Here is a 228662-nt window from a genome sequence, read left to right as displayed (position 1 = left end):
GCTTGACGAGGTTGCAGAACGGGGGCTGGCTCAATTCTGTGATGTTTTCTGCGAGAAGAATGTTTTTTCCGTGGACCAGGCGGAACGACTCCTCATGCAGGCAAAAACCCTTGGGATGGGGGCCAAGATACATGCCGACGAAATGGTTCAGCTGGGGGGTGCCGAGCTCAGTGCGCGGTTAAAGGCCGTTTCTGCGGACCATCTTCTCCAGGCGTCTGACCAGGGGATTCTTGCCATGGCCAGGGCAGGTGTTGTGGCAACGCTTTTGCCGGGCACGGCATTCAGCCTGAAGGAGCCCTATGCCCGGGCCCGTTTCATGATTGATCAGGGGTGTGCTGTTGCCCTTGCAACGGATTTTAACCCGGGGTCCTGCTTTTCAAACTCCATTCCATTGATGTTTGCCCTGGCAACCCTGTACATGGGTATGGCAACGGAAGAGGCTGTCACTGCCCTGACCATCAACGGGGCCGCAGCCCTGAACCGTGCCGATACCATCGGGAGCATCGATGTCGGTAAGCACGGAGACCTTGTGATTCTTGAATATCCTTCCTACCGGTTTCTGCCCTACCATGTGGGGATGAATATCGTTGAAAAGGTGGTTAAACAGGGAAATATCGTTTTTTCAAAAGCATAGGGCTGGGACGAGTGATGAAAAAGATAGTCGAGTGTGTGCCCAATTTTTCAGAGGGCCGGGACAGCGGCGTGATTAATGCCATTGCCGATGCCGTCCGGGCCACGGAAGGCTGTACCCTCCTGGATGTGGATTCGGGATACGCCACCCATCGGACGGTCTATACCTTTGTGGGAGATCCTGATGCTGTTGTCCAGGGTGCCCTTGCGGCAGCCCGGGTGGCAAGAAAAAAAATCGATATGACAAGGCACAGGGGGAAGCACCCCAGGTTTGGTGCCTTGGATGTCTGTCCCTTTATTCCCGTGGCCAATGTGACCATGGACGAATGTGTGGCCGTATCAAAAGCCTTTGCCCGAAAAGCCTCACAGGAGCTGAAGGTCCCGGTGTTTCTCTATGAGGAATCTGCAGCCGGGGATTACCGGCGGCGGCTACCTGACATCCGCCAGGGGGAATATGAGGGACTGGCCGAACGGTTAAAAGATCCCCGGTGGAAACCGGACTTTGGGCCGGCCGAGTTTGTGCCGGCCTGGGGGGCAACGGCCACGGGTGCCCGTAATTTTCTCATTGCCTACAACGTCAACATCCTGGGAACCCCCAACCAGGCCCACCGTATTGCCCTTAATTTAAGGGAAGCCGGCCGGGGGGAGGACCAGCCTGGTAGGCTTCGGGATGTTAAGGGAATGGGCTGGTTTGTGGACGAGTATGGCATGGCCCAGGTAACGGTGAATCTTAACAATTACAGGGTCACCCCCATCCATCTGCTGTTCGAAGAGGTTAAAAGGGAGGCCGAGGCCCTGCATGTTGCCGTTGCAGGTTCTGAGATTGTTGGTATCGTTCCCCTGGAATCGATTCTCATGGCGGCGGACTATTACATTGAAAAGGAGGGGTTGTTCCTCTATGAAGAGCGGTCCAGGATTCGCCTGGTCATAGAGCGCATGGGGCTCAACTCCGTGGCACCGTTTGTGTCCGAAAAAAAGATCATTGAATACATCGTGGCTGACCCCCCGGACGAACCCCTGGCAGGTCTGAGTGTTCGCAGGTTTATCGAGGAGATCTCGGCCCGGACCTCAGCTCCCGGCGGCGGATCGGCCTCTGTGGCCATTGCGGCCATTGGTACGGCCCTTGGCGCCATGGTGGCTAAGCTCACCCAGGGTGTAAGAAAGTTTGAAACGGTGGAACCCCAGATGCAGAAGAGCATCCCCGTGCTCCATGAACTGACCCGAAGCCTTATTCCCATGATTGATGCCGACACCTCGGCCTTTAACGACTACATGGAAGGGGTGAGAATGCCCCGGGACACCCCGGAAGAACAAGCGGTCCGCATGGCCAGGATGCAGGCCGGGCTGAAAACAGCCATCCAGGTGCCCATGGCCGTCATGCGCCATGGTGACAGGGCCTGGGATGCCCTGTGTGAGGTGGCAAAATATGGAAACCCTGCGTCCATCTCCGATGTCCAGGTGGGGGCAAAGGCCCTTGAGACCGGTATATGGGGGGCTTTCCAGAACGTTGTGATCAACATGGCCGATGTCATTGACCCGGCCTTTAAAGACGAGATTATGACCGAAGCCAGGGCCATTGAAACTCGCGCCAGGATTAAATGCCGCCAGGTGCTTGAAATCTTGGACAATATTCAGACAACATTTTTAAGGGAAAAACGCTGATGTTCAAACCGATGACAAGAGGGGAAAAACAGCTTTCCCCGGGTGATACCCTTGATCTTTTAAAGCAGGCAGAAGAGGGCGTTCTGGCAACCATTGGTGCAGACGGGTACCCCTATGCCGTACCCCTCAATTTCGTTTACCATGGTGGTGCCGTTATTTTTCACTGTGGAAAATCAGGCCATAAGCTGGATAATATCGCCCACAATGACAGGGTTTCGTTCTGTGTGATTCATGGATCTGAGATTGTCCCCCAAAAGTTCGATACCCTGTATAAAAGCGTGGTTATCTTTGGCAGAGTCGTGGAACTCCTTGACCGGGAAAAGGAGGAGGGGCTTGTGGCCCTTGTTCAACGCTTTTCAAGCAATTACCTGGAAGCCGGGAAAAAATATATCGATAATTCAAAGCACAAGACCCGGGTGTTTAAAATTGAAATCGAACATATCACGGGTAAGATTGGAAAATAAGCCATATTGCCAACCTGGAGGCAGGCCAATAAAACCGGGTCATCCCTTCACTGGCGGGTCAGCTTGATTTCAATGCGTCGGTTTCGCTGATAGGCCGCTGGCGTATCTGCCCTGTCAATGGGGTGGTATTTGCTGAAACCCGCTGCCGCCATTCTCTTTTCAGGAACACCCCGTTGACTTAAAAATCGGACAACCGCTACGGCCCTGGCAGCTGATAGTTCCCAGTTGGATGGAAATGCTGCATTGTTAATGGGTACCCGGTCCGTGTGGCCATCAATGCGCAGTATCCAATTGATGTCATCGGGTATTTTTTTGGCAATATCCATCAGGGTCTCTGCCAGGGTGGTGAGGTGGATGCGGCCCTGGTCGCCCAGAACGGCGGACCCGGATTCAAAAAGAAGGCCTGCCTGGAGAACAAACCTGTCCCCCTCGATCTGCACGGCCGGATTGTTGCCCAGTATCTTTCGCAGCCGCCCGAAGAATTCCGACTGATATTTTTCAAGTTCGTTTACCTTGCGGGCCAGGGCAATGTTCAACTGTTTGCCAAGGTCAACGATCTTTTCATCTTTTTCCTGTGTCTGGGTGTTTGCCAGGGACAGGGCGTTGCTGATCATGGAGAGCTGCTCCCGGAGCCGGGTGATTTGATCTGAAAGAAGGGTGACCTCTGCCCGGGCCGTGGCGGAAAGCTGCTTTTCCCGGGCAACGGCCTCTTTTTGTGAGGCAAGCACGGCCGAAAGGGCCTGGATTCGAATTTCCTGGGCCTCTATCTCTTTCTGGGCCAGAACCGTGGTCTCCGCTTGTGTGGCCAGCCGCTCGGCCAGGGCCTTTGACCGATCCCGCAACACCAGAATCTGATCGTCCCGGTCTGAAAGGGAGCGTCCAAGGATTGCCACCTTTTGTTCTAGTTCGTCCTTGACCCGGGTCAGGGCCTGGATATCTTCGTTGAGGCTGACCATGGTCAGCATCTGCTGTTTTATCAGCTCTTCGTCCTTTTCAGACCGGGCAGAATAGTCGGCAACCTTGGACATTAGCACTTCCCTGTCTTCGGACAATCCGATGATGGTGTCAGAAAGTTTACCCACCTGGGTGGTCAATTGGATGGACTTTTCCCGTTCAAGCCCCAGAAGCTCTGCCAGTTCACTGATCTGGCCATGGAGGTCGGCCAGTTCATTTTTCTGGCCATAGAGTACTTCGCTGAGCATGAACTGGGCCACGGTAAAAATCATCAATATAAAAATCACCACCATGAGCAGGGCCGACAGTACATCAACGTACCCTGGCCAGGCCGTTATCGGGCTTGAGATGCGCCTTGTTCTGGAGATCATTGTGTTCTCCTGTTATCTGTTCCGGTCAGGGGGGATGCCGGGTGGTTGATCCTGCTGTCCCATAAGGCGTTCCATGGTATGGTTGTTGGCATTTAGTGTATCGATGAGGGTTTTGAGATGGGTGTCAATATCCCTGAGTGCTGCCGGGGAAATGCCAGGGCCGGGTACCATGGTTTCATCTGTCTCCACCAGGCGGGTGACACCGGAGAGCCACTCTTCCATTTCATTGAAAAACCGGTTCTGGGCGTGGCCTGCCTGGATATCCGCAAATCCCAGTACCAGGGAGCCGCCCAGTCCGAAAAGGGAAGAGCTGAAGGCTGTTCCCATGCCTTTGAGCGGTTCTTCAAGACCCTGTTTAAGGTGGCTGAAAACCGTGACAAAATCCCGGGTTCCGACTTCCAGGCCGCTGATTACCTGGCCCACGGTGCCGATGGTCTGGAGCAATCCCCAGAAGGTTCCCAAAAGGCCGAGAAACACCAGGAGGCTGATCATGTACTTTGAGATCTCCCTTGATTCGTCAAGATGCCCCCTGATGCCGTCCAGGACGGTGGTCAGGGATAGGGCCGACAGGGTGAATCTATCCCGGTGGATGTCTGCCAGGTGTTTGGCAAGGGGAGCCAGCAGGGTGGGCGGTTCTGTGACAGAGATGCCTGGATTGCCCGTGCGGAAAATTTTGATCCATTCGATTTCGGGCTCCAGCCGTTTGATCTGGAATATATTGATGGCGATGCCCACACACAGAGCAGCAACGATCAGGAGGTTAAATCCCCAGTTTGCCATGAACGCCGTTTTAAGGGATGCTGACAAAAGCACACACACCCCTGCGACGATGGCAAGATAGACAATTGTGAGGAAAAGATAATGCCTTGGATTTGTCATGGGAGCCGCCTTTTTATCGAGTATTATCCAACACCCCAATATGCTTAATACCTGAATTGTTTTTTTGCAACCACTTAGAGCCATGGAAAAAATAAAATACACCACCCAACTTGTCTTTTTACCTGCTTTCAGCGTTGCGTCAATGGGCACATATTCCAATATGCTTCCATTGACGCGTCTTGAAATCAGATAAAAATCCGGCGTTGGTCTGGTGTCTTTTAAAATTTCCATGACCCTTAGAAATAAAATAAACAGGGGGTTTCGGTGGTGGGAGCATATTGAAGTGCCCATGCCTGGGGCAGAATGTTTTTACACTTTGGCGGTACCATGTGATATCTAAAAAAGAATTCTGGGCCAGAGATGCCCATGTCAGATGTCGAATTTGGGGGAAAATAAGTGGAAGATATTGTTCTAAAACCGGGTGAGGTTCATTTTTTTTATACGTTGGATGATGAGATACAGAGCCCGCTGCTGCTTGATAAATATCGTGAAATATCCAGCAGCAAAGAAAAAATAAAAATAGATCGGTATCGGTTTGGACGAGACCAACGCACCTGCCTTGTGACCCGGGGACTTCTCCGGTTTGTTCTGTCCAGATATACCCAGATTCCCCCCCAGTCCCTTGGATTCAGGGAAAACGATTTTGGAAAGCCGAGTCTTAAACCCGGGATAACTGATATCCCCATTCAATTTAATTTATCCCATTCCAAAGGTTTAACGGCCTGTGCTGTGGTCCTTGAAAGTCAGATCGGGATTGATGTGGAAGATATAAGCCGTAAAGTTGATTTGAAAATTGCCCGTCGGTTTTTTTCTAAACAAGAATCTGAATATCTCGGAAAGACAATTGAAAAAGAGACGTTTTTTGATTTCTGGACCTTAAAAGAGTCTTATATCAAGGCAAAGGGCAAGGGTCTCTCAATTCCTTTAAATAAATTCAGCTTTACCATCAGTCAGGACAGAACAGACATTTGTTTTGATGCGTCCTACGATGACAATCCTGACAATTTTATTTTTTTCAGATTTCCCCTGTTAAAGAAATTCAAGGTGGCGATTACTGTTGAGGCCCCCAAAAACGAAGGATGTGAACTCCGTGTTTACCATTGCATTCCCTTTAGGATGATCAAAAAACAGGAACAGATTCAAATTATTTGAACCAGACCAGACACTTTTTTTCCATGGATTCAAGAGGGGACAGCAGTTGTAATGGATGGTGTCTGTTATTTTCTTTTAAATCAGCATTGTTGATAAAATTTTCTTGCCTGCAATTAGTTAGTGTGCTAATGATAATTATTCTAACTAATATATGGAGGATTGCCATGCCAGGTTTTGATCCCCTGGAAAGTATAGGGTTTCACTGTAATCTTACCTTTAAATCCTTTTCTGCATCCCTTGAACAACGCCTTGGCGGCAGCGGAGTCAGCCGGGTTCAGTTTATGGCCCTGGCCCACCTCATTGCCCTGGGAACCATGCCCCAGAAGGATTTGGCCCAATTGCTGTCCATCACATCGGCATCCACTGTCCGACTGGTGGACCGGTTGACAAGGGACGGTTGGGCCGAGCGAATCCCTGCCCAGGATGACCGGCGGGTTAAGCTGATCGTTCCGACCCCCAAGGCTGTTGAAGCCTGGGAGGTGATGTCGGATCATGCTGAAAAAATCACCGCCAAGGCCTATGTTGGATTGACCCGGGAAGAGATCGACGGAGTCAAGGCTGTGCTGAAAAAAGTGCGTGAGAATTTAAAGAAAATTTAAAGATCAACAACTCAACTGGGAGCATGGAATGAAAAAAATAATGATCGTGCTGGTGCTGGCTTTACTGGTGATCGGTGGATTATACCTGGTCCGGCAGAAACGACTCACTATCCGGGAAGCCGGTGGCCAGCCAGTCCGGGCCACGGTGGTCCGGGCAGCAGTGGCCAAGAGGGGTGATCTCCTGGTCAGCCGCACCTATCTTGCCCGGGTCGAACCCTGGCAGGCTGCAACAGTTGCTGCCCAGATTGTCTCCAGGGTGACTGATGTGCGGGTTCAGGTGGGAGACCTGGTCTCCCGGGGTGGGGTTCTGGCCCACCTGGAAAGTGAAGAACTCATGGCCCGGGTGCAGGGGGCCGAGGCCGGGGTATCACAGGCCAGGATGCAGGCCATGGCTGCCCGGGAAACGGTTCAGGCCCTTGGGAAAACCCTTGACTTTCGAACCCTCGAGTTTGACCGGGATAGGCGGCTGGTCAAGGCCGGGGCCATTGCAAGGGTGGTTGCTGACACTTCCCTGGATCAACTCAACGAGATTCGCGGTCGTTTGCAGTCCATGGAGAAAACCGCCCAGGCGGCAACCGAGCAGATAACCTTCCGGGAACAGGAGCTTTCACAGGCCCGGATCCGTTTGGCCTATGGGCAGATAACAGCCCCCTTTGGCGGGGTGGTCGTGGAGCGCCTGGTCGATCCCGGTGATATGGCAGGACCGGGTCAGCCCCTGGTGATCCTCGAGGACCACACCCGGTTCCGGATCAGTTTTGATGTGCCCCAGGCTGAGCTTTCGTGGTTTAAACCTGAAATGGCGGTGATGGCATTGTCCGGGGTAAACCTGGAACTGTCTGTTTCCCGGACGCATTCGTCCCTGAATTCAGATCGAACCCTGACCGTGGAATGTGATGCCCCACCAGCACCGGGGTTGCGGGCCGGTGGGACCCTGGTGGTAAAGGTGGTGCTGGATCGTTTTGAAGATCAGGTGCTGGTGCCGGAAGCGAGTCTGATCCCCGTTCCCGGGGGTGGTGACGCGGTTTTTATTGTGGCGAACAAGAAGACGACAGCCGTGCCTGTTACTGTTCTGGGACGGAATGCCGGACAGGTTGCCGTCAAGGGTCTTGATCCTGGTTCCCAGGTGATTCAGAATACCTATCTTGGGTGGAACCGACTGGCTGCGGGCGAACCCGTGGAGGTCCTGCCATGAGTCTGCCGCAGTTTTCCCTGAAATATCCCTACCTGGTGCTGGCCCTGGTGCTGGTGGTGGTGGTCATGGGAACCATTGCCTATGTGGTGGTTCCCACGGACCTGTTTCCCGAAAGCGTGCCGCCCCAGGTGGCTGTGATCACGGTATTACCGGGAGCATCTGCCGATGATATGGCGGATAAGGTGACCCGAACCATTGAAAAAGAACTCGGGAGTCTGTCCGGGCTCAAGCGGATATCATCGGTTTCCCGGGATGGGGTCTCAGCGATTACAGTGGAATTTTTGTTCAGCAAACCCATGGGTGAGGCGGTGACGGACGTGGATAATGCCGTGGCAAGGGTACGGAGTCTTTTGCCCCAGGACGTCCAGGAACCGCTTCTCTATCGAATCACCGACGCCACCCGGCCCCTGATGACCCTGGCCCTGACCCCTAAGCCTGCCAGTTTCAAAGCGCTTGCCGACATCCGGCTGCTTGCAGAAAACGACCTCAGGGACGATTTCATGGCCGTTGCCGGGGTCGGGGATGTCCAGGTGTTTGGCGGCCACCAGAGGGAGATTGAGGTCCGTGTAGACCAGGATCGCCTGGCCGGGTACGGGATGACCCTTGTGGACGTGATCACCGGGCTTGCCAGGCAAAACGTGGCGTCCCCCGGGGGTATTGTGTACGGCACGGGCCAGGAATACCTGCTCAAGGTTTCCGGTGAATTGACGGGGTTACAGGCCCTTGAAAATCTGCCCCTTGGCAATGGATCAGGCCGGCAGATCCTTTTGAAGGATGTGGCCCGGACCAGGGCCGGAGAGTCGGATTTGAGAAGCCGGTACCATGGCAATGGCAGGGAAGCCGTGGCCGTAAACCTGCTGCGTCCGGAAAAGGGCGATACGGTAAAAACCCTTGTTGGGATTAAAAAGGCCCTTGTGCACATCAGGGCCGATTATCCGGATATCCTTTTTGAGACCACCGAGGATCAGCAGCCCCTGATTGATCTTAATGTCCATGGCATGCGATCTTCCCTGTGGCAGGCCGTTTTTCTTACCATCCTTCTGATTTTTGTCTTCCTGGCCGACCTGCGGGCAGCGGCCGTGGTCAGTGTGGCCATTCCCCTTTCGTTTCTTGCGGCCCTGATTGTTCTGTGGATCAGCCCCTACACCTTGAACATGGTGACCCTGTCGGGATTGATCGTGGCCGTGGGCATGGTGGTGGACGGATCAGTGGTGGTTCTGGAAAATATCCACCGCCATCACAGGGATACGGGATATGCCGATGCCCCCAAGGCGGCCCTGGACGGTGCGGCCCAGGTGGCTCTGCCCATCACTGCGGGCATGCTCACCACGGTGGCGGTTCTGGTGCCGGTTATCTTTACCACGGGTTACACGGGTCGGACCATGCGGCCCCTGAACATTACCATTGTTTCAACCCTGATCGCCTCCCTTGTGGTGTCTTTGTCGGTGATTCCCATTCTTGCGGCCCGGTTCTTCGCAAGGACTCCGGACAGGGTGCCGGGGAAGGGGGCTGTTTTTGTTCAGTCCTTGCTGAGCCCCGTTGAAAAGGGGGTTGAAGCCCTGACCCGGGGTTACGAGGGGTTGGTGGCCCTGGCACTGAAGTATCGGATTCTAACGGCCCTGATCCTTCTGGTGTTCATGGTCTTCAGCCTGCGGGTGGTGAAGCCCCTGCTGGGCGGAGAGCAGATGCCGCCCATGGATACGGGAATCGTTATTGTTGAGTTTGACACACAGACCTGGGAAAAACCTGAGGCCGTCAATCGGATCCTCGACCAGATCGAGGCTGTGGTCCGTGGGGAACCTGCCGTGGTCAGTGTCTCTTCCCTGCTGGGTTCTGAACCAGGTGTAATGAGTTTTGGTGGGGGTAAGGCCACGGCTCAATCGGGGAAAATGACGGTCTACCTGACCCCCCGGACTCAGCGAACCGAAACCATCTGGGATATCGAAGCCAAATGGCGCAGGGCCCTTTCAGTGATGCCCGGGGTGCGAACATTCAGGATCGCAGAATATGGGGCCACCCCCGTGGCTACGACCAAAGCACCGTTTAACGCCATTCTGTCCGGACCCGATTCCCGGGTGTTGAGCGGTCTTGCCGACAATGTCCTGGCACTTCTCCATGGGTCTCCGGGACTTGTGGATCTTGGGCGATCCTGGTATCTGGATAAAAACGAACAAAAAATTACCGTGGATCCAGAACTGGCCGCCTTTTACGGTACCTCCCCCCTTGGGGTGGCCGCAGCCCTGCGCATGGCCGTGCAGGGTGTTCCGGCAACCGCCATGCGGGTTGACGGTTTTTCCGACATCCCGGTTCGGGTGAGACTGCAGGCTGATCAGGTTGACGATCTGAACCGGCTTGGAGAAATTCTTGTTCAGACGCCTTCGGGTCGGGTGAGGCTCGCAAGTCTTGCCACCATTACAACCCTTCAAACCCAGCCGTTCATCACCCGGGAAAATCAGCGGACCACCATTGACATCACGGCTGGAAACGCAGGCCTCACCATTGCCCAGGCCAATGGGGCTGCAAAACAACGCCTGGCAGGCCTGTCCCTTCCCAAGGGGTACACCCTTGATTTTGGAGGAACGGCCCGGGACATGGCGGAAACCCAGGCCAGCCTCGGTCATGCCCTGGTGATCGGTATCGCCCTGCTGTTTATTCTGCTCATGGCAATGTTTAAATCCGTGATCCATCCTGTGACGATCATTCTTTCCATTCCCCTGGCTGCGGCCGGTGGCCTGTGGGGGTTGCTCATATTTGACAAGCCCTTTTGCATGCCTGCCCTCATGGGGTTTATCCTGCTTGGGGGAACCATCGTGAATAATGCCATCCTCATGCTTGACTTCATCATCAAGGCCCGGGCAGAGGGGTTGGCAAAGGATGAGGCCATTGTGCAATCGGTGCGGCTGCGGCTGCGGCCCATCCTGATCACCGCCGTGTCGACCATTGTGGGTTTTTCCCCCCTGATCTTTGAGACCGCCGTTGGCCTTGAGCGCATGAGCCCCCTGGGTATTGCGGCAGCTTCGGGTCTTCTTGTGGGAACCATTGTCACCATGGTGGCTGTTCCGGTCATCTATTCGCTGCTCGATTCTCTGAAACTCAGGATGGCCAAAATCCTGTCTGGAAAATTGGCAAATCCCGGCACCACGGTTGTTCTGATCGTGGCGGGCCTGACGGCCTGCCTGACGGTTTCCCTGTGGAGTGTTCCAGCAGGGCTTGAGGCGGCAGAGGTGGCGCTGGGTGCAACCCTTTCCCTGGATCAGGCCGTGGCTGTGGCCCTGGCCCATAACCCGGATCTTGAAGAATCCCGGGCTGTGATTGCCCTTGATCAAGGCAGGGTAGGGGAGGCCGGTTCGACCAAGGGGCTTCACCTGGATTTGACCGGTCAGGGGGTGTGGTCGGAAATGCCCCATGCCCAGATTTCCGGGTTGAGCTCAGCGGATCAGGGGTTTGCCCGCCTGAATTATCAGGGTGTGTTGTCGGCCTCCTGGCTGGTGACGGATTTCGGGAACACCGAGGCCCGGCTGCGGGCAGCCATGAATCGTCACAGGGCCGGGATTTCCATGGCCCGGCGCCGGGAGCAGGAGGTGGTGTTCCATGTGTCCATGCAGTTTCTTCAGGCCATGACCTTCACGGACCTGGTGGTGGCAACATCTGTCAGCCAGGAGAGTCTCCAGGCGTTTGCACGGTCCGTTGATTTGCAGATCCAGCAGGGAAAAGCCCCAGAGGTGGATGCCTTGAAGATTGATGTCCGGCTGGCCGAGATTGAAACCCGGCTGGCCGAGCTTGAGAGAAGTCTGTCGGTCTCCAGGGCTGCCCTGGGCCGGCTCATGGGGGTTGAGGAGGTTCTGCCACCCCTTACCGTCTGGGAAGATGCAGAAAATGAGGTCCTGGAGGGTGAATCGATCAAAACGCCGGTACTCCGGGACCGTATGGATGTCCAGGCCGGGGAATTACTTGTCCAGGCGGGCAGGGACGGGGTCCTGGCATCCCAGCGTCGGTTCATGCCCCGGGTGGAGCTGTTTGCCACAGGTGGCCTTTATGGTGCCAACGATCCTGAAACCGGTACTGGACAGGTGGATAACGATCCCTGGAAGGACGATTTTTCGGGGGGGGTCAGGATTCTCGTACCCCTTTTGGACAACGGGCTTCGCAAGGGCGGGCTCGCAGTTTCCCGGGCTGAACTTGACAAGGCCCGGGCTGACCTGAGGGCCAGGCGGTTAGCGGTAATCGAGGAAATTGCCGTTGCAAAGGCAGGTGTAAAGAGTGCCCGTGTGAAAATAAAGGCCACTCGGAAAACAGTAGCCCATGCTGGAAAGGTGGTTGAGATTGAACGACTCAAATACAGCATCGGCAGGGGGAGCAGCGCCGATGTCCTGGATGCGGAGGCAGCCCTTCTCAATGCTGAAAGCCTTGCAAGGCAAGCCGTTCGTGAATTCTCCCTGGCTTGTTTGGCTGAACGGCTTGCCCTTGGGGAAAGAAATTAAAAGCGCCTGTTGTGGGCGATCATAAATGATGGCTTCCGATTTAGGGTGCTGAATGTGGGAACGAAGAAATCCAATCTGCGAAAATCTTTATTGACTTCTTTTCCCATAGAAAATAAAAAAAAACAGGGCATTGTGAAAATAATAGTGTATCTGTTTTACCATCCTTTGCGATCCTGAATTCCTTGGCGGTTTGTACGATAAGGGGCTGATCTTCCAGTTGTTCCATGCAGGTCTATACCGGGGCTTGACTCCGTTTTTTCCGTCAGCCCTCAAAATGGTGTCATCAAGTAAGCGTGAAACCCAAAAGTTGCAAGCGGTCGTTGGCTGGATATGCAAGACGCCGGGCATGGGGCTCTATTCACCCACCGCAAATACACGGCAACGCAGCCGATCCGGTCAAATAGCGCTCCCCCAGGGTTTTGGGTTTTGAACCTAGGACTATTCCGGTGAGCGGTAAACTTGGAAGAACTCATCACAACTGAATGATATAACCGGCACGGCCGGAGCAAGAGATGTTATCCGGGCACGACGAAGCATGAAACTCGACAGTATTAGGCCGGTGGGAACGGGTGTTGCACTGAACGGATTAAATGGCAACGGTGGGCATGGACGCCCAAGGAGTTGCCATTTTCCTCGGAGCAGGCCATGGACGGCCTGCGAGAATGAGTGAAGGGCAACACCCGTTTCCGCCGGCCGGTCGAAGTGAGTTTCTTATAAAAAAACTAATATATTTGTTTAAAAGTAAAAATCAGAAATGCAACTTTTAGGTGAAACATTAACCCAAACAATGGGAGGTTCTTGTGATCAGAGCATTAGCGGGTTCTTTTAGTAAAGTTGTTCGTCGTTGGCTACCGGATGCTTTTTTGTTTGCAGTTATTCTCACGTTTGTCGTTTTTCTCTTGGGTATTATCTTTCAAAGCCAGTCACCCATTGATATGGTGAAATTCTGGGGACAGGGCTTTTGGAAGCTGTTGGCCTTTGCCATGCAGATGGTTCTGGTGTTGGTCACCGGTCATACCCTTGCAAAAACCCGGATGGTGGCGTCAGTTCTAAAGGCCTTTTCAAGTCTTGCCCGCACTCCTTCCCAGGCCATCCTTATGACCACATTTATTGCGCTTTTGGCCTGCTGGATCAATTGGGGGTTTGGATTGATCGTGGGCGCACTTCTTGCCCGGCAGATGGCCCGGAAGATTAAAGGGATTCACTATGGCCTTCTGGTGGCTTCAGCCTATTCGGGTTTTCTGATATGGCATGCCGGGCTTTCAGGCTCCATTCCATTAAAGGTTGCCCAGGTTTCTGATAATTTTATGTCTGAAATTACAGGGGGTGAGATTATTCCAGTGGGTGAGACCATTTTTGCGTGGCAGAATCTTTTGATCTGCGGGATTCTTCTGGTTTCCCTTCCCATCATTAATATGATGATGACACCCCATGCGGATGAAATTGTTGAGATCGACCCGCTATTGCTGGATAACCCTGCTGAAGGGGTGGAAGAGAATAAACAAGAGGTGAGAACCCCTGCTGAAAAGTTTGAAAACAGTGTGGTTGTTTCCATGCTGCTTGGCCTGTTTGGTTTCTCCTATATTGTTTATTATTTCGTTAATGGTGGAAGATTAGGACTGAACAGTGTGAACCTGATTTTCCTTTTTGCAGGCATCGTCCTGCATGGAACTCCGGCCAATTTTTTAAGGGCAGCCAATGAGGCCATCAAGAACACCACTGGAATCGTCCTGCAGTTTCCACTTTATGCCGGCATCATGGGGATGATGGTGCATTCGGGTCTTGCATCGTCCATCAGTCAGTGGTTTGTCCAGGTTTCCACCGTCACAACCTTTCCTTTTTTTACCTTTTTAAGTGCTGGCATTGTTAATTTTTTTGTACCGTCGGGGGGAGGACAATGGGCTGTTCAGGGACCCATTGTTATGCCGGCGGCAAAGGCCCTGGGGGTTCCCCTTGGCAAGGCTGCCATGGCCATCGCCTGGGGGGATGCCTGGACGAACATGATACAACCTTTCTGGGCGCTTCCCCTGCTTGGTATTGCCGGGCTGGGTATTCGAGATATCATGGGCTATTGTGTTGTGGCGCTTTTATGGGGAGGGGCTGTGATTTCCCTTGTGCTGGTGTTTTTATAGACCGGATTTTCCAAAAACAGGCTCCATGGTATTACCCGGAATCCGTGGCATTTGGAACGGACCCCGGGCGGCTCCAGCGGCGGGTCGGCAGCTGCTGTGGCAGGGGGATTGTGCCGCTTTGTACCGGGAACGATGCAGGGGGATCCATCCGATCCGTAAAGGAACTCACTCAAATCCAGGCATTAAGGTGGACATTGAACCAGCGGCTTTTGACTTTTTTCCAGAAATTTGATCTGCTGCTCACCCCCACCATGCCGTCTGAGCCTTTTGCAGCAGAAGGTCCTCCCCCTGATATCATTGGTGGTCAACCCATCCCTCTTCTGGGTGCGGTTGCATTTACCTATCCCTTTAATCTTTCCGGTCATCCTGCCGCCTCTGTTCCTGCAGGGTTCACTGAAAACGGGTTGCCGGTGAGGCTTCAAATCGTGGGTGCCTGTCATGCCGATGATCTTGTGCTTCAGGCTGCAAGGGCCTATGAAAAGATGCGTCCCTGGAACGACCAGTGGCCTGTTTTGTGATGAATCCCAAAAGTGCCGGTCAAACAGTTTTAGAATCAGGACATGGCATTTTTAAAAATGAGTTTATGAATTTGAAACCAGACTATTACCCTGATTCTGTAAACATATGAGCCTTTTCTTTGCCATAGGAACCCCCTTGGGGGATCAAACAGCTTTTAAGGCCGATGACCCCGGCTGAATTCAGGCAGGCTCTGAACATGGCCAAACATCTTAAACGGTTGGCTGCCATTGAAGAACCCGGTTTGTGGTTTGCCGAACAAACCTCCGGATTTATCCATAAGACCTTGAAAAGCGTTGGCGCGGTCTGTATAAAGAAGCCTGAATTTAATTTTACAGGACACAAACCATGAATGACGCAGAAACCCAGCCCCATCTTTTTTCAGCACAGGTTTACTATGAGGACACTGATCACTCAGGTGTTGTCTACCACGCCAATTATTTGAAATTCTTTGAACGGGCCAGGGAAGATATCATCGGAATCAAAAACCTTGCTGACATGTGGCACACCCATGGTATTGGTTTTGCCGTTTACAAACTCTCCATGGGCTACCACGACGGGGCCGTTTTTGGTGATCTGCTGGAAATTCGAACCACCTGGAAAAAAGAGGGTGACTACCGGGTGGTTTTCTTCCATGAAGCCTGGCGGCCTGAAGGCAGGAAACCTGCGGTGACCTGCACCCTGGAGCTTGTCTGTCTTGGATCCAACAAAAAGCTCATGCCCATTCCAGAGCTTGGTTTTTTATAACCGGCACGGCCGGAGCGAGGGATGGCATCTGGCAACAACGAATATGGAAACTCCGCCAATGTTAATGCTTTGGTGGGTGTTTCATATAAACCCACATGTCCTGGCGGGCACAACGAAGCATGAAACTCGACAGTAGTAGGCGGGCGGGAACGGGTGTTGCCCTGAACGGGTTAAATGGCAACGGTGGACACGAGGTTCAAGGAGTTGCCATTTCCCTCGGAGCAGGCCATGGACGGCCTGCGAGAATGAGTGAAGGGCAACACCCGTTTCCGCCGGCCGGTCGAAGCGAGTTTCATATAAAAAAAAATAAGAATGATCAATTCCGATAAGTTGCAGCTATCCATTTGAAATATAAATGTTGATCAGGCCTTCTATTCTTGAACCGATTTTTTTCATGTGGGTAATGCGGTCTTTCTCTGATCTTCCAGGATAGTTCCTAAAGGCAATTAAAATACCTGAAAGACATGCAAAAAGGGTGTGTGCCATAATCCTGGTGTTTGACGTGCAGCCGGCCTGGACAAACATCATTTCAAAAACATCCATGAGCTCCCGGCCCGTTTTATTGAGTTGTTCAACGGCACCCATCTCGTTGTTTCCATGGAGGGCAAAGTGGGTGACCATTCGCCATTGTGAGGCGTTCTCAATATAAAAATCCAAAAAATAATCAATGGCGGCTCGGACAGGATCCGGGCCTGCGGACAGGATCCTGTTGTTCAACTCTTTTATGAATTTACAGGCATCCTGATATGCAATCTGGGCGTATAATTCTTCCTGGCTGTTAAAATAGGTGTAGATGGAAGATTTTGAGATTCCGGCAGCCTTTGCTATTTCAGCCATGCTGGCCTTGTCATAGGTCTTTTGTCCGAAAACTTCCCGGGCAGCTTCAATAATGAGGACCTGTCTTAACTCCCGTTCTTTTTCCTTTAATTTGATGAGTGTATTGTTTTTTTCCATATTTTCCCAAAGCTGTGTTGATAAATTAAAGTACTGGATACCATGGGTTTAAAGAATATACAAGCAGTGGTTGACATCCCGACCGCAGTTCGTTATAGAAACCGAAGGACAATAAATGGAACATACAGGAGTAATTTAACCCATGGAAGAAATTAAAATTTTTCGGGATGCCATTAAAGATATTCCCACCTTGGCTTCAAATATCAAGAAAAGTCACGAGAAAATTGTCGGATATCTGTGTTCCTATGCGCCTGAAGAACTGATATATGCGGCAGGGTTCCATCCCATGCGACTGTTTTCATCCAAGTCTGATATTATCCTGGCTGAAGATCATCTCCAGACATATTGCTGCTCCCTGGTGAGGGGTGTTCTGGAAGACAGCCTGTCCGGGCGACTTGATTTTCTGGATGGGACGGTTTTTCCCCACACCTGTGACTCCATTCAGCGCCTCAGTGACATCTGGCGCATGAAAGGAAAGTATGATCTTTTCTGGGATGTGGTGCTGCCGGTTAAACTCAATACCCAGAGTGCGAAGATCTATATGAAGGATGTGCTGAATCGGTTTAAAACGGATCTTGAAAGGGCTGCCGGAACGACCATCACCGATGACGATCTTAACAGATCCATTTCAACATTTAATCTGATCCGTTCCCATCTTTCAAAATTATATCAGCTTCAGTCCCGGAATCCGGGGATCCTGAAAGGCGAAGATCTTTATTCCATCGTGAAAGGTGCCATGGTGATGGACCGGGATGAGGTTGCCAGATTGTTGCCCCTCATTGTTGAAACCCTTGAGAAAACCAGTCCGCCTGAATCCAGAGCAAAACGGATTGTCCTTTCCGGCTCAATCTGTGATTCTCCAGGCATCTATGCCATGCTTGAAACCTCGGGGGCCGTTATTGTGGGCGATGATCTGTGCACGGGCCAGAGATGGTTTGAAGGCCGGATACTTGAAAATAAAGACCCCATTACAGCCATTGCAGAACGGTACATGGATCGCATTGTCTGCCCTGCAAAGCATATGAATCCCGTGGTCCGTGGTGAAAATATTGTTGCCCTTGCCAGGGAAAACAAGGCGGACGGGGTTGTGTTCATGCTGTTGAAATTTTGTGACCCCCATGCCTTTGATTATCCTTACCTAAAGGAATTCCTTGATAATGAAGGGATTAAAAATATGCTCATTGAAATGGATGATCAGCAGGAAAATTTAGGTCAACTTTCCACCCGCCTTGAAACTTTTATTCACATGATATAATCGAGGAATCTTTCCATGTCAGATCCATCTGCACAAAAAGCAAAAATGAAATCCGCAAAAAAAATGCGGGACCTCATGACGGCATATTATATTGATGCCCTGTCTGCAGGACAGAACAATAAACGCGTTGCCTGGATTACATCGGGTGGTCCTGTGGAGCCGTTGCTTGCCATGGACATTATCCCGGTCTATCCGGAAAACCATGCCGCCATGATCGGTTCTGCAAAAATGGGTGAAGATCTTTGCACTAAAGCTGAGGAGATGGGGTACAGCACAGATCTTTGTTCCTATGCAAGGGCCGATATATCGTGTTCCGTTGTAAAGGGCGGGCCCCTCGGCGGTCTGCCCAAACCGGATATGCTGATCTGCTGTAACAATATCTGCGGGACTGTTTTAAAGTGGTATGAGGTTCAGGCAAGATTCTATAATGTCCCCTTGTTCATACTGGACACCCCCATCTGCCATACCGGTTACACCCCTGAAATTGCAAAATATGTCAGAGCCCAGATTGATGAATACATTGCATTTCTTGAAGTCGTAACCAAAAGAAAATTCAACCATGAAAAGATGGCCACTGTCGGCAAATTGTCCCTTGAAGGACAAAAACTCTGGCAGAAAGTCCTCAATACAACGGCCCATAAACCCTCTCCCATGTCTGCATTTGATGCTTTCTTTTTTCTTGCCCTGATTGTAACCTTGAGGGGAACCCAGATCGCCGTGGATTTTTACACGGAACTTGTCCAGGAAATGGAAGAGCGAATCCAGAATGGTATCAGCGTTGTTCCTGGTGAACGATACAGACTCTTGTGGGATAACCTGCCGATCTGGTATCAACTCAAATGGCTGTCCGGCAAATTTTCCGAACACAATGCCTGCCTTGTGGCAGATACCTATACGTCGGCCTGGTGTGGAACCATTAAATATATTGATGAAAACCGGTTCCTGGATTCCATGGCAGAGGCATACACACGGATTTATCTTAACATTGGTGTGGATCAGATGGCTGATCAGGTGTTGGAGATGATTAAATTCTACGATGTTGACGGATTTGTCATGCACTCCAACAGATCCTGCAAACCATACTCCTTTGGGCAATTGGATATCATGGGGATTGTCCAGGAAAAGGCTGGCATTCCGGTTCTCATGATTGAGGCGGATATGGTGGATCCAAGAAATTTTTCACAGTCCCAGGTGGAAACCCGAATTGATGCATTTATGGAAATCATAAAACAAAACAAGGGATAAGATGAACGTTGGTCTAAAAGGAGCAATAACCATATGATTTATGCTGGAATTGATATTGGTTCGATCACTGCCAAAGCCGCTTTGATCGAAGATGGAAAGCTCATTGACACGCTCATTATAAAGACCGGCTACAACCACTTGAATGCGGCGCTAAAGGTCTTTGATGCACTCCTGGAAAAAACAAAAATCAGAAAAAATAATGTTGCTGCGATCATTTCAACGGGTTATGGCCGTGCCAGTGTGACATTTGCAGATAAAGCGTTGACAGAGATTATTTGCCATGGTGTTGGTGCCTATTTTATGAATCCAGAGATCCGGGGTATTATTGATGTGGGCGGCCAGGACAGCAAAGCCATTCTGCTGGACGCATCCGGACAGGTGGTAAATTTTGCCATGAACGATAAATGTGCTGCCGGAACAGGCCGATTCCTTGAGGTCATGGCCAATGCCATGGAAGTGGAATTAGATCAACTGGGAGACTTCAGCCTCAGGGCTGAAAAACCCGCTAAAATCAGTAGTATCTGCACGGTATTTGCTGAATCCGAAGTCATTTCTATGATTGCAAACCAGGAAAACAGAGAGGACATTATCGCCGGTATCCACGAATCTGCAGCCGCCCGTGTGGCCATTTTAGCTAGGAAAGTCAAAATCAAGGCCCCTGTTGTCATGACAGGCGGGGTTGCCAGAAATGTCGGCATGGTGGCAGCCCTTGAAAAGCATATCGGGATGAAACTATTTGTCGGGGCGTATCCCCAGGAAAATGGTGCCATTGGCGCTGCGGTATTGGCATCAAAACTATAAGCCTCCGGCTCTGCCGGAGGTTGTTGATCTTAACAGGTTTCATGCCGTTGTTGATGCAGGTATTGCTGGACAGCTTTATGATGACAGCTGCCCCCTATATTGTTGGATTAAAAATAATTTCTTAACTTGAGTTCAAATGGGTGGGGATTCAAATAGGTCTGGATCTTCAACCAGGGCTGATCATATTTCATCACATAATGCTTTATCAGGGTAATGGGCACGATTAAAGGAACATAACCGGATCTGTATTTGTCAATAATTGTCAGCAGTTCCTGTTTTTCATCATTGCTGAGGTCTTTTTTGAAATATCCCAAGATGTGTTGCAGGACATTAATATTTTTTTTTAATGTGGTTTGAAGACTTAATGCCTTTAGGAGAAGCTCCTCATACATGTCAAACAACTGATCAATATCAACGTCTTTCCCGTGGGCGACAAGTTTACCCATCTGTCTGTATAGCCCCTGGTTATGGGAAAGTATCAGCAACTTATTCTGGGTATGGAAGTCCACAAGACCTCCCAAGGTCATATTCTGACTGCAAAGCTTTCGCCATCGTTGAAGGGAAAAAATATTTTCAATGAAACTTTCCCTTAACTTCGGGTCATTCAGGCGGCCGGCCTCTTCAACCGGTACCCTTGGAAAGGCCTTGGTGAAAGCACGTGCAAAGAGTCCTGTGCCGTTTTTTGTGATGCTGCCGTCCTCACCATAAACCCTGATACGGTACAACCCGCTGCTGGGCGATTTGCTTCTGAAAATAAAACCGCATAGATCTTCCCTGGCCAGTTCCTCCAGACGACCTTTGATCCAGACGTTCATCTGGTCTGTTTTATCCACGGCCGTTTTCTGGGTCATCAGTCTTGGATTCTCCGGATCTCCCACCAGTCGGACCGCCTCCCTTGGTGTGGGCATCCCGCATTCAACTTCCGGACACACAGGGACATATTCGGTAAATAGACCCAGGGTCTGTGTGAGAAAACGATCATGGCTGTGTCCGCCATCGTATCGCACCTTGTTTCCCAGCAGACAGGAACTGATCCCGATTTTAATAGGTTCCAGCATGCTATCCTCCTGTTTTGTATTGAAAGTGAACCATTGGCGTTTTTAGCAAGACAAACAATCACATTGACATCATCCCTTTGAGTATATAGGTTTTTACTATTATTTAAAGTAATTTGTAGGGGACTAATTTCTTAAAGCCTGCAGCCCAGTTCGATGGGTACCATAAAAAGCATACCAATCACCGGAAGAATAATCTGCCCGGACATTTTAAGGGCCAAGGACAACCCATGGATGATCACAGGAAAACTTCACTGGAACAGATAACCGCCTTGTTTGATTCTCAACAGCTTGCCGTTCTTTCAACCCAGAAAAATGACCAGCCCTATGCCAGCCTTGTTGCCTTTGCAGCAAGTGAAGATCTTGAACAGATCTTGTTTTTAACCCCCAACACCACGCGAAAATACGAACATCTGACAATCAATCCCAAAGTCGCCATCCTGGTTAACAACAGCCGGAACCAGGCGGAGGATATCTATAATGCCATATCGGTGACAGGTACTGGGACGGCTTCGGTTGTTGAAAAATCCGATCCCCGCAACTTTTTAGGGGTATTTTTAAAAAAACACCCTCATTTGAAAGGATTTTCATCCGCGCCGACAACAGCCCTTGTATGCGTGACCATGAACCGGTACTTCATGGTGAACCAGTTTCAAAATGTCGTTGAACTTGGGATGATGCCATGAAACCGCTCCTGTCGATCAAAGAATTCATGGCCGCAGGGATCAGCCAGGTCGGGGGAAAGGCCCTTTGCCTGGCAAAAATTCATGAACAGGGGGTCACGGTTCCCCGGACCTTTTGCATCCCCTGCCGGGTATATGAGGATTATCTTGCCCATACCCGTCTCAAAGACAGGATTCTTTTTGAGATTAACAGAAAACCGCTGGAAAAAATGCGGTGGGAGGAAATCTGGGATATCTCCCTTCGGGTCCGGAACCTGTTTCTAACCACGCCCATTCCCCAGGACATAAGGGCGGATCTCGGGCAGCTGATCTTGCTGCACTGTGGCGACACCCCTGTTGCCGTTCGATCCTCGGCCCCCGGGGAGGATGACAAAGCAAGCTCTTTTGCGGGCATCCATGCCTCTTTTCTGAACATCATGGGAACCGAACATATTATCAAGCATGTTCAGCTGGTGTGGGCGTCGCTTTATTCGGATGCGGCACTTTTATATCGCAAAGAGCTGGGACTTGACATCCATAGGAGTCAGATGGCGGTGGTCATACAGGCGCTGGTCGCATCCGACAGGTCCGGGATCTTTTTTGGCATGAATCCCGCCAATTCTGCCGAATCGGTTATTGAATCCGTGTATGGCCTGAACCAGGCCCTTGTTGATGGCGACATTGAACCCGATCGCTGGGTGTTGAACCGATCCTCGGGCCGTATTTTAAGCCACGTGGAACCGATCCGGAATCGGCTTGCTGTTCCCGCAGCCCAAGGTGTTGATTTTGCGGATCTGTCGGAAAAGATGAGCCAGCAGCCGCCGTTGAATGACGGGGAAGTCCATCGAGTCTGGGAGACGGGAAAAACCCTTGAAACTCTGTTTGGCAAACCCCAGGATATGGAGTGGACATTCAGTAAAAACCAGCTGGTGGTCCTCCAGGCAAGGCCGATCACCAGTGGGGGACTAGAGGGAACCGACGACAAACGGTCCTGGTATTTAAGCCTGCACCGCAGCCATGAAAATTTAAAGGCCCTGTACGAAAAAATCAACACCTGTCTGATTCCTGAAATGATCCGGGCTGCCCATGAAATGGGCCAGTTAAATTTCCAGGAACTGTCCGTAGGCCAGCTTACCCGGGAAATTAAACGCCGTCAGGAATGCTATGATCACTGGGTCAAGGTGTACTGGGCTGATTTCATTCCCTTTGCTCATGGCATAAGGCTTTTCGGACAGGTTTACAATGATGCGGTCCGGCCCGATGACCCCTACGAGTTCATGAAGCTCCTTGAAAAAACCAGTCTCAAGAGTATTGAACGTAACCGTCTGCTTGAACAAATGGCCCATCTGATTCAAAGGGACGACGGCCTGGCGTCAAAGCTGTCCGCCGGTCTGGAACTTGAAAAAGACCATCCGTTTATGGCTCTGCTGGCTGAATTTATCTCGGAATTTGGCGATCTGGCCTGCCATACGACCGGTTCGGGCGAATGCCACCAGGGATCATTCGCCCTGGTCCGGCTGATTCTTGAATTTGCCCGGATGCCGTCATTGCCGGAGAAAAAAACGACGGGCCCGGATATTCAAACCCTCAAGGCAGCGTACCTGGACCGCTTTGAACCGGAAAAGAAGCGCTTTGCACAGGAGGTGCTTGAACTGGGCCGGGAAAGCTTTCGCCTCAGGGATGACGATAATCTTCATCTGGGAAAGATTGAGGCCTGCCTGTTTGACGCTGTCCGGGAAGGGCAGGCAAGACTGGCAGAACCGGATCTTGACCTTGGTGACCGGAAACTGTTGACATCTGTTTCGGCATTGTCGAGCCCGCCTGGGCCCAGGCAGGAATGCGGGAACAAACAAACGGAACCCGACTCGTCGTCTCTCTGGCTCAAGGCTCGCCAGGTGGTCGGGCACCCTGCAGGTCCGGGTATTGCGAAGGGGCGGGCCCGGGTCATCTTAAACCCGGAGGACCTTTTGGACTTTAAACAGGGAGAGGTCCTGGTCTGCAAGGGGGTTGATCCCAACATGACCTTTGTGGTGCCCCTTTCAGCTGCCGTGGTTGAAGAGCGGGGCGGAATGCTGATCCACGGGGCCATCATTGCCCGGGAATATGGTCTGCCCTGTGTCACCGGAGCGCCTGACATCACCCGTCTGGTCCGGACTGGCGACCGGGTGACCGTGGACGGATACCTGGGGATCGTGACCTGTGAAACCGGAGACCTGGATTGATGAGCTTTTTGAGAAACGCCTGTGGCCTGGTGCTCGTGATAGGCTTTCTGGCAGTGGCCGCTGCCTCGTGTTTTTCGGTGATGGATATCGGTCAAATTCTGCCCATGCAACCCACTCTAAACTAGCGCCCCTGGTAACCGGTCAGTTCCACATATCCCAACCCATTAATTCCCTTGCCCTTAAATCTTGCGGCCCCTTCCCAATAGGCCATCATGTGGGTGTGTTCCTGGTCCTGTATCACCGGTGTTACCCTGAGGTTAATGCCATGATCCGGCAGTTTAATGTCCCAGAGACTGGGATATTGGTTGCCCGTTGTCGGGCTTTTCCATTGACGGAGGGCACGAATGGAAAACTGGGCTTCAGACAGGATTTCATATGTCCCATTTGAACGGGAGAGGCTGCCAAACCCATATCCATTGGGGGCCCCGTCGGCTTGCCTGATCTGGCAGATCATGAGATCTCGACCGTCGTCCAGATGGGCTGAAAACCAGTCCCATCCTGCAATATCGTCTCCCAGAGCGCTGGTACTCCATTCATGATCAAACCAGGTCTTTCCCTTGACTTGATATTTGTCGGTACCGATGGATACGGTTCCGTGGGTTTCAAGCCGTGGGATGGAATAGTAATAGGACGCGTTAAAGGGCTTTTTCCCTTTGCGGCTTAACCCGTTATTGCCTTGGAATACAACCTGTTTTTCAGCGGTCAGCGTTAGCTGAAGTTTCATGGTGTCTCCTTTTGCGGCCAGGGTTAAATTGGTGCCAGCCTGTGTCACATGCCAGTCATCGATCCACACTTGGAAGGGGAGGCTCGTTGCTCCGGCAATATCAAGGCTTTGACGGTTCATGCGAAAGTTGGAATAAAAGGCATTGTTCCGGGTATCGGTAATGGCAAAATGGGCAAAATACAATTGTCTGGTCCGCCATTTGGACGTTCCCCCAACCGGCTCACAGGATAATGCCTGCCTGAAAAAGGTCAACTGATATCCAAAATGTCTTGCCCTGCTGGTTTCAAGGTTTCCGGTATAGTACCACCATTCAGTCTTAAAGGCATCATGGGGCCCGGCATCCTTGGGCAATTCAATGTCAATGGACGATTTGGCCGTGTCGAAACAGCCCGCTGGTTCAGTGGATGAAAGGACCCTGGCGATATTAATTCTCTCCGGTTCAGGTGGCCGGTTACAGCCGGAAGCTGTGAAAGCCAGAAGACCTGCAATGATAATATGTGCAAGGATTGGTTTCATCTGTTGCTACTCCATGCGAAGGGCGTTTCCAATATCGGTTCTACCGGCTCTGACAGCTGGGAAAATACCGGCGACCACGGCGGCAAGACAGGCAAGTGACACTGCTTGAACAAACACGCCTGGTGAAATGACCATGTCATAGGTCCATCCAAATGACCGTTCGTTGACAATATGGATCAGCATCCAGGCCAGACAGAGGCCAAGGGGCAGGGCCATTATGCCGGAGATGAGTCCAGACAGACCGCATTCCAGCAATAAAAGTTTGCCCATCTGATATCTTTCAGCACCGCAGGCCCGCAGGACACCCAACTCCCTTGTTCGCTCAAGCAGCAGGGCCATGACGGAATTCAAAATGCCGGTCAAGGCCACGATGGCGGTCAGTATCTGCAGGGCAGACGTGATTACAAAGGTTCTGTCAAACACCCCAAGGATGTTTTGTTTGATGGATGCCCCTGAAACCACTTTAAGCCTTGAGTCTTCAGGTTCAAACAAACGAATACTTGACATCACAGGTTCAATGGGCTGGTTTGGCTTTAAGAAGACCTGCATTGCTGTGATATCTTCATGATTCCAGAATCGTTGCATGGATTCACGGTTGACGATGATCCGCCCCCCTCCCATGAAAAAATCCCTGAAGATGCCTGCAATTTTAAACGATTTGGGTCCATCAACCGTTTCCAGAACCACGGTGACGCCCCTGGCGGGTTGAATTTGATTTCTTTGGGCAAAGATCTCAGAAACAACGATCCAGCCCTGTTCTAACAGGGAGTCGATTTTTTCTTGACCGCTATCTGTCCATGTCCATTTTTTTTTGGAAAAATCTGAAAGGTAGGAAAATATGTGAACTTCCCCCGATGTCCGGGAAAAAATTCGGTGAAGATTATAGGCCGACACGGCAGATACCGATGGAAGGGCCTGGATTTCCTCCAGGAGTGCAGGGCGCAATGAACGGTTCAGGTGATCAGATGAGGACACATGGATATCGCCACCGATGTGGCCGTCCACCCAGTCAATAATGGAAAGTCTGAAACTGCCGGTCATGATGTCAATACCGATATAGACCGATGTAACAACCATTAAAGAGGCGATCAGAACGCTGGTCCGGCTCAAAGACCGAACAATGTTTCTCAAGGCCATTTTTGTCAATATTCCAGCGGACGGTTTTGCGGTTATTTCCATAGCCCTGACCATCAACAGGATCACCATGGGCGACAGGAGTGCCGCTCCCAGGAAAATAAGGAATACGCAGCCAAAGTCATAACCTGGACGAACATTGAATCCCATGAGGGTCAAAACAGCAGCACAGATAATGAGGCACCCGAGAATCGTGAGCTGGGGAATATGTCTTTTTAATGCACTTTCAGCCGATGACCGGTGCATCAGGGTGATGGGAAGTGTTCCGGCAGCTGTCAATGCCGGGAAAAAAGCGGCCGTAACGGCAGAGATAATTCCCGCCAGAACGCCCTTCAGGAGTGTCGCGCCGGCGATATGGGTCTTGCTGACGGTTAAAACAAAATACATGTCTGACACTGTGCTGCAAACAGCCAGCACAGCTGCTTTACCAAGGAGGATACCAAGGTACACGCCTATAAAAGATCCGATGAGTGCATAGGCCATCACCTCAACCATGACAGCATAAAAGATATCGACCCTTGTGGCGCCTAGTGCACGCAGTGTCCCATTGAGTTTCTGCCGCTGGGCGATTGAGAAGGAAACCGCGTTGTAGATTAGAAAAATTCCCATGAACAGGGCCAGCATGGAAAATGCCGTCAAACTGGTCTCAAAGGATTTAGAAAGCCGTCTGATCACCTGGTTCTGCCGGCCTGTTTCCACCAGTACCGTTCCCTGGGGCAGCAGGCTTCGGACTTTTGTGGCCATGGTTTCATCGGACAGAATCAGATCAATCCGGCTGATGCTGTCTTGAAATCCCAGGATCTCCTGGGCAAGGGAAATGTCGGCCAGAATTAGGCCTTCAAAGACTGCATTGGTGCCCGCATCGTCGCTGTCGAGGAGTCCGGATATCAGTACACGAGCCTGCCGGGTTCCAAAGGTCAGGGTCAGCGGATCCCCCGGGCTCAACCCATAGCGAGCTGCAAAAACCTGGGACAAGAGAATGCCTGGCGATGGATCTAAAAGGCCTGCAAGGCTCTTCTCCCCAACGCCAGGGGTTGTCCGGATGCTGAAATTTCTGAAATCCATTTCAGAAAAAGGGTCAATCCCCATCAGCATCAGGGATGTATTGTTCAACTCTTTGACTGAAACAGGGGAGGTGATCACAGGTGCGGAACGATGAATACCCAGATCGGTTCTCAGCTGTGTAAAAAGAGATTGTGGTATTTTGAAATTATTGCCCATAATCTGATGGGTTGATCGAGATGTCAGGGCCGTAGTGGATAGTTCAAAAGACTTACTGACACTGGTTTTGGCAATGTCTATGGCCACGACACCGGAAACCCCCAGGGCAATTCCGAACACCAGCAAAATAGTCCGCAGAATATGCCTGCGAACCTGTCTGAACCATATCTTGATCATGGGGCTGATAATCATCAGCGGCTCAATTTGCTGGATTCAAGGACCAATGTCTGGTTTTCAACTCTGAAGACCTGATCCGCATAGTCAACAGCTTCGGGGCTGTGGGTCACCATGACAAGGGTATTTTTGTTTTTTATGGTCAGTTCAGATATGAGCTCAAGGACCAAACGGCCTGTTTTCAGGTCAAGGTTACCTGTGGGTTCATCGGCAAGAATGATTTCCGGCTCATTGACCAGGGATCTGACCACGGCAATCCGCTGCTGTTCACCGCCGGAGAGTGTGTCTGGGTAGTCGTTTTTTCGGTCAAAGAGCCCGACTGTTTTTAACAGCTCCTGTGCACGGTTCAGGTATGCTTTTTTGGGCTTTCCATCTAATTCACTGATCAGCGTAAGGTTTTCCATGACCGTGAGCACAGGGATGAGGTTGAAAAACTGGTAGATGAAACCGATATGCTTTCGTCTGAAAATGGTTCGTTGAGTATCCGTCATTGCAGACAAGTTTGAATCGCCCATGCGAATCTGACCTTTATCCGGCAGGTCTATCCCGCTGATCAGGTTGAGCAGGGAGCTCTTTCCCACACCACTCTTACCAATGATCACATTAAATTGACCCGATTCAAACCGGGCGTCCATATTGTTGAATAACAATCGATGGGCATTGCTGTCTGTGTGTGACTTGCTGATTTTATCGAGATAAATGTCCAAAATCACCCCATCGTTAATCATGTATGATTCTAATATCGTTTTTTATTAGGATTAACTCTTTCAATGTAATCGTCAATTCTTTTATTCGTCATTTATCCTTTTTCGATTTTGTTTCTCGCCGTTAAAACGTGTTTTGTCCAGATTAGGATTAAATTAATACCGGACTCGATTTTTTCAATCCGGGGAAACGGTGGGGTTAATGATGGGTATAACCTATAAACAGATGATTCGTCCCCCCCCCCTTTTAATCCCGGTTAAACTCTGGACCTGTTGATTTTACCAAAAAAATCGTCAGGCGGTTGCATGTTTTTAATATATGTGCGATTATATATCATATTGATTTGTTTTTGTTTTCCTGTACATGCTCAGAAGAAATTCCCATCAAGATTTATCTGATCTGATTTATTGACTATCTCTCACCTTAGAAAATGAAATGAAATTCGTGGATGGTGTTAGCTCTTTTTATCAATCTGAAAGAACAAGGAGATGTCATGGAAGTAAAAGATTATTGTAAAGCAATGCTGGCTGAAGTAAGCGCCTGGAAAGAAAAATTAGAAGCGATGAAAAAGGTAGCAGATACCTATGGATCTGCTGAAAAGGAAAAAATTTTGCCATTAATCGGACAGCTGGATCAAGAGGTCGTTGCAGCCCAGATGCGTGTGGATCAGTTGAATAATGAATGCCCCTCAGACTGGTCACCGTTGAAAAATGAACTGGATGATCTTTTTGGAACAGTTGGAAGCAGTGTTGACCGGGCATGGAAAAACCTTGAAGGTGGAAATGTGGGTGGATAAATACCCTCTCCTTGACACGTGGAAAGGTTGTTAATCCTTCTGCAAGGTCCCTGGAAGTTCTCTGGGGGCCTTTTTTATACCCGCCTGAACCATGCGGTGCCAAGCCGATTTCGATGAATTTAATTTGTCGAGTCTTTCCTTTCAAGTAGCCATGTAATGACATCACCCGGGTCAGGTGCGTCTAAGTCCGGATTCCCTTGTTCAATGGTTTTGGACATGGGTTTGTTCTTTTGGATAGACTCTTTGCCCGTGGGACGGTCTGCTGCTATCACCGGCTCGTCCCGGGACTGGAGCATCCTGCGTTCCACTCCTTTAAATACCTCATCAACAAAGTCTTTTACACTCTCCCTGGCCTTGGGAACAATAAGTACTTTGGCGTCTGGTTTCATAGCCTCTGCCTGTTTCAGAACGGGTTTGTCGAGGACTTTTTCCCTGGGTACTTCCGCCACAGACCCAGCAGCATCCACTGGCGGTTTAAACCTAGATTCGGGAACAGGGAACAGGTGTCTTTTGAAATTTTTATACCGGGAATCAGGGATAATGAAAAAAGCGATGATGAGGATAACTCCCAGGCAAAGCATGGAAGCCATGACCCAGAGGCGACGGCCTGGGTCTGGGGTTTTATCTGTTTTATCTTTTCCAGAAGACAGCGAATGGATTTCCTGGGGTAAAAGAAGCTTTTTAGCCGCAATTTTTACAATCGAGCTGTCAACTTTTTGAAGTTTCTCCCTGTGTGCGATCAGGAGGCAATGATCGCACAGGATGTTGATCATCCTCGGGTAGCCCTTAGAAATAGTAGCGATATCGTTAAGGGCTGTTTCAGAAAAAATTTCATTCTCGGTTCCGGAGTGCAGCATCCTGAATCGAACATAGTCCGCTGTCTCTTCCTGGCTTAAAGGAACAAGTTTCTGGTTAAGGGTTGTTTTTTCCAGAAATCGCCCCTTGTTAAACAAGGGCAACATTTCATCAAATTCGTTCTGTCCAACAAGAAGCACCGTTATGGGAAGGTTACCGTTGCCCAGATCCTGCCATGAATAAAGGGCTTTTAAGAACCTGTTTCCGATGCGCTGGGCCTCGTCAACAATCACCAGGCATCGCTCATTTAAAAGCAGGATCTTTTCAAGAAATCTGGCCAGAATGGTTTCAAATTTTCTTTCGTTGTGGAACTCAAATCCCAGGTCCTGGGCAATCGTTGAAAAGAGCAGATGCATTTCAAAGCAGGGGTCTGGGAGTTTTGCCGTGTGAACGCTGGGGGGCAGGCCCTGGACAATGGTGTTCACAAGGGTTGTTTTGCCGGTTCCGACATCCCCGGTTAAAACCAGAACCCCTCCCCTGTCCAGGGCAAGGGTCAGGGAGGCAAGTACCTTGGCATGGCATGGGCCAAGCCACAGAAATTCAGGGTCTGAACTTATGCTGAAGGGCTTTTTTGTCAGATTGAAATGATTCCGATACATCGGCAGTTACAGGATCTCTTTAATGGCTTTAAGAAGCGGATTCCCATCACCCGCAGGCTCAATTTCCACCCTGGAATGTTTGAGATGTTTTTTTACACAGTCATACTGACGCCATCCCTTAAGGGGGTAGTCTAATGCCACACTCTTCCACTTGGCGTGTCCATTCTGTTTTAGCCAGTCAAGATTCTCGTAGACCATTGCTGCAAACGACCCCACATTCTCACAATTGTTTCTCCTGAAATCAAATGAGACCAGAACCGCTTTCACAGCAATGGTTTTAACCTCTTTTTCCTGCCATGCATAGGTCTTGGGAGGAATCACGGTCTCGGGGTAAAATTCAGTTATACTCTTGTTGGTGATGGTCACAAGGTGAAGGTTGTCGTCCATGATTACATTCTCGGCAAAAAGTTTCACAGGAAACCCTGCCACATAAAACATGGCGTCAATTTCTCCCTGCTTTAACATGGTAATCGCTTCCAAGGTTCCCACGGAAACGGTGGTTTGGGGCATTATCCCAGACAGCTCAAAAAGCAGCTTTGCCGTCAGAAAAGAACCGCTTCCTTCCTTGCCAATGGCGACCCGTTTATCCTCAAGATCGTCAAAAATATTAATACCAGTCCTTGCCAGAAGGTGAACCTCCTCATCGTAAAGGGGAAAGATCATTTTGGTTTTCCTTGCAATTCGTTTTAAGGTGGCATCGGACTTAACCTTGACCACAAAGGCAAGTACATCGGACTGAACAATTCCCATCTGGGTTCTTGGTCTGTTGTACACCGCATAGATATTTTCAACAGATCCGGTTGAATTGTAAACATTAAGATTAAATCCATGCTGCTTTCCAAGCGCCATCATGTCAAGGCCGAACTGGTAGTAGGTTCCCTTTTCACTTCCGGTCATGATGCCGAGGTCAACGGCAACAGAGGTGTTTGATAAAAGTAAAACAGATATCAAAACAAACGAGGCAAGAAAGAAGCTTTTTTTCATGGTAATAATCCTTTGGTTAGGTGTTACACAAAACAAATCCTTTGGTTTCTTTATATCTAACTTTTGCCAACGCAATGCAACCGGAGGCGTTTCAGCATTCGTTGCGACCGGAGCAGAGACCTCTCTCCGGTCATGTTGATTTGATAAAATTTTTGCCAAGTGTATCATAACCATTGGCTTTTCAACCTTGATTGCGGCTGATTAATCGAAAAAAGTCTTGCGCACTTTTACGACATTGTCAAGGGTGTTTTTCCAGACAATATAAACCGGGGAAGGAATGCAACTTTTAGGTGGAATAAGGATGTCACATGTATATATTTTTGGGTATGGAAAGGGATGCAAAGAAAATTAAAAAACACATCCCCCGGAATCGGTGGGCAGGGGATGTGCATTTTTTAAAACAAGACGATGGGATTAGGGCTTAACCTTAAGTGCCTGGAGGGTTTCAATGGTCAGGTACTTGGTTATGGCCAGTTTCGCATCTGCCTGGAATTTATTGACAGCGGCCATGGTCTGGGTTCCGATAACGCCATCAACGGGGCCGGGATCATAACCGGCTTTAACCAAAGCGTTTTGAATCCTGGTGATCTTGAACTCAGTCATATTGGTCTGGCACAGAATCTGTGTCCATTCCATATGTCCGGGACTGGTCATCACCCGTCGTTTAATGGTTTGATAGACAGCAGGTTTGGTGATTTTTTCAGATGTGGGCTCGGAGACCAGTCGGGTAGTCTTTACCTTACCATATTCTGCTGGGATTACGATTTCCCTGGTTGTGGGCGGAGATACCATTATCCTTTTCTTGATGGTTTTGGTGACCTCAGGAATGATTACTTCCCGGGTGGAGGCAGGGGTTTTTAATATTTGTTTGGTGACTGTTTTGTAAACATCGGGTTCCGTAATCAGGCACATGATTTCACCGGTGGTTTCATTCACCTTTTGAATCGGACCCTTGCCTTTTTTCCATTCGGTATGGGCTTCACGGACCAGGACCTTTTCAGTGACCGTCTCATAAACCGCCGGCACCTGAACCAGCTGGGTTTTAGCCGGGGAAATTGTCTTAGTCTCTTCAATCCATTTGTATTGAGCCGGCTCCACGACCAGTTTTGTACTGGCTTCCTTTATCAGGACCGTTTCTTCAACGGTTTCGTAACGGGCCGGGATAATTTTAATCGTTTCTATTGGGTCGTGCACTAGAACTGTTTCAGTTTTGTAGGTGTATTTGCTGGGAATGAAGATTCGGGCATAACATTCACCGGGCTTTGCGTTGGGGGGAAACAGGTCGGCAGATGCCATATCTGTTTTCTGGGCAGCGCTTTTGGCCATGGCCAGTTCTTGTTCCTTCTGGGAGAGGATCTGCTCTTTTTGGGCTAATTCGCTCTCCAGGGAATTGAAACCGGCACTCTTTTGAGCCAATTGTTCTTTCTGCGCCTCAAGGGCCTGTTTTTGCTCTGCGAGTACCTTTTCCTGGTTCTGAATTTCCGCCATTTTTTGCATCATGGTGGTGCCCTTTTTAGGGCCGGTCGCGCAGGCCGACAATGCCAGCGCGCAAAACAGCATAACTAAGTACGATATTAAAGATTTCGTCCCGATTTTCATCTCATCCTCCTCTTATAAAATTTAGGATTTACTCTTGCCGGGGGATTCCTCGGCAATGTCTCATCAGATGAAACGCCGCTGTTTGAATTACTTTGGTGGACGTTTCTTATAACCGGCACGGCCGGAGCGAGGTATCTGCTTTGGCCACAACGAATGATGAAACGCCTTTGTTTGCAATGCTTTGGCGAGTGTTTCATATAAAAGAATAAAAAAGAATCTATTTAGACCATATCCTTTTTTTAAAAAAAGTACAGTAAAATTATGGTTGAAACAGCTTTTTTAAAAAAAATGACGATAAGACTCTTGGCCGGTTATTTCCCGGGGAGGGGTATGTCTTATTCAAGATTTCCCTTATTCTGGAAGACAGGATGTCTGCTGAAAGCGATTTATGGATGAACCGGACACCTTTTTTTCAAGCACCCATGATGTGAAAGAATTTCACCTATAATTCTTAGGTATCAATCAACCGCTTATGCCAGGCCGAACAAAAGTTCGTTGTATGCTTCAAGAAAAGGAAATGTGTGGATAAGTAGAGTATTGTTCCGGGTGTCTTGAATTCGGTCTGGTTTTGTAATAATAATAACCCGTTTTATCTGCTTAACTCAACTTTCGGGATTGGCTGTTTACATGGGAGGCAAGCTTGCATTATTGCACTTTTGTTCAGCTTAGAAATAGGGGCAAGATATTGTCAAAAATACAACAACACAAGCATGACCCCGATCATCAAAAGTGAGGTCAGAAAGTTGAATGCTTAAAAAATAATCACCATGGAGGCATGTGTTTTACCTTTGGCCCGGCCACAAAAAAGAGTGTAATTCAAACCCTGGTTTACCCGGCATTTCATACCATAGAAAGAAGAAATCAACCCATGAAATTTAAATATAAAATTTTTATCACCCTTTTGACCACATCCGGCTTGAGCCTGTTGCTTATGGCCAGTGTCCTGCAAATCAATGTTCGTAAAAATTTCATTCAATATGTCAATGGGGCTGAGATGGGCAAACAGACAAAGATGCTGGAATTGCTCAAAAAAAGTTACCAGCAGCATTCAGGATGGGATGCCTATCAGGACAATGAACAAGCCTGGCACAGGCTTTTATCCCAATCACGCCCCGATGAGATGGGACCTGGCGACACGCCGCCGCCTTTTGATACGCCTCCGAACCATCCCATATCCGGAATGCCCCCCCAGCCTTTGGGTCCGTTTTCTCTCCATCGTCGCCTATGCCTTTTTGATGCAGACAAGCAATATGTGGCAGGAATGTATGAAGAGGGGGACCTGTTTAATTTCGAGCCCATTTCCCTTGACGGTGCAACCGTTGGATGGCTGGGGTTCAAAAACCGTCCTGAAATGATAAAACCCATTGAGTTGAAATTTCTGGCAGCCCAGACCCAGTCATTCTATATCATTGGCCTGGGTGTGCTCGGGTTGGCATTGATAATTTCATATATTGTAACCAGACAGCTTTTGTCCCCTATTCAGGAACTGGCCCGGGGAACGCGGGCCATGCGTAAATTTGATTTTAATACAAAAATAAGGGTGAATTCAAGGGACGAGTTAGGTGGGCTTGCCGATGATTTCAACCAGATGGCCCAGACGCTCAAACAGTATGAGACCTTACGGAAAAACTGGATTTCAGATATTTCCCATGAATTGCGAACCCCGGTAGCGGTTGTTCTCAGTAAAATAGAAGCCCTGCAGGATGGTATCCGTTTGATGACTCCGGAATTTCTTAATTCGCTGCATACAGACGTCCTGGGGTTGAAAAAACTGGTCAACGATCTGCATTTAATCTCTTTAGCCGACTCTGACAATCTGGCCTTGTTTTTAAAACCGATCCGTCTGTTGGATACCCTTGACCTGACCCTGGAAACCTTTTTAATCCAGATGGAGAAGCAGAATATCGAGATCCAACGAGACTGGACAGGTGATACAAATATTGAAGTCAAAGGAGATGCCGTTCTTTTAAAACGAGTTTTCAGTAATTTACTTGAAAATACGCTTAAATACACGGATTCTCCCGGACGTTTGTGCATTTCCCATGGGGTGAAAAAAGATCGGGTCGTTCTAATCTTTGAGGACTCGGCTCCTGGTGTCCCCAATGACTCCCTGGTGTCAATTTTTCGGCGTCTTTACCGGGTTGAGCAATCCAGGAATCGATCCCTTGGGGGAAGCGGCCTTGGATTGAGTATCTGCAAACAGGTGATCGGCCTTCACCAGGGGAGCATTGACGCCCATCCTTCCCCCTTGGGTGGTTTAAAGATAGTGATCGAACTGCCACTACACGTCTAAACGCCATGGGTAGATATAAATTATAAATCAATAGGAATGAATCATGTCCAATGAACAGGTGCTCATTGTTGAGGACGAATCTGATATAGCTGAAATTTTAAAAGATTACCTGATCCGGGAAGGCTACCGGGTTTCGATTCTGGACCGTGGAGACGAAGTGGTCTCTTTTGTCAAAACCCAAAATTTATCCATGATTCTTCTGGATATCATGCTTCCCCGTCTGGATGGAAAAACGGTTTGCAGGGAGGTTAGAAAGTTTTCTGACGTTCCCATTATCATGATCACGGCAAAAGTCGAAGAAGTTGACCGGATCATTGGTTTTGAACTGGGGGTGGATGATTATATCTGCAAGCCATTCAGTCCCAGGGAGGTGGTAGCCAGGGTGAATGCGGTGCTGCGAAGGACCTTTAAAAAATCATCCGACGATGTTTTGGCCCTTGGCCCTGTGCAATTAAACAAAACATCCCGTATTGCAGAAATTAACGGAAATGAGCTGAGCCTGACGCCCAGCGAATTTGATATATTTTCAGTTTTACTGGAAAGTCCAAACCGGGTTTTTACACGGGCGCAGCTGATTGAAAAGGTTCAGGGATACAACTATGACGGGTATGAACGAACCATAGATTTTCATATTAAAAATTTAAGAAAGAAAATTGGCGTTTATCTTCCAGGGGAAAAAATAATTCAGTCCACCTATGGATATGGTTATAAAATTGTTCTATAGTGGCATGTACTTGATATAATAATATATTAGTTTACTCAACTCTCGCACATGGTGTCAGGCTTGCATTATTGTACTTTTGTTCGGCTTAGAAATGGGGGCAAGATTTTATCAAAAGCACAATAACCCAAGCCTGACCCCGATCATCAAAGTCAAAGTCCGAAAGTTGAGTTGGTTTTCTGATGCCGGATGATTGTGAATTCAAGGGTTTCGGCCTAGGGGAGTATTGTCAATGAAAAACCGATTAACAGATTTTCGGCGGTTCCAGTATACTCTCCATGAAATTATTTTTGAGGCAGATACACTAGCCGGTAAATGGTTTGATGTCATTCTCATCCTTTCCATTGTTTCAAGTGTGGTGGTGGTGATGCTTGACAGTGTGTCTGCCTTTAAAACCCATTATGGCTTTTATCTTTACGAGGTGGAATGGGGGTTTACCCTTTTATTTACCGTGGAATACATTTTAAGGCTGATCTGTGTCAAAAAACCGCTGCGATATGCCACAAGTTTTCTTGGCCTGGTAGATCTTCTGGCAATTTTACCGACCTATATGAGTCTGTTTGTACCTGGAAGTCAATATCTGATTGTGATAAGAGTTTTTCGGGTACTCCGGGTCTTCAGGGTTTTTAAACTGGCAAGTTATATTGGGGAGGCTTCAATTCTGATCCGGGCTCTCCGGGCAAGCCGACGAAAAATCATAGTGTTTATGATGACCCTTTTAACCCTGGTGATTATTTTCGGTTCTCTCATGTACCTGATTGAAGGGGAAGATAATGGGTTTACCAGCATTCCCAGGAGTGTTTACTGGGCCATTGTGACCATGACTACCGTTGGATACGGAGATATATCACCAAAAACAAACCCGGGCCAGGCACTGGCTTCGTTGATCATGATCCTGGGATATGCCATTCTGGCTGTGCCAACTGGGATTATTACCGCGGAATTGAGCCTTGCGACTCAAAAAAAAGTCTCCACGCAAGCCTGCCCGGAATGCATGGCGCATGGTCATGGCACCGATGCCGTTTTCTGTAAATATTGTTCAGCCCGCTTGAACCCAGATAGCCATTCATGAGAAAAAATCAAAGGGGAGACATCGCTTTTTATCTTTTGTTTGAATCCCAACGGTGCTCCCGGTTGTTTTCTATATCCGTTTGAATTTTTTTTTGTCTTTTTTGTGATAAAGGTCAAAAAAAATAGCGCTGTTATCGGGGATTGACTCGCAATCATCGCACTTCTTGTCGAGTCTTCGGTTTTCCTTGCGGCATAACAGGCACCAGTAGTAAATGATTCGGTAATCCCGTCGTCCCACATATTTTTTTAATCGCCCGTTGTACAAGCCGGTCATTTTGCCATCGGCATTGTTTGGCTCTAAAAGCAGCCGATCAATCACATTTTGAATTTTCTTATATCCCAGCGGGTCTGTGACTTTAACCTGGTCAAGTTTTTTGTTGAAAAGTTCGGTCGGTTTGTAAAGAAGCTTGGGCGTGTTCATAAAGGTCCTTAATTTCCTAGGCAGGGGATGGCCCCTTGATTGGGTACCCTTTAATCGTTTAACACCTTGATACATATCGCTTGTCACCATACCGTGCAAGGGAAAACTAAAAAGCTTCAGCGTTTTTGAAAATCGTCGAGAAACGACTGAATCCGGTCCATGGCTGTGTCCAAAAGGTGTCTGTTTCGTGTACAGGCAATGCGGATGCATCCCTCCCCGGATTCTCCGAAGGCATACCCGGGAACGACCACAACCCGTTTACTGTTTAACAGCTGGATCGCAAACTGCCTTGACTGCCGGGTAATGCGGCTGATATCGGCAAACACATAGAAACTGCCCCCGGGCTTTGTCACCTGGATGTTGTCCATGGCATTGAGCCTTGCGCAGACCAGGTCCACCCGGGCAGCAAATCTGTTTTTCATCTGCTCCAGAATGGACGGGTCAATATCAAGGGCTGCAAGGGCAGCTCTCTGGCCGATGCTGCTGGCACATGCCGTTGAATAGTTCACCACCTTGAGCATCTGGTCCATCATGGCCTGGGGGCCAAAGCAGTAACCGATCCTCCACCCGGTCATGGCATGGCTTTTTGAAAAGGACTTGATAACCAGGGTTCTGTCGGCCATTTCTGGGCGGGTGTAGATGGATTCAAAGGGCCGGTCATAGACGATGGTGTCGTACACTTCGTCGGATATGACAAAGAGATTGTGCCGTATGGCGATGTCTGCAATAGCGTCCAGGATATGTCCCGGAATGACAGCGCCCGTAGGGTTGTTGGGAGAATTGAGGATCAGGACCCGGGTTTTGGTGGTAATGGCCTTTTCCAGGTCTTCGGGCAGGGGGATAAATCCGTTCTCGAATCTGGATTGGACCTTGACGGCAATGCCACCGGCAAAGGCAATGTGGGCCATGTAATCCGGGAAGTGGGGTTCTACCAGGAGGACATGGTCCCCCTGCTCAAGCAGGGTTCTCAGTGCTGCGGTCAATGCGCCCATCCCCCCGTGGGTAACAAGAACTGATGACGGTGTGACCCGGATGCCGGTCCCAGCGGTTGCAACCTGGGCAAGTCTTTCAAGGAGCTCCGGGTCTCCCTGGGACTGGGTGTAATGGGTATGTCCGTTTCTGGCATCTTCAAACGCCTTTTCAATGATTGTTCCTGGCGTGTCAAAATCAGGTTCCCCAATGCCCAGGGTGATGACATCATCCATGTGGGCGGCCATGCCGCCCATTTCACGGATGACACTGTATCTTAAATCCTGAACGCTTTGTGATATTTTTAACGTGTGCATGATCGTCCTATACGTAACCGAGAAATTTTGGAACAAACAAAATCAGCCAGGGGAAATAGGTTGCCACAAGAAGGACACCGATTTCTAATAGAAGAAAGGGGATGACTGCCCTGACAATCACCGAAAAATCGATGCGGGTGACCCCGCAGACAACAAACAGACAGACGCCCAGGGGGGGGGTGAGCAGCCCCACAGAAAGGTTCAGGACCATGATCAGGCCGAAGTGCAGGGGATCGATCCCCACGGCATTGGTAACCTGGAGAAGGGTTGGTGCCAGGATGATGATGGCAGCCCCGCCTTCGAGGAACATGCCGATGAAGATGAGAAAGACGTTGATCATCATCAGGATGGCGTAGGGGTTGCTGGTCAGGGCAAGCATGGCCTGGGCGATCCGGGTAGGGATCTGTTCTGATGTCAGGACCCATGCGAAGATGTTGGCCATGCCGATGATGATCAGCAGGACAGCGGTGGTGATTCCGCTCTGGATGAATACGTCACCCATGTCCCTTACCGTGAGCTCCCGGTAGATGAATCTGCCCAGAATAAAGGCGTAGAGGACAGCTATTGCTGCGGCTTCCGTGGGCGTAAACACCCCGCCCAGAATGCCGCCAAGAATAATGAACGGTGCCAGAAGGGCCGGTCCTGCTGAAACAAACTCCTTCCATAGAATCAACGGACTCAGGGCCATGGTTTCCTTTGGAAAGGAATACCGGATGGCCATGAAATAACTTAACCCCATCATGGACACACCGATGAGGGTGCCCGGGATGATGCCGGCGGCAAACAGCCCGCCGATGGACAGGCCCGTGGTAACCCCCATGAGCACCATGAGGATGGACGGGGGTATGATCGGCCCCATGGTTGAAGAGGCGGCAGTAACTGCGGCACTGAATCCCGGGGAAAAGCCTTTTCTTATCATGCCCGGTACAAGGATGGTACCCATGGCTGCGGCATCTGCCACGGCAGAACCGCTGATGCCGCCGAAAAACATGGAAGCCAGGATATTGGTATGGGCAAGTCCGCCGGGAATCCGACCGACCAGGACATTGGCAAAATCAATGAGCCGGCGTGTGGTTCCTCCCCGGTTCATCAGCTCTCCGGCAAGTACAAAAAACGGAACCGCCATCAGGGGAAAGGAGTCTATCCCGGTAAACAGCCGCTGGGTCATGAGCACCAGGGGGACATCACTGACAATCAATGCAGCCAGGGATGTTATGCCCAGGCAGAACGCCACTGGAAATCCCAGGATCAGGGTTATCAGAAAAACACTGCAAAGCAAAAGTATCATGGTTTCATGGATCTCCGGAATGGCTGAAGCATAACAGGCCTATCCCAGCACGGTATTTGCTGGAAAAAATGTGTGCAGGATGTCTCCGGCGATAACCAGGATCATCATGGCCGATCCCACAGGAAGAGAGAGGTAGGGAACCAGCATGGATATTTCCAGGGCAGGAGACGACTGTCCCTGATTGAACAGGGCAAACTGAATCCCCTGGTAAAACAACACAGAAAGAAACCCGATGGTGGCCAGTTGAACAAAAAGCGTCATTGCTTTGTGCCATTTTTCGGGGAGTTTTTCCATGACCATGGTCACACCGATATGCCGTCCCTTTTGAAGGGCCAGGGCACTACCGAGCATTCCCATCCAGATCATGAGGTACCTTGCACACTCTTCGCTCCAGGGAAAGGGAACATAGACTACAAAACGGAAAAAAACCTGGAGAAGAATCAACAGGGTCATGGCGAGACCCAGGGCGATGAGCATTGTGTTGCAAAAATGTTCCTGCCACCGGAGGTAGTGGTCGAACCACTTGGAGAATGTCTTCATTTGCCTTGTGTTTATCATTTCAAGGCTTTCGGCAGAATTTGCCGAAAGCCCGGGTTATCATCATGGTCCGGTAGTTGGATCACTTTACCTGGGACAGCATGTCATTGGCATATTTTATGGTTTCATCAATGATGGCGTCTGCCCTGTCACCAACAACCTTTTCTGCTTCGTCGGCATCTTTCAGTGTTTTTTCTACCCATTCCTTGCCGATTTTATCGGTGATGAATTCAAGGCCTGCAGGCTGTGCCAGTGCACGGAACTGTGCCAACTCTTCCAGGGTGGGTTTGTATACCTCCATGCCCTTTGCCTTGAGTACAGACAGACCTTGGATGTTAGCCTCCTGGCTGAATCCGTTGTGGGTGCGTGCCAGCACCTTTGCGGCCTCAAGAACAACCGTCTGCTGGGCCGGTGTCAGTTTTTTCGTAAAAAACTGATCGTTGATGAAAATAAACAGCGGATTGTACAGGTGGCCATCGAGCACCATATACTTTTGAACCTCGTAGAACTTCATGTCGTTGATCAGGACAATGGGGCACTCCATCCCGTCAACAACTTTCTGCTGCAGTGCCATGTAAAGCTCACCAAACGGCAGTGGCGTGGGATCTGCTCCCAAAGCTTTTACCATGGACATGTGGGCAGGGTTCTGCATGGTTCTGATTTTCAACCCTTTCATGTCTTGGGGTGTTTTGATGGGCCGGATGGTATCGGTAAAGTGGCGGTATCCGTTTTCTGAGGTAGCCAGGATTCGAACTCCGGATTTTTCCAGAAAAGCCTCCTTGAACTCCTGGGCGGTTTTGCTCTCAAAGAATTCCCATGCCGCAGGAGCGCTGCTGAACAAAAACGGGATGTCGTAGAGCATGACGGTCGGGAGAAAGCCCGGCACAGGACCCGATGTCAGGGTTCCCATCTGGATGGTTCCCATGCGGATTCCCTCAAGGGCTTCGCGTTCATCACCGAGTTTTCTGGCATGGAATGCCTGGATTTCGACTTCACCGTTGGTTCCCTTTTCTACGAGATACTTGAACACCTTAACCGCTTTGACAGTTCTGTTGTCCGGGGCCTCCGGGCCGGCATTGGCCAGCTTTATAACTGTTTTAGCAACAGCGCTATTTAACGGCAGGGTTATGAGAACAGCTGCTGTCAGCAGTATAACAAGTCTTTTCATGGATGAGGCTCCTTTTGTTCTTTTCAATTAACGGGTTTCACAACACCAAGGTTCGTTGTCCTGCTAAAGTCTAATCCCGTTGTCCCAGAGGACTTGGTCTGTCGCTGGAAGATCCTTGCTGCAAAAACAAATAAAAATACGAGTGAATAACAATCGCGTGGGGGGTTGTCAACATTTTCCCCATTGTCGCGTCAAATAAAGCAGTTATGACCTTTTCCGGCAATACATGGGTTTTTGCATGGCCATGCCTTTTGATGGGTAATTGTTTGGTCTTGACATGGGAGATGGTGTTGCAGACGGAACGCCTGAACTTCATCATCTGGATCAATACAGAATCTGGGCAACGGTCTTTTCCCAAGCGTTTTTTGAATTGCGCAGTCTGTCGGAAAAGGGCAAAAAATTGTCCGTGTGCAAGGTGCAAAAAATTCTGAAATCGGAGCGTACTGCTGTACGTGAGGATGGCCGTTGTGGTGATGCCTTTGGTTCAATAATAAGCCCGTTGCAAAAAACCGCAATAAAAGAAAAATCCGGCCGGGTTCAACATGCCAAATCTTCTGTATCTATTTTTGTTTAAGTCCCTAAAATAATTTTGAGTATGGGGTTGCCTTGGCATGGAATGAATGGTAATTAGAAAAGATTTTGTGTTCATGGGAATGGCACCATGGTCCGCCGGAATGACAATCATTGTGACAAACCGTGACGAGAGAACATTGATATTAACCCGGGAGAATATTTGATGAAAAAACATACCCTTAAAATTGTCTTAGCCGCTTATTTTATAACCATGGTGATCGCCATCTCCATCTTTAATGGTGAACCTTCAGACAAGGCGATGGGTGAGGCCGTACACGCCCAGGCTGGGGATATAACTCACCAGGAGGTCGCGGAGGTCGCGGTTGAGACCCAGGAAGATGGAAAAATAGCGGCTGAAAAACAGGCCTACCTGACAGCAGCCCTTGAGACCATTGCCAGCGTTGATCACAGGGCGCCTGCAGTGGCTGATAATGAAAACAACCCCTTTGCCGGAAAGCCTTCACCAGACATGGCCATTGCCCAACTGCAACAGGGAAATTCCCGTTTTGTTGCCGGTGAGATGACCCACCCCAACCTTGATGCCGACCGGCTGGCCCAGGCCGGCAGTGAAAATCAGGGGGACCATGCCTTTGCCACGGTGATTACCTGCTCAGACTCGAGGGTTCCTGTGGAGAGCCTGTTTGATGCCGGAATCATGGATATCTTTGTTGTTCGTGTTGCCGGAAATGTGTGTGATGTGGATGAAAGGGGCTCCATTGAATATGGCCTTGCCCATGTTAAAACGCCGGTGCTGGTTGTGCTGGGTCATACCCAGTGCGGCGCGGTTACGGCAGTCACCCATGCTGTTCAGGGGCGTGGCCATGAACTGGAAAGAAATATTCCGGCCCTTGTGGACAATATAGAACCTGCTGTACGAAGGGCCATGGCCCTGCATCCTGATCTTAACGGAGATGCCGTTATTCCGGCTGCCATTGAAGAAAATATCTGGCTGGGCATTGAGGAGCTTTTCATGGAGAGCCCCGTGATCAGAGGCTTTGTAAAAGAAAAATTTGCAAAGGTGGTGGGTGCCATCTACGATGTGGGAACGGGCAAGGTCACCTGGCTGCCCGAAGATACAACCTTTGATATTCTGGAAAAGGTTGAAGCCAACCCGGAAAGAGCACTCCTTGAAGGCGGTGCTAAAAGCCATGGGGAGAGCCATTCCTAGTCGTTGGTTGATCCGGGTGTCAAAATCCGTCGAGGGCGGACTTAAGGTCCGCCCTTTTTTAAAAGTTGTTGTGTCAACGTCCGTTGATCCTATGTTTTTCAACCAGTCGAGCAAGCACTTCATAGGGCTGGGCACCAACCAGCTTGTCCAAACCAAGCCTGAAGGTTGGAACGGCAGTGATCCCGGCTTTTTTTGAAAGTTCCCAGTCTGCATCAACGGCAGCAGAAAAGCGCCTTTGATCAATGATGGATGCCCCCTCCCTGGGATCCAGATCCGCCCCTTTGATCAGATCCAGCAGAACCTGTCGTTCAGCAATGTTTTTACCATCCACAAAATAGGCTTTAAACGCCTCCATATGAAACTGATGGCCGCGACCTCTGGTTTCGGCCCAGAGTCCGACTTCCTGGGCAAGGCGGCTGTTATAGGTCATTTTTCTTCGCCCCATTGCAAGCCCTAACCGGGATGCCGTGGTCCTCAGATGGGCCATGACCTCATCCACATCCATTTCTATCCCCTTTTTTTTAAAAAGCGCTTCCAGGGTGCATCCCTGTTCAGGTGTGTCCGGGTGCAGGGGAAAGGCCCGCCATTTGATGGGAATGCCATAGGTCTTTTTGATTTTTTCAATACGCCCGGTAATGAAGTAGCACCAGGGTCAGACATAGTCTGAAAAGATTTCAAGTGTCAAAGTTGAATCAGTCATTTAAAGTCCCTTGCAATTGGCATAAAAGGTAACCGTTGCCGGCCAGTCGGAAAAGATGCCAAGGATACCGACCTCCTGGGCCAGGACATCCAGGGCCACCAGCATATCTCCGTCGTTGTTGATGGCATCTTTGATGGTCTGGTAGTACCATCCACCGCCGGTTTTGAGTAGGCCCGAGCGTTCAAGGGTCCAGGTGATGATGTCAAGTCCGGCTGCTTTTGCACGTTTGGCATAGGTGGACGGAACGATCTTGCCGTTTTTGTCAATTGCCAGGAGCATCCACATGGGCGGTGCAATGATTCTCACATTCTGGGCAAAGAGTTCGTCCATGGTCGGGGACCAGGTGTCCGGCCGGGTGATGTCAAAATTTTTATCCCCATCCCGACCGTCCAGGTAAACCGCCTGTCTCCCGAACTGGGGGTCGTTTTTCAGCCAGTAGATCACGTCGCCCAGGTTAAAAGACTGGGGAAAAACCTGATCCGGCGCAATCCCCGCCTTTTTGTATTCGTCGATCATCTGCTGGGCATATTTCGCCTGGGTGTAATTGCCGTCAAAGGGCATGGTCACGTCGGGCGCTTTCAGTTCGGGTGTCATCTTCATGCCCAGCCGCTTGAACAGTTCAATGCTTTCGGCATGGGTCATGAGGGTGCCCCTGGCCGTGTAGAGATCCGTGCGCCAACTCGGTGTTGCGTCCATGAATGCTTCCACGGTTGTGGCACTGGGATTTGAAGCGTCCATTTTGCCCTTGAGTCTTTTAAACTCCCCAAGGGTGATATCGCTGGTGCAGCATTTGGCAGATGCCGGTTTGATGAGTTTTCCCGTTTCAGGGTCAAACACAGCCGGGGTAAAGGGTTCAGAACATTTGGCTGCAAGCTCTGGAACGGCAAGGATGTTGGTGGTGGTTGCAAGGTCGCACTGGGAGTGGCGGCAGACCAGCTGTCTGTCCCGGGTAAAGGTGACATCACACTCGCAGATACCGGCTCCCATGGCGGCGGCGGCTTCGTAGGATTCCCGGGTATGCTCGGGAAATTGCATTGAAGCCCCACGGTGGCCAATGGAAAAGTCGGTTCGGTAAAAGGGTCCGTCAATGCAATCGCCAAGGGTTTTCTTGAGCAGGCTGTCGTCCATGTCATTGACAAGGTAAGCGGGGCGTGGGCCAAGCTGGGCCGTGGATTTATCCCCACATTTTTTCCCCTGTTCTGCAAACGCCGGAGCGTCTGCACACAGTAAGGCTACCAAGATAGCCATGGTGAAAACAACCGATTTTGTCATGTTCATCACAATCCTCCTTTTGCGTTGGGCGTTCAAATGGACACGAAGGGCTGAAACGGGTGTTGGCACCTGGGAAAAGGTAACTTTGCCCCTTGTATCATCTGTAATTTTCAAGAATTTGTCCCAGGGCATTGTCTCCCGGGCAGAGCTGCTCTTCCGTCAGGGAATTAAGCGGGGCGTTGGTTGTTTTGAGAATCGCGTGGGTGTCCTCGGCTTCGTTGTTGACATGGAAAAGGCCAGTGAGAAGGTGCCCCTCTTCCCGGTGACGTTCCAGGGCGTCAATGGCAGAGCGTCGGTTGGTGACGTCAATGGCTGCATCGTCCTTGCACAGTTGGATAACACCCCCGTCATGCATGGTCACCTTCTGGGTGGTTCCCCGGGGATAGCAGGTGGTGATTTCATGCCTGGGCGGTATGAAATCAACCGTGGCAGTGGCCTCCATGTGGTCCCGCACCCATTGGTAACTTTTGGTTGATGTTGCTGTGTTGTTAAAGGTGACGCAGGGTGAGATTACATCCACCAGGGCAAACCCCCCATGCTTCAAGGCGCCTTTCAAAAGGGGGACCAGTTGCTCCTTATCGCCTGAAAATCCCCGGGCGACATACCCTGCGCCCAGTTGAATTGCAAGTTCGCAAAGATCAATGGCCTCAAAGGGATTGGGATGGCCTTTTCTGCTGGTTGACCCCCTGTCAGCCGTTGCTGAATCCTGGCCCTTGGTCAGGCCGTAGCACCCGTTGTTCATGACAATATAGGTCATGTTGAGGTTGCGCCGCACAATGTGGACAAATTGCCCCATACCAATGGATGCCGTATCCCCGTCACCGGACACGCCGATATAGACAAGATCCCGGTTGGCCAGGTTGGCGCCGGTTGCGATGGAGGGCATGCGGCCGTGGACTGAGTTGAATCCATGGGATTTCCCAAGGAAATAGGCCGGCGTTTTGGACGAACAGCCAATGCCGGACATCTTGACCACCCCATGGGGGGGGATGGAGAGCTCAAAGCACGCCTGGATGATGGCATTGGTGATGGAATCATGGCCGCATCCTGCACAGAGTGTGGAATCGGCTCCTTCATAATCCTGCCGGGTATGGCCGAGATCATTTTTAGGCAGATCGGGATGGCGGAAAACGGGGCGGTGTGGACTCATTTGTCACCTCCTTGAAGGGGCTGGGTTACAGGCGGTGCGGGCGATTTTATTGTCTGCTCCAGGGCTTTGATAATATAGGCTGCAGTGACGGGCATACTGTCGATATTGGTGATGGCAACCAGCCTGTCCGGGTTGATATGACACTCGTTGATGATGAGGGACCGTAACTGGCCATCCCGGTTCTGTTCAATGACAAAGGTCTTTGTGTGGCGGTTGATAAAGTCAGCCACCTGATCCTGGAAGGGAAAGCTTCGAATCCTGAGGGTGTTGACGATAATGCCCTGGTCAGCAAGCTGTTCAAAGGCCTCAAGGGCTGACTGGGTGGTGGTGCCGCAGAAAACAGCTCCCCAGGGAGTCGCGTCGTCGTTGATGGTGATGTATGGCTCGGGCACCAGGGACTTTGCCGTGGCCCATTTTCGGTTGAGCCGCTCCATGCACCGTTTGTAGGCCTGTTCATCTTCGGTATAGGCAGCATATTCATCATGGGACGAACCCCGGGTAAAGTAGGCCCCCTTGTCGGGGTGGGTGGCCGGGTAGGTTCTATAGCATATGCCATCCTTATCTATATCAAGATACCTGCCGAATTTCTCAGTCAGGGATTCCAGCTGGTCATAATTGAGCACCTTTCCCCTATCAAAGGTCTGGGTGTCATCCCAGTGCATGGGCGTGCAGACATGGTCGTTCATGCCAAGGTCCAGGTCGGTCATCATGATTACAGGGGTTTGAAGTCTTTCGGCAAGATCAAAGCTTTTCGCCGCCATTTCAAAACACTCGTTGGGGTCACAGGGAAATAGCAGGACATGGCGTGTATCCCCGTGGGAGGCGTAGGCTGCCGGCAGAATATCAGACTGCTGGCTCCTGGTGGGCATTCCCGTGCTTGGTCCTGTGCGTTGTACATCAATTAACACCACGGGGATTTCCGCAAAATAGGCAAGTCCGAGTAGTTCGTTCATCAGGGACAGTCCTGGACCAGAGGTTGCGGTAAAGGCTCTGGCTCCGTTCCACGAGGCGCCCACGGCGATTCCCAGGGCCGATAGCTCGTCTTCGGCCTGGATAATGGCGGCCCTCCGGTTGCCCGACCCATCGAGTCGGTACTTGCGGGTGAACTTGTCAAAGGCATCGATCACAGAGGTGGACGGGGTGATGGGGTACCAGCCGACAACGGTGGCTCCGCCGTAAACGGCCCCGAGCCCGGTGGCTGTGTTGCCGTCCATCATGATATGGTCGGTGAGCTGTCCTCTGGATTTTATGGAGAGCTGGCAGAGGTCATGGCAGTGTGCGGTGGCATACTCAAACCCAAGTTCAAGGGCTTTGATGTTGGGTTCTGCCAGTTTGGGTTTTTTGATGAACTGTTTTGTGATGGAATCCTTTAGAACCGAAAAGTCCATGTCCAGGAGATAGGCCAGTGCCCCCACATAGAGAATGTTTTTGAGCAACTGGCGAAGCTTTGGACTTGAGATCTCACGGTTGCAGATTTCCGTCAACGGAATGGGAACAGGCGTGATGTCGTCCCTCTGGAAGCTTTCGTCAAGGGGCCTTGTGGAGTCGTAGAGAAAATAGCCGCCGGGCAGGAGACCGTCATAATCTTTTTTTAAGGTCTGGCCGTTGATGGCCACAATAAAGTCGTACCCCCCCCGGCGGCCCAAATGGCCCCTGTCATTGACCCGGACTTCATACCAGGTGGGAAGTCCCTGGATGTTGGATGGGAAAATATTTTTCGGAGCCACCGGCACTCCCATTCGAAAAACAGCCTTGGCAAAGAGGTTGTTGGCGCTGGCAGAACCGGAACCGTTTACATTGGCAAAACGGATAACAAAATCATTTATACCCTGGATTTTCATCATTTTTCACCTGCCCTGGCACCGTCGTACCTGAATTTGAGCATATCCCATGCCGTTGTCGGGCATCTTTCTGCGCAGAGTCCGCAATGGAGGCAGACATTCTCGTCCTTGACCATGACCCTCCCCGTGGGAAGCGGGGCAGACACATACAACTGCTGGGAGAGATTGTCTGCTGGGATGGAAAGGGCCTTACGCAGACTTGCCTCGTCCTGGTTTTTCAAAAAGTTGATGCAGGTGGTGGGACAGACATCCACACAGGCGTCGCACTCGATGCATTCAGCAGCGGTAAAGACTGTTTGAACGTCGCAGTTGAGACAACGCAGGGCCTCTTTTTGGCCGACTTTCTGGTCAAAACCAAGCTCCACCTCCATGAGGCGGTCCTTGATGGATTTAACGGTTGGTACCATGGGAACTATCTGGCGCTGGTCGTCGGAGATGGCACTGTTGTAGATCCAGTCTTTGAAGCCCATTTTCTGGCCGTCAAGGGTGGTTTTGACAGGGGGGCGGTCCCTGGGATCTTTCCCCCGGCAGAAGAGATCAATGGATATGGCGGCTTCATGTCCATGGGCCACGGCCGTGATGACGTTTTTGGGTCCAAACGCTGCATCACCACCAAAAAAGATTTGTTCCATGTTGGACTGAAAGGTGGTCTTGTCCACCTGGGGACGCCCTCGACTGTCAAAGATCAGCCCCACCTCGGGTTCGATCCAGGGAAAGGCATTTTCCTGGCCCACGGCAAGCAGTACTTCATCGCAGGGGACGAAAACCGGTGCCGATTCCTTGGCGAGGTCCTGGAAGTTCATTCCCGTCAACCGGCCGTTTTCCACCACAAAATCCAGGGGCGACAGGTGTTCTAAAATGGGGATGTCTTCACTCACAGCGTCTTCTATCTCCCAGGCAGAGGCCTTCATTTTTTCACGACTGCCGCGAATAACCACCTTGACATCTTCCCCGCCCATCCTGCGGGCCGTTCTGCAGCAGTCCATGGCCGTATTGCCACCGCCAATGACAAGGGTGGTGTGGCCGGTCTTTGTTCGGTGACCATACTGAACACCTGCAAGCCATTGAATGCCGATGTGGATGAAGGCATCTCCCTCCTTTCTACCCGGCAGATCCAGATCCCTTCCCCTTGGCGCACCCGTGCCGATGAAGAAGGCATCATAGGCTTTTTTCAGGAATGATGCCATGCTCGATACATAGGTATTAAAATGGGTGGTTACTCCCATGCCCAGGATGTAGTTGACCTCTTCATCCAACACTTTTTTGGGTAATCGGAATGAGGGAACCTGACTTCTGATGAACCCGCCTGCCGCGGTCTGGTCGTCATAGAGGTCGATGGAATATCCCAGGGGTAAAAGATCCCGGGCCACGGTAAGTGAGGCCGGTCCACCGCCGATCAGGGCTATTTTTTTGCCGTTTTTCCGGGTGGGGACCTTGGGCAGCCGCTGGGTGATTTCGTCTCTGTTGTCGGCGCATACCCTTTTCAAGCGGCAGATGGCCACTGCATTTTTTTCCACCCGCATCCGACGGCAGGCAGGTTCGCAGGGCCTGTCACACACCCTGCCCAAGATTCCGGGAAAAACATTTGACTCCCAGTTGATCATGTAGGCGTCGGTGTATCTTTTTTCCGCAATCAGTCTGATATATTCCGGCACCGGGGTGTGGGCAGGACAGGCAAATTGGCAGTCAATCACTTGGTGAAAATATTCAGGATCATTGATGTCTGTTGGGTTCAATACCTTTTCTCCTGCTGGGGGTTGATAAAACGGCATTACACCGCCATTTAAAATTCTATTTTAAATCATTCAACTTTTGGACTTCAATTTCGATGATCGGGGTCATGCTTGTGTTATTATGCTTTTGACAATATCTTGCCCCCCGTTCTAAGCCGAACAAAAGTGCAATAATGCAAGCGTACCCCCATGTAAACAGCCAATCCCGACAGTTGAGTAAATCATAATACGGGGTGATTGGGAAGTGCAAAATAAGGGTCCATCCAGGTTAAGGCGTGAAAACATCCTTGACCTTGGACATGCCCGGGATAATGGTGTGGGTTCTGTTGATCCCTTCAATCCGCCGGATGTTCCGATCCACATATTCTGCAATTGTTTCGGCATCCGAGGTCAGGAAATCGCGTTTTAAAACCATCTTCACCAGTATGTCGTAGATGCCGTGGACCGAATGAACCTCCTGTATGCCGTCCAGGACAAATAGTTTTTCGGCCACCTGACTTTGGGTTGTGGTGTCAATATTGATCAAGACAAAGGCTGTAACATTGCGTTTCATTTCCGGGTAGTCAGGCGTTTTTTTCTCAAGCATCTGTTTGCGAAACGCCTCCATGTTTTTGGGGATGAGTTGATCAATGCCGATGCCATACCTGCAATTGGCGCTGCGGTCCCATCGGTTGAATGAAATATAGGCGTAAAGGTCTGAAATGGTTCGTTTCGGAAAATACTTGTTCAGACCACCGCTTGCGATGATGGCGGTCATGGGTGTGAAAATGGTGTTGTACCAGTCCTTGGCCGCCTTTTTCAGGTCGCAGTCCCTGCCTGAAACGCCTGCCAGGTATACCTGGTGTTTCTGGATCTGCTTTTTGAGGAACTTGTATTTTCCCACCTCGGTCAGGTCTATCTTACCGATCAGGCCGGTTGCCTTATAGAAATTTTTTCGCTCGATGTATAGCAGGTTTTCCATGGTGTTCTTGCCCGACAAAAGTTCCACTACCTTGGCCTGGATATCTGTCCAGCCAAGTTCTTTGGCCGACGCCACCCGGTGATTTCCGTCGACCACATAGTACTCATTACGGATCTGGTAAAGGGTTATGGGCGGTAATGCACCGCCTTCACGCATGGTCCGCTTGATTTCCTTAAATCGTTTGCCGGACACATGTCGCTTGGGTCGGAATCTGGAGTCAAAATCATGGTATTTCCCCACGCTGCCGATGATGTTCTCAAGGGCTATGGTCCGAATGCCGTGGTCAATGAACTCCACATCTTCTTCCTGGGCCTGTTGTTCGTTGAAAGAGCTGACATGGTCACCTCCTTGATTTATCAACCGGGTGCCCAGCAGGCGTTTGAAAAAATCTATCATGGTTAAACCTCTATAATTGTATACCCGCAGGTATTGATGATCTTTGTGTGAGAGATCTGTGTCATCCGGGCGTTAAAGCTGTCAAATGCCCGGTGGATATGGCCGTGGATTAGATAATCGGGCCGCTGTTTTTCCATGAGGCGGTTAAAGCTTTCAAACCCCATGTGACAAAGGTCTTCCCGGTCATGGATGTGACGGGGGGAAGCATGGGTGACGATCATGTGGATCGGTCGTTTCCGCCAGATCTGGAACCCCATCCAGAATATGATCTTTTTCATCATTTTGTCCGTGTACTGGTTGGGCCCGCCATTATACCACATGGAGCCTTCCAGTCCCAGGATGTTCAAAGAACCCATTGACATAATCCTGGCGTGGATGTTTTCACATCCCATGGGGTTGGAGACCGTATACCGCAGGTCGTGGTTGCCCTTTACATAAAACAGGGGGCGTTCCAGTCGCTCCCGTAAAAACGATAGGTATTCCGGAGCCATATCCCCGCAGGAGATGATCAGGTCTATGGGGGGTAACTGCCCTGTTTCCACCCGAAGGGTCAGTTCGCTGTCAATATAGTCCGACAGGGTCAAAAGGGTTAGATTGTGTTTTTTACCCAAGGTCTTTAACGGGCTTTGCCCGGTTTTGTCAGGTATCATGGTGCAGGTCACTGTGGGGGCAGGTATCAATTTTCTTGACAAAGGCTTTGAATTTGTCAAACACCTGCTTGTCCATGGCGTGTTCCATCCGGCAGGCCGTGCGGTCTGCCGTTTCAGCATCAACGTTCAATATCCTGTATAAAAAATCCTTTAAAAAAACATGGCGTCGCTCTATTTCCAGGGCTCGTTTTTTTCCTTCAGGGGTGAGGGTAACGTAGCCATAGGGCTCATAGTTGACAAGATCGCTATTGGCAAGTTTTTTCAATGTCCCTGTAACAGAGCCACGCTTAATGTTGAGCCGTTGGGCGATATCCTTGGACCTTGCCACTGTGTTTGCCCGCTGCAGTGCAAGAATGGTCTCAAGGTAATCCTCAAGGCTTTCTGAAAGCCCGGGTTTTTTTATCATGTTGCTGCCTCCGCGGTGTTTAAAAAAATAAGTTTATAATTGCCTATTTAATAAGTCAAACACTTGTTGTCTAACCTCGACTTACTTTGTTGTTGACATGAAATAAAGTTAGTCTTATAAAACATTTTAATCTTATGGCAGTGGACATTTTTTAGAATACAAGGAGGAAGTATGGGAACGGTTAGTCTAAGGCAGATGGTGGTGAACCAAACGGGAGTTATCTCCCGTGTAACGGCAGACGGTGAACTTGGCAGAAGGGTTCGGGACATGGGGTTAATACCGGGAAAAATGATCAAGGTCCAGGGAAGGGCCCCCCTCTACGATCCTGTCTCTTTGAAAATCATGGGATTTACGTTGACACTCAGGAACAACGAGGCAGATCACATAGAAGTCGAGGTGCAATAATATGGAACAGGCAATCGTACTGGCGGGCAATCCAAATTCGGGAAAAACAACCCTTTTTAATGCGTTGACAGGTGCCAGGCAGCATGTTGGCAACTATCCGGGCGTGACCGTTGAAAAAAAACAGGGCACCTGCCTGTCCGAAGCAGGCAGGTTTGAAGTCATTGATCTTCCAGGGACTTATTCTTTGACCGCCTATTCCCTTGAGGAGGTTGTTGCCAGGGATTATATTGTAAATGAAAATCCGCAAATGGTTGTCAACATTGTGGATGCCTCCAACCTTGAAAGGAACCTCTATCTCACCGTGCAGTTTATGGAGATGGGGCTTCCTGTCTGTATTGCCCTGAATATGATGGATGTTGCAAAAAAAAGAGGGGTAAAAATCGATACGGAAAAGCTTTCTCAGTTGCTTAACATTCCTGTGGTTCCCACCGTCGCCCGAACGGGCAAGGGTAAGCAGGAACTCATGAAGGTCATTGCATCCCAGCCGTCCGGTCCTGTTAAACCCCTGGACATCTCCTATGGTCCAGATATTGATCAAGCCCTGGATGGGATGGAACAGATTATTGAATCCGGCGGGTTCCTGACCCATCGCTACAGGGCCAGATGGGTCGGATTGAAATTTTTTGAAAATGACCAGCAGATCATTGAACTTGGACAGAAGCAGGATGAAAAGATTGCCAGTAAGCTTGCTGCCGTTGTTGAGCAAACAACAAAACATCTTCGTTCAACCCTTGATACCCATCCAGAGGGTGTGATTGCCGATCAGCGCTATGGGTATGTCAATTCATTGCTCAGGCAGGGGATTATCCAGATTCACCAGGATGAGAACAGGCTCAGGCTTTCGGACAGGATTGACAGGATTGCAATCCATAGACTCTTCGGCCCCCTTATCATGGCTGCCGTTCTCCTGGGCCTTTACCAGTTCATCTTCACCTATAGCGGAATTCCTGGGGGCTGGCTTGATCTTTTTTTTGGCTGGGTGTCGGGTCTGGTCGATCACACCCTGCCGGGCGGACTTTTCAAATCTTTACTTATGTCGGGGATCATAGACGGGGTCGGTGGGGTTCTAGGGTTTGTGCCCCTGATCATGTTCATGTTTCTTGGAATTTCTTTTCTTGAGGATTCTGGATACCTTGCCCGGATCTCGTTTATGCTGGACCGGGTCTTTAGAATGTTTGGCCTCCACGGCGGTTCGGTCATGGCCTTTATTGTTTCGGGCGGCATTGCCGGAGGCTGTGCCGTTCCCGGTGTCATGGCAACCCGTACCCTGAAGTCTCCAAAGGAAAGGCTGGCAACCCTTTTAACGGTTCCCTTTATGAACTGTGGCGCGAAAATGCCCGTATTTGCCCTGCTGGTGGCGGCTTTTTTTGAGGACAACCAGGCCCAGGTCATGTTGCTGATTACCATGATTTCCTGGATGGGAGCCCTGCTTGTGGCCCGGCTGCTGCGGTCCACGATTATTAAAGGGGAATCGACACCCTTTATCATGGAACTTCCCCCCTATCGATTACCTACCTTAAAGGGACTTTTTATCCATACCTGGGAAAGAACCCGGCAATACATCAAAAAGGCCGGGACGGTTATTTTGGGTATTTCCATTGTTCTTTGGACCATGATGACCTTTCCCGGACTCAATGATATCGAGACCAATGAATTTGAAATCCAGAGGGGAAAAATAACGGCAGGCCTTGGGGGGACGTTGCTCAGCACCCCTTCAATCAAGCAGCAATTGCTTCAGGTTGATGTGGATCAGGCCCGGGCTGAGCTTAAAAATTCCATTGCCGGCCGTATTGGAACTTCCCTTGAGGGCATTACCCGGTTCGCCGGTTTTGACTGGCGGACAAATATCGCACTAATCGGCGGGTTTGCCGCAAAAGAGGTGGTAATTTCCACCCTGGGGACGGCCTATTCCCTGGGTGCGGTTGATCCTGAAGAAACCGTTTCCCTTGCACAAAGGCTTAAGTCAGACCCGGGGTGGACCCCTTTAACGGCATTCAGTTTGATTTTGTTCACTATTTTTTATGCGCCCTGCTTTGTTACTGTGGTCTGTATTGCAAGGGAAACCGGCACCTGGAAATGGGCGGTTTTCTCGGTTGTTTTCAATACCTGTCTGGCATTTGCAATTTCTGCCTTCTTTTATCAGGTGGGACGTTTTATACTGGTTTAAACAAGGAGATGTTCAAATGGATGAAATTATTGTTGGAATTATTGTTGCTGTAGCTATCTTTTATACGATTAAAAGCATTGTGGCTTCCTGCGGGAAAAAGGGCTCCTGTGGCTGTGGCGGTTGTGGGGGGTGTTCTTCAAAGGGAAAATGTACACCCCCTGAAAAGCACGATTGACCAGCATTTATTCCATGGATGCAAACCGCGGACATTAATGTTCAAACTTGCATGGGCGAACAGAATACAGTAAAAGGAGATGTAATTTAAAATAAAGATAAATCCATGGAATTTGCTGATGTATATACCCTTCCACTACCAGGTGTCTGAATATGACTGTGTTCCCACAGCCTTGATCAATGGGGTGAGTTATCTGTACCAGAGAAAGGAGATTCCCCCCATGGTTATCCAGCACATTTATCTCTACTGTCTGGATACCGTGAGCAGGGACGCCCGTTTTGGTGTTGGCGGAACCAGCAAGTATGCGGTCCGGATGCTGGGCAACTGGCTCAGTTCCTATAAAATGAAGAAATTTTCGGTTCAGACGGAATTTCTTGAAAAAAAAGCCGTCACCCTGGACAAGGATGGCCGAATCGTCACCTGCCTTGACGAGGGTGGGATTGTTTTGTGCAATATGCTGCTCACCCCCCGGGAGGAGCATTATATCATGATCATGGCCGTTGATGACGAATGGGTTTACTGTTTTGACTCCTATCGGCGGGTTGCGGTGCGCGGCATGGGAGGACGGGTAAAGGTGCTTAATTCAACCGATGGGCGAAGCCCCAACGTGAAGATTAAACGCCGGTGGTTTGAACAGACGGAAACCAACCGGTTCACTTTGGGTCCGTTCTCCATACGTGAGGGGCTTCTTGTCTGGCGCAATCCCTGAGTGCGATTGTAACCACGGGAATTTTTTTCCGGGGTTGCCCTTGGATCCATGGCTGCACCCATAACGGATCATCCTAGGCTGATTGCCACTCCATGGTAAGGGCCTGGGAGAGAAGGATTCGTTCGGGCAGGGTTCCTGGGTCCAAAACTTCGGTTATCAGCAGGTCGTTTACGGTTGACAAGAGTGTGTTGAGCTGTTCCAGATCCAGGGTAAAAGCCCTTTCAGGTTTTTCCCCGGTTGTGAAATTCAAGGGGCAGTGGTCCATGCGAAAACCCTGTGGGGTTTTTATGAGTATTGGCAGGCCGTGGGTTCTGCATATGACGGGTCGGTGACTGTACATGAGGCATGCACCATCTTCTAACAGGGGGCATTCATCGTCCGGTCCCGCGGTCTCGGCCCGGTGTTGAATTTTTTTCCGGGTTGTCCAGGAGAGGGCGGTGAGGGCCATGTTCAGGGCCAGGGCCTCCACGGGAAAGAGGCTTATGTGACGGCAGCAGCTGCTGCATCCTTTTTGGCAGACAAGGGATTCAGGGTATCTATTTTCGATGTCCCGGCAGAAATGGTCGATTTTTTCTACCAGATTGTGGTAGTTGGACAAAAAAGTCATGGAAAATAAAACCCATCGTATGGTTAAAATAATTAACTTAATTATCGGACTTTGATTTGACGGCAGTTCAGCGAATAGCAATTCACTCGGAACTCCAAAACCCACTAATCAGTATACTCGGATTTTTCCAAAAAATCAAAAATTATGGGATAATTTCATCACTTATGGGTGTGCCGGGCTGCTCCATACAGATGCAACGCTAATTAGAATAGCTATCCTTTTGATTTTCCCCTTGACAATGGGTTGGTTTTTGTCTTAAATGATGAATATCAATTATTGCATGATTGGTATTCATAATTCTCCCTCCTTAATCGTTCTCCTCCCTCGGCACATGGACTGTCATACTGCAATCTACTGCTGCCAAATAGATTTAGGTTGACCCTAAGCCTTTTCACGGATTTCGTTGATTTTTGGATGTATCTGCCTTCTCGGGCTGCCTTTTCATGGCAGGGCCGTTGTATAGGCATATTTGTTCACTGACTCTGAATGCAATTTTCAGGGCAAACTTAAAAGGGGGGATGCAGGATGCCAATGTAATAATCATGTTTTATTAAGCATTTAACCCAAAGGAGGGGGCCATGAAACCATTTAAAACTTTGGCCGTATTTGTGTTAATTCTTTTTATGACAGGAAATTGTTGGGCGGGTGACCATGGCGGAATGTCAGCCGCATCCACAGCCGTCACCTGCCTGACACAATTTTATTCTGCCATGGCGGAGCTTCCAGATATCGATAGGGAGAAGCTTACCAGGAGTGATTGCAAAAAGATTCTGGCATTTATTATGGACAACAGGGAGATGATCATCAAAGACGTTGCCAGGGCCGGGGCTGGCTACCAGATTGCCAGAGTCGATCAGATCATTCAAAGCATGCGCAGGAAGAGTGAAACCGGTCTTGGATATTCGGCCGTTGAAGTTCCGAGGGTAACAGGGGAAACCTATTATGATGAGGTCACCAATCACCGATACGTTAAAGTTGATAAAGATACCTATGCAGAATTTACCAGAAAGGGTGCTTTCTTCAAGAACGTTCCCGCCAGTCAGCCACACCTTGTAAAAAGCCTTTATGTTCATCCCATTAACTCGGATGGATTTTTTCTCTATGCGAAACAGCATCCTGGGAAAAAGGAATATTTGACACTACCAGCCAAGGCCAGCCATCCTGCAGGATGGTATTTAGAACGAGCATTTGTTGCCCTTGATTAATGGCCGGGCAGGTATGCAAAGGCGGCATTGGCCGAGGCTTGGCCGTCAATGGCCGACGAGACAATGCCGCCGGCATAGCCTGCCCCTTCACCAACGGGAAAAAGTCCGCTGATCTGTGGATGCATCCTTGTATCCGCCTGCCTGGGAATTCTGACGGGTGAACTGGTCCGGCTCTCCACGGCCAGCAGTTTGGCCTCTTCGGTAACGTATCCTTTCATTTTCTGCCCAAAGATCTGAAATGCCTGTTTCAGGGCATTGGAGATATGCTCCCCAAGGATTTCCGGCAAAGAACAGCTGATCATCCCGGGGATATAGGATGTGGCAGGAAGGGTGGTGGAAATTTTATCATCAAGAAAATCCGTCATGCGCTGGGCCGGAGCCGCCTGGGTCCGGCCCCCGGCCTGGAACGCCCTTGTTTCGATTTGTCGCTGGAACTCAAGTCCTGCAAAATGCTTTAAATCATTGTGGTGCCCATACTGGCTTGAATCAATGGTGACAACCATTCCGGCATTGGCATGGGGCAGGTTGCGAAGGGAGTTGGACATCCCGTTCAAGACCAGTTCCCCGGGTGCTGTGGCCGCAGGCACCAGCATACCGCCCGGGCACATGCAAAAGGAGTAAACCCCTGTCCGTCCCACCTGGCAGGCAAGGGAATAACTTGCCGTTGGCAGAAATTTATTGTTCTGGTGGTCGCCATACTGGATGGCATTGATCAGTTCCTGGGGATGTTCCACCCGAACACCCATGGCATAGGGCTTGGCTTCAAGCAGAATATGGTGGCGGTCAAGGAGTTGGTAAATGTCCCGTGCCGAATGGCCCGTTGCCAGGATGACAGCATCTGCTGTGAATTCCCTGTGGTCGGTGGTGACCCCCATGATTTTATCATTTTTAAGGACGAGGCCTGTGACCCGTGAATTAAAATGAATCTCACCATGGCATTGGAGAATGGTGTTACGGATGGCCTCGATGATTCTGGGCAGTTTGTTGGAACCAATGTGGGGGTGGGCGTTCACAAGGATGTCCGGGACAGCCCCATGTTGAACCAGGATGGAGAGGATTCGTTTTACATCTCCCCGTTTGGTGGACCGGGTATAGAGCTTGCCGTCGCTGTAGGTGCCTGCCCCGCCCTCTCCAAAACAATAGTTGGAATCTGGATCCACCACCCCCCGGGTATTGATGGCCTTAAGGTCGTACCGCCGTTGTTTTACATCTTTTCCCCGCTCCAGGACAATGGGTGTGATTCCTCTTTCGATCAGTCCCAGGGCTGCAAACAGTCCTGCAGGACCACTGCCCACAACGATTACCCTTTGACCAGGGTTTGCCGGCTTGTAGGAAACCTGCCGGCAGAGTTGCTCCATGGGTTCATTGGAATACACGGCCGTCTGGATCTGGAACACGGGTGTTCGGCCCCTGGCATCAACGGATCTGCGCAGGACCTGAACGGTGTCGACATCATCCACACCCATTTTTAAACGGCGGGCTGCGGATGCTTTGATGAATTCAAGGTCTGTTATACGTTCGGGCGGGATTCTAAGGGTGATCTGCTGGATCATTCCTTGTTCCCTTTTAACGGCAAAAAGCCCTTGAACAGCTGCTTGACGTCTTCCCCTGTCTTTTGAATTGCCTCCTTGTCAATTTTTCCGTCCTTGACCAGGGATTTCAGGGCCTCCTCATCCGGGAGAATAGATTGAACCATGGATTTAAGATCTGGACTGAATTTGGGCTTGTCCAGGGTGCCGGTGATCAGAACCGGGACCATGAGACCGGAACGTTCTTTGGTGTCCCCCTGGCCTTTCAGGGTGGAGACGAATTTAGGTTCCACCCGTATGTTCAGGGTTTCTGCCGCAAGATCTGTTGTCCCCTTTGCTGTAACCCTGAGAAGGGGAGAGTTAAGCGCTGTACCGGTGATGTCCACAAGGCCGTTGGTGACGGTAAAGGGAAGAATTAATTCTGCAAAGTCGGTGCGGGGCTGGGTGGTTGACCGTTCCCCTAAGCCAAAGCTTGCCTTGGCGTTTCTCACCATTCCCGGGATGTCGATGCCGATGATGGCACCGTCTGTGAATTTGAGATTCCCCTTGCCGTTTAAACTTTTTTTGATGGCCCCGGGTGTATCTCCGGCAAGGGTTATCCCCACGGTAGAGTCCAGCTGGCCCTGGATGATCTTTTTTTCCAGCACATCGGCGACCAGGGCACCGGAGGCTATTTTTTCTGCGTTAACGGTGAGGTTGACCCTTGGCGTATCCGTGGTGACATCCAGGTCTGCTCTGGAAACAATGGTTCCCTGGTAGAGATCAAGGGAGAGGGGGTCCAGGTTGAAGCGCCCGTTTTTACCCTTGATCGTCATCTGAACCTCATGGAGTTGTGCCTTTTTGGCCACAAGGGATCCGATTTTGAGGGTTGCATTAATGGCCAGTTCTCGTAACGGGGAATAATCGATTTTGGCCCTGGCTGTTGCAGATGGTTCAGCAGGGCTTTTAGCCGTGCCAACAGGAGAGCCCGGGGGTTGTTCTGGGGGAAGGTATCGATCCAGATTGATCTTGTCAACGACCATGTCAACGCCCAGGTCGGGTTTTGAAAAATCTTTCGCCCGGGCCGAGAATGTCAGGGTTGAGTCGTCAAGAATCAGGGTGCCGTTTGAAACAGTAACAGCTCCGGGGTCTCCCTTGAGGTGAAGGTTGAGTTGAAGATGCTCCAGAACCCTGGGGTCGGCCGTTAATATGGGGGTCGAATTCCCAAGGGCCGTCAGGAGTTTTCTCGGGGAAAAATCAGACAGCTCAAGGTCCAGGTCAAATCCCGGGGTTGTTATGGGGTCATTAATCCCCCCCTTGACCTTCATGGTTATTTCGTCCAGGGCCTTGAGGGTTATATCCAGGGGAATCATTCCCCTGCCGGGTTCTTTTCCAATGGGGCCGACAAGTCCGTTCAACGACAGGGGATGGCCGTCTGCAATGGCTGAAAATTTTATTTTTATAGGGTCTTCCAGGTTGAGGTCCTCAAGGGTCAGGGTGACGTTCGAGATCTCTTTTGTAACCTTCAGCCCAAGGTCGCGATAGTGGATACGCCCGTTCTGGATGGCAAATTCATCAACGAACAAAGCTTTGAAGGGCAAAGCGCCAGCCTTCTCTCCGGCAGGAGTGTTCTTGTCTGCCGGTTGTTGTTTCGGGGTGGGCGGTTGTGCCTGGCCCATGTCCCAGTTTGTCCCCCCGGTCGTGTTTTTTACAAGGAAGATTTGAGGGGTGTCCACTACAAATTTTTTCACCTGGATGGTACGTGAAAAAAGGGGCAACACCTTGACCCTTACTTCAAACCGTTTGATTGTTATGAATTCTTTCTGGTCAAACCCCTCTGGGCTTCCCAGGGTGAGGTTGGACAGGGTCAGGCCCATCCAGGGGAAAACAGAAAGGTCAAGCTCGCCCCCAAGAACAAAGGGTCTTCCCGTGGCCTTGGACACCTGATGTTCGATCTGTGGTCTGTAGCTGTTTACGTCCACAACCCGAGGTACGATCAGGATGGCAAGGAGAATTAGTGCGACAAAGGTTCCAGATGCAATTAGACTCCACTTCAAGTACTTGTTCATGGACGGTTCCTAGGCTATTTATTGAATACTGTTTTTAATATGTCCGTTACCCGGGCTGCAGGATCCTGGCGGATCTTCTGTTCTTCTTTTGCCAGCATGAGAAACAGTCCGTCCAGGGCTTTGGTTGTGACATAGGTGTCAGGGTCAAGGTCTAATGTCCCTGCAAAGGGTATGGCCTCTGTTTTGGCAGAGAGTTCCTGAAAGTTCCTGGTGACACCCACCTCTGCCATGGTATTGTGGACAACGGGTCGAAAGCGTTCGGACAGTTTGTCCCAGGTTCGATCCTTAAAGTACAGGGTTGCTTCGTTGTCCCTGCCGTTGAGGATTTTTTTGGCGTCGCTGAAGGACATTGTTTTGACGGCATCCACAAAAAGTTCCGTTGCCTGGGGTGCGGCCTGCTCAGCGGCCCGGTTCATGCTCTGCTCAAACTGATCAATTAGACCTGTCATTCCCGCAGCCTTTAGAAGGGTTTCCACCTTCTGTACAGCCGGGGGCAATGGGATCTTTATTTCCGGGTTTTTGTAATATCCGTCGGATTTGGAAACCAGGGCCACGGCCTTTTCTGAACCGGTGGCCAGGGCCTCCTTTAACCCCTTGATAATGGTATCGTCTGACAGGGTTGTTGGCAGAACTGCGGCATCGGGCTTGATGGTGGACTGGAAATCTTTTAAAAGATCTTTATAGCCAGCATCTGCGGGGCTTAAAGGAGAAGTGAACGAAAGGACCGTCAGAAATATGATGATTCTGCTGAGAATTGCCATGGGTATTTTCCTTGTTTTATATGGGGTAAACTGGATCAATGTCCCTGGGCCTTGGGAGGCTCCAGGGGCGGGTCGTCGGTGAAATCAACCAGAAAGGGGGAGAGCGATTCAAGCTCATTAGGCCGGGCAGGGCGCCAGGATGCTGCAAAAAGATCATTTCCCCCCATGGGTGAAACTCGCTTGAGGGTTGCGATCTGAACATCACTGGGGTCCTCTTGTCCGATTTCAACCCAGAGCACCCGGGTGATGTCAAGATCATATTTCTGGGACACCTTTTTGGCAAAGCTTTCGATGCAGTTTCGAATGGAAGTACCCTTGTCCCGGTTTCGACAGATCACAGCCCTGGATTTGAGATGGATCACCTGGGGGGTTCCCGCCGTCAAATCAATGATTCGTATTCGATAGGCTCCCGGCCACCAGGCCACAGGTTTTTCACCGTCATTGCTCTTACCGTCCCATTCGTAGATGGTATCATGTAATATCACGTTTCATCCTTTTCTGTACCACTGCCTCAATGGCTGCGATTCCATCGTCTATCTCAAGGTTTTCGGTGTTGAGAACCATGTCATAGTGGTAGCTGTTTGATATGGAGGCGTTGAAATGCCTCCTGATAAAGGCGTCTCGCCTGGATTCCGTCAGGGTAATCCGTTTTTCAGCCTCGGTTTCTGAAAGGCCAAATGCTTTGGCAACCCTTTTTCTTCTTAATTCAAAAGGGGCGATGATCCGAACGCTGATTCTCATATCCTTGGGGAGAATGAAGTTGGCTCCCCTGCCGACAACAACACTTTTGCCGTATCTGCCAATGGTTCCGATCACCTTCATCAGGTGCTGCATATACTGGTCCGGCCAGAGGTAGCGCTCGTCAACCAGGGATGCGATCCAGTTGTCCAGGGTATTGAGACTCCTTTCGTCCAGGGTCTCCATGAACCTCAGGCTGATGTTGGCATCCTTTGCCATCTCGTGAACCACCTCCTGGTGAAAGAGATCAAATCCCAACTTGACCGCAAGCCCTTCCGCAATAAGCCTGCCGCCACTTCCAGCCTCCCTTGAGATGGTGACCACCATTGTGGGTGAAATCTTTTCCCGGGTCTGGCTATCTTTTAGATACTGCCATTTTTTGACCTGTTCTTCAATGATTTTGTTTAAGGCTCGACGTTGGTTATCCATGGAAACCTCCTTGCCCGGAAGGGCCGATTGAGGGGATATATAAATTATTATTCCATTAAAACAGGTGAATGTCAAACCGGGCTTCCATAAAATTGCCTTGACTTACCCTGGGCAAACACTTAAAAAACCATGGAAAGGAGACCTCCACATGGAGCACAAATTTGTTTTTATCGCCCTGGCAGGTGCCCTGGGAACCCTTGCCCGGTACAGCCTGGCAGGGTTTGTCCAGCAATTTAACTCGTCGTTTTTTCCCTTTGGCACACTGGTTGTCAACATCACCGGCTGTTTTGCTGCGGGTTTTCTCTGGACCCTATTCGAAAGCCGCTGGGCCGTTTCAGGAGAGGTCAGAACCTTTGTGTTAGTGGGGTTCATGGGGGCCTTTACCACCTTTTCCGCATTTATTCTTGAGACGGGTATGCTGGTCCGCTCCACGGAGTGGATCTATGGCATCGTGAACCTTTTGCTCCAGAACAGCCTTGGTTTTGGGGCGCTTATGGCTGGAATTGTACTTGGCCGTTTAATTTAAGGAGAGTGTTGTTTATGGAAGAGTCAACCAAGGCATGTCTCATGCGAATTTTCATCGGCGAAGATCAGAAATACGGCAGGCGACTTCTGTACGAGGCCATTGTCGAACAGGCAAGAACCATGGGCATGGCTGGGGCCACTGTGATCAGGGGGCTTCTTGGTTATGCGGCCCAGGGCAAGATCAGAACCTTTAAGGTGCTCTGCCTGTCCGAGGATCTTCCCGTGGTGGTTGAAGTGGTTGACACACGAGAGAAAATAGAGGCATTTACCCGGGCCATAGCACCCATGATCAACAAGGGTATGGCAACCTTTGAAACCGTTGAGCAGATTCTGTTCAACCAGTGATCCCCCCAAGTCGTGACCGGCAGGCCAGGGCAAAATCTTCTGGGAAATGTCCGATGATCCACCGTTGCTGGGCCTCGCTGAATGCACCCGGTGAATGGGGAAGCCGTGGCAGAAACGAGTAGACAAGGTGCTGGTCTTGGTCTTTTCTGTCAAACCGTTTTGAATATTCTATATTGGTAACCATTCTTGCCCCCAGGGATTCCAGGGTCCAAAGCGCTGCAAGTATGCCCCGATCAAGGGAGGCACGCAGGTCAGTGTCCGCCTCAAGGATGTTGCCGCACGGCCGTTTGGTGGTGAGCTGGAGTTCCCACTGGGATGTCTGGGCCTTGGGCACAAAAACAATGATATTTTCATCCTCATGCACCACTATGGACGAGGGTCTGTCCCTGTTTCCATCGGTTCTTTTATTGGATCGGATGGCCTTGAGGTAGTTTTGGAAAAAATTTTTGCCTGTTTCTTGTCTGTAGCGTTTGATAAACTCAGCCACCATATCTCCGCAGGCAAACGAGGCAAATGGTCGGCCCGTGTCGTCCATTACCGAGGCAGGAACCATTGCGTACTGCTGGTGGATCTGCTGGTGGGAGGCGTGGAGTCTGTATCCTGACTGGGCAAATCCAAATCCAAAGTTCCATCCCCACAGGGAGCCGTTAAAGGCCAGATCGCTGTTGGGCTGTTTAAGGCGACTCACAATGTCAAGGCGAAGGGTCTCAAGGGATTGTTTTGAAATCCGTTGCCTGGGGCCGGGCAGGTCGATTTCGAGCTGTTGGGCCAGCAGGGAATAAATCCGTTGGTAATAGAGATGGCGCATTCCCTCCATGTCGGTCAGGGTCAGATCGCGTATTCGATATCGAACTGTATCGTCGGCCGTGTTGGCGGCAAAATGGCCCCAGGGGATGTAGGAGTTGGTTCGAAGGTATTCAAATACGTGGCTGTCCTGTTCCTGCCATTCGCCCAGGATTTCACTGTTGCCCTGGATCCCCGGGGTGAGCAACATGGCCCGCTTGTAGTCGTCGGGAAGGCTGGGGTTGTTTGCGATGATTTCAAACAGGGTATGGTTGCTGATGGCCGGCCGTGGCCGTCCAGGAGCGGTCTGGTTGAACTTGAGACCCGTTGGGGTTGTTCCGTCACCACCAAAGACAAACGAGCAGCAAGCCTTTGCAAGGCAGACAAGTTCTTCTGGATCCGTGGAAACATTGGCAAGGGCCATGAGCATGGGCTCTGGCATGCCAGGGATGAAGTTCTGGGGATCCTTGTCGCTGATGCCGTTGTCGGCAAGCCAGCGGCCAAGTGTGGAGATAAGTGACACCGGTTTTTCCGGGGTGATACAGATGGTTTTTGGGGCGGCTGCAGCAGCATTGGCCCACCTGGAGTTGATGTAGGAGACCCCCCTGAAGGCAAAGGGGTTCATGATTTCATAGATCCGGTCGGCTGACCGGGCGTTAACCTCCCCCTGGGGAAAGTTGACCTGGTTGTCCACGGGAGTGCCGTCGGGCATCGTTCCCAGGGAACGAACAAAATCATTTTCTCTGAAGTTTGCCATCTTGAATCCAGGGTCATGGATTCCGACGATAAAATGGCCTTCTTTGCTGACGCAACTCCCTATGGCCATCGTTTAAATCTCCGGTGCGCCCTTGGGTATCAGACAGACAAAGACCAGGGTGTCTTGGCCCGTGTTTTGGATCTGGTGGTCTTCGTTGCCCGGAACAAACACGGCGGCTCCGGAAGAGACCGGGGTCCATTTGCCCTGGCAGAGGACCTCACCCATGCCTGAGTGAAAAAAGATTTCATGCTCCCATTCATGGCTGTGGCGGGGTGTGTGACCGTTTTTTTCAACTTCAAAGACCCGCATGCAGAAGTTGTTGGCCCCGTCTTCCTTGCCAATAACCACCCTTCCTGTAATGCCCTTTGCCACGCCATTGTCAAATCGGGTGGGCTCAATGCCCTTATAGTCGACTATTTTCATGAGGATTCCCCTTGTTATTCCTGTTCTGATTGGTATAACCGGCATGGTCGGAGCATGATATCTGCCCTGACCACAACGTAAATTGAAACGCCTTCACTGAGATGCTTTGGTGAGTGTTTCATATAGAATCACTATATCTTTACAGAAAACTGAAAAAAGTCAAGGCAAAACAGCCGTTTGGGTTGGTACAAAGGCTTTGTAGTGCTCTCCCCAATCCTTTCCTGCTGTTACCCAGGAGCAGGCGTTTTGCCCAAAAGGAGGAATGCATGATTCAAATAGACGTGCCTGGATTTGGCGAGCTTCGACTCAGTCACCTGGTGATGGATTACAACGGCACCATGGCCTGTGACGGCAGATTGATCGACGGGGTTGAAGCCCTTGTCAGAAAGGTTGCCCAGGACCTTGAAGTCCATGTGGTTACTGCGGACACCTTTGGCCGGGTGGCCCAGGCCGTTGAGGGTCTCCCTGTCAGTCTGCATATCCTTGGCCGAAAGGCCCAGGATCTTGCAAAAAAAGAGTATGTCACCACCCTTGGAACCAGTGCCGTTGTCAGCATGGGCAACGGCAGAAACGACGGCCCCATGCTTAAGGCGTCAAGGCTCGGGATCGCCCTTGTCCAGGACGAGGGGGCAAGCGTTACCACCCTTGTATCGGCCGATATCGTCTGTAAAGAGATCTCCCATGCCCTGGCGCTTCTGCTTAACCCTGAACGGCTTGTGGCTACCCTAAGAACGTGATGCCAGGGCCGCAAGGGCATCCAGGGCCGCCTCCCTGAGATCCTTGTTCTCAAGGGTGGGTATCAGTGCTTTGATCCTTGTTCCCATACTCTGGTCACCCACCTCGCCAAGGGCGTAGAGGATATCCCCCTTTACCGTGGTATCGGCCTCGCCAAAGGCCTTCCACAGATGGGGGGCGATTCGGGCTGCAAGGTCAGGAGTGGTTTCTGCCATCTCCTCGAGAACCACCATGGCCCCCAGGCGAACAGACCAGGTTGGATGGAGGAGAAGCCCGATAAATGAAGGAAAAACGGCATTGGCCCCCATCATTTTTGCTGCGATCCAGGAGGCCCTGCCATCCTCCAGAATGGTTTGAAGGGAGGGGATGCTCAACATTGACGGATCCTGGTTGATGATCATTTCAACCACCTCGGCCGGTGGCGCATTCCCGGTCCATCGCATCTCCTGGTTGAGGATAAGGCAGGGGACAGACATCACTCGATCCGATGCTGCTGCTTCCGGAAAAAGGGTGCCGTCGATGACGGTGAGAATGATGTTTTTACAGGCTGCGGCAAGGGGTGTCATGGCGCGGACCATGCCGGGGCAGTGGGGGCAGTGAACGGCTGTGTACAGGGTCAGCCGTGTGGGGATGTCGATGCAGGAGAGGCTTTTTTGCAACGTCTCCGGTAAATGGGGGAGCGGACCGTTTACAAGGGCCAGGGTTTCAAGAAAGGGGGCAATGGCCCTTGCCTGGGGAATGGCCGAATAAATGAGATTGTCCGTGATCATGATGCCGGGCAGAATCTTTTCCTTGTCCATCTTCCTGACCACCGTTAAACCGGGCAGGAGCGCTTCGAGCTCCTGGCAGAAATCGACAAACCTATTGTCATTTTGCCTGCCCGTCAGGGCAAGGGTGATTTTCAGCGTCCCATTCAAGCGGTCCCCCAGGCGGGTAATGCCTGATCTTAATTCATTGGCTTCCATGCTTTATAACAACCCCCTTTAAAAATAATAAAAATTCGTGTACCTTATACCCCTTTGAGACAGGATGACTTTAACCTATTTTGGAATCGGTGACCATGGAATTTATAGCGGATCTTCACCTGCACTCCCATTTTTCAAGGGCAACGGCCAAGAACCTTGACCTTGAACACCTTTACCAGGCAGCCCAGCTCAAGGGAGTGACCCTTGTTGGCACCGGGGATTTTACCCATCCGGGCTGGGTCTCTGAACTCAAGGAAAAGCTTGAGCCCTGTGAACCCGGGCTTTATCGCCTTAAAAAGAGCATTGCGAAAGAACTTGACCATGCCATTCCAAAATTGTGCAGGGGTAAGGTTCGGTTTGTTCTCCAGTGTGAAATCAGCAGTATCTATAAGCGACAGGACCGGGTGAGGAAAAACCATAATCTCGTCTACCTGCCGGATCTTGAAACCGTTGAGCGGTTTAATGCCACCCTTGACAGAATTGGCAACCTGAAATCCGATGGCCGGCCGATCCTTGGCCTTGATGCCCAGCGACTGCTCGAAATTGTGCTCGACACCTCGGATGCAGCGTTTTTGATACCGGCCCACATCTGGACTCCATGGTTTTCCATGTTCGGGTCAAAATCGGGATTCGATTCCATCAAAGGGTGCTTTGGTGACCTTTCAAACCATATCTTTGCCGTTGAAACGGGCCTTTCATCCGATCCGCCCATGAACTGGCGGATCAAAGATCTTGATGCCCTCACCCTGATTTCAAACTCCGATGCCCATTCTCCCATGTTTCTTGGCCGGAACGCCTCCAGGTTTAACTCCGATCTTTCGTTTGCCGCGGTCAAAAGGGCCCTTGCACAACAGGATGACACCTTTGTTGGAACCATTGACATGTTTCCCCAGGAGGGCAAATATCACTATGACGGACACAGAAAGTGCAATGTCTGCCTGGACCCGGGTCAGACCGCAGACAAAGGGGGTATTTGCCCCCAATGCGGCAAACCCCTTACCCTGGGAGTACTCTACCGGGTTCATGAACTTGCCTCAAGGCCTGCGGGCTACAATCCGGGCAACCGCCGTCCCTTTCAAAGTATTATCCCCCTTGCCGACATTCTTTCTGAGATCTTTGATGTGGGGCCTAAAACCAAAAAAGTCGGCATTCATTATGATCTTGCCTTGAAACGACTGGGTCCAGAGCTTGATATCCTTTTAACCAAACCTGTTTCGGAGGTTGAGGCGGCCGGTATCCCCCTGCTGGGAGAGGCTGTTCGCAGGATGAGAGCCGGCAAGGTTTCCATCTCTCCCGGGTTTGACGGCGAGTATGGCCGGGTCAAGATTTTTGGGCCCGAAGAAAAACAGCGGCTCAGGGGGGAACTTGAGATGTTTGCCCCGGTTCGGAGGGTTTCGTTAAAACCTGTGAAAAAAAAGGACCCAGATCCCCTTAAAACGCCAGGTTGCCTTGAAACGCTGGAGGATCTTAACGCTAAAGCGGTTCTCAATCCAACACAGCGCCTTGATCCCTGTGGTTTGCCCGGGGGCGACCCTGAACATCGGGCAAGCCCTGTTGCGTCGGAGTCCATGGACATTGTGGAATCCCTGAATCCGGAACAACGCCTTGCCGTAAAGGGCCAGGGTGTTCCCCTTCTCATTGAGGCAGGGCCTGGAACGGGCAAGACAAGAACCTTGACGGCAAGGATCGCCTGGCTCATCCGGGACCAGGGCGTGGCCCCCGGAACCATCCTGGCCCTCACCTTTACCAATCGGGCCGCAGGCGAGATGCAGGAGCGGCTCAACACCCTTTTACCCGGTCAACAAGGATCGGTATGGGCCGGGACCTTTCATCGGTTCTGTCTCATGGTGCTCAAGGAGTACGCAGGTTTTAAGGGGTTTATCGTGGATGACCCGGCAAGAAAAGAGATGCTCAATCAGGCTGTTGCCCATGCAGATGTTGCGTTGTCTTCTGCCCTTTTGGACCGGACCATTTCCATGGCAAAACAACACTGCCTTGGGCCGGAAGATGATCTTACAAAGATTGCACCGCCAGGCCTGGACAAACAGGATTTAGTCCGTGTCGCAAGGGTGTGGCAGGTTTACCAGGAACACCTTGCAGCCCTGGATCTGGTTGACTTTGACGATCTGATCGCCATGGTGATCAATCTTTTTAACACCGATTCAGCCCTTGTGGCAACCATCCGCGGTCGGTTCGCCCATATTCTTGTTGATGAATACCAGGATGTGAACAAGGGCCAATATCTTCTGATCGGGCAGCTGGCAGGAAACGGCAGGGGCCTTGTTGTGATCGGTGATCCAGACCAGTCCATCTATGGCTTTCGAGGGTCGGACAACCGGTATTTTCAACAGTTCCAAGCGGATTATCCAGGTGCTGAAAAAATTGTTCTACAGCGAAACTACCGTTCCACAGAGGCTATTCTCAGGGCTTCGTTTCAGCTGCTCACCCATGGTAATCAGGAAGGCGTTTCCCAAAAGGTCTTTTCAGATATCAGGGGAAGGGAGCGCCTTGTTATTATAGAGGCCACCTCTGACCGGGCCGAGGCCGTTGTTGTGGGTAAAAGGATTGAAACCCTTGTGGGCGGACTTTCGATGTTTTCCATGGATGCCGGTAAGGTGGGTTCAACTCAGGAAAATGAGTTTTCATTTGCCGATGTTGCCGTGCTCTATCGCACCCGTCGCCAGGGAAAAATTTTTGCCGATGTGTTTCAACAGGCTGGTATTCCCTTTCAGATGGCGGACAAGGAGAGCCTTCTGAATCATCCCGGCATTGGTGAACTTGTCTCACTGTTAAGACTTCTCAAGGGGGGTGCGACCTTTCAGGATCTTTTTCTGGTGTTTAACCATTTCAAGGCCGGTGCCGGCAAAGGGACAAGGCAGAAACTTGGTCAATGGTTCCGGGAGTCTGAACTTTCTCCGGCCGGGGCGGTTGAACTTCTTGGGGCAGCACCCTTTGTCCATGTCCGGAAAGATATTGCAGAAACCCTTTTGGGTGTTGCCCGGAAAATAATGGCATTGGGTCAAACGGTCCAGGGACTTGGCGCCTGTGACTGCCTTGATCTTCTGGCCAGTAAGGCCGATCTTTACCCGTTGATTAAATCGGATGAAACCAGCTGCCGGGTCTTTGACCGGCTTCTTGGGGATGCAAGGAACAGGGACGATGATATCTCCTGTTTCCTTGAGTCCCTGAGCCTGGAAAACGACAGCGAAAGCCTATGGCCCAGTGCTGAAAAGGTGACGCTCATGACCATGCACGGGGCAAAGGGGCTTGAATATCCCGTGGTCTTTGTAACAGGGTGTGAACCGGGTTTGATTCCCTTTGCCTTTCCGGGCCGAGAGCCTGAAGATATTGACGAGGAACGACGGCTCTTTTATGTGGCCATGACCCGGGCCAGGGACATTCTGTGTTTGACATATTCAACAAAAAGAAGGATATACGGCATCACCAGACAGACCGGGCCTTCAACGTTCCTTTTGGACATTGAAGCGGCCCTCAAGGAGCATAACCACAACAGATACCAGGGTAAAAAGAAAAAGCCCTGTGAAAAGCAGCTGGATCTGTTTCAATGATTCAGCCGGTAACAGGAGAGAAGGTATACAAATGGATAAGACAATTGTGCAGCAGATAGCGCTTGAAAACGGCCAGAAACTTACCATCAAGGACCTGTCACGCAAGATTAGTACAGATGCCTATCAGGTGGTCATGGAGGCAAATATTGATGTTGACGTGGTTCCAGGGCTGTTTGCTTCCCAAATCATGGGGAATACCCCGTTTGAAAGTATCCTGAAAAAGGTGGGAACCCCTGCCCGGTTCAAAAAAAGGGTTGAAAGAAATTTCATCATGGCTGATGAAAAAGAGGCTGTGTTTCAAAATCTTGTGGACACCTTTAACACAACCCTTGTATCCTACCTTTCAAAACCTGATTTTCCGGCCAAACTTGTCATGAAGTTATTCCGGGAATAAACCCGGATATGGAGACGCCCATGGGAATTAAGATCCTTGTGCTGCTGGTTGCTCTTTTGCTGCCACCTGTGGCTGCAGCAGACATCTATATGTTCATTGACAGTGCAGGCATTGTCCATTTTACCAACGTTCCCACCTCTTCGGATTATAAGCTTTATATCCGTGAGCGGCCGGAGGTGACCAACCTGAATAACAGCCAGCTGAATAACAGCCAGTTTCATCCGGAAATCCAGCGGGCCGCGACAGCATTTAAGGTGGACCCTTCGCTTGTAAGGGCCGTGATCAAGGCCGAGTCGGATTTTAACCCCGGGGTTGTTTCAAAAAAGGGTGCTACCGGCCTTATGCAGATCATGCCGGCCAACTATGACGACCTTAAGGTGGATGATCCCTTTGATCCAGAACAGAACATCATGGGTGGAACCCGTTACCTCAAGCGACTCATGACACGTTACGATGGAAAACTCCCCCTGGTGCTGGCCGCCTACAATGCCGGCCCTGATGCCGTGGACCGGTACAACAGCGTTCCACCGTTTAACGAGACCCAGCGCTATGTCAGCAAGGTGATGAAGTTCTATGCAAGTTACAAGCGATGAAGAAGGAGAGACGGTTTACGTTGTTTCCTGGGACTGGCATATTTTCTGGATAAAAGTCAGAAGTTTCTCGCGGATTTCAGGGCGTTCCATGGCAAAGGCAATGTTCGCCATCTGAAATCCTGCCTTATCGCCACAGTCAAACCGCGTTCCCTCAAATTTATAGCCAAAGATGGGTTGGACTTCAAGGAGTTTCTCCATGGCATCTGTGAGCTGGATCTCTCCACCGGCCCCGGTCTGCTTTTTGCCAAGGAAATGAAAAATCTTGGGGGTAAGGATGTAGCGGCCGATGATGGCAAGGTTTGAGGGCGCGTCTGCCGGCTTCGGCTTTTCAATCATGCCCCTTATCCTTACCAGATTTTCCTCAATGGGTTCGGCATCCAGAATGCCGTATTTATCGGTCTGATCTTCGTCCACCTCCATCACGGCCACAACCGATGCCCTGAGCCGGTCAAAGTGATCGATCATCTGGGAGAGAACAGGACGTTTTGCCTGGATCATGTCATCGGCAAGGAGCACTGCAAAGGGTTCATCGCCCACGATATCCCTTGCGCACCAGATGGCGTGGCCAAGCCCCAGGGCTTCTTGCTGGCGGGTGTAGATGATGGTTCCTGTCTCTGGCACCAGGGCCTCCACCTGCTTGAGAAGCTCATTTTTTTCTTTGTGTTTCAGGGAGAGTTCCAGTTCATAGGAGTGGTCAAAGTGGTTTTCCAGGGCATTTTTGCCCCGGCCCGTTACAAATATGATCTGCTCGATACCCGCATTCAGGGCCTCTTCCACGGCATACTGGATGATGGGTTTGTCAACAACCGGAAGCATCTCTTTTGCCATGGCCTTTGTGGCGGGCAGAAATCGTGTGCCGAGCCCTGCAACGGGGAATACCGCTTTTCTAATTTTCATAAACCCTCCTGTCTGCTGGATCAAATCGGTGAATCTCGATTATATCTCTAACCCTTTTTACCCCCTGTGTCAATCCCATGTGATCCCGTGAATATGCCTCCGTTGATGGCCTGGTGAATCGGGTTGTTTGCAATATCCCATAACTTATGCTTGACGAAGTTGTCTGGAGCGCATACAAAAAAACAGGGACGGGACAACAATAAATCCAAATATAAAAACAGGGAGGTTTACCATGAAAAAGGGAGAACGGCTTGTTATTATCGGATGTGGTGGCGTGGGAGGTCCTGCGGCCATGCTTTCAAGGAAGTTGATGCCTGAAATTGATATCACGGTGATCCGGGAAGAGGATCGTTTTATAGTCCGTTGAGCCCTTCCCCATGTGGTGGCCGGTCAGGCCGCAGGTGAATCCATTGTGAATCCAGATACCATGTTTTCAAACAATAACATTGAAATGGTTGTTGACCGGGTCGAATCGATTGATCGACGGTCAAAGCGGGTAAAAACGGGAAAGGGCAGGGAGATTTCCTATGATAAGCTTGTGGTTTCAACGGGATCAAAGCCCTTTGTTTTGCCCATTCCCGGCAATGATCTTGCCGGGGTATTTACCCTGCGTGCCCTGATTGATGCCGAAGAGATACGGCATTACATCACGGCAGAAAAGCCCCGTAAGATTGCCTTTGTGGGAGCCGGGTTTATCAATCTTGAGATTGCCACCCTGTTGCTGGAGTCAGCACCGGATCAGTATGAGATAACGGTGATTGAGCTTATGGAACAACCCCTGGGGGTGATGCTTGATTCTGACATGGCAAAGCCGGTTACTGCCTATCTTGAACAGAAGGGCATTGCCATGCGCATGGGGCAGCAGGTGTCGGCTATTTCAGGACAGTCAGGCAAGGTGGCAGGCGTTGTCCTTGCCTCGGGGGAGGCCCTGGATGCGGATATGGTGTTCATGAATGTGGGGTCTGTCCCTGATTTGAGTCTGGCCAAGGAAATGGGCCTTGAAATGGGTAAATTCGGCATCAAGGTCAACCCGTTTTTTGAAACCTCAGATCCAGATGTGCTTGCCGCAGGAGACTGTATCGAAAATCGTCATTTCATAACCAATGACCCAAGCCCCATTCAGCTCAGGGGGCCGGCCGTGATTCAGGGCAGGGCCATAGCAAAACGGCTTGCCGGTTTTGAGCTCCCCTTTCCAGGGCTTCTTGGCAACAGCGCCACACGTTTAGGAGACAAGTATATTGCCGCAACCGGGTTGACAGAGCAGGAGGCTGTAAAAATCGAGATGGAAACCGTCTGCGCCACTGTGGACTCAAGGAGCAAGCACGGCATGATTCCCGGGGTTAAGCCCTGGAAGCTGAAGCTTGTGTTTGAAGGGGGTTCCGAGCGGTTGATCGGCGGTCAGATTGTCAGTGACAGCGGAGCCGCCGTCAAGGAAATTGATGCGGTCAATGCTTTGATCCTGGGCCATAAGACAGCATCGGATCTTGTCTTTCTCATGTGTGCGGGAAATCCAGACTGCTCTTCTGAACCTAGTCTGGAGCCCATCACCATTGCAGCGGAGCAGGTGCTGGCCAAACGAAGACCTTGATCTGTTCACAAGGCTCAATGGGGATAGTTTGAATGAAGGGGTCAGGTCCTAAATGTTGACCTGACCCCCTTGTTCGCTTATTCGGAAACTGTCGTTATCTATAAAACAGCCGTCAGAAACTATGGCGTAGAGATGTGGGTTGAAATTTTGAAAATCACCGTAAGTCTGTACAGCAATGCTGGCTCTGGGGACAGCACCATCATATGGAACAGCTGATTTTTTATAAGAAACTCTTGTCGAAACATCATTGTGAAAGTCTCGACTTTCGAGCCCTCTTTGGTTTCCCTGACTGGAACATTGCAAACCAAAGGGGTTAGGATTTTTGCCCTTCCAGGCGTTAAGAAGCGCAGGCTGTTTGAGGACTTTAGCCCGCAGTTCCTGCGCTTTAGTCTGGAAGGGCAAAAATCCCCCCGACGTTTACCGTTCCGGTCAGGGTAACCAAAGAGGGCAGAATGGTACTATCGCCTGCCCGGTATCATCGTGTTTCATGCTTCGTTGTGTCGGCAGGCCGACATGGCCGTTATATGAAACACTCGCCAAAGCATTACAAACAGAGGCGTTTCATCATTCGTTGAGGCCGGAGCCATAACTCGCTCCGGCCGTGCCGGTTTATATGAAACTCTCGTCGGACCGGTAGACGGGAACGGGTATAACCCTCCGCTCATTCTCGCAGCCCGTCCTGGGCTGCTTCGAGGGAAACGGCAGCTCCTTCAGCGTCCATGCTGACCGCTGCCGTTTAATCCGCTGCGGGCAATACCCGTTCCCGCCCACCTCTGCTGTCGAGTTTCTATATTCGTTGAGGCCGGAGCCATACCTCGCTCCGGCCGTGCCGGTTTATATGAAACGCCCACCAAAGCATTGCAAACTGAGGCGTTTCATTGTTCGTTGTGGCCAGAGCAGATATCATGCTCCGGCCATGCCGGTTATATGAAACACTCGTCAAAGCATTGTCAATGACGGAGTTTTAAAATTCGTTGAGGCCGGAGCCATACCTCACTCCGGCCGTGCCGGTTAATGGTTCCATTTTACCGTCCAGGACGGTTTAAAATCTTTGTAAGCACCATCATCATTCCTGGAAGGGGTATTTTGTTGGACGTGGGCCACTTCTTTTATATTCAGGAAACTCCATTTCGGGTTTTTTCAGCCACAGCAGTGACAGTTGCCAGGCAATACCATAAAGGCGAAGGACCCGGTTTAGTCTGTTCTGATTTCCACTGATTCTCCATGCCACCCTTTTCTCATATTATTTTAATATCGACAATAGTTCTTGTTCTGCTTTAACGCATTTTTTTTACTGCCATATGTCTTTGAGCCAGTAGCAGGAATGACAGGGATGATAGTGATTGCAGCCATAGTTGAAATAGTTGCAACAGCAAGGATGGTACCATTCCTGTTTTTTTGATTTAAGCTGTTTACGTCGTTTGTTTACGCTGGGTCAATGAGCTTAATAGCTGGGAGTAGCCGAGTTTGTTAACCAACTCGTCATCAATGTTTTTAAGAACGAAATCAATATCAGATTGATTAAAGGAAGACATGTACTGATGGGTCATATATTCGTTTTTATTGAAGGAGTTTTTTGACTCATATTGCTTTAATTTGTGCAGATCTTGTCCATCGTTCAGTCTCTTTACTTTTTTTGACGGGTTTTTAAACTCTCCCTTCTTTTGAATTGCATCGATTTTATGAGCTGTATCCAAGATGATCTTTTGGGGGTTATCGAGCAAATCTTCATAATTGATATGGATGAATTGTTGGCAAGAAAGGTAGTTCCAATTCATCACATTCCACAACTCGATGGGGTTTGAAAACCTGAGCTCGGGTGAATTGTCCTGAGTTGAATCAAAAATGATGATTCTGCTTGAGATGAAATCGGAGAATTTCTCCTCGCCCTTGATGTTTAATTTAAATTCATCGAAATAGTTAAATAACGAGACGAGGAACGAGAACGGGTTTTTTGTTACAAAAACACCGTGATCGAATTTGATTTTTTTCTGGATGGGGGAGTAAGGCGTTATTATCGGAATTAAGCCGTGCTTCCAGCCGAAGATATCGTTTTTGACGGTACATTTGAAGTTGAGTTCCAGCAGTGTTTTTGCGTAATTGGTGCCGCTTCTAAGGCATCCCGCGAGCGCAATTGTTTGCTGGTTTCTATCTATGAAAAATTTATAAAATCCGTTTTTTAGGCTTTTCCGGATGGTCTTAATTTTATTTTTTTTGGGTCCTTTTTTAGCCATTAGTTATACCATCAGCGTATCTATGATAGGAGACGCTTTTTGTCAAGAAAAGTATGAAAAATTATTAAAACCCTGAAATATACCCCAGCCGGACATCGGCACAACATGTTGTGCCGATGTCCGGCTGGGGAGCATTGATAGAAAGCAGTATGAATAGCATGAGAACGCCAGAAACCATACTGGGAAGCATTCATATTATCCCATGCCCCCTCCTTTCATCTATTTTTAATATTGACAAGAGTTCTTGGTCTATTTAATAAGATCCGGTTATGGGATCTCCTATGAAAGATACAGCTTCTGCCCGTAAAGGGGTACTGGTGGCACCCATGAAGAACTCATGGCCCTGGGTGGTAAATATTATTCTCTTTGCACCATGCAGCAGATTCAGAACCCCTAGGCTCTTCATACGAAATTCGTATCATTCCATGGAGATATAAATCACTTTGGCAATACCGTCAGTTGATTCTTCTGCTGGAATATAAATCATTCTTTCCTGGGAGAAACAGGCTCGGATAATGTAATTACAGGTTTTCAGGTGGTCACCGGGGTTGGGAATATTATCTGATCAGGATGCCGCCGGAACGGGGTTTTTGTAGATTTCTTCGGGCAGAGTTCAAGGTGCATCAACGGCCTGACAATAGCTGCTTTGTCAGATTTGATGAAATCAATTATGAAAAATTACGTACCGGGGATTTTGCAACTGATCTTCTGAACATCACCCAGCGGATTGCCAATGAACTGGAAGGTGGGGGCCGGTAGTATCCAGGGCAATAGCTCTGGCTAAACCGGCGCTGGATGACACGTCCCTCTTGATTTGCCAGTATTCCCTGAAATATTCAATAAGGGTATTATTATGAAATTCCCGCGGATTATCCGGTCCGGGGATGTCATCCAAAGTCAGAGAATCATCAAGTTTTTTGTTCCGTTTATAAAGGCTTGAAATCCTGTTTTTACGTTTCTTTCCGCCGAAATAAAGATTTGTGTGAGTAGGAACAGCTATCCGGTTAATATGATTCTGAGCCAGCCAGCCGGAGATCCAGATATCATCCATGTAGAAGGCGCTTTCGGGCGCAGTGGAATAATCCCAGAGGTTTTCATCCATTATGTTCAGGGGCAACGCATACCCTCCGACTCCGGTTATGATATCAACATCCTGAGGAGTGTTTATTTTGGGACCGGCAATTACCGTTGATTTGCAATATTCATACTGTCCGTCAAGATTTCTACCCCGGTTGCAAAGTACTTTATCCGGATATTCAGCATGATACCTGATGAAATTTGAGACCATGGTGTTAACATAAGACCGGTCATCATCCACAATAATGCAGAGTGTATCTGATTTCCCAGTTGCTTTTTCCCGTTGTAGTACCGGGATGAATTTTGTAGCCGGTCCCCAGTCTTTTTCTGTACGGTTGATTGTTAAAATTGGTTTCTGAGGCAGACCGGGATATCTTACCTGTTGTTCATCTGCATAATTTTGTAGAAAAGAGGGAATCCGGTAGCCGCATTTCTCCCGTTTTGACATCTTGGGAAGGTTTATTGTTATTTCATCCGGAGGCCTTGTCTGGTCGAGTAATGAATCTATTGTTTTCCGGATGGAGCTGATCCGTGACGGGATCGTGGTCAGGCTGACTATTACTTTTAAGCCGGGTTTGCTGCTTACCGGAACCGAAGTCAGCATGGTGTGGATACGGTTTTTAATATGCCACCACATACAAATCAGTCCTGCAGGAAGTCCATTGTGGCACGGGCACAGAGTGTTTCGGAACCTTCAGGGGAATGGGGAATGATGTCCTGTATACGGGCAGTCTGCATTTCTTTATAATTGTTCTTAAAATTCATGGATGCTTTTAATATATAGGAAGACGCTTTTTGTCAAGAAAGGTATGAAAAAATATTAGAAACCTTGAGTGCCCCTCCCAGCCGATTACAGGCACAACATGTTTTTCCTGTAATCGGCTGGGGGGGGATTTTGCGGGCAATACCTGTTCCCTAATATGCAGGATAAAGCCAATGAGCTGATTTCACCTGGATAAGGTCATGGATTTCACCCCTATCATCTGAGTGACCTCAATGAACGATCAGTCCAGGTCTTCGATTGCCGTCCAAGGCCAGGCGTTGATATCGGTTATCACGGCAGGTGGGGACCAGCACTTGAAAGATGTTTAAAAATTCCCGGCGCCAGACCTCGGCCACCCTGTTTTTTGGAACCTCGGATCCAGATGTACTTACCGCGGGAGACTGTATTGAAAATTGTCACTTCATTGAGGGGGTCAGGTCCTAAGCGTTGACCTGACCCCCTTGTTGCTTAATGGTTGCAGGGAGACTCTGGGTCATGCCCGCAGACATTCTCACCCGTGACCATGCTCTGGTCAAGGTATTGTTTTACAAGGACTTCAGGGCTTTCTGTGGGTGCGCCTGTAACAACCTTGACGCCTGCTTCAGCAAAAAGTTCCTGGGCCTTGGGACCCATTCCGCCGGCAAGCACAATGTTGATGCCGTGGTCGTGGAGCCATTTTGGAAGGACGCCTGGTTCATGGGCCGGGGGCTCAAGAACTTCAGTGCCTGTAATCTCATTGTTCTCAACGGTGACAAAGCAGAATTCCCTGCAGTGACCAAAGTGGGCAGTTAATTTTCCCATTGCCATGGGGATCGCAAATTTCATTGTAAACGTTCCTTTGTTTTTTTCAATTGTTTCTCTTTATACCCAGTGGCCTTCCACATTGGGGCCGCCGGCATAGGCCAGTTTGCCTGTTTTGAACTTTTCCACGGCATCCTTGACCGTGCCGTTTATGCCGATGATCACCTTGACGTCTGCTGCCTCAAGGATATTAAAGGCCTTGGGACCACAATTTCCCGTAATCACGGCTTCAACGCCCAGGTCGGCCACGGTTTTTCCAGCCTGAATGCCCGCCCCCTGGGGAAGGTTCAGGTTCTGAACGTTTTCTTTTACCTCAAACGCCATGGTTTCCGTGTCAATGACGATGAAGTTCTGGGCCCTGCCGAATCTTGGGTCAAGTTCAGATTCAAGGGTGTTGCCTGATGATGAAAGTGCTATTTTCATTGGGTCTCCTTTTAATTCCGTTTTGATTATGCCTTTATTATGCCAGTCTGTCCATGGTTTCGTTTAAATAGATTGTTACATTTTCCCAAACCTTGCGCACTGCCTGGGCCGCAGGACCCTGGGAGAATTCCACAAGGCTTTTTCCTGCATTCATGGAGGCTGTGACCTCCCGGTCAAAGGGGATTTCTCCTGCAAACTTGATGTTGTTCTTCTTTGCAAACGCCTTCATTGAATCTGTTTTTTCCTGGTTGAGATCTGACTTGTTAATGCAGAGAAAGGCCGGAACCCTCATCTGGTCTGCAAGGCGTTTTACCCTTTCCATATCATGCATTCCCGACATGGATGGTTCGGTGACAATGACCAGGGCGTCCGCATTGGTGATGGATGCGATCACTGGGCACCCGATTCCGGGAGGGCCGTCAACGAGGATCATGGGGATATTTTTTTCTTTGGCGATTTCCCGGGCCTGCTGGCGAAGAACACTTACAAGCAGACCTGAGTTTTCCTGGGCAATGCCAAGCCTTGCATGAACCATGGGGCCATTGTCCGTGTCAGAGAGAAACTTTTCTCCGCAGACCTGCTGCTCAAAGGAGATGGCGTCAACCGGACAGAAATGAACGCACACGCCGCATCCTTCACAGGCAATGGGATCAACAATAAAATCTTCAGAAATGGCTTTGAACTGGCATCTTTCCAGGCACTCGCCGCATTCTGTGCAAATGCCGGGATCAATTTCAGCTAATCTTCCGCCGACAAAATTTTCCTGGGATATGGTGGTGTGGGGAAGGGTGAGGTAGAGGTTGGCCGCATCCACATCGGCATCCACCACGACCCGGTTGGCTGCAAGAAAAGCAAAGGATGCGGTGACACTTGTTTTTCCGGTCCCGCCCTTACCGCTGATGATTGTAATCTCTTTCATTTTTTATTCCCCCTGTTTTTTGCCCTTTCCATCACAGTCGAATAGAGTCGTGTAAAAAGGGGCTCCATTTCAGGGATTTCCTCCTTCAGCAACAGGCCTTTTGAACAGACTGCTGCCGCTTCCCGGGTAAAGGGAATTCTTGCCAGGATTTCGATTTTTTCCCGGGCTGCATAGTCATCAATGACCCGTGTTTCTCCATCATCCCTGTTGATGACAATGCCCATGGGGACCTTAAGTACTCTCAGGGCCTCCACGGTCAGGGCAAGGTCGTTGAGTCCAAAGGGGGTAGGTTCAGCAACTAAAAGGGCAAAGTCTGAGTCACGAAGGGCTGATATGGCCGGGCAAGAGGTGCCGGGAGGTGCGTCTACCAGGGCTGTTTTTTTAGGGTCAATCTTTTCCTTGACCTGCTCGATGAGGGGGGGAGCCATGGCCTCTCCCACCCTGAGTTCTCCCCAGGTAAGGCAAATGCCACTGGCGTTGGTTCCCTGGACCAGGGTGCCAAGTTCCCTTGTGGAGGCAGTGATGGCGCCTTCGGGGCAGACCATTACGCAGCCCTGGCAGGAGTGGCACATTTCCGGGAAGGTCATCACCTTTTTTCCGATGGTGGTGATGGCCGAAAACTGGCAGATCTCTTCGCACGCCTTGCAAAGGGTACATTTTTCCATGTCAACCTTGGGTATCATGGTTGAAATGGGTGTCGTTGAAAGGTTCTCAGGTTTCAGGAAAATATGGGAGTTGGGCTCTTCAACGTCACAGTCAAAAACCGCCACATCTCCTTTAGGGGCAGATGCCGCAAGGTTGACGGTGACCGTTGTTTTTCCGGTTCCCCCTTTTCCGCTGGCTATGGTGATGATCATTAGTGATTGTCCTTATCTTTTTTGGGTCATGGTAAGCATATGCTCAAAAGTATAGCCTTGGTGGGGTGCTGTCAAGGGTTTAATTTGACTTTTAAAATCAAGCCTGAAAAAGGGTGTTATTTCGAAAGGATAAAACAGTGTGGTCGGTTGGTTTTATACGGGTTCATTGACTTTGAGCCTAAATTTTTATATGACTGCCTGAAACAATTTGAAACCCCAAGGAGTTTAGAATGGATAAAAAGAACAAAGAAAAACCAGATTCCTCGGCAATACTGCCGGTACAGATGGGCTATAATTCCCGGTTTAAGTTTGACTGCCACAAGGGAGTCAAATGCTTTACACGATGCTGCCGGGGCATTGATATCATGCTCACCCCCTACGATATTCTGACCATGAGAAAGCGTCTTGAACTTTCGTCCGAAGAGTTTCTGGCCATTTTCACGGAGCTCAAGCTCCTTGAAAAGGGAGATCTTCCCATTGTGACCATGAAGCTTCTGGACGATGACCAACGTTCCTGTCCCTTTGTCCGGGATGGGCAGGGGTGTATCATCTATGAGGACAGACCCACCACCTGCCGTTATTATCCCCTGGGCGTGGGATCCCTGAGCTATGCCAGTGAACCGGACAATCCCGATGAGTTCTTTTTTACCGTCAAGGAAGACCACTGCCTGGGGTTTGAAGAGGACAAGGAGTGGACCGTTGCTGAGTGGCGGGAGGATCAGGGGGTGGATATCAGGGATAAGGTCAATGCCGGATGGACAGACCTTATTGTACGGAAAAAATCGCTTCCTGCAAACATCAAGCTTTCAGAGCAGAGCAAACAGATGTTTTTTCTGGCCTGTTACAATATCGACAAGTTCAGGAAGTTTGTTTTTGAAAGCACCTTTCTTCAACGGTACGACATTGATGGAGACCGCCTTGAAAAGATGCGTCAGGATGATATCCAGCTGCTTCAGTTTGGCTTTGAGTGGATGAAGACCACTCTGTTCAGTGAGGGCAGCATCACGCCCAGGAAGGCTGGGGAAAAAACCAGCGCCGGGGATGGCGAGTAAAATTTGTGGGGCAGACCCAGGGTCTGTCCCACGGTTGATCATGCCTGTTCGTAGTCGTACCACAGATCCCTGGTGTGCTCGGGATTGTCTAAGCGCTCGTCAATATCCACCCCGAAAAAATCAGCCACAGGTGCAAAAATCCAGGGTGTCTGGGCCTGGATTTTCCGGGCAGCAGTGATAACAGTTTCCAGACCCAGATGGGTCATTTTACCCATGGGGGCACGGCAGGCTCCGGACGGCATGCCCATCACCCGCATCAAAGTCTTGAGGGCAAGGGGATTTCTGGCCCTGCATTTTACCCGGCCAAAGGGGGTCGTTTCAACGGTGGTGACGGTGACAAGGTCGAGGAGGGGCGCAAGGGCCGTTTGAAGTTTTTCAGCGGCTTCCTGTCTGCCCTGGTCAAGGAGCATGACAAGATCGGCCATGGCCTTTGGCGCAATGTTGGACATGACGGAGAATCCGCCTGCAGCCCCGATGGCAGGATCTGTCATCATCTCAAGCACCAGGGAGTCATCCCCGGACATGATGGTGAAATTTTCGCCGCAGCATTCACGGGTTCGGCGCATATTGTCTATATTTCCGGTAGCCTCCTTGACCGTGGTGATGTTCGGGTATTTTTTTGCCGCAAGGGCCAGGTCTTCGGGTAAAAGCTGGGTTCCGGTTCTTCCCGGAATGATGTAGGGAATGATCTGCATGTCCGGAAATGAGCGTGCAACGGGCTCAATGTACTCCCTGCGGATCTCAAGGGAGCTTGGGCCGTTGTAGTAGGGGTCCACAAGTAGAACGGCGTCGGCCCCTGCACGGGCAGCATGGCGTACAGCATCCAGTGCCTCGTGGGTATTGTTGCTTCCCGTTCCTGCAATGCAGAGGCATTTTTCCTGGGCAGCTTTTGCCACCTCGGCAATAATCCGGTTGTGCTCTTCCCATTTGAGGGTGGGACTCTCTCCTGTGGTTCCGGCGGCAAGGATACCGGTTATGTTGTTCTGGATTTGAAATTTGATGAGTCGGTCAAGGCCTTCCCCATCAAGCTCTCCTTTATTGGTAAACGGTGTTATCAGCGCCGTATAGCATCCTGTTTTCATCAAAGCTCCCTATAATTATGGTGTGTTTCCCTGTCCCTGTGAGTGTGCATTTTTTTCTGCTGGACTGTTTTTTCCTTTAACCCTTACCAGCTATCATAGGTGGGGTTTCAGTTCAACCTCTTTTCCCTTGACACCCTGGCCCGTTGAAAATAGTATAAGCAAATTTGTACTTGAATAAAACGTACCATCACAGAATGATATAAGGATCTTTAATGGGAAACACACCACGACCACAGAATGCAGACGAATATATAGCTAGGATGCGTAACACGCTCTCCGAGAACACTGAATGCGGGACCACCCACTACAACCTGGCCGTTGGCCTCATGGGACAGCAGGAGTACGACGCAGCTGAAAAAGCCCTCCACGATGCCATTGAGTGCAGTCCGAACCTGGCTGAAGCCTATGTGCTCCTGGGCGGGCTCTGTCTCCAGAGAAATGATCTTGAAGGATGTCTCAGGTATAACCGTTATGCCATTAAAGCCAGGGCGGGTTTTGCTGAAGGGTACGCCAATATCGGATTTGTTCTGCTCCAGGTCATTGACGGGAAAAATGAAAAAGAAGATGAGGAAAAGCTTGACCAGGCCATCAAGCACCTTAAAAAGGCCATTATTCACAATTCCAAGTTTGTCCAGGCCTTTGCCACCCTTGGCAGTGCCTATTATATGAAGGGGCTGATTGACGAAGGTATCAAGGCCAACCTTGAAGCGGTGAATATTCAATCTGATTTTCCCATAGCCCACAACAATCTTGCCGTGGGCTATCTTCAAAAGGGGCTTTATGACAAGGCTATTGACCATTGTGACAGGGCTGTGGCCTTGGGGTTTGACGTTGCTGAGGAGCTTAAGAACGAGCTTGCTCCCCACAGGGGCTGAATGGAATCCTTGACCCCGGATTTCATTTATCGCATGGCAGGGATGGACCAGGACCTTGATCCCGGATCCTCCCTCTGGCATCTACCCCTTGGCGGTGGGGCGGGTTCCGGTCCCTGCCTGGGTGAGTTCTTTGAATCGGCCGCTGACTTTCTCGCAGCCGATGATTACAGGGGCGTCCGCCAGGGGCTTGAATTTTATGGCCAAGGTGAGCAATCAGATTCACACCTTCGATCCATTGAAATAGCCATTGAAAAGCATGGGGCCTTTTACCATCCGGCCCGGGTGACTGTAGGGCTTGAATCCGGCAGGCGCTTTTTCTTTGTCCTGAATACAGCCGTGGCCGCCCACGGCATCCGGGTGATGGAGAACGAGGTTGCAGCACTTGCAAGGCTTGCACGGGAGTTTCCCGCTGTTGTGCTGCCCCGGGTGTTTGCCTCAGGGCAGGTGGCGTCCGGTTCTGGTGATGTAATGTTTTTTCTGGCCCAGTGGTTTGACGGATATCTTGAATTTCACATCTCAGGGTCCCAGGAGCGTCAGCATCTGGAACTATGGTTGGGTGACGGTCGTGTGACCTGCCTTGAACCTCCCGAGTATTTTGGAATCTACGGACAGGCAACAGAAATCCTCACTCGGCTCTACAACCTTGAAACCTTTGATCAGGTGTTCCCCTGGCACCATGCGGCAGGCGATTTTGTGGTTAAACCCCTTGATCATGGGTTTGACCTTGGTCTGATCACAGTGAGAAATTATGATTCCATGATCGGCGTCGTCGCTGATGGCGAAGACCTTGATATGGATGGAATCAACAGAGCCCTGCTGCTTTTTTTTCTTAACCTCACCCTGAGGATGCGTCTTGACAGATTTGACGGCACAGGGGCGTTCTGTCTTGTGGATGAACAGGTGATTCCCCACATTGTTACAGGTTTTTTACGGGGGCTTGAATCCAAGGGGTCAGGTTCCATGGGCGGATCGGATTTGTGCCGGGGTTTTCTTGATTTTACCGGAGGGTTTGACAGCACGGAACTGACTGGAATTCTTGAAATGATTCTTGCTGCCTGCAATCAGGATGCCCCTGAAATCGACCTGCTCAAAAAAAATATTGCAGCCCATGCCAGACTGCTGGTGCCACATCTGGGTGAAATGGGAAAAAAGAGCTTTTTTATTGACAAGGTCCTATAGAAATTTTATAGGAGCACTAATAATCTGCTGAATCACATTGCAGGAAACGTGATGGCCCCCTGGGTCATCCTTGGTAGATAGTTGTGAGTAAGACTGTTGATCGAATCACGTCCAACCTGTTCGTCGGGAAGGCATCGTTCATCAAGGAAATGTAATTTAACTATTAACGGAGGTAAGTAAATGGCAAAACATGAAACTCCTTTTTTGGATCAGCTTGAGTCTGGTCCATGGCCGAGTTTTGTCTCTGACATGAAGCAACAGGCCGAGGTCAGAGCAAAGAATGAAGCAGGTGTGGAATTCCAGATCCCCCAGGATTGTGTGGATGATCTCCTCGGCGTTGTGGAGCTCTCTTACAAACATGGCAGAACCCACTGGAAACACGGCGGAATCGTAGGTGTATTTGGTTACGGCGGTGGTGTTATCGGTCGTTACTGCGATCAGCCCAGTCTTTTCCCCGGTGTTGAGCACTTCCATACCATGCGGGTCAACCAGCCTGCAGGTAAGTACTACAGCACAGAGTACCTTCGTTCCATCACCAAGCTCTGGGATCTCCGGGGTTCCGGCATGACAAACATGCACGGCGCCACAGGTGATATCATTCTCCTTGGCACCACAACTCCCCAGCTTGAAGAGGTTTTCTGGGAATTGACCCATAATCTGGGCCAGGATCTTGGTGGTTCAGGTTCCAACCTGAGAACCCCGGCAGACTGCCTGGGTACCTCCCGTTGTGAATATTCCTGCTACGACACCAATTCCCTGGTACATTTCTTGACCAACGAGTTCCAGGATGAGCTTCACCGTCCGGCCTTCCCCTACAAGTTTAAATTCAAACTTGACGGTTGTCCCAACTGCTGTGTTGCCTCCATCGCCCGTTCTGACATGTCTTTCATCGGTACATGGAAGGACGATATCAAGATCGATCAGGATGCCGTCAACAAGTACATTGAGCAAGATCCTGCATATCCCTCAAACGCCGGTGCCCACAAGGGCCGTGACTGGGGCCCCTTTGACATCCAGAAAGAGGTCATCAATCTTTGCCCCACTGGCTGTATGAAGATGGTCGGTAAAGAGCTGAAGATTGACAATGCAAACTGCACCCGCTGCATGCACTGCATCAACGTCATGCCAAGGGCGCTTAAGATTGGTGATGTCAGAGGCTGTTCCATTCTCTGCGGTGCCAAGGCGCCCATCCTTGATGGTGCCCAGATGGGATCTCTCCTGGTTCCCTTTATGGAAGTTAACCCTGACAATGATTACGAAGCCATCACAGATCTTATCGAAAATATCTGGGACTGGTGGATGGAAGAGGGCAAGAACCGCGAACGTCTTGGTGAGCTGATCATGCGTCAGGGCTTCCAGAAACTCCTCGAAGTCACAGGTATCGAGGCTGTGCCCCAGCATGTGGCATACCCCAGAACTAACCCCTACATCTTCTGGAGAGAGGATGAGGTGCCTGGCGGATTCGAACGCGACGTTGTTGAATACAGAAAACATCACCTGAGATAAGGGAGGGAGAATAACCATGGCTTTTATATCATCTGGATACAATCCAGCGAAACCGATGGAAAACAGGATCACCGACATCGGTCCGAAACATTTTGAAGAATTTTATCCTGAAGTCATCAAGAAGAACAAGGGTAAATGGACCCACCATGAGATCCTTGAGCCGGGCGTTCTGGTTCATGTCTCTGAAACAGGGGACGAGGTTTACACCGTTCGCTGCGGTGGCGCCCGCCTCATGAGTACCACCCATATCAACGAAATCTGTGACATTGCTGACAAGCACTGTGACGGTCATCTTCGTTTCACCACCCGTAACAACATTGAGTTCATGGTGGATTCCAAGGACAAGGTCGAGCCGTTGAAGAACGACCTTAAGAGCCGTAAATTTGCCGGTGGAAGCCTCAAGTTCCCCATCGGCGGTACCGGTGCAGGTATCACCAACATTGTTCATACCCAGGGATGGATCCACTGCCACACACCTGCCACTGATGCGTCAGGTACGGTTAAGTCCACCATGGATGCCCTGTTTGATGAGTTCCAGAACATGAGACTTCCTGCCCACCTCAGGGTCTCCATGGCCTGCTGCCTCAACATGTGCGGTGCTGTTCATTGTTCCGACATAGCCATTCTTGGTTACCACAGAAAGCCCCCCATGCTTGACCATGAGTACCTTGACAAGCTTTGCGAGATCCCCCTTGCGGTTGCTGCATGCCCCACGGCAGCCATTAAACCAGCCAAGGTGACCCTTGCAAATGGTACAGAGGTCAAGTCAGTTGAAGTAAAGAACGAGCGCTGCATGTTCTGCGGTAACTGCTACACCATGTGCCCCTCCATGCCCCTTGCCGATACAGATGGTGACGGTATTGTTCTCATGGCCGGTGGAAAGGTTTCCAACAGGATCAGCGATCCCAAGTTCTCCAAGGTTGTCGTGGCCTTCCTTCCCAATGAGATGCCCCGCTGGCCTTCAATGACCGACGCCATCAAAAAGATGGTTAATGCTTATTCAAACGGCGCCAACAAGTATGAGCGTCTGGGTGACTGGGCAGAGAGAATCGGATGGGAGAAGTTTTTTGAAGTATGTGAGCTTAACTTTACCCACCATCTCATTGATGATTTCCGTCAGCAGGCATACATGTCCTGGCGTCAGACCACCAATTTTAAGTTCTAATCGAGCCTAAGCTGGTGTTGACAAGGTGATTCAAGGCCGGAGCGCCCCTAGGTGCTCCGGCTGTCACGTTTTAAAATTTATAGAGGGAGTACATCATGAGTGATCTTCTTGACAACAAAGAAGAGGCCGAAAAGGCAATAATGGCATGGCTTGAGAAAAAGACCAAGTCTAAATCCAAGTTCTACCTCAAGGATTTCTACTCGATCTTTCCCGACGACAAACCCAGGATGATCAAAAAGGTTGTAAATAACATGGTTACAGAGGGTGTTCTTGAGTACTGGTCCAGCGGAAGTACCACCATGTACGGTATCAAAGGTGCTGGTAAGCAGAGCCATTCTGAGGGTGAAGATTAATCGTCGTACCCGATAAAACCATGCAGCAGACGAATCAAAAAATTCCCGGTCTGGTGGTCGCAGGCCTAAGGGGCGGGGCCGGTAAAACGGTTATATCCCTCGGTATTGCCGCTGCATGGCGTCAGTCCGATCTGGCTGTGGCCCCTTTTAAAAAAGGCCCGGATTATATTGATGCCGGCTGGCTGTCTCTTGCAGCCGGCCGGCCCTGCTACAATCTTGACACCTACCTGTGCGCCGATTCCCAAGTTCAAGAGAGTTATTCCACCCATTCTAAAAATTGTGATATCGCATTGGTTGAAGGCAATCGCGGGTTGTTTGACGGCATAGATATCCAAGGGCGAACCAGCACGGCCGAGCTTGCCAAGCTTTTGAACCTTCCCCTTCTGCTGGTGGTTGACTGCACCAAGAGTACCCGGACCATTGCAGCCCTGATCCTGGGATGCATGCATTTTGATCCCGATCTTGACATCGTTGGGGTCATTCTGAATCGGGTGGCCGGCAAACGCCACGAAAACAAGGTCAGGGATAACATCAAACAATTCTGCAATCTTCCCGTGTTTGGCGCTGTTCCAAAGCTTGGGTCCAGGGACTTCCCAGAGCGTCACATGGGACTTGTTCCCATGGCGGAACACGCCCTTTCCATGGATTCAGTTGCCGCTGCAGAAAGGGTTGCAAGGGCGTCCATAGATCTTGACTGGCTTTACAGGGCTTGTGTGGAATCAACGAACAGGGTAACACCAAAGAAACCGTTGCCTGCTAAATTGCCCCATTTACGGGTGCCGCCTCCTCCAGCGGTCGACCATGGCGCCAAAAGACCCAAGATCGGCATTATCAGAGATTCCGCATTTCAGTTCTACTATCCGGACAATCTTGAGGCACTTGAGGCCCTTGGGGCCGAACTTTGTTACATCAGTCCCCTCAGGGAGAGTCGAATTCCTTTGGTGGATGCCATCTACATGGGAGGTGGGTTTCCCGAGACCCATGCAGCCCAGCTTTCGGCCAACACTGCATTTTCTGAAAATTTAAGGCTTCTTGCAGCCAGAGGACTTCCCATTTATGCCGAGTGTGGGGGATTTATTTTTCTCGGGCAGAGTCTAACCCTTGAAGGGGTCGTCTATCCCATGGCCGGGGTTCTTCCTGTAAGGTTCGGGTTGTCCAAGCGGCCTGTGGGACATGGCTACACCCAGGTGAGGGTGGTTGAAGAGAACCCCTATTTTAAACAGGGAGAGGTGATCCGGGGCCATGAGTTCCGATATTCCACCGTCCTTGAAATCGATCAGACCCAGGGTGCCATGGCCTTTTCCATGGAAAGGGGAAAGGGGATCATCAACGGCCTGGACGGATTCTTCACAAATCGGGTGTTTGCCACCTATACCCACATCCTTGCCCCTGGCACCCCTGCCTGGGCCGAAGCCATTTTAAATCAAGCCCGGATCTATCAAAGCCGCCAGGAATGCAATTTTTAGTTTCCAGCAAAAAAAAGGCCTTTCCTAAATACGGAAAGGCCCTGAAAAGCTGGTGAGAGATTGTCTCTCCCGGGATTTAATTATTTCTTGGGATGACACTTCGAGCAGGATGCAGGAGCAGGGCCCTTGGTGCCCCTGGGATCCTTGGGATCCTTCAATGAGATGTTGTGCTCCTTATGGCATTCGATGCAGTTGGCATGCATGGCTTCCTGCTGGTATTTCATGATCTTGTCTTTTTTGCTGATTTTCTCGCCCTTGACCTTTTCGGTTTCCTTGTGGCACTCAACGCAGCGTTGGACATCGTCTCCCGATTTCAGGTCAAGGGGTTTACCCTCGGCGTCGTGGTGGCATTCGCCGCATTTGAGTTTGTATTCTTCAATGTGTTTTTTGTGGGTAAACTCCACAAGGCCCTTAGAGTGGTCTGCATACTCTTTTGTGTTCATCTGGATGGTGTCTTCAACCTTGGTGCCTGCCTGCAGGCCTGTGGCTGCAAAAACAAGAGCCACGCCAGTAATTAGAAGTACAGTCAACATTCTTTTTCCCATTTTTCAATACCCTCCTCAATTTTACAGTTAAAAGTTTATTCTACCCTTTTACAGCCTTGCGGCTGTCAAATTCCATGGTTTTTGCTTCCGGGTGTAACCGAAATTCTAGCGTTTCCAGGAAAGGTCTTCTTTTGTAAGTGTCATGCAACTGGCGTGGTTGAAGCATGGTATCTGCTCTATCCTGAACCAATGATATACTCCTCTGTTTGCAATGATTCAATGGGAGTTCCATATGAAAATGGTGGACAAACTGTATAATAGAGCATCAGACTCTGTCAATGATAAAAAGGTCAATTTTGATCTTCCCCTGGGGTCGTATCATCAGTGCTCTTATCCGTCTGAACGTCACTGTTCTCAGCCGCTTCTTCCTCGTCTGAATCCTTTTTTTTTCCGAATACTCTGGCCCCGATTATGCTGATTTCATATAGTATCATCAGGGGAATGGCCATCATGATCTGGGTCACCACATCCGGGGGGGTGATAAGGGCCGCACCGGTAAAAAAGATGAGGATCGCATATTTACGGTTCTTTTTAAGAAATTCCACCGAAACCAGCCCCATCCTAGCCATGAAGGTGAGGACCAGGGGCAGTTCAAATACAAAGCCAAAGGCAAGGAGCATTTTGGAAGCAAATCCAAGATACTCTTTCATGGAGGGCATTGCCTGGATGGTGTCAGACGAAAAGCCCAGAAAAAATTGAAACCCATAGGGAAAGACGATGAAGTAGCCAAAAGAGGAGCCAACACAAAAAAAGAAGATCGACAGGATGACCACGGGTAAAACAAAACGTTTCTCTTTTCGGTAGAGGCCCGGACTCACAAACATCCAGAACTCGTAAAAAAGGACAGGAGTGGCAAGGATAACTCCCGTGAGCAGCGATACTTTGAGATAGGTGAAAAAAGCCTCGGGAAGGCCGGTAAAAATCATTTTTTGACCCTCGCCCATGGCTGCTATGAGGGGGGCGGTAAGGATATCAAAGAGCCGTTCTTTAAAGCAGTAGGCAATGACAAAACCAACGCCCACGGCAATAAAGGACCGGACAAGCCTGTCCCTGAGTTCACCAAGATGCTCGGTAAATGGGCTCTTTTCTTCTTCCCTGCTCAATTTTTTGCCCCATCACCGTTGCTGGTTTGGTTGCCATGGGGGGTATTGTCCCCTTTGTCTGGCGATGGCGCCTGGTCGGCAGGGGTGACTGCCTCTGGAGTGGCTGCCGGGTTTTCTTCAGGGGAGGGGGTGGCTTCCTTGATGGTTTCCCTGATGCTTTTTGCGGGTGCTTCAAATTTTCTGGCCGTCTCCTCCAAGTCAATGCTTCGCTTGAAATCCTGGGCAGCCTTCTTGAACTCTCCCATGGCCCGGCCAAGAGTTTTGGCAAGTTCAGGCAGTTTTTTGGGGCCGATCACCATGAGGGCAATGGCCAATATAAGTAGGATTTCAGGCATTCCCAAACCAAACATGCTAATGTTGCTCCTTTTCTAAAAGTCTAATGCAGATTTAATTCATTCTTGTACAATATCTGTCCTTGATGTGTCAACGCTGGGAAGACTCCTTTTTAGGAGCGTTCCTGGGGTTTCTCTGTCTGGAGCTGCCCTTGGGGCCCGGGGTTCCCTTGGATCGGGGGCGGCTGTTTGATCTGGAGCTGCGGTTTTTTTTCTGGGGGGGCCGGGTGTCTGGTTTGGGGGGGATTCTTCGTTTAGGTTTTGGAAGCGGCGCAAGCATGGCGTCATCGGGATACTCACACTCAAGCTTGTTGCCGAGCACCGCTTCGATGTCGGGAATTTGGAATGAGCTCATCTCATCGGCAAAACTGACGGAAATTCCTTCAGCCCCGGCCCTTCCCGTGCGTCCGATGCGATGTATATAGTGCTCAGGGTCCTGGGGAAGGTCATAGTTGATCACGTGGCTGACCCCTTCAATATGAAGTCCCCGTGCAGCCACATCCGTTGCCACAAGAACCCTTACCTTGCCATTTCTGAAATCATCAAGGGTTCGGATGCGCTGTTTCTGGGAAACCTCTCCTGAGAGAATTTCGCTTGAGATGTCGAATTGAACCAGACGCTGGGCGATTCTTCGGGTGGTGCTTCGCATGTTGACAAAGAGGATGACCCGTTCAAGTTTTTCCCCGGAGATGAGGTTGTAGAGCAGGGGGAATTTTTGGTCTTCCGTGACAATGAAAACTTTCTGGTTGATGGAATCCGCCGCAGTCTTGTCCGGGTCAATTTCCACAACTGCAGGGTCAACGGTCCATTGGTTGGCCATCCGCAAAATCTCAGGGGCAAGGGTGGCGGAAAAGAACAGGGTCTGCCGCTCTTTTTTGTGGGGGGTATTGTAAATGATATTTCGCATGTCCGGGATGAATCCCATGTCCAGCAGTCGGTCTGCCTCGTCAATGACAAGGATCTCAATTTTGCCCAGGTTGATAAGCTTCTGGCGCATGAAATCCATGAGCCGGCCAGGTGTTGCTGCGATGATGTCCACATGGGCCGAGGCGAGTTGGTCCTGCTGGCGTTTGTAATCCATGCCGCCGAACACGGATACGGTTCGAAGGGGGGTGTAGAGGGTCAGGGCCTTTGCATCTTTTTCGATCTGGAGGACAAGCTCCCGTGTGGGTTCAATGATCAAGGCCCTGGGCGTTCCCTTTTCCCTTTTCCCCCTGGTGGGGTTTTTCATGAGGCGTGCAATGATGGTTACGAGAAAAGCAGCGCTCTTGCCTGTACCTGTCTGGGCCTTGGCTGTTGCGTCCTTACCCATGAGGGTGTGGGGAAGCACCTCTGCCTGGACCGGCATACAGTATTGAAAGTTTTCATCTGAAATGGCGTGCATCAGTCCCAGGGGAAGGTCAAGATCATGGAATCGGGTCTTTCCCTCCTGGGTGGGAACCTGGAAATGGTCCAGGGTCCAGGGTTCACGTTTTTTGTGGGGTCGCACCCCGTCTCCAGGTCGGACCTTTTCCCCGGGGCCGGTCTCTATGGGGGGGGAGTGACGGGTTTCAGGAGACTGTGGTTGGGACGTTTCTGTTTTTTTTCTGGTTGGGATGGATGTATCATCCCCGGGTGGTTGTTTTTTCCGAATGACAGGTTCAGTGGGCTTGGGTGGTTCTTGTCGGAAGAGTCTTTTTATCAAGGAAGAGAAAAAGCGTATCAATACTGGGGGTTTCCTTTGAGTGCCTTTTCCCGGGACAACTCCTGGAAAGAGCAGTCCGAGCCGGCTATATTAGTGCCTGGGTAAACAGGTCGATTAAAAAAGGGCACCAGGTCCAGAGGAGCTGTTGTTGTCCTTTTTATTCATAATGTTTGTAACACCCTACCTTTTACCCATTTTTACCATAGAAAGCAAGGTCTCATTTTTCGGTCCCTGCCGTTTCAATGGCCTTGACAGCGGCAAGGGCGGTGGCAATGGCAACACCTGATCCGCATTTCATGCGCATCCAGTCTGAACCGGCCAGGATGGAGCCTGCCACGTAAAGACCGTCCAGAACCGGTTCTCCTGAAGAGGTAAGGGGTCTGAACGCTGAATCAGTCTGGATTCCGGCCCGGTTTACCGGGTGTCCCTTGGGATCGAACAGACTTGTTCTGTGCCATCCATCGCGGGATTCAGGCTGGGTTACAAAAAGATTCATAAGGGGTTCACAAATACCCCTGCGACCGGCCACAAGTCCCTTGCCAAGGAAGCGGCCCGTTGCCAGGAGAACGGCCTTTGAGACAATGGTCTGGTTGCCGTTGTTGCCCTTTATGGTGGTGATGAACTCTTTGCCATCTGTTCTTGTTACTTTGGTTGCCATGGTCGAGAGGCTGTAAAAAATCTTGTTGATCCCAAGGCCGTTGATCATGGCCTCCTGGAGCCTTATGCCCGGCACAGACACTGGCGGGGTGGGGATTTCAAATATGGGTCTTCCCAGGAGGGTCTCAAGCTCGGCCACGGTCTCAACGGATTTGTACATGCCAAGAAGGGCTGGAAAACCGATGTATTCAACATCTTTCACAAGGGGTTTTATCCGGCGTGCAAGCGCTACCCGGTTTGCCGAAAGGTCAAGGACTCTTGCCACATGCTCGGGGTGGAGTTCTTCCAGAAGTTCGGATTTTGGAAAGTCAATGGTTTTGGATCGTAAGCCCGGCCATATTTTTTCAAGGGAGGATGCGATCTGACGTGCACTGAATAGTTTCATGCCCGTGAAATCAAGTATCAGTGTGGGGGCTTTTTTCTCAAGGGCCTTCACGCCGTTCCACATGGTTTTGGGGACCATGTATGTTTTTTTAGGGGTACCCACGGAGGTGACAAGGGTGACGTTCGTTCCCATGGATCGCCGGTAGGGGAGCTTGCCTTCAAGAAAGTTCGACACCTCTTCCAGGGACTCTTTAATCAGGGTATTTTCTACCTTTGCGAAGGGGTGGTCCGGCAGGTCGTAACGTACCTGGTCAATGGCCTTCCAGGGATCGTCCCATTGTTGGCCAGCCGGGTGCACGCCCATGAGATCCATGATCCCGCTTGCAAAATTCATGGCAGAATGCTGACCCACCAGTGCGGTTGAAATCTTTCGGTTAACGGCAAAGAGGGCTGCTGCCATACCGGTCATGCCGGCACCGATGACGGCAAGGTCGGCTTTAATGGTTGAGGTTTCCATGGGGGCTGGGGTGTTAATGATCATGGCCGTGGTCTCCTGGTTGTGCAAGTTCAAGGTCAAACAGTCCGCAATGCATGGCTTCGGTGAGTTCAGCCTGGACCAGCTGGTCCCCCCAGAAGATGGCCTGCTGACCCTTCCAGCGTTCGTCAAGAAATGCCTTTATATCGTCAACGCCGCCGGGGCCGGACAGCGCTCCTTGGTTGTACATGTGGGCAAGGACCCGGGTGCTGCAGAATGCACCCTGGCAGGGCCCTTTGCCCAGGCGGCTTCTTCGTCCGATGGTGAGCAGGTTCGGTGTCTCATTGCTGTTTCTCAGGGCTGTGGCTATGGCATCAATGGTGCTTTCCGGGATCATTTCACACTCACACAGAATTTTGTCCTTTTTTCCGGCAGGTTTGGCAAACCAGACGCTGGGAGCGATGCCGGGTTCGGTCCATTTGCCGTCAAGGGTGGATGGCAGGGGCGCTGTTTTTGTTGTGCAGGGGGTCTTGTTCCCAAGCCTTGCGGCCACAAGATTTGCTGTTTTTTCGGCCATGAGCCGGAAGGTGGTGAGCTTGCCCCCGGTGATGGTGGCAAAGTTGTCAAGGTTGTCCGATGCATGGTCAAGAAGAACAAACCCCCGGCTAACTGTTCTGTCGTCTCCAACGCCTGAACTCTGGCTGACCAGGGGGCGAACTCCTGAGTAGGCGCGTATGTAACGGGTTTGCTCCAGGCTTGGAATCATTTTTGATCCCTGTTCGACAATGAGGTTGGTCTCGGCCACGGTGGGTCTGATCCTGTCCGGATCATCCACACGTACCGAGGTGGTGCCAAGGATGGACACCGTTCCTCCAGGGACAAGAATGTCTGCGTCAGACGGGGGTCTGAGGCGGTTGATGACCCCCTGTGTCATTCTGGACTGGGTGACGAGGAGGGTTCCCATGGAGTAGAGAACGTGGGTGGTTGCACCGGCAAGGGCGGCAACTTTTCCGGCCCAGGCACCCGTGGCATTGATGATCTGCCGGGGTTCCACGCTGAAGCGTTCGCCTGTACCGGTTTTTTCAAGCCAAACCTTTGTAATGCAATGGTTCTGCCGTTCAAAGCCAACCACCTGGGTATGGCAGAGAAGCGTTGCGCCCAGGGCCCGGGCATGGGCCATGTTTTCCAGGGAGAGCATGAACGGATCAATGGCACCGTCCCTGACCCTAAAGGCGGCAATGGTTTCGTCTGCCAGCAACGGTTCCATTTCACGGGCCGCCTCCGGGGGGATGGCCGTGGTGTCAAGGCCGGCTTTTTCACAGAAGTTCGGAAAATCCGCCACATAGTTTTCATCGTCGCCCTGGACGGCCGCAAAGAGCCCGCCGCAGTCGTCAATGCAGTGGGGGGCTGTCTGCCTCAGAATATCCGCCTCTTCCATGCATTCCCGGGCACTTCCGGCGTCATTGGAAACATAGCGTGCGCCGCTGTGGAGCAATCCGTGATTTCCGCCCGAAGCCCCTGCGTTGATATCCCCCTTCTCAACCACAATCGATCGGATGCCCCGGAGGGCAAGATCTCTGGCAATCCCCGTTCCTGTGGCACCGCCGCCGATAATTAGAACTTCAGTTTCCACACTTGCCTCCATAAAAAAGTTGACATATACTGACATTAGCACTTGAATATTGCTTTTTCAACCTGTGTTTGTTCGCTTTGTAACCATAAATTTTCGGTTTTCAACATTGAAGGGGGATTCATGGATCTATCTTTTTTCGGAGCTGTAAGGGAAGTGACCGGTTCCATGCACATGATCGACACCGGACATGATCGTATTTTGCTTGACTGCGGACTGTTCCAGGGCAGACGAAAGGAAACCTGGGAAAAGAACACCAGTATGCCGATTAATCCGGCAACCATTACCAATGTGGTGCTTTCCCATGCCCATATTGACCATTCAGGCCGAATTCCCCTGCTTGTGAAGGAAGATTTCAAGGGGCAGGTTGTCACCACCCGTGCCACCCAGGATGTGTGCAATTTTCTGCTGCCCGATTCGGCCCATATCCAGGAATCCGACGCCGATTATCTCAACTATAAGAACGCCCGTTCAGCCCTTGCCACCCACGGAAAGAAAGGTGTGGCCGATGACCTTTCAAACCGGGAAGCCCAGCAGGTCAGAAAACTTTTAAAGTCGGGAAGAAACAAACTCAACCGGGCGGCCATCAGTGAGATTGCCGATCGTCACAATTTGACCCGGGTGGAGCCCCTTTACCGGGAGGCTGATGCCAGGTTTTCCCTTGGTTTCTTTTCAGGTAATCCCTACCGGACCCCCATAACCATTGGAAAGGATATGACCTGTACCTTTTACGAGGCCGGCCATATCCTGGGGTCTGCCATCAGCATCATCCATTACGGGCAGGGAAAGGACCGGCGGACGGTTTGCTATACGGGTGATCTTGGCCGGTTTGACATGCCCATCCTGAAAAATCCCTGCCTTGACTTTAGAGAGGAGGACAGGGAAATTGATCTGTTGATCATGGAGAGCACCTATGGCGATCGTGTCCATGAGAGTTCCCAGGACCTCAATGCGCGCATGGCCCAGGAGCTCAACCTTGCCATCCAGCGCAAGGGGTCGGTTGTGATTCCCGCATTTGCCCTGGGCCGGACCCAGCAGATCCTCTACGTGATCCATGAACTTTACGAACAGGGGGTGGTGCCCAGGATTCCCGTGTATGTGGACAGCCCCCTTGCCTCGGGTCTGACCAAGGTGTTTGTTGAACATCCTGAACTCTACGACCAGGAAACCCATAAAACCTTTCTTGAACACAAGCTCAACCCCTTTTGTTTTGACGGGGTCGATTTTGTCTCTTCCGTGGACGAATCAATGGATTTAATGCGAAAACCTGAACCGTGTATCGTGATTTCCGCCGCGGGCATGTGTGAGGCTGGGCGCATCCTTCACCATCTCAGGTATCGCATTCACAACCCGGTCAACACCATCCTCATCGTAGGGTTCATGGCCGAAAACACCCTGGGCAGGCGGATCCTTGACCTTGGCAAGGCCTATCGTGATGGGGGTGGAAAGGGTGAGGCTCCGGTGGTGAAGATTCTGGGTAAGGAGTATCCCCTGAAGGCCAATGTCGTTCCCCTGAACGGTTTCAGTGCCCATGCCGACCGGGAGGAGATGATGCGATTCCTCAAGACATCAAACCTCAAGGTTAAAAAGATTGCCGTGGTCCACGGGGAAGAACAGGCCTCCCTCAAGTTTGCCGATCGACTGGGTCAGGAAGGCTTCAAGGCCGTGGTACCCAAGGCGGGCCAGAAAATCGAGGTATAAGGAAAAGAACAGATGCAGAAACGGCAGGCCAAAATTGTTGAACGGGTTCAGGCCTTGGGGTATGTATCCATTGAGGACCTTGCCACGGACTTCAAGGTGACCCCCCAGACCATACGACGGGATATCAACCTGTTGAGCAAAGAGGGGCTGGTCCGGCGATACCATGGGGGAGCAGGGCTTGCCACAAGCGTTGAAAATATCGGTTACGCCACCCGTCAGGTTCTGTGCCGGGAGGAAAAACAGATCATCGCCTCAAGGGTGGCAGAGCGGATTCCGTCACGGGCCTCAGTGTTTATCAACATCGGCACCACCACCGAGGAGGTGGCAAGGGAACTTTTGAAGAAAGACGGGTTGAGGGTCATTACCAACAACCTTAACGTGGCCGTTATTCTGAGCCAGAATCCCGATATTGAAATTTACATGGCTGGCGGGGTGGTGAGGCACCGGGACCGGGGCATCACAGGCCATGCCACCCTTGAGTTTATTCGTCAGTTCAGGACGGATTTCGGCATCATCGGCATCAGTGGCATTGCTCCCAATGGGGACCTCCTGGATTTTGACTACCAGGAGGTCCAGGTGGCCAAGGCAATCATTCACAATTCATCCAAGGTGATGCTGGTGGCTGATCACACAAAGTTCGGCAGGGAGGCCATGGTTCGCCTGGGCCATGTGGCGGACATAGATGAACTTTTTACCGACATCATGCCCAGAAAGGCCATGCAGGATTTTCTTGCGGAGAATGGTGTCCGGCTCCATACCTAAGGCCCCTAACCCACAAGCACCCGTTCAAGTCTTTCCACCAGAAAATCGAGCTCCTGGTCATTGATCACAAGGGGGGGGGAGATCCGGATGGTATGGCCGTGGCTGTCGTTGACAATGATGCCAAGGTCGAGAAGCTGTCTGCAGAACGCCATGGCATTGCCGTTCTTTACCTCGATTCCGATGAACAGTCCCTTGCCCCGGACCTCCTTAACATGGGGGGAGGCATGGGCAATGGTCAGGATTCGTTGTTTTAGAATATCTCCCTTTTTCCTGGAGCGGCGGTCAAGGGCCTCGTCCTCAAATACCTTGAGACCGGCTGTGCCGGCAACACAGGCCAGGGGGTAGCCGCCGAAGGTGGAGCCGTCCGAGCCCTTGCTGAACACAAGATCCATGATATGGGCGTTGGTGATGAACACGGAAAGGGGGACGAGGCCTCCTGATAGTGCCTTGCCGAGGATGACACCGTCTGGAACAATGTTGTCGTGTTCAAAGCAGAACCGTCTGCCCGTTCGACCCAGGCCCACCTGGATTTCGTCACACACCAGAAGCAGGTTTTTATCGTCGCAGACCTTTCGTAGTCCGGCCAAAAATCCCTTGGGGGGGATTCTGATGCCTCCCTCACCCTGGATGGGCTCCACAAGGATGCCGCAGGTGTTCTTGTTTATGGCCCTTTCAACGGCCTGGATATCGCCAAAGGGAACGCTCACAAATCCAGGAGTCAGGGGGCCGAATCCCTGGCGGTATTTTTCAGAGGTGGAAAAAGAGACCACTGAAATTGTCCTGCCGTGAAAATTGTTGTTAAATACAATTATTTCCTGGTGTCCGTCTTTGATGCCCTTTTGTTTGTATCCATAGTAGCGCATGGCTTTGATGGCGGTTTCAACGCTTTCCACGCCACCGTTTTTGGGCAGCACCTTGTTGCCGTTGTTGCCAAACCTTGGTGCCATCTGGGGGGCAAACTGGCCCATTTTTTTGAGGAATATGCCAAGGGCGTCCGTGTAAACCACGTTGGAGAGGACCGATGCATATCCACCCTGGACGGCATCCATGACGGCCTTGGCAATGACCGGATGGTGATGGCCGGGGTTGGCTGCGGAATAGGCTGCAAGGCAGTCCAGATAGCGGTTGTTGTTCTGGTCATAGATCCAGCACCCCTTAGCCCTTCGTGCGACCATGGCGATTCGTTCATAGTGGTGGGCCCCGAACCGATCTTCAGAATCAATAATGCCTTGGTCGGCGGTCTCTGAAAATCCTGGGGGCAAGCAGCTTGTCTCTGGCATGTCTGGTGTTTTTGTGGTTTCCATTGTTTCCATGACCATCTCCCTGATTGTCAATTGTCGTTTTTTATGATGTTGTAGATTTTTTTTTCCTGGTCGTTCAGCAACTGATTATCCTCGTGGATTTTTTTCAGGAAACAGTGGTAAAAATCATGGCGAAGGCTGTCGCGGTTCGTGGTGATGAACCAGGGGTTCCGGGTCCAGTTGATCGATGAATTGTCCAGGTCGTCCGTCGCAAAGACCCCCACAAGGGCCTCATTTTTGTCCTTGATCAGGTCAAACGAAGCCCCGCCTATTTTTTTAATAAGCTCTGCCTGGTCTGGGTGGGCCACCTGGACCTCAAAGGTTGTGGGGGTATCGCCCATGGCAATGTAGCGGATATTGACACCGCGACCGGAGGCATTTTCAAGGTCTGCTGAAAGGATCCGGGCTTCGCCTGGAAAGAGCCTTGTGTAAATTTCTATTTCAGCGGTGTTGATCATTTCCCTCGCCTTTGCCATTATCGTATCATAACCGGCAAGGGTCCATATGTATTCGCATTCTGTCCTGCGAAACACCCTTGCAACCTCGTTTTCAAATGCCCGGAGGTTCTCCTTGAACCGGGTTTTAAGCCGGAAGCTCAACTGGTCCGGGGGAAGGGGAACATACTGCCCCTTACTTGCCTCAATAACAAACCCCTTTGCCATCATGCTCCTGAGCACGTCATAGATTCGAGACCTGGCAATGTTTGAAAGGGCGCTCAGCCTTGAACCATTTACCGGGTGATCGGTGAGGAGCGCCATGTAACATGCGGCTTCATACTGGGAAAATCCAAGTTCTTTCAGGTTTGCAAGGGCTTCCATCTCACTCCTTTTTATTTTGTTGCTACTACGATAGCAACATTATATCGATGTGGCTTTCCAGGGTCAATATGATTTTAAAAAAACTGTTTCCCCTTGAGTATTGTTCCTGGGCATACTATATGGAAAAGGTTTTTCGATTCCTGGAAAATCATTGGAGGGCTGAATATAAAAGCGGTTAATGAACAAAGGGTATCTTTGATGGGTAAAACAGTATTGATCAACATCTCTGGCCGGGACAGAAAAGGGCTTGATTCAAAGTTTGCAGCCATTCTTGCCGAGTATAACGCCAATGTCCTTGATATTGGCCAGGCTGTGATCCATGATTACATCACCCTTGGAATCCTTGTGGAAATCCCAAGGGCCGATGATTTTTCTGCCATTTTTAAAGACCTGCTGTTTGAGGGCCATCAAATGGGGCTTGCCATTAAGGTCAAACCCGTTGACGGGGCATCCTACGAGAACTGGGTCAAGGCCCAGGGTCTGGAAAGGCGGATTATCACCTTACTTGGCAAGAAGATCACGGCACGCCAGATTTCAAGTGTAGCGTCGGTGGTGGCGGAAAATGAACTCAATATTGACGGTATCACCCGTTTGACGGGCAGGATTTCCCTTATGAGCGAGCCTGTAAATCCAAGGGCGAGTATTCAGATTTGTGTGAGTGGGAAACCTGTGAACATAAGGGCCATGCGGGGCCGTTTCATGGAGATCTCCAGGGATATGGGAATTGATATCTCCTTTCATGTGGACAACATTTACAGTCGGAACCGCAAGCTTGTGGTTTTTGACATGGATTCGACCCTGATCCAGACTGAGGTGATCGACGAACTTGCAAAAATTGCCGGGGTGGGGGACGAAGTTGCTCGGATTACCCATTCGGCCATGGCCGGTGAGATCGATTTTAAAGAGAGCTTCAGAAAGCGGGTGGCGCTTCTGAAGGGGCTCAAACAGAGTGAACTTCTCAATATCACTAAAAATCTTCCCCTGTCCGAAGGGGTGGGCCTTGTGACTGCAACTCTTAAGGGACTTGGATACAAGCTTGGCATTCTTTCGGGCGGATTTACCTTTGTCGGCGACTATCTTAAAGAACAACTCGGATTTGACTATGTCTATGCCAATGAGCTTGTGATCCGGGACGGTGTTGTCACAGGAGAAGTGGCAGGCGAAATCATTGACGGTGAAAAAAAGGCTTTGCTCCTCAAGGCACTTGCCCAGAAGGAGCATATTTCCATTGAGCAGACCATTGCCGTGGGAGACGGGGCCAATGATCTTCCCATGATCAGTATTGCAGGCTTAGGTGTTGCCTTCCATGCCAAACCCATTGTCAGAGAAAGGGCAAGCAATGCGATCTCAAGCGTTGGGCTTGACGGGCTCTTGTATCTCATGGGCATGCATGAACGTGAGTTTAACAACGGATTGGGTTAGCCTTTTTTGCCGCCAGTCCCAATATTTTCCAGAAAGCGTTTTCGCCTGAGCCGGAACAGGCTCTTGTCCTCGTTTACAAGGTAGAAAATCGACCGGTTGTCGTCGTCAAAACACTGGTAGAGTGCGGTGAACCCCTCAATGTCTGTGACATCTCTGATGCGGTGGACATCATCGTTGAAACGGGTGCATACCTTTACCCAATCTTCAGGTTCAGCGTTTGTACCCACAGTTACCTTCTGGTTGTCTTTGTCGTAATCTGCCAGGATTGATTTCATCGTTTTTCCCCGCTATGGTCAGGTCAAAGGCCTTTTCAAGGGTCTGGAAAAGCCTGCCTTAAGTTTGACAAGAAACAGCTGCCGGAGCAGGCAGGCCATGGTTGTCCCGGCCATGCCTGCAGCAAAGATGCCCGCGATATCGGTTGCCCTGTCCATTCCGGCACCAAATGTTTAGGCCTTTTAGGCCTGATCCCCATTAACAACCTGTGCCTTTAGGATGGTTATGGGATCCTTGGGCACATCGCCATGGCCGGCTTTATTGCCAGTGGCAACCGCCTTGATCTTGTTGATGACGCCATGGCCCTTGGCTACCTTTCCAAAAACAGCATATCCCCATCCCTGGGGTGTCTTGGACTTAAAGTCAAGCATGTCGTTTTTCTTTACATTGATGAAAAACTGGGCTGTTGCACTGTGGGGATCCATGGTTCTTGCCATGGCAATGGTGTAGGGGGCATTGCAAAGGCCGTTATCTGCCTCATTTTCAATGGCCGGGTTGGTGGGCTTTTCAACCATATCTTCGGTCATGCCGCCGCCCTGGACCATGAAGCCGTTGATCACCCTGTGGAAGATGGTTCCGTCATAGTGGCCGGCATTTACGTATTCAAGAAAGTTAGCGCAGGTTTTCGGGGCCTTTTCCTCGTCAAGTTCAATCAGGATTTCTCCCATGGTGGTGTCGAGCTGAATCATTATTTCTCCTTTACCTTGTCTCGTCTGTTGTTTTGATTGTTTTAAATAGTGCGGGAAGGGGATGACGTCATTCCCTTCCCACGGTTTTTCTTTGGTTTTGATCCAGAGCTGACCGCTCTGGCAGCATCAGCCGGCTCAGGAAAAACCCTTGGGGGCATCTGCTGCACAGGTGCCGATACTTGGACCCATGAAACTTGCCGCACTCATGAGCTTTTTAACCGCTTTGCTGCCGCATTCAGGGCATTTTACCCTGTTTTCCTCTCCCTTGAAGATAAGCTTTTCAAAGGTTGCGTTGCAGCGCTCACATCTGTATTCATAGATTGGCATGGCGTAAACTCCTTTCTATAGTGTCTTTTTGAAGTCGTTGTAGCTCATCTGTTCATAACTGTCGGTGTTGATAAATCTTAAGATGTTACCAAAGGTTTTTGCATCAATATAGCCGGGCAGATTGCTGATCCGGGTATGGTCGGATTTCAGGAACCAGAGGGTTGGCAACCCGCGAACATTATAGGTCTCGGAAATCTTCTGCTCCCTGTCTGAATCAACCTTGATGGCGATGAAGTTTTCGTTGATGTAGTCGATGACCTTTGATTTTTTAAAGGTGGTTCGTTCCATTTTTTTGCAGTAGGAGCACCACTCTGCGTGGAAGTATAGGAAAACGTTTTTGTCCTGTTCCTTTGCCATGGCCATACCCCTGTCAAATTTCTGCCAGGAAATTTCCTGGGCGGAGACTGCAGCAGGGAGGAAAATGGCAAAAAACACCACTGCCAGGAGTGTGTTCAGGATTTTTTGTTTCATGTTGAATTGGTCCTTTTGCTTATAACCCGGCAAGAATTCTGAAGCGATCTGTGATGAGCAGGAGCCCAAGGGCGATCAGAAGAATGCCGGATATTTTGTTGATGTATGATATGACCCGTGTGGCCCGCTTCATTATTTCAAGGAGGCGGTTTATAAACAAGGAGATCAGGATAAAGGGCAGGGCAAGTCCTGCTGAGTAAACGCCCAAAAGAGCCATCCCCTTGACAACTGTTTCCTGGTTTCCAGCAACAATGAGGATTGATCCAAGGAGGGGCCCGATGCAGGGACTCCAGCCTGCGCCAAATGCCATGCCGATGACAAAGGTGCCCATGAGATGGACAGGCTTTTGGTCCAGGTGGATCTTTCGTTCAAAGTTGAGTCCCTTGATGTTGATGATGCCAAGCAGGTGGAGGCCAAAAACGATTACAATGGCGCCGCCCAGGTAACGCACAAGCCAGGTATATTTTGCCATGAAGCTGCCGAGGAAAGAGGCAGATGCCCCAAGCAGAATAAACACAAAGGAGAATCCGCACACATAGGCCAGGGTTGAGAGCATCACCTTTTTCCGGGTTTCTTTGAGATCCAGGGTCAGTTCGTCAAGGGAAAGTCCTGTGATAAAGGTAAAATAGGCGGGAATCAGGGGCAGGATGCACGGTGAAAAAAACGACAGCAGGCCTGCCACGAAGGCTGCCTGGAAGGTTACAGTTTCTGTGAACATGTGCAGCGTTCCCCTTAAATGTGCTGGTCTATGAATTGGTCTGGCGTATACATATCATACATCTTAATCATATTTGGACGCTTTTTCAAGGTTGATGTTTTCGAATAAGCCCCCTTAACTGGTCATAGGAGAGATGCAGAAGTGCTGCGGCACGTCTCTGATTGTGCCTGGACTTGGCAAGGGCCCGTTCTAAAAGAAGTTTCTCCAGGGTTGCCACGGCCGATTTAAGGGGCATGGTTGTAAAATCGGGGAAAATGTCCGGAACTTCCTGTTGATCCATTGTCTCTTTTACAGGGACGGGCGGGTCTGGCAAACTGCCATGGGGAGAGGAAAAGGGGTTGAAAATGATTTCCCGGATGGTATGATGGCTGGAACGGTAAACGGCCCGTTCGACTACGTTTTTAAGCTCTCTGACATTTCCCTTCCAGGGATAGGCCTCAAGAAGGGCTGCAGCCTCGTTTGAAAACCGGGGCGGCTCTGTTCTGTCTAGTTCCCTGGCCATCTCCCTGGCAAAGTGGTCAGCAAGGAGGCGGATATCCCCGGACCGGTTGCGCAGGGGTGGAAGAAACAACACTTCAAAGCTGAGTCGGTCAAGGAGATCCGGCTTGAACTGTCCTGTTTCGCACCTTTGGACAAGGTTGGCATTGGTGGCGCTGATAATTCTGACATCCACTTCAATGGGCGATGAGCTGCCCACCCGCTCAAACCTGCCGTATTCGACCACCCGCAGAATCTTTTCCTGGGTTTCAATGGGGATGGCACCGATTTCATCCAGGAAAAGGGTGCCGGTGTTTGCGGCTTCAAAGCGGCCTGTGCGGCGCTTGTCAGCCCCGGTAAATGCACCCCTTTCGTGGCCGAACAGTTCAGCCTCCACAAGGGCTGGGGCAAGGGATGCACAATTAAGGGTGATAAACGGACCCTGCCAGCGATGGGAGAGAAAGTGAAGGCGTGTTGCGGCAAGCTCCTTACCGGTTCCCCGCTCTCCAAGCAGAAGAACCGGTCGGTCAATGGGAGCAACCCGGGCGAGTCGCTCCTGGAAGTCGAGGAAGGCCTCTGACTGGCCAAGGGCCTCACGGGGGGTGGACTTTAAAGATGAATAGGTGTGGCTCATGGCTCTTTTAACCTTTTATTGGTTTGCTATACTGTATATTGGTCGATATTACCATTTGTCTCCATGGCCCGTCAACGCCGTTTTGGCACCGACCATGTCCTGATGGCCCCGTGATTGCAGTGGGTTTCACGACAGAAGGACTTGACCAGGGTATTTCCCAAGGCAATGGCACGCATCCTGCTGTAGTGGGGGGTAAACCCCCAACAAAAGGAGAAACACCATGGGTATTTTTACAAGATTTAAGGATATCATAAATTCAAACATCAATGGCATGCTTGACAAGGCAGAGGATCCTGAAAAATTAATCAAACTCATGATCCGTGAGATTGAAGACACACTTGTGGAGCTTAAATCTGCCTGCGCAGGCACCATGGCAGGCAGAAAAAGGGTCCAGCAGAATCTTGCCCGGGCAGAGGAGAAGACGGCGCTTTGGGCTAAACGGGCTGAACTTGCCGTTTCAAGGGCCAGGGATGACCTTGCAAGGCAGGCCCTTGTTGAGCGAAGGCGGTTTGGGCAGGTTGTGGACAGCCTGGGCGAAGAACTTGAAGAGCTCTCGCGCCTTGTTACTCAATACCAGGAGGATATTGTGCAGCTTGAGGAAAAGCTTGCAAGCTCAAGGGAGAAAAAAAGGATGCTTGTCCAGCGTCATCTCCATGCCAGAAAAAAACGACAGGCCCAGGAGGAGATCCGGCGCATGGACAATTCTGAAACCCTGGCCCGGTTTGATGCCTTTGAAAATCGCATCAACCGCATGGAGGCTGAGGCTGATCTTGTCAACTTTGGAACCCGGCCAATTCTCGATGAGGCGTTTGAATCCCTTGCCACCGACGATGAAATTGAGCAGGAACTTGAGCGGTTGAAATCTGCCGGATCCAACCCAAAAGAGGAGGTGTGACCATGGGTGATGTTCAACACCCTGCCCTGGTTTTGGTCGTGTTCCGGGACCGGAAAGGGGGAAAATAATGCAGGGATTTTGTTTTCTAGGCCTGATGTTTGCCGGTGGTCTCGTCTTTCTGGCCATTGTCTGTGGTGCTATCATACTGATTCTGCGGATGGTAAAAGGCGGTCTTTCCCCCGAAAACCGGGATGAAAAAAACGAAGAGGCCAGAATGATACAGGAGATTTACCAGGGGCTTTCCAGGATGGAACAGAGGGTGGATGCCCTTGAGACCATTCTCATGGAACGCCGGAAAAAGGAGGTGTAGTTACCATGGGAAAAGGTCGTTTTAATCATCAGGGACGTGGCCGGGCGGGAACAAGGAGCCGTCACCCCCGCTGGAACAGTAATTTCACAAGTTTGCGCCAAGACCTGTTTCGTTCAAGGAGCGGTGTGCTCATGGGGGTGTGCAGGGGCATTGCCAATCGGTTTGATCTGTCAGTTCACCTGGTGAGGGCCGTTGCGGTCTTCCTGCTGTTTGTCAGCGGATTCTGGCCGGTTGTGGGGCTTTATTTTCTGGCAGCCTTCCTCCTCAAGCCCGAACCGGTGGCCCCCATCCATTCCGAGGCTGAGGGTGATTTCTATGAGAACTATGTGACCTCGAGGAAAGCTGCCATAAGGAGCATTCATAGCCGGTTCACAACCCTTGAAAGAAAAATTCTCAGACTTGAAGATGCAGTTACCTCCCGGGAATTTGACTGGGACGAAAAGTTTTAAGCGTTTTTGAAAAGGAGATTTCATGAGATTTCTGATCATTGGAGGTGATGCTGCCGGCATGAGCGCGGCAAGCAAGGCAAAAAGAAGGGCGCCGGATCTTGATGTGGTGGTGCTTGAACAGGGCATGGATGTTTCCTACAGCGCCTGCGGCATGCCCTATAACATTGCAGATTCTGAAACCGGGATTGATGCCCTTGTGGTAAGGGATGCTGACACCTTTATCCACAAGAATCACATTGATCTGAAGCTCGGCCATTGTGCCGAATCCATTGATCCCGGGGCAAAGATCGTAAGGGGTATGGGGCCGGATGATAGACCCTTTACCCTGGCCTATGACAAGCTTCTTATTGCAACGGGTGCCGGACCGGTTATGCCCGACATTCCCGGTTTTGATCTTCAGGGGGTTTTTCCTCTGAAGAGCCTTGACCATGGCCGAAGAATAAAACATTTCATCGGTGTAAAAAATGTACAAAAAGCGGTGATCATCGGCATGGGGTATGTGGGGCTTGAAATGTGTGAAGCCTTGAGAGCAAGGGGAATTGAGGTTGCCATGGTAAAACCCAGGCCCCGGCTTTTACCCTGGATGAATCCTGAACTTGTCCAGGCGGTCAGTCTCGAATTGACAAAAAACAGGGTTGCCATGCACCCGGGCCATGCCATTGACGCCATTACCTCCCACAACGGTGCTTTACGGATAGAATGTGACACCATGGCCCTTGATGCTGACATGGTGATCGTGGCTTCGGGGGTTCGACCCAACAGCCGGCTTGCCCGGGATGCTGGGTTGGAGACGGGCATTTCTGATTCCATTTCAGTGGATGATCAGCTGAGAACCTCGGATCCGGACATCTATTCTGCAGGCGATTGTGCCGATGCCATCCATGTGGTCACCGGGCAGCGGTGCTGGATCCCCCTGGCCCTGAGGGCCAACCGGGCGGGTTGGGCCGTTGCAGATAATGTCTGTGGTGTAGAGACCCGCCTTGACGGGGTGGTGGGAACGGCTGTTTTCAAGCTCTTTGCCCTGGAGATCGCCCGAACCGGATTGTCTCCAAAAGAGGCTGTGGCAGCCGGGTTTGACCCGGTGGAGGTGGTTGTCAAAAACAATTCAAAGGCCCATGCCCAGCGGGGCGCCACAACCATTTATACGGCCATGACAGGCGACAGGAACACCGGGCGGCTTCTGGGTGTCCAGATGGTTGGTGAACAGGGGGTTGCCCACAGAATTAACGCCCCGGCCGTTGCCCTGCACAACCGAATGGATGTACAGGGTTTTTTCCAGACCGATTTTGCCTATGCCCCTCCCTTTGGTCCGGTGTGGGATCCGTTGTTGACAGCAGCAAACCAGCTCCTGAAAAAGCTATAGCCTGGCAACGGCACAGACCCGGTTGGCTTCAGACACCTGTGAATTTGGGTTTGCGTCGTTCGCTAAAGGCCGTGAGGGCCTCCATGAGATCGTTGGACGGAATGATGTTGGCGCTCATGGAGGCAACATAGTCAAGACCCTCCTGAACGGTTTTACCAACGCAGAAGTTGAGAACATCCTTGGATGCCTGGACGGCAAGGGGAGAGTTGTCGGCAATTTCCCGGGCAAGAATTGCGGCATTTGCCATCAGGTTTTCCTCTGTGTCATAGACATGGTTAACAAGAAGGATCTGTTTTGCCCTGTCGGCCGAAATGTCCTTTGCGGTAAAGGCAAGTTCCCGTGCATGGCCCTGGCCCACAATGGCCGGTATGCGCTGGAGGACCCCAACGTCGGCGACAAATCCCACGGCAGCTTCCCGCAGGGAAAAGGTGGCATCCTTAGAACAGATCCTGATATCGCAGGCCGTCGCAAGATCAAGGCCTGCGCCGATGCAATGGCCGTGGATTGCTGCGATGACAGGTTTTCTGCAACGTTCAACCGCAGAGATGGCGGTCTGGAGATGCTTGATCTTTGGCAGCAGTTTCCATTTGATTCCACCCTTTTGCTCGTTGTCCATGAGTTCTGGAAGTTCGCCCACCATGCCCATGAGGTCTATGCCCACACAGAAGCTGGGTCCCTTGCCTGCAATAACAACGGCCCGGATGTCAGGATCATTGTCAAGATCGTTGAAAACAGCCTCGGATTCCTTCCAGGCGGCAGGTCCCATGGCATTTTTCTTTTCAGGCCGGTTGAGAAAGACCCAGGCAAGGGGGGGGCGTTTTTCCACAAGATAAAATTCATATTGGTTCATTGATTTCTCCTTATTGTTTCATAGGTTTCAACACCGTTTGTAGACAAATGCAAGGTTTTTTATCCGCAACTCTAATTGTGGAAGTCAGAATGGGGCATCAGTCTGTGTCCATATGAAACTCCCATCAATGCATCACCAGCGGAGATGTTTCAGATTTCGTTGTGCCCAGGGCAAATACCCTGCAACGCGTCCCTCTTTTTTGGATCAATGGATGAACTTCAGGGGGTGATATACAGGGCCCATTGTGTCCTATTTTACATCAAATGTCACAGGGGGTCTGGGGAAGGGATGTAATGATCGTTTGGATCTGCTCAGGCAGCGGTGCATGGCCCTTGGGGGAGAAGAATCTGTTTTTGGCTCAAGCGTTGATATTTCAATGATTATTCCGGTTTTGTCCATGTGAACGTGGTGTTCAGTTTCAACGACAGGGACGAGGCCTTTCCTGGAGTTGCAAATCTTATCTATGACCGGACCGTTGCACTTTGCCTTAAGATGGCGTGGGTGGGTATCGCAGGTGCCGCACTTGCAGGGACTATTCTTCCGGGTCGGGTTCAGGGTCAAGGGTGAAGTATCTGGAAAAGACGGGGCAGGTGCGGCATTCTTCTATCTTTTCTTTCCAGGTCTTATGGGCCTTGCCGTTACAGATGGTGCCGTTGATGAACCAGCACAGATCCCCTGAATTAAACTCCCAGGCAGGACATTTTTCCTTGAGTTCGTCCGGGCAGTCAAGAATTTCCCAGCAGGGGGGGCTGTTTTTGTTTTTCTTGTCCTGTCTCATCAGCAGAAAAAGAAGCTGCCGTTCCACATGGTGGGGAACTTTCCTCCACCCCTGCTCATAGCTGTGAACTGCCTTTATGGAAGTGCCAATGAGCTGGGCCATCTCTTTCTGGGTCTTGTTAAGCCTTGCCCGGATCTGTTTGAACTGGTGTTGCTCCATGATCGCTCTTTCTTTTACAGGTTGGCATCATATCATGGTGCAGGGTATCTGAGACGTTCATTGTTGTCAACGATTGAATTGCCACATTGTGGTAGGTGGGTTGCTGTTTCATCCACCTTTTGGGACATGGGGTGAAGCCTTCCTCCGGGGAGGACTTACGATTGCGGTCCCGTCAAGCACCAGGGTGTTGTCCTGGTTGAAACAGCGGGTGGCAAGGGTGACGGTCTTTTTTTCAGGGTCGATATCCATCACCTCCACAACGGCTTTGATGGTGTCGTTGATGTAGACCGGTGCCAGAAATGTTAAATGCTGCTCTCGGTAGATGGTGCCGGGGCCTGGAAGCTTCATGGCAATAACGGCTGAGATGAAACCGGCCGAGAGCATGCCATGGGCAATCCTTGCCTTGAAAAAGGTTTTGGATGCATACTCCTGGTCAATGTGGGCCGGGTTAAAATCTCCAGTTATGCCGGCATAGAGGTAGATATCTGATTCTGAAACGGTTTTTGTAAAATCGGCAGAATCCCCAGGGGTCAACTCTTCAATGGTTTTTCCAATCATGGGATATTCTCCTGTTGTTTTTCTGAGTCCCTTAAAACCAGGAACGATGGCTCCAGATTTCTTTTTCCAAATTTTCCTTGTCGGACTGGAGTTGAAGGTACATGGATGCGTTGTTGATTGCAAGCCCGCCAAGGCGTGTAAGGGCCCTGAGCAGGTTTACGGTATCCTCGGGAAACTTTCGGTCCGTGGCCAGGTAGATCCTGAAAATACCGATGACCTCTTCCTTGACTTTGATGGGAAGATTGAGCAGGGTGACAATGCCCTCTTTTTTCTTTTCCTCAAAATAGTCAATGCCTTCAACATTTTCCTGTCCAATCCGCTGGATGGGTCTGGACAACGAGAGATCAAGGGTGTCTGCTGAAACCGGTCCCTTGTTCAGGTAAGCTTCGCTGAGGCCATAGCTTGACATGAGTTTCAGCTCTTTTCTCTGTTCATCAAGCAGCCTCACCGAAGTGCCTTTGACATTGAAGGCCTCTGCGATTTCAGACGACATGATGTGGAGAATATGCCTGATGTCCAGGGTGGAGTTCAGATTCTCAGTGATGGTGAGCAAAAGGTCAGAATGATTTTTCTTCCGCCGGATGAACCGGGCTTTCTGGATGGCCATTCCCCCCTGGTCAGCCAGGGCGCTTAAAAACTGAATTTCGGATTCAACAAATTCCCTGGGAGTTGCATTATACAGGCAAAGGGTTCCAATGGGTGTTTCATCGGCAATCACCGGTACCACGAGCATCGATGCAATTCCTTCTGACACTTTCTGGTCATGGTTTTCTGCCCTGGGGTCATGGGTGGCGTCCTTGATGGCAAGGTATCCCCCCTGCTTGAGGATGTCCGCGATCTGGGCACGGGCGCTTGTCGGTGCCGCATGGACATAGGTGTCGGACAGGCCGGTCTGGGCAACCGGCATGAATTCGTCCGTCTCGTTGCTTTTCAGAAAAAGGGCGCTTGCCTTTGCCGCCATGGCCCGGGTGGCGCTGTTGACAATAAGGTCAAGTACCTTTTCCATTTCAAAGGTTTGCTGCATGGACCTGCTGATCTCGCAAAAGGTCTTAAAATAAGCCTCGCAAAAGGTCTTAAAACTGGTGTTGATATCTTCCATTTAGCTCTCCATGAATTAGTCAATGAACGATTAATCCCTCGCTTTTAACCACGAAACGATTTTAGGTGCAAATTCTTTTTGACATTTTGAACTCACATAGATCCCGATGTGTCCGGTATTAAAACAGATGTCCTCGGTGTCCGTGGATCCAACGGCTCGTGTCAGAAGTTCACAGGCTTCAGGGGGAACCAGGTGGTCGTATTTTCCATAAAAATTGAGCAACGGCATGGTGATTTTTTTAAGGTTTATCGTTTTTTCGTCCACCTTCATTCGATTCTGTATCAGAAGGTTGTTTTTGTAAAGGTCGTTGATGAATTGCTTGAAGGTTGCTGCCGGAACATCGGGGCTGTCAAAGATCCATTTTTCCATGCGAATGAAGTTTTCCACAAAGTCCCTGTCGTCCATGTGGTTAAAGAGTCCCACATATTTGTCGATCATCAGCCTCGCCGGATTGAGCAGCAGGAATCCAAGGTTCATCAGATCCCCGGGCATGTTACCGTAGGTGGTGCCCAAATGCTCTGGGCCGGTGTTTTTCATCCAGATGTGGAGCAGTCCCTTGTCCGTGTCAAAGTTGGTCGGCGTGACCGTGGTCACAAGGTTTTTTATTTTTTCAGGATAGAGGGCCGAATAGATAACACAAAAGGTTCCGCCCATGCAGATGCCCATGAGGTTGATCTTTGGCACGTGGGTCTTTGCAATGATAAAATTGACGATATTGTCCATGTAGCCGTTGACATGGTCGCCGATGGTGAGATATTGATCCTTTCTTGTGGGATAACCCCAGTCGATCATGAACACCTCTATGCCCATCCTGAGAAAGGTTTCAACCACGCTTCTTGCTGGCTGGAGATCCAGCATGGTCTCCCGGTTGATCAGGGCGTAGGTTACCAGCAAAGGGGTGCGGATGGATGTCTTTTCCGGCTTGTAGTGCTTGAGCTTGACCCTGTCCTCCTCATAGACGATATCATAGGGGGTGCTTGCAATCCGGGTGTCAAGCTCACCCGTCAGAACCTCCCGTCCTTTTTTAATACGATCTTTGGTCTTTTTCTGCTGTTCAGAAAGGTTCTTCAGGATAAGATCCACAGGAATTCTGGGTGTCTGCATGGTATGCTCCTAGAGGCTTAACGTCAAAAGGGATTTGCGGCCGGCGGAAGTCATTCTTTCTTGAGTTGGGATATCTCTTTTGAAAGTGCCTTGATCTGCCGCTTGAGCGTATAGAGTTCCTTGTAGACATCGTCCATTTCCCGGTTCGTGGGAATGGGAAGCTGTTTGAGTATCTGGCCCATGACCTCGTCCCGGGCCTGTCGGTATTCGGCCATGGCGTCAATGGTGTTCTTGAGCGTCTGGGTATATTTCCCGGATTTTAGAAGAATCATGTAGTGGCCTTCAAGGGTCTTGACCCATTCGTCATAGGCCTGGGTGGTATCGTTGAAAAAAATGCCCTTGTCAAGCATCGCATCCATCTTATCCTGCATCACCTGGTTGGTTTTGTCCATGGGGACGGAAAAAAGATAGAGCAGTTCGGACAGGTTGAAGTTGAATACGTTGAACTTGTCCGCAAGTTTTGCCAGGTTTTCCTGGTGAAATCTGGGCAGTCCAAACTGGGGGATGTAGAGGTATTTCTGGAACTCCTGTTCGTAGAGGGTGCGAAACGATTCAAATATGTTCTGTTCCGTGTCGTCAAAGGCGTAGGGCTTTGTGCGCTGACCGATGAGCAAGAGGGTTTTTAAAAGCTGTTCCTGGAATTCCATGGTATTTTCAACCGAGTCTCCGGAAAGGTGCATCAGCATCTCCCCGAGGCTGGTCATGCCGTCGGAGAGCGCCTCTTGATTTTCCGGTTGTCCCATGAGTTTCATAAACGAAGCCAGTATGTTGAATCCCTTTTGCCATGCCTGAAAGGTTTTATCACCAGGGGGGGCATCGTCGGTCCCAGGGGCTTGTCCATGTTGCGGGTCACGCTTTGCTGACGGATTTTTCCAGAAATCTGCCGCCAGATTCAACCATGGGGAGATAAAATCCTTGTTAAAGGCGTCGTCGTCCTGCTGTTTTGTCATGGCGGTCTCCGTTAAAGGGATCGGTTATATCGTTGTGCTGCGCTTACTTTTTTTCGTCCTTGTTGCCAAAGGTTGATGAGAAAAACCCCATGGGATCCATTTCTTTGAACGTTTTTTTTGCAAGGGTTGATAGATCCATGCCCATTTCAAGGTAGGTCTGGAGCTGGTGATCCATGGATCGTCTGTATTCCAGGTAATTTTCCATGGTCTGTTCAAGGTGTGTATCGAAAAAGTCGTGTAAAAGGGTATCGCCATATCGGATGACAAGGTGAAGGAGGGATACGGGCAGCAGGGAATTGGCTTCCTTTGCCTTGTTCATGATAATCTGGGTGAGAATAAAGGCTGTGACATCCTCCCCTGTTTTTACATCGGTGACTTCGACCCTGTGACCATCGCTGATCAGACCGGATACATCCTGGAGGGTGACATAGGCACTCTTGTCTGTGTCGTAGAGTCTTCTGTTCGGGTATTTTTTGATGTGTATGGTATTGTTCACTTTGCTCGTCCTTGGGATATGATAGTATGAAAATATAGGTCAAAGCAGGCCATGTCAACCTTATAATTTCCATGGGCCGGTTGGGGTAACGCCCTATCCTAATCTTTTTTTTAAATATTTGTGCAGTGCACCATTTTTCCCTTGACAGGCTTTTTTTCAATGTTATATTCTTTACCAAGATCAAATCCAACAGACAGGTGGACATGCATCGTGATGCATATCAAATTAAAAATAGAAAGAACAAAGATGAGCCAGATATTCGTCAACCGACGTTTATATATCTAATAAGGCGTCTGCGACCCTGCATTCTCGGCGATAATGCTTTTTCAGGATAAATTCCATGGGGGGTGTCGCATTGAATGTCGTCTTGTTCAAACAACCAACGATAAGGAATCATCATCATGGAAACAGCAAAAGCAGCAAAACAGGTATTTGGATTTCAGAAATCTTTTTTTGACAACAGTTTTAACGCCATGTGCATTGTCCAGGACCAGACAGAAAACATGGTCACGGGCTTTATGAACCAGCTTCCCTGGATGACGGCAGACGGTAAAAAGGCCGTTGAAAACACCATGGATTTTACCAAAAAGATCAGGGGGGATTTCAAGAAGACCATTGACGACGGATACAAGAACTTCGACTCTTTTTTTGAGACAAAATAATAACCGGAGGATACCCCCATGGAAGCAGACAAGGCGTTTACGCAGGTGGTCGATTTTCAGCAGGTGGTTTTTGAAAACACCTTTGGCCTGATTAAAACCTTCCAGGACCAGAGTCAGGTTTTGATGAACCTCTCCATGGAAAACAATCCCTGGATCCATGAGAGCGGTAAAAAGGTTTGTGATTTCTGGGCCAAAACCTGTGAAAAGAGCATGGACGATTATAAAGCGTTCATGGATACAAGCTTAAACCAGACAAGGAAGATGTTTGAGACTTCAGCACCTTCAAAGCCTTCAAAATCTTCAGCACCTCCTGCCCAGCCTGAAAAAAAATCCTGATCCCATACCTGCCGGCAGAAATTCTTCTGCCGGCATACCCACCCAGCCGATAGGAGACAATTATGAACAATGACGATGGGGCTTTCAATAGCTGTTCAATGGATGCCCTTAACCAAAAAATAGCTTTGTCTTCAAAGGCGCTTTCCGATCAGTTGACCATGGCCCAGGAACTGTTTCAAGGATTGTCAAATTACAACCGGGAATTTCTGCTCCCCCTTTTGATCTCAAGCAACTATTTTAACAAGGTTGAGCTGGAACGGCTGCTCACAAATTCGCCGGTTGATAATTTTGACTCCTACATGGGGCTCTTTGAGTTTAACATGGACATCTTGACCCGCTATTTTACAGGAAGTCTTAGTGCCCTTGACGATTATAACACCAGGGAGTTTAAAAAATGTGTCGCCGCCTGGTACAATACCATGTTCAACTGTCCGGGCGACAAGATTGACGATTTCATCTCCCGCCAGTCTGAGATGGTTTCCAACGTAACAGAACTCCTGCCCAAGGCCATTGCCGCTATCGAGCCTGAATACGGATTTCACTTTGAGCGGGGTGAAAACCCCAAATTTGCCGAAACAGACCGATTCATCGTTTACAAAATAGTTCCGACAGACAAGACTGTGACCACGGACAATTCCATGAAGCCGGTCTTGATTATTCCGCCTTTTGTACTTGGCAGTAATATCCTCGCCTTTTTGCCAGGCGAGAATAAGAGCTATGCCCACAGTTTTGCCAATCAGGGAATTCCCACCTATATTCGCATTATGCGGGATATTGATGTTACCCCGGCATTCCAGGTCATGACCCTTGAGGAAGACGCCCTTGACACAAGGTATTTCTGCAAAAAAATAATGGCGGAACATGGGAACCCTGTAACCTTGAATGGGTATTGCCAGGGAGGGTACACGGCTGTGTGCAATCTTTTGTCCGGCGAGCTTGATGGCCTTGTTGATGCCTTTATCAGCTGTGTGTCTCCCATGGACGGCACGAGGAGCCAGGGGCTTGGCAGCTTTTTAAAGAAACTGCCGCCGCGGTTTAACGACCTTGTTTACGGCAGTAAAACACTTGAAAACGGAAATGTTGTGGCCGACGGCCAGCTCATGGGGTGGGTCTACAAGCTGAAAAGTATTGAAGCTGAAGCACCCATGGTCTCGTTTCTCCGGGATCTTTCCATGGTTTCTTCCAGGAACAATAACCCCGTGGAGATTAGCAAGACCGCCGCAGCCCTTAATTACTGGCTAAGGAACGAACGTACCGATCTTCCCATGTCTGTCACCCGCATGAGTTTTGCGTCGTACAATACGCCTGTGACACCGGACGGTACCCTTCCGGTCACCATGTTTGGGCGAAAGCTCAATTTCAAGCGGATGGCTGAAAAAAAGATCGCCTGGCTTATCTGCTATGGGGAAAGTGACGATCTTGTGGAAAAAGAAACCGCCCTTGCCCCCCTTGATTATGTGGATGCAGAGGTAACCCCGTTTCCAAAGGGGCATGTGGCCATTGCCACCTCATGGTCAAATCCTGAGTCTGCCTGTGCCCTTCATACCCGGTTTGGCAAGGACAATTGCCGGGGACCGGTCCGGTTTCAGCTTGACCTTGACAAAGCCCTTAACGACCGGGAAAAATTTGGGACGTCTCCTGACGGATCTAACTCCAGGGTGGCCGGGGGGGATGAAACTGGAAAGAGCAGGGCAGAAAGTGCAGTTCGGGCCAGGCTCAAAGCAGAGGCCAGTCCCATAACCCAGACCAAACCCATAGCCAAGGCCAAACCTGCAGTCAAGACCAAGCCCCCTTTAAAGGCAAAGAAAACAGCCAAGGCCAGAACGCCTGTGAAAAAAACGGCCAAAGCCTCGGCAAAGCGGCCAAAATCTCCTGGAAAAGCCACGGTGGGTAATGCCGGGTCAGGCACAACCGTTCCGAAATCAGCCCGTGAAAAAACCAAGGTCACTCCGTCAGAGGGCAATGCCTCCTAAGGCAAATTGCCGGGCTCAACGTGGATAACGGCATCGGCAACCCCGGGGGTCTTTGAGAGGATGTCATTCTTGATGCGTTCTGCAATATCATGGCCCTTCTGGATGGTCAGTCGTTTGTTAAGGACCAGGTGGAAATCAATGTATAGGTTTGCACCAAGGTAGCGGGTCCTGAGTTTATGAATTGTGATAACCTCCGGGTGGGTCATGATAAGGGCCGTGATTGCGGCAAGTGTTTCCTCGGGCGCCCCTTTTTCTAACAGTTCGCCAAATCCAGGTACCATGATTTTGACTGACGCCTGGATGATAAAAACAGAAACAACCAGGGCGCCTGCACTGTCAAGAAAGGTGAGGCTGGGAAAGAGCATGGCACCTGCCAGGGCGATCAGGACAGGGATGGAGCTTATGGCGTCCAGGCGGTGGTGCCAGGCATTGGCGGACAGTGCGGTGCTTCTTATTTTTTTCCCGGCCCGGTCGGTCCAGCGAAAGAGAATTTCCTTTGTGACAAGGGAGATGACTGTGGTGCCAAGGGCCAGGGATGAAGGTGTGGGTACCGATTTTTGGTGCAGGGTGGTAATTGCATGCCAGCCGATCCCTGCCCCTGCCATGAAAAGTACCGATCCAATGGCCATGGTCACTATGGTTTCGATGCGCTGGTGGCCGTAGGGATGGCACTGGTCCGGCGGCTCTGACCAGAAAAAGGAACCCAGGATGACGGCAAGATCTGTTATCGTGTCTGAAAGGCTGTGAACTGCGTCTGCCACCAGGGCCTGGCTTTGTCCGAATATGCCTGCTGAAAATTTGATGCAGGTGAGTATGATATTTGCCCCAAATCCGACCCAGGTAACCCTGCGCACAAAGGCTGCGTGAGTGTTCATTCTATTTAAAGGCTGCTGCAAAATCTGCCGCCTGGGCGTCTTTTTCAAGGAATCTGTAGAGGGTGGCCCTTCCCACGCCCAATTCCCTGGCTGCCTTTGCCTTGTTTCCTCCTGTTCGTTCAAGGGCTGTTTTCACAGCGTCAAGGTCAAGTTTTCCAATAGTTTTCCTTTCTTGATAGACCCGGGAAATCTGCCTGTTTTCGGGCGTATTCCTGAGTTCCATGGGCAGATCAATGGGCATTATTTCGTTGGATTTGCACCGGACAATGGCAAACTGGACTGCATTCTGGAGTTCCCTGACATTGCCGGGCCAATCGTAATCCATCAAGGCCCGCATGGCGTCTTTTGAAAAGGCGGGTATGATGCCGTTGTTTTCATCTTCTGCACGCTTGAGGAAGTGGGCGCTTAACAGGGGAATGTCATTGCGTCTCTCCCGCAGGGGTGGAAGTTTTATGGGAATGACGTTGAGGCGGTAAAACAGGTCTTTTCTGAAATTTCCCTTTTCCACCTCAGCGGAGAGGTTCTTGTTGGTGGCACTGATGATTCTGACATCCACATTGATTGTTGTTTCACTGCCGACCCTTTCAACCACTCCTTCCTGGAGAAAACGCAGGAGTTTGACCTGCATCTGTTTGGGAAGTTCCGCCACTTCGTCAAGGAACAGGGTTCCGTTGTGGGCGAGTTCAAATCGGCCTTTTCTATCCTTTACCGCCCCGGAGAATGCCCCTTTGACATGGCCGAAAAGTTCACTTTCCACAAGGCCCTCGGGGATGGCACCACAGTTTACCGGCACAAACGCTGCCCGGGTCCGTTTGCTCTCGGAGTGAATGGCTGCAGCTACCCGTTCTTTTCCCGTACCGGTCTCTCCGTGAATGTGGACCGGATAATCGTACTTTGCCACATCCGTTATCTGTTGAAATATCTGGCGCATGGAGCTGGCTGTGCCGATGATGCCGGAAAAAGAGGTCAGTTCTTCGGCCCGGGCTGCAAGCTCCGTGTATTCGGTCATGTCCTTGAATGAAGCAATAACGCCTTTGAATATATCTTTGTCAAAGATACCGGTGATGCTCATTTCAATGTGCCGGATTTCACCAGATTTTGAGATAAAGGTTGTGGGAAACTCGAGCCGGTCTTTCAAGGTGGGGACTTCGCCGCAAAATGAACAGCGATCCCCACAAAATGGTGCGCCAAAGGCCTTATGGCAGTCTTTACCCATGACATCGTCCTTTGAGAATCCGGTGATTTTTTCCGCCTCTTTGTTGAAGAAGATGATTTTTCGTTCAAGGTCGTGGGCCACGATGCCGTCTTTGAGGTTGTCAAGTACAAGCTCAAGGGTCTTTCTGTCGGAAATAAAGTCGTCAATATAAACCATAAACTGCTCTCCATCCATGGGTAAGGTACATATTTGTATCATAGCCAGTTAACAAATTCCATGGATTTTATCGATCCCCAGCTTTTGCCCAGCAATTCTAATTGTGGCTGTGTCTGTAAAAGACAGTTACCGACTTCCCTTTATGCTGACTTTTGCCTGGAACGTTCTGAAATTGGGACGCTTTGAGCAATTTCTTTGTCGTAAAATCCTGGGGCCTTGAAATCCAGGTGAACTTTTAGATGTCTGGATGTGTCATATCCTGTCTGGGTGTCCGATGCAGATATGTCTCGCGAGACATCTAAACGGTCTCGGTGTTAGACGTTTTGTCCCATGTGTCGGGCCTATTTGTTGTTAAATCCTCCTGGCACATCCTTTGCAGTATTGCAAAAAATAAATAACATGGACCAACGATCCATGACGTGGTATGTTCTATGGATTCAGTAGTAAATCTCTTGTCCCCCGGCCTTTCCAACAAATATGGAAAAAATTTTCCGGGGTGGCTATTACCATGGCCGGAACCTTCAAAATTAGAACGAATAAACAATAAGGAGACTATATCCGATGGGCAATTTAAAGGGAACTCAAACGGAAAAAAACTTACTCACAGCCTTTGCTGGAGAATCCCAGGCAAGAAACCGCTATACCTATTTTGCAAGTAAGGCAAAAAAGGATGGGTTTGTTCAGATTCAAGCTATTTATGAGGAAACTGCAAACCAGGAAAAAGAGCATGCCAAGCGGCTGTTCAAGTTCCTCAACAGCGGTGAAGAGCTTGAGATTACTGCGGCTTTCCCCGCCGGCGTCATCGGCGATACCACGGACAATCTTAAAGCCTCTGCTGCCGGCGAGCACTATGAGCATTCAACCATGTATCCCGAGTTTGCAAAAACAGCAAGGGCCGAAGGGTTTGACGATATTGCCAATGTGTTTGAAGCCATTGCCGTTGCTGAAAAACAGCATGAAAAAAGATTCCTTGATCTCAAGGCCAATATCGATAACAACCGGGTGTTTAAGCGCCAAGAGAAAACCACATGGAGATGCAGAAACTGCGGCTATCTACATGAAGGAACCGAGCCCTGTGACGTATGTCCGGCCTGTGCCCATCCCAAGGCTCATTTTGAACTTCTTGGAGAAAACTACTAACCGGCATGGCCGGAGCAGGGTATGCTCCAGCCGCAATAAATAATGAAACGCCCCTGAGTGCAATGCTTTGGCGAGTGTTTCATATAAAAGAATAAAAGGAGAATAACATGTCTGAGAAACTTGGTGTTTATCGATGCAAATTGTGCGGCAATATCGCCCAGGTCCTCCATGCGGAAGCCCCTGCCATGAGCTGCTGCGGTCAGGAAATGACTCTTTTGAAAGCCAATTCTGTGGATGCAGCCCTTGAAAAGCATGTCCCCGTAGTGGAAAAGATTGAGGGTGGATATCTTGTCAAGGTTGGCGGTGTTGCCCATCCCATGGAGGACAAGCACTATATTGAGTGGATCGAGCTTAACACCGGCGATATGGTTTTGAGAAAATTCCTCAAACCGGGTGACAAACCTGAAGCTCGTTTTCTGGTGGATGCAAAAACAGTCACCGCCAAGGAGTACTGCAACCTCCACGGTTTCTGGACATCGTAATCTTTAAAAAAATCTGCATGGCCGGGTCGAGATGTTTGATCCGGCCATAACGAAATCTGAAACGCCTCCATTGACAATGCTTTGGCGAGTGTTTCATATGAAAAAAATGGGGTCAGGCCCTTTACCATACAGGTGCCCGACCCCGTTTGTTATTTGTTTTCCATCAGTTTGCCGGACAGCAGGCGGATGTGAGACATCTCCTCTTTGATGATACCGTCAACCCGTTTTTTTCCAACCTCTCCCTTGACCATCTCCTTCATACCAAGATAAAAAACAATGGATTCTTTTTCAGCCTCTATGGCGGATTTCAGGATCTCCTTCATGTTATTTTTCGGGGTCTCCTTTTTAAAGAAAATCCGGGTGTCGGCAAGGGCTTTGAGATAGAGAACTGCCTCTTCCATGGGATCAAATACCTGGCTTTCCTTTTCCTGTCCGGCTAATTCCTTTTGCATCTGTTCAAAGATGCGTTCATGGGACTCTTCCATTGCGGAAAGGCCCAAGAGAAAACTCTTTTCCTTGGCTGCCTCAATACTGTCTGCCGCCTGCCTGTAAAAGATGACACCGTTGCGCTCAATCTGTTTTGCCATCTCAAAAATTTCATCTGCACTAAAGTTGTAAGCCATTTTTCCTCCGAATTGATACTATGCAAACGCCGCGTTTATTTTCTGTCCAATGGTTTCCCCTGACCGCTGCAACCTACATTGTGAATGCTTTTGGTCATTTCACCAGGTTTGTACCTGGGCTGTCCCATTGCCGGTTTTTAATCCATCTTCTCAAAAAATTCTTTTTCAGCTTCGCACAGGGGGCAAACCCAGGAATCGGGAAGGTCTTCAAAGGCTGTTCCAGGTTCTATTCCGTTGTCAATATCACCTTCAGCCGGATCGTATACATAACCGCAGGGACATTCATATTTACTCATTTGTCATCTCCTTATTTTTTGTCCTAGGGCGGGTAGATTTTACTCTTCCCGACGTGGATGGGTTACTTGACCACAGTGGCAAGTGCCCCGAAAAAATCTGCTGTTACCTGTTTCAGAAAAAGATCCCACTCAAGGCCGAATTTGTAAAAGGCCATGGATGCAATCTTTTTAGTGAGAATAGCATCCCGATAGGCATGCATATCATCAGAGTCTAATATATCCATTATTTTCTTTTTGCCAAGGGTCTGAATGAGAACAGCCGGGACATAGGCTTCCATGACTTTCCACACCAGGGCTTTTTGCTTCAGGAAATCGCTGATTCGTTCCTGCACCAGGCCCTGGAGGGTAAAAATCTGTTCGCTTGTTTTTTCAGACAGGCTGAACAGGGGTTGGTCAGGGTTCTTTTTATGGATATTGATCAGCATGTCTGTTTCCGCGCATGAGTATTTTTCCACCAGCAGCATGATATCTTTGATCAAGGCCCACCGGGTGGCTGTGTCGTTTAAAAGTTTTGTCTCATAATCCTCCCCCAGTAGAAAGGCCGTGAGAACCTCAGCAATGGAGCTTGAAAAGACCCCGCCCTTGTTTGCCGTGGAATCCTTGATCTGTTTTATGCCGGTTTTTGCGGCAATGTGGCGCCGGGAAGCATCATCAAAAAAGACGTTTGCCCCTTCCACGATGAATTTAAGCTCTTTGAAATTTTCAAGAAACCCCTTGATATTGTTGCGGTTGATCGTGTCTTTGAATCCGCCGCAGGGGATGAATGCCTGGATATTGGCCGTTTTCAGACAGACCTGGTTTTCCGGATCAAAGAGAAAGTTCCGGTGAAACACGGCACCGTCCCGGATCACCCGGCCGTCCGGAAGGATGGTGTTGGCCGATTGGAGGGGCACCTTGAACCCCTGGGGCGAGAGCTTTTCAACCGGGAATGCCAGGGAATTCTTTCTAGGGGAGGAGTGGCGCATGAAGGCGATCTTTTCAAGCTCTTTCCGGTCAAGGCCATTGGGGTCAAAGAGGACAGACCCCCCGTCAATGATCAGGCAGATTTTGCCCTGCCAGGTTTGAATTTCATTGGCCCCAAGATCACCGTCGGGCCCGCCGGTCATCATGAGGTTGAGACTCTCCTCCTTGGCGTTATACCTGGATATCAGGGTTCTGAAGGCCGCCATGATGCAGGTGGTTGTCATGCCGCTGGTTTGTATCTTTTCCCCGACAAGGTCATGGATTTTGTCCATGTCCGTGGTCGTGACAACGGATTTTCCGTTGATCTGAAGGTCAGTTCCGGCGGTGTGTGCATCCAGAAGTCCAAAGGTGTCGCCATTGTCAAGCAGGCCAAAGGTGTCGTGGGGAATGCCAAAACTCTTGCCCGTTGTCAGGGTTCGCCAGTGGGGATATCCCCTGTGGTGGGCCTGGAGGGCCACGGCATCCATGAGGGGGGCGGTTCCCTCGTCCGGGCCGAAAAAGATCATCTCTGGTCTGCCGTAATAGTCCACAATGGAATTGTCCACAAGCATCAGATCCAGAATGCCTTCGGTGTAGTCGTAAAGGCAGTCCATGGCATGGGTTGCGTAGGTGGCATGGGGCACCACCACTCCCTTGGATCCACTTTCGCAGATATCCTTGTGTTTGAGGCGCTGGGCTTTTGGGCCCAGGGCAAAGTTGAGCAGCACTGCATTGTCAAGCTCGTTGCCGTGGTTGGAAGGGGTGATCCTCAAGAGCCGCAATCCCCCCCTTGCAATGTCGCTTGCCCTTAAATGGGTGCCACAGGCATAGTGGCCGTTTACAAAAAAGATACCAAACACAAACTGGTTGTAGACCAAAGGATCCAGCACACTATTGTCAAACCGGAAGCTGAACGATCGTTTCTCCGGTTTGTAGAAGTTGGTCTTCAAGGTGCAGTTCACAAGCTTTACCATGAATTTAAAAATATCCTGGGCAATTGTGAAATCCATGAACCTTGACTCCACGAGCCTGTTAAACTCCTTGATTCTTTCGTCAAGGTTGACGGTCAGATCCTTGCCTGCCAGGGCAGGATCAAACCGATGCTCAAAAAGGGTGTATAGCAATTTTAAAAGATCGGGGTTTTCCACGGCAGTGGACTGGATAATCCTTGAGCCATAGGTGGATTTGTTGGACTTGTGTATCCTTGCGGCAAAGGCATCTTCATGGTCTTTGCTGTTCAGGCTTGCCATGATTTCCCGGTCCGTTGCATTTTCACTTTCCCGGAAGATGAACATGTGGGTGAAGTCAATGGCATTACCGGCGAACAGCATCTCCTTAAAATTTAATTTGCCGTTGACATAGAGTTCAGTCACAGGATTGATGCTGAACGACAGAAATGCCGATAAATCCGTGAGTATCTCAGCCTCTTTTTTCCTTGAGATCTCGCCCTGGACGTAAAGTGAGCAGATGGATGAAGGTACTTCAGATTTGCCCCAGTAGGGCTCCCAATAGGCCCGGATCATAACCAGTCCGTGGTCTTTAAACAATCGTCGGAAGATGGGCAGCTGGGGAGAGGCAAAATCAGAGTTGAACATGAATCTTGTTTCACCGGTGACCGGCAGGTTGAACACTTCGATCAGGGGGGTGACCGAAGCCTCGGAAAGGGTAAGGAATTTCTCGTACCGTCTGCGGGTCGGTTCTGGAGTGGTCGTAAAGTCGCCGGCAAGGGTAAAGAGAAATCGTGATGCCTTGAATTCTTCCCTTGTGTAATCCCGTACCGTTTCAGGGCGGATGATATAGGTGCAGTAGTCTTTCTCAGGGCTGAAGTAATATTCTCTTCTGTGACCGGGAATGAGGTTCTCCAGCACCTTTTCCATGTTATCCCGGGTTTCCCGGGTGGCAATCCTCACCCGCTGGACATCGTTTCCATGCTCAAGGTCAAAATCGATGTGGGCAACCCGGCCCACAAGATCCACCTTGCCGTCCTTGATGGTAATGCTTGAGGTGATGGATGCGAGAATCTGTTTCAGGGATGCCTTGGTGATGTTTTCAAAAAAATAATTGGGAAGTCCCAGGTCATTGAGCAGTATGCCAGCTGCCATGTTGATGCAGTTTGCAGTGGTCAATCCTTCAGAGGAGAGGTCTATGACAGCCTCGTAAAGGACCCTGGGGTCGAGTTTGACACTCTCTGCCCTGGCGATGATGTCGCTGCCCCGTGAAACAGATCCTGTGAAATGGTCTTTCATGGTGTCTCCTCAAAATCTTGATTAAGTGGCGTGTAAACCGGTTCAAACCCGACGCACAAATTGCCCGTTCCAATGCTCTTAAGTTTAAAATGACTATAAGGGATGGTTAATCCTTTTTCAACCTGAATTTGAATACGGGATACCCTATTACCTTGTGGCATGAATTTTGAAAGATATTTGTCAGATATTACCCTAACGATTAAAGGAGGAACCATGACCAGCTGGATTTGTGATAAATGCGGTTATCGGCTTGAGGCCGAGACACCGCCTGAAGAGTGCCCGTCGTGTAAAAAAAAATGTTCGTTTGTTGATAATTCCTGCTATACGCCGGACTGCCAGGGTCAGCCCATTGACCCCAGAATTAAAAACAACTAACACCCGGAAGACTGACTGCTGCCCCTGTTTCAGGGGCAGCGGATTTAGATGACCATGCATTTCGCTAATATTTTTTACTTGTTTTTTGCAACAACCCAGACTGCATGAACGATACCAGGAATGTATCCAAGTATTGTTAAAATAATATTGATCCAGAAATGTTTTCCAATGCCAACCTGCATGAACACTCCCAAAGGTGGCAGAATGACTGCGCATATGATTTTTATAAGTTCCATGGAATTCTCCGTTGAAATAATAAAGCTTCTGAAGCATTTAATTGCGAACACTTTATGGTGGAGAGAAAAAAAATGTCAAGCAAAAAAAAGATCGATTTCTGCCTGAATTTCCCCATTCCCTGGATGATGACCGGGTCATTTAAGTTTGACAAACACGGCAATTTTCCATAGTCTTTTTTAAAATCTTCTGATCTTCATAAAATGATTCATTTCTAAAAAATCAATATGTTAAATCACACGACCATGGGGGTAAAATTATGCTTGTACTCGCCATAAAGGGGAGTCCCAGGAAAAAGGGAAACACCGATTATCTGCTTGGTTTGTTCATGGCCGAGGCCCGGAAAAGGGGATGGGAAACCGAAGTTATTGATGCGGTTAAGGAAAATTTTGAACCCTGCATTGGTTGCGGCAATTGTGAACGAACGGGTTTTTGCAGTATTAAGGATACAATGCCTGAACGTTTTTTTTCCCCGTTGCGGCGGGCCGATGTCGTGGTTGTCTCGGTTCCCACCTATTTCTATGCGGTTCCAGCCAGGATCAAGGGGTTGATGGACCGAACCCAGACCCTCTGGTCCCGCAAGTATCTGTTTAAAATCAAGGACGCTGGCCATGACCATCGAAAGGGGGTGCTCCTAGCCGCTGCCGCCACCCATGGCAGGGATCTGTTTGACGGCATAAAACTCAATGTCAAGTATTTTCTTGATGCTGCCGGTGCCGCATTTGAAGAGAATCTCTGCTACAGGGGGATCGACAGCCGGGGAGCCATGGAAAGGCATCCGACTGTTCATGGCGACGTGGCCCTGCTTGCCCAAAGGGTGTTATCCCCGTTTGAGCAACGCAGGACATGGGTGTTTGCCTGTCGGGAAAATGCAGGCAGAAGCCAGATGGCCGCGGCCTTTGCCCGCTTTCTTGCAGGCGACAGGATCGAGGTGATCAGTGCAGGATCGGCCCCAGGGGAAAAGGTCAATCCCCTTGTTGTTGCCGCAATGGCGGAAAAGGGAATTGACCTGGCCTTTCTGAAACCTGTGCCCCTTGGGGATATCCTGGAAAAATGTTCTCCCCATTTGCTGGTCACCATGGGGTGCGGCCAGGAATGTCCGTTGGTTCCTGGATGCCGGGTGGTTGACTGGGACCTGCCTGATCCTGCGGCCATGGATCTTGACGGTGTCCGGGCCCTGGGAAATGAGATTGAAAAAAGGGTCAACGCCCTTGTCAAGGACTTTTCGGCAGCAGCTGTTGAATAATTGATTTAAACCTAAAAGTTGCATGCGCCCTTTGACTGGATATGCAAGGTGTCGGAAAGGAGAAATCAATGGTATTGAAACGGATTTGCCTGTTTGTATTGCTCGGGTTGATTGCAGCCCAACCCCTGGGGGCCGATCAAAGTAAGGAGGTTGAGGCCACAGCAGCTGCCCGGTCATGGCTCCTGCTGGTTGACGATCAAAGCTACACAGACAGCTGGGAACGTGCGGACCCTTATTTTAAAAATGCTGTTACCCTGGACCAGTGGAAAAAGTCGCTACTCCTGGTTCGAAAACCCCTGGGTGCTGTTTTGTCCAGGAAATTGATTTCACGGCAATATCTTCGATCACTTCCCGGGGCGCCCGACGGTGAATACGTGGTGATCCAGTATGGGACAAGGTTTGAAAATGGTGGGGCATCGGTGGAAACCATCACCGGGTTGCTGGATCCGGACGGGGTCTGGCGGGTGGCTGGGTATTATATTAAACCGGGTGGGTGACTAAGCCATATCTGCTGAGGGCCTCCAGGGCTGATGGGCATATTGTGACCCCTCCGGCATTGCTGCGGGCCGATGTGGTTCAGGCCCGGGCTGAACTTAAGGTTTGTCGGTTTGAATACCTGCGTCAGTGGGACGACTCATTAAGATGCTCAATTGGCTGGGGTTTTCCAATATGATACCCTTGGGCATAGTCAATCTCATATTCCCTTAAAACAGAGACAATGGCTTCATTTTCCACAAACTCTGCAATGGTCTTTTTGCCTAAGGCGTGGGCGATTTCAGACATGGATTTCACAAAAATTCTGTCCCCATGGCTGGTGTCGATTTTTCTGATAAAGGATCCGTCTATCTTAACATAATCAACGGCAAGGTCCTTTAAATATTGAAAGGATGAGAAGCCTACTCCAAAATCATCAATGGCAAATCGGCACCCGAGTTCTTTCACCTCATTGATGAGGGTCCGGGCTGATGGAAAATTTGAAATCGCAGCTGTTTCCGTGATTTCAAAGATTATTTTTTCAGGATTTACATGGGGCAGGGTTAGCAACCGTCTGATTTCATGGGAAACGGTTCGGTCGTTCAGGGAGCGACCCGATAGATTAATGGACAAACCCACGGTCATACCCCTTTTGTTGAATTCAAGGTGCTGGGCAATTGCCTTTGCCATGACGATGCGATCGATGTGACCGATGAGTCCAAGGACTTCGGCATATTCGATGAATTCTCCAGGTGGGATAACCGAGCCTTGCTCCGAAATCAGCCGTATCAGGCATTCATAGTGGCTGATCCTGTCGGTTTTCAAATCCAGGATCGGTTGAAAATAGAGAACAAACCGATCATTCTCAATGGCCTCTTCAAGCACATTTTTCCAATACATCCTTTGTGTTAAATGAACCTGGTATTGCTGTTTGGCTGAATAAACGTGAAACTGGCCATAACCCGATTTTTTGGCATGGTACATGGCAAGATCTGCATTGGACAGGAGGTCGTGGATGGAAGTACCATGCTGGGGAAAAATGGCAATCCCGATGCTGGCGCTGATTTTAAAATTATGCCCCATGCCTTCAACCGGTGTTTTGCCCAGGGCCTGATTGATTTTTTTTGCCAGGGTCAGAACGGCTTTTCCCGTTGCATTGGGCATCAGCAGGGTAAACTCATCCCCGCCGATACGGCAGATCAGATCTGATTTACGGGTTATCCGTTTAAGGGTCATGGCCACGGTTTGAAGAACAACGTCCCCCCTGTGATGGCCCTGGGTGTCATTGATGATTTTAAACTGGTCCAGATCCAGATAGAACAGGGCCACCTGCTCGTCATACCTTTTGGCCTGGTCGATGATTCGTTCAAATTCGTGGTTAAAATGCCTCAGATTGCTCAGGTTGGTCAGGTGATCATGGGTGGCAAGCCATACCATTTGCTCTTCCGCCCTTTTCCGGTCTGTAATGTCAAGCCCGATGGTCAAAATTAAAGGGGCGGTTTCTTCCTGGGGATAAAGCGTGGAATGGAACCAGGAGATGGCATGGGTGATGCCGGATGATGAGATCATATCGGCATCATATTGAATGGATTTAATCTCTTTTTCCTGCCTGAGCGCCATGAGTTGATCGTGGTGGTGGTGGTTTTCTGCACTGAAAAAATCATCAAATGAGTGTCCGACAAGGGCCTCTTTTTCTACTTCATGCAGGACAAGGGCCGCATTGTTGACAAACAATATTTCACCGGAACAGGTTTGTGTCATGATCAGAATCGGAGCAGTCTGAACAAGTCTTTCAATAAATTCTTTTTCCCTTTTAAGGTCCTGGCTTTTTTTTGTTAAAAGAAGGGTTTGGGTCTGGGTCTCATTTTTCAACGCTTCCAGTTGATCGGTCACATCCCGGGCAACGGCAATCAAATTGTCGACTTCATCATGCCAGCGGTGATATGTTTTTTTGCTGTTCAATACCTGGCGTACTTTCTGGTACTCATGGCGGGCAAGCAGCGGTAGGGTCGAGGAAAGGGTGGCTATTCGTTTTAACAATGCATGGACGAGTAAAGAGAGAACCAGAAGAATTGAAAACAGCCCCAGAAGGCTGGTCAGGACCATGCGGGCCAGGTGATGATGCATCTCCTTATACTCAGCCGTAATATCGTCAATGATCAGTACCAGGGATGACGGGTTCTGGATGTTGTCCATGGCATGGGCCTGAATGTTGTAGAATCTTTTTCCATGGTGGAATATGATGTTTTTGTGGACAAGCTCATCCATGGTGTGCTGTTCTTTCAACGCTTGGAGTAACGGGGTGTTATGGGCCGCATGGGTCATGGCTGACAATTGGTAGGGTGCGTCCTTGGCTACGGGCTTTTTTCCGACCCGTGTCAGGATCACCATATCCGTCTGGGTTGCATTTTGAAATTCGATCATTCCGTCTGCCAGCGAGCGGCCAAGGGTAAGGGTGCCAATGGCTTTAAACGATGAAATAACAGGAATGGTCATGGTGGTATAGCATTCATCCTCACAGGCCATGGTGTGTAAGGGCTCTTCTTTTTTTAAAACCTGTTGGATCTGGGGAGATAAATCTTTGAGAACACGACCCCACTCCTTGATCTTTTTTCCTTCGTGGTCCGTCAGTACAGCCGTTTCAAGCCCCCAGATAAATTGCCAGTTCAGCCAGTTTTCATCCAGCAGAGCAATGGTGCGTTCCTGTCGCAACCTGCTAGAACTGTTGGACGCCTCAGTCGGGAAAATCGATTCGGCAAAGAGTTCCAGCACCTTTGAAGAGTTGTTGATGACGGTCTTGGCAATATGGAAATAACGGGTCTGGGCCTTTTCTCCCTGGTCGAGGAAGGCCCTTTGGGCATCAATATAGGACAGGCCGGTCAGATACCCCTGGAGAAGAACAAGGGTGAAGCTGATTAAAAAAATAAACTTCCACTTCAGGCTGAAAAATTTGTGGTTTGACATGGTACCCTTTGTCAAAATTTAAAGGCAAGCTGCAATGCATAGAGGTCGTGGTACTGGTCTGTGAGGTTTCTGTCGGGATTGTCGGCAGTGGTAAGCCATGATGTCCCGTTAATATGGTGGTATTCACCCCGTATCATCATCCATGGCTTGATATCCCAGCGAAGGGCAAAGGTTAAATCCTTGGTAAACCCCATGTGGGTCGGCAGTCCAATCAGTTCGAAAGTATCTCCGTTTCTGTCGTCTCGATCAAGGTAATGTTCTCCGTAGCGTCCCAGGATCTGCCAGTTGTAGTTGAAACGATAGGCAGCCTGAAAGTACCAGCTTTCACTTGTGGATTTCCCATCTGGACTGTAGGGGCCCAGGTTTAGGAATTCATTTTTTTGATACAAATATTCCCCTGTCAGGCTGATCCTGTCGCCGTTATACTGGGCTGAAAAGACCATGGGGTAAAAGCGTACCGTTCCATTGGTGTAGTTGTCCATGGGACCCGGCTCATAGGACAGGGTGACATCGGCATAGCTTACGGCGATCAGGTATTCTCCCGAGTTGATCCCATAGCTCAGTTGTCCTGCAAAATCAGTCTCTGTGCGCATCTCTCCTGTGGCATTCAGGGGAAGAACAGCATCTCGTATTTCATCATTGTCGTTTCTCATCTTTCCATAGTTAAATTTGCCGGACAGCCATCCTGCACCCAGATTGTGGTTAAAATACAACTGTCCGCCGTCGGACGACAGAAACAAGGACCTGGAACGGTCAAAATAAATGCCATGGGGCAGGATAATCGTGGGGGTTGTAAAGGCCACATCCCTTGTCTCGTTGTACAGTCCCAGGGGGTTTTTGATGCGGCCCAGCCTGATTCCCAAACTGCCCCGGGGGTGTCGATACAAGGATAGATCGGCCAACCCGTAATCAAGGGTCAGGCTGCCGTCGTCAAGTTCTCCAGCCTGGCGGAAAAGTCCCTGGGCAGAAAAATGCAACCGTTCCAGGGGCTGGTAACCCAGATTGAGCCCAGCCTCGGTAAGCCTGTAGGAAACCCTGTCTTGACTTTCACCATAGGCCTGATTGGCTGTGGTATGAATGGCATTCTGGGTAAAAAAACCATGGATCTGAGCCTTGTCTGACAGGTCGTAGGCATTTATCCCTGGGGTAAAGGCCAAAAGAATGAATATAAGTACTGTCCCTGGAATGGCGTTTTTATTCATGTATTATAATCCTGATGTTGTCATTGTCAGGTTCAGACCCGGTATAGCCGATGCTGTTGGGGGTGGTGCTGACCTTGTCGATCATCTCTTCCGGGGACGAGACCTGTCTCGGCGGTTGACCGGTTCCGGAAAAGAGCAGACGGTCCCAGATTCTTCTGAACTGGTGGGGAAACATGTTGAGTCGTGTTTTGGTGAATTCACGGTGGACAGGATTGTCATCGGCAAAGACAAAAATATGTATTCTTTCACCGTTCGACCAGACCGGTCGCTGCATGGCAAAAATAGCCTTTAAATCGTTTACGGTGTATGGTATTTCAGGTACGGATGCATTAACAATTACCTCCACCCCCCCGGCGCTGGAAACCATGATAAAAAAGACGAGGGGGATCAAAAGCCCCTTTTTCATAGGCGTTATGGAGAAAGAGTTAAAAAACATGATAAAAACATAACCTGATTAATCGACAAAATCAAACACAAAATCAGGGAACCCGGATGCCGCAGTTATACTTGCAGTCCTGTCCGGGTATATCCGGGACGTTTCTATTATTAAAAACAGCGGGGAAAGGGAATCCTTTCCCATGACCATCATATTGACATCCCCATGTCCCTTTGCCATAATCAGCCATGATTCAAGCATATCATACCAGGGGCAGTGGTGTATTGCTTCAAGGGATGCGTTCAATCTGGAACAGAGGAATGAACAGATGAAAAAGAATGTTTTTTTATGGTCGACCCCTGTTTGCCATGGGCTGGTCTGTATGCTGATGGCTTTTTTTATGACATCATGGGCAAGGGCAGAGGGGTATGACAAGGTCATGGAACGGGGAACACTTCGTCATCTTGGAGTCCCCTATGCCCATTTTGTCTCTGGAAGCGGTGACGGGTTCAGTGTTGAGCTGGTACAGATGTTTGCAGATTATCTGGGCGTTCGTTACGAGTATGTAAATGCCTCCTGGGCGAGTGTGATCTCCGATCTTATTGGGAAAAAAACAACCGTATCGACCCAGAAACTTTCCACAGGGGAACCGGCTGACATCAAAGGAGATCTGATCGCCAACGGGCTTACCATCCTGCCATGGCGGGAACGGGAGATCCTCTTCTCCGTTCCCATTTTTCCCTCGGGGGTGTGGATTGTTGCCAGGGCCGATTTTCCCCATCAACCCATCGTTCCTTCGGACGATCTGGCCCATGACATTCAGTCAACAATCGACCGGGTTAAGGGGTATCGTGTCTTGGCCATTGAGGGAGGATGTCTTGACCCTGCCCTGAACCGCCTAGAGGGTTCAGGGGTAAATGTAAAAATCATGCCCGCCAAAATGAACTTGAATGAACTGATTCCCGCTGTCCTTAACAATGAGGCAGATTGCACCCTGCTGGATTTCCCAGACGCCCTTGTGGGTATCCAGAAATGGCCGGGAAAGGTTAAGATTCTTGGTCCCGTTTCAATGAACCAGTATATGGGAGTGGGGTTTGCCAAATCCTCGGTAAGGCTCAGGGATGAATTTAACCTTTTTTTCCAAAAATGTGTAAACGAGGGAAAATATGCAAGGCTTGTGAACAAGTATTATCCGGCAGTTTTTTCATTTTATCCCTCGTTTTTTGAAGGGGTGATGCGCATTTGTGAAAAATAAAAGATAAGGGCCTTTTTCGGGATGACTTCTGATTTGACCAGGCGTACCAACGTTGTAATTGTAATGGTGATCATTCTGATACTGTTTTATGTGGGCACGCTCCTTGTGAACAACTACAATTCCCGGATTCAACTCATTGATGCATCCCGGAAACGGTTTGTCACTGTGTTTGAAAAACAGGCCATGGCCATGGGCTATTTCTTCTCTGAACGTGAACAGGATCTTGTGGCCCTGTCCGGCAGCAGGGAGATTTCCACCTATTTTGAGAACAAGGCCCTTGGCATGTCCATGCAATACGGGCTGGGTACAAGCCTCCTGGATATGCAGCACTCCTTCACGACACTTGCCGATTCAAAAAAAATAGGGGAGGTTAAAATTTATAACTGGATCGCATTTGTTCAGTCCGACGGTACTCCAGTTACAACGGTTTCACCCCAGGTGAAAAAGAATATTCAGAGGCGTTTCCAGCAGAATTTAAGCCTGGCCGACAACTGCATGGGCACCATTCTTGAGAAAAGAAACAACACGACCCATGCCGTTATTACTGTTCCCTATTTTTTTAAATATCGATTTATGGGGTATATTGTGGCGGATGTCACCCTGGAAACGGCATTCCATCATCTCCTTGACACCTGGGACGTGGGTGATTCGTCCCGGATCTATCTCTTCTGTCCGAAATCAAAGGCGCTTTTCATGGCCGAAGACCCTGTGTTCGGAAAATGGGTCAGTGAGCACCTGGCACATGAAAAAAAACGCAGTGGCTTCATCCAGCTGAAGGGTCTGGAATTGGGCAGAGAAAAACAGGTCCTGGTCTTTTCACGGGTTGTCCACACGCCTTTTTTTCTGATTCATATTTTTCCAGACGACAAATTTTCATCGGGTATAAATCCCCGGGATGCTTTGCTGATCATGGTGCTCTTGTTTTTACTGGTCTTTGGCAGCGTGGGGTTCTTGATTCACAGTAATACCCAGAAACAACTTCTTGCCGGGCAGGTCGAGGCCTCCCGGAGAAATGCCCGTGAATTCCAGCAACAGAACGATATATTGTTCATGGAAATTGCAGAACGTAAAAAAATGGAAAAAGCCCTTGAAAAGGCGAACCGGGAGTTGAGTCAAACGAGTCTCACCCTGAATTGCATATTGAAATCTGCAACCGAGTTTGCCATTGCAGCAATTGATTCCAAGTCTTGCATCATCCATTTCAACCCGGCTGCAGAAAGGCTGTTTCAGGTAAAAAGAGAAGAGATCATGGGGCAGCACTTTTCAACTCTTGATTTTTTTTCCAGGGTCGGGAATGAACAATTTTACCAGATTCTGGATATTGCTCAAAAACAGGGAAAATTCGAGTATGATCTCATCTGGAAGAATTCCGTGGATGGCGGTCAACTCTTCCGTTTAGTGGTCATGCCCATGCATAACGATGATGGGATAAACGTGGGCTTTATTCTTTTTGTGGTGGATAATACGACCCGGTACCGGTCAGAGGAAAAGCTGCGGTTGAGCGAAGAAAGGTATCGAACCCTGGTTGAAAATATGCCGGACATTGTGTTCTCCATTGATGAAAATTTTTTGATAACAACGGTTAACATCCCAAACAGCCCATCCTACAGCCTTGAAGCAGGAGATATCGTTGGACGTTCGTTTGAACAGTTTATACATGAACAAGATCGGAAACAGTTACAGAAACTGACCAGGTCTGACTTTCGAGAAAAGAAAAAATACCGCCGGGGGGTTCGTTTTAGATTCCTTTCAGGCGCCGGGAAAAGCAGCTGGGTGGATTTGAATCTGCACTACCAGTACAACAATGACGGCAGTTTTTCGGGGGCCAATGGTGTGCTGACAAACATTGCTGAGCGCAAACTGCTGGAAGCCCAGCTCGTGCGAACGGAACGACTGGCGGCCGCAGGGCAGCTTGCAGCATCCATTGCCCATGAAATCAATTCCCCCCTGGCAGGAATCTCGGCCCTGTTGGCCCTGGTTCGCAAAAAAAACCTCAACGATAAAAAGGCCATAGAAGAGATTGACCTGATCAGAAGTGCCTTTGAAAGCATTGGAAGCACTGTTAAAAAGCTGCTCAACCTCAATCGCCCCGGCCTTGATTATATGCAGAGAGCAAATATAAATGCCATTGTTCATGACACGGTAAAACTGTCGGAAGCCTATTTAAAGAAAAAGGGAATCATTGCCCGCCTGGAGCTGTCTGAGTGTGTTCCGGACTTTGACTGTCACCCCCAGGATCTGGGGCAGGTTTTTTTGAATTTCATTAACAACACCATCGAGGCCGTGGAATCAGCTAGGGGTGCCGGGGGGGATAAATTTGAAATCCTGTCCTGTCAAAATGAGATCTTGATCACCACAAGGGTTTCAGCTGATAAAATTTTTGTGGACTATGTTGACACCGGGCCTGGAATTGCCCCGGAGGATCTTGATAAAATATTTGATCCTTTTTTTACCACCAAAAAGCAGCTTGGTATGGGTTTTGGGCTCTCCATCTGCCACGAGATCATCCTTCGCCATAATGGAACCCTGCGGGCTCTGCCAAGGGAGAATGGGGCCTGGTTTGCCATGGAATTTTCGCCTGTAAGAGAGGTGTAGGCGAACGAACGCCAATTGTTTAAAAGAGGTTATATGGAAAAATTACCGTACCGTATATTGCTGGTTGATGATGACCCCATTGTGCTGATGGGAATCGGCAGGGAGCTTGAGGCCCAGGGATATGACGTCTCCACGGCAAAATCCGGCGAAGCCGCCCTGACTATTTTAGATGGGCAGGGGGCTGATTTTGACCTGGTCATAACCGATCTTATCATGGGAAAGGTTAACGGTATTGAGGTGCTTAAAAGATCCAAGCAGGTAAACCCTGACGGAATGGCCATGATAATGACCGGTTATGGGGATCTTAATTCTGCGATTCAGGCAATCCGGTTGGGTGCCGATGAATATATGCTCAAGCCCGGGAGCCCTGAGGAGCGGACGTTTCGCATCAATGAGGTGCTTGAAAAGTATGAACTAAAACAGAAATTAAAGATGTATGAAAAAATTCTGCCGGTTTGCTGTGTGTGTAAAAAAATTCGTAACGACGCTGGTAAAAACCCCGGAGAAGGCTGTTGGATGTCGGTTGAGGAGTATTTAAATGTAAAGGGAAAGATCCAGGTAACCTCCACCTATTGTCCTATTTGTTACCAGGAAGCGATTGCAAGGATTCGACAGAAATAACTGTTCCACCGGGTAAAATATGTTTAAAAACCCACAAACATGGGAATTAAAATGAAAATCATCCTCTCCCCTGCCAAAACCATGGCAGATCCGGAAAAAACCATGCTTCGTCCGGAGATTGAATCTGAAATCATAATGACCAGGCCTGTTTTTGAGCAACGGGCCCAAGCACTGATTCGTTTGCTCAAGGGGTTTTCTGAAATAGAGCTCAAGGCGCTCTTCAAGGTGAGTGACGCCATTGCCCGAAAAACCCTGGATCAGATTAACGGGTTTGGTGAAACCCGGCCAGTTCCTGCAATCTTTGCATTCCAGGGCGCTGTGTACAAGGCCCTTGCTCCGGAAGCATTCACAGGAGAATCCCTCGTATTTTGCAGGCAAAACCTGGTGATTCTCTCGGCCCTTTACGGGGTGCTCAATCCCTTTGACGCTGTTTTTGCCCACAGACTGGATTTCACCTGCAAGCTTGAATGCGGCGCAAACATGACCTTGCGTAAATTCTGGACATCTCCGATTCACGAATGGTTTGATGAGAATCTTGCCGCGGATGAATTCATCGTGAACCTGGCATCGGACGAATATGCATCCCTGGTTACAAAGGGTGGATTAAAAGCGAGGGTCATCACCCTTGCGTTCATGGAAAAAAAAGGGGGAGTATTAAAAACCGTTGCAGCCCACTCAAAACAGGCCAGGGGGCTCTTTTTAAGGCAGATCGTTCAACAACGGGTGACAGAACCAGGGATGATCAAGTCGTTCAAGGTGGCAGGCTACACCTATGACGGAAAAATTTCCCAGAAGAACCGGTGGGTATTTGTGTTGAAATGAACAAGGCCCTCCCGGTTGAACAGGAGGGCCTTGTTCCTTTATTGGTGCTTATTTGTCAATGGTGTCAGGATCTGTGCTGTCATTGTCTTGATCGCCCATGGTCATGCCGTTCCTGGGGCCTCCCATGCAGCCCTTTTTTCCAAATCCCTTGCCGCCTGCAAAAAAGTTGATTTCCGGGGCAATCTTTTTTGCCTCAAGGGCAAAGTTGATCCGTTTGACCATCAAAGCCTTTTGAAGATCACCTGCTTCATTGGCAAGTGCAACAAGGCGTTGTCCGTCTGGGGCCGATGTCTGCATGAGGATTCTTAGCTCATCTTTTTTTGCACGCATGGCTGCCCTGGTCGCTGCTGTTTCATCAATAAATTTTTGGTGAAGGGTTTTAAGCTGGGTTTGCTGGTCCTCGGTAAGGTTTGCCATGGGACTGTTGTATCCGGCCCGGCAACCCTTTTTTCCATGCCCCTGGCCGTGGTTCCAGGCAAATGCTACTCCAGAAAGCCCAACTATGGCAAATACGAGTGTTGTAAGGATAATAATTTGTTTTTTCATGGTTTTCTCCTTTGTGGTGGTCTGGCCACCTTTTTGTCTGTTCATGTTTTGCGGCCCGGGCCGCACATCCGCTGTTGTTGGATACTAATCACTGCATACGGCGTGCCATGGGCTGATCAAAAGGATTAACTTCCTGAAATATAATGCAAAATACATTTTTTCCTTTGTGGTGTGACTGAATCGTGATACATGGGTATCGGGTATTTTGTATCCAGTACGGTGTCCTCACATGGGTATAAAATACCCGGCTCCCCGGGTGGTCAATGGTGAAACTCCGGGTGTGTCGGCCCGGGCACCATAATTGCTTGGTAAATTGGGGAGAACAAGGAAAAATTAAGAACAAACCTATGGATTTTACGCGAGATGGGCCAATGACAGAACCCAAAAAGAGAACAACGGGAATCTCCCCTTTTATAATCATGGGGGCAATTCTTGTGCTGATGTCCATTTTTATGCTTATGGCCATGGACAACATCAAGGAACACGACGCCAGGATTGTTGAAAAGCTGACGGCAAAGGGAACCTTTCTTATCAGGGCCTTTGAGGCCGGCACCCGCACGGGTATGATGACGATGAGATGGCGGGCAGCAAGGGTCCAGAACCTGTTGACTGAAACGGCCTTTCAGCCGGAAGTGAAATATCTGATGATCATAACCGGGGATGGAAAGATTCTGGCCCACAGTGATCCTGAAAAAATTGGCACCTTTTATGGGAAAATGCCCGATGTGGACCCCCTGGGTGACGGTACGGCCATTTTTCACCGGGAAGTTTTTTCTGGGGAAGGGGACAAGACCTTTGAGGTATTTAAGGTGTTCACCCCGGCAAAGCGGTTTCATCGTCCAGGGCCGGGGGGGCGCATGGGCAGGCGGAGGACAGCCGGGGCTGTTCAAGGCCTTTTTCTGACCCGGGAATCACAGCCTGAAACAGGTACAGCTCCAGAAATCCCGGGTCCGGCATCATCAAAAAAGGTCCACGCCAGCCACCAACCGGCAGAGGGTGACTGGTTCAGTTCCCATTTCTCCAGGTGTCCTGAACAATGCCGGGATTCGGGTCCACAGATTATCATTGCAGGCCTTGATATGACCGGCGCCGCGTCAGGGAAAAGAGCCTATATTAACCATGTTATCATCAATGGTGCCGTTCTCTTTCTCATGGCAAGTGCTGGTATTGTTGGCCTTTTTATGCTCCAGGGATACCGGTCCACCCGGTCGTCGCTTTCCAGGGTCATGGCCTTTTCAAACAGGCTGGTCGAAACCATGCCCGCAGGCTTGATTGCCGTGGATCTTAACCTTGAAATCACTTCCTGGAACCGGGAAGCCATGGTGATTCTCGGGGAAAAAGATAAGCCGGTCCTGCCGGTGGCGCTGGTTGAAATGGCCGCAATCATGGAAGAAAAAAATCAAAAAATCTCAAGGGAGCTTGCCTTTCCTTCCCTGTCCGGTGGTTCTCTGGTCCTGGATGTGGTTGCTTCACCCATCCGGGATGACGGACAAGGGGCATCAGGCTATCTTTTTTTGTTCAGGGATCTGACCGAGCTTACGGCGTTAAAGCAGGAGGTGGAAAGGAGTCGTCGCCTTGCTGCCGTTGGTAAGCTTGCCGCAGGTGTGGCCCATGAAATTCGAAATCCCTTGAGCTCCATCAAGGGATTTGCCACCTATTTCAGGGAGCGGTATAAGGGCGTTGCCGAGGACAGGGAGACGGCCGATATCATGATCCACGAGGTCGAACGGCTCAACCGGGCCATTACCCAGTTGCTTGAATTTGCAAAGCCCGTGCCCGTGGTTGCCCGAAAGGTGGATGTTAAGGACCTTGTGGCCCATTCGTTAAAGCTTGTGGAGAACGACCTTGCCGCCAGGGGAATAGGGGTTGAAAAAACGATCCCCAGGGATCAAAAAGAGGTGACAATTGATCCAGACAGGCTCAACCAGATTCTTTTAAACCTCTACCTCAACGCCATCCAGGCCATGGACAACGGTGGCACCCTCGGGGTAAAGGTGACCACGGAAAAGGGGTGTTTGTTTGTTGAGGTGAGCGATACCGGGTCTGGCATTGCCGTGTCGGATATGGAAAAAATATTTGACCCCTATTATACCACAAGGGCCAGGGGTACGGGGCTGGGGCTTGCCATGGTACACCGAAACCTTGAGACCATGGGCGCTGACATCAGGGTGGAAAGCAGGGAGGGGCATGGAACGACCTTTTTTCTTAAGATTCCCTGCCTGGACACTGGGGAGACAGAATAATGGATTGCAGAAACAGGATACTGGTTGTGGATGATGATCTGGGTCACAGGACCATGCTCAGGACACTGATGACCGGGTGGGGCTATGAGGTGACTGTGGCCGATGATGGGACAACTGGAGTTGATGCGGTAAAATCAGCCCCCTTTGACATGGTGCTCATGGACATGAAGATGATCACCATGTCGGGCATGGAGGCCCTTGAGGAGATTCACGGATTTAATCCGTCATTGCCGGTGATCATCATGACGGCCTATTCGTCGGTTGAAACAGCCGTTACCGCGTTAAAACGTGGAGCGGTTGACTATCTGACAAAACCCCTTGATTTTGAAAAGCTCAAGTTGACCCTTGCCCGCATGGTCGAGACCCTCTGCCTGAAACAGGAGAATCTCACCCTCAGGCAGAGCCTTGGCAAACAGTTCAACCGGGAGAATATCATCGGCAACAGCCCGGCCATGCTCGCCTTGCTTGAAACGGTTGAGATGGTGGCGCCGTCGGAGGCCAATATTCTTATTTATGGCGAATCGGGAACGGGCAAGGAGCTCATTGCCGGGGCCCTTCACCAGAATTCCACAAGAAGAGTGCACCCCTTTGTCCGGATCAACTGTGCCGCCATCACTGAGACTCTGCTGGAATCCGAGCTGTTTGGCCACGAGCGGGGGGCCTTTACCGGGGCTGACCGGCGAAGAAAGGGCAGCTTTCTTGCCGCAGACAGGGGCAGTATCCTTCTGGATGAGATCGGCGAGATGAATCAGGCCATGCAGGCCAAGCTGTTGCGGGTGCTCCAGGAACGGGAGGTGACTCCGGTTGGCAGCGAAACCCCTGTTCCCGTTGATGTGAGGGTCATGGCATCGACCAACCGGGATCTGGCCCGGATGGTCGAACAGGGGCATTTCAGGCAGGATCTCTTCTTCCGGCTCAACGTGGTCGGTATCGAGATTCCGCCCCTCAGGGCCCGCAGCCAGGATGTGCCGGTGCTTGCCCTGCATTTCTTAAGACTGTTTGCCGAAAAAAACAACCGTGACATCAGGGGGTTTACCCCCGAGGCCATGGACGCCATGATCCATTACCCCTGGCCGGGCAATGTAAGGGAACTGATGAACTCGGTGGAGCGGGGTGTGGTTCTGGCACGGTCGGACTATCTGAACCTGAACGACCTGCCGTTTATTCGACAGGGACAGGTCATGAATACAGGGTGGTCCGGGGAAAATCCATCTGCGGGTGTGGATCGTCCCCTGGCCGAGATCGAGCAGGAAGCCGTGTTAAAGACCCTTGCCTCGGCCGACAACAACAAGAGTGAAGCGGCCAGGCGCCTGGGCATTACCCGGAAAACGCTTCTTAAAAAACTGCGGCTTTACGGCGAAGCGTAATCCAGGAGCGTTGCCTGATTGGGCAACGCCCTTGATTCCTATCGTCGTTCCGGCCAGATTTCAGTGGCAAGTTCGGATAGCTTGAATTTTTGAATCTTGCCGCTGGCCGTCATGGGATAACCCTCGACCATGGTGACGTAGCGGGGGATCTTGTACCGGCTGATCTTGCCCCTGCAAAAATCCATGACATCGCTCTCATCAAGTAAGGTGCCCTCCTTGAGCACGATAAAGGCGCCCACCTCCTCCCCATATTTTTCACTGGGAACGGCTGCTACCTGGACATCCTTGATCTCGTCCATTCGGTAGAGAAACTCTTCGATCTCCCTGGGATAGATGTTTTCCCCGCCCCGGATGATCATGTCCTTGTGGCGACCTGTGATTGACAGGTATCCGTCCTTGTCCATGATGCCAAGGTCCCCAGAGTGGAGCCAGCCTTTGGTGTCAATGGCATCGGCCGTGGCCTGGGGATTGTTGTAGTAGCCCTTCATGACATTGTACCCCCTGCAGCACACCTCGCCCTGAATTCCCGGGGCAAGGGTTTCGCCCGTGTCAATGTCGATTATTTTTACCTCAATGTGGGGCAGAGCCTGGCCAACGGTTTCAACTCTCTTTCTTAAATCGTCGTTAATGCGGGTGTAGGTCATGACAGGGCTTGCCTCGGTCAGTCCATAGCAGATGGTGATATCCGTCATGTTCATTTTTTCAATTACCTGCTCCATTACATGGACCGGGCAGTTGGAGCCTGCCATGATACCCGTTCTAAGGGTTGAAAAATCGAACTTTTTGAACATGGGATGGTCAAGCACGGCAATGAACATGGTGGGCACCCCGTACAGGGCCGTGCATCGTTCCTGTTCCACCGAGGCCATGATCAAGAGCGGGTCAAAACCCTCAAGTATCACCATGGCTGTGCCGTGGGTCACGGCGGCAAGCACCCCGAGTACACAGCCAAAGCAGTGAAACAGGGGTACGGGCAGGCAGAGGCGGTCGTTCTCTGAAAATCGCTGGTTCTCTCCGATCCAGAACCCGTTGTTGCCGATGTTGTAGTGGGTGAGCATCACCCCCTTGGGAAACCCGGTTGTGCCCGAGGTGTACTGCATGTTTACCACGTCGTGGCAATCCAGGGTCGCCTGTCTTTCAAGGTATTGATCGTCGGATACCATGGTGCCCAGGGCCCGGATTTCGGGGATCGAGTACATGCCTCTGTGCTTTTCCTGGCCCAGAAAGCAGACGCGTTTGAGGCAGGGGTAGCTGGGTGATGACAGGTGTCCCCGCTGCTGGGTTTTGAGCTCGGGCACAAGTTCGTACAGGGTGTTGACGTAATCGGTATCCTGGAATCCGTCGATGATAAATAGATTCTCCGTATCAGACTGCTTCAGCAGATAGTCAAGCTCGGCAAGCTTGTAGTTGGTGTTGACCGTGAGAAGCACGGCACCGATTTTTGCCGTTGCAAACTGAAGTGTGACCCAGAAGGGGATGTTCGTTGCCCATACCGCAACCTTTTCTCCCTTTTTAATGCCCAGGGCCATAAGACCCTTTGCAACCTCGTCCACAAGGTTTGAAAATTCACGATAGGTGAGTCTGAAATCCCTGTCAATATAGACAAGGATTTCGTTGTCTGGATATCGTTCAACGGTTCGGTCCAATATCTGGCCCAGGGTGTGTTCCTCGAGGGTGGTGGTGTTGGTCATGGTTGTCTCCCCTTACTCTGGTATGTAAATGACCGCATGGATTTCGGCCTTTTCGCTGCCTGCGCAGCTTACGTAATGGGGAACTACGGAATTGTAATAGACGCTGTCTCCGGGGTTGAGCAGGTAGGTCTCTTTGCCGTAGATGATCTCAACGCACCCCGTGACCACGGCGATGAACTCCTCGCCCTCGTGGGAGGAAAGTTCCTTGGTTTTGGCCGATTCCGGCAGGATTTCAACAAAAAAAGGTTCCATGTGACGGTCAGTCTTGCCCTTGCCAAGGGAGTAGAAGTTAAGGGCAGCAGGTTTGCCCTTGCCTCCAAGGACGCTGAAGGCAGCCTCACGCTCGGATCGTCTGACAATAAAGGGGTCATCGCTCTCCTGGTCGTCCAGAAAGGTGCCAAGCCTCACGCCAAGGGCCCTGGCAATTTTCATGAGCGGCCCCAGGGGAGGGTAAACATTTTCGTTGAGCATGGTGTCGAGAAACTCCTGCTTGAGCCCTGTCAGACCTGCAAGGGCTGCAAGGTCCATCTCACGTTTATCCATGAAATAGCGGATGCGTCGGCTTACCTTTCCTTTTTCCATTGTCGTTCGTGTCTCCTTGAATAAGATTAGACCTTAAAAAAGATTAAAGGGGTCTCTTATATAATGGAAACAGGGGGTTTGTCAAAATAAAGCGCAGGAAAAAGCAACTGGGTTGCCGGAACAACCTGTGGTGGGCAATCATATTGGGGGTATAGGCTGATATAAACAAGGATTTGAGATTCGTTTTAATTTGATGAAATTTTTTGATAGACCCCCGGCCGTTTTTCCTAGGCCGATTTGAAATGCAACCCCAATCCACCACCTAAAAAAAAGAAAAACCCCGTTGCGCTTGATGGTTCAAGCAGATAGAGTCTTTGTGCGAACAAAAAACTATCATCAACGGGGTGAAACAAGTTATGACACAAGGCGTGCTTCCATTCAAGTATGAAGAAGAAAAAACTCAGACCGGCATGACCGCATTGGCTGGCCTGCCCGTCTATCTCGACTTGGCCAAAGTAATCGGGTTGTCCAAATCCATCCAAAAACATCTGAAGGTAAGAAAGAACTCGCAAGGCTGGACTGATTCCCAGATGGTTTTATCTTTGGTGCTGCTCAATCTTGCCGGAGGAGACTGTGTTGATGATTTAAAGATACTGGAGGCGGATGAAGGGTTCTGCCAAATATTGCGGAAATCAGAAACGCATGGTTTGAGTCGTAAGGTTCGCCGAACTATAGAGAGTAGGTGGCGGAAGGAAAAAAAACGTTCTGTGCCGTCCCCGTCAGCTGTCTTCAGGTATTTGTCCAAATTTCATGATGCTGAACAGGAGGATGCCCGAAAGAAGTCAGATGTTAAAGCATTTATCCCCGCCGCTAATGACTTCCTGAAGGGGTTTGGAAAGATTAATAAAGATATGATCGCTGGCTTGAATACAGTAAGCGTCGAGACAACGGCCACCTTGGACATGGATGCCACCCTGGCTCAAACCATGAAAGAGACAGCTTCTTATTGTTATAAAGGGTTCAAGGCTTACCAACCTTTCAACACATGGTGGTTTGAGCAAGGAATTATTCTTCACACAGAATTCCGGGACGGTAACGTGCCCGCTGGTTATGAACAGTTAAGGGTTTTTAAGGAAGCCTTGGACTGTCTTCCGAGCAATGTGGAAAAGGTGAAGCTCCGTTCAGATACTGCTGCTTACCAGCACGATCTTTTACGGTACTGTGAAAAAGGTGAAAATAAACGATTTGGTAGAATCGAATTTGCCATCGGCTGTAATGTGACTAAGGCATTCAAAATAGCGGTAGCTCAAGTGCCAGATGCCCAATGGCAGCCGATCTATAAAAGGGAGAAAGGTTTACAGTTAAAAACCGGTAGCGAGTGGGCCGAAGTGTGCTTTGTTCCCAACGAACTGTGCTATAGCAAAGATGCTCCGGTATACAGGTATCTTGCCAAACGGCAGCGCCTGGTTGAACAACAACCTTTGCCCGGTATGAATGATGATAAACAGCTTAAGCTTCCCTTCCCGACAATGGAAATGGATGAAAGCCGATACAAGGTATTTGGTGTCGTTACCAATATCAAATATACACAGATGAACGGGGAGAATGTGATCCACTGGCTTCATGAACGATGCGGTAAGAGTGAAGAGGTTCATGCGGTGATGAAAGACGATCTGGCCGGTGGAAAAATGCCATCATCTGACTTTGGTACAAATGCTGCGTGGTGGTGGATCATGATAATTGCCTTAAACCTGAATGTGATGATGAAAAATCTGGCGTTGGCTCCTTCGATGAAGACGAAACGGATGAAGGCCATCAGGTTTTCACTTGTCAATATCCCGGGGAGAGTAGTTAAACGATCCCGTACTCTGTTTTTGCGTTTATCTAAAGGGCACCCATCTTACGATCTCTTGGTTGAGGCGCGCAGAAAAATTGCAATGCTTTTCGGTTCATGGGCACCATCTGGATAACTATATGACAAAGGTACACACTAAAAATCTAATTTTTCCGGTCCGCCAAGGGATATCTATACCCAAAATTTGCCCAGATCAGAGGGACGGCCACAAAAAGACCAAGCCCCCACCGGAATAAGCTCCAGCCGCGAAAAAAAATTCCCCGAATCGTTTTTGGAGGGGTATAAAAAAAATAGGCGGTGGATTTAGGGCAAAGTGTCGTTGCAAAAAAATCAGGAACAGGTTATCCTAAAGTCCTCAAACAGCCTGCGCTTCTTAACGCTTGAAAGGGCAAAAATCCTATTCCCTTTGGCTTACAATTTTCCGGTCAGGGAAATCAAAGAGGGCTCGAAAGTTGAGACTTTCACAATGACTTTTTGACAGTTGTTTTTTATAAAAAAAATCTTCCAAAATATGGTATAGTCTCCAAATCCAATAATGAGGGAAAAAAATATGACCAATCCAATAAGCGTTCAAGGGCAAAATCCGTCGATTGATGGGGATAGCTCTTTTTATCCCCCCGATGCAGACGCCCTATCCACCCAATGTTACGCCTGCGGCATCTGTACCTCCTCCTGCCCAATCTCCCTGGTGCCCGAAGGCCTTGATCCAAGGCGAATCGTTCGTCTTGCAAATCTTGGTGGCCTTTGTCTTGACCGGGTTGGATCGTCCATCTGGCATTGCCTTGACTGCCGCCGTTGCGGCAATCTTTGCCCCAACAGTGTGAAACCCTGGCTCCTTATCGCCAATCTGCAGCGAAGGGCCGTGGCTGAACATAGGGTTTCAATGCAGACTGTGACGCGCATTCACCAGCTTAAGCAGGAGTTGGTGACGGTTCTTTCCAACGCCTTGTCCATGGCAGATCCTCCCCTGTTTGATGCGCTTTTTCAGCAGTGGGATCAATGGGCCTGCCCGCCTGAAGTATCGCCAAAAACCCGGGAAGCTGTGGGGATAAAACCCCTTAAGCGATCACTCTCCCACACAATGAACCATTCCCTTTGCATGACCTGCCGGGAGTGTTCCAGTGCCTGCCCCCTAACGGTTTCCACAGCTGATTTTGATCCCCTTTATTTCATCCGGTGCTATGTTTTGGGTGTTTCTCCAGAAAGGGCTTCCCTGTGGAGTTGCCTTGGGTGTGAAAGCTGCAGTCAGGCCTGTTCCCAGTCGGTTCAGGGTCATCTTGTGATCAAAGCTCTCCAGATGGAACAGGAAGGGTTCTTCAGCGTTCCGTTCCAGATCAGGATTAACACAACCCGGGAACAGGTGTTTCGTGCCTATGTCTCCAGGGTAGACGCCCTGGTGGCCGGGGATATTTAAGTGCATGGGTGCTCTTTCTATTTCAGAAATTGTAAAAAAATGTTAAACAGAGATTTTTGTCTGCCATAACAGGAAATTGTTTCCCATGGAGAGGATCTTTAGGAGCGTTATCATGAAAACCGCAACAGTTGAAACAGGTGTGCCCACTTGAAATCCGCCCCATGTGAAGTCGGATGGTGGGTTGGGCTGGTTGTGGCGGTTGGGATAATGCTGTTTAATCCCCCCTCCGGCGCTTGTACGGATACCCGAACGGCCGTGGACCAGGTGGGTAGAACGGTTACCTTTCCTGCTCACCCTGAACGGGTCATCTCCCTTGCCCCGAGTATTACCGAGATCGTATTTGCCATTGATCGTGGAGAGTGCCTTAAAGGGGCAACCGTTTACAGTGACTATCCCGAATCTGCAAGGAGGATTCCAAGGGTTGGTTCCTATGTCCACCTGGACCTTGAAAAGATCGTGGCTCTGGAGCCGGATCTTTGCATTGCCGTTAAAGATGGAAATCCCAAGCAGACGGCGGACAGGCTTTCGGACCTCGGTATTCCCGTTTATGCCGTTAACCCGGTTGACCTTGATTCTGTTATCACGACGGTGACATTGATTGGTTCGCTTTTGAATGCCGAGACCCGTGCTGCCCAAGTGGTCAATGACATGGAGACAAGGGTCAGACGGGTAGAGGCCCTTGTGGCAACCACAACGGTCAGGCCAAGGGTGTTTTTTCAGATCGGGATTTCCCCCATTGTTTCTGCCGGCCGGGATACCTTTATCCACGGGCTCATTGAGCGGGCAGGCGGGATTAACCTTGCCGCTGCCGCTGTTGCCTATCCCAGGTTCTCACGGGAGCAGTTTCTTGGTCTTGCCCCGGATATTATTATCATTACCTCCATGGCAAGGGCCGAAGTGTTTGAACGGGTAAAAAAAGAGTGGGAGAGCTGGTCTGGTCTTCCTGCAGTCAAGAACAACCAGGTGCACATCGTGGATTCTAATCTCCTTGATAGGCCCACACCAAGGATGGTCGAGGGGCTTGAACTATTGGTCCGGCTGATCCATCCGGAGCTTTTTTAGGATGGAAATGAGGGATCCATCCACGGAAAAATCCATTGTCCTGCGTATCTTCTGGGTCTGCCTGGTGCTGGTCGTGTTTCTTGCCGCCTCCATGTTTCTTGGCCTTGGCATTGGATCCACGTCCCGGGATCTGACAGGTGTCTGGAACCTGATCTTTTCAGGGGATTCCGGTGATTCAACCATGGCCGCCATCATCTGGCGCATCCGGTTCCCAAGGGTCCTCATGGCCATGATGGCAGGTGCTGTTCTTTCAACCGGGGGGCTGGTGTTCCAGGCTCTGTTAAGAAATCCCCTGGCTGAGCCTTACATCCTAGGCATTTCAGGCGGTTCAGCCATTGGGGCCATTATCGGCATCATCCTCGGTCTTTCAAGGTTCCCCGGCGTCGGCATCACCGCCTTTGCCGGGGCCATGGTTACCCTGGTACTGGTGGTCATCATGTCAACGGGCAATGCCTCGTTGAAAAAGGATTCCATGCTGCTTTCCGGGGTGGTCGTCAATGCCTTTTGCTCGGCTGTGATCATGTTTCTCATCTCTCTGACCCAGAACAACAAGATCCACAGCATCATGTTCTGGCTCATGGGGGATCTTTCCTCGTCTGATCTTGACCAGGCCGCCATTCTTGCACTCTGTATTGTTCCCTGCTTTGCTGTTATTTTTGTTCTTTCCCATGCCATGAATCTTCTGCTCATGGGCAGGGAGATGGCCCACTCCATGGGGGTCAATGTGGGTACTGTCACAGGGGTGCTGCTTGTTACATCCTCGTTCATGGTGAGTGCCACCGTCTGTCACTGCGGTCTTATGGGGTTTGTGGGCCTTGTGGTTCCCCACATTTTCCGCCTTGCCCTGGGACCGGACCACAGGGTTCTGGTGCCCGCCTGCATCCTCGGAGGTGGTTCCTATATGGTGATGTGTGATCTTCTGGCACGGTGGATTCCCCGCCAGGGAGAGATTCCAGTTGGGGTAATCACGGCAATGATCGGGGCGCCGCTTTTTATCATGCTTCTCAAGAGGGGAAAAAATTGACCCGGGGGCCCGCCTTATCCATTCGACACCTCTCCCACGCCTATGGAAAGGTCAAAGTGCTTGAGGATTTGTCGTTTGACGTGGAAAGGGGTGCCTTCTTTACCATTATCGGGCCCAACGGGTCGGGTAAATCCACCCTCATGCGCCTTGTCTCAGGGGTTTTAACCCATGGTAAGGGCGAGATTAAAATTGCTGACCGATCATTGAAAACTTACTCGGGGCGTGGCCTTGCCAGAAAAATTGCCTATGTGCCCCAGACCGTGTCCCAGTCATTTCCCTTTACCGTGGAGGAGCTGGTACTGCTCGGTCGTTCGCCCCACCAGGGCATACTAGGTATGAATACCCGGCAGGATTATGATGCAGCACACCAGGCCATGGGGTTCACCAATGTGGATCACCTGGGCCAGAGGACCCTTGATCAGATCAGCGGTGGTGAGCGTCAGCGGGTGTTCATCGCCCGGGCCATCTGCCAGGATCCTGAGATTATGCTCCTGGACGAACCCGCCTCAGCCCTTGACCTTGCCCACCAGGTAATGCTCATGGATCTCATGGATCAACTCAAGCGGGAGACGGGAATCACCATTGTCATGGTCTCCCACGACATCAACCTGGCTGCCATGTATTCGGATCATATGGTCCTGCTGGCCGGGGGAAGGGTGGTCAAAAAGGGAGCACCCGGCAAGGTTCTGGATCCGTCGATCCTGGAGGAAATCTTTGGGTGCCCGTTTCTGGTGGATCTCAACCCCCTGGGCAATGTGCCGAGGATATTTCCAATCCCTGGCAGATTCAGGACCCCGGTTAAGGGCTTTGCACCGACAAAAGACCAGTAATTTTCATTATGGTTGCATCTTTCCCAGGCAGATACCTGGTCCATCAATGTCCTTGATTTTCGGGAACTTCTTTTTTCCAGGTCAAAGATTTTAGTTTCACAAGTTCATAGGTCCTTGTGCCAAGGCCGATGGTCTCGGCGTAGTCGAGCTGGATCTCCCAGTCCACATCGGGATATAACCCCCGGAATTTGTCTTCGCCAGGTTCCCGGTTGTGTTTGAGGCGGGTGTTGGCGAATGCCTGCTGCTGATTGACAAGATCCACGGATGCCTGGTCAATGGCAACGGGGTCAGTGGAGGCGACAATGCCGATGTCCCTGACAATGGGGGCGTCGTTGTAGGGCAGGCAGTCGCAGGCCGGCGAGATGTCTGTGATAAAGTTGATAAACAGCGTCTTGTCCTCTTTGCCCGAAATAACGCCCTTGGTATACTCCATCATTTTTTCAAGGAACACCGGGATGGTCTGGTTCCAACGTATGTTCACCGAACCCGTGGGGCAGCGGATGATGCATTCGCCGCACCCGATACACACCTCCGGGTTGATGGTCGCCTTATCGTCTTCCAGGGTGATGGCTTTGACCGGGCAGTTGTCGACACAGGCGCCGCATCCAATGCACGTCTTTCGCTTGATTTTTGGGCTTACCGTTGAATGCTGGTCAAGTTTGCCTTTTCTTGAGGCGCAGCCCATGCCCAGGTTTTTGAGGGTGCCGCCAAAGCCTGAAAGCTCATGGCCCTTGAAATGGGCAACGGAAACAAGGGCATCGGCCGCAACGATCTCTTTGCCGATGTGGACCTCGCTGCAGTGCTTTAAGCCCACCTGGACGCTGGTTTCACTTTTTCCCCTGAGTCCGTCGGCAATGATAATGGGGGTGCTGTCCATGCTAGAATAGCTGAACCCATTGGCAATGGCCGTTGTGATATGGGAGACCGAGTCGCTCCGGGTGCCGGCATAGAGGGTGTTGGCGTCTGTAAGAAAGGGAATAGCCCCCCTTTCTCTGATGGCTCTGGCGATTCGCCGGACGAATGGCGGGCGGATAAAGGCCGTGTTGCCCATCTCTCCAAAGTGGAGCTTTACGGCGGTGAGGTCATTTTTGTCAAGGATGCCATCAAGGCCGGCTGTGGCCATGAGCCTTGCCAGTTTTTCCAAAAGATTTTCCCTTGAGTTTGCCTTGAAGTCGGTAAAATAGACGGTTGCCGTCATTTGTTTTCTCCTTTTAATGGTATCTCCCATTTTTTCATGTATTTCCAGATGGCAGTTCTGCTTTTTCCCATGCGCCTTGCCACCTCGGCTTTGTTCCAGTCGCACTGGTTTAACAGTTCCAGCAGGGCCTCCCGGGTAAGGTTTCTGGCTGGGTTTGTCCTAGGGGTGGTTTCAACCGTCTGGTGGGTATGGTTTCTGATTTCAACGGGAAGGTCCCTGAGATCTATCTGGTCGGCCCGGCAGAGGACAAAGGCGTGTTCAATGGCATTCTCAAGCTCCCTTACATTCCCGGGCCAGGGGTATTCCAGGAGGGCGCGCAAGCCTTCCTGACTGATTTTTTTGATCTTTCTTTTTTCCCTTTTGTTACCCTTGTCAATGAAGTGGCTAACCAGGAGGGGAATATCTTCCCGCCGTTCCCGAAGGGGGGGGATGGTTATGGGAAATACCTTAAGCCGATAAAACAGGTCTTCCCTGAACTTTCCCATGTTGGTCAGATCCACCAGGTTCTGGTGGGTGGCTGCAATGATCCGGATATCAATTTTTCTCTGCTTGGATTCGCCCACCCGTTCTATTTCCCGCTCCTGGATCACCCGTAGAAGTTTTACCTGGATGTAGGGGGTCAGCTCTCCAATTTCATCCAGAAAAATGGTGCCGTGGTGGGCCTGTTCAAACCTGCCCATGCGATCCTTGTGGGCACCGGTAAAGGCTCCTTTGCTGTGTCCAAATAATTCGCTTTCAAGCAGGGTTTCAGACAGGGCGCTGCAGTTCACCGTTACAAGGGGGGCGTCGGCGTTGAAACCATTGTAGTGGATGGCCATGGCAACAAGTTCTTTTCCGGTGCCACTCTCTCCCTGGATCAGGATGTTTGCCCTGCTTTCAGATGCCATCTGGATGGCCTTGAAAACTTCCTGCATCCGGGCACTTTTGCCGATGATGTTTCCCAGGCGGAATGTTTCCCCAAGCCGGCGTTCTGCCTCGGCTATTTTTTTGCGAATGGTGTTGAGTTCAGTCAGGTCGGCCAGGCTTTCCACCACTCCGACAACTATCCCCTCCTTGTCTTTGATTGCCCGTGCTGTTTTTATGACAGAGATTAGATGACCGTTTTTATGCTTGACCAGGCACTCCTTGGGACCTGTGTTTCGTTTTTCAAGCACCCCGCAGTAGTTGATGTTTGCCGGGCATTTTTTCCCAAAACAGCGGCTGCACTGGAGAAGGCTGCAGGTTTTTCCCAGGGCCTCACGGCTCGTATAGCCGCTGATGCCTTCCATTGCCTTGTTCCATGAGGTGATTTCGCCGGATAGGTTCATGGTAAACAGTCCGTTGGCCATGGTGTCAATGATCTGGTTTAAAAATCCAGCATCCCACAGATGTTGTTTTTTCATGGCGCTCCTTGGGTACATGGAATAAAATTCGATAACGATAATTTTTATCCTATGATAACGTTACCCCTGTTGTCAATTTTTTTACCCGCTGTCAATGGACCTTTATGACCTTTGATTCAACAACTGCAAGGAATTATTTTTCTGTTTCATCCGGATTCGGGCAGGGGCGGAACAATGGTTGTGCGTTACCTTTGGGCTGTTTTAACGTTACCCCATGGGCGAAGCTTCCCTGGCCAGGTCATTTTTTGTGTGTAGGATTTTTTTTAAATCAGGTTTAAACCCGGGCCTGCATGGAACAGGGTTGTTTTTTGTTAAAAAAAATTGCAAATGGCACGGGTTCTGCTATTGTGCTAATCTGTTATTGGTTTATGATCATAATTTAACGGATGCTGTTTTTAAATCGGGTCGGTAAATCCCATTGAAATGTCCTGGAACGGTTTTAAAGGAGGAATAATGGTTGGAAAAATTTGTTTTGCAGTTGTTTTTTTCATGTTCAGCGGTTTGTCCCATGCCATGGAAGATCATTCTATTTTGATGGAAAAGGCCCATGGCAGTGCCCGGGAGATCACTCTTCAATGCCTGGAATGCCATGCAGCCCAGGGCGAGGATTTTGTCAAGACGGCCCACTGGCTCTGGAAGGGGGGAACCGCTTTTTTAGAAGGCCGTGAACGAGGAGCACAACTTGGCAAGATAAATCTGATGAACGACTACTGAGTGGGTATTGAATCTAATTGGTGCGGGTGCACCAAATGTCATGCCGGTTACGGGTGGAAGGATGAGACTTTTGATTTTACGGATATGGCCAATGTGGACTGTCTGGTTTGCCATGATACCACGGGCCGCTATTCCAAAAAGAAAAATACTTGTGGGTATCCAGACAAGGATATTGATCTGGCAGAGATTGCTCAAAAAGTGGGCCCTCCTGGACGGGGTAACTGTGGTGCCTGTCACTGGTATGGTGGTGGTGGGGATAATTTCAAGCATGGGGATTTAAGCAGTGAATTGCTCAATCCTTCAAGGTCCTTTGATGTCCACATGGGAGGAGAGGATTTTTCCTGCCAGGAATGCCACACCACAGATCACCATCGGATCTCGGGCAGCAGCACCACCTCAGCCGTGAGTGAGGGCAGTGTGTCATGCACGGATTGCCATGATGAATCACCCCATGATGACGTGTCTCCGCTGTTGAACCAGCTGAACCGTCACTGTGAATCCATTGCCTGTCAGACCTGCCATATTCCCACCTTTGCACGTAAAAAGTTTACACTGACATCCAGGGATCCCTCCAAAGGGGTTGGGGAAAATAAGATCCTTGAACAGAGTGAAAACAAGGTAGTGATGCAGGGAAAAATGGGCATCACTGTAAAGGAGAAGGCTTTGCGTCCCACCTATGCCTGGTACAATGGGAAACACCGCAGGTATCTCAAGGGAGACGTTATAACTGCAAGCGGCGTTACTGCGCTTAATCCCCCGGTGGGAAGCATCAAAGACCCATTGGCAAAGATCACCCCCTACAAGATGATGAAGGGCCGGCAGCTTATGGATCCTGAAAATCGAACCCTTGTTGTTCCCCATTTAACGGGCAAGGACGGTTTTTTTGCCACGGGAGACTGGAAATCGGCGGCAGAAAAGGGTATGAAGGCTGCAAAGCTTCCCTTTAGCGGCAAAGTTGACTTTGCTGAGACGTCAATGTACTGGCGTCTGAACCATGGGGTGGTTCCCAAGGAGGAATCCCTGTCCTGCCTGGATTGCCACAGCCCTTCAGGGGTGATGGATTTCAAGGCCCTGGGGTATAAACAGGATCCGGCCGGCGGTGGTGCCCGGTTTGCCAAATAGGCGAACCGGTATCCAACGGCGGAGCGGAAAAACTTCGACCTGTGCGGTTCGTCGGATTTATACTATTTCCGTATAAAAAAAGGTTAACCGCACAGGTCGAAAAACTTTAAACCCAGTTGAGGAATAGATTTGAAAATGGATTTTCAGGAAAGGAAAAGATGAAAAACGAGAACACCGGGAAAACAGGCACATTCTGCATGGTTTTAAAGGGATATCCCAGGATATCTGAAACGTTTATTTCCAATGAGATCCTGCTTCTGGAATCCCTTGGGTACAAGATTCACATTGTTTCCATGCGCCATCCCAGGGAGTTGTTCACCCATGCCAGCGTGAGCAAAATCAGGGCCGGGGTGGATTATTTGCCTTCAACCATCCTGCCCAACCTTCATATTCTCCTGTACCATAACCTGCTGTTGGCCTTGAAACGGCCAAAGCGCTACATGGGTGCCCTTAAAAAAGCGGTTGAACGATGGTTCAGGACCCGGCGGTCGGCAACGGTGAAACACCTTCTCCAGGCGGGGGTCCTGGTCCATAAATTTCTGCCGGGAAAGGGTATTGTTCATTTCCATGCCCATTTTGCACATTCCCCCACTTCTGTGGCCCTTTTTTCAAGTCTTTTGTCAGGGCTTCCCTTCAGTTTTTTTGCCCATGCAAAGGACATCTATACCTCGGACCGGCGCCAGCTTGCAGAGAAGATTGACATGGCGCGTTTTGTGGTGACCTGCACCCGTTACAACGAACAATACCTTGCAACGGTTTCACCGGGTACGGCCACCCCCCTGTTCTGTGTCTACCATGGAATCAACCTGGACTATTTCAAGCCCCAGGGAACAGCCAAAGTTCCCTCTATCCCATACCGGATACTGACTGTGGCAAGGATCACTGAAAAAAAAGGACTGGAAACGGTTTACCGTGCCCTGGCCCTTTTGCGGGACCGGGGAATTGATTTCAGGCATACCCTGATCGGCGAGGGAGATGACAGGGACAAGATCGTGGGTTTGATAGAATCCCTTGATCTGGGTGGCCGGACCACACTCTGCGGCACCATGACCCACGAGCAGGTGATTGATTACTATGCACAATCAGATATCTTTGTCCTGGGATGCCAGGTGGCAGCCAACGGTGACAGGGACGGGATTCCCAATGTCATGGCAGAGAGCATGGCCATGAATCTTCCCGTTGTGGCAACCAATGTGTCGGGGCTGCCCGAGTTCCTTGAGGATGGGGTGACGGGGCTCATGGTGGAGCCAAAGGATCCCGAACGACTGTCCCGTGCCATGGAACGGCTGTTGACGGATCAGGCGCTTCGCCAACGGGTGACAGCGGCGGCCAGAACGAGGGTTGAAAAGAACTTTAACAATAAAAAACTGGTAAGGGAACTTGCCCATATCTATGAGACCATGGTACCGGAACTCGGATAGGCACTGGGGATGAAAATTGCCTTTTATGCCCCGTTTAAACCCCTTGGCCATGGAACCCCGTCGGGAGATCTTGCCATTGCCCAGGGAATCGTTGAATTCCTTGAACGTAGGGGCCATGAAATAAGTGTCCAGAGCCGGGTAAGGGCCCGGTGGATCTATTATCGGCCCTGGCTCTGGCCCGGGTTGATCCGGGATTTTTTAAGGTCAATGAGACACCTTAGCGTTTCTCCACCCGACCTGTGGCTGACCTATCATACCTACTACAAGGCCCCGGATATCCTGGGGCCCTGGGTGTGCAAATGCCTTGGCATCAGGTATGTTATTTTCCAGGGAATCTATTCGACAAAGCGGAAAAAGAAAATCAAGACCCTGCCTGGCTTTTTTTTGAACCGGGAAGCCCTTTTGCGGGCCGACCAGGTGATTACCAACAAGCTCGAGGATTTTGAGAATCTGAAACGGATTGTCCCGCACGAACGGCTCGCCCACATTCCTCCGGGGATTTATCCTGAAGCCTTTGGGCGAAACCGGTCAAAGGGCAGGGCTCTCAGGGCTCAATGGCAGGTGTCCGGGGTGCCGGTTATCCTCACGGCAGCCATGTTCCGCGATGATGTCAAGAGCCAGGGGCTGGCCTGGCTGATTCGTTGCTGTTCAATACTTGTGGCACAAAAGGTGCCCTTTCTCCTGGTTATAGCGGGCAGCGGCCCCATGGAAAAAAAGCTCAAGGCCATTGCGGAGCAATGCATCCCGGGGCATTGTCGGTTTGTGGGGAAAATTCCAAGGCAGGAGATGGCCGGGTTCTACAGTGCGGGAGACCTTTTTGCCTTTCCCGGGATCCGGGAGTCCCTGGGCATGGTTTTTCTCGAGGCCCAATCGTGCTCTCTGCCCGTGGTTGCCTTTGACAATGGTGGCATTCCCGAGGTGGTGGACAATGGCACCACGGGTCTGCTGGTCCCCATGTTCCACCAGGCAGCCTTTGCCCGGGCTTTGACCCGGCTGATCCAGGATCCTGACCTAGGACCCGGCATGGGCAGGGCCGGGGCCGCCTACATCCGGCAACGCCATGACCTTGGCCGTAACTATCTTTTGCTTGAAACCCTGTTAAAGCGGGTGGCGTTTAATGATTTGTTTTAACCTGATCCGCCATGGTAAAACCCAGTGGAACCTTGAGCAGCGAATCCAGGGACGGACGGACGTTCCCCTGTCTGCCCAGGGACGCCGCCAGGTGGCCTCATGGTGCCCTGCCCTTGGAGATCTTTCACTGGACCTGATTGTTTCAAGTCCCATGGCCCGGGCAAGACAGACGGCGGAAATTATTGGACAGGGCTTGGGCCTATCGGTGGTTATGGACGAAAACCTCAAGGAACAGTCCTTTGGACTCTGGGAAGGTAAAACCATCAACCAGATAAGGCAGACCTCTCCTGGAACTGTGGAACACCAGGAGGGGCTGGGCTGGGATTTTTGTCCCCCGGAAGGAGAAACAAGGCATGGGGTGCTCAAGCGGGCCCTTGGGGCCCTTGGAGCGGCTGCACAGCGATATAACGGACTGAATCTCCTTATTGTAACCCACAATGGTGTTATCAAGTCCCTTGCCTACCATGCCCTTGGAAGAGGTTTTTTGCCGGGGGAGGAGCGAGTGATCAAGGACGGCCATCTGCATCGGTTCGCATGGGATCAGACAATGGTCCTTGAACGTTTGAACCTAATAAACCTGAACCAGGAGGCGCAATGAAGATCATCGTCTATTGCCAGCATGTGCTGGGAGTGGGACATTTTTTCAGGACGCTTGAGATTGTCAAGGCGCTGAATGCCCATGATATTGTCCTTGTCACAGGCGGGGCTGCCCTGCCTTGTCCGGTTCCCGCCCATGTGCGCCAGGTAAATCTACCCGGGTTGATGATGGATGACCATTTTAACGGGCTCTACAGCGTTGATCCGGCAAGAACCGTTGAGGCGGTTAAACACGAGCGCCAACAGATTCTGGAACAGCTCTTTTTTGACGAGCGTCCGGATTTTTTTCTGGTGGAACTCTATCCCTTTGGCAGAAAAGCCTTTCGCTTTGAGCTGGATCCGGTTTTGTCCCTTATCCGGCAGGACAAGGGCATTCAATGCCGGGTGGTTTGCAGCATCAGGGATATTCTTGTGGAAAAAAACGATGTCACAGCCTACGAAACCCGGGTGGTGAATACCCTGAACCAATATTTTGACGGGGTATTGATCCATTCGGACCCAAAGTTGATCCGGCTTGATTCAAGCTTTTCAAGGATGGCTGAGGTTCGAATTCCAATTGTTTATACCGGTTTTGTGACCCCCCTGCCTGATCCTTCAGCAGTGGCCGGGGTTAGAAAGGCCCTGGGGATTACATCGGGTCAGTCGCTTGTGGTTGTGAGTGCCGGCGGCGGAACCGTGGGGGCACCTCTTTTAAAGGCTGCACTCCTTGCCCACAGGCACCTTGTGAACCGTGACAGGGTAAAGATGATGGTTCTGACCGGTCCCTACATGGACGAAGAGGCGGTTGATGCAATCCATTCCCTGGCAGGGGAGGGTGTTCGGGTGGAACCCTTTTGGGCAGATTTCATCACCCTTCTGGCAGCTGCGGATTTGTCCATCAGCATGGCCGGGTACAACACCTGCATGAATCTTGTGGCCGCAGGTGTCACAGCCCTTGTCTGGCCCTTTGACCAGAACCGGGAACAGCGGACCCGGGCAGGGATGCTGGCTGATTTTGCAGACATGACAATGCTTGAACAAGCGCACCTTGAGCCAAAGGTCCTGGCCGGCATGATCCAGGAACGCCTGGTTGCCGGGAAAAATAAAATTGTCCAGCCCCTGGACCTTGGGGGGGCTCAAGCAGTGGGCAAATGGATTGAACAAAAGGAGAGACCATGAATCGGATTTATGATGCCATCCAGGACCGTGTGCCGGCGTTGATCCAGCAGCGCCTTGAACAAACCCTGGCCCGGGGGGTGGAGGGGAAAAAAGAGGTGAGTGTCTTTTTCAGGGCCGATGACATCGGGGTGCCGGGGCACAATTTTACCCGGATGGTGAACCTCTTTCTTGGGTACAGGCTTCCCCTTTGCCTTGCCGTGGTGCCCACCTGGCTGACCCGTCAACGATGGGAAACCCTGGAGCCCTTTGCTGAAAAAGGGGGGAAGCTCTTGTGCTGGCATCAGCACGGGTGGCGGCACTGCAACCACGAAACCCAGGGAAAAAAGCAGGAGTTTGGCCCAGGTCGGCCTGCATCGACTGTCACCAGGGATCTTGAAAGGGGCAAACAGCGGCTGGAGGATCTTTTAAATCGTCGTTTTGACCGATTCTTCACCCCACCCTGGAACCGGTGCACCCGGGAGACCATGGATTGCCTGGTGAGCCTGGGGTTTGATGGTATCTCCAGAAGCGCCGGCAGCCGTCCCGGGCCGCCTGAAATGCTCAAGGAATATTCTGTCCATGTGGATCTTCACACCCGGAAAGAAAAATCTGCTGCGCTTGGGTGGGACGCTTTTTTTAACGAGCTCTCCCAGGGTATGGCCACAGGGGTCTGCGGGGTCATGCTCCACCATAGGCGCATGGATGAGCCTTCCTTTATTTTTCTTGAAAGTCTGTTAAAGGCAGTGGCTGCCCAGCCCAAAATCAAAGGGGTAACATTTGCTACCCTGGCAGCCATGGGGGCTTGACGTGGAAATGGAGAAGAATGGACAAATGGTTTCCATTGAACTGCTCGAAGGGTTTGCAGCCCTTGCAGATTCCGGTAAACTTTTTTTATCCAGGGATCCGGCCTGGTACGCCGACCTCAGGTCCAGTCTGGTAAAAGCCCTTGACGAGCTGCTCTTCTGGCATCGGCCTGAACTTGAACAATTAAGGGGCATTGACTGGGCCTACGCGATTTTAAGGGATCGTCTTGCTCTGTTTGAGGGGCTTGCCCGACAAGACCAGGAATTTGTGGGGTTGCAGGCAAAGCTTTTTCTGGCCCTGTTACCCTTTCCAGGTCAATGGTCATGGCTTGAAAAAATGGCTGTCGATTGTGGAAACCTGCCTGAAATACACTCGTTTCTGGAAAATGAGCAGCGTGTGATCCAGAGAAAGATTGAAAAGAAACAATACAAGCGGTTCAGACTGAGGAATTTCTGCCAGGTGCTTAAATCACCCAGGCTTCCCCGGGAAAAGGGGGTGTTGAGAATTTTTTCAATCCCCTATCTTTTTTTTCCGGTGCCGGCCCTGCTCCAGGCCGTTGGTGAGGCCTATTTTCTGTATGTGGAACCTGCCGCAGGCGTCACCTTTCGCCACACCTGGCTGCGTCTCTATTCAAGGCTGAAAGACCCTGTACTGTTCGGTCTCTCCTCCCATGAGGACCGGGCCTTTGTCCTGGGGCAGCCCAATACCGTTACCACCCGGCTTGCCCATGGCGACTACCTTGATGCAGAAACTCAAATGCCCATGCTGGCAAAGAAACGGTTTGACCTTGTTTTTAACAATACCTTTGACGAAAGAGAGAGAAAACGCCATGAATTGATGCTTGATCTGATGCTTGACCCATGTTTGAAAACCTTTCAGGTGCTGTTCATGGGAAGGGGGACGACGGAAAATGTCGCCGGTTTCAAAGGGGAGATTGATCGAAGGGGGCTTTCCTCCAGGGCCACTGTTCTTGCCAACCTGCCTCGAAAACAGGTTGACGCCCACCTGGTCCAGTGCCGGGTCGGGGTTCATCTTTCCCTCATGGAAAACGGATGCCGTGCGGTGTATGAGTATTTAAGGGCAGATCTTCCCTGTGTCATGTCCACATCCACGGCCGGTATGGATCAGTCGATCATTAATTCGTTGACCGGAGTGCTTGCAACGGACAGGGAACTTCCAGGGGCAATCGCCCGGACTGTTGAGCGGGCAGACCAATTCTCACCGAGAAAATGGTTTCTTGAAAATTCTGGTTGTTCGAATGCCACAGGGCAACTCAACGGGCAATTAAAAACCCTGTTTGAATCCAGGGGATATGAGTGGCAGACGGATATTGTTCCCCTGACAAGCAGCGGGGTGGGAAGATATTTTGATCCACAGGATATCAAGCGGTTTGAGGCGGATTTTAAAGGTCTGACAGCCTTGTTTGCAAGCCAGCCGAATCTGCCCATCCGTTTAGATTGACGGGTGATTATAGGATACATCACATGAGTTCATTGCATCAACTGGAAGTGTTTTCAGACTTTACCTGACCATGGTGTTATCTCAGTACCGGGCGTATTGAGCGATTGTATCAGGATTATGGCATAGCGGTTGTCTGGCGGGCTTTCCCCCTGCACGAAGAGATCCTTGACACGGGGATGACCCTTGAGGAATTTATCGGAGATCCCCATGTGGATATTGCCGGGATGCTTGGAAAATTCAAACGCAGGGCAGATGAGTGCGGCCTGCCCTTTGTGGGTAGTCCCATGATCTATAATACCCGCATGGCCCAGGAGCTGAGGGCCTGGGCCCATGAAGCCCATGGTGCAGGAAAAGCGTTTGAGCAAGCGGCCTTTGCCGCCTATTTTGTGGACGGCAAAAATCTGGCCCGGACCGATGTGCTGCTCGATATTGTCCGGGACCTGGATCTGCCCGAAGATGAGGCCCGGAATGTGCTCAATACACGGACATACCGCCAACATGTGGACAGTGACCTGGACCGGGCCCATGGGTTTGGAATCATGTCCGCACCCACCTTCATTGCCCACAACAAGCGTCTGGTGGGTGCCCACCCCTTTGGAGTGCTCCTGGATTTTGCCCAGGGCAGGGAAGGTGGTTTGAGCGTCATGTAAATCGTGTTTGAACGAAAACTCACCCATCTGCGGCGTTGCTGCAAAACGCTGGAACCTCACGTACTATAGTACGTTCCGGTTTCAGCGTTTTTTGTGCCTTGCATATCCGGCCAAAGGGCGCTTGCACCTTTTAGGTTCTATCCTGCTTTTTTTACCCGTGTCTTGATGTATTTCAAAAGCGGTGTTCCGCCGGTGGGTTCGGTCACATTGGGAGGCATCAGGGCGCCGGGCACATTGACGCCTCCGAAATCCGGGAATTTGGGGTCGCCTTCAAGGCCACGCTCATGGCCGTACCCCCCGGCCGCGCCAAGTACCCCCGGTCTGATATCCGGGGTGGGCTCGGCTTTGATGGTGGTGCTGCCCCAGGGCGATTCCAGCAAGACCGTGTCACCGGGTGTAATGCCCAGTGCAGCCGCATCCTGATCGTTGATGATCAGGGTATTGGTTCGCCTGAGCTTCATCAGCTGGTAATTGTTGAAAGTTGAGCAATGTTCATGCTGAAAGATTCTATAGTTTCCGAAAATAAAGGGGAACTCATTATCCGGCTTGAACTTTTCTTCAATTTCTTTATAGTCGGGGAGGGGATCAACCCCTTTCTCCTGGCTGACGACATTCAGGAAGTTGTACTTGCCCGTGGGGCTTGTGCCTGAACTGCCATACCCCGCCGGGGGATTGATGCTGCCCCATTCTCTGTATTTGTAGTATCTGGCAGGGTCAGTGACAATATATCCTTTTTCCTTGAGTTCCTGAAAATGCCATGGCAGGTCACGCATCTGGTTTTCAAAGGCTTCGTCCATGGTGTTCCAGGGTACAGCGTCCTTGACTCCCATACGTTCGGCCAGTCCCTGGACAATGCGGTACATGGGGCGGGAGTTGTACATGGGGGGAACCACCTGGGCAAAATAACTCAAAAAGGCGTCATACAGCCAGTCCGGTTTGACCTGGCTCTGTTCCAGCCACGTGGAATCGGGCAGAACAACATCACTGTGAAGGGCTGTATTGCACATGAATGCGTCGATGGTGACGCATAGATCAAGCTGATCAATGCCCCTGATTATAGAGGCGGTATTACCCCAGGTGAGCACAGGATCGGCCCAGTAGGTTATCAGCCCCTTGATCCGGCCGTCGGCAACCTGGTCCTCGAATTTGGCCGGGGACCAGCCGGACCAGAGCAGATAGGTGTCCATTTTGGGGGCTGGCTTTTTCTCCGGCTTCTGCTGGCCGTCCCGCCAGGCTGAGCCCAGTTTCCTTTTCCAAGGCAGTGAGGGGCCGCCCGGAGCATCAAAGGTTCCGCAGAGACCGTTGAGAGCCTGGATGGCAGCCGTGGCCCAATGGCTGTTGGGGCTTTGGGCCAGCCCAGCCCAGGAAATGACGCCCTTGGCTTTGGCCTGGGCAAATTCCCGGGCGATGCGCTCCAGGGTCGTGGCTGGTACGCCGCATATCTTTTCTGCCCATGCAGGCGTTCGGGCAATCCCGTCTTCCTCTCCCAGAATCCTGGCCTTGAAGGGTTCAAAACCTGTGGTCCATTCTTGAACAAATTCCTTGTCGTACAACTCTTCTGTGATTATCACATGGGCCAGGGCCATGGCGGCAGCTCCATCCGTGCCAGGCGTAAGGGAGATCCAGTCCGTGGCCTTGGCCGCAGTTTCCGATTTCCGGGGGTCAAAAACCACCACCCGGGTGCCCCTGTCCATAGCCTTTTTCAGTGCTGCTGATTTGCGTTGGCCGTAGGAGGTGATCAGATCGTTGTTGCCGAACATGATCACATAGTCCGCCTCTTCGTAATTGATCCAGGGGCGTTTGTCGTTGAGGTTGTGCTCGTTGGCCATGCGATTGGCGTTGTCGCACATGGTCCGGTGGGTCCCTTTGGGGCAGCCCAGATGTTCGAAAAAAGCTTCGTGCACAAAGTTGGTAAAGTCATTGCCCCGGAAGTAGGCCAGTTTGCCCTGGGGAATGTCCGCCATGCGCGAAGCGATAAGGTCCAATGCCTCGTCCCAGCCAGCCTTGCGAAAACGGCCGTTTTCACGAATGAGAGGGGTCTTGAGCCGGTAGGCACTGTTCACATGTTTGGGAGATGCCGCACCCTTGGGGCAGAGGCGGCCCTGCCCCTTCGGGTCACCTTTGAGTCCGGCCACCTTGACCAGGATTCCGTCCTTGACCTTGGCTGTCATGCCGCACAAGGCACCGCAGGTATAACAATGGGTAGGGATTTCCTGCTCCAAACCTTCTGGAACTGCACCGGGAACAAGCAATGACGGGGCAGGTTCAAAAAGGATCAGGCGAAAGGTTTCAAAAAATTGATGCCAGGGTGTGTTTGCATTCCCGAAGGTATCTATATCGGATGTTTCAAGTGTCTTGCTGCAAGACTCCAGAAATGCACGGCACATAAGGGCTATTTCTTTATAGAAGGGCGACATTGCCGCATCGTGCAATTGGTCGCAGAAGGTAAGGGCCCATTCCATGAGGGTTTGAGTAAAAAACCTTGCATAGCGTTCCGTGTTGTCCTGTCCCAGCAAAAACGCACACACCTCAAGTTCCACGCTGATATGGTCATCCAGATCCTTAAATGCAGGATCGGTATGGAGATCCAGACTTCGCAGTGTCCTACGCAGATCAAAAAGGGGCTTCTGCTGAACCACCGGCGTTCGGGAAACATGGACCGAGGCATAGGGAAACACAGGATTGGGACCGGCATTGAGGAACAGGTCCGCATATTCGTAGCGGAGTTGTTGGTGCAGGTCTTTGGTGGGCATGCTCTGGAGATAAGCGTTGAAACGACCGGCCGATGCTTCCATGGCGGACCGCTCTTTCTTGCCTATATTTTTGGTGGAATGTTCCCGTAAAGGTGATGATTTAAGGGCGCTGACACACGCAAAAGTTGGCTCATCCCTGAGAATGGTTGCAAAAAAAGCGAATACTGATGCCTGGTCTTTGTGTAATTGATTATTCATGGCGTATCCTCCTATATACTGTACATCCCCGAAGCAATGTTTTTGCAAATGTTATTCATGCTACAGTTGACATCGCTTTTTAGTCTATGTTCTCATCGGCATGAAACCTCCGGGGGCTTTAGCTCAGTGGTTGTTGAAGTGATTCTTGAGTCCATTGCTTAGTGTAGTACATTGTATGTAGCATTTGGAAGGTTTAAAATCAAAAGAGCCATGTTTTGGAATATTTTATTCCGATCATAATCCCTAGGGTTGTGAAATAAAGGAGGGGGCCACTCTTCTGGAGCCTCCTGGATTTTGCCCGGGGCAGGGAAGGTGGTTTGCGTACGATGTGAATTTTCTTGACAAAAAGGAAATGCCCATCCTAAATTCCGAGCAGAGTATTGAGTGATATTTTGGATTGAACGTATCGTGCAGGGTAAGGAGCTCAAAAAAACGCATATATTTTGATCATGGGCCTAAAGGAAATTTAAAATCATGGAAGAGACACTTTTAGAAAAAACGAGTAATCACATTACCACAATTACCATAAATCGCCCGAAACAGCTAAATGCACTCACCCCGTTAATGATAACAGAGCTGGAACAAAAATTTAAAATCCTAGGTGAAGATAAAGAAGTTAGAGCTATTATAATCAGGGGACAAGGGAACACCTTTTGTGCAGGTGTGGACGTAAAAGGCTCTTCATATAATCCTTTAAACTCCCGTGTCTTTTTGAAAGATTTTAACCGTATGCTTAAAACCATTGAAATGATGCCCCAGCCTACCATAGCCATGATTGATGGCAGTGCAGTCTCCGGCGGGCTTGAGCTTGCACTTGCCTGTACCTTCAGAATAGCTGCAAAAAATGCTAAACTGGGTCTTCCTGAGATAAAACTTGGACTGGTTGCAGCTGGTGGAGCAACATATCGTCTTCCACGCCTTGTTGGTTTTGGCAGAGCAGTAGAGATGTGTCTTTTGGGCGATCTCATGGATGGTGAAGAGGCTGGTGACTGCAATCTTGTAAATTTTGTGGTTTCAAATGAAGCGCTTGCTGACAGGACAGAGGCACTTGCAAATCGATTAGTCAATAACCCGCCCATTGCGATGAGTCTTGTCAAAGATGCATTGTACAGTGCATCCGCTCCCCATGTTGATAACTCTGCACTGATGGAAATCCTTTCCGCCAGCGTCAACCACTACACTGAAGATAAAAAAGAAGGCATTGAAGCATTTTTCTCCAAAAGAAAACCAACATTTATTGGAAAATAAAAAGGGGAACAGTTTATGTTGAAAAACAAAGTTTGCGGCATTAAAGGTATGGGTTTTTATATGCCTGAAAAAAAGGTATCCATAAAAGAACTGGCAAAACAAAGCGGGATTCCTGAATTTGTAGTTGATGCCCTGGGTGCTGAAACAGTGCGTGAAGCCAATGCCGATGAATATCCTTCAGACATGGCAATAAAGGCAGCTTTAGATGCTTTGGAAAATGGAGATGTTGATCCCCTTGATATTGATACGATCATCTATTGCGGTGCAGGTGTTCCAGACTACATTCTACCCCATACAGCCGGCAAAATTCAGCATGCAATTGGTGCAAAAAATGCGTTTGCCTTTGATATCTCCCAGGGATGCTGCGGTATGCTAACCGCCATACAATTAGCCAAGGGTTATATTTCCCTTGGTGAAGGCATAAACAATGTAATGCTTGTCACTGGAGACAAATGGAGCCAGTTTACACGATTTCACTCTGCTGATTCAGTTTTCTTTGGTGACGGAGGAGGCGCAGCAATTTTCAGCAAAGGTCATGGTGACTTTTCACCTTTAAGTACAGAAATTATCACTAAGGGAGAATTCTACGATCTATGGTGTGTTCAGGCAGGCGCATTGCGTCATCCTGCTTCCAGGGAAACCCTTGAAAGTAAAGATATGCATACCTATGTATGTCTCGATCTGGACAGGGCAAGGCATGAATTTAAGGATATCTATGTACCTGATCTTATAAATGCTGTGAAAGGTGCTTTAAAGAAATGCAGTCTTGAGCCTTCGGATGTCTCTTATTTTGATATGGTGAACAATAATCTTAAAGTGCAGGAAATTATTATGAACAAACTTGGAATTCCTGTTGAGAAATCGTCTGCAGGCTATTTACAAAGATTTGGACATTTTGGTGGACAGGATATTTTCCTGAACCTTCATATGGCAAAAAAAGAAAAAAAGATTAAAAAAGGAGATATAATTGTAATGCTCACCGCAGGCATCGGATTTTCCTGGGGCAGTGCCGTATTTCAGTACTAGGACCGCAATTTCATAACTTGAACGAGATTGCTTGCCTTTTCAGCCCTTTCCCATGGCCATATATCTTTTAGTTGTCGGGCATAAAACCTGTCAAGGGTGTAGACCTGACAACTTAAAGCTGCTATGTTATGGCCTTTTTACCAGCGGGAAAACCGATGCATCAAACCGTTAGGTCAAACATTCTCCGGCTCTACATCATCAAGCTCTCCAAGTGGTTGATGCTGACCATGCCCATCTTGTTCCTGTTTTACCGGGAGAACGGTCTTGCCACCCATGACCTCTTTGTACTCAAGGCTGTCTATTCGGCAGCGATTGTCTGCCTGGAAATACCTTCCGGTTATTTCGGGGATATCTGGGGAAGAAAACGCTCCCTGGTGCTGGGAAGCGTCCTGGGTTTTGCAGGATTTGCCCTCTACAGTGTCTCCACGGAATTTTGGGGTTTTTTGGCCTGTGAGATCATCCTGGGCATCGGCCAGAGTTTCATCTCTGGATCCGACTCCGCCCTGCTCTATGACACCCTCCAGGCGGCAAACAACGAAAACGAATACCTTAAAATTGAGGGACGCTTGATCTCTGCCGGCAACTTTGCCGAGGCCATTGCCGCCCCCCTGGGGGTTCTCATTGCTGCCATCAGCCTTCGTACCACATTTTTTTTCCAGGCGGCAGTGGCATTTTCAGCCATCCCGGCAGCGCTGACCCTGTTTGAACCAACGCGCCGGGAGATGACCGGTACCACCAGTTTTAAACAAATTCTCAGAATCGTGAAATATGCGTTGTTCGAGCACCAGGGGCTGCAGGCAACCATCGTCTATTCATCGGTCATCGGCACGGCTACATTGACCATGGCCTGGTTTGTTCAGCCCTACTTTGTTTTCCTGGCGTTGCCCCTGGCCCTTTACGGCATCTTTATTCCCCTGTTGAACCTGACAGCCGGTGTCACATCCATGCATGCCTATAAAATTGAACGACGGCTTGGCCGGGAAAAAACCATCCTGTTCATCGCCATCGGCATTGCCTCAGGCTATCTCTGCCTGGGCCTGTTTAACACCCTGGGCGCACTGTTTTTCCTCTTTGTCTTCTATACCATCCGGGGAATTGCAACACCGGTTCTGAAAAACCACATCAACGAGATCACCCCGTCGGAAATCCGGGCCACAGTACTCTCCATCAGGAGCCTCATCATCCGGCTCGCCTTTGTTATCCTGGGGCCTTTTCTGGGCTGGTGCGCCGATCGGTTCGGGCTATCGTCTACCCTTATTGCCGGGGCAGGCATTTTCCTGGTTACAGGCATTTTTGCCGCCATGTTCATCATCAACACCTTGAGGAAAAATTCCCTGGCTGTCATCGGGACCGTCCCTCAGGTACAACAAAATGGGGGACCGTGGTGAGGGACTTTGATGTTCATTAGTCAAACAGTCAGGGCTTGAGGTTGTTTTTCCGGACAAATATCATTATATTGAAATCTGTGAATGCATCCCCTTTAATCAACTAAATATGTGGAGGCTAAAATGGAATTAAAAACGATAACCATTGAAAACCCGGATGAGCTGAATTTTATTCTCGGTCATTCCCATTTTATTAAAACAGTGGAAGATATCCACGAGGCCATTGTATGTACCGTTCCTAATGCGAAATTCGGGGTGGCATTCTGTGAAGCATCCATGGAATGCCTGGTCCGCCACAGTGGAACCGATCAAGAAATGATTGAATTGGCCAAAAAAAATGCCTATGCACTTTCTGCCGGTCATTCTTTCATTATTTTCATGAAAGATATGTTTCCCATTAATATTTTAAACACCATAAAAAATGTGCCTGAAGTTGCCAGAATCCATTGCGCAACGGCCAATCCCGTGGAAGTTATCCTGGCCCAGACCGATTTGGGCCGGGGAATCCTGGGGGTGATTGACGGGTTTGCCTCAAAGGGGATCGAAACCGAGGCAGATATTGAAAAAAGAAAAGGCTTTCTCAGGATGATCGGGTATAAACAATAGCATGAATGCCAGGCAGATATTTTTTTCCTGGCAGGCAACGGGGTAAAAAGATATTTCGAGCCACAGGGTATCAAGCGGTTTGAGGTGTGTTTTAAAGGTTTGACATCTGCCCATCCGTTTGGATTGACCTGTGGTTTCGCCTTTAAAGGTCTTGCTGTGGATCAGGTCTTCAGCAGAAGGTCCATGTGAAAATCCATTCTTTTCATGCGCGCCTGGATCAATTTCTCAACGATGACTATGCAGCTTTCAGGATATCGGACCATCACCTTGCGGAAATTGTCCCTGTCCAGGGTCAGCAGTTCGCAATCGCAAAGGGCACAGGCTCCCACATTGAACTGAATTTCTGCCAAAAGGGCCATGTAGCCGAAGAAGTTGCCCGGTCCCAGGCGTTCAAGGCTGTTTTTTTCGTCCTGGGTGCCGAGAAATAGCTCCACCTCTCCCTGGATGATTATAAATGCCGTGTAGAGAAGATCTCCCCTGGAAAAAATGGTTTCCCCCTGGGTATATTTTCTTCTGTCTGCCACCAGGGCAAACAGGCTGAGGATGTCGTAATCAAGCTGATGAAATGCCGGTATTCCCCTGAGGATGTCCAGGTTCTGTTCAATAATGCTTTTTTGACTCTGTCTCTCCATGGTCTCATCTGCCCTGCACAAGTTCATAAAAGATTTCCTTTTTATCTATCAGATCCTGGTACTTGCCCATTTCTAACAGTTTTCCATCCTTTAAAACAAGGATTTTATCATAAAAAGGTAGCAGGTCTGTTCTGTGGATGACCGAAATAACCGTGGAGAGCCCCTTTAGGTGATTCGTTATATAGGCCTGCACCTGTTTCTGGGACATATTGTCAAGGCTTGCCGTTGCCTCGTCAAGGATGAGTAGCGGCGGTTGTTTCCCAAGGGCCCTGGCAAGGGCGATTTTTTGCTTTTGACCGCCGGACAGGCGATCACCCTTGCTCCCTACCCTGAAATCAAGGCCTGTGCTGATCAGTTGGTCACACATTTCCTGATCGTTCTCCAATACCTTGATGACCTGTTCCCGGATTCGGGGAGAGGATGAGGTGTATTCTGTTTTGACACACCCGAACAGCAGGTTTTCAAGAACTGACTTGGACGAGAGGTATTCTCCGGGGCAAAACACGGTGTTTTCTTTCCTAAGGAGTAGCTGATCCTTTTTCATGGGATTTCCAGACAGCAGATCGCCCATGGTGCGGGTGCATTGATTAAAATCGACCTTGATGAAATCATCCAGAAAAGCTTTACGAAAGGCCACGATGGTGTCCTGCATCTGTCTGGACACGGATGCCACCTTGTGCCTGGCTGGTACATAGGTCAGGGCCAGGGAGAAAAAAAGGGTCTTGTCCCGTGGGTGCATCTCTTTGGGTCGGCATTGTGGGTAACGTTCCACAAGGGCTTCGTAGCGTGCCATGTCTTTGATGTCCATGGGGGTTGATTTGAAAAAGGCCGGGTCATCCGCAAGGTTTTTTAACAGAAAAGCCGATTGCTCGGCAATTTTGTAGCCCAGGCAGACAAGGTCGTCATCCAGCCCAAAGGTGTCCAGGAAGGTACGAAATTGCCTGTTCTCAGCAATGGTTTCCCGGGCAAGGGTTCTATGAAATTTATCACTGAATACCAGGTTCTCATAGATGTCCGTGTGGTTGAGAAACTTTGTTGCATCAAAGAGTTCGATCCTTTCGTAAAGGTCAGTGCCAAGGGTTTGCCTCAGGGTCCAGCGGAAGTTAATGATCTTTTCAGCAAAGAGTGCTTCCCTGGAAGGTTGAAGCTTGTTTTCAAGGGCAAACTTGAGAATGTCGTCCGTTAACCCAACTGCATTGAGAAGCGCTTTTGCCCCGGGGGCATCCTGGGCCAGTCTGGGACAATCTTCAGGGATACCCAGCATGATGTTTTCCCCCACACTGGTGTCAAAAAGGTAGGGGTGCTGGGCAACATAGCCCATGTTGCAGCTGATGTCCTTTTTGGTGAGCCGTTTCTGGTGGTGGTCGTCGAACAGGACTTCCCCCTGCTGGTAGGTGTAAAGTTGACCCAGAATCATGGCAAGGGTGCTTTTACCACTGCCGGAAAATCCGACAATGGCCATGTGTTCCCCGGATTGCAGGTCAAAGGAGATATCATGGAGCAGCTTGATATGGTTGGCGGTGGAGTAGTTGAGATGTCTGACGTTGATATGGCCCCTTAGGGTAAAAATGCTGCGGTCCGTGGGTGACATTGAAAACTCAGGTTCAAGGTTAAAGGTTTCCATGACCCGGTTGTAGCGCACCACGGCGTCCTGGTGGGCCTGATAGAATTCGATCATCTCCTTCCAGGGATCATAAACTTTCCCATAGGCTGAGAGGCAGGCGATCAGAGCGCCCAGGGAAAAATCTCCCTGGATGGTCAGGTAGCCGCCAAGGATGAAGAGCAGAAACGGTCCTGCATTCTGAAACAGGTTGTTGATCATCTTAATGGCGTATTTGATGAGAAAAAGCTGCTTCATGGTCGCCACAAGGGAGGATGAAAAAAGGTCAAAGTTTTTTTGCTCCCTCGGGAAAAGGGCATTCCCCTGAATCTCGATGATTCCGGAGACGGATTCGTCTATTTTGTTACTGATCCTGCGCAGGGTTTCGATTCGATTCCGGTTGTGAAGGTTGTAACGTTTCTGAAGATAGGGAATTAAAATCAGTTCAATGGGAAAGAGCAACAGGCTGATGGCCCCGAGAAGGGGATTCAAGTATACCATATAGGCACCAAAACTGAGCAGGGTCAATCCCAGGGAGATGGGAACCGTCAATGCAGTGCCGATGAAATGGCCAACGCTTGAAAGCTCTCCGGCCAGGGCGTTGATGATGGTTCCAGGGGGATGGTTTCGAAAAAAATGAAGGGGCAATTGCAGGAGATGGCCGTAGAGTTCACTTCGAATTTCATAAAGGATGATCTGTCCCAGCTGGGCCTGCATCATATTGATGATAAATTTCAGGCAGCCAAAACCGATGAATGAAACCAGGAACCCAAGGGAGTACTGGATCAACAGGGGAACGTTTCCTGATTTGATGGCGATATTGACGATGCGTTTCTGTAACTCAAGGGGAAGGATTTGCAGGGATATGCTCAACAGGATCAGCACAAGGGTTGCTGCCTGCCACAGTCTGTGCCGTTTCAGTACCCAGAAATACAGGGTTTTTTTTCTCTCCATGGAGGAAGTCCCGGTTGCTGTCTATTGTTATAAGGGTGCCGGCCGGTTGGGTTCCGGCCAGCACCAATCTATACTCTTTATGCCATGACTGTACCATGGTAACAAGGATTCAATATAAAAAAACGACAGCCATGGTCCGGGTCTATCTAGAAGCTTAACTCAATGGAACAGGCGATTTTCCAGAAATCTTCCACATCGCCGTTGATCTCCTCATTATAGTCGCTGTCTTCGTCAAAGGTTATATAGCCCAGTTCAGTTGCAAAAACAAGGTGCTTCATCACCTGGAATTCTGAATTGAAGTTGACCTCCACAAGGCTTTCGTCCTCGTTCAGGAGAATGTCATCTGGTGATTGAAAAATCGAGTCATCGGCAGTACCCTCTGCATACATGATCTGGAATTCATGGGTGAGTCTTTCCCCAGTTCTAATGTCTTTGAGCTTGAAACCTACGGCCCACATGGATGTGGCATAGGTTGAATCATAGGAGTCAAACATGTTGTCGTTGAAACGGCTGCCGCCAAAGTAGGAGGAGGTGTAGGTTGGTCCACCAATGAGGACGGGCATCATGTCGATGTCTGAATCATCGGCATCTGGACCGTTGCCATAAAGTACAAAAAATTCAGGGGTCATGGACGCCATTTTGTAGTCAACCACAAGGTCGGTGAAAAAACCGGAGATGCTTGCATCCACAGTGGCTGTTTGCCAGTCCATGTCGCCATAGGTTGCGCTTGCACTGACGGCAAGATTTTTGTTGGGGGAGAATTGAATGGAGGCACCCAGGTAATATGCGTTTACATTGTCTGTGGGATTGGCATTGGTGATGGCGCTGTTGGCGCCTGTGAGCAGACCGGGATAGTCAAAATAGGCGTATTTGTAGTAATTATTATCCTCGTCAGTGTCAATTACATCTTCCTGGATGTTGGCATAGGCTGCCCAGGGGGTCACCTTGACGGTACCCATGGAAAGGGGCATTTTGGCAAAAATAAAATCGGCCTGGTCGTCGGTTTCGCTTTCCGAATCATCCATGAGATCCGCCATCCTGAACCAGCCTACCTCCAGGGAGACGGTTTCGGACAACGGTGCCATCATGGTAACGCCGGGTGGGGTTTCATAGAAAATGTTCGAACCATAGGCAATTTCATGGAGGTTAAAGCTCTGGGAGCCTAATTTAAAGTTCACGCCGCCATTTGTTGTGTAATCAATATATAGCTTGTCAAGTTCCAGGATTAAATCGCCGTCTTCCTCCCCCCCCACTGCGGCATCGGTTGATCCAAAATATCCGCCCGTGGATCCTTCTCCTATCTGAAAGCTTACAACACCTTTCAGGTTATCGTTTAAAATCCAGTCGACCCTGAGATTTAATTCCCTTGTTGCGTCAAAATCTGCATCGTCTCCCTTGGAATTGTTGTCCACAAAATCCAGGTACTGGGTTGCGCCAAAGCTGGCCTTGATGGCGCCACTCACCTCCATCTTTCCCATTTCTCCAGCATCAAAGGTCATGGCAGTTGCGTTTAAAGGGCTGAAAGCCAGGATTGCAGCCAGCAGCACGATGATTGCCGGGGTGTACATAAATGATTTGTGGGTGATTCTCTCAATTTTGCTCATCTTTTCCTCCGTAACGGTGTTGGGGTTGAAACAGATGCATGCCAGTCCCTTTAACTGGTATGGATACCCTTGGTTACATATACATTAGCAAGGGAAGGGCCAGTTTCTTTGAATTTGCCTTTATTTTTTTTAACTATCTGAAATAATTTTGATTATATTAGTTATCATCGGGTCACCTGATTTGATTTGCATGTATTTAAAGCGTTACTTAACGTTGGGTTGCGTTACCGTTAAAGAACGGCTTGCTCCCCTGGAAAGGCTATAGGGGGTATGCTGGAGATGCAGAAAAGAATAAATTCGCAGCTATTACCCATATCCCAACGAGAAAACAACTTGAGACATAAATTACCGACGTTCCCGTTTGCTATAACCGGCACGGCCGGAGCGCGATATGGCTCCGGCCTCAACAAATTTTGAAAAACCGTCATTGACAATAGTTTGGGGGGTGTTTCATATAAAACTTCGTGTGATTTGACATTTTTTTCTGTTGGGGGCATAGTCCATGGGGGTCAAATGGTTGACCCGCAATACCGCCAAAATTAAATTCAAAGGAGATGGATATGGCTAAGATGACAAATCGAATAAAAGCCCTTTTTGAAAAGGTTCCCACTGCCATTCTTGCAACGGCAACTGTGGATGGAACGCCTAATGCCGTGCCCATTGGCGCTAAAAAGATTATTGACGACGAGACGATCCTTATTTCAGATCAGTTTTTCAACAAAACCCTGGAAAACCTCATGGCCAATCCCAAGGTTGCTGTCACCTGGTGGGAAGGCCATGAGGGCTACCAGATCAAGGGAACCGCCATCGTTGAAACCACTGGCAAGCGGTTTGAGGATACGGCGCGCTGGATGGAAGAACGCAGTGCTAAAGCCGGGTTCCCCCTGAAATCCAAGGGTGCGGTTATCATCCATGTGGACGGGATTTATGGGGTGTCTCCCGGACCTGGGGCTGGAAAAAAACTGGTCTGAAAATTTGGAAAAAAGACCCTATGGCCCCGGGCCGTTGAAATTTTCCCAATAACCGGCACGGCCGGAGCAGATCCCTTGCTCCGGCCGTGCCGGTTTTTATAAGAAACTCATGTCGAAACATCATTGTGAAAGTCTCGACTTTCGAGCCCTCTTTGGTTTCCCTGATCGGAACATTGTAAACCAAAGGGGATAGGATTTTTGCCCTTCCAGGCGTTAAGAAGCGCAGGCTGTTTGAGGACTTTAGCCCGCAGTTCCTGCGCTTTAGTCTGGAAGGGCAGAAATCCCCCCGACGTTTACCGTTCCGGTCAGGGTAACCAAAGGGGGCGGAATGGTACTATCGCCTGCTCTGTATCATCGTATTTCATGCTTCGTTGTGTCCGTCAGGACATGTGGGTTTATATGTAACTCGCTTCGACCGGCAGGCGGAAACGGGTGTTGCCCTTCTCTCATTCTCGCAGGCCGTCCATGGCCTGCTCCGAGGGAAATGGCAACTCCTTGGACCTCATGTCCACCGTTGCCATTTAATCCGTTCAGGGCAACACCCGTTCCCGCCTGCCTACTATTGTCGAGTTTCATGCTTCGTTGTGTCCGCAGGACATGTGGGTTATATAAAAAAAAAGGGCGTTTATAGCAGGATAAAAACGTTTCCATGGGTTGCTTAACTTTTGGTCCGGGGTAAATTTTTGTTGATCTTTTGACCTGGGATATTCTATTATTTACAGACTAACCCGGAAAATATGCGGACAGAGGGCCGGGGGTATCCCATGGAGAGATTTTGGCTACAGACTGGTATATTTATATTTTTGATAAGGAGAACCCTGGTTGGCCCGTTCCCAGATGTACCCCATTCATCGTTTCAGCACCTGGCAGGTGTGGCCGGGATCCTATGACAATCCTCCCATAAGTGAATATTATCCCTTTCCCGAAAGGTCGGATTTTGCCATTGATAACACAACACCCATCGCCTCCATGGGGTCCTGTTTTGCCCGGGAGATCCGCAAGCGGCTCATAAAAAAAGGATATAACTATATCCAGGAAGAGCGTGACCACCCCGCCTCGGTCCATGCCAGTGCCGCCTGGGAGAGGACCTACAGCATCTTTTCCATGCGGCAGATTTTTGAATACACCTTTGGATCGTTTGACCCCATCATTCGGTGGTGGATATCTCCTGAAACACAGACCGTCCAGGACCCCTTTCGCCGGGTCGTCCTCTATGACAATCTTAAACAGGCGCGTAAAGATTTTAAGCAGCATATTTCTTTTTCAAGAAAGGCCCTTACTAAAGCCCGGGTGATTATTCTTACCCTGGGAATGACTGAGGTCTGGGAGGACCAGGAGGACCAGACCGTTATCTGTGTGCCAGCAGGTCCCTATGTCAACGAGGGGGGAGACATGGATCGCTATCGGTTCCGGGTGACCCGCTACCTGGAGAATCTTGAAAATCTTGAACGGATTCACACCCTTCTCCACCTTCACAATCCCGAATGCAAGATCCTCATCACCGTTTCTCCCGTCCAGCTGTGGGCAACCTTCAGAACTGACCTTGATGTGATTTCAGCCAGCTGTAATTCCAAATCCACCTTGAGGGCTGTGGCTGACGTATTTGCGTCTGACCACGACAATGTGTCGTATTTTCCGGCCTATGAGATGGCAATCCTTCATTCGGTGATCATGGGAAAGAATCCCTTTGCCGATGGCAAGGAAAATTTCCATGTGAGCAAGGAAACCGTGGATCACATCATGGAACAGTTCTTTACCTTTTACGCAGGAAAAAATTCATTATAGTCAGGAGACTGCCCATGGACGAGAAGTTCACCTTTAATATTCTCATGTATTCCCATGACACATATGGGCTCGGCCATATCCGACGCACCATGGCCATTGCTGAACATTTAAGCTCTGAGGATACCAATATCCTCATCTTGACAGGGTCTCCCATGGCGGGCCGGTTCAGGTTCCCCATGGGCGTTGACTATGTGCGTATCCCGGGAATGATCAAGCGTTCCAATGAGGACTACTTCCCCCTTTCCATCCGGATTGATCCAGTCCAGGCCCTGGAGATAAGAAAGAGCATTGTACTGGCAACTGCACAGACCTTTCGGCCGGACCTTTTCATTGTTGACAAGGAACCCCTGGGGCTGAAACGCGAAGTGCTGCCTACCCTGGAGTGGATCAACACGGATCTTAAAGGCTGCTGCACGGTCCTGGGCCTGAGGGATGTGATGGATGATGCCGATACGGTAAGGCAGAACTGGCAGGGAAAAGGGGTGTATGAAAACGTTGAACGACTCTATACTGAGGTATGGGTTTACGGGGACAAGGCCCTTTATGATCCTGTTGTTGAGTACGCCATTCCCGAAACCATTTCCAGTAAACTTTATTTTACCGGATATATCCCAAGAAAGGTGCCTCCGCCCTTTGAGGTGGAGGATATCCAGAAACAGCTTGCCCTTGACCCAAAAGAGCGCCTGGTGACGGTGACCACCGGGGGGGGAGGGGACGGTTTCTGGGTGCTCAACGCCTATCTCACCATGCTGGAAATCATGGCAGCATCGTCTGACCCTTTTCCCTTCAAGACCGTTCTCATCACAGGGCCGTTTCTTTCCGATGATGAAAATGCCGTTGTTCATGAACGGGCAAGGGCCCTTGGGATTCTGGTGTATCAGTTTTTTATCCACATGGAACAGCTGTTTGCAGCCTCTGATCTTGTGGTGTGCATGGGGGGGTACAACACCGTGTGCGAAATCCTTTCCCTTAAGATCCCCTCCCTTGTTATTCCCAGGGAGGACCCCCGCAAGGAACAACTCATCCGGGCCATGGCCATGGAAAAAAAGGGGCTGCTTGATTATATTTCCTGGGCCATGGTGAGCCCCGATCTTATGCGGGAGAAAATTCTGGCCATGCTTTCCCATTCTGGATGCTTTCGCAGGGCCATGGCGGATTTTTCCCTCACAGGCATTGACAGGATCTGTTCCCGGATATCAACCTTCAGGAACAAAAAAAATGGGAATAAATCCAAGGAGACAGACGCCCTGGAGTGTCCTTCTCCCCCGGAAGGGGCATAGTATGGTATTATTCTCCTGGAACAGACGACAAGAGCGCAGGGTTTCAAGGTCTGGGCGGCAGGTGACACTGCCCTTTTTTAAATCCGTGGAGATTGCTGTCAAGAGCATACGAGCCAGATTTTTCCGCTCGTTCATCACACTGCTGAGCCTGGTGCTTGCCATTTCATTTTACAGCTATGTGAAAACAAATGTTGTGGTGGCCCAGGGGATTATCCTGTCCCAGGATTCCCTTGCCGTGGAAAAGCTGGTTCAACAGGGGTATGACGTGGATGATCCGGGAAATAATCCAAAGCAGCGCTGGATACTTTCCCTTTCTCTGCTGGTGTGTGTGGTGGGCATTGTCAATACCCAGCTCATGGCTGTGACCGAGCGATTCAGGGAGATCGGCACCATGAAGTGTCTGGGTGCCCTGGACCGGTTTATCCTGAGGCTTTTTTTGATCGAGGCAACCATCCAGGGCTTTATCGGTGCTGGGGCCGGGGCTTTTCTGGGAATATCTGTGGCACTTTTGACCTCGGCGTTAACCTTTGGTACCCATGTCTTTGTCATTATTTCCTGGTCAGACGTGGTCTTTACCCTGGGATCGGCAATGGGGCTGGGGTCTTTGTTGAGCATTTTAGGTGTCCTATATCCTGCCCTTGTGGCAGCAAGAATGCAGCCGGTGGAGGCCATGAGGACCAGGGCCTGAACCTGGCGTGCCAGGCCAGGTTGTTTCTGTGGGTATGGGGCATGGTTGAAAACAAGGGGGGATTAAAGATGGAAGAGACAAACTGGATTGTCCGGGTAACCCAGGTCACCAAGGCGTTCACCATGGGCAGGACCGTGGTGCCCGTTCTCAAGGGGATTGATCTTTCCATCCGTGCCGGGGAGTACATTTCGATCATGGGGCCTTCCGGGTCGGGCAAGAGCACCCTTTTCAATATGATCGGCGGGCTTGATAAACCTTCGTCTGGTGCCGTTTACATCGACGAGGTGGACATTGCCCAGCTTGATGCCTATGAGCTTGCCTGGCTTCGGTGCCGGAAAATAGGTTATATCTTTCAGACCTTTAACATTATCCAGGTGATGACGGCCCTTGAAAACGTGACCCTGCCCATGGTTTTTGCCGGAGTCAGTGCCACGGATGCCACGGACAAGGGCATGGCGCTCCTGGATCTTGTGGGGTTAAAGGAGCGGTTTAACCACAAACCCTTTGAGCTTTCAGGCGGTCAGCAGCAGCGGGTGGCTGTGGCCAGGGCCCTTGCCAATGATCCGGCCATCATCCTTGCCGACGAGCCCACGGGAAACCTTGACCTTAAAACCGGGGCTGAGATTATTGATCTTTTAAAGATGCTCAGCGTTGAAAAGCGGGTGACGGTGATTTCAGCCACCCATGACTTTAAAATGCTCAATGTCTCCGACCGTGTGGTGTGGATCGAAGATGGCAGGATAGACAGGATCGAAAACAGGGATGAGCTTTCCATCTCCATGGGGGAGATCGGAAACAGGTAATAAAGCCGGAGTAAAAGAGGGGTGGGTTGAAACGATCTGCTGAAAAAAAACTGCTGTTTCTCGTGCTTGGTATAGCCTTAATGGCTGTTTCTGTGGCCCGGGTAAGTCTGGCCATGGAAGGTGGCAGGGCCTCGGATATCGCTTATTTCAGTCATGTGGTCAAGACCCTGGCAGGGTTTGGTGAAAGGCGAACCGGCACCCTGGGAGCTGAGGCGGCGGCCCGTTTCATCCAGACGGAGTTTGAACGATCAGGCGTTGAAGCCCGGGGGATTCACACCTTTTCCCTGCCTGCCGTTACCGGTACCCATGCAACCCTCACCCTCCTGGACACGGGCAGGACCTCCCGGCTGACCCCTTTTCTGGGGAACGTGATCTCTCCGCCGTTTATTGGCCATTCCGGCCTGACAGCCCCCCTTGTTTATGTGGGCCAGGGAGAGTTTGGTGATTTTAACAACAAACCCATCGCAGACAGCTGTGTGCTTATGGACCTTGATTCGGGCAAAAACTGGATCAACGCCCTGGCCCTTGGGGCAAAGGCGCTGATTTACCTGGGGCCAGAAAGCGCCAACCGCTTTGTCTATGAAGACAAGATGGAATTGTCACCTGTGGATTTTCCCCGTTTTGTCATGGCGCGTACCCAGGCTGAAGCGCTGTTTGGTTCCCTTGATCTGCTTGGCCGGACCCAGGCCATGACCCGGGTTCGCCTTGATTCGGATTTTGCCTGGAACCCTGTCCATGGCAAAAACATCTACTGCCTGGTGCCTGGCGGCGATCTTGGATCGGAAATCGTCGTGGTTGAAGCCTTTTACGATGCTCCTGCCTTTGTGGCAGGCAAATCTCCCGGGGCTGACCAGTCCTGTTCCCTGGCCACCCTGCTCAGCCTTGCCCGTTATCTCAAGGATCATCCCCCCCGGCGGTCGATCCTGCTTGTGGCAACGGCGGGTCATGGGGAAAGCCTTGCCGGCATGCGGGAGATGGTCTGGAGTCTCAGGGAAAAGAAGCGTGTCCTCAAGGCCATGGTCAAGGACCTTGACGGGATCATTGACGCATCTGGCCAGGCCCTTGCCGACCTGGTTGCCTTTCAGGGTGTGTCTGATCCGGACAAGGCGACTGTGTTGAAGATTCTCGGTCATGTGGCAGAGGATGCCAGGGCCCGGGTGGAAGTCCTGAACGGGCAACTCATGGCCTTAAGGCGTGCCGGGTCTGACCGGGCCGATCTGATTACCTCCCTTGCCAACGAACGCATGGCCTTAAAGCAGCTCATGTGGAAGTCCAATGAAACGGCCCTTGTGCCCCGGGATCTTGAACGGGTGGTCAAGCTTGTGCCCAAGGCCATCCTCAGGTTGGAACAGCGGATTTCAGACAAGAAAAATCAGCGCAAAAACCTGAAATCGGCCCTGAATCTCAAGGACCTTGTTGACAGCGACAGGGTGAGCCTGTTTGTTTCCCTTCATCTGTCAAGCCATGGTGACGGGATCGGCGCCTTTAACCAGGGCGGGTTCTATCCCATCAAGGAGACCATCAACCCCTATCCCTCCTATGCCCGGTTGGACGAGGAGCTGGCCGTGGCCGGCAGAATCCTGGACAAAAACCTTGTTTTGCCGGGTTTTCTCAAGGACACCCTTCGCCCGGGCTTTCGACGCTCCTGGGAGAGCTATCTTGTGGACCGCCCGGCCCTGGGGGGCGAGGTAAGTCAGCTTGGGGGATTCCTTGGCATCACCCTTGCCACGGTCAATGATGCCCGCCCGGCCTGGGGAACCCCGGATGATGGTGTCGACCGTGTTGACCTTGCCGGGGCAGCGGCCCAGGGCCAGTATGTCCAGCAGCTTATTGCACAGGTTGCCCAGGTCCCTGAACTTGCAACGAATCGGGGGTTGAAGAACGGTTTTGCCACCATCCAGGGCAGGGCCAACTCCCTTCGTTTTGGCGAGGTGTTTGCCGATGAGCCATCAACCGGGGCAGTGGTGATGTCGTTCCAGGGCGAGGCAATTCACCATGCAATGGTGGATGGGACGGGTGATTTTTACATCAAAGGGGTGGCCGATAAGAAACACTCCCTGCACAAGGTGATCATTGAGGGGTATCGGTTTGACCCTGAAACGGGCAAGATCAACCTGGCCGTTGACAAAAAACAGACCTCAAAGGACGGGTATCGGGTTAAGGTGAGCCGCCTTTCCACCCGGACCGATCTTGTGATGTTTCCCTGCGCCCAAACCACCCTTGTGAACCTTTTGGAACCACGGAACTTTGACTACATGACCAAGATCCAGGTGCTGGACGGCAGGCTTGAAGCCCCGCCCATCCGCTATTGGTACAGCCGCATCGACACCAGGGAATCGACCCTGTGTTCGGTTTTTCTTGCACCTGGAACTCCCCTTAAGCTGACCCTTTCAGACTCGTTGCTCACAAAGAAGCTGATTCTGACCCATGCCGATCCCGTCCATCCCCAGGGAAAGGGGTATCTTATTGACGATTATCCTTTGATCGCCCCGACCCAGTTCCTTGCGGCAGGGGACATGTGGGCACTGTTGAATCCCAGGATCGATAACCTGGAAGAAAAGGGGATCAACAACCAGAAAATAAGGGATCTGCGGGCCAGTGGAAATCTTGCCCTTGACCAGGCCAGACAATGGTTCGAGGCCGGGGTGTACGACCGGTTTTTTTCCGCGGCCGCAACCTCCCTGGCCCTTGCCGGCAGGGTCTACCAGCATGTGGAATCCGTGCAAAAGGATGTGCTGTTCGGGGTGTTGTTCTACATTGCCCTGTTCATACCCTTTGCCTTCTGTTTTGAGCGTTTTGCCTTTGGGTTCAGCAATATCTACAAACGGATCATTGCCTTTCTTTCTATTCTCATCGGGCTGATCGCCATCATCTATAATGTTCACCCGGCCTTTGACCTTGCCTACTCGCCCGTGGTGGTAATCCTTGCTTTTTTTATCCTTGCCCTGTCGGCCCTTGTGGCATGGATCATTTTTCTAAGGTTTGAAGAGGGGATCAAGAACGCCCGGCAGGCCCTTCCGGAAGAGAACGAGATCGGTTTGATTGCCGCATTTTCCGCATCGTTTTTCATGGGGGTGACCAATCTTCGACGGCGGCGGCTCAGAACCATCCTCACCTGCACCACCCTGATCATCCTCACCTTTACCGTTATGAGTTTCACCTCGGTCAAAAATATCCGCCATCATTCCCGCATGGTGTTTGGCGCCCTTGCCCCCTACCATGGCATGCTCGTGAAAAAGCTGGACTGGAACCCCCTTGCCGAGCCCGCCGTCACAAGTCTTGGGACGGCCTTTGAAACCCGCCATGGGTTTACAGCCCGGGCCTGGCTCGGGACGGACGATAGAACCCGGGCCATGTCGGTTCCCCTGAAATTTAAAAACAACACGGCCCAGGCCCACGGGGTGATCGGTCTGTCCCCCCAGGAACCGGTGATCTCAGGTTTTGGTCGCCAGGGCATAAAGGGGCAATGGTTTGCCAAGGATGACCCCTATACGGTGATGATCTCAGAAACCATGGCCAAAAGCCTTGGCCTTGATTTGAAAGAGATCGGCAGGGCAACCATCAAGATCTGGTCCATTCCCTTCAGGGTCGTTGCCGTTTTCAACGAACGGACCTTTGACGATTTCAACGACCTTGACGGCGAACCCCTGAGCCCGGTGATCTTCCCGGACGAGGTGTTCCAGCAGACCAGCGAGGCTGAAATGGAGGCCATGGAGTCGGGCCAGGAGATCAAAACTTTCCAGAGCCGTTACCGCCACCTTGGGTTTGACCGAACCATCATCATCCCCCATGGCACCCTTGTCTCCATGGGCGGCCATTCGGTGTCCGTTGCCATGAACGCTAGAGGGGACGTTAAAACCGTGGGCAACAATTTTGTGGACCGGTTCGGGCTGTGGCTCTTTTCCGGGGAAAAAAACGGGGTTTATCTCTACAGCGCCAGCGACACCCTTGACTACAGCGGCATTTCCAACATCCTTGTGCCCATTCTCATCTCCATCTTCATTGTTCTCAACACCATGATCGGAAGCGTTTACGAGAGAAAGCCTGAGATCGCCATCTACACCTCGGTGGGCATGGCACCCTTGCATGTTTCGATCCTCTTTGTAGCCGAGGCCATGTCCTATGCGGTTTTAAGTGTTGTTCTCGGCTATCTTCTGGCCCAGACCGTGGCAACGGTGTTTGCCGGGACCCCCCTTCTTGCGGGCATCACCGTCAACTACTCGTCCCTTGCCGGGGTGGGGGCCATGGCCATGGTCATGGGGGTGGTGCTGGTATCGGCCGTGTATCCGTCCAGGGTTGCGGCCGCCATCGCCATCCCGGATGTTGAAAAATCCTGGAAACTTTCGATCACCAAGGGAGATCAGATGACCGTTGACCTTCCCTTTCTCATGCACGGCAATGATGAGGTCAGTGCGGCAGGTTATCTGTTTGACTATTTTGATGCCCACCGGGAGATTTCCCAGGATGTTTTTACCTCAGATAATCTTGGGGTTATACGCTCTGTGGATTCGGCCACCCACAATTTTTCCATCTGCTTCAGGGCCTGGGTCTCGCCCTTTGACCTGGGGTTAATGCAGGATGTCTCCCTGATTTTCAACGAAAGTCAAACCCAGAAGGGTTATGTCTCCATTGTCATGGAGATCACCCGCAGGGCAGGAGAACACAACGCCTGGGCCCGTGCCAATCAGCGGTTTGTGAATGGCATCAGAAAGAAACTTCTGGTCTGGCGATCCCTGGACCGGGAGAACAAAGAGCAATGGCGTACTTTTTTCGGCTCCCTTGACCAGAGCGAGAGCCAGAACCAGAGGAGGATACAAGGTGACTGATCCTGTTCCATCCCATGTGATCCGTCCCAGGGCCTATATTGTCGGGATTTTTTTTGCAATCATCATCTGCGCCCTGACCCCCTTTAATAATGTGGTTCGCGGGGCAACTCCCCTGGGCGGTGGTTATTTTCCCCTGGCACCCTTTTACATTCTGGTGTGGATGACAGTATTGACAACCCTTGCCCGGCGGATCTTTCCCGGCCGGATTCCCATGACAGGCCTTGAGCTGATCTTTGCCTGGATGCTCATGGTGCTAGTGGCGGGCATTGCCTATACCGGGTTTGCCAGGACCTTTTTCATCAATATCACAGCCCCCCTCTACTTTGGCGCCAACGAGCCCGGGTGGCAGGCGACCCTGTCGCCCCTGCTGTCCGACGCCCTTTTTCCCAAGGATCAGGCCGCAGTTGACATGCTCTACAACGGCATTGAAGGCGGTCGGAACATGGGATGGCTGGCCCTTGCCGCCGCCGTTCCCTGGAAGGCCTGGATCCGGCCGTTTTTATCCTGGGGCCTGTTCATGATCTGCGCCTATTTTATGTTGCTCTGCCTTGTCAACCTGATCAACCGCCAGGCAACCACCAACGAGCGGATGAATTTTCCCCTTCTTATTCTGCCCAAGATGATGGAACAGGCCGTTGATGAGAACCGGGTGGGGAGTTTTTTTGCCAACCGGTTTCTTCTGGCAGGCATTGCCATACCCGTGTTTCTCCATGGGCTCAACGGGCTCAACTTTTATTTTCCCTGGGTGCCCCAGATCAACACCCTGGCCCTTGCCGGGTCCTATTTTCCCAAGCAGGGCCTGTTTGCAGGGTTTGTCAAGCTCAAGCTCTACTTTTACCCGGCCTTCATCGGGTTTGCCTACCTTGCCTCAAAGCAGGTGTCTTTTTCCTTCTGGTTTTTTTTCCTTGCCGGGGCTCTGTTCACCGGCATACTCCAGGTGACCGGCAACAGCTTTCCCGCCTCCGAGCTTGGCATCACCTTTGGCCCCACCCTTTCAAGGCCGGAAGAGACCCAGATGATCGGGGCATTTATCGTATTTTTCTTCTTTCTGGTCTGGCTTGCCCGGTTTTACATGAAAGAGGTGGCAGAGCACGCTTTTTTTGTTAAACACGGCCCGACCCCCTGCGTCCATGAGCGGACAGACAGGATGGTGTTCTGGGGAACGTTGCTGGCTTTTTTTATCCTGGTTGCCTGGTTCATGTTCCATGGGATGACCTTTGTGGCCGCTGTGGTGCTGCTCGTATTCTCCCTCATGTTCATGATGGTGGCCACCCGGGTGGTCTGCCAGGGCGGGGTCACCTATTTCACCCTGACCGTGGCACCCCTGGATGCCATCAACACCCTTATGGGGCTTCGGATTTTTTCAGACATCGGCCTTCTGGTGGCCGGGGTCACACAAAAGGTGATGTTCGTGGATCTCAGGGAGTCGGTGATGCCGTCGATTCTCCATACCCACAGGGTGGCAAGGCAGTCCCGCTCCCACGTCACCATCGCAGGCGCCGTGTTTTTCTCCATGGTGATCTGTCTAATGGTTTCGGCCGTTGCCATGATTCTTGTCTGTTACCGTTATGGCATTCGGGAACTCTCCCTTGACTGGGCCACAAGGACCACGGTTTCGGTTTACAACAATATTGTCCCGCTCTTGCATGATGCCCCGGGCCAGGGCGACTCCATCCGGATGTTTGCCCTTGTGGGGGCCGTGATCATGGCCGCTCTTCTGGTCTGCTACCAGCGGTTTTACTGGTGGCCGCTCCATCCCATCGGGTATCTCATGGTCTACAGCTCGGCCATGAAGATTTTGTGGCTGAGTTTTTTCATCGGCTGGATTTTCAACACCCTCTGCCTTCGGTATGGCGGAGTGGCTCTTTACAAGCGCATGCGTTATTTCTTTGTGGGGTTTATCATGGGCGATTTTCTCATGGGCGGCACCTTTGCCATCATTGGATTCTTTACCCAGACCGGCTACCAGGTGCTGCCCGGATAGTCCACAATGGTTTCAGGAGAACATTTCATGGGCCATGGCCTTAAAAACAACAGCAGGCAACGCCTGACCCCCACCGGGACCCAATAGGAGAGAGGATGTACGAGGACAAGGAACTCCAGGAATACCGGGATCTGATGAAGGTGCCCGATACGTTTGAGGAGGGGTTTAACTGGAAGAGCGTGGTCGGGGCCGTGTTCATCGGGTTTCTCATGATGCCCGGCAGCATGTATCTTCAGCTTGTCATCGGAACGGGTATCGGGCCTGCGGCAAGGTGGGTGACCATTATTTTATTTGCCGAGATTGCCAAGCGGGCTTACTCTGAGCTCAAACAGCAGGAGATCTTTCTTCTCTACTACATGGCGGGCGCTGCCATGGCATCCCCCTTCCAGGGACTTTTGTGGAACCAGTACCTTGTTGGTTCGGATGCGGCCAGGATGCTTGGCATCACTGAGTTCATCCCCTCGTGGATCGCTCCCCATGCCGGGTCTGAATCCCTTGTGGAGCGTACCTTTTTCCACAGGGACTGGTTGGTCCCCATCCTGCTGCTGGTGGGGGCCCAGATTATCCAGCGGGTGGACCAGTTTGGCCTGGGTTATGCCCTTTACAGGATCACATCCGACGTTGAAAAGCTCCCCTTTCCCATGGCCCCGGTGGGCGCCCTTGGCACCATGGCCCTGGCAGAATCTGCCGAGGACAAGAAAAAGAGCTGGAAATGGCGGGTTTTTTCCATTGGGGCCGTGATCGGTTTTTTGTTTGGGGGAGTTTACGTCATTCTTCCGACCCTGTCGGGGCTGATTTTTACTGAACCCATCCGGCTTATTCCCATTCCCTGGATCGAGCTGACCCGGCACACTGAAGGGATTCTTCCCGCCGTTGCCACGGGCATTCAGCTTGATCTGGGCCTGGTGTTCATCGGCATGGTGCTGCCCTTCTGGGCAGTGATCGGCGGATTGATCGGGCTTGTGATCACCATTGTGGCCAATCCCATCCTCTACCACCACGGTGTGCTGACCAAGTGGCATCCGGGCATGGGAACGGTGGAGACGGTGTTTGCCAATAATCTGGATTTTTACATGAGCTTCGGCATCGGGCTCGGGCTTTCCATTGGTCTCATTGCCCTGTGGCAGGTGTTCCGTTCGTTCAAGGGAGGAGCCCGGCCCAGGGGAAGTCTCAGGGACCTTTTGCACCCCCCAAAGGGCAGGGGCGATTTTGACATCCGCATCGCCATTGCCATCTATGTGGTTTCAACCCTTTCCTATGTGGGGCTGTGCATGATCCTGGTGCCCTCGTTCCCCTGGATCTTTTTCCTGGTGTATGGGTTTGTATACACCCCGGTTATTTCCTACATCACGGCACGCATGGAGGGAATTGCCGGCCAGTTTGTCTCCCTTCCCCTTGTGCGGGAGGCAAGTTTTATTGCCGGGGCAAAATACTTTGGTTACAGCGGGATCGAGATCTGGTACGCCCCCATTCCCATGCACAACTATGGCGAGGCCACGGTCAACTTCCGCCAGATCGAGCTTACCGGAACAAGTTTTCGGGGGATCATCAAGGCCGAGTTTGTGGTGTTTCCCGTGGTCATGATCGCAAGCCTGCTCTTTTCCCAGTTCATCTGGCGCCTGGCCCCCATTCCCTCTGCAAGTTATCCCTACGCCCAGGAATTGTGGCACCTCCAGGCCCTGAACACCCTGTTGATGCAGACCTCGACCCTGGAGGGCAATTCGCTTTTCTACCAGGCCCTGAATGCAGTGACCGTTGGCTCCGGCGTGGTGTTCGGTGTTGTCGCCTACGCCATCCTGAGCATTCTCGGGCTTCCCATCCTTCTTGTGTACGGGGTGGTCCGGGGCCTTGGCCAGAGCACTCCCCACGGCCTTATCCTGGAGGTGACAGGGGCCTTTCTCGGGCGGTTCTATTTTTTAAAACGGTATGGAAAAAATTGGCGTCAATACGCCCCTGTTCTTCTGGCCGGCTTTTCCTGCGGCATGGGCCTTACCGGCATGATGGCCATGGGGTTTACCCTGATCCTGAAATCCCTGGGCCGCATGGCGTATTAGAAAGTATATGGGGCAACGGTTTTGCCTGGCTGCCGGCAGAACCAGGCGCAACAATCAGCATAAAGGAGCGTAGAAATGTTTAAAGTCACACGGGTGAATGAAAACCGCCTGGACATCGAGATGAGTGGACGATTGGATTCAGCGCTGATGGAGAAAGCCTTGGACGAGTTGGTTGATAAGTCCGAAGGTATTGAAAAGGGCAGGATGCTCTATGATATCGTGGATTATAACCTGCCGTCATTTGGGGCAATCGGTATTGAGCTGTCACGATTTCCCTCGATGTTTGCCCTTATGAAAAAATTTGATCGCGTTGCTGTTTTAACGGACGAAGCGTGGTTGAAAATGGCAAGTGAAATTGAAGGTGCGCTGTATCCAGGCCTGGAAATAAAGGCTTTTGCCAGAGACCAGAAAAAGGCGGCAGAAGCCTGGTTTTCGAGCTGATTTGAGCGCCTGGTAAAGGGGCAACTGTCTGACCGGGAGAATGAAGTCCTGGAAAGCATGTCGTTAACAGAACCCACACACGGAATAGAAGGATATGGATAACATAAAAATTGTCCAGGGAGATATTACCCTGGCCGCTGTAGATGCCATTGTCAATGCCGCCAATTGCGGGATGCTTGGGGGCGGCGGGGTGGATGGAGCGATTCACAGGGCTGCTGGCCCTAAACTGCTCGAAGCATGTAAAAAGGTTCCCCTGGAAAACGGAATTCGCTGCCCCACCGGGGAAGCAAGAATTACTCAAGCCGGAAATCTCAAGGCAAAATATGTCATCCATACTGTGGGACCCAGGTATGGAATTGACAAAGACCCTGAAAAGCTTCTCTCTTCTGCATATCAGAATAGCCTGGATCTGGCGCTGTCCCACGGGTGTCAATCAATTGCCTTTCCTGCCATTTCCTGCGGGGTTTATGGATATCCCCCCCGGGATGCCGCCGGAATTTGCCTTTCAGTGTGCAAACGGCCGGCGTATCGATCATTGATGAAATATTTTTATCTGTTCAATGACAAAATAATGGCCATCTGGGTGGCCGCGTTTGACCACCCGGAATAACCGGCATGCCCCCTTTTTAAAGGAATATGAAAATCAGGGCTTGGTCATCTTTTCGGCCAATGAGAAATTTATCCAGGCGGGTCAGGCTTGCATTATTGACACTTTTAAGGGATAGGGATAGGGATAAGAACTTGCTTTTAGGGATAAGAACTTGCTTTTTGTTAAAGAAAGTATTGAATATCCCAAAAGTTAAAAAATATACTCCTCCCCTGATACAGGGCACAACATGTTGTGCTTGTATCAGGGGATGTCAGCTTAAGTCAAGACAAAAATCAAGATCAAAAAAGCAGGCAGGAAATAGTTTCAGATTTTTAAAAAAATTCCAGAATAGAGCGAATTTTGAGTATAGGTCACCGTAATCCCTCAATCCAATTTCAAAAAAATCAATACCAGTGCTCTAATTCCGGAATCATAGAGTCTGTCTCATCACAGACCAGTTCAAGGATATAATCTGGAACCTTTTGCGGCGGCGGGTCATGATTGCGGACATCCCAGAGATCAAGGTGGCGCAGTATCTTTTCAATGACATCAAGTTCTTCGATAAAGCTGATGATTTTCATTTTACCCTGGCATTTGGGGCACACAAGCGGATCAACTTCATAAATTTTCTGGATCAGGCGTGCCCAGTTCTGCCGTGATTCTTTGGAGGACAGATCATTTGGCATAACGGCAGGAATGGTATCATCCGTACCAGTCTTTTTTCTCATCCCTCGGGATTTGTTCGAATAAAAACCGTAGTACCTAACCGTCTGCTCATATCTTCCGGGAATATGGGTCACCAGGCGAGCCAGCCAATCCAGTGCATTAAAAACTTTCCGGGACTTTCTGTCTTTTGATGTGTAGACCACTTTGGCAACACCATCTGCTGAGTCTTCAGCCGGGACATAGACCATTCGTTCCTGGGAGAAACAGGCACGGATAATATAGCGTGCCAGGTTGCCAAGACCGGTTTTGTCTGAAGGCGTTATCCTATCACCGATATAAACATGGAAACCGCTATGGCGCCATGAAAGCATATTCTCAATGACGGCATCATTAATTTTTCCCTCTTTCTTGAGCATTTTCAGCACCTCATACTGGAAAATTTCTTCCAGATCTTCCAGTATAAAACCTGGGGCAGTTTTAAAACTGCCATCATCGAGAAAACAGCCGTCAGTGGTTATAGCATGCAGGTGAGGATTGAAATTTAAAAAATCTCCGTAAGTCTGGACTGCGATACTAGCACCAGGAACGGCAGTATCATCGGAAACAACGGATTTAAGATATGCATTCATCACCTTCCAGGCACAAATCGACAATTTTGCCAGCAGTTTTCGGTCATACAGAAAATAAATCCGCAGCCGTTTGGGAATACTGAAAACCCACTGCCGATGAGGGACATCTTTCAGCACCTCCGCCAACAGCCACTCACCATATTCAATTACCCGTTTCTGATGGCAGGATGGACAGAACTGCCGCCGTTTGCAAGAAAAAGCCAATAAATACTCATGACCACATTCTTCACAACGCACCCTGGCAAATCCCATATGGAGATCACCGCAGTCGAGATATCTATAAATCACAGTCATGACGTATGTCCGCCAGAAACCGTACCGGGATGCATATATATCATCCCATGCCCTTTCCAGCTCTTCAAAATGATTTTCGACACACTTGTAATATGCGCTTGCCTTAGGATTGCGCTGCTGGTAAACATTAAGATTATATGTTGCTGACTGGGCCATGAGCAAACCAATAATAATGATAAACTTTTCGTGTATAGCTGGTTGGGAATTAAGACCTGGAAATAGATGATATGGTATTTGTTGAATTTATGCAACAATATGATGAAAAAATTAAACAAAAAACTGTAAGACTTTCAACAAAAACATGCTGCGGGTGAACCGCAGATGTTATAGTTCACGGCGGCTGCGCCGCCGTGAACCGCGGTGCTGACTAAAGTCCAGCTCCTTGCCCAGGCGCCTTGCGCCTGAATCGGGTAGCCGGGGGTTTTAATCCCCCAGCCCCCACAGCACCCTGCATGCGGGTCCGCACAGGGCGCTTCACCAATTTTACCTGGCCGTGGCCGGGTAATGAATGTTCACCCACTGTTCTTTGACAGAGATTAACCCCTGCTCCGATAGCCATTTATTGGTCATGCCGGATTGTGCTGCCATGGTTCTGGAAAGATGCCATGGCCCTTTTCGGCTGAGTGCTGTCATAATGGCTTGTCTCTTGAAAGTACCTAATTTGAGAAGATTTCGGACTTTGGTACGGGTATAGCGCCACTGCTTCCAGTAACACATCCGTATCCGGCGGCGGAGCCATTCGTCTATTAAAGATGCTTTCCCTGGGAGGCCTTGCCGCAGGCATGGCCCATGAGATAAACAATCCCCTTTCCTCTGTAATCCAGGCAAGCCAGGTGGTGAAAAACAGGCTGGGGTCATCACTTCCAAAAAACAAAGCTATTGCAGAAAAATTCGGCATATCCATGGAGGTCCTGGAAAACTATCTGGCGGACAGGAATATTCCTCAGATGCTGGATACCATCGCCGAATCCGCAAGCCGCACCGCCGCCATCATTGAAAACATGCTCAGTTTTGCCCGCAAGGGGGAGGGGGATTTTTCACCTGCGGACCTGGCCCAATTGATCAACAATACCCTGGAATTGTCCCAAAACGATTATAATCTGAAAAAAAATACGACTTCAGAACGATAAAGATCGTCAGGGAGTTTGATCCGGATATGCCCAAGGTACCCTGTGAAACCGGAAAAATTCAGCAGGTGCTCTTCAACATCCTCCAAAACGGATCCCAGGCAATGGCCTCCTTTGAAAACAAAGCTGAGCATATTCATTATCCGCCTTCCCTTGAAATCGCCATTACCATAACTTGCATCCATGTTTATATCGGGGTGAGGATTTTTGAAACGGTTTTGTAATTCACAAAAAGGAGATTTTCCCATAAAAAGAAACTGCAAACGGTCGCTCTAACCTGCTAAAATTGATATCCGGCCGCATAGACGGCTATATCAATGATAAAAACGCCATGCTCTGGGAACTAAAACGTCTCAAGGATAATGGCGAATATGATCCTTCTAAAGGAGAACTGGTGATTGCTTGTGATATCAGCAAAGAACAGGGCTACCTTGGATTCACCAACAGGGATAACGGTGCCTTTGGTTATAAGGATGATTTTATAAAACAATATATTGCCGTGATTAAAGAGATGAAGGCAAATGGCGAGATCGAGACTATTTTGAATTCTCCTAGGCCGCCTGGCCCAGTTCGGCCATGGAGTCTCTGGCGTTGGCCGCTGTTATCACGGCGATGAGGATGCTGATGTTTCTAAGGGCGTGGGCTCCGACCGTGATTTCATCCACCGGGACGGCCACGGCAATACCCCAGGCCATCCCGGTCCTGCCCGGGGTTATGGGGACAAATACATAGGCATTGGGCTTGCCGGTGATGGTGGACAGATGTTCTTCAATCGCGGGTTCTCCCAGGGTGATGCGGTCGAAGGTGGTCTGGAATACGAATTTCCTGACGTTCTCCCCCACCAGGTTTTTTTTCGGATGGGCAACCATGATTCCGGTTTCCGATATCAGGAAACCGTAACCGGTGGTATAGGGCTTGATCTTCAGAACCAGATCCCGCATGGCATCCATGGAAAAATCCACCCCGGTGACACCGATGACCCGGTTTTTATGATAAAGGAGCCTGCCAACCTTGTCCACAGGGGTGCCGCCATTACACCTTGAATCGGCCTACCAGCTTCTGGAGCTGGTGGGCGAGTTTTTGAAGATCTTCGGCGCTTAGATTGTTCCCTTACCGTGGCGTTCATCTCTTCCATGGCCGAGGCCACCATGTTGACGTTGGCCGCTGCAACGGAGTTCATGTTGGCGCTCATCTCCTCAGCAGCCGCAGCAACTGAGCAGGAGCGTTCCGACATGTTGTCCGAACCGCTGGAGATGGACTGGGAGAGGGAGACAAGAGAGTTGGCCGAGGTTCCAAGGCTGTCGGCATTTCCGGCGATACTTTTGATCATGTCCTGGAGGTTTCCCATAAAACGGGTAAAAGGACAAGCAGGATGCGTAGATTGTTTTTTAAAAATTTTCTAACCACTCAACTAACGCTGTGGCCGGCCTAATTATCCTCCAGACCATGTTGGAGGCGAACCGCTCCCCACTTTAGAGTACATTGCGCGCTTCGTTTTCTCGGAGCAGCCCCTTTTTCCTTTTGGATTTCAGCCTTGATGAATTTAAAATATAACCGGCATGGCCGGAGCGAGGTATGGCTCCGGCCTCAACAAATGATGAAACGCCTCTGTTTGCAATGCTTTGGCGAGGGTTTCATATAAACTGATTTAAAATCCTACTCTGACACAATGTTGATATTTTTTTTATTATGGGTGCCGTTAGATGCTTTGGCACCATGACAATAACAGAATCATCAGGGATGCCATGAAAAAAAAATTTATTCCGGACACCAACGTCATTCTCCACGATAGCGGCTGTATTCATCAATTCAAGGATAACAGTATCTGTATTCCCATCACTGTTATTGAAGAGCTGGATAAATTTAAAAAAGGGAATAATGTGATTCACTGCAATGCCAGAGATTTTCTACGAACCCTGGACGGCCTGTCCAGTGATTGTATGCTCACCAATGGCGGGGCGCCCATGGAAAACGGGGAGGGAACCATCTCCATCCTGCTGGATCTGCCCATGGATGAAAAGGTGAAAAGTAATTTCAACGGTATTACGCCGGATGTCAGAATTCTCAACATTGCCTATTGTCACGCCAGAACCCATGGGTTTGATAAGGTGGTACTGGTCACCAAGGATGTAAATTTGCGGTTGCGGGCCCGGTCCATGGGGGTGAAAACCGAAAACTATCAATCACAATATGTTAAAGATCCTTTAGATATTTACAGCGGCATGCAGGTGATAGAAAATATTAAACATGAGATGCTGGAACATCTTTTTCAGAAACCCTATGAATTGGACGTTTCAAATCTGCTCCAGGCCCCTTCACTGCTGGCCAATGAAAATCTCATCCTGAAAAACGGCTCAAGTTCAGCCCTGGCCTGCTTTGATGCAGGTCGGCAGACCATACGGCGGATTCAATCCCGGGTCTGCTATGGAATTAAACCCCGAAACTCGGAGCAGGCCTTTGCCCTAAATGCCATGCTCAATCCGGACATTCCCCTGGTGACCCTGTCCGGCAAAGCCGGCACGGGAAAAACCCTCCTTGCCCTGGCGGCGGCCCTGGAGACCCGTCGCAGTTACCGGCAGATCTTCATTGCCCGGCCGGTGGTGCCCTTAAGTAACAAAGATCTGGGATATCTGCCCGGGGATATGGCTTCCAAGCTGGACCCTTACATGCAGCCGCTTTATGACAATCTCGCCGTGCTGCAAAATCAGGCCAACACTCAAGGTGAGGGGCGTGCAAAACCCATTTCCCAGCTTCTGGAGGATGAAAAAATTGTGATTACCCCCATCTCCTATATCCGGGAACGAAGTATTGTTCGGGTTTTCTTCATCGTGGACGAAGCCCAGAATCTCACCCCCCATGAGGTGAAAACCATCATCACCCGGGCTGGGGAAGGAACCAAAATCGTATTTACAGGAGATATCATGCAGATCGACCACCCCTATCTGGACAGTCAGACAAATGGCCTTGCCTACATCATTGAAAAGATGAAGGGACAAAAACTCTACGCCCATATCAATCTTGAAAAGGGCGAACGATCTGAGCTGTCGGAACTGGCTTCCCAAATTCTTTAAAGAGGGGGACCATTTGAACTGTTTGCGATGCAGAAACCGATGCAAAGTGTCCTGTGTTCACCGGCATTGCCCGTCGATTAAACTGGCCGTTTCCCGATCCTGAACATGTGACCGGATCCGACAAGGAGAAATTTGAGCGGGTGAGGCCATCAGGGATCTCATCAAAGCTTCCATATCCGAATTTATCGCCTGAACGATTCCATCCGTCATAACGGTAATTGTCAATGGGGTTCATGGTGTGTTGCCTTGTCCACACACCATGAGCTGACCCCCGGAACGCCGGATCATGGAAGGGATAGGTTCGGGCGGTTTTCCGTCACAGAACACCTTGGTTGCCTCATCTATCTTTCCTCCCCGTACATGGGCGGCACGTCCGAATTTGGTTTGGTCCAGAACAAGATAGGCGCTGCGGCAGTTTTGCCGGATGATCTGCCGGACCTTGACTTCCTCTTCATGGAGATCCAGAAGGGTTCCATCTTCGTCAACCCCGGCCACCCCGTAGATGCCGATATCCACTTTATAGGCCTTGAACAGGGTTTCCATGCCGTCACCCATGACATCCCGTCCCGCGTTCCTGAGGCGCCCGCCTGCAATGGTTACATCAAAGGTCGGGTTGGCACAGGCCAGCATGGCAATGGTCATGTTGTTGGTGACGATCCGCAGGTGCCCATGGTCGAGTAACGCCTTGAATACAATCTCTGGCGTCGTACCAATGCCCAAGGCCACGGAAACTCTGTTGGGAACATGGCGGGCCACCTCCCGGGCAATGGCCTGTTTGGCATGGCTGTTAAGAATTTGTCTCCATGCATAGCTCAAGTTGCCCGGCATCTCCAGTTTCTGAACTCCGCCATGGGTCCGCCTTGCAATGCCGTGTTCGCACAGCAGGTTCAGGTCACGGCGAATTGTCTGGGACGTTACCTGGAAGTTTTGGGCAAGGACGTCCACACGGATGAAACCCCTTTGGCGGATCATCTCGGCCATCCGGGTCTGGCGGTCCGACAGGGAAAACCCTTTATCCGGGGAAAACGGGCTAAGCTGGATGGTGTTCATTTGAACCCTTTTTTGCATGAAATGGTTTTTCGCAATTGATTTATCCCTATAATATTTTCGTTTGATTTTTATTAGGGCGATATTCGGTTTCGGTTAGTTTTCAAATGAACATTACTGCGGTCGTCTTTGTGCGACCGTATTTATTGTAACCTAACGAAATTTTAACAAAAAAAAAATATTTGCTTGACACCCCCCCCCCCTATTTTAGGATGCTATCTATCTTGGAGATTGAAAATGTGTGCAGGAAAGAAAGAAATTTTTACCCAAACTTCCAGCTTTTTTTTGTTGTTTTAATAGCTGTTAAAAGCTGGGTTCAACCGGCAATTGCTGCCGGATGGTTTTTTGTAAAGATTCCATATGAATCTTTTCCATTATTATCTTTTTTAAAGGAGGTTGTGTCATGAAATATATCCCCAAAGGGCTGACTGCTGGAAACGTTGCCATTGGCGTTGGTGTTGTTCTTCTGGCTCCGATTGTGCTTCCCATTCTCGGCAGCGTGGCCAAACCCATTATCAAGTCGGTGATCAAAGGCACCCTGATCGCCTATGACGGTGTAAAGGTAACCATTGCCGAGGCCAAAGAATCCCTGGAAGACATTACTGCCGAGGCCAAGGCAGAGGTTGCGTCCAAAGCAACCGTGGAAGAGTGATTTTTCTTGGTGACTGACATGGAGATTTTACCTGAAGCAACAGTGACACATTGTATTAAAGGCCGTGTTCGGCTCAAGATCTTCGCAATTCCCTCCCCCAGGGAGCGTTATTTTAATAGAGTTTCGGAGACCCTGAGCCAGGCATTTAAAGATGGGTCTATCCGCATCAATTCTGTTACGGGAAGCCTGCTTTTGGAGTGTCCGGATCTTGATCTTGATTCCGTGGTCCGCCATGGGCAGAAGAACGGGCTGTTCCGACTAAACATCCATGGTAGTCAGGCCCCGGTCACTGTTGCCAGGGTAGCCAGAACCCAGATCAAAAGGATTGATGACGGTATTCGGAAACTCTCCTGCGGCATCCTGGATATGCCCGGTTCTGTTTTTGTCCTTTTGATCGCCCATGCCATGCGGGAGATCATGCGGGGAAAACTGGCGCTGCCCAACTGGTTCTCGGCCCTTTGGATTGCCTCCACTATCTACAACAGGGAATTTTACGGTCATGTCAGTGACGGCGTTCATGTCCACGATGACGGAGATTCCCATACGGCATGATCAATTGCCTGTTTAAAAGGTTAAAAAAGAGGAGTTGCTGAAATGGAGGTGCTGAAACCTGTTCATATCCGTATCCCAGGCAGGGCGCGTTACCGCGTGCCTGGACTGAAACGGTCGGAGACCTATAAAAACCGGCTCACGGTCCGGCTGGCATCCCTGAAGGGGGTCACACGCATTTCGGCCAGTTCCCTGACCGGAACCCTCCTGGTGCAGTATGATCCTGGTTTCAGTGCGGCGGAAATTTTCGGGATGCTCCAGGATGCCATTGCACAGATCACTACCCGGAACACCTCCCGGACAAAGGTCCATGACCATGGGCAGTATGTTGAAGAAACATCCGGTCCGGAAGATAAGTCCAGTGCCCGCAAAATCATGGACAAAATCCAGACGTTGATCCAGGGCCGGCAGAAATTATCGGAAGATGACTGGCACACCCGGCCGGGAAAAGAGGTTGCCGACCATTTTGGATCGGATCCGGGCCAGGGGCTTACCCAGGACAGTGTTCTTGCTAAACAAAGGGAGTTTGGCGAAAATGTGCTCCCCAGGACAGAGTGCCGGTCCAAGATTGAGATCTTTCTGGGTCAGATGAACTCCCTGCCGGTTTACCTCCTTGGTGCCGTGGCCGGCGTCTCCATTGCCATGGGCGGTGTCCTGGATGCGGTGATCGTATTCGGCGTTGTGGTGGCCAACGCTGCCATCGGGTACGTAACCGAAAGCAAAGCGGAAAAGAATATCGACGCCCTCAACGACCTGGTCCATCACATGGCCGAGGTGGTACGCAACGGCAAGCACGTGTTTATCCATGCGGAGGAGGTCGTGCCGGGCGATGTGCTGGTTCTGAAACCCGGTTCCTTTGTGCCGGCGGACAGCAGAATCATTCATGCATCCCAGCTGACCATAGATGAGTCCATGCTCACCGGTGAGAGCCTGCCGGTGGAAAAACATGCACGTTCTTTAAAAGAGGCGGATGTCGCCCTGGCTGACAGAAATAACATGGTGTATATGGGTACCTGCATCACGGGCGGCCAGGGGCTTGCCGTGGTGGTTGCCACCGGCAGACGCACGGAGATCGGCAGGCTGAAGGTTCTGCTCAATGAGACCCAGAAGACCCAGTCCCCCATCGAGCGGCAGCTGGATGCCATTGGTGACCAGCTGATCTACGGATGTCTTGCCGTGTGCGGTGGTGTGTTTGCCATGGGGCTTACCATGGGATTCGGTTTCCTCAACATGCTGAGGATGTCTATCTCCCTGGCTGCAGCGGCTGTGCCCGAAGGTCTTCCCTCCATTGCCACGGTCAACTTTGCCCTGGGCATCAGCCGGATGGAGAAGAACAATGTCATTGTCCGCCATCTGCCTGCAGCAGAAACCCTGGGGGCCATCCAGACCATCTGCCTGGACAAGACCGGAACCATCACCCTGAACCAGATGCGGGCAACGTCGATTTTTACCAATGAAAATTGGTTTTCCGTTGACAAGGGCACCTTGGTGTCATCCCGGGGTGTGGTAAAACCCACGGATATTCCTGAACTGGAAAAATTATATTCAGCCTGCGCCCTGTGCTGCGAAACCAAAATAAACGGAAGGTGCTCGGACGGAGGGCTGGATATCTCAGGATCAGCAACGGAGAGCGCCCTCACCGACCTTGTGGACCGGGCGGGCATTGATGTCAAGGGGCTCAGGAAACAGGCGCCACTGCTCGCTGTAAACCAGCGGTCCGAACGTCAGATTTTCATGAGCACCGTGCACAAGACCGGTGGGCAAGGACAGCGGCTTGTCATGGTCAAGGGAAGCCCCCTGGCTGTTCTTGAGCGGTGTGACTTTTACATGGCCGGAGGCCGTGAAATTCCCCTGACCCGTCAAGCAAGAATAGAGATTGAACAGGCCAATGGGTTCATGGCCAACAAGGCCTTGAGGGTGCTGGGGTTTGCCTGCCGAACCGTGGACACCGGAGAGGTGGAAAACCTGGAAGTCCGGATGACCTGGCTGGGCCTTATCGGGATGACAGACCCTCCCAGGGAAGGCATCAAGGAACTCATTGCCGAGTTTCACAGGGCAGGGGTCAGAACGGTCATGATTACCGGAGACCAGGAGATCAGCGCCCGGGCCATTGCATCCCAGCTGAACCTTTCAGGTGGATTGCCCCTGGAGATACTGGATGCCGCAGACCTGATCAACCTGGACGGTGAAGAACTGGTCAAGAGGGCCAAAAACGTTCATGTCTATTCCCGGGTCACCCCGTCCCACAAGCTCAAGATTGTCCGGGCCATCCAGGCCTCAGGGCAGACCGTGGCCATGACCGGGGACGGCGTTAATGATGGCCCTGCCCTGAAGGCGGCCGATATCGGCATCGCCATGGGAGGATCTGGAACAGACCTGGCAAGGGACGTTGCAGACGTGGTCCTGACCCAGGACAATCTGGAACTCCTGGCCGCATCCCTGGCAGACGGCCGGTGCATTTATCAGAACATCCGAAAATCAGTTCACTACTCCCTGGCCACCAACATCAGTGAGATCCAGCTCATGGCCACGACCATTGCCCTGGGCCTGGGATCGCCCCTGAACGTAATGCAGCTGTTGTGGATCAACATGATTTCCGACATCCTGCCGGGCTTGGCCCTGTCCCTGGAAAAACCTGAAGTCGACGTCATGGAGCTTGAACCCAGAAACCCTGCAGACCCCCTGTTCAGCAGCCGGGATTTCAGGACCATGTTCCTGGAGTCATCGGCCATCACTGGCGGCGCACTGGGAACCCTGCTCTATGGGATCTCCCGGCACGGGTCAGTTGCACAAGCCGGAGGGTTGGCCTTTCAGAGCCTGGCCATTGGTCAGCTGCTCCACGCAATCACCTGCCGGTCTGAAACCACCGGTATCCTGACCCGTAAAAAGCTGCCCCGAAACAGACCTCTGACCTGGGCCATGGTTTTTTCCCTGGCTGCCCAGGCCCTGACCCTGGCCCTTCCGCCCCTGCGCGGCCTTCTGGGGCTGTCAGCCATTACCCCCATGGACGGCCTGGTGATCGGCGCGGCTTCCACCCTGCCACTGATTGCAAACGAAGTGACCAAGGCCGTTCGACAGAGGCCCCTCCCAAGCCATGGGAAGCCGTCAGACAACGGAGAATCCCAAGAAACCGACACCCAAACCACCATGGACGATATCAGCAACCTGACCTTGGACGAAATGGAAGTCCGGTTTAAAACATTTTGCAATTAAGGGGGGGAGGCAATGGACGCATTTTTTATGGGGTACCTGTCATCCGCCGGCGTTCCGGTTCTGTTTATGACCATTGCGGCCTTGATTTATTTCCTTGGCAAAGGTGCTGACCTGCTCGTCAACGAGGCGATAACCCTTTCAGCAAGGCTGAAGATTCCCAGGGTATTGATCGGTCTCACCATTGTCAGTGTCGGAACGACCCTCCCGGAGGTGTCGGTTTCCGTGTTTGCAGCAATGGGCGGCAATCCTGAAATTGCCCTGGGCAATGCCGTGGGGTCCATTATTTGCGACACAGGATTGATCCTCGGTCTGATCACCCTGTGTTCCCCCATATCCCTGAAAAGCAATTGGATCAAGATGCAGGGTTGGGTTCAGCTTTTTGCCGGAGTCCTTTTGGTGGTCTCGTGTATTCCGTTTTTTGTCCCTGGTAATTTTCTTAAAACCGGCGGACACCTGCCCCAGGGCATGGGCATTGTGTTTCTTTTTCTTCTGGGTGTTTACCTGTGGGCTTCCCTGCACTGGCTCAGGGAGAAAACTTCCGATAATGGGGTTGAGGAAGATACCGGGAGCGATGGGACCCATGTTGCTGTGATTCTAGGCAAGATCATGCTTGGGTCGGGACTGGTCGTTACTGCGGCCCATTTTCTGATCCCCATGGTGGCAAAAGTGGCCATGGTTCTGCACATTCCCGAAGGGGTTATCTCGGCCACCCTGGTTGCCTTGGGTACCTCCCTTCCTGAACTGGTCACATCCATAGCCGCTGTCAGGAAAGGTTTTGGTGAACTGGCCCTGGGTAACATTATCGGCGCCAATATCCTGAATGTCCTTTTTGTTGCCGGCGCAGCGGCCAGTGTGACCCGCCAGGGACTGGCAGCGCCGGTTCATTTTTTTACAGTTTTATTTCCTGCCATGATCGGAACCTTGATCATTTTTGGCATGGGGGTTTACCTGTCCGGCAGTGTATTCAAAAAAACGTTCAGCATAATCCTGTTGACCATTTATGCCCTGGTAACCCTGTCAAGTTACCTGGGGGCTGCCGGATGACCAACAATCATATTCATCAGGGTACATGAATTTACCAGTATCCAAGGAGGTATCATGTTCTGGGTGTCAGTAACTCTTCTGGGTGTTCTGCATTATTGTTTTCACAAGGGCCGTCAACGCAATCCACCGTCTTTGGTAGAGGAGACTTCAGGGTCATTTCCTGAAACCTCACCGGCCGGCGGAGAGGCCCCGGCCGGCGTAGAGGTCCCGGCCGGTGGAGAGGCCCCTGCCGGCGACACTGGAGACAATGCCGAAAAAGCTTCCCAGGCCTCCCCCATGACCCTGGAAACGGAAACCGACCCCTGGGAGCGCCACGTTCTGTATACCCGTAGCATCGAGTCTGCCTACAAAAACAGAAAAGCCAGCAGTGAGGATCATGATCGGGCCATTGATTTGTCATACAAGTATATCAATGAGTTCCAGGCGTTGAAGCCGGTTGTGTTCGACAGAATAGGGGATCCCCCCAGATTGATTCCCGCCTTTAAAGTCCTGGCCATAATTCTGGAAGAAGATGGTGACTATGACAGGGCCGTGTCTGTCTGCGAGACTGCCTTGGCCAATGGTGTTGATGATGGAACCAAATCAGGATTTGAAGGCCGGATCCAACGAATTTTCGACAAAAAGGGGTAAGCCGGCTAGAGGAGTTATGGTGCGGATCCAACAAGAGGGTATTGAAACAGCACCATTGATACCAAGGGGGGGGAGTACCAGGAGGGGTGCAGCAGGTTCTGTATCAGGCAAGGTCCCTGCTGGGCTAAATAAGGGCTGCAATCAGTGAAAATCCGTTGGCTTCCAGCACCTGGCCAGCCAGCCATGATGCAGCGGTTTTTGTTATTTTCATGGCAACTTTTTCGTTGTTTATTCGTTTTTTTTGATTTTCGGCGACCAGCCTTGCATCAATGGTATACCCGTTGGCATTGAGAATATCCAGAAGGTGGGCGGAGGTTATGAGAGCCGGGTCGTACTCGACCACGGTGCTGCCTGTCAGGGCGTTACTTTTGACTTTATGAACTCCGTTGGCGATCAGGAGTTGACGGACCTCTTTGAGGCGCTCGGGATGGTTTTTAAGGTATTCTATTTTTACACGGAGTCTTCCAGGAATATCATGAATGAAGTACATGGTTTGTAAATCTCCTCATCAATCATGTTAATAATGCTCAGATACTGTCATCCTTTTTGAAAGAATTATAGACCCCATATGTTTGGTTTCTATTAGGTTTAGTTGAGGATTCGGTTTGAGATTGATCTTTTGCTTTTGTCCAAAAAACAGGTGTCCATCACAGATGCCGATGACCGGGGCGGCGCCATTATTCAAGGCATGGAGTCCATTGAACCGGATTACACAAACCACCACTCGACTGGCCAAAATGAACCTGGCAGTCCATGGCCTGGAGGGAAATATAGCAGGGGGGAGCATTAAGCTATTATGATGACCCCCACGCAGATCTTATGGGTAATGTGGATTTCTATCTGCCCATTGGCTGTAATGGGGACAGGTATGGTCTTTTGGGTTTTATCACCATCGTTTATGATCTTTTTTATTACAGCTTCTGCATCAAACGGATTTTAACGGGCACGCCCACCTGTTCGGCCAGGGCCGTTTCCGTGCCGCTGATCAGTTTTTCCAGTTCCTTGATCTCGTCGGAAAAAAGCGCGTCGTCCATGGCAAGGCAAATGGCCAGGGTCTCGGTGCCGTCCCTGCGGATCCGGTCGATGGCGCAGTCGGGGCATGCCATCTTCAGGGCCGTTTGCAGATAGATCTTTACCTGGTCCTGGGAGACCTTGATGCCCGAGATGATGATCATGTTGTCGGTCCGTTCCTTGAGCCACTCGATTTTCAGCAGGGGCGAGTGGCAGCCGCAGGGTTCGGTCAGGAAACGGGCCACATCTCCCGTGCGGAACCGGATCAGGGGAAAGGCCCGGGCAGACAGGGTGGTCAGTACAAGTTCCCCCTTTTGTCCCACAGGAACCGGGGTCCCCGTTTCCGGATCAATGATTTCAGGCAGGATGTGGTCGTCGTTGATGTGAAGTCCGCAGTGGCTGCCGCACTCATGGGCAATGGCCGGACCCGGGATTTCGCTCAGGCCGTAGTGGCGCCAAACGTCCACATGGAGACGCTGTTCAAGGTCAGTCACGGCATTTTTACCCACGGGCTCTCCCACCAGGATGACCCGTTTCAGGGTCAGCTCGTTGGGGTTGTGCTCCCGGTCAAACATATGGTCCACGAGCTGTTCGGCAAAGGCGGGGGTGGTGATCAGGGTGGTGGTCTTGTAATCCCTCAGTACCATGAGGGTCTTGGCAAGGGAGAGGGGGGAGTTGGGAATCACACCGGCACCCATGGCCTCGCCGCCGTCCTTGTAATCCCGGCCCCAGTTGGCAAGCCCCGGTGGCAGATGGATCTGGATGATATCCAGATTGGTCACCCCGGCCGTCTCAAGGCTTCGGACCACAAGTTTTTTCCACACGAGCAGATCGGTTCGGGTGTAGCCGCTGATGGACGGGCTGGCTCCTGTTCCCGGTGCTGTGTGAATGCGCACAATGTCCCGCAGGGGAACGGCAAATAACCCATAGGGATAGTGGGTACCAAGATGGGTGCGGTCCATCAGGGGCAGTTTTTTCAGATCCTTTAACGAGACGATCTGCTCGGGAAGAAGCTGCCGTTCCAGGAATCGGTTGCGATGGAACGGGACATTCTTAAAGGCCCGGTTTAAGGTACTCTGGAGCCGCTCAAGTTTGAGTTGATCCTTTTCTTCAACAGTCATGTCAAGCATCATCCATCCCTCCCGTCACAAAAATCACCATAGTCCTGGCCAAGGTAGGCCCGTTTCACATCGTCATCCACCAGAAGTTCTTCACCACTGCCCTGGAGCACCATTTTTCCGGTTTCCAGCACATATCCCCGGTCGGCAATTTTCAAGGCGGCCCTGGCGTTCTGCTCGACCAGAAGGATGGTAACCCCCTGATCCCTCAGGGTTGTGATTACCTTGAAAATCATGGTCACAATTTTAGGTGCTAGCCCCATGGATGGTTCATCGAGCACAAGGAGCCTGGGTCTTGCCATCAATGCCCTGCCAATGGCTACCATCTGCTGCTCGCCGCCGGACAGGGTGCCTGCCGCCTGCCTGGCCCGTTCCCTCAGAATGGGAAACATTTCCAACACCATTTCAAGATCTTCCTGTATCTCTTGTTTCAATCCCCTGTGGTATCGGGTGTAGGCCCCCATTTTCAGGTTGTCCAGGACGCTCAACGGCGAAAAAATCTGCCGGCCTTCGGGAACCATGCTGATGCCGGCCCGGACAATGGCCGGGGGGGACATTCCCCGGATGTTTTTTTTCTGAAACTCAATTTCGCCTTCCCAGGTTTTCAAAAGACCGCAAACGGCAAGCAGCAGGGAGCTTTTTCCCGCACCATTGCCACCTATGATGGAAATTAACTCTCCCTGTTTGACCGAAAGGCTTACCCCGTGAACAGCCATGATGCTGCCATAGCTGCATTTTAAATTTTTAATTTTCAACATCTCTATTTTCCTGGCATTCCCGGACTTGTTTTCAATATCTGTTTGTAATTTTTTTCAATCAACTATACACGTAAATCCATAAAAAACAATGGGCTTCTCTTGATACAAGTCCTCCCTGCAATCCCGGAGCTGTCCCATGGATTTCCCTGGACCGGTTCTGTCCGGGATTGTACTTGATGTTGATCCTGGTATGGGTTATTCTGAAGGACCTGGTAACTTTTGCCTGTCGGTAATGGATTTGTCTGAACCCCAAGCCATGGAGGGGAAAAATGAAGTATTTGTTTTTTGTTGTATGCACCTTTGTGATGATTGTCTGGTCCGTTCCCGCAACGGCTGCCTTTCCCATTCATCTTGGTGGTTTTGTCCTGGGAGATGATGTTTCCGCATACAAGGACAAGGTGGAGATGGAATCATGTAAAACCCTGCGGTACATGGATTACATTGAAGAAGGTGAGATAATCAGCCTGCCGGGATTTAAGAGTGGACTTATTGCCTATGGCACCTGTGACCGACCCAATAAGATTCTCCGGATTAAACTCAAGTACCAGGATGGCTCCAAGGAGTTTTTCAATACAATAAAGGGCCGATTTGAACGAAGCTTTGGCGCACCTGACGAATATCTTGGGGACCCGTTCCAGATTCTTATTGGCTGGAAATGGTCGTTTAAGGATGTCAATGGGGATCGGATCAGTCTGGTTCTCCAGCACAACAGCATGAATCCCGAGGAAAAAATTGGAAATGCTGTAAAACTGAGCCTTACGAGCCAGATGGAACGAGAGAGGATCTGTTTTGAGGCAAAACAACCTGCGGAGCCCCCCCCGGTCAACAGGACAATAATGGATCAGGCCATGTGGCGCCTCTTTGTACCCTATTGAATCAAACCGGATCAAATGGTTTCAGGAAAACAAGGCCTTGACCGTTGCGTTTAAACATATTGCCTGGAACGGCATCTCCCTGGACCTGCCAATGGACTGGCAGGTGGCAACCCTAGGCGTTGATCATCTTTTTCTGGAAGACAACAATGGGCCTGCCCTTGAAATCACCTGGGCCGGAAAATTTCAACCGGGCCGCCTTGAAGTCCTGATGGCCCGGTTTGTTCTTCGCGCTCAACAGCGGTTCTCCATGGCCGTAGTTCCCCTGACTTTGCCCCTGGACCGTGTAACCCTTGGCGCTGAAATGGACCTTGCCTGGTTCTCCTGGGCCGCCCACCCGTCCCGGGGAAAGGGAGTTCTCATGGGGTGCAGTCAATGCCGGCGGCTGTTCATCCTTCGTTTTTTTACAGGTGTTGAAAACCTGTCCGACTCCCTGGTGGAAAAGGTGGTTTTCTCGTTTAAAGAGAACTGTGGCAAAGGGCCGGGACACTGGAAACTGTTTGGTCTTGAACTTACGACTCCTGACGGGTTTAAACTGTCAAATTATTCGTTCAGGCCCGGGTCTTTCATGATGGATTTCAAGGCCCGGTTCCAAAGCCTGACAGCCTATTCCTGGGGGCCTGCCGCTTTTCTCCTCTTGACGGACAACCTGGAAGCCTTTGCACGAAAAAGGGTGGATCTGCCGGACATAGCGCCCAGGGAAGAAAGATGTGACCACGACCCTTTTCTGGCCTGGGATTGGGAGGGGGTTGCCTGGCCCCTTGTTTTTCTGCGGCAAAGGCAGGCATTCAGAGTCCATCATAACCGGAGAAACAACAGAATTATCGGGCTTAGATCCAGATCCAGGGGCCGTTATGGTGCTGTCCCATGGAATCTGGAGCGTCTGATGAAAGGATGTCTGGATTAAGATGTCGTCAAGACCCAAAACCCCCTTGAACCGTTACGATGCCCTTGCCTGTGTTCCGGTCAAAAGCGTGGCAGTTGAAGAGCACGCAGCAGAAGACGGCACCCTTGTTCTTTCCTATCCCTTTGGCTACCGTCCAATGTTCCAGAAAATAAGGCGGCTTGTGGGCCGTAACCCATCGTCTGGGTTTACCCGGAAGGTTGAGCTTGACCTCCTCGGGGTCGGGGTATGGCACCTGATAGATGGTAAAACCAATGTGCGCACCATCATTCAGCGGTTTGCCCGGGCCCATGCCCTTGATCTAAAGGAGGCTGAGGTGTCTGTCACCCTTTTTCTTCGATCCCTTGGCAAAAAGGGGCTGATCGGCATGCGGTGACAAAATACTGGAGAAATTTTAGGTTTTTTCCCATGAGGCGATCGCCTTTTCCCGGGTTGGTTCAAGGGTGAGGTAGGTGTCAAAGCCCGCTATTTCAAACACTTCCTGGACATAGTCCTGGAGGGTGCAGAGCACAAGCTTGCCCTGGGTGTGTTCCAGTTTTTTCATGGTCTTGAGGATGACCCGGATGCCCGCGCTTGAGATGTACTCCAGGCCTTCAAAATCAATCACCATGCGGGTTGAGCCCTTGTCAAGGCACAGGTTGAGTTGCTCTTCAAGCAGGGGAGAGGTGTTTGAATCGAGTCGGCCTTTGACTTTGAAGACCTCAATCTGGTCCTGTCGTTCCTGGATAATTTCCATGGTATAGGTCCTCTGTTTAGTGTTTTTGACGTTTAGGTTCAATGCCTGCTGGGTCCGTTAGTCGTTTCTTAAGGATCATGATATTTTTATCTTTTTCCCGCCGATAGGAGCAGGTGTCTATGAAATGTTTGACAAAGTGTACCCCAAGCCCGCCGACCAGGCGTTGTTCAAGGGCACATCCCGTGTCCGGGCAGGGCACACCTGTGGGGTCAAAGGCCTTGCCGTCATCTTCAAATCGAATGGTCAACAGGTCCTTTTGGAAGGTGAGGATGATCTCTATGTCATGCTCTCTTTTGTCGGTAAATCCGTGGTTGACGATGTTGGTGAAAATTTCTTCAAGGACCAGCTGGATCTCACAGCGTTTTTTCCGTGAAAGGTTGATCTCGGAGTCAAGGGTGTCAATTGCCCGGCAAAGGACTGGAAGTTCTTCCAGGTGGTTTTTGACCCGTATGGGAAGTGTAAACGCTTCCATGTCTTTCTCCTTTCTAAATGAGGCTGGCACCAAAAAAATCCTTGATGTCGGCATTTTCCTTTTTGTAATGTTCAATGCTCTGCCCCTCTACTTCGTTGATTCTTTTGGCAATGGCCTTGACCATTTGCAGGCTGAGTTCAGGAAATTTTTCCATGACCATGGAAAATTTCTCCCGGGTCATGACAATGACCGTGAGATCCTTTGCAGCCCTCAGGGAAAATAGCCTTGGCAGGGGAGAGAACATGGAAAGTCCCCCCAGAAAATGATCCTGGGGGTAGTTCCTGACAATGGATGATTTATCCTTATTGTCCAGCACAAGGTCTGCGCTTCCTTCCATAATGTAATAGGAACAACCGTCGTCGTCCCCGGTCCTGAAAACATATTCTCCCTGTCTGTAACTCTCCCGGGTTGCGAGATAGGCAAATAGTTTCAGGGCCTCCTGGGGCAGGGATGAGAAAAGATGAGCCTGTCTCAGGATGGACAGATTTGCGATAAATTCGCTCGTGTTCTGGCTAGTGTCTGTTGATGAGTTCATACAGGTTTCCCTTTTTTTCAACAAGTTCATCATAGCTGCCCATCTCAATAATTTTACCCGACTTCATAAAGGCAATCTTGTCGTAATCCATGAGGTTGTCAAGTCTGTGAACAACTGCAATCAAGGTGGTTTTTCCCCTGAGCCTGCCGGCCAGCACGTTCTGTATACGTTTTTGAGAATGGTTGTCCAGGGCTGAGGTTGCCTCGTCCATAATTAGGATGGGCGCTGATTTGAGAAATGCCCGGGCAATGGCAAGCTTCTGCTGTTGACCGCCTGACAGTCGATTACCGTTTGTCCCCACTTTAAATTTCATGCCTGTTTCTATGATCCGTTCCAGGAGATCCTCGGCAACCAGGAGATGGACAATGGACTGGTTGATTCTTTCCTGGACGTTGGCGCTTGAACTCTTGGTCCGGCCGAACAGGATATTGTTGAGGATGGTCTGGGAGTAGATATAGTCTTCCTGGCCGAAAAACGAGATGGGGTCATTGTCTGTCTCACGTATCCGTTCCCGGAACATGTGACGTCCTTCCAGGATCAGGCTTTTCAGAAAATCGGGCATCAGGGCCGTCTTGTGCCGTCCCGGGGAAAAGCGAAGGGCCAGGGTCAGAAGTAATGATTGCTGGTTGTTTGTGAGCTGGTGAAGGTTTTTTCCCTTGATTCTCTGCACAAGGTCGCTGTAGCGGTCAAACTCGCCGGGCATGATGGGGCTCTGGGCAAAAAAAAGTGCCTCATCCGGGATGTTTTTCAGGATGTCCACCGTCTGCTCAGCAAGATTTATTGCCAAAGAGAGCAACGGTCGCAACAGGTCGGCATCGTTGAGGAAGGTCATGAAAAAGGTGTTTTTGACCAGGTTATCAGCGTTAAACGCGGTGGTTCGGGCGGTGCCGAAAATGATGTTGTCGCCCACGCTCGAGTGGTTCAGGTATTGTTCGTCGTTGTAGAACTCCACCCATTCGCTCATCTCCTGCCCGAAGTCTGCCTGGAAGTTTTTTCGCACCTGGATGATCGTTGAGGCAAGGGTCGTGTCGTTTCGGTCTATGATGGTGGTCAGTCCAAACTTCAACACATCCACAAACATACCCGATTGCTGAAGCACGTAAATAAGGTCGTCCAGGGTCGGATCGAATTTTTCGGCAAGGAATCCTTCCTGGCCGTGGATGGCTGCATGGGCGTATTCGAGGTTTTCCCGGATGGTCCCGTTAAAGATAAAGGGGGCCTGGGAGACAAGTCCCAGGGTGCAGACCATGTCGGCCCGGGTAAGATCCCGGATTTCTTCTCCCCCGATTGCGGCCCTGCCTGAGGTGTAGTTCAGCAGCTGGGCAAGGCACATGGCAAGTGTGCTCTTTCCTGAGCCGGAAAATCCAACCAGGGCAAGGTGTTCACCTGGTTTAAGGGCGAGGGTCACGCCTTCTATGAGTTTGATTCCTTCTGCAGTCTCCAGGGTGAGGTTCTCAGTCTCAATGGCGGGCAAGAGTTTCAGGGGTTCCCTGCCGGGGGGGAGCATCAGATGTTCGATGGGAACGTCATAGAATCCCATGGTTTTGTAATAGGTGACTGAGCCGTCCTGGTACACCTGGTAGAATTCCACAAGTTCTTTCCATGGGTCGTAAAGCTTTTCCTGGGCCGAGAGAAAGGCCACAAGGGCGCCTAACTCAAGCTCTCCCCGGATGGTGAGATAGCCGCCAAGGACAAAGATGATAACCGGTCCCAGGCTGGTGCCAAAATTGTTGACCACCTTGACCCCGGATTTGAGCAGACTCCACCGCACCCGGATGGTTCTCAAGGCATTCACGAGGCGGGTAAAGTTTCGGTTGGCAAGGGCAAATCCGCCGTTGGCCTGGACCTCGTGGAGTCCTGAAATGGCCTCGACAATGGTTGAGGAAACCTGCCTTGACAGGTTGATACGTCGCCTGTTTTCCCGATTGACCCGGCCCTGGAGAAGGGGAATCACAACCACCATCAAGGGATAGATGACAAATGAGATGCCGGCCAGCAAGGGGTTGAGCCGGAACAGGTAGATGGCAAAGGCAACGAGGGTCAGGATGTTGGTCAGGGGGATGGCAACGGCCATGCCGATGTAGTTTCCGGGAAGGGTGAGCTCGTTGACCAGCGAGTTGACCACGGTCCCGGGCTGGGTGCCCCGGAAAAAACCCAGGGGCATGGTCAGGATGTGATCGAACAGGGCCGATCGCATACCCGCCGTTGCCCGTTCGCTGATAACGGCCTGGATGATGTTGATGAAAAATTTCAGTAGCGAGGCTGTCATCACCGATACGAAATAGAGGGTGCAGTAAATGCCAAGAAGTTTGAGCTGTTTGAGATATATGGCCTCGTTCACGATCCGTTTCTGCATTTCAAGGGGGATGACCCTTGTAACAACGGTAACAAGGATGATAACGACCAGCAGCACCTGGAGCAGGGTGTTTCCGTCAAATACCCATGAGCCAAGGGTTCGTTTCACAACTGATTGTTTTTGTCTGTCCATGGGTAATGTTTTGTTCTCCTGCCATGCCGGTTAGCGTAGTTTGATGATGACGATGGTGACATCGTCTTCCACTGGCTCAACTTTACTAAATCGCTCGATGTCATTGATGAGCTGTTGCGTGATGGTCTGTGCCGACTTTTCCCTGTTGGCTTGGATCACCTGCTGCATCCTGTCGGTCCCATACATTTCACCGTTTTTATTCCTTGACTCTTTAAGCCCGTCCGAGAATATCAACAGAATGGCACCGGGCTTCCAGCCGGTGATATCGTAGGCTTTTGAACGCATGTTTTTGTCCACCCCAAGGGCCATGCCCTCGCCCTTGAGGGGACTGAAATCAGCCGTTTCAGGGTCGAACAGCAAGGCAGGTTCATGGCCGGCCCTTACCCATTTAAGGGTGTGCCGGACCGGGTCTATTTCAAGGAAAAAAAGGGTGGTGAACCGTCCCGTGTCCCGGGTGTCCCGGGTGAGATGGCGGTTGACGGTATCCACAAGCAGGGCTGGTCCCTGGTAGGATTCCGTGGCAAACCGCATACAGGCCCGGGCCGTTGTCATGTAAAGGGCTGCCCCCACCCCGTGGCCTGCTGAGTCGGTGACGGCAATGCCGAGGCGGCCATCTGGAAGTGTTAAATAGTCGAAACAGTCTCCCCCCACCTCCTGGCAGTAGATAATGGCACCTGCAATGTCCACTCCGGGGCAGATGGGCGGGGACTGGGGCAGCATGTTTTTTTGCACCTCGGTTGCCAGTCTCAGGGTGGTGAGTATCCGGATGCGGTCCCTGAGCGAAAGGATCATCCGGTTGGTGTATCCTGCAATGGCACCAAATTCGTCGTTGGTTGCAACGGGTACAAACCGGGAAAGATCCCCGTCTGTAACGGCTTTGAGGATGCTGGTTTCCGTGTCAAACAGCAGTTTCAGGTTCCTTGAGTAGGACAAAAGAATGTTCACCACCATGACAAGGAGCAGGACCATGATGAATGAGATTTCCTTGAAAATGGTCTGGGTGGTGATGGAGATGAGAGTGGCCATCTGACCATTGTCCATGCTTTCAATCCAGGCAAGATCCCTTGAGATGATGAGGATGATGACCAACATGACGTACACAAAGGTCATGAGGGCCACCATGAAAAAGGTCCGGGTCATGGGGCGGAGGGTGCCCTCGATTATGGCGGGCAGGGGAGAGGCGATCCGCTGTTCTATTCTCCTCCTGGAACGTTCAAGGGAGAGGTCAAGGGCTATGAAAAATCCAAAGGCAAGAAAGCCAATCAGGAACATGCTGCCTGAAGCATAGTCTATGTGGTAGAAGGTCTTGTTGGCAATGATGGCGATGAGACCGGCCAGTGTAAAGAGAACATACTCAACGATGAACTGGCGCAGGGTCTGATCTTGGAGGGGGGCTGCCTCAACATAGCGTTCCAGCACAGGCCTTCGAAGTGCAAGGGAAATGAAAAGGGAAACGACAATGGTTGCCCCCAGCTCCACGGAGGGCATGGCTTCTAACATGGGTCAGACTTCACCGCCGTAGAATCCCAGTGCCAGGGCTGCAAAGATATAATGGACCATGATCCGCATGGGGGTATCTCTCCTTAAATCATCGGGTACAAATGGATCTAAATCGTTTCTGATTTGTGAACGATCCTTGAGAATGGGTTACAATAGCACATCTCCCGGGCCATGACCATTTTAATTGCAGGGGCGTTTTACCTTGGGCCATGCATGGGGATAACGCCTTTGTCTATTTTACTGATTCTTCGATGAAAAAAGACCCCGGTAGGCCCTGTGGCTGTTGGATGCCACCCTTGCCGGACAATTTTTAGCTGTTCGTTGAGAACGTCCACCTGGTTTTGAATCACCCGGTGAAACAACGGCATTGGGGAGTGCGGCGATTATGGTTTTATTCCATGGTGTTTCCATGGGAAAAAAAGTTCTGTTTGAGGCATTTGGCTCTTTTTTGTGAAACTGTTTGATTTTTAGTTTTAAAATGTTAAAAGAACAGACAATTAATAATGGGCGAATGTTAAAAATGAGAGGCTGGATAGTATTGTTCAGGCGCTCTTTATAAAAAAAGGATAAGGAGTCAAAAAGGAGAGATGGCTAATAAAAAAGTCGGATGCGATATTTCGTGCGAACTTGGTAAAGTTGATTCCAGTGAAAAAATTGATGCAATTTTCTCCAGGTACATGGATGATAAAAATCTTTTAAAGATCGCTCTTCAGACCAACTTTGACGTGAGAAAAAAGATCGCCAATGCCATTGCCATCTGCAAGCCAAAGGCGGCTTTTATCAATACGGGTACGCCTGAGGACCGTGCATTCATCCGGAAGCTCGCCCTTGAAAAGGGTGAGGAAAGTCCCCTTGCCATGGCAAACCATACCATCCATTTTGACCTTGAACAAGAACAGGGTCGGATCCTGGACAGGACCTTTTACATCGTAGATGAGTGGGAGGATGTATCTTCCCTTGCCAAACGAATGGATCGGAAGACGGCCCTTGCGGATGTTGGCTCCAACATGGACGGCATCATGGCCGACATGACCATGATCGTAGGGTTTTATATGCGTGGACCTGTGGGGGCGCCCATGGCCAATCCGGCCCTGGAGATTACAAGTTCGGCCTATGTGGCCCACAGTGCTGAAATCCTCTATCGAAATGCCTTCAACGATTTCAATAAAGAGGTTGATCGCCTGGGCTATTTCTTTACCAATATTCACAGTGAAGGGTTGAACCGTGCCGAAGATCTCCCCCAGGCAAGGGTGTTCATGGACCGGAGCTATCTCACCACCTATGCGTATAAATGTACCTATGCAGGCAATACCCTGATGCTTAAAAAGGGAAACCATCGGTTTGCAGTGGACAAGGCTGTTTATAAAAACCGGGGGTTTGAGATGTCCGAGCATATGTTTATCACTGGTATCAACGGGCCGGGCAACAGGATTACCTGGTGTGCAGGGGCTGCCCCTTCAGGGTGCGGAAAGACGACAACGGCCATGGCTGGCAACCATTTTGTGGGTGACGATCTTGCCCAGATGTGGATCGCCCCGGACGGCACCATCCGATCCATCAATCCCGAGTGCGGCATCTTTGGCATTGTAGAGGATGTGAACTGGGATGGTGATCCCATGCTCATGGAAAATTTAAGAAAACCCGGTACAGAGGTGATCTGGTCCAATGTGCTGGTGGACGACCAGGGCATTCCCCACTGGGAGGGCAACGGCGAAGAACCACCGGTTTCGGGTACCAATTTCCAAGGGCCCTGGTACCAGGGAATGACCAATGACAATGGAAAACCCGTTCCCATCTCCCATCCCAACTCCCGGTGTACCCTTGCCTCCACGGCCCTTGCCAACTACTGTCCGGAGGCGGAAAACCCGGCCGGTGTTGAGACACGGATCTTCACCTATAGCGGCAGGGACAGCGACACCATGCCCCCTGTGTGGGTGGCAAAGGATTCCGATGCAGGCGTTGTTATCGGGGCCTGCATTGTGTCGGCGGCAACGGCCACGGAAGTGGGGGCCAAGGGCGTAAAACGTGCACCCTGGGCCAATGCACCGTTCATTCCCGGCGCCCTTGGGGATTACATGGCGGCCCAGTTTGATTTTTTTGGTAATCCGGCCATTGCCGGCAATAAACAACCGATCATGGCCGGGCTCAATTACTTTCTGACAGATGAAGCCAGGGGGGGGACCACCAAAAAACTCCTGGGTGAAAAGCGGGATGTCAAGGTGTGGCTTGCCTGGCTTGAGCGATATGCCCACAATGAGGTGGAATTTGTACCAACTCCCCTTGGCAACCTTCCCTGCTACGAGGACTTGAAGCGCCTGTTCTGGGACCTGCTCGAAAAAGAATATTCTGAAGAGTTGTACCAGCGCCAATTTACCCTCAGCATTGACAATATTATTGCAAGAATTGACCTCCAGGTTGAGGCCTATGCAAAGGAAAAAAACATTCCTGAACGGCTCTTTGAAATCCTTGCCGAGCAGCGTCAGGGGTTGCTTGACATGAAATAAGGATTAAAATCCGGTTTGCTTTGGGCAAGCCGGATTTGTTTGGATAATGAAATGTCTTATGCCTGAATTCTCATTTTAATGTGATTGGTAGTGCCTTTCCGACCGTCAATATTTTGTTGTTACCCTAGCCGTTTAGTTGAAGTGATTTTGGTGTAAATTTTTTCCAATATCCGGGAAAGAACAAAGGAGGGGTGATTCATATGCTTTCTTTTCTTGAAGCCAGCGATACCTCCATTGATGATGTGGGAGCTCATCTCAAAAAAATGGTGGAAATTGGAATTGCTCTTTCTGCTGAAAAAAACATAGATACTCTTTTTGACATGATTGTTGAAGAGGCCAGGGCGCTCGCCATGGCTGATTCCGGTACCCTCTATATCCTTGACAGGGACAGAAATGTTCTCAGTTTTAAAATTCTCCAGAATAATTCCCTGGGGCTTCACCTGAAAAGGACGGAAAACGCTGAGATTCTTTTGCCTGACGTTGATTTATACCATGGGGAATCCCCCAATTATGAAAATGCCTCGTCCTTTGCTGCCCTTCAAGGAAAAATTCTTAATATTCCAGATGTCTATGCTTCAACCACCTTTGATTTCACAGGCCCCATGAAATATGACAGCGTTACCGGGTATCGATCCCAGTCGATGCTTGTCATTCCCATGAAAAATCATGAGAATGAGGTGATCGGGGTATTGCAACTTTTAAACGCCCAGGAGGTTGAATCCGGTCGAGTGGTTCCCTTTGGAGACAGATGTGTTAGTCTGGTTGAGGCCCTTGCCTCCCAGGCCGCCGTGGCCCTTACCAATCGACAGTTGATTCAGGAAATAAAAAAGCTTTTTTATTCGTTTATCGAAACCATTGCCGGTGCCATTGACGAGAAATCGCCCAATACGGGCGATCACATCAAGCGGGTGGTGAAGATAACCATGGCGCTTGCCATGGCCGTAAACGAGTCAAACCAGGGACTCTTTAAAGAACACTTTTTTGATGATGAAGAAATGGAGGAGTTGCGGCTGTCAGCCTGGATGCATGATGTGGGCAAGATCACCACTCCCGAATATGTCATGGATAAATCGACCCGGCTGGAATCAAAATTTGATCGCATTCACCTTATCGAAACCCGGTTTTCCCTCATTGCCGAAATCGTTGAAAAACAATATTTAGAAAAACAGGTGAAGCTGCTTCAGTCCCGGGAAACCAGCAGTGACATTTTTTTGGAGCTTGAGAAGGCCAGAAAGGAGAACCTCTCTTCCATCCATGAAGATCTGGCGTTTATCAAAACATGTCATAGGGCCGAATTCGTGAATGATAAAATGATCCACCGCCTTAATAAAATAGCAGAAAAACAATATATTGTATCGGGAAAGATCCAACCCTTTCTGGACCCCTGGGAGCTTGAGAATTTATCTATTCAGAAAGGATCGCTCAATGAAACAGAGCGGCACATTATCGAAAATCATGCCACCATGACCCTGAAAATGCTCTCTTGTCTTCCTTTTCCAAAAAATCTTTCCCGGGTGACTGATTTCGCAGCAAGCCACCATGAACGGTTGAACGGTACCGGGTATCCTAGAAAGCTTAAAGGCGATGCCCTCCCGCTTCAGGCACGGATTATTGCCATTGCAGACATATTTGAAGCCTTGAGTGCCAGGGACAGGCCCTATCGGAAGAGGATGGAAATTTCCCATATTTTTGAAATTATGGGAAAGATGAAGGAGAACGGACATATTGACCCGGACCTTTTTGACCTTTTTGTCAGATCTGATATCGGTAAGAAAGTAAAACTCTGAACCAGGTACCCCCAAAAACAATTTTTCTTGACAGAAGAGCAGATATCCGTATTATCTTAGTTTTTTTCATGCTGGTGGGTTGAACCGGTTCAAATTCCGGTGTGAATTGCAAAACTAAGGAATATTATGGTTAGCAAAGAAGATTGCCTGGTGCACCTCAAAACCGTCACATCCAGTTTAAAAACAGATGATTCCGCCACACAGGGATATCTCTATATCGCTTGTGCCGCCATTTTGTGGGCGTCCGGTGGTGCTGCGTCCAAGGCATTGTTTAATGCCGGTGTCACACCCGAGCACCTTGTTCAGATGCGTTTAACCCTGGCAAGCGCGGTTTTTTTTGTGTGGATGAAACTTGTCTGTCCTGATCGGTTGAAAATCTCCCCCGGGGATCTGCCCTCCTTGATTCTTCTGGGCGTTTTTGGAATCGCAACGGTCCAATACACCTATCTGGTTGCCATAAGTAAAATTAATGTGGCATCGGCAATACTTCTCCAGTATCAGGCCCCGGCTCTGATGGTTGTTTTTTCCGTGTTTGTGCTAAAGGAGAAGATCAGGCTGTTAACCCTGGGCGCCATATTGTTTTCAACCCTGGGGTGCTATCTTGTTGTGGGGGCCTATGACTTGTCGCTTCTTTCCATGAACCGTCTTGGAATGGTTGCCGGTCTTGTTTCTGCATGTGCCTTTGCCTTTTATACCATGTATGGCGAATATTGGATGCAAAGGTACCATGCCATCACCGTCATCTTTTACTCCACCCTGATTGCGGCCATGGCCTGGAACCTTGTGCAACAGCCCCTGGGTGCCTTTGAGCCCGCATATACCTTTCACCAGTGGTTGCTGATCGCCCTTATCGCCATTCCAGGAACGGTTGTGGCGTTCACCCTTTACTTTAAGGGGATCAACATCATACGATCCGCCCGTGCCGGCATAACGGCAACCCTTGAACCCATTGCCGCAGGCGCCATTGCCTATCTGTTCCTCGGTGAGATTCTGGCTCCTTTGCAGATGCTGGGAGGTCTTATCGTGATCGGGGTTGTCATTGTGCTTCAGCTTGATAAAGCATAACCGGGGTCAGGCTTTCCTGACCCCGGTTTTAAGACAGCAGGCCGGTTTGGCCTTGGCCTGTCGTCGGTGTCCGATCTTATTTCTTCCAGAAGGGCGACATATCCCTGAGACGCTTGATTACAGGGGGTAGAACGTTTATAATATGGTCCATCTCCTCCCGGGTGTTGTAGGTGGACAGGGAAAAACGGATGGTGCCGTGGGCCGATTCAAAGGGTACCTTCATGGCCATGAGCACATGGGAGGGATCAAGGGAGCCTGAGGTACAGGCGGAGCCTGATGAGGCGCAGATGCCGGCCTGGTCCATGAGAAGAAGTATGGACTCCCCTTCAACGGCGTCAAATCCAATGCTGAGGGTGTTGGGCAACCGGTTTGATCGCTCGCCATTGACCGATGATGAGGGAATTTTTTCAAGGAGTTCCTTTTCAAGATAATCCCTTAACTCTCTTACGGTTGTGTCCATCTGACCCAGGTGAGCCCGTGCAAGATCGCAGGCCTTGCCAAGGCCGATGATGCCTGCCGTGTTTTCCGTGCCGCCCCGTCGCCCCTTTTCCTGGTGGCCGCCGGTCATGAACGATGAAAATTTCAATCCTTTTTTGACGTAAAGTACGGCAACCCCCTTGGGAGCATGGATTTTATGACCAGATAGGGAGAGCATGTCAACGCCTGCATCCTTGACGTCAATGGGAATTTTACCTGCAGCCTGGACAGCGTCCGTGTGAAAAAGAATACCTTGTTCCTTTGCCTTCCGGGCAACCTCTTGGATGGGAAATATGACACCGGTCTCGTTGTTGGCCCACATCAGGGTAATCAGAGCCGTATCCTTTGACATGCTCCTGTAAAGAATATCCATGTCAAGCCTGCCCTTTGTATCAACCGGAACATAGGTGACGGTGTATCCTTTCTTTTCAAGGAGCTCAAGGGTGTTTTTGATGGCCGGATGCTCCACATTTGAGGTGATGATGTGGCGTTTTTCCGGGTTTGCCTCAAGGGCGGCATGGATGGCGGCATTGTCACTCTCCGTGCCGCAGCTCGTAAAGATGATCTCATCGGGGTCTGCGTTGATGAGTTCTGATACCTTTTCCCTGGCCTGGACAATTGCCCTGCCCACATTCCCGCCAAAAGAGTGCATGCTGGACGGGTTGCCGTAGTATTCGCTCAAATAGGGAAGCATCTCTTCGAGCACCTCGGGTGCAACCCTTGTGGTGGCATTGTTGTCCGTGTATACGATTTTCATCTCATCCCTCCCGTGGTCTAGGCCTTTGCCCGTGCCTCTTCAACGATCTCTTCGATTCTTTCCAGGCAGTTGCCGCATCCGCCACCGGCCTTGAGGTAGCAGGTGACATCTTCGGCCGATTTCAGGTGGTTTTCCTTGACAGCGCTGATGATCTCAAGGTCCGTGACTCCAAAGCATTCGCACACCACATTGCCCGGTTTTTCCATGATCTGGATGCCCCTGTAGGCATTGATCGCTTTTCTCAGGGCATCCTGTCCCATGACCGAACAGTGCATTTTCTCCTTGGGGAGTCCGTCAAGGTAGTCTGCGATGTCGTCGTTGGTGAGTTTTAAGGCATCGTCCAGGGATATTCCCTTGACCATCTCGGTGAGGGCCGACGAAGAGGCAACGGCACTGGCACAGCCAAAAGTCATGAAACTTGCGTCGGTGATCCTGTCATTACCGTTTATTTTGAGGAATAGTTTCAGGGCGTCCCCGCAGGAAAGAGAGCCTGTCTCTCCAACTGCGTCTGGATTTTCCATTGCACCCACGTTCCTGGGATTCAGAAAATGATCTTTGACCTTATTTGAGTATTCCCACATGATTGTCTCCTTTGGTTTTCATTCCACTGGTCTTTTTGTTCAGTCGAAAAATAAAATACCACATTGTGGCAGATTGTCAACAAGGGACCAGTGGATTTTTCCTAGGGGAACAGGATATTTTCATCAGCATCCTTGACATTCTTAAGGCCGGTCATGAAGAGAGCCTTTCTCAGGACTTTGTGGATGTGGGTCAGGTGAATCTTTACGCCAAGGCTTCCACCGCCAACGGCGGCCCGGATGATGTCCCTTCCCAGAAGAACAGCATCGGCCCCGAGGGCAAGCATTTTTAGCACGTCATACCCGGTCCGAACTCCGCCGTCCGCCGTGATAAGGACCTGTTTGTTCAGTCGTTGAGCGATCAGGGGCAGCACTTCTGCTGTACCTGGAACCGAGTCAAGAACCCTTCCCCCGTGGTTGGAGACGGAAACCACCTTTACCCCTGCTTCGGCGCACCCTTCTGCATCGTCCGGGTCCATGATTCCCTTGGCAATAAAGGGCAGGGATGAAAACTCCACCAGCTCTTTTATTTCGGCAACGCTTTTTCGGAACACGGGCTGGCCGTGTTTTGCCATGATGGTGGATCCGCATCCGTCAAGATCAATGCCAACGGCAGGGCATCCGGCCTCCTCTGCCATGGTGATCAGTCGTTTGAGCACATCCTGGGATCTTGGCTTGAAGATGGGAATGCCGTATCCTTTTTCCTGTTCCAGGGCCTGGAGGGCTGGGCTGTCGTCCGGGGTGTAAAACCAGGTGTCTCCCCGCCAGCCAATGGTGCCGGCCTGCTGGCTTCCCCGGACCACGGCCCTGCAGAAATCTTTCTCCTTGACCACGTTGTTGTACCGTTCGATGCCGGCCGTGGAGGCGGCCATTACCGGAAATTCAAGGTCAATGCCCAGGAAATTCATCCGGGTGTCAGGTTCGACATGTTCGCCCACCACCCGGGTTTTGAACCGGACAGCTGACAGGGCAAGGGCGTTGGCCCGGAAGCTTGCCCCCTGGCCGGCCCCGCCAAAGCCGATGGGCTTGCCATAGGCCTCTTTCTGGCAAATTTTGTCAAAGTTGCCGTCACAGGCAGGGTAGGCCGCACAAATTCCTTTGAGGCGTTTTCTTGCAACGTCCCGGACATCCTCAGGGGTGCTGGGGATCCCCTGGTCCGGGTCAATCATCATGATTTGGTCGGCCCCGCAGTTGGGGCAGGTGTCGGGTTTTTCAGGGGTCTCGCTGTTTGTGTCGCACAGGGTGCAGTACCAGTTTGTCATGGCGTTCTCCTATGGGGGTTATGTTAAAAAAGAGCCGCAGCAACGGCTTTGGCATCAAATTTGTGGGCAATCAGAGGGCCCTCTGCCAGGCGCTTGACCCGGTCGTGGAAGGTGGGTTTCTCCTCCCTGTAAAGGATGCCAAGGGGGATCTTTTCTTCCCATTCATTGCTTCGTTCCAGGGCACTTTGTTTGTCGGTCATGTCATGGCCGGTTTCGCCAAGGTCGTAAACCCTGTCCTTGTACCACTGGAGGGTGTTGACCCGGTTAAAAGAGACACAGGGCTGGAGCACGTCGATGAGGGAAAACCCCCTGTATTCCATGGCCTGGACAATGAGCCGGGTCAAGGTTTCGATCTCGCCTGAAAATCCCCTTGCCACAAACCCTGCCCCCTGGGATATGGCCAGGGCCAGGGGGTTTACCGGGGATGACATGGTACCGGCAGGCTGGATCGGGGTTGCCATGCCCATGGCGGTTGTGGGCGAGGCCTGGCCCTTGGTGAGGCCGTAGATCATGTTGTTGTGGACAATGAGGGTAATATCGATGTTCCTGCGGATGGCGGCAACAAAGTGGTTTCCCCCCTCGCCATAACAGTCACCGTCCCCTGAGTTCACAACGATGTTCAGATCTTTGTTGGCAATCTTGGCCCCCGTGGCAACGGGAAGTGCCCTGCCGTGGAGGGAGTGGAACATGTTGCAGTTGAGAAAATGGGGGGTTTTTCCGGCCTGGCCGATGCCCGACACCAGGAGAAGATCCGCTGGGGTTAGGCCAAGGTCAGTGAATGCCTTTTTCATGGCCGAAAGAATGGGAAAATTGCCGCAGCCCGGGCACCACTTGTTTTCAAAGTCGTTGTCAAATAGTTTGCTGGTTGCCATGGTTACGCTATGATCTCCTTTGCTCTGTCAATGATGTAATCGGGAAAAAAGGGTCTGCCGTCGTACTTGAGGATGGAGAGGGTGGGTTTTATCCCTGTCTCCTGGGCAATGAGCCGTCCAAGCTGGGCCGTGGCGTTCTGCTCGACCATGATGAGTCGTTTGTTGTCGAGGATTTTTCTGATCCTGTCCGGGTCCATGGGCCAGATCTCTTCAAAGATCACCCATCCAAGGTCGATTCCCTCCTTGCGCAGGCGCTCTGCTGCCTCCTCGACCACACCGCCCGGGCTTCCCCAGGCCACAAACAGCGTATTGCTTTCAAGGTGGCTTGCCCGGGGCATCTCCATTTCAGCCTGCATGGCATTGATTTTGGCGTTCCGTTTGTCCATCATTTTCACCCTGAGTTCTGGATCTTCAGTGATGTGTCCGGTCTCGTCGTGCTCGTTGCCAAGCCCCCTGACAAGGGCCTTGCCCATGCAGGGAAGGGCCCTTGGGGATATTCCGCTGTCCGTGAATTGATAGCGTTTGTATGCTTCCGGGTTTGCCATGTCCTCGTCCTTGACAATAAAGGTTTCAAGTTCCGGGTCCATGTCAGGAAACGCCTCCTGGCTTACCCGGGTGGTGGTGAGGAACTGGTCCAGCAGTATGATTACCGGCACCTGGTATCTTTCGGCCAGGGTGAACGCTTTTTTTGTCAGCCTGAAGGTGGCCATGGGGGATGACGGGGCAAGGACAAATCGTGGAAAATCATCCTGGGATGCCTGTATGGAAAACAGCAGGTCTGCCTGGGCTGTACGGGTGGCAAGACCGGTTGCTGGCCCGGGGCGCTGGGCATTGATGATGACAAGGGGGGTCTCGGATATGGCGGCAAGGCCCAATGATTCAGTCATGAGGCAGAAACCGCCCCCTGAGGTGCTTGTGAGTGCCCGTACACCGGCAAAGGATGCCCCGATGGCCATGCCCACGGCTGCGATTTCATCCTCGGCCTGTTCAATGACCAGGGGCAGGGTTTTGGCGTAGGGCACCACATTGGTGATGACCCCGGTGGCTGGGCTCATGGGGTAGAACGAGTAAAAACGGCAATCAGAGGCAATGGCGCCAAGGGCTGCGGCCTTTGCCCCGGTCATGAGAATTCTGTTGTTCGGTTGGCCGTGCCAGTCAAGTTTTTTGGCGGTCCGGATTTTTCTGGTCTCATCATATCCCTTTTGGGCCGCAGTGAGGTTGAGGGTGACGATCTTATCCCCCTTTGCCTTGAAGCGGTTTTCCAGAACCGTTTTTAAAAGATCAAACGGAGCGCCCATGATGGAAAGGGCCGCCCCTGCTGCCACCGTGTTTGCAGTGATGGCGTTGCCGGCCTGTTTTGCAAGTTCCTCCAGGGGAAGATGAAGGGTCGAGGCGCTGGATCGTTCCCGTTTTGTTGAGTTGAGGATGGAGATGGCCGTGGGGGTCAGGTTTTTCTGGTTCAGCGCCAGGGTCTTGTCGTCAATGGCAACAAGAATGTCGATGGCGTTGCCAGGAGCGGCAATGGGTACATCGCTGACGCGTAAAAGATTGAAGTTGTGCCCACCCCTGATCCTTGATTCAAAGTCGTCCACAGAAAAGGTAAAGAGGCCGGCCCGGTGGCAAACCTCTGCAAGCAGGGTCCCGATGGTCTGGATTCCCTGGCCTGCCTCTCCGCCTATTTTAAGTGTTAGATCCGTTGTCATGGTCTCTCCTTGGAAAATGGTTGTTGGGTTTAACTTCCACCCCTATCAGCTAAGCGCTTTAGTCTGCTAAAGTAAAGCAATATTTAAACCACCTCAGCCCAGGTTTTTTACAGATTGCAGCTTGCATGGTATAAAAATTGTATCCTTGATATAACCAGTACGGTCAGAGTATGGTATCCGATTGGGCTACAACGAAATTGGAAACGTCTCCACTGGCGATGCTTAGGTGGGCGTTTCATATAAGCGGCATGGCCGGAGCGAGGTATGGCTCCGGCCGCAACAAAATTGGAAACGCCTCAGTCTGCAATGCTTTGGTGGGTGTTTCATATAAAAAAAGTATTTTCATTTTCATTAAAATGTGGTGTTGTGAGTATATTGATACAACCCCAGATTAAAAGCGCGTTAATCGTTTTTTTGTCATTACCAATAAATAAAGGAGATTGATATGAGCAAGCGATACAAAATAAAGACATCCTGTCCCCAGTGCGGCTGCAGCGCCGTGTCAAATCTTTCCCCAGAGGAGATCAAGGCGAGATTTGGAGATGTTCCCAATGTGGAGATGGAGTGCAGCGAGTGCCTGGAACATTACAAAACGCCAATGGAAGAGGCCTGCCCGGAATGGGACAAGGAATGTAGATTAAAGGATGAGTAAAGAATGGGATATGATAAAGCAAAGATTTATTCGCTGAGTACCTGCAGTCATTGCAAGGCTGCCAAACGCTTTCTTGGTGAGTGTAAGGTCAAGTACGAGTTTGTGGATGTGGACAGTCTCACCGGCGAAGAACGCAAGGCTATCATTGCCGATATCAAGGAGTTAAATCCTAGATGTTCCTTTCCCACCATTGTTATCGGGGATGCCGTTATTGTGGGATTCCATGAGGATAAAATCAAGGAGGCTCTGGGAATAAAGGATGGAGATTAAGGCATTTTACGAGAAGCTCAGGAAAATCCATGAACCCAAGGGGTATTTTTTTAACAATGATACCAACCTTGTTTATGAATTGCTTGAAGCCCTTCTCCAGAACAAGGAAACCTATGGATACATGGCCTGCCCGTGCAGGCTTGCCTCAGGGGATAAGGAAAATGACCGGGATATTTTCTGCCCCTGTGATTATCGAGAACCCGACGTTGCCGAATATGGTTCGTGCTTTTGCGGCCTTTATGTGTCAAAGGCTTATCAAAAGGGCCAGGTAGAGCCCAGGTATGTGCCTGAACGACGGGATCCGGACAAGATGTTTTAATAAGGGGGAAGCAATGGATGAGTTTGAGTGCACGCCCACACTGAATACCGGTTTAAGGGGAGTTGAGGTGGCAAGTACCCGGATCAGCCAGGTGGATGCCAAGGCCGGTAAGTTGATCTACCGGGGCTATCTTGTGGCTGAACTTGCCAAAAACGCCTCGTTTGAGGAGGTTGTGTTTCTGCTTCTTTACGAGAGGCTTCCTAAGGCAAAGGAGCTTGAGGACTTTTCCGGGCGACTGAAGGTCAAACGGGCACTTTCGCCGTCCCTGGTGGCGTTCTTGAAGAGTGTTCAACCCACCGTAAACCCCATGGATGTTCTCCAGGCAGGGGTGGCTCTGCTGGTTCAGGGGGACCCGGGTGCAGGGGACAACACCATGGCGTCAACCCTTGTAAGTGCCGAACACCTGGTGGCGGGGATTGCCTCCCTGATTGCGGCCTGGGACCGGATCAGAAAAGGCCTGGAGCCGGTTGTTCCAGACGACAGCCTGGGCCATGCCGAGAACTTTCTTTACATGCTCACTGGCAGGAAGCCCGAGCCTGAGACCACCCGGTTTTTTGATACGGCCCTGGTGCTCCATGCCGAGCATTCATTTAATGCCTCAACCTTTACGGCCCGGCAGGTGGCATCCACCCGGGCACACATCTATGCTGCGGTGTCCGCCGCCATTGGATCCTTGTCTGGAGAACTCCACGGTGGCGCCAATGTTCGTGTAATGGAGATGCTCAAAGCCATCAAAGCGGTTGAAAACATAGACGCCTATGTCAATGATGCCCTTGATGCCGGTAAAAAGATCATGGGTCTCGGCCATGCCGTGTACCAGGTGGATGATCCCAGGGCCGCCATTCTTGCCCCCATGTCAAAACGGATGGGTGAAATGGTGAACCAGACCCTGTGGTATGATATTTCCACCAGACTCGAACAGACGGCAAAACAACGGTTCAAGGAGAAAAAGGGGAGTGATATCTTTGTAAATGTTGATTTTTACAGCGCTTCGCTCTTTTATGCCATGGGAATCCCAATGGATCTGTTTACCCCTGTTTTTGCCCTTGCAAGGGTTCCTGGCTGGGCTGCCCATGTGATCGAAGAAAAATTTGCAACCTCGGCCCCGGCCCCTGCCCTTTACCGGCCCGGGGCGGCCTATGTCGGAGACTATTGCGGACCTGACGAATGTTCGTTTGTTGATCTGGACCAGCGATAGGGACTCACAATTACCCATAAGGAGAAAATCGGCCCATGAAACGATGGAAATGTACGATCTGCAACTATGTTCACGAGGGGGATGCACCGCCTGAAAAATGTCCCATCTGCAATGCACCTGCCTCAAAGTTTGTGGAGATCGAACCGGCACCGGCAGAAGCAGTACCCGATGCCCCTCCTGCCAGGCCTGCTCCAGTGACAATCCTTGATAAAATAAAGGCGTTTATGGTCAAGCACCACCTGCACCCGGTCTCGGTTCATTTTCCCAACGGACTTTTGCCCGTTGTGGTGACTTTTTTTATTCTTTCCCTTGTGTTTAACAGTGCAAGCATGGCCAAGGCAGGATTCTACAACCTGGTATTTATACTTTTATCCCTTCCCTTGGTGCTTGTTGCAGGGTATGTGGAGTGGGAAAAAAAATATAACCGCGCCCTGACGACCCTGTTCCAGATAAAGATCGTTGCTGCAGCCATTACAACGGTTCTGTGCCTGGTCTCTACCGTCTGGTTTTTGTTTCAGCCGGATGTTGTTTCGTCCTCCAACGCCGGGATTTTTATTGCGATAAATATTGTGATGCTCGCCTCTGCCGGTATTGCCGGATTCATTGGCGGGAAACTGGTGTTTAAAGATTGATCCTAACTGGGAAACCAGTGTGTTGATAAATAAAAGGGGAGGATCCAATGGCGGAAAAAAATGTAAAAAAGACCGGGTCAACCAAGGGTGAATACCCCCTAGGAACGGTTGATGCTCCCGTCGTTCCCTTTATTGAGGGTGACGGCATCGGGCCCGATGTCTGGCGTGCCGCAAGGATGGTTCTGGAAGCAGG

The 228662-nt window shown here is 50.6% G+C and carries 216 protein-coding genes and 2 pseudogenes (2 of these 218 only partly in view); 116 read left to right on the top strand and 102 right to left on the bottom strand.

Translation table 11 applies throughout. From position 1 onward, the window contains the following. The 3 genes in view from hutI to HRM2_RS21280 are tightly spaced (at most 14 nt apart) and all read left to right on the top strand, a layout consistent with a single transcriptional unit that may run on beyond the window. A protein-coding gene (hutI, locus tag HRM2_RS21290) for an imidazolonepropionase (protein ID WP_015906105.1) crosses the window boundary here: on the top strand, nt 1–634 show its 3' portion. 617 nt of this gene lie to the left of the window's left edge; 634 of the gene's 1251 nt are visible here — the last part of the coding sequence; its start codon lies off the left edge, out of view; its stop codon occupies nt 632–634. A gap of 14 nt (nt 635–648) precedes the next feature. Further along, complete coding sequence (gene ftcD, locus HRM2_RS21285) at nt 649–2292, top strand: glutamate formimidoyltransferase (RefSeq protein WP_015906104.1); 1644 nt, start codon at nt 649–651, stop codon at nt 2290–2292. Beyond that, a complete protein-coding gene (locus HRM2_RS21280) occupies nt 2292–2756 on the top strand; it encodes a pyridoxamine 5'-phosphate oxidase family protein (protein ID WP_015906103.1) in 465 nt (154 codons plus the stop codon). The genes ftcD and HRM2_RS21280 overlap by 1 nt, the downstream gene beginning before the upstream one ends. Nucleotides 2757–2803: 47 nt before the next feature. Here HRM2_RS21280 and HRM2_RS21275 read toward each other — a convergent pair whose 3' ends face one another. Together HRM2_RS21275 and HRM2_RS21270 are read right to left on the bottom strand one after the other, a co-directional pair. After that, on the bottom strand, nt 2804–4081 hold the full coding sequence (locus HRM2_RS21275; RefSeq protein WP_015906102.1) for a peptidoglycan -binding protein: 1278 nt from the start codon (nt 4079–4081) through the stop codon (nt 2804–2806). A gap of 12 nt (nt 4082–4093) precedes the next feature. Beyond that, nucleotides 4094–4960: a hypothetical protein gene (locus tag HRM2_RS21270; RefSeq protein ID WP_041274220.1), complete on the bottom strand. Its 867-nt coding sequence runs from the start codon at nt 4958–4960 to the stop codon at nt 4094–4096. 396 nt (nt 4961–5356) lie between these two features. Here HRM2_RS21270 and HRM2_RS21265 point away from each other — a divergent pair, with 396 nt between their 5' ends. The 9 genes from HRM2_RS21265 to HRM2_RS27860 all read left to right on the top strand — a co-directional run bounded on the left by HRM2_RS21265 (nt 5357) and on the right by HRM2_RS27860 (nt 16108). After that, nucleotides 5357–6112, top strand: a complete 756-nt coding sequence (locus HRM2_RS21265; protein ID WP_015906100.1) for a 4'-phosphopantetheinyl transferase family protein — start codon at nt 5357–5359, stop codon at nt 6110–6112. 164 nt (nt 6113–6276) lie between these two features. Then, complete coding sequence (locus HRM2_RS21260; protein WP_015906099.1) at nt 6277–6711, top strand: MarR family winged helix-turn-helix transcriptional regulator; 435 nt, start codon at nt 6277–6279, stop codon at nt 6709–6711. Nucleotides 6712–6739: 28 nt separating this feature from the next. Then, on the top strand, nt 6740–7903 hold the full coding sequence (locus HRM2_RS21255) for an efflux RND transporter periplasmic adaptor subunit (protein WP_015906098.1): 1164 nt from the start codon (nt 6740–6742) through the stop codon (nt 7901–7903). Next, nucleotides 7900–12384, top strand: coding sequence for an efflux RND transporter permease subunit (locus HRM2_RS21250; protein WP_015906097.1), 4485 nt, complete (start codon nt 7900–7902; stop codon nt 12382–12384). Before HRM2_RS21255 ends, HRM2_RS21250 begins: the two co-directional genes overlap by 4 nt. Before the next feature lie 800 nt (nt 12385–13184). Then, nucleotides 13185–14516: a short-chain fatty acid transporter gene (locus HRM2_RS21240; RefSeq protein WP_015906096.1), complete on the top strand. Its 1332-nt coding sequence runs from the start codon at nt 13185–13187 to the stop codon at nt 14514–14516. A 51-nt stretch (nt 14517–14567) separates the two neighbouring features. Then, nucleotides 14568–14675, top strand: coding sequence for an amidase family protein (locus tag HRM2_RS26250; RefSeq protein ID WP_269719593.1), 108 nt, complete (start codon nt 14568–14570; stop codon nt 14673–14675). Next, nucleotides 14627–15034 carry an amidase family protein gene (locus tag HRM2_RS27415; RefSeq protein WP_269719592.1) on the top strand — a complete coding sequence of 136 codons (408 nt, stop codon included), beginning with the start codon at nt 14627–14629 and terminating at the stop codon, nt 15032–15034. Before HRM2_RS26250 ends, HRM2_RS27415 begins: the two co-directional genes overlap by 49 nt. 346 nt (nt 15035–15380) lie before the next feature. Further along, on the top strand, nt 15381–15779 hold the full coding sequence (locus HRM2_RS21225) for a YbgC/FadM family acyl-CoA thioesterase (RefSeq protein ID WP_015906094.1): 399 nt from the start codon (nt 15381–15383) through the stop codon (nt 15777–15779). A 119-nt stretch (nt 15780–15898) separates the two neighbouring features. After that, entirely contained in the window at nt 15899–16108 is a 210-nt protein-coding gene (locus HRM2_RS27860; RefSeq protein WP_232364100.1) for a hypothetical protein, read from the top strand. 7 nt (nt 16109–16115) lie between these two features. Here the strand turns inward: HRM2_RS27860 and HRM2_RS25595 are convergent, their stop codons facing one another. Beyond that, on the bottom strand, nt 16116–16733 hold the full coding sequence (locus tag HRM2_RS25595; protein ID WP_015906093.1) for a TetR/AcrR family transcriptional regulator: 618 nt from the start codon (nt 16731–16733) through the stop codon (nt 16116–16118). A 142-nt stretch (nt 16734–16875) separates the two neighbouring features. Between HRM2_RS25595 and HRM2_RS21215 the strand changes: the two genes are divergently transcribed. From HRM2_RS21215 to HRM2_RS21205, 3 genes are read left to right on the top strand one after another with little or no spacing between them, the layout of a single operon-like run. After that, nucleotides 16876–17988: a 2-hydroxyacyl-CoA dehydratase subunit D gene (locus HRM2_RS21215; RefSeq protein ID WP_015906092.1), complete on the top strand. Its 1113-nt coding sequence runs from the start codon at nt 16876–16878 to the stop codon at nt 17986–17988. Between the two features lie 15 nt (nt 17989–18003). Then, complete coding sequence (locus HRM2_RS21210; protein ID WP_015906091.1) at nt 18004–19233, top strand: 2-hydroxyacyl-CoA dehydratase subunit D; 1230 nt, start codon at nt 18004–18006, stop codon at nt 19231–19233. A 33-nt stretch (nt 19234–19266) separates the two neighbouring features. Then, nucleotides 19267–20034 (top strand): acyl-CoA dehydratase activase, encoded by a 768-nt coding sequence (locus tag HRM2_RS21205; RefSeq protein ID WP_015906090.1) that lies wholly within the window; start codon nt 19267–19269, stop codon nt 20032–20034. A 107-nt stretch (nt 20035–20141) separates the two neighbouring features. Here the strand turns inward: HRM2_RS21205 and HRM2_RS21200 are convergent, their stop codons facing one another. Continuing rightward, entirely contained in the window at nt 20142–21092 is a 951-nt protein-coding gene (locus HRM2_RS21200; protein ID WP_015906089.1) for a YbgA family protein, read from the bottom strand. Between the two features lie 227 nt (nt 21093–21319). Here HRM2_RS21200 and HRM2_RS21195 point away from each other — a divergent pair, with 227 nt between their 5' ends. Genes HRM2_RS21195 through HRM2_RS28115 form a run of 3 tightly spaced genes read left to right on the top strand, consistent with a single transcriptional unit; the run spans nt 21320 to nt 24098 of the window. After that, complete coding sequence (locus tag HRM2_RS21195; protein WP_015906088.1) at nt 21320–21775, top strand: pyridoxamine 5'-phosphate oxidase family protein; 456 nt, start codon at nt 21320–21322, stop codon at nt 21773–21775. Beyond that, nucleotides 21772–23973, top strand: a complete 2202-nt coding sequence (locus HRM2_RS21190; RefSeq protein ID WP_015906087.1) for a PEP/pyruvate-binding domain-containing protein — start codon at nt 21772–21774, stop codon at nt 23971–23973. Before HRM2_RS21195 ends, HRM2_RS21190 begins: the two co-directional genes overlap by 4 nt. After that, nucleotides 23973–24098: a hypothetical protein gene (locus HRM2_RS28115; protein WP_269719591.1), complete on the top strand. Its 126-nt coding sequence runs from the start codon at nt 23973–23975 to the stop codon at nt 24096–24098. The genes HRM2_RS21190 and HRM2_RS28115 overlap by 1 nt, the downstream gene beginning before the upstream one ends. Here the strand turns inward: HRM2_RS28115 and HRM2_RS21185 are convergent. Genes HRM2_RS21185 through HRM2_RS21175 form a run of 3 tightly spaced genes read right to left on the bottom strand, consistent with a single transcriptional unit; the run spans nt 24095 to nt 28470 of the window. Further along, nucleotides 24095–25213 carry a lipocalin-like domain-containing protein gene (locus tag HRM2_RS21185; RefSeq protein ID WP_015906086.1) on the bottom strand — a complete coding sequence of 373 codons (1119 nt, stop codon included), beginning with the start codon at nt 25211–25213 and terminating at the stop codon, nt 24095–24097. The genes HRM2_RS28115 and HRM2_RS21185 overlap by 4 nt on opposite strands. Before the next feature lie 6 nt (nt 25214–25219). Continuing rightward, on the bottom strand, nt 25220–27745 hold the full coding sequence (locus HRM2_RS21180) for an FtsX-like permease family protein (RefSeq protein ID WP_232364099.1): 2526 nt from the start codon (nt 27743–27745) through the stop codon (nt 25220–25222). A 14-nt stretch (nt 27746–27759) separates the two neighbouring features. Continuing rightward, nucleotides 27760–28470, bottom strand: a complete 711-nt coding sequence (locus tag HRM2_RS21175; RefSeq protein WP_041273414.1) for an ABC transporter ATP-binding protein — start codon at nt 28468–28470, stop codon at nt 27760–27762. 470 nt (nt 28471–28940) lie between these two features. On the opposite strand from HRM2_RS21175, the gene HRM2_RS21170 reads away from it, so the two are divergent. Beyond that, on the top strand, nt 28941–29243 hold the full coding sequence (locus tag HRM2_RS21170) for a hypothetical protein (protein ID WP_015906083.1): 303 nt from the start codon (nt 28941–28943) through the stop codon (nt 29241–29243). A 119-nt stretch (nt 29244–29362) separates the two neighbouring features. Here the strand turns inward: HRM2_RS21170 and HRM2_RS21165 are convergent, their stop codons facing one another. The 3 genes from HRM2_RS21165 to HRM2_RS21155 all read right to left on the bottom strand — a co-directional run bounded on the left by HRM2_RS21165 (nt 29363) and on the right by HRM2_RS21155 (nt 33181). Next, nucleotides 29363–30697, bottom strand: a complete 1335-nt coding sequence (locus HRM2_RS21165) for an ExeA family protein (protein ID WP_015906082.1) — start codon at nt 30695–30697, stop codon at nt 29363–29365. Between the two features lie 6 nt (nt 30698–30703). Further along, nucleotides 30704–31681: a TAXI family TRAP transporter solute-binding subunit gene (locus HRM2_RS21160; protein WP_015906081.1), complete on the bottom strand. Its 978-nt coding sequence runs from the start codon at nt 31679–31681 to the stop codon at nt 30704–30706. A gap of 414 nt (nt 31682–32095) precedes the next feature. Then, on the bottom strand, nt 32096–33181 hold the full coding sequence (locus tag HRM2_RS21155; protein ID WP_232364098.1) for a peptidoglycan-binding domain-containing protein: 1086 nt from the start codon (nt 33179–33181) through the stop codon (nt 32096–32098). Between the two features lie 967 nt (nt 33182–34148). On the opposite strand from HRM2_RS21155, the gene HRM2_RS21150 reads away from it, so the two are divergent. The 3 genes from HRM2_RS21150 to HRM2_RS21140 all read left to right on the top strand — a co-directional run bounded on the left by HRM2_RS21150 (nt 34149) and on the right by HRM2_RS21140 (nt 37366). Further along, nucleotides 34149–35573: an ATP-binding protein gene (locus HRM2_RS21150; RefSeq protein ID WP_187149297.1), complete on the top strand. Its 1425-nt coding sequence runs from the start codon at nt 34149–34151 to the stop codon at nt 35571–35573. Between the two features lie 43 nt (nt 35574–35616). Continuing rightward, on the top strand, nt 35617–36297 hold the full coding sequence (locus HRM2_RS21145; protein WP_015906078.1) for a response regulator: 681 nt from the start codon (nt 35617–35619) through the stop codon (nt 36295–36297). A 229-nt stretch (nt 36298–36526) separates the two neighbouring features. After that, nucleotides 36527–37366, top strand: coding sequence for an ion transporter (locus HRM2_RS21140; RefSeq protein WP_015906077.1), 840 nt, complete (start codon nt 36527–36529; stop codon nt 37364–37366). A 69-nt stretch (nt 37367–37435) separates the two neighbouring features. Here the strand turns inward: HRM2_RS21140 and HRM2_RS21135 are convergent, their stop codons facing one another. The 5 genes from HRM2_RS21135 to HRM2_RS21115 all read right to left on the bottom strand — a co-directional run bounded on the left by HRM2_RS21135 (nt 37436) and on the right by HRM2_RS21115 (nt 42065). After that, nucleotides 37436–37786, bottom strand: a complete 351-nt coding sequence (locus HRM2_RS21135; protein ID WP_041273413.1) for a hypothetical protein — start codon at nt 37784–37786, stop codon at nt 37436–37438. Between the two features lie 116 nt (nt 37787–37902). Then, complete coding sequence (locus tag HRM2_RS21130; protein WP_015906075.1) at nt 37903–39072, bottom strand: pyridoxal phosphate-dependent aminotransferase; 1170 nt, start codon at nt 39070–39072, stop codon at nt 37903–37905. Nucleotides 39073–39079: 7 nt separating this feature from the next. After that, nucleotides 39080–40360, bottom strand: coding sequence for a TRAP transporter large permease (locus HRM2_RS21125; RefSeq protein ID WP_015906074.1), 1281 nt, complete (start codon nt 40358–40360; stop codon nt 39080–39082). Nucleotides 40361–40399: 39 nt separating this feature from the next. Continuing rightward, complete coding sequence (locus tag HRM2_RS21120) at nt 40400–40900, bottom strand: TRAP transporter small permease (RefSeq protein ID WP_187149296.1); 501 nt, start codon at nt 40898–40900, stop codon at nt 40400–40402. Between the two features lie 79 nt (nt 40901–40979). After that, nucleotides 40980–42065, bottom strand: coding sequence for a TRAP transporter substrate-binding protein (locus HRM2_RS21115; RefSeq protein ID WP_015906072.1), 1086 nt, complete (start codon nt 42063–42065; stop codon nt 40980–40982). A gap of 277 nt (nt 42066–42342) precedes the next feature. Here HRM2_RS21115 and HRM2_RS21110 point away from each other — a divergent pair, with 277 nt between their 5' ends. Next, nucleotides 42343–42639 carry a zinc-dependent peptidase gene (locus HRM2_RS21110; protein WP_148214684.1) on the top strand — a complete coding sequence of 99 codons (297 nt, stop codon included), beginning with the start codon at nt 42343–42345 and terminating at the stop codon, nt 42637–42639. A 162-nt stretch (nt 42640–42801) separates the two neighbouring features. After that, nucleotides 42802–43806, top strand: coding sequence for a carbonic anhydrase (locus HRM2_RS21105; protein WP_232364097.1), 1005 nt, complete (start codon nt 42802–42804; stop codon nt 43804–43806). 73 nt (nt 43807–43879) lie between these two features. Here the strand turns inward: HRM2_RS21105 and HRM2_RS21100 are convergent. The 8 genes and pseudogenes from HRM2_RS21100 to HRM2_RS21065 all read right to left on the bottom strand — a co-directional run. Next, nucleotides 43880–44446 (bottom strand): annotated as a pseudogene (locus HRM2_RS21100) (DsbA family oxidoreductase); the annotation flags it as partial. Nucleotides 44447–44506: 60 nt separating this feature from the next. Then, nucleotides 44507–45784, bottom strand: coding sequence for a glycerophosphodiester phosphodiesterase family protein (locus HRM2_RS21095; RefSeq protein ID WP_015906068.1), 1278 nt, complete (start codon nt 45782–45784; stop codon nt 44507–44509). 91 nt (nt 45785–45875) lie between these two features. Continuing rightward, the gene (locus tag HRM2_RS21090) at nt 45876–46928 is read right to left on the bottom strand and encodes a 2-oxoacid:ferredoxin oxidoreductase subunit beta (protein ID WP_015906067.1); all 1053 of its coding nucleotides are present in this window, start codon (nt 46926–46928) and stop codon (nt 45876–45878) included. Continuing rightward, entirely contained in the window at nt 46925–48772 is a 1848-nt protein-coding gene (locus HRM2_RS21085; protein WP_015906066.1) for a 2-oxoacid:acceptor oxidoreductase subunit alpha, read from the bottom strand. The genes HRM2_RS21090 and HRM2_RS21085 overlap by 4 nt, the downstream gene beginning before the upstream one ends. Then, complete coding sequence (locus HRM2_RS21080; protein ID WP_041273411.1) at nt 48769–50505, bottom strand: FAD-dependent oxidoreductase; 1737 nt, start codon at nt 50503–50505, stop codon at nt 48769–48771. The genes HRM2_RS21085 and HRM2_RS21080 overlap by 4 nt, the downstream gene beginning before the upstream one ends. A gap of 265 nt (nt 50506–50770) precedes the next feature. Next, complete coding sequence (locus HRM2_RS21075; protein ID WP_015906064.1) at nt 50771–51859, bottom strand: Lrp/AsnC ligand binding domain-containing protein; 1089 nt, start codon at nt 51857–51859, stop codon at nt 50771–50773. A gap of 2 nt (nt 51860–51861) precedes the next feature. Next, complete coding sequence (locus HRM2_RS21070) at nt 51862–52509, bottom strand: metallophosphoesterase family protein (protein ID WP_041273410.1); 648 nt, start codon at nt 52507–52509, stop codon at nt 51862–51864. After that, the gene (locus HRM2_RS21065; RefSeq protein ID WP_015906062.1) at nt 52499–52915 is read right to left on the bottom strand and encodes a metal-dependent transcriptional regulator; all 417 of its coding nucleotides are present in this window, start codon (nt 52913–52915) and stop codon (nt 52499–52501) included. Before HRM2_RS21065 ends, HRM2_RS21070 begins: the two co-directional genes overlap by 11 nt. A gap of 171 nt (nt 52916–53086) precedes the next feature. Here HRM2_RS21065 and HRM2_RS21060 point away from each other — a divergent pair, with 171 nt between their 5' ends. From HRM2_RS21060 to HRM2_RS21050, 4 genes are all read left to right on the top strand, one after another. After that, complete coding sequence (locus tag HRM2_RS21060; RefSeq protein ID WP_015906061.1) at nt 53087–53320, top strand: FeoA family protein; 234 nt, start codon at nt 53087–53089, stop codon at nt 53318–53320. A gap of 1 nt (nt 53321) precedes the next feature. Next, nucleotides 53322–55487 (top strand): ferrous iron transport protein B, encoded by a 2166-nt coding sequence (gene feoB, locus HRM2_RS21055; protein WP_015906060.1) that lies wholly within the window; start codon nt 53322–53324, stop codon nt 55485–55487. Nucleotides 55488–55503: 16 nt separating this feature from the next. After that, nucleotides 55504–55662 carry a FeoB-associated Cys-rich membrane protein gene (locus HRM2_RS26245; RefSeq protein ID WP_083776629.1) on the top strand — a complete coding sequence of 53 codons (159 nt, stop codon included), beginning with the start codon at nt 55504–55506 and terminating at the stop codon, nt 55660–55662. A gap of 118 nt (nt 55663–55780) precedes the next feature. Next, entirely contained in the window at nt 55781–56371 is a 591-nt protein-coding gene (locus tag HRM2_RS21050) for a hypothetical protein (protein ID WP_015906059.1), read from the top strand. A 73-nt stretch (nt 56372–56444) separates the two neighbouring features. Here the strand turns inward: HRM2_RS21050 and HRM2_RS21045 are convergent, their stop codons facing one another. After that, entirely contained in the window at nt 56445–56978 is a 534-nt protein-coding gene (locus tag HRM2_RS21045) for a YkgJ family cysteine cluster protein (protein ID WP_015906058.1), read from the bottom strand. Between the two features lie 578 nt (nt 56979–57556). On the opposite strand from HRM2_RS21045, the gene HRM2_RS21040 reads away from it, so the two are divergent. After that, nucleotides 57557–58183, top strand: a complete 627-nt coding sequence (locus HRM2_RS21040; RefSeq protein ID WP_015906057.1) for a hypothetical protein — start codon at nt 57557–57559, stop codon at nt 58181–58183. On the opposite strand, the gene HRM2_RS21035 is transcribed toward HRM2_RS21040, so the two are convergent. From HRM2_RS21035 to HRM2_RS21015, 5 genes are read right to left on the bottom strand one after another with little or no spacing between them, the layout of a single operon-like run. Then, nucleotides 58180–59736: an NAD(P)/FAD-dependent oxidoreductase gene (locus tag HRM2_RS21035; protein ID WP_015906056.1), complete on the bottom strand. Its 1557-nt coding sequence runs from the start codon at nt 59734–59736 to the stop codon at nt 58180–58182. The two genes, HRM2_RS21040 and HRM2_RS21035, sit on opposite strands and share 4 nt — an antisense overlap. Then, on the bottom strand, nt 59733–61760 hold the full coding sequence (locus tag HRM2_RS21030; protein WP_015906055.1) for an AsmA family protein: 2028 nt from the start codon (nt 61758–61760) through the stop codon (nt 59733–59735). Before HRM2_RS21030 ends, HRM2_RS21035 begins: the two co-directional genes overlap by 4 nt. A gap of 14 nt (nt 61761–61774) precedes the next feature. Then, a complete protein-coding gene (locus HRM2_RS21025; RefSeq protein WP_015906054.1) occupies nt 61775–62521 on the bottom strand; it encodes a DUF4197 domain-containing protein in 747 nt (248 codons plus the stop codon). 35 nt (nt 62522–62556) lie between these two features. After that, complete coding sequence (locus HRM2_RS21020) at nt 62557–63006, bottom strand: hypothetical protein (RefSeq protein WP_015906053.1); 450 nt, start codon at nt 63004–63006, stop codon at nt 62557–62559. Further along, nucleotides 62993–63688 (bottom strand): cytidylate kinase-like family protein, encoded by a 696-nt coding sequence (locus HRM2_RS21015; RefSeq protein WP_015906052.1) that lies wholly within the window; start codon nt 63686–63688, stop codon nt 62993–62995. The genes HRM2_RS21020 and HRM2_RS21015 overlap by 14 nt, the downstream gene beginning before the upstream one ends. Before the next feature lie 148 nt (nt 63689–63836). Between HRM2_RS21015 and HRM2_RS21010 the strand changes: the two genes are divergently transcribed. Continuing rightward, complete coding sequence (locus HRM2_RS21010) at nt 63837–64214, top strand: fluoride efflux transporter FluC (RefSeq protein ID WP_015906051.1); 378 nt, start codon at nt 63837–63839, stop codon at nt 64212–64214. A 14-nt stretch (nt 64215–64228) separates the two neighbouring features. Next, a complete protein-coding gene (locus HRM2_RS21005) occupies nt 64229–64558 on the top strand; it encodes a DUF190 domain-containing protein (protein ID WP_015906050.1) in 330 nt (109 codons plus the stop codon). Here the strand turns inward: HRM2_RS21005 and HRM2_RS21000 are convergent. Both HRM2_RS21000 and HRM2_RS20995 read right to left on the bottom strand, forming a co-directional pair. Next, entirely contained in the window at nt 64548–66167 is a 1620-nt protein-coding gene (locus tag HRM2_RS21000) for an HIT family protein (RefSeq protein WP_015906049.1), read from the bottom strand. The two genes, HRM2_RS21005 and HRM2_RS21000, sit on opposite strands and share 11 nt — an antisense overlap. 3 nt (nt 66168–66170) lie before the next feature. Beyond that, complete coding sequence (locus HRM2_RS20995; protein ID WP_015906048.1) at nt 66171–66521, bottom strand: cupin domain-containing protein; 351 nt, start codon at nt 66519–66521, stop codon at nt 66171–66173. Between the two features lie 266 nt (nt 66522–66787). Here HRM2_RS20995 and HRM2_RS20990 point away from each other — a divergent pair, with 266 nt between their 5' ends. Then, nucleotides 66788–67258: an HAD family hydrolase gene (locus HRM2_RS20990; protein ID WP_015906047.1), complete on the top strand. Its 471-nt coding sequence runs from the start codon at nt 66788–66790 to the stop codon at nt 67256–67258. On the opposite strand, the gene HRM2_RS20985 is transcribed toward HRM2_RS20990, so the two are convergent. Beyond that, nucleotides 67247–68221, bottom strand: a complete 975-nt coding sequence (locus tag HRM2_RS20985) for a thioredoxin family protein (protein WP_015906046.1) — start codon at nt 68219–68221, stop codon at nt 67247–67249. The two genes, HRM2_RS20990 and HRM2_RS20985, sit on opposite strands and share 12 nt — an antisense overlap. Nucleotides 68222–68316: 95 nt before the next feature. Here HRM2_RS20985 and HRM2_RS20980 point away from each other — a divergent pair, with 95 nt between their 5' ends. Genes HRM2_RS20980 through HRM2_RS20970 form a run of 3 tightly spaced genes read left to right on the top strand, consistent with a single transcriptional unit; the run spans nt 68317 to nt 72777 of the window. Further along, nucleotides 68317–71790: a UvrD-helicase domain-containing protein gene (locus tag HRM2_RS20980; protein ID WP_015906045.1), complete on the top strand. Its 3474-nt coding sequence runs from the start codon at nt 68317–68319 to the stop codon at nt 71788–71790. 31 nt (nt 71791–71821) lie between these two features. Continuing rightward, complete coding sequence (locus tag HRM2_RS20975) at nt 71822–72184, top strand: hypothetical protein (protein ID WP_015906044.1); 363 nt, start codon at nt 71822–71824, stop codon at nt 72182–72184. A 20-nt stretch (nt 72185–72204) separates the two neighbouring features. Continuing rightward, nucleotides 72205–72777 carry a lytic transglycosylase domain-containing protein gene (locus HRM2_RS20970; RefSeq protein WP_148214683.1) on the top strand — a complete coding sequence of 191 codons (573 nt, stop codon included), beginning with the start codon at nt 72205–72207 and terminating at the stop codon, nt 72775–72777. A 15-nt stretch (nt 72778–72792) separates the two neighbouring features. On the opposite strand, the gene galU is transcribed toward HRM2_RS20970, so the two are convergent. Next, nucleotides 72793–73674 carry a UTP--glucose-1-phosphate uridylyltransferase GalU gene (gene galU / locus HRM2_RS20965; protein ID WP_015906042.1) on the bottom strand — a complete coding sequence of 294 codons (882 nt, stop codon included), beginning with the start codon at nt 73672–73674 and terminating at the stop codon, nt 72793–72795. 232 nt (nt 73675–73906) lie between these two features. On the opposite strand from galU, the gene HRM2_RS28110 reads away from it, so the two are divergent. Next, nucleotides 73907–74041 (top strand): hypothetical protein, encoded by a 135-nt coding sequence (locus HRM2_RS28110; RefSeq protein ID WP_015906041.1) that lies wholly within the window; start codon nt 73907–73909, stop codon nt 74039–74041. 12 nt (nt 74042–74053) lie between these two features. Continuing rightward, complete coding sequence (locus tag HRM2_RS20960; protein WP_015906040.1) at nt 74054–75262, top strand: FAD-dependent oxidoreductase; 1209 nt, start codon at nt 74054–74056, stop codon at nt 75260–75262. Between the two features lie 48 nt (nt 75263–75310). Here the strand turns inward: HRM2_RS20960 and HRM2_RS27855 are convergent, their stop codons facing one another. Both HRM2_RS27855 and HRM2_RS20945 read right to left on the bottom strand, forming a co-directional pair. Next, nucleotides 75311–75664, bottom strand: a complete 354-nt coding sequence (locus HRM2_RS27855) for a hypothetical protein (protein WP_041273409.1) — start codon at nt 75662–75664, stop codon at nt 75311–75313. 1010 nt (nt 75665–76674) lie between these two features. Next, nucleotides 76675–77496, bottom strand: a complete 822-nt coding sequence (locus HRM2_RS20945) for a hypothetical protein (protein WP_015906038.1) — start codon at nt 77494–77496, stop codon at nt 76675–76677. 281 nt (nt 77497–77777) lie between these two features. Between HRM2_RS20945 and HRM2_RS27850 the strand changes: the two genes are divergently transcribed. Further along, a complete protein-coding gene (locus tag HRM2_RS27850; RefSeq protein WP_232364096.1) occupies nt 77778–77933 on the top strand; it encodes a hypothetical protein in 156 nt (51 codons plus the stop codon). Between the two features lie 278 nt (nt 77934–78211). On the opposite strand, the gene HRM2_RS20935 is transcribed toward HRM2_RS27850, so the two are convergent. The 5 genes from HRM2_RS20935 to HRM2_RS20915 all read right to left on the bottom strand — a co-directional run bounded on the left by HRM2_RS20935 (nt 78212) and on the right by HRM2_RS20915 (nt 82336). Continuing rightward, a complete protein-coding gene (locus tag HRM2_RS20935; protein WP_015906036.1) occupies nt 78212–79210 on the bottom strand; it encodes a hypothetical protein in 999 nt (332 codons plus the stop codon). Nucleotides 79211–79804: 594 nt separating this feature from the next. Further along, entirely contained in the window at nt 79805–80161 is a 357-nt protein-coding gene (locus HRM2_RS20930; RefSeq protein WP_015906035.1) for a NifB/NifX family molybdenum-iron cluster-binding protein, read from the bottom strand. Between the two features lie 36 nt (nt 80162–80197). Further along, nucleotides 80198–80560, bottom strand: a complete 363-nt coding sequence (locus HRM2_RS20925; protein WP_015906034.1) for a NifB/NifX family molybdenum-iron cluster-binding protein — start codon at nt 80558–80560, stop codon at nt 80198–80200. 37 nt (nt 80561–80597) lie between these two features. Continuing rightward, nucleotides 80598–81479 carry an ATP-binding protein gene (locus HRM2_RS20920; RefSeq protein ID WP_015906033.1) on the bottom strand — a complete coding sequence of 294 codons (882 nt, stop codon included), beginning with the start codon at nt 81477–81479 and terminating at the stop codon, nt 80598–80600. After that, nucleotides 81476–82336, bottom strand: a complete 861-nt coding sequence (locus HRM2_RS20915) for a nucleotide-binding protein (RefSeq protein WP_015906032.1) — start codon at nt 82334–82336, stop codon at nt 81476–81478. The genes HRM2_RS20920 and HRM2_RS20915 overlap by 4 nt, the downstream gene beginning before the upstream one ends. Nucleotides 82337–82566: 230 nt before the next feature. Here HRM2_RS20915 and HRM2_RS20910 point away from each other — a divergent pair, with 230 nt between their 5' ends. After that, nucleotides 82567–83388, top strand: a complete 822-nt coding sequence (locus HRM2_RS20910; RefSeq protein WP_015906031.1) for a YkgJ family cysteine cluster protein — start codon at nt 82567–82569, stop codon at nt 83386–83388. A 38-nt stretch (nt 83389–83426) separates the two neighbouring features. Here the strand turns inward: HRM2_RS20910 and dapA are convergent, their stop codons facing one another. Further along, nucleotides 83427–84470 carry a 4-hydroxy-tetrahydrodipicolinate synthase gene (dapA, locus tag HRM2_RS20905; RefSeq protein ID WP_015906030.1) on the bottom strand — a complete coding sequence of 348 codons (1044 nt, stop codon included), beginning with the start codon at nt 84468–84470 and terminating at the stop codon, nt 83427–83429. A 212-nt stretch (nt 84471–84682) separates the two neighbouring features. On the opposite strand from dapA, the gene HRM2_RS20900 reads away from it, so the two are divergent. The 6 genes from HRM2_RS20900 to HRM2_RS20875 all read left to right on the top strand — a co-directional run bounded on the left by HRM2_RS20900 (nt 84683) and on the right by HRM2_RS20875 (nt 91014). After that, a complete protein-coding gene (locus HRM2_RS20900) occupies nt 84683–85345 on the top strand; it encodes a tetratricopeptide repeat protein (protein ID WP_041273408.1) in 663 nt (220 codons plus the stop codon). After that, complete coding sequence (locus HRM2_RS25590; RefSeq protein WP_049770485.1) at nt 85346–86524, top strand: hypothetical protein; 1179 nt, start codon at nt 85346–85348, stop codon at nt 86522–86524. 180 nt (nt 86525–86704) lie between these two features. Next, nucleotides 86705–88030, top strand: a complete 1326-nt coding sequence (dsrA, locus tag HRM2_RS20890; protein ID WP_015906028.1) for a dissimilatory-type sulfite reductase subunit alpha — start codon at nt 86705–86707, stop codon at nt 88028–88030. Nucleotides 88031–88046: 16 nt separating this feature from the next. Continuing rightward, nucleotides 88047–89195 carry a dissimilatory-type sulfite reductase subunit beta gene (dsrB, locus tag HRM2_RS20885; protein ID WP_015906027.1) on the top strand — a complete coding sequence of 383 codons (1149 nt, stop codon included), beginning with the start codon at nt 88047–88049 and terminating at the stop codon, nt 89193–89195. Nucleotides 89196–89290: 95 nt separating this feature from the next. Continuing rightward, complete coding sequence (locus HRM2_RS20880) at nt 89291–89548, top strand: dissimilatory sulfite reductase D family protein (protein ID WP_015906026.1); 258 nt, start codon at nt 89291–89293, stop codon at nt 89546–89548. A gap of 20 nt (nt 89549–89568) precedes the next feature. Beyond that, nucleotides 89569–91014 (top strand): cobyrinate a,c-diamide synthase, encoded by a 1446-nt coding sequence (locus HRM2_RS20875; RefSeq protein WP_015906025.1) that lies wholly within the window; start codon nt 89569–89571, stop codon nt 91012–91014. Nucleotides 91015–91094: 80 nt separating this feature from the next. Here the strand turns inward: HRM2_RS20875 and HRM2_RS20870 are convergent, their stop codons facing one another. The 6 genes from HRM2_RS20870 to glpA all read right to left on the bottom strand — a co-directional run bounded on the left by HRM2_RS20870 (nt 91095) and on the right by glpA (nt 97767). Next, nucleotides 91095–91559 carry a cytochrome c3 family protein gene (locus HRM2_RS20870; protein WP_041273407.1) on the bottom strand — a complete coding sequence of 155 codons (465 nt, stop codon included), beginning with the start codon at nt 91557–91559 and terminating at the stop codon, nt 91095–91097. Nucleotides 91560–91849: 290 nt separating this feature from the next. Further along, nucleotides 91850–92662: a twin-arginine translocase subunit TatC gene (gene tatC, locus HRM2_RS20865; RefSeq protein WP_015906023.1), complete on the bottom strand. Its 813-nt coding sequence runs from the start codon at nt 92660–92662 to the stop codon at nt 91850–91852. Next, a complete protein-coding gene (locus tag HRM2_RS20860; RefSeq protein WP_015906022.1) occupies nt 92659–93012 on the bottom strand; it encodes a twin-arginine translocase TatA/TatE family subunit in 354 nt (117 codons plus the stop codon). The genes tatC and HRM2_RS20860 overlap by 4 nt, the downstream gene beginning before the upstream one ends. A gap of 73 nt (nt 93013–93085) precedes the next feature. Continuing rightward, nucleotides 93086–94483 (bottom strand): DEAD/DEAH box helicase, encoded by a 1398-nt coding sequence (locus HRM2_RS20855; RefSeq protein ID WP_232364095.1) that lies wholly within the window; start codon nt 94481–94483, stop codon nt 93086–93088. Between the two features lie 412 nt (nt 94484–94895). Next, nucleotides 94896–96200 carry a glycerol-3-phosphate dehydrogenase subunit GlpB gene (gene glpB, locus HRM2_RS20850; RefSeq protein ID WP_015906020.1) on the bottom strand — a complete coding sequence of 435 codons (1305 nt, stop codon included), beginning with the start codon at nt 96198–96200 and terminating at the stop codon, nt 94896–94898. Continuing rightward, nucleotides 96190–97767, bottom strand: a complete 1578-nt coding sequence (gene glpA, locus HRM2_RS20845) for an anaerobic glycerol-3-phosphate dehydrogenase subunit A (RefSeq protein WP_232364094.1) — start codon at nt 97765–97767, stop codon at nt 96190–96192. Before glpA ends, glpB begins: the two co-directional genes overlap by 11 nt. Before the next feature lie 120 nt (nt 97768–97887). On the opposite strand from glpA, the gene HRM2_RS20840 reads away from it, so the two are divergent. Together HRM2_RS20840 and HRM2_RS20835 are read left to right on the top strand one after the other, a co-directional pair. Further along, complete coding sequence (locus HRM2_RS20840) at nt 97888–99465, top strand: MBL fold metallo-hydrolase RNA specificity domain-containing protein (protein WP_015906018.1); 1578 nt, start codon at nt 97888–97890, stop codon at nt 99463–99465. Nucleotides 99466–99477: 12 nt separating this feature from the next. Continuing rightward, a complete protein-coding gene (locus tag HRM2_RS20835) occupies nt 99478–100227 on the top strand; it encodes a DeoR/GlpR family DNA-binding transcription regulator (protein WP_015906017.1) in 750 nt (249 codons plus the stop codon). A gap of 5 nt (nt 100228–100232) precedes the next feature. On the opposite strand, the gene rocD is transcribed toward HRM2_RS20835, so the two are convergent. Then, nucleotides 100233–101540 carry an ornithine--oxo-acid transaminase gene (gene rocD / locus HRM2_RS20830; protein WP_015906016.1) on the bottom strand — a complete coding sequence of 436 codons (1308 nt, stop codon included), beginning with the start codon at nt 101538–101540 and terminating at the stop codon, nt 100233–100235. 17 nt (nt 101541–101557) lie between these two features. After that, complete coding sequence (locus tag HRM2_RS20825) at nt 101558–102346, bottom strand: TrmB family transcriptional regulator (RefSeq protein WP_015906015.1); 789 nt, start codon at nt 102344–102346, stop codon at nt 101558–101560. 198 nt (nt 102347–102544) lie between these two features. On the opposite strand from HRM2_RS20825, the gene serB reads away from it, so the two are divergent. After that, nucleotides 102545–103768: a phosphoserine phosphatase SerB gene (gene serB, locus HRM2_RS20820; RefSeq protein ID WP_015906014.1), complete on the top strand. Its 1224-nt coding sequence runs from the start codon at nt 102545–102547 to the stop codon at nt 103766–103768. On the opposite strand, the gene HRM2_RS20815 is transcribed toward serB, so the two are convergent. The 7 genes from HRM2_RS20815 to pspF form a co-directional block, all read right to left on the bottom strand. Next, on the bottom strand, nt 103765–104043 hold the full coding sequence (locus HRM2_RS20815) for a hypothetical protein (protein WP_015906013.1): 279 nt from the start codon (nt 104041–104043) through the stop codon (nt 103765–103767). The genes serB and HRM2_RS20815 overlap by 4 nt on opposite strands. Nucleotides 104044–104061: 18 nt before the next feature. Beyond that, a complete protein-coding gene (locus HRM2_RS27215; protein ID WP_187149295.1) occupies nt 104062–104199 on the bottom strand; it encodes a hypothetical protein in 138 nt (45 codons plus the stop codon). A 24-nt stretch (nt 104200–104223) separates the two neighbouring features. Further along, nucleotides 104224–104730, bottom strand: coding sequence for a peptidylprolyl isomerase (locus HRM2_RS20810; RefSeq protein WP_015906012.1), 507 nt, complete (start codon nt 104728–104730; stop codon nt 104224–104226). A 135-nt stretch (nt 104731–104865) separates the two neighbouring features. After that, the gene (locus tag HRM2_RS20805) at nt 104866–105057 is read right to left on the bottom strand and encodes an FmdB family zinc ribbon protein (protein ID WP_015906011.1); all 192 of its coding nucleotides are present in this window, start codon (nt 105055–105057) and stop codon (nt 104866–104868) included. Nucleotides 105058–105072: 15 nt separating this feature from the next. Next, entirely contained in the window at nt 105073–105528 is a 456-nt protein-coding gene (locus tag HRM2_RS20800; protein WP_015906010.1) for a thioredoxin family protein, read from the bottom strand. A 19-nt stretch (nt 105529–105547) separates the two neighbouring features. Next, on the bottom strand, nt 105548–106246 hold the full coding sequence (locus HRM2_RS20795) for a cytochrome c biogenesis CcdA family protein (protein WP_015906009.1): 699 nt from the start codon (nt 106244–106246) through the stop codon (nt 105548–105550). An 85-nt stretch (nt 106247–106331) separates the two neighbouring features. Further along, complete coding sequence (gene pspF / locus HRM2_RS20790; protein WP_015906008.1) at nt 106332–107357, bottom strand: phage shock protein operon transcriptional activator; 1026 nt, start codon at nt 107355–107357, stop codon at nt 106332–106334. A gap of 220 nt (nt 107358–107577) precedes the next feature. Here pspF and HRM2_RS20785 point away from each other — a divergent pair, with 220 nt between their 5' ends. The 4 genes from HRM2_RS20785 (at nt 107578) to HRM2_RS20770 (ending at nt 110374) form a co-directional block, all read left to right on the top strand. Next, nucleotides 107578–108252: a PspA/IM30 family protein gene (locus tag HRM2_RS20785; protein WP_015906007.1), complete on the top strand. Its 675-nt coding sequence runs from the start codon at nt 107578–107580 to the stop codon at nt 108250–108252. 67 nt (nt 108253–108319) lie between these two features. Beyond that, nucleotides 108320–108562 carry a phage shock protein PspB gene (locus HRM2_RS20780; RefSeq protein ID WP_015906006.1) on the top strand — a complete coding sequence of 81 codons (243 nt, stop codon included), beginning with the start codon at nt 108320–108322 and terminating at the stop codon, nt 108560–108562. A 5-nt stretch (nt 108563–108567) separates the two neighbouring features. Beyond that, nucleotides 108568–109011 (top strand): PspC domain-containing protein, encoded by a 444-nt coding sequence (locus tag HRM2_RS20775; protein ID WP_015906005.1) that lies wholly within the window; start codon nt 108568–108570, stop codon nt 109009–109011. A 22-nt stretch (nt 109012–109033) separates the two neighbouring features. Beyond that, nucleotides 109034–110374 carry an FAD-dependent oxidoreductase gene (locus HRM2_RS20770; protein WP_015906004.1) on the top strand — a complete coding sequence of 447 codons (1341 nt, stop codon included), beginning with the start codon at nt 109034–109036 and terminating at the stop codon, nt 110372–110374. Between the two features lie 28 nt (nt 110375–110402). Here the strand turns inward: HRM2_RS20770 and HRM2_RS20765 are convergent, their stop codons facing one another. Beyond that, nucleotides 110403–111224, bottom strand: coding sequence for a crotonase/enoyl-CoA hydratase family protein (locus tag HRM2_RS20765; protein ID WP_015906003.1), 822 nt, complete (start codon nt 111222–111224; stop codon nt 110403–110405). A gap of 244 nt (nt 111225–111468) precedes the next feature. Between HRM2_RS20765 and HRM2_RS27210 the strand changes: the two genes are divergently transcribed. Beyond that, nucleotides 111469–111627 carry a hypothetical protein gene (locus HRM2_RS27210; RefSeq protein ID WP_187149294.1) on the top strand — a complete coding sequence of 53 codons (159 nt, stop codon included), beginning with the start codon at nt 111469–111471 and terminating at the stop codon, nt 111625–111627. Nucleotides 111628–111756: 129 nt separating this feature from the next. Here HRM2_RS27210 and HRM2_RS20760 read toward each other — a convergent pair whose 3' ends face one another. The 6 genes from HRM2_RS20760 to HRM2_RS20735 form a co-directional block, all read right to left on the bottom strand. Then, nucleotides 111757–112161 carry a helix-turn-helix domain-containing protein gene (locus tag HRM2_RS20760; RefSeq protein ID WP_015906001.1) on the bottom strand — a complete coding sequence of 135 codons (405 nt, stop codon included), beginning with the start codon at nt 112159–112161 and terminating at the stop codon, nt 111757–111759. 108 nt (nt 112162–112269) lie between these two features. Then, the gene (locus HRM2_RS20755; RefSeq protein ID WP_015906000.1) at nt 112270–112719 is read right to left on the bottom strand and encodes a MaoC family dehydratase; all 450 of its coding nucleotides are present in this window, start codon (nt 112717–112719) and stop codon (nt 112270–112272) included. 31 nt (nt 112720–112750) lie between these two features. After that, nucleotides 112751–113818: a GAF domain-containing protein gene (locus tag HRM2_RS20750; RefSeq protein ID WP_015905999.1), complete on the bottom strand. Its 1068-nt coding sequence runs from the start codon at nt 113816–113818 to the stop codon at nt 112751–112753. Between the two features lie 30 nt (nt 113819–113848). Then, a complete protein-coding gene (gene phaC / locus HRM2_RS20745; protein WP_015905998.1) occupies nt 113849–114922 on the bottom strand; it encodes a class III poly(R)-hydroxyalkanoic acid synthase subunit PhaC in 1074 nt (357 codons plus the stop codon). A 50-nt stretch (nt 114923–114972) separates the two neighbouring features. After that, complete coding sequence (locus tag HRM2_RS20740) at nt 114973–115872, bottom strand: poly(R)-hydroxyalkanoic acid synthase subunit PhaE (RefSeq protein WP_015905997.1); 900 nt, start codon at nt 115870–115872, stop codon at nt 114973–114975. Between the two features lie 43 nt (nt 115873–115915). Beyond that, entirely contained in the window at nt 115916–116368 is a 453-nt protein-coding gene (locus tag HRM2_RS20735) for a polyhydroxyalkanoate synthesis repressor PhaR (protein WP_015905996.1), read from the bottom strand. 401 nt (nt 116369–116769) lie between these two features. Here HRM2_RS20735 and HRM2_RS20730 point away from each other — a divergent pair, with 401 nt between their 5' ends. From HRM2_RS20730 to HRM2_RS20720, 3 genes are all read left to right on the top strand, one after another. Continuing rightward, nucleotides 116770–117030, top strand: coding sequence for a hypothetical protein (locus HRM2_RS20730; RefSeq protein ID WP_015905994.1), 261 nt, complete (start codon nt 116770–116772; stop codon nt 117028–117030). An 18-nt stretch (nt 117031–117048) separates the two neighbouring features. Then, nucleotides 117049–117366: a hypothetical protein gene (locus HRM2_RS20725; RefSeq protein ID WP_015905993.1), complete on the top strand. Its 318-nt coding sequence runs from the start codon at nt 117049–117051 to the stop codon at nt 117364–117366. A 62-nt stretch (nt 117367–117428) separates the two neighbouring features. After that, nucleotides 117429–119339 carry a metal transporter gene (locus tag HRM2_RS20720; RefSeq protein WP_015905992.1) on the top strand — a complete coding sequence of 637 codons (1911 nt, stop codon included), beginning with the start codon at nt 117429–117431 and terminating at the stop codon, nt 119337–119339. Here HRM2_RS20720 and HRM2_RS20715 read toward each other — a convergent pair. Beyond that, nucleotides 119336–120214: a cation diffusion facilitator family transporter gene (locus HRM2_RS20715; RefSeq protein WP_015905991.1), complete on the bottom strand. Its 879-nt coding sequence runs from the start codon at nt 120212–120214 to the stop codon at nt 119336–119338. The two genes, HRM2_RS20720 and HRM2_RS20715, sit on opposite strands and share 4 nt — an antisense overlap. Before the next feature lies 1 nt (nt 120215). Continuing rightward, nucleotides 120216–121586 carry a sigma-54 interaction domain-containing protein gene (locus tag HRM2_RS20710; RefSeq protein WP_015905990.1) on the bottom strand — a complete coding sequence of 457 codons (1371 nt, stop codon included), beginning with the start codon at nt 121584–121586 and terminating at the stop codon, nt 120216–120218. 561 nt (nt 121587–122147) lie between these two features. On the opposite strand from HRM2_RS20710, the gene rbr reads away from it, so the two are divergent. Next, nucleotides 122148–122726, top strand: coding sequence for a rubrerythrin (gene rbr / locus HRM2_RS20705; RefSeq protein WP_015905989.1), 579 nt, complete (start codon nt 122148–122150; stop codon nt 122724–122726). A 107-nt stretch (nt 122727–122833) separates the two neighbouring features. Beyond that, nucleotides 122834–123208, top strand: a complete 375-nt coding sequence (locus HRM2_RS20700; protein ID WP_015905988.1) for a desulfoferrodoxin — start codon at nt 122834–122836, stop codon at nt 123206–123208. 149 nt (nt 123209–123357) lie between these two features. On the opposite strand, the gene HRM2_RS20695 is transcribed toward HRM2_RS20700, so the two are convergent. The 3 genes from HRM2_RS20695 to HRM2_RS20685 all read right to left on the bottom strand — a co-directional run bounded on the left by HRM2_RS20695 (nt 123358) and on the right by HRM2_RS20685 (nt 127315). Continuing rightward, nucleotides 123358–123831 carry a ferritin-like domain-containing protein gene (locus tag HRM2_RS20695; RefSeq protein WP_015905987.1) on the bottom strand — a complete coding sequence of 158 codons (474 nt, stop codon included), beginning with the start codon at nt 123829–123831 and terminating at the stop codon, nt 123358–123360. Nucleotides 123832–123968: 137 nt separating this feature from the next. Beyond that, on the bottom strand, nt 123969–124127 hold the full coding sequence (locus HRM2_RS20690; RefSeq protein ID WP_015905986.1) for a rubredoxin: 159 nt from the start codon (nt 124125–124127) through the stop codon (nt 123969–123971). Nucleotides 124128–124189: 62 nt separating this feature from the next. Continuing rightward, nucleotides 124190–127315 carry an NAD-glutamate dehydrogenase domain-containing protein gene (locus HRM2_RS20685; protein ID WP_015905985.1) on the bottom strand — a complete coding sequence of 1042 codons (3126 nt, stop codon included), beginning with the start codon at nt 127313–127315 and terminating at the stop codon, nt 124190–124192. Between the two features lie 213 nt (nt 127316–127528). On the opposite strand from HRM2_RS20685, the gene HRM2_RS27205 reads away from it, so the two are divergent. Beyond that, entirely contained in the window at nt 127529–127690 is a 162-nt protein-coding gene (locus HRM2_RS27205; RefSeq protein ID WP_187149293.1) for a rubredoxin-like domain-containing protein, read from the top strand. A 74-nt stretch (nt 127691–127764) separates the two neighbouring features. On the opposite strand, the gene HRM2_RS26240 is transcribed toward HRM2_RS27205, so the two are convergent. Continuing rightward, nucleotides 127765–127926, bottom strand: coding sequence for a YqaE/Pmp3 family membrane protein (locus HRM2_RS26240; RefSeq protein WP_015905983.1), 162 nt, complete (start codon nt 127924–127926; stop codon nt 127765–127767). A 257-nt stretch (nt 127927–128183) separates the two neighbouring features. On the opposite strand from HRM2_RS26240, the gene HRM2_RS26235 reads away from it, so the two are divergent. Beyond that, entirely contained in the window at nt 128184–129170 is a 987-nt protein-coding gene (locus tag HRM2_RS26235) for an NAD(P)H-dependent oxidoreductase (RefSeq protein ID WP_015905982.1), read from the top strand. A 68-nt stretch (nt 129171–129238) separates the two neighbouring features. Then, nucleotides 129239–129667, top strand: coding sequence for a DUF4019 domain-containing protein (locus HRM2_RS20670; RefSeq protein WP_015905981.1), 429 nt, complete (start codon nt 129239–129241; stop codon nt 129665–129667). A 124-nt stretch (nt 129668–129791) separates the two neighbouring features. On the opposite strand, the gene HRM2_RS20665 is transcribed toward HRM2_RS20670, so the two are convergent. Genes HRM2_RS20665 through HRM2_RS27845 form a run of 4 tightly spaced genes read right to left on the bottom strand, consistent with a single transcriptional unit; the run spans nt 129792 to nt 134492 of the window. After that, complete coding sequence (locus HRM2_RS20665; RefSeq protein ID WP_015905980.1) at nt 129792–132608, bottom strand: EAL domain-containing protein; 2817 nt, start codon at nt 132606–132608, stop codon at nt 129792–129794. 11 nt (nt 132609–132619) lie between these two features. Then, nucleotides 132620–133810 (bottom strand): hypothetical protein, encoded by a 1191-nt coding sequence (locus HRM2_RS20660; protein WP_015905979.1) that lies wholly within the window; start codon nt 133808–133810, stop codon nt 132620–132622. Then, nucleotides 133803–134246 (bottom strand): type 2 periplasmic-binding domain-containing protein, encoded by a 444-nt coding sequence (locus HRM2_RS20655; protein ID WP_015905978.1) that lies wholly within the window; start codon nt 134244–134246, stop codon nt 133803–133805. The genes HRM2_RS20660 and HRM2_RS20655 overlap by 8 nt, the downstream gene beginning before the upstream one ends. 18 nt (nt 134247–134264) lie before the next feature. After that, a complete protein-coding gene (locus HRM2_RS27845; RefSeq protein ID WP_232364093.1) occupies nt 134265–134492 on the bottom strand; it encodes a hypothetical protein in 228 nt (75 codons plus the stop codon). Nucleotides 134493–134514: 22 nt separating this feature from the next. Between HRM2_RS27845 and HRM2_RS20650 the strand changes: the two genes are divergently transcribed. From HRM2_RS20650 to HRM2_RS20635, 4 genes are all read left to right on the top strand, one after another. Continuing rightward, nucleotides 134515–135441: a transporter substrate-binding domain-containing protein gene (locus HRM2_RS20650; RefSeq protein ID WP_041274203.1), complete on the top strand. Its 927-nt coding sequence runs from the start codon at nt 134515–134517 to the stop codon at nt 135439–135441. A 63-nt stretch (nt 135442–135504) separates the two neighbouring features. Next, nucleotides 135505–138036 (top strand): PAS domain S-box protein, encoded by a 2532-nt coding sequence (locus HRM2_RS20645; RefSeq protein WP_232364092.1) that lies wholly within the window; start codon nt 135505–135507, stop codon nt 138034–138036. A gap of 33 nt (nt 138037–138069) precedes the next feature. Further along, nucleotides 138070–138657, top strand: coding sequence for a response regulator (locus tag HRM2_RS20640; protein WP_015905975.1), 588 nt, complete (start codon nt 138070–138072; stop codon nt 138655–138657). A 39-nt stretch (nt 138658–138696) separates the two neighbouring features. Further along, entirely contained in the window at nt 138697–139479 is a 783-nt protein-coding gene (locus HRM2_RS20635) for a YaaA family protein (RefSeq protein WP_083776628.1), read from the top strand. Nucleotides 139480–139527: 48 nt separating this feature from the next. Here HRM2_RS20635 and HRM2_RS20630 read toward each other — a convergent pair whose 3' ends face one another. Next, nucleotides 139528–140025, bottom strand: coding sequence for a periplasmic heavy metal sensor (locus HRM2_RS20630; RefSeq protein ID WP_015905973.1), 498 nt, complete (start codon nt 140023–140025; stop codon nt 139528–139530). A gap of 371 nt (nt 140026–140396) precedes the next feature. Here HRM2_RS20630 and HRM2_RS20625 point away from each other — a divergent pair, with 371 nt between their 5' ends. Both HRM2_RS20625 and HRM2_RS20620 read left to right on the top strand, forming a co-directional pair. Next, nucleotides 140397–142268, top strand: coding sequence for a PAS domain-containing sensor histidine kinase (locus HRM2_RS20625; RefSeq protein WP_041274201.1), 1872 nt, complete (start codon nt 140397–140399; stop codon nt 142266–142268). Further along, nucleotides 142268–143635 (top strand): sigma-54-dependent transcriptional regulator, encoded by a 1368-nt coding sequence (locus HRM2_RS20620; RefSeq protein ID WP_015905971.1) that lies wholly within the window; start codon nt 142268–142270, stop codon nt 143633–143635. The genes HRM2_RS20625 and HRM2_RS20620 overlap by 1 nt, the downstream gene beginning before the upstream one ends. 38 nt (nt 143636–143673) lie before the next feature. Here HRM2_RS20620 and HRM2_RS20615 read toward each other — a convergent pair whose 3' ends face one another. Next, the gene (locus HRM2_RS20615; RefSeq protein ID WP_015905970.1) at nt 143674–145326 is read right to left on the bottom strand and encodes an AMP-binding protein; all 1653 of its coding nucleotides are present in this window, start codon (nt 145324–145326) and stop codon (nt 143674–143676) included. A gap of 12 nt (nt 145327–145338) precedes the next feature. Continuing rightward, the gene (locus tag HRM2_RS20610) at nt 145339–145908 is read right to left on the bottom strand and encodes a cupin domain-containing protein (RefSeq protein WP_015905969.1); all 570 of its coding nucleotides are present in this window, start codon (nt 145906–145908) and stop codon (nt 145339–145341) included. A 356-nt stretch (nt 145909–146264) separates the two neighbouring features. Here HRM2_RS20610 and HRM2_RS20605 point away from each other — a divergent pair, with 356 nt between their 5' ends. From HRM2_RS20605 to HRM2_RS20585, 5 genes are all read left to right on the top strand, one after another. After that, nucleotides 146265–147818, top strand: coding sequence for an IS1380-like element ISDau2 family transposase (locus HRM2_RS20605; protein WP_015904912.1), 1554 nt, complete (start codon nt 146265–146267; stop codon nt 147816–147818). Between the two features lie 435 nt (nt 147819–148253). After that, nucleotides 148254–149117: a 4Fe-4S dicluster domain-containing protein gene (locus HRM2_RS20600; RefSeq protein WP_015905968.1), complete on the top strand. Its 864-nt coding sequence runs from the start codon at nt 148254–148256 to the stop codon at nt 149115–149117. 207 nt (nt 149118–149324) lie between these two features. Beyond that, nucleotides 149325–150179: an ABC transporter substrate-binding protein gene (locus HRM2_RS20595; RefSeq protein ID WP_083776665.1), complete on the top strand. Its 855-nt coding sequence runs from the start codon at nt 149325–149327 to the stop codon at nt 150177–150179. Between the two features lies 1 nt (nt 150180). Next, complete coding sequence (locus HRM2_RS20590; RefSeq protein ID WP_232364091.1) at nt 150181–151203, top strand: FecCD family ABC transporter permease; 1023 nt, start codon at nt 150181–150183, stop codon at nt 151201–151203. Continuing rightward, nucleotides 151200–152033, top strand: coding sequence for an ABC transporter ATP-binding protein (locus HRM2_RS20585; protein ID WP_015905965.1), 834 nt, complete (start codon nt 151200–151202; stop codon nt 152031–152033). Before HRM2_RS20590 ends, HRM2_RS20585 begins: the two co-directional genes overlap by 4 nt. Nucleotides 152034–152076: 43 nt before the next feature. Here the strand turns inward: HRM2_RS20585 and HRM2_RS20580 are convergent, their stop codons facing one another. Next, nucleotides 152077–153231: a DUF362 domain-containing protein gene (locus tag HRM2_RS20580; RefSeq protein ID WP_015905964.1), complete on the bottom strand. Its 1155-nt coding sequence runs from the start codon at nt 153229–153231 to the stop codon at nt 152077–152079. Further along, nucleotides 153228–154613, bottom strand: coding sequence for a sigma-54 interaction domain-containing protein (locus HRM2_RS20575; protein ID WP_015905963.1), 1386 nt, complete (start codon nt 154611–154613; stop codon nt 153228–153230). The genes HRM2_RS20580 and HRM2_RS20575 overlap by 4 nt, the downstream gene beginning before the upstream one ends. A gap of 453 nt (nt 154614–155066) precedes the next feature. Between HRM2_RS20575 and HRM2_RS20570 the strand changes: the two genes are divergently transcribed. The 8 genes and pseudogenes from HRM2_RS20570 to HRM2_RS25580 form a co-directional block, all read left to right on the top strand. Next, on the top strand, nt 155067–156449 hold the full coding sequence (locus tag HRM2_RS20570; protein WP_015905962.1) for a tetrathionate reductase family octaheme c-type cytochrome: 1383 nt from the start codon (nt 155067–155069) through the stop codon (nt 156447–156449). A 158-nt stretch (nt 156450–156607) separates the two neighbouring features. Then, nucleotides 156608–157870: a glycosyltransferase gene (locus HRM2_RS20565; protein ID WP_015905961.1), complete on the top strand. Its 1263-nt coding sequence runs from the start codon at nt 156608–156610 to the stop codon at nt 157868–157870. Between the two features lie 9 nt (nt 157871–157879). Then, a complete protein-coding gene (locus HRM2_RS20560) occupies nt 157880–159001 on the top strand; it encodes a glycosyltransferase family 4 protein (RefSeq protein ID WP_015905960.1) in 1122 nt (373 codons plus the stop codon). Beyond that, the gene (locus tag HRM2_RS20555) at nt 158988–159599 is read left to right on the top strand and encodes a histidine phosphatase family protein (RefSeq protein WP_015905959.1); all 612 of its coding nucleotides are present in this window, start codon (nt 158988–158990) and stop codon (nt 159597–159599) included. The genes HRM2_RS20560 and HRM2_RS20555 overlap by 14 nt, the downstream gene beginning before the upstream one ends. Further along, the gene (locus HRM2_RS20550) at nt 159596–160756 is read left to right on the top strand and encodes a glycosyltransferase family protein (protein ID WP_015905958.1); all 1161 of its coding nucleotides are present in this window, start codon (nt 159596–159598) and stop codon (nt 160754–160756) included. Before HRM2_RS20555 ends, HRM2_RS20550 begins: the two co-directional genes overlap by 4 nt. Further along, complete coding sequence (locus tag HRM2_RS20545; protein ID WP_015905957.1) at nt 160753–161541, top strand: polysaccharide deacetylase family protein; 789 nt, start codon at nt 160753–160755, stop codon at nt 161539–161541. Before HRM2_RS20550 ends, HRM2_RS20545 begins: the two co-directional genes overlap by 4 nt. Next, a complete protein-coding gene (locus HRM2_RS20540; RefSeq protein WP_148214681.1) occupies nt 161513–163000 on the top strand; it encodes a glycosyltransferase in 1488 nt (495 codons plus the stop codon). The genes HRM2_RS20545 and HRM2_RS20540 overlap by 29 nt, the downstream gene beginning before the upstream one ends. A gap of 80 nt (nt 163001–163080) precedes the next feature. Then, nucleotides 163081–163650 (top strand): annotated as a pseudogene (locus HRM2_RS25580) (DsbA family oxidoreductase); the annotation flags it as partial. A 137-nt stretch (nt 163651–163787) separates the two neighbouring features. Here the strand turns inward: HRM2_RS25580 and HRM2_RS20530 are convergent. Beyond that, nucleotides 163788–166601 (bottom strand): molybdopterin-dependent oxidoreductase, encoded by a 2814-nt coding sequence (locus HRM2_RS20530; protein ID WP_015905954.1) that lies wholly within the window; start codon nt 166599–166601, stop codon nt 163788–163790. Between the two features lie 474 nt (nt 166602–167075). Here HRM2_RS20530 and HRM2_RS20525 point away from each other — a divergent pair, with 474 nt between their 5' ends. From HRM2_RS20525 to HRM2_RS20510, 4 genes are all read left to right on the top strand, one after another. Next, nucleotides 167076–167849, top strand: coding sequence for an enoyl-CoA hydratase/isomerase family protein (locus HRM2_RS20525; protein WP_015905953.1), 774 nt, complete (start codon nt 167076–167078; stop codon nt 167847–167849). A gap of 15 nt (nt 167850–167864) precedes the next feature. Beyond that, entirely contained in the window at nt 167865–168875 is a 1011-nt protein-coding gene (locus HRM2_RS20520) for a 3-oxoacyl-ACP synthase III family protein (RefSeq protein WP_015905952.1), read from the top strand. A gap of 155 nt (nt 168876–169030) precedes the next feature. Further along, on the top strand, nt 169031–170263 hold the full coding sequence (locus HRM2_RS20515; protein ID WP_015905951.1) for an MFS transporter: 1233 nt from the start codon (nt 169031–169033) through the stop codon (nt 170261–170263). A 120-nt stretch (nt 170264–170383) separates the two neighbouring features. Beyond that, complete coding sequence (locus HRM2_RS20510; protein WP_015905950.1) at nt 170384–170866, top strand: adenosine-specific kinase; 483 nt, start codon at nt 170384–170386, stop codon at nt 170864–170866. A 161-nt stretch (nt 170867–171027) separates the two neighbouring features. Here the strand turns inward: HRM2_RS20510 and HRM2_RS20505 are convergent, their stop codons facing one another. From HRM2_RS20505 to HRM2_RS20495, 3 genes are all read right to left on the bottom strand, one after another. Next, entirely contained in the window at nt 171028–171525 is a 498-nt protein-coding gene (locus tag HRM2_RS20505) for a cyclic nucleotide-binding domain-containing protein (protein ID WP_015905949.1), read from the bottom strand. After that, on the bottom strand, nt 171503–174052 hold the full coding sequence (locus HRM2_RS20500; protein ID WP_015905948.1) for an ATP-binding cassette domain-containing protein: 2550 nt from the start codon (nt 174050–174052) through the stop codon (nt 171503–171505). Before HRM2_RS20500 ends, HRM2_RS20505 begins: the two co-directional genes overlap by 23 nt. Before the next feature lie 146 nt (nt 174053–174198). Next, nucleotides 174199–175656: an outer membrane homotrimeric porin gene (locus HRM2_RS20495; protein WP_015905947.1), complete on the bottom strand. Its 1458-nt coding sequence runs from the start codon at nt 175654–175656 to the stop codon at nt 174199–174201. Nucleotides 175657–176216: 560 nt separating this feature from the next. Here HRM2_RS20495 and HRM2_RS20490 point away from each other — a divergent pair. Then, nucleotides 176217–176627: a pyridoxamine 5'-phosphate oxidase family protein gene (locus HRM2_RS20490; protein WP_015905945.1), complete on the top strand. Its 411-nt coding sequence runs from the start codon at nt 176217–176219 to the stop codon at nt 176625–176627. 351 nt (nt 176628–176978) lie between these two features. Here HRM2_RS20490 and HRM2_RS27840 read toward each other — a convergent pair whose 3' ends face one another. Beyond that, nucleotides 176979–177203: a hypothetical protein gene (locus HRM2_RS27840; protein WP_232364090.1), complete on the bottom strand. Its 225-nt coding sequence runs from the start codon at nt 177201–177203 to the stop codon at nt 176979–176981. Between the two features lie 246 nt (nt 177204–177449). On the opposite strand from HRM2_RS27840, the gene HRM2_RS20485 reads away from it, so the two are divergent. The 10 genes from HRM2_RS20485 (at nt 177450) to HRM2_RS27835 (ending at nt 191457) form a co-directional block, all read left to right on the top strand. Beyond that, nucleotides 177450–178412, top strand: a complete 963-nt coding sequence (locus HRM2_RS20485) for a GSCFA domain-containing protein (protein ID WP_015905944.1) — start codon at nt 177450–177452, stop codon at nt 178410–178412. 14 nt (nt 178413–178426) lie between these two features. Next, entirely contained in the window at nt 178427–179692 is a 1266-nt protein-coding gene (locus tag HRM2_RS20480; protein WP_015905943.1) for a glycosyltransferase family protein, read from the top strand. Between the two features lies 1 nt (nt 179693). Then, nucleotides 179694–180380, top strand: a complete 687-nt coding sequence (locus HRM2_RS20475; protein ID WP_148214680.1) for an ABC transporter permease — start codon at nt 179694–179696, stop codon at nt 180378–180380. Nucleotides 180381–180448: 68 nt separating this feature from the next. Beyond that, the gene (locus HRM2_RS20470; protein WP_041274195.1) at nt 180449–181183 is read left to right on the top strand and encodes an ABC transporter ATP-binding protein; all 735 of its coding nucleotides are present in this window, start codon (nt 180449–180451) and stop codon (nt 181181–181183) included. A 26-nt stretch (nt 181184–181209) separates the two neighbouring features. After that, complete coding sequence (locus HRM2_RS26225) at nt 181210–186009, top strand: FtsX-like permease family protein (RefSeq protein ID WP_015905940.1); 4800 nt, start codon at nt 181210–181212, stop codon at nt 186007–186009. Then, entirely contained in the window at nt 186002–187993 is a 1992-nt protein-coding gene (locus HRM2_RS20460; protein ID WP_202944668.1) for a DUF6785 family protein, read from the top strand. Before HRM2_RS26225 ends, HRM2_RS20460 begins: the two co-directional genes overlap by 8 nt. A 95-nt stretch (nt 187994–188088) precedes the next feature. Then, entirely contained in the window at nt 188089–190047 is a 1959-nt protein-coding gene (locus HRM2_RS20455; protein ID WP_015905938.1) for an OPT family oligopeptide transporter, read from the top strand. Between the two features lie 75 nt (nt 190048–190122). Next, nucleotides 190123–190488, top strand: a complete 366-nt coding sequence (locus HRM2_RS20450; RefSeq protein WP_015905937.1) for a SpoIIAA family protein — start codon at nt 190123–190125, stop codon at nt 190486–190488. Between the two features lie 94 nt (nt 190489–190582). Beyond that, a complete protein-coding gene (locus HRM2_RS20445) occupies nt 190583–191098 on the top strand; it encodes an O-acetyl-ADP-ribose deacetylase (RefSeq protein ID WP_015905936.1) in 516 nt (171 codons plus the stop codon). A gap of 59 nt (nt 191099–191157) precedes the next feature. Next, nucleotides 191158–191457, top strand: a complete 300-nt coding sequence (locus HRM2_RS27835) for a hypothetical protein (RefSeq protein WP_232364089.1) — start codon at nt 191158–191160, stop codon at nt 191455–191457. Nucleotides 191458–191481: 24 nt separating this feature from the next. Here HRM2_RS27835 and HRM2_RS20440 read toward each other — a convergent pair whose 3' ends face one another. Together HRM2_RS20440 and HRM2_RS27830 are read right to left on the bottom strand one after the other, a co-directional pair. Continuing rightward, on the bottom strand, nt 191482–192822 hold the full coding sequence (locus HRM2_RS20440) for an IS91 family transposase (protein WP_041273405.1): 1341 nt from the start codon (nt 192820–192822) through the stop codon (nt 191482–191484). A gap of 327 nt (nt 192823–193149) precedes the next feature. Continuing rightward, the gene (locus tag HRM2_RS27830; protein ID WP_232364088.1) at nt 193150–193299 is read right to left on the bottom strand and encodes a hypothetical protein; all 150 of its coding nucleotides are present in this window, start codon (nt 193297–193299) and stop codon (nt 193150–193152) included. Between the two features lie 119 nt (nt 193300–193418). Here HRM2_RS27830 and HRM2_RS20435 point away from each other — a divergent pair, with 119 nt between their 5' ends. Together HRM2_RS20435 and HRM2_RS20430 are read left to right on the top strand one after the other, a co-directional pair. Beyond that, the gene (locus tag HRM2_RS20435; protein ID WP_015905933.1) at nt 193419–193796 is read left to right on the top strand and encodes a histidine kinase dimerization/phospho-acceptor domain-containing protein; all 378 of its coding nucleotides are present in this window, start codon (nt 193419–193421) and stop codon (nt 193794–193796) included. A 26-nt stretch (nt 193797–193822) separates the two neighbouring features. Continuing rightward, on the top strand, nt 193823–194017 hold the full coding sequence (locus tag HRM2_RS20430) for a hypothetical protein (RefSeq protein ID WP_015905932.1): 195 nt from the start codon (nt 193823–193825) through the stop codon (nt 194015–194017). Between the two features lie 327 nt (nt 194018–194344). Here HRM2_RS20430 and HRM2_RS20425 read toward each other — a convergent pair whose 3' ends face one another. Together HRM2_RS20425 and HRM2_RS26715 are read right to left on the bottom strand one after the other, a co-directional pair. Continuing rightward, the gene (locus HRM2_RS20425) at nt 194345–194743 is read right to left on the bottom strand and encodes a PDC sensor domain-containing protein (RefSeq protein WP_015905930.1); all 399 of its coding nucleotides are present in this window, start codon (nt 194741–194743) and stop codon (nt 194345–194347) included. After that, nucleotides 194716–195141 (bottom strand): methyl-accepting chemotaxis protein, encoded by a 426-nt coding sequence (locus HRM2_RS26715; RefSeq protein ID WP_232364087.1) that lies wholly within the window; start codon nt 195139–195141, stop codon nt 194716–194718. The genes HRM2_RS20425 and HRM2_RS26715 overlap by 28 nt, the downstream gene beginning before the upstream one ends. Nucleotides 195142–195538: 397 nt before the next feature. On the opposite strand from HRM2_RS26715, the gene HRM2_RS20415 reads away from it, so the two are divergent. Then, on the top strand, nt 195539–196864 hold the full coding sequence (locus tag HRM2_RS20415) for a PhoH family protein (protein ID WP_041274192.1): 1326 nt from the start codon (nt 195539–195541) through the stop codon (nt 196862–196864). A 231-nt stretch (nt 196865–197095) separates the two neighbouring features. On the opposite strand, the gene HRM2_RS20410 is transcribed toward HRM2_RS20415, so the two are convergent. Continuing rightward, nucleotides 197096–197914, bottom strand: a complete 819-nt coding sequence (locus HRM2_RS20410; RefSeq protein ID WP_015905926.1) for a DeoR/GlpR family DNA-binding transcription regulator — start codon at nt 197912–197914, stop codon at nt 197096–197098. 221 nt (nt 197915–198135) lie between these two features. Here HRM2_RS20410 and HRM2_RS20405 point away from each other — a divergent pair, with 221 nt between their 5' ends. Genes HRM2_RS20405 through HRM2_RS25575 form a run of 6 tightly spaced genes read left to right on the top strand, consistent with a single transcriptional unit; the run spans nt 198136 to nt 203999 of the window. Then, a complete protein-coding gene (locus HRM2_RS20405; RefSeq protein WP_041273402.1) occupies nt 198136–198318 on the top strand; it encodes a hypothetical protein in 183 nt (60 codons plus the stop codon). After that, on the top strand, nt 198315–198563 hold the full coding sequence (locus HRM2_RS20400; protein WP_015905924.1) for a DUF5132 domain-containing protein: 249 nt from the start codon (nt 198315–198317) through the stop codon (nt 198561–198563). The genes HRM2_RS20405 and HRM2_RS20400 overlap by 4 nt, the downstream gene beginning before the upstream one ends. Nucleotides 198564–198581: 18 nt before the next feature. Further along, complete coding sequence (locus tag HRM2_RS20395; RefSeq protein WP_015905923.1) at nt 198582–199115, top strand: HMA2 domain-containing protein; 534 nt, start codon at nt 198582–198584, stop codon at nt 199113–199115. Between the two features lie 42 nt (nt 199116–199157). Then, nucleotides 199158–202325: a cation-translocating P-type ATPase gene (locus HRM2_RS20390; protein ID WP_015905922.1), complete on the top strand. Its 3168-nt coding sequence runs from the start codon at nt 199158–199160 to the stop codon at nt 202323–202325. A 12-nt stretch (nt 202326–202337) separates the two neighbouring features. Continuing rightward, nucleotides 202338–203369 (top strand): sodium:calcium antiporter, encoded by a 1032-nt coding sequence (locus tag HRM2_RS20385; RefSeq protein WP_015905921.1) that lies wholly within the window; start codon nt 202338–202340, stop codon nt 203367–203369. 54 nt (nt 203370–203423) lie between these two features. Beyond that, nucleotides 203424–203999 carry a tetratricopeptide repeat-containing protein gene (locus HRM2_RS25575; RefSeq protein WP_049770480.1) on the top strand — a complete coding sequence of 192 codons (576 nt, stop codon included), beginning with the start codon at nt 203424–203426 and terminating at the stop codon, nt 203997–203999. 124 nt (nt 204000–204123) lie between these two features. Here HRM2_RS25575 and HRM2_RS20375 read toward each other — a convergent pair whose 3' ends face one another. The 3 genes from HRM2_RS20375 to HRM2_RS20360 all read right to left on the bottom strand — a co-directional run bounded on the left by HRM2_RS20375 (nt 204124) and on the right by HRM2_RS20360 (nt 206886). After that, nucleotides 204124–204489: an HMA2 domain-containing protein gene (locus tag HRM2_RS20375; RefSeq protein WP_015905919.1), complete on the bottom strand. Its 366-nt coding sequence runs from the start codon at nt 204487–204489 to the stop codon at nt 204124–204126. A gap of 421 nt (nt 204490–204910) precedes the next feature. After that, complete coding sequence (locus tag HRM2_RS20365) at nt 204911–206143, bottom strand: phenylacetate--CoA ligase family protein (protein WP_015905917.1); 1233 nt, start codon at nt 206141–206143, stop codon at nt 204911–204913. Then, nucleotides 206140–206886 (bottom strand): ABC transporter ATP-binding protein, encoded by a 747-nt coding sequence (locus HRM2_RS20360; RefSeq protein WP_015905916.1) that lies wholly within the window; start codon nt 206884–206886, stop codon nt 206140–206142. Before HRM2_RS20360 ends, HRM2_RS20365 begins: the two co-directional genes overlap by 4 nt. A 269-nt stretch (nt 206887–207155) precedes the next feature. Here HRM2_RS20360 and HRM2_RS20355 point away from each other — a divergent pair, with 269 nt between their 5' ends. The 3 genes from HRM2_RS20355 to HRM2_RS25570 are packed head-to-tail and all read left to right on the top strand — an operon-like array spanning nt 207156 to nt 209038. Next, a complete protein-coding gene (locus tag HRM2_RS20355; protein ID WP_015905915.1) occupies nt 207156–207761 on the top strand; it encodes a hypothetical protein in 606 nt (201 codons plus the stop codon). Nucleotides 207762–207798: 37 nt separating this feature from the next. Then, nucleotides 207799–208665, top strand: a complete 867-nt coding sequence (locus HRM2_RS20350; protein ID WP_015905914.1) for a hypothetical protein — start codon at nt 207799–207801, stop codon at nt 208663–208665. A gap of 1 nt (nt 208666) precedes the next feature. Then, the gene (locus tag HRM2_RS25570) at nt 208667–209038 is read left to right on the top strand and encodes a PqqD family protein (protein WP_015905913.1); all 372 of its coding nucleotides are present in this window, start codon (nt 208667–208669) and stop codon (nt 209036–209038) included. Nucleotides 209039–209056: 18 nt separating this feature from the next. Here HRM2_RS25570 and HRM2_RS20340 read toward each other — a convergent pair whose 3' ends face one another. The 6 genes from HRM2_RS20340 to HRM2_RS27825 all read right to left on the bottom strand — a co-directional run bounded on the left by HRM2_RS20340 (nt 209057) and on the right by HRM2_RS27825 (nt 214761). After that, nucleotides 209057–209398 (bottom strand): STAS domain-containing protein, encoded by a 342-nt coding sequence (locus HRM2_RS20340; RefSeq protein ID WP_015905912.1) that lies wholly within the window; start codon nt 209396–209398, stop codon nt 209057–209059. A 16-nt stretch (nt 209399–209414) separates the two neighbouring features. Further along, the gene (locus HRM2_RS20335) at nt 209415–209870 is read right to left on the bottom strand and encodes an ATP-binding protein (RefSeq protein WP_015905911.1); all 456 of its coding nucleotides are present in this window, start codon (nt 209868–209870) and stop codon (nt 209415–209417) included. Between the two features lie 13 nt (nt 209871–209883). Continuing rightward, the gene (locus HRM2_RS20330) at nt 209884–210405 is read right to left on the bottom strand and encodes a Crp/Fnr family transcriptional regulator (protein ID WP_015905910.1); all 522 of its coding nucleotides are present in this window, start codon (nt 210403–210405) and stop codon (nt 209884–209886) included. After that, nucleotides 210383–212893, bottom strand: coding sequence for an ATP-binding cassette domain-containing protein (locus HRM2_RS20325; RefSeq protein ID WP_015905909.1), 2511 nt, complete (start codon nt 212891–212893; stop codon nt 210383–210385). Before HRM2_RS20325 ends, HRM2_RS20330 begins: the two co-directional genes overlap by 23 nt. Nucleotides 212894–212923: 30 nt before the next feature. Continuing rightward, a complete protein-coding gene (locus HRM2_RS25565) occupies nt 212924–214393 on the bottom strand; it encodes a PP2C family protein-serine/threonine phosphatase (RefSeq protein ID WP_015905908.1) in 1470 nt (489 codons plus the stop codon). A gap of 197 nt (nt 214394–214590) precedes the next feature. Next, entirely contained in the window at nt 214591–214761 is a 171-nt protein-coding gene (locus HRM2_RS27825) for a hypothetical protein (protein ID WP_232364086.1), read from the bottom strand. A 219-nt stretch (nt 214762–214980) separates the two neighbouring features. Here HRM2_RS27825 and HRM2_RS20315 point away from each other — a divergent pair, with 219 nt between their 5' ends. The 3 genes from HRM2_RS20315 (at nt 214981) to HRM2_RS20305 (ending at nt 219749) form a co-directional block, all read left to right on the top strand. Then, the gene (locus HRM2_RS20315; RefSeq protein WP_015905906.1) at nt 214981–216897 is read left to right on the top strand and encodes a phosphoenolpyruvate carboxykinase (GTP); all 1917 of its coding nucleotides are present in this window, start codon (nt 214981–214983) and stop codon (nt 216895–216897) included. 200 nt (nt 216898–217097) lie between these two features. Further along, the gene (locus tag HRM2_RS20310) at nt 217098–218684 is read left to right on the top strand and encodes a GAF and HD-GYP domain-containing protein (protein ID WP_015905905.1); all 1587 of its coding nucleotides are present in this window, start codon (nt 217098–217100) and stop codon (nt 218682–218684) included. Between the two features lie 126 nt (nt 218685–218810). Continuing rightward, nucleotides 218811–219749: a DMT family transporter gene (locus HRM2_RS20305; RefSeq protein WP_015905904.1), complete on the top strand. Its 939-nt coding sequence runs from the start codon at nt 218811–218813 to the stop codon at nt 219747–219749. Between the two features lie 76 nt (nt 219750–219825). On the opposite strand, the gene nifS is transcribed toward HRM2_RS20305, so the two are convergent. The 5 genes from nifS to HRM2_RS20280 all read right to left on the bottom strand — a co-directional run bounded on the left by nifS (nt 219826) and on the right by HRM2_RS20280 (nt 225398). Further along, complete coding sequence (nifS, locus tag HRM2_RS20300; protein ID WP_015905903.1) at nt 219826–220983, bottom strand: cysteine desulfurase NifS; 1158 nt, start codon at nt 220981–220983, stop codon at nt 219826–219828. 17 nt (nt 220984–221000) lie between these two features. Then, nucleotides 221001–221564 (bottom strand): Fe-S cluster assembly protein NifU, encoded by a 564-nt coding sequence (nifU, locus tag HRM2_RS20295; protein ID WP_015905902.1) that lies wholly within the window; start codon nt 221562–221564, stop codon nt 221001–221003. A 101-nt stretch (nt 221565–221665) separates the two neighbouring features. After that, nucleotides 221666–222823: an alpha-hydroxy-acid oxidizing protein gene (locus HRM2_RS20290; RefSeq protein WP_015905901.1), complete on the bottom strand. Its 1158-nt coding sequence runs from the start codon at nt 222821–222823 to the stop codon at nt 221666–221668. Nucleotides 222824–222846: 23 nt separating this feature from the next. Further along, nucleotides 222847–223695 (bottom strand): 2-oxoacid:ferredoxin oxidoreductase subunit beta, encoded by an 849-nt coding sequence (locus HRM2_RS20285; protein ID WP_015905900.1) that lies wholly within the window; start codon nt 223693–223695, stop codon nt 222847–222849. 2 nt (nt 223696–223697) lie between these two features. Further along, nucleotides 223698–225398 carry a 2-oxoacid:acceptor oxidoreductase subunit alpha gene (locus tag HRM2_RS20280; protein WP_015905899.1) on the bottom strand — a complete coding sequence of 567 codons (1701 nt, stop codon included), beginning with the start codon at nt 225396–225398 and terminating at the stop codon, nt 223698–223700. Nucleotides 225399–225843: 445 nt separating this feature from the next. On the opposite strand from HRM2_RS20280, the gene HRM2_RS20270 reads away from it, so the two are divergent. The 6 genes in view from HRM2_RS20270 to icd are tightly spaced (at most 47 nt apart) and all read left to right on the top strand, a layout consistent with a single transcriptional unit that may run on beyond the window. After that, nucleotides 225844–226050 carry a heat-shock protein Hsp33 gene (locus HRM2_RS20270; protein WP_015905898.1) on the top strand — a complete coding sequence of 69 codons (207 nt, stop codon included), beginning with the start codon at nt 225844–225846 and terminating at the stop codon, nt 226048–226050. 3 nt (nt 226051–226053) lie between these two features. Then, entirely contained in the window at nt 226054–226320 is a 267-nt protein-coding gene (locus HRM2_RS20265) for a glutaredoxin family protein (protein ID WP_015905897.1), read from the top strand. Then, nucleotides 226310–226639 carry a ferredoxin-thioredoxin reductase catalytic domain-containing protein gene (locus tag HRM2_RS20260; RefSeq protein ID WP_015905896.1) on the top strand — a complete coding sequence of 110 codons (330 nt, stop codon included), beginning with the start codon at nt 226310–226312 and terminating at the stop codon, nt 226637–226639. Before HRM2_RS20265 ends, HRM2_RS20260 begins: the two co-directional genes overlap by 11 nt. 13 nt (nt 226640–226652) lie before the next feature. Beyond that, the gene (locus HRM2_RS20255) at nt 226653–227837 is read left to right on the top strand and encodes a citrate/2-methylcitrate synthase (RefSeq protein ID WP_015905895.1); all 1185 of its coding nucleotides are present in this window, start codon (nt 226653–226655) and stop codon (nt 227835–227837) included. 35 nt (nt 227838–227872) lie between these two features. After that, nucleotides 227873–228469 (top strand): rubredoxin-like domain-containing protein, encoded by a 597-nt coding sequence (locus tag HRM2_RS20250; RefSeq protein ID WP_015905894.1) that lies wholly within the window; start codon nt 227873–227875, stop codon nt 228467–228469. 47 nt (nt 228470–228516) lie between these two features. Further along, nucleotides 228517–228662 carry the 5' portion of an isocitrate dehydrogenase (NADP(+)) gene (gene icd, locus HRM2_RS20245; protein WP_015905893.1) on the top strand. Its footprint extends 1084 nt past the window's final position, so 146 of the gene's 1230 nt are visible here — the first part of the coding sequence; the start codon lies at nt 228517–228519; its stop codon lies off the right edge, out of view.

Source organism: Desulforapulum autotrophicum HRM2, from assembly GCF_000020365.1.
GTDB lineage: Bacteria > Desulfobacterota > Desulfobacteria > Desulfobacterales > Desulfobacteraceae > Desulforapulum > Desulforapulum autotrophicum.
This window is presented reverse-complemented; position numbering and strand designations above follow the sequence as displayed.

What these genes read in the sequence shown, in the direction of transcription:
- HRM2_RS20480 (WP_015905943.1), top strand. Translation starts at nt 178,427, where the DNA reads ATGGACGAGAAGTTCACCTTTAATATTCTCATGTATTCCCATGACACA.
- HRM2_RS20725 (WP_015905993.1), top strand. Translation starts at nt 117,049, where the DNA reads ATGGAAGCAGACAAGGCGTTTACGCAGGTGGTCGATTTTCAGCAGGTG.
- HRM2_RS20550 (WP_015905958.1), top strand. Translation starts at nt 159,596, where the DNA reads ATGAAGATCATCGTCTATTGCCAGCATGTGCTGGGAGTGGGACATTTT.
- HRM2_RS20580 (WP_015905964.1), bottom strand. Translation starts at nt 153,231, where the DNA reads ATGACGGCAACCGTCTATTTTACCGACTTCAAGGCAAACTCAAGGGAA.
- HRM2_RS21035 (WP_015906056.1), bottom strand. Translation starts at nt 59,736, where the DNA reads ATGATCCAGCAGATCACCCTTAGAATCCCGCCCGAACGTATAACAGAC.
- HRM2_RS20795 (WP_015906009.1), bottom strand. Translation starts at nt 106,246, where the DNA reads ATGTTCACAGAAACTGTAACCTTCCAGGCAGCCTTCGTGGCAGGCCTG.
- HRM2_RS26235 (WP_015905982.1), top strand. Translation starts at nt 128,184, where the DNA reads ATGCTTGTACTCGCCATAAAGGGGAGTCCCAGGAAAAAGGGAAACACC.
- dapA (WP_015906030.1), bottom strand. Translation starts at nt 84,470, where the DNA reads ATGAAAACAGGATGCTATACGGCGCTGATAACACCGTTTACCAATAAA.
- HRM2_RS25570 (WP_015905913.1), top strand. Translation starts at nt 208,667, where the DNA reads ATGTCGTCAAGACCCAAAACCCCCTTGAACCGTTACGATGCCCTTGCC.
- HRM2_RS21160 (WP_015906081.1), bottom strand. Translation starts at nt 31,681, where the DNA reads ATGAAAAAAAGCTTCTTTCTTGCCTCGTTTGTTTTGATATCTGTTTTA.
- HRM2_RS20615 (WP_015905970.1), bottom strand. Translation starts at nt 145,326, where the DNA reads ATGACCAACACCACCACCCTCGAGGAACACACCCTGGGCCAGATATTG.
- HRM2_RS20525 (WP_015905953.1), top strand. Translation starts at nt 167,076, where the DNA reads ATGGAAGAGACACTTTTAGAAAAAACGAGTAATCACATTACCACAATT.
- HRM2_RS21130 (WP_015906075.1), bottom strand. Translation starts at nt 39,072, where the DNA reads ATGCACACGTTAAAAATATCACAAAGCGTTCAGGATTTAAGATACAGT.
- HRM2_RS20445 (WP_015905936.1), top strand. Translation starts at nt 190,583, where the DNA reads ATGGATAACATAAAAATTGTCCAGGGAGATATTACCCTGGCCGCTGTA.
- HRM2_RS21060 (WP_015906061.1), top strand. Translation starts at nt 53,087, where the DNA reads ATGGGAACGGTTAGTCTAAGGCAGATGGTGGTGAACCAAACGGGAGTT.
- HRM2_RS21085 (WP_015906066.1), bottom strand. Translation starts at nt 48,772, where the DNA reads ATGATGAAAATCCAGGGTATAAATGATTTTGTTATCCGTTTTGCCAAT.
- HRM2_RS26715 (WP_232364087.1), bottom strand. Translation starts at nt 195,141, where the DNA reads ATGGGAAACCTCCAGGACATGATCAAAAGTATCGCCGGAAATGCCGAC.
- HRM2_RS20915 (WP_015906032.1), bottom strand. Translation starts at nt 82,336, where the DNA reads ATGATCATCACCATAGCCAGCGGAAAAGGGGGAACCGGAAAAACAACG.
- HRM2_RS21000 (WP_015906049.1), bottom strand. Translation starts at nt 66,167, where the DNA reads ATGGCCATAGGGAGTTGCGTCAGCAAAGAAGGCCATTTTATCGTCGGA.
- HRM2_RS20800 (WP_015906010.1), bottom strand. Translation starts at nt 105,528, where the DNA reads ATGAAACAAAAAATCCTGAACACACTCCTGGCAGTGGTGTTTTTTGCC.
- HRM2_RS20260 (WP_015905896.1), top strand. Translation starts at nt 226,310, where the DNA reads ATGGAGATTAAGGCATTTTACGAGAAGCTCAGGAAAATCCATGAACCC.
- HRM2_RS20385 (WP_015905921.1), top strand. Translation starts at nt 202,338, where the DNA reads ATGGACGCATTTTTTATGGGGTACCTGTCATCCGCCGGCGTTCCGGTT.
- HRM2_RS20530 (WP_015905954.1), bottom strand. Translation starts at nt 166,601, where the DNA reads ATGAATAATCAATTACACAAAGACCAGGCATCAGTATTCGCTTTTTTT.
- HRM2_RS20415 (WP_041274192.1), top strand. Translation starts at nt 195,539, where the DNA reads ATGAAAAAAAAATTTATTCCGGACACCAACGTCATTCTCCACGATAGC.
- HRM2_RS20555 (WP_015905959.1), top strand. Translation starts at nt 158,988, where the DNA reads ATGATTTGTTTTAACCTGATCCGCCATGGTAAAACCCAGTGGAACCTT.
- HRM2_RS20695 (WP_015905987.1), bottom strand. Translation starts at nt 123,831, where the DNA reads ATGGCTTACAACTTTAGTGCAGATGAAATTTTTGAGATGGCAAAACAG.
- HRM2_RS20290 (WP_015905901.1), bottom strand. Translation starts at nt 222,823, where the DNA reads ATGACAAACTGGTACTGCACCCTGTGCGACACAAACAGCGAGACCCCT.
- HRM2_RS21205 (WP_015906090.1), top strand. Translation starts at nt 19,267, where the DNA reads ATGATTTATGCTGGAATTGATATTGGTTCGATCACTGCCAAAGCCGCT.
- HRM2_RS20280 (WP_015905899.1), bottom strand. Translation starts at nt 225,398, where the DNA reads ATGACAACGGATCTAACACTTAAAATAGGCGGAGAGGCAGGCCAGGGA.
- HRM2_RS21255 (WP_015906098.1), top strand. Translation starts at nt 6,740, where the DNA reads ATGAAAAAAATAATGATCGTGCTGGTGCTGGCTTTACTGGTGATCGGT.
- HRM2_RS20925 (WP_015906034.1), bottom strand. Translation starts at nt 80,560, where the DNA reads ATGAAAATAGCACTTTCATCATCAGGCAACACCCTTGAATCTGAACTT.
- HRM2_RS20985 (WP_015906046.1), bottom strand. Translation starts at nt 68,221, where the DNA reads ATGGAAGCCAATGAATTAAGATCAGGCATTACCCGCCTGGGGGACCGC.
- HRM2_RS20720 (WP_015905992.1), top strand. Translation starts at nt 117,429, where the DNA reads ATGAACAATGACGATGGGGCTTTCAATAGCTGTTCAATGGATGCCCTT.
- HRM2_RS20630 (WP_015905973.1), bottom strand. Translation starts at nt 140,025, where the DNA reads ATGAAAAAACAAATTATTATCCTTACAACACTCGTATTTGCCATAGTT.
- HRM2_RS20825 (WP_015906015.1), bottom strand. Translation starts at nt 102,346, where the DNA reads ATGGAAGCCCTTGCAAACCTGAAAGAACTTGGATTTTCCCAGTATGAA.
- HRM2_RS27830 (WP_232364088.1), bottom strand. Translation starts at nt 193,299, where the DNA reads ATGACAGCACTCAGCCGAAAAGGGCCATGGCATCTTTCCAGAACCATG.
- HRM2_RS20305 (WP_015905904.1), top strand. Translation starts at nt 218,811, where the DNA reads ATGGTTAGCAAAGAAGATTGCCTGGTGCACCTCAAAACCGTCACATCC.
- HRM2_RS20685 (WP_015905985.1), bottom strand. Translation starts at nt 127,315, where the DNA reads ATGAAAGACCATTTCACAGGATCTGTTTCACGGGGCAGCGACATCATC.
- HRM2_RS20760 (WP_015906001.1), bottom strand. Translation starts at nt 112,161, where the DNA reads ATGGAGCAACACCAGTTCAAACAGATCCGGGCAAGGCTTAACAAGACC.
- HRM2_RS21030 (WP_015906055.1), bottom strand. Translation starts at nt 61,760, where the DNA reads ATGAACAAGTACTTGAAGTGGAGTCTAATTGCATCTGGAACCTTTGTC.
- phaC (WP_015905998.1), bottom strand. Translation starts at nt 114,922, where the DNA reads ATGCAGACACCCAGAATTCCTGTGGATCTTATCCTGAAGAACCTTTCT.
- HRM2_RS20620 (WP_015905971.1), top strand. Translation starts at nt 142,268, where the DNA reads ATGGATTGCAGAAACAGGATACTGGTTGTGGATGATGATCTGGGTCAC.
- HRM2_RS21280 (WP_015906103.1), top strand. Translation starts at nt 2,292, where the DNA reads ATGTTCAAACCGATGACAAGAGGGGAAAAACAGCTTTCCCCGGGTGAT.
- HRM2_RS20375 (WP_015905919.1), bottom strand. Translation starts at nt 204,489, where the DNA reads ATGTACTTCATTCATGATATTCCTGGAAGACTCCGTGTAAAAATAGAA.
- HRM2_RS21050 (WP_015906059.1), top strand. Translation starts at nt 55,781, where the DNA reads ATGTATATACCCTTCCACTACCAGGTGTCTGAATATGACTGTGTTCCC.
- HRM2_RS27215 (WP_187149295.1), bottom strand. Translation starts at nt 104,199, where the DNA reads ATGGACAGGGCAACCGATATCGCGGGCATCTTTGCTGCAGGCATGGCC.
- HRM2_RS21225 (WP_015906094.1), top strand. Translation starts at nt 15,381, where the DNA reads ATGAATGACGCAGAAACCCAGCCCCATCTTTTTTCAGCACAGGTTTAC.
- HRM2_RS20450 (WP_015905937.1), top strand. Translation starts at nt 190,123, where the DNA reads ATGTTTAAAGTCACACGGGTGAATGAAAACCGCCTGGACATCGAGATG.
- HRM2_RS21095 (WP_015906068.1), bottom strand. Translation starts at nt 45,784, where the DNA reads ATGAACATGACAAAATCGGTTGTTTTCACCATGGCTATCTTGGTAGCC.
- HRM2_RS20870 (WP_041273407.1), bottom strand. Translation starts at nt 91,559, where the DNA reads ATGGGAAAAAGAATGTTGACTGTACTTCTAATTACTGGCGTGGCTCTT.
- HRM2_RS20435 (WP_015905933.1), top strand. Translation starts at nt 193,419, where the DNA reads ATGCTTTCCCTGGGAGGCCTTGCCGCAGGCATGGCCCATGAGATAAAC.
- HRM2_RS20430 (WP_015905932.1), top strand. Translation starts at nt 193,823, where the DNA reads ATGCCCAAGGTACCCTGTGAAACCGGAAAAATTCAGCAGGTGCTCTTC.
- HRM2_RS21165 (WP_015906082.1), bottom strand. Translation starts at nt 30,697, where the DNA reads ATGTATCGGAATCATTTCAATCTGACAAAAAAGCCCTTCAGCATAAGT.
- HRM2_RS21260 (WP_015906099.1), top strand. Translation starts at nt 6,277, where the DNA reads ATGCCAGGTTTTGATCCCCTGGAAAGTATAGGGTTTCACTGTAATCTT.
- HRM2_RS20740 (WP_015905997.1), bottom strand. Translation starts at nt 115,872, where the DNA reads ATGACAAAACAGCAGGACGACGACGCCTTTAACAAGGATTTTATCTCC.
- HRM2_RS20510 (WP_015905950.1), top strand. Translation starts at nt 170,384, where the DNA reads ATGGAATTAAAAACGATAACCATTGAAAACCCGGATGAGCTGAATTTT.
- HRM2_RS20975 (WP_015906044.1), top strand. Translation starts at nt 71,822, where the DNA reads ATGGATAAGACAATTGTGCAGCAGATAGCGCTTGAAAACGGCCAGAAA.
- pspF (WP_015906008.1), bottom strand. Translation starts at nt 107,357, where the DNA reads ATGAGCCACACCTATTCATCTTTAAAGTCCACCCCCCGTGAGGCCCTT.
- HRM2_RS20505 (WP_015905949.1), bottom strand. Translation starts at nt 171,525, where the DNA reads ATGAACTTGTGCAGGGCAGATGAGACCATGGAGAGACAGAGTCAAAAA.
- HRM2_RS21120 (WP_187149296.1), bottom strand. Translation starts at nt 40,900, where the DNA reads ATGAAGACATTCTCCAAGTGGTTCGACCACTACCTCCGGTGGCAGGAA.
- HRM2_RS20665 (WP_015905980.1), bottom strand. Translation starts at nt 132,608, where the DNA reads ATGTCAAACCACAAATTTTTCAGCCTGAAGTGGAAGTTTATTTTTTTA.
- HRM2_RS20880 (WP_015906026.1), top strand. Translation starts at nt 89,291, where the DNA reads ATGAGTGATCTTCTTGACAACAAAGAAGAGGCCGAAAAGGCAATAATG.
- HRM2_RS21190 (WP_015906087.1), top strand. Translation starts at nt 21,772, where the DNA reads ATGAAACCGCTCCTGTCGATCAAAGAATTCATGGCCGCAGGGATCAGC.
- HRM2_RS26240 (WP_015905983.1), bottom strand. Translation starts at nt 127,926, where the DNA reads ATGGAACTTATAAAAATCATATGCGCAGTCATTCTGCCACCTTTGGGA.
- HRM2_RS20285 (WP_015905900.1), bottom strand. Translation starts at nt 223,695, where the DNA reads ATGGCAACCAGCAAACTATTTGACAACGACTTTGAAAACAAGTGGTGC.
- HRM2_RS20520 (WP_015905952.1), top strand. Translation starts at nt 167,865, where the DNA reads ATGTTGAAAAACAAAGTTTGCGGCATTAAAGGTATGGGTTTTTATATG.
- HRM2_RS20330 (WP_015905910.1), bottom strand. Translation starts at nt 210,405, where the DNA reads ATGAACTCATCAACAGACACTAGCCAGAACACGAGCGAATTTATCGCA.
- serB (WP_015906014.1), top strand. Translation starts at nt 102,545, where the DNA reads ATGGGTAAAACAGTATTGATCAACATCTCTGGCCGGGACAGAAAAGGG.
- HRM2_RS20595 (WP_083776665.1), top strand. Translation starts at nt 149,325, where the DNA reads ATGCTGTTTAATCCCCCCTCCGGCGCTTGTACGGATACCCGAACGGCC.
- HRM2_RS20980 (WP_015906045.1), top strand. Translation starts at nt 68,317, where the DNA reads ATGGAATTTATAGCGGATCTTCACCTGCACTCCCATTTTTCAAGGGCA.
- HRM2_RS20640 (WP_015905975.1), top strand. Translation starts at nt 138,070, where the DNA reads ATGGAAAAATTACCGTACCGTATATTGCTGGTTGATGATGACCCCATT.
- HRM2_RS20315 (WP_015905906.1), top strand. Translation starts at nt 214,981, where the DNA reads ATGGCTAATAAAAAAGTCGGATGCGATATTTCGTGCGAACTTGGTAAA.
- HRM2_RS20495 (WP_015905947.1), bottom strand. Translation starts at nt 175,656, where the DNA reads ATGAGCAAAATTGAGAGAATCACCCACAAATCATTTATGTACACCCCG.
- HRM2_RS27860 (WP_232364100.1), top strand. Translation starts at nt 15,899, where the DNA reads ATGAAACTCGACAGTAGTAGGCGGGCGGGAACGGGTGTTGCCCTGAAC.
- HRM2_RS20265 (WP_015905897.1), top strand. Translation starts at nt 226,054, where the DNA reads ATGGGATATGATAAAGCAAAGATTTATTCGCTGAGTACCTGCAGTCAT.
- HRM2_RS20475 (WP_148214680.1), top strand. Translation starts at nt 179,694, where the DNA reads ATGGTATTATTCTCCTGGAACAGACGACAAGAGCGCAGGGTTTCAAGG.
- HRM2_RS20710 (WP_015905990.1), bottom strand. Translation starts at nt 121,586, where the DNA reads ATGGTTTATATTGACGACTTTATTTCCGACAGAAAGACCCTTGAGCTT.
- HRM2_RS20660 (WP_015905979.1), bottom strand. Translation starts at nt 133,810, where the DNA reads ATGAATAAAAACGCCATTCCAGGGACAGTACTTATATTCATTCTTTTG.
- HRM2_RS20835 (WP_015906017.1), top strand. Translation starts at nt 99,478, where the DNA reads ATGCAGAAACGGCAGGCCAAAATTGTTGAACGGGTTCAGGCCTTGGGG.
- HRM2_RS21140 (WP_015906077.1), top strand. Translation starts at nt 36,527, where the DNA reads ATGAAAAACCGATTAACAGATTTTCGGCGGTTCCAGTATACTCTCCAT.
- HRM2_RS21005 (WP_015906050.1), top strand. Translation starts at nt 64,229, where the DNA reads ATGGAAGAGTCAACCAAGGCATGTCTCATGCGAATTTTCATCGGCGAA.
- rbr (WP_015905989.1), top strand. Translation starts at nt 122,148, where the DNA reads ATGGGCAATTTAAAGGGAACTCAAACGGAAAAAAACTTACTCACAGCC.
- HRM2_RS20840 (WP_015906018.1), top strand. Translation starts at nt 97,888, where the DNA reads ATGGATCTATCTTTTTTCGGAGCTGTAAGGGAAGTGACCGGTTCCATG.
- HRM2_RS20780 (WP_015906006.1), top strand. Translation starts at nt 108,320, where the DNA reads ATGCAGGGATTTTGTTTTCTAGGCCTGATGTTTGCCGGTGGTCTCGTC.
- HRM2_RS21105 (WP_232364097.1), top strand. Translation starts at nt 42,802, where the DNA reads ATGAAAAAACATACCCTTAAAATTGTCTTAGCCGCTTATTTTATAACC.
- HRM2_RS20900 (WP_041273408.1), top strand. Translation starts at nt 84,683, where the DNA reads ATGGGAAACACACCACGACCACAGAATGCAGACGAATATATAGCTAGG.
- HRM2_RS21015 (WP_015906052.1), bottom strand. Translation starts at nt 63,688, where the DNA reads ATGGATAACCAACGTCGAGCCTTAAACAAAATCATTGAAGAACAGGTC.
- HRM2_RS21025 (WP_015906054.1), bottom strand. Translation starts at nt 62,521, where the DNA reads ATGGCAATTCTCAGCAGAATCATCATATTTCTGACGGTCCTTTCGTTC.
- HRM2_RS20775 (WP_015906005.1), top strand. Translation starts at nt 108,568, where the DNA reads ATGGGAAAAGGTCGTTTTAATCATCAGGGACGTGGCCGGGCGGGAACA.
- HRM2_RS20395 (WP_015905923.1), top strand. Translation starts at nt 198,582, where the DNA reads ATGGAGATTTTACCTGAAGCAACAGTGACACATTGTATTAAAGGCCGT.
- HRM2_RS20390 (WP_015905922.1), top strand. Translation starts at nt 199,158, where the DNA reads ATGGAGGTGCTGAAACCTGTTCATATCCGTATCCCAGGCAGGGCGCGT.
- HRM2_RS21250 (WP_015906097.1), top strand. Translation starts at nt 7,900, where the DNA reads ATGAGTCTGCCGCAGTTTTCCCTGAAATATCCCTACCTGGTGCTGGCC.
- HRM2_RS26245 (WP_083776629.1), top strand. Translation starts at nt 55,504, where the DNA reads ATGGATGAAATTATTGTTGGAATTATTGTTGCTGTAGCTATCTTTTAT.
- HRM2_RS27825 (WP_232364086.1), bottom strand. Translation starts at nt 214,761, where the DNA reads ATGCCGTTGTTTCACCGGGTGATTCAAAACCAGGTGGACGTTCTCAAC.
- HRM2_RS25565 (WP_015905908.1), bottom strand. Translation starts at nt 214,393, where the DNA reads ATGTTAGAAGCCATGCCCTCCGTGGAGCTGGGGGCAACCATTGTCGTT.
- HRM2_RS20250 (WP_015905894.1), top strand. Translation starts at nt 227,873, where the DNA reads ATGAAACGATGGAAATGTACGATCTGCAACTATGTTCACGAGGGGGAT.
- HRM2_RS20610 (WP_015905969.1), bottom strand. Translation starts at nt 145,908, where the DNA reads ATGGAAAAAGGAAAGGTAAGCCGACGCATCCGCTATTTCATGGATAAA.
- HRM2_RS21110 (WP_148214684.1), top strand. Translation starts at nt 42,343, where the DNA reads ATGGGAGATGGTGTTGCAGACGGAACGCCTGAACTTCATCATCTGGAT.
- HRM2_RS20590 (WP_232364091.1), top strand. Translation starts at nt 150,181, where the DNA reads ATGGAAATGAGGGATCCATCCACGGAAAAATCCATTGTCCTGCGTATC.
- HRM2_RS20565 (WP_015905961.1), top strand. Translation starts at nt 156,608, where the DNA reads ATGAAAAACGAGAACACCGGGAAAACAGGCACATTCTGCATGGTTTTA.
- HRM2_RS20650 (WP_041274203.1), top strand. Translation starts at nt 134,515, where the DNA reads ATGAAAAAGAATGTTTTTTTATGGTCGACCCCTGTTTGCCATGGGCTG.
- HRM2_RS20970 (WP_148214683.1), top strand. Translation starts at nt 72,205, where the DNA reads ATGGGAATTAAGATCCTTGTGCTGCTGGTTGCTCTTTTGCTGCCACCT.
- HRM2_RS21090 (WP_015906067.1), bottom strand. Translation starts at nt 46,928, where the DNA reads ATGAGTCCACACCGCCCCGTTTTCCGCCATCCCGATCTGCCTAAAAAT.
- HRM2_RS20440 (WP_041273405.1), bottom strand. Translation starts at nt 192,822, where the DNA reads ATGGCCCAGTCAGCAACATATAATCTTAATGTTTACCAGCAGCGCAAT.
- HRM2_RS21075 (WP_015906064.1), bottom strand. Translation starts at nt 51,859, where the DNA reads ATGATAGATTTTTTCAAACGCCTGCTGGGCACCCGGTTGATAAATCAA.
- HRM2_RS20360 (WP_015905916.1), bottom strand. Translation starts at nt 206,886, where the DNA reads ATGTTGAAAATTAAAAATTTAAAATGCAGCTATGGCAGCATCATGGCT.
- HRM2_RS21275 (WP_015906102.1), bottom strand. Translation starts at nt 4,081, where the DNA reads ATGATCTCCAGAACAAGGCGCATCTCAAGCCCGATAACGGCCTGGCCA.
- HRM2_RS20990 (WP_015906047.1), top strand. Translation starts at nt 66,788, where the DNA reads ATGATTCAAATAGACGTGCCTGGATTTGGCGAGCTTCGACTCAGTCAC.
- HRM2_RS20545 (WP_015905957.1), top strand. Translation starts at nt 160,753, where the DNA reads ATGAATCGGATTTATGATGCCATCCAGGACCGTGTGCCGGCGTTGATC.
- HRM2_RS28115 (WP_269719591.1), top strand. Translation starts at nt 23,973, where the DNA reads ATGAGCTTTTTGAGAAACGCCTGTGGCCTGGTGCTCGTGATAGGCTTT.
- HRM2_RS20455 (WP_015905938.1), top strand. Translation starts at nt 188,089, where the DNA reads ATGTACGAGGACAAGGAACTCCAGGAATACCGGGATCTGATGAAGGTG.
- HRM2_RS25590 (WP_049770485.1), top strand. Translation starts at nt 85,346, where the DNA reads ATGGAATCCTTGACCCCGGATTTCATTTATCGCATGGCAGGGATGGAC.
- HRM2_RS25575 (WP_049770480.1), top strand. Translation starts at nt 203,424, where the DNA reads ATGTTCTGGGTGTCAGTAACTCTTCTGGGTGTTCTGCATTATTGTTTT.
- HRM2_RS20490 (WP_015905945.1), top strand. Translation starts at nt 176,217, where the DNA reads ATGGCTAAGATGACAAATCGAATAAAAGCCCTTTTTGAAAAGGTTCCC.
- HRM2_RS20335 (WP_015905911.1), bottom strand. Translation starts at nt 209,870, where the DNA reads ATGGAAGCGTTTACACTTCCCATACGGGTCAAAAACCACCTGGAAGAA.
- HRM2_RS20655 (WP_015905978.1), bottom strand. Translation starts at nt 134,246, where the DNA reads ATGTTTTTTAACTCTTTCTCCATAACGCCTATGAAAAAGGGGCTTTTG.
- HRM2_RS21135 (WP_041273413.1), bottom strand. Translation starts at nt 37,786, where the DNA reads ATGAACACGCCCAAGCTTCTTTACAAACCGACCGAACTTTTCAACAAA.
- HRM2_RS20930 (WP_015906035.1), bottom strand. Translation starts at nt 80,161, where the DNA reads ATGAAATTTGCGATCCCCATGGCAATGGGAAAATTAACTGCCCACTTT.
- HRM2_RS20515 (WP_015905951.1), top strand. Translation starts at nt 169,031, where the DNA reads ATGCATCAAACCGTTAGGTCAAACATTCTCCGGCTCTACATCATCAAG.
- HRM2_RS20750 (WP_015905999.1), bottom strand. Translation starts at nt 113,818, where the DNA reads ATGGAAGATATCAACACCAGTTTTAAGACCTTTTGCGAGGCTTATTTT.
- HRM2_RS20325 (WP_015905909.1), bottom strand. Translation starts at nt 212,893, where the DNA reads ATGGACAGACAAAAACAATCAGTTGTGAAACGAACCCTTGGCTCATGG.
- HRM2_RS20690 (WP_015905986.1), bottom strand. Translation starts at nt 124,127, where the DNA reads ATGAGTAAATATGAATGTCCCTGCGGTTATGTATACGATCCGGCTGAA.
- HRM2_RS20605 (WP_015904912.1), top strand. Translation starts at nt 146,265, where the DNA reads ATGACACAAGGCGTGCTTCCATTCAAGTATGAAGAAGAAAAAACTCAG.
- galU (WP_015906042.1), bottom strand. Translation starts at nt 73,674, where the DNA reads ATGAAAATTAGAAAAGCGGTATTCCCCGTTGCAGGGCTCGGCACACGA.
- HRM2_RS21125 (WP_015906074.1), bottom strand. Translation starts at nt 40,360, where the DNA reads ATGATACTTTTGCTTTGCAGTGTTTTTCTGATAACCCTGATCCTGGGA.
- HRM2_RS21170 (WP_015906083.1), top strand. Translation starts at nt 28,941, where the DNA reads ATGGAAGTAAAAGATTATTGTAAAGCAATGCTGGCTGAAGTAAGCGCC.
- HRM2_RS20715 (WP_015905991.1), bottom strand. Translation starts at nt 120,214, where the DNA reads ATGAACACTCACGCAGCCTTTGTGCGCAGGGTTACCTGGGTCGGATTT.
- HRM2_RS20810 (WP_015906012.1), bottom strand. Translation starts at nt 104,730, where the DNA reads ATGATTCAGCTCGACACCACCATGGGAGAAATCCTGATTGAACTTGAC.
- HRM2_RS20270 (WP_015905898.1), top strand. Translation starts at nt 225,844, where the DNA reads ATGAGCAAGCGATACAAAATAAAGACATCCTGTCCCCAGTGCGGCTGC.
- HRM2_RS21185 (WP_015906086.1), bottom strand. Translation starts at nt 25,213, where the DNA reads ATGAAACCAATCCTTGCACATATTATCATTGCAGGTCTTCTGGCTTTC.
- HRM2_RS20995 (WP_015906048.1), bottom strand. Translation starts at nt 66,521, where the DNA reads ATGAAAATAGTCGACTATAAGGGCATTGAGCCCACCCGATTTGACAAT.
- ftcD (WP_015906104.1), top strand. Translation starts at nt 649, where the DNA reads ATGAAAAAGATAGTCGAGTGTGTGCCCAATTTTTCAGAGGGCCGGGAC.
- HRM2_RS21040 (WP_015906057.1), top strand. Translation starts at nt 57,557, where the DNA reads ATGAAACCATTTAAAACTTTGGCCGTATTTGTGTTAATTCTTTTTATG.
- HRM2_RS20770 (WP_015906004.1), top strand. Translation starts at nt 109,034, where the DNA reads ATGAGATTTCTGATCATTGGAGGTGATGCTGCCGGCATGAGCGCGGCA.
- HRM2_RS20400 (WP_015905924.1), top strand. Translation starts at nt 198,315, where the DNA reads ATGAAATATATCCCCAAAGGGCTGACTGCTGGAAACGTTGCCATTGGC.
- HRM2_RS27850 (WP_232364096.1), top strand. Translation starts at nt 77,778, where the DNA reads ATGAAAGATACAGCTTCTGCCCGTAAAGGGGTACTGGTGGCACCCATG.
- HRM2_RS20255 (WP_015905895.1), top strand. Translation starts at nt 226,653, where the DNA reads ATGGATGAGTTTGAGTGCACGCCCACACTGAATACCGGTTTAAGGGGA.
- HRM2_RS20575 (WP_015905963.1), bottom strand. Translation starts at nt 154,613, where the DNA reads ATGAAAAAACAACATCTGTGGGATGCTGGATTTTTAAACCAGATCATT.
- HRM2_RS20410 (WP_015905926.1), bottom strand. Translation starts at nt 197,914, where the DNA reads ATGAACACCATCCAGCTTAGCCCGTTTTCCCCGGATAAAGGGTTTTCC.
- HRM2_RS20765 (WP_015906003.1), bottom strand. Translation starts at nt 111,224, where the DNA reads ATGAACCAATATGAATTTTATCTTGTGGAAAAACGCCCCCCCCTTGCC.
- HRM2_RS21065 (WP_015906062.1), bottom strand. Translation starts at nt 52,915, where the DNA reads ATGATAAAAAAACCCGGGCTTTCAGAAAGCCTTGAGGATTACCTTGAG.
- dsrA (WP_015906028.1), top strand. Translation starts at nt 86,705, where the DNA reads ATGGCAAAACATGAAACTCCTTTTTTGGATCAGCTTGAGTCTGGTCCA.
- HRM2_RS20470 (WP_041274195.1), top strand. Translation starts at nt 180,449, where the DNA reads ATGGAAGAGACAAACTGGATTGTCCGGGTAACCCAGGTCACCAAGGCG.
- HRM2_RS20625 (WP_041274201.1), top strand. Translation starts at nt 140,397, where the DNA reads ATGACAGAACCCAAAAAGAGAACAACGGGAATCTCCCCTTTTATAATC.
- HRM2_RS20815 (WP_015906013.1), bottom strand. Translation starts at nt 104,043, where the DNA reads ATGAAATCAATCCTGGCAGATTACGACAAAGACAACCAGAAGGTAACT.
- HRM2_RS20365 (WP_015905917.1), bottom strand. Translation starts at nt 206,143, where the DNA reads ATGATGCTTGACATGACTGTTGAAGAAAAGGATCAACTCAAACTTGAG.
- HRM2_RS20785 (WP_015906007.1), top strand. Translation starts at nt 107,578, where the DNA reads ATGGGTATTTTTACAAGATTTAAGGATATCATAAATTCAAACATCAAT.
- HRM2_RS20730 (WP_015905994.1), top strand. Translation starts at nt 116,770, where the DNA reads ATGGAAACAGCAAAAGCAGCAAAACAGGTATTTGGATTTCAGAAATCT.
- HRM2_RS21200 (WP_015906089.1), bottom strand. Translation starts at nt 21,092, where the DNA reads ATGCTGGAACCTATTAAAATCGGGATCAGTTCCTGTCTGCTGGGAAAC.
- HRM2_RS21155 (WP_232364098.1), bottom strand. Translation starts at nt 33,181, where the DNA reads ATGATGCAAAAAATGGCGGAAATTCAGAACCAGGAAAAGGTACTCGCA.
- dsrB (WP_015906027.1), top strand. Translation starts at nt 88,047, where the DNA reads ATGGCTTTTATATCATCTGGATACAATCCAGCGAAACCGATGGAAAAC.
- HRM2_RS21010 (WP_015906051.1), top strand. Translation starts at nt 63,837, where the DNA reads ATGGAGCACAAATTTGTTTTTATCGCCCTGGCAGGTGCCCTGGGAACC.
- HRM2_RS21210 (WP_015906091.1), top strand. Translation starts at nt 18,004, where the DNA reads ATGTCAGATCCATCTGCACAAAAAGCAAAAATGAAATCCGCAAAAAAA.
- HRM2_RS21270 (WP_041274220.1), bottom strand. Translation starts at nt 4,960, where the DNA reads ATGACAAATCCAAGGCATTATCTTTTCCTCACAATTGTCTATCTTGCC.
- HRM2_RS21145 (WP_015906078.1), top strand. Translation starts at nt 35,617, where the DNA reads ATGTCCAATGAACAGGTGCTCATTGTTGAGGACGAATCTGATATAGCT.
- HRM2_RS20560 (WP_015905960.1), top strand. Translation starts at nt 157,880, where the DNA reads ATGAAAATTGCCTTTTATGCCCCGTTTAAACCCCTTGGCCATGGAACC.
- HRM2_RS20920 (WP_015906033.1), bottom strand. Translation starts at nt 81,479, where the DNA reads ATGAAAGAGATTACAATCATCAGCGGTAAGGGCGGGACCGGAAAAACA.
- HRM2_RS28110 (WP_015906041.1), top strand. Translation starts at nt 73,907, where the DNA reads ATGAAAAAGGGAGAACGGCTTGTTATTATCGGATGTGGTGGCGTGGGA.
- HRM2_RS21045 (WP_015906058.1), bottom strand. Translation starts at nt 56,978, where the DNA reads ATGACTTTTTTGTCCAACTACCACAATCTGGTAGAAAAAATCGACCAT.
- HRM2_RS20635 (WP_083776628.1), top strand. Translation starts at nt 138,697, where the DNA reads ATGGGAATTAAAATGAAAATCATCCTCTCCCCTGCCAAAACCATGGCA.
- HRM2_RS20500 (WP_015905948.1), bottom strand. Translation starts at nt 174,052, where the DNA reads ATGGAGAGAAAAAAAACCCTGTATTTCTGGGTACTGAAACGGCACAGA.
- HRM2_RS20805 (WP_015906011.1), bottom strand. Translation starts at nt 105,057, where the DNA reads ATGCCAATCTATGAATACAGATGTGAGCGCTGCAACGCAACCTTTGAA.
- HRM2_RS20875 (WP_015906025.1), top strand. Translation starts at nt 89,569, where the DNA reads ATGCAGCAGACGAATCAAAAAATTCCCGGTCTGGTGGTCGCAGGCCTA.
- HRM2_RS21115 (WP_015906072.1), bottom strand. Translation starts at nt 42,065, where the DNA reads ATGAAAAGACTTGTTATACTGCTGACAGCAGCTGTTCTCATAACCCTG.
- HRM2_RS27840 (WP_232364090.1), bottom strand. Translation starts at nt 177,203, where the DNA reads ATGAAACTCGACAATAGTAGGCAGGCGGGAACGGGTGTTGCCCTGAAC.
- glpB (WP_015906020.1), bottom strand. Translation starts at nt 96,200, where the DNA reads ATGATCATTAACACCCCAGCCCCCATGGAAACCTCAACCATTAAAGCC.
- HRM2_RS20310 (WP_015905905.1), top strand. Translation starts at nt 217,098, where the DNA reads ATGCTTTCTTTTCTTGAAGCCAGCGATACCTCCATTGATGATGTGGGA.
- HRM2_RS21215 (WP_015906092.1), top strand. Translation starts at nt 16,876, where the DNA reads ATGGAAGAAATTAAAATTTTTCGGGATGCCATTAAAGATATTCCCACC.
- HRM2_RS20860 (WP_015906022.1), bottom strand. Translation starts at nt 93,012, where the DNA reads ATGTTTGGTTTGGGAATGCCTGAAATCCTACTTATATTGGCCATTGCC.
- HRM2_RS25595 (WP_015906093.1), bottom strand. Translation starts at nt 16,733, where the DNA reads ATGGAAAAAAACAATACACTCATCAAATTAAAGGAAAAAGAACGGGAG.
- HRM2_RS21175 (WP_041273414.1), bottom strand. Translation starts at nt 28,470, where the DNA reads ATGATTAACGATGGGGTGATTTTGGACATTTATCTCGATAAAATCAGC.
- HRM2_RS27835 (WP_232364089.1), top strand. Translation starts at nt 191,158, where the DNA reads ATGAGAAATTTATCCAGGCGGGTCAGGCTTGCATTATTGACACTTTTA.
- HRM2_RS20340 (WP_015905912.1), bottom strand. Translation starts at nt 209,398, where the DNA reads ATGGAAATTATCCAGGAACGACAGGACCAGATTGAGGTCTTCAAAGTC.
- HRM2_RS21195 (WP_015906088.1), top strand. Translation starts at nt 21,320, where the DNA reads ATGGATGATCACAGGAAAACTTCACTGGAACAGATAACCGCCTTGTTT.
- rocD (WP_015906016.1), bottom strand. Translation starts at nt 101,540, where the DNA reads ATGGAAACAATGGAAACCACAAAAACACCAGACATGCCAGAGACAAGC.
- HRM2_RS20755 (WP_015906000.1), bottom strand. Translation starts at nt 112,719, where the DNA reads ATGATTGGAAAAACCATTGAAGAGTTGACCCCTGGGGATTCTGCCGAT.
- HRM2_RS27205 (WP_187149293.1), top strand. Translation starts at nt 127,529, where the DNA reads ATGACCAGCTGGATTTGTGATAAATGCGGTTATCGGCTTGAGGCCGAG.
- HRM2_RS20670 (WP_015905981.1), top strand. Translation starts at nt 129,239, where the DNA reads ATGGTATTGAAACGGATTTGCCTGTTTGTATTGCTCGGGTTGATTGCA.
- nifS (WP_015905903.1), bottom strand. Translation starts at nt 220,983, where the DNA reads ATGAAAATCGTATACACGGACAACAATGCCACCACAAGGGTTGCACCC.
- HRM2_RS20910 (WP_015906031.1), top strand. Translation starts at nt 82,567, where the DNA reads ATGGATAAAAAGAACAAAGAAAAACCAGATTCCTCGGCAATACTGCCG.
- HRM2_RS21070 (WP_041273410.1), bottom strand. Translation starts at nt 52,509, where the DNA reads ATGATACCTGACAAAACCGGGCAAAGCCCGTTAAAGACCTTGGGTAAA.
- HRM2_RS20945 (WP_015906038.1), bottom strand. Translation starts at nt 77,496, where the DNA reads ATGGCTAAAAAAGGACCCAAAAAAAATAAAATTAAGACCATCCGGAAA.
- HRM2_RS20935 (WP_015906036.1), bottom strand. Translation starts at nt 79,210, where the DNA reads ATGTGGTGGCATATTAAAAACCGTATCCACACCATGCTGACTTCGGTT.
- HRM2_RS20645 (WP_232364092.1), top strand. Translation starts at nt 135,505, where the DNA reads ATGGTGATCATTCTGATACTGTTTTATGTGGGCACGCTCCTTGTGAAC.
- HRM2_RS21180 (WP_232364099.1), bottom strand. Translation starts at nt 27,745, where the DNA reads ATGATCAAGATATGGTTCAGACAGGTTCGCAGGCATATTCTGCGGACT.
- HRM2_RS21150 (WP_187149297.1), top strand. Translation starts at nt 34,149, where the DNA reads ATGAAATTTAAATATAAAATTTTTATCACCCTTTTGACCACATCCGGC.
- HRM2_RS20600 (WP_015905968.1), top strand. Translation starts at nt 148,254, where the DNA reads ATGACCAATCCAATAAGCGTTCAAGGGCAAAATCCGTCGATTGATGGG.
- HRM2_RS20425 (WP_015905930.1), bottom strand. Translation starts at nt 194,743, where the DNA reads ATGGATGCCATGCGGGATCTGGTTCTGAAGATCAAGCCCTATACCACC.
- HRM2_RS20700 (WP_015905988.1), top strand. Translation starts at nt 122,834, where the DNA reads ATGTCTGAGAAACTTGGTGTTTATCGATGCAAATTGTGCGGCAATATC.
- HRM2_RS20355 (WP_015905915.1), top strand. Translation starts at nt 207,156, where the DNA reads ATGAAGTATTTGTTTTTTGTTGTATGCACCTTTGTGATGATTGTCTGG.
- feoB (WP_015906060.1), top strand. Translation starts at nt 53,322, where the DNA reads ATGGAACAGGCAATCGTACTGGCGGGCAATCCAAATTCGGGAAAAACA.
- nifU (WP_015905902.1), bottom strand. Translation starts at nt 221,564, where the DNA reads ATGTGGGAATACTCAAATAAGGTCAAAGATCATTTTCTGAATCCCAGG.